Origin of the sequence: Nocardia sp. XZ_19_231, from assembly GCF_015355705.1 — a bacterium.
Taxonomy (GTDB): Bacteria; Actinomycetota; Actinomycetes; order Mycobacteriales; family Mycobacteriaceae; genus Nocardia; species Nocardia salmonicida.
The window spans coordinates 288,358-519,043 of sequence record NZ_JACUZI010000001.1 but is presented as its reverse complement, the minus strand read 5'-3'; the positions used below and the strand labels follow the sequence as shown (position 1 = coordinate 519,043).

Here is a 230,686-nt window from a genome sequence, read left to right as displayed (position 1 = left end):
ACGCCTGCTTCCCGTCCCACGCAGCGCGTCCAGCCGCACGGCGAGTCCGTCGACGGTGCTCGCCTCGAACAGCTCCCGCACCGGCACCCGAGCATCGAGCGCGGCACCGAGCCGCGCCGCCACCTGGGTCGCCAGCAGGGAGTTCCCTCCGAGGGCGAAGAAATCGTCGCCCGCGCCGACGCGGTCGAGGTCGAGCACCCCGGCGAACGTCGCGGCGACGATCCGCTCGGTGGCGGTGGCGGGCTCCCGGTAGTCGAACTGCCGCGTATCCGGCGCGGGCAGTGCCCGACGATCGAGCTTGCCGGACGCGGTGACAGGCAACTCGTCGAGGAAGACGTAGGCACCCGGGACCATGTAGGAGGGCAGGATCGCGGCGATCGCGGCGTCGAGGTCGGCGGTGGTAGGCAGTGCCGAGGAATCGACGCCGACGACGTAGGCGACGAGCTGATCGGGCCCGCCTTCGTCCGAGCGGACCAGGACGGCGACCCGACCGACGCCCGGAACCGAGGCGATCGTCGCTTCGATCTCGGCGGGCTCGATACGCAAGCCGCGCAGCTTCACCTGGAAGTCGGTGCGGCCCAGATAGTGCAGCGCCGGGCCGCCGGGGCCGGTGCGCCAGGTGACAAGGTCGCCGGTGCGGTACAGGCGTTCGCCGGTGCCGAGGGGGTCGGCGACGAAGCGTTCCGCGGTGAGGTCGGTGCGGCCGTGGTAGCCGTCGGCGAGCTGCGAGCCCGCCACATACAGCTCGCCAGGGACACCGGCCGGGACGGGGTGCAGGCGCGAATCCAGCACGTAAACCCGGGTATCGGCGACCGGTGCGCCGATCGGCACCACGGCACTCTGCTCGTCGTCGGCCTCGTGTGTGGTGACCTGGATGGCGGTTTCGGTGGGTCCGTACAGGTTGACCACGGTCGCGCCGGTGCTCGTGCGCACCCGTCGCGCCAGGTCGGTCGGCAGCGCCTCACCGCCAGCGAAGACCAGTCGCAGCGAATCTGCCTGCGCGGAAGCCGGTTCCGCCGCCACGGCGGCCAGCACGGACGGCACGTACTGGACGACGCTCACCCGATGGCGCACGGTGGCCGCCGCCAGGTACGCCGGATCACGATGCCCGTCGGCGGTGGCGAGCACCAGCCGCGCCCCGACATGCAACGGCCACAACAGTTCCCACACCGACGCGTCGAAGGTGAAGGGAGTCTTCTGCAGCACCACGTCGTCGGCGCCGAGCGGGTAGGCACGCTGCAACCACCGCAACTGGTTCACGACGGCCTTGTGCGGCACTGCCACACCCTTCGGCCTGCCGGTGGAACCCGACGTGAACAGCACGTAGGCGAGGTGCTCGGGACGCAGCGGTACCACCCGCTCGTCATCGGTGATCGGATCGCCGGACAGTTCCGACAGGTCGAGCGCATCGACCTCCAGCACCGACTCCCCCACAGCCACACCACTTCCGGCAACAACCAGCACACAGACCGGGGCCGTCCGCGCCAGCACATATGCGGTCCGCTCGGCCGGATGATCCGGGTCCACCGGCACATAGCCTGCCCCAGCCGCGAGCACCGCGTGCACCGCCACCAACTGCTCCACACCACGACGCATCGCGACCGCGACCAGCGAGCCGGGGCCGGCCCCGAGCCCGATCAGATGACGGGCCAGTCGTGCGACGCGTACACCGAACTCCGCGTACGAAAGCTCCACTGCGGTCAGGGAATCAGCAGCGGAACGCAGCGACACCGCTGGCACCGCTCCCCCGGCGCGGTGTGCGGCGATGGCATCGACCGCCGCGTGTTCGAGCCGGGAAATCGCGCTCGAGGACACCTCGCTTCCCAGGGGCGCGCCATCCGCAGCCACCCGAGCATCGAGCGCGCGCGTCGCTGTCGTAGCGGCTGTCGACGCGTCATCGGCCGCGGTGGGGTCCGTGTCGACGACCACGGCGATCGCATGGGGCGTTGCGGCAGCTTGCTCAGCGAGAAGCGAGGCGAGTGTCGCGACGTGGTCGGTCTCGGTGGCGGTGTCGTTCCACGTGGTCAGGAGTTGGGTCTGCTCGGCCGGGTCGAGAAAGTCGAGGTCGCCGACGGGGCGGGTCGGGTCGGCGAGGACCGCGGTGAGTACGCGGTGCAGACGGGTGGCGAAACCGGCGACGGTGGCGGCGTCGAACAGGTCGGTGGCGTACAGGAAGGCGCCGGAAATACCGGTGGGAGTGCCGTTCTCGTCGCGGTGCTCGGTGAGGGTGAGCTCGAGGTCGAACTTGGCGACGCCGGTGGGCAGGTCGAAGCCGGCGACGGTGAGGCCGGGGAGGGCGAGTGCGCTCGGGGTGTCCTCGTTGAGCGACAGCATCACCTGGAACAGCGGGTTGCGGGCGGTGGAGCGGACCGGATCGAGGATCTCGACGAGGCGCTCGAACGGCACGTCGGCGTGGCCGAAGGCGGCGAGGTCGGTAGCGCGGACCTGGGCGATCAGCTCGGTGAACGAGGTCGCGGGCGCCACGTCGGTGCGCAGGACGAGGGTGTTGACGAACATGCCGACCAGATCGTCGAGCGCGCGTTCACCACGCCCCGACACCGGTGTGCCGATCGCGATATCGGTCGTCGCCGACAACCGCGCCAGCAGCACCGCGAACACCGCGTGTGCCGCCATGAAGACCGTAATACCCTGCGCCCGAGCGAATTCGGCGAGGGTGCGGTGGGTTTCGCCATCGATCTCGACGCTGTGCATCGCACCACGCCGGGAAGCGATCGCGGGCCGGGTCCGGTCGGTGGGCAGGTCCAGCTGCTCCGGTACCCCGGCCAGCGCGTCACGCCAGAACGAGAGCTGCTTCGCCGCAAGAGATTGCGGATCGGCCGCGTCACCGAGCACCACGTGCTGCCACACGGCGTAGTCGGCGTATTGCACGTCCAACGGCGCCCAGCTCGGGTGCTCACCGATGGCTCGCGCACTGTAGGCCGTGAGCACGTCCCGGATCAGGGGTCCGAACGAGAAGCCGTCGGCCGCGATGTGGTGCAACACGATGACCAGCACATACTCCGCACCGTGGACGTCGGGTTCCGAGGAATCCGCGTGCGCTGCCGCGGTGTTCGCGGCAACGCGGAGCAGGGTCGCGCGGATCGGGGCGTCGACGGTGAGGTCGAAGCCGATGGACGCGAAGGTGCGTACGGCGTCGGGCACCTCGGCCGCGCCGACGATGCGGGGGTGAACCTCGGGAACGAGGCCGACCGCCGGAAGGATCTCGGCGATGGCGTTGCCGTCGAGCTCCGGGTAGCGGGTGCGCAGGACCTCGTGCCGATCCAGCACGTCGACGATCGCCGCCTGGAGTGCGGCGATATCGAGCGCACCGGTGAGCCGGACCGCCATCGGGATGTTGTCGGTGGCCGAGCCGGGGTCGAAGCGGTTGAGGAACCACATGCGCTGCTGGGCGGGCGAGAGCGGAACGGGATCGGGGCGCGGTCTGGCCACCAGCGCGGGGCCGGTGCCGGTGCCACGCAGACGGTCAGCGGCCGCGGCCAACGCCAGCACCGTCGTGGTATCGAAGAGCTGGCGGATCGGGATGCGGATGTCGAGGTCGGTGCCGATGCGGGCCATCAATCGGGTGGCGAGTAGCGAGTTGCCGCCCAGGTCGAAGAAGTCGTCATCGCGGCCGACCCGGTCCAGTCCGAGCACTTCGGCGAACGCGGCGGCCACCACCTGCTCGGCCGCGGTTTCCGGCGCCCGGTAGGCAGCGGTTTCGAAGACCGGCGCGGGCAGCGCGGCCCGGTCGAGCTTGCCGACCGGGGTCAGCGGCACGGCGTCGAGGGCGACGATCGCGGCGGGCACCATGTGCGCGGGCAGGTGTGCGGCGGTATGCGCGATGAGGGTCGCGGTGTCGATCGTGGCGCCGGCGACGGGCACCACGTGGGACACGAGCAGGGTCGTGCCCGCGTCGGTCCGGTGGCCGATGGTGGCGGCGAAGTCCACCGAGGGATGGCGGGCGAGAACCGCGTCGATCTCGCCGAGTTCGATCCGGAAACCGCGCACCTTCACCTGGAAGTCGTTGCGGCCCAGGTACTCCAGATCGAACGAGTCCTCGCGCCGCACCCAGCGCACGGTGTCGCCGGTGCGGTACATCCGCTCACCGGGCGCACCGAAGGGATTGGTGACGAACCGTCCGGCGGTCAGCGCGGGCCTGCGGTGGTACCCGCGCGCCAGCTGCGCACCGGCGATGTACAGCTCGCCGACCACCCCGGCCGGCACCGGTCGCAGCCGCTCGTCGAGCACCAGTTCGGTCGTGCCCTCCACCGGTGCGCCGAGGGTGACCGGCGTTGTCGCACCGAGGGGTTCGCTGATATTGGTGACGATGGTCGTCTCGGTCGGACCGTAACCGTTGCGGAAGATCAGACCCGGGATCGCGGCAGTCCAGCGTGCCACCAGTTCCACGGGGCACGCCTCGCCACCGACCACCACCACTCGTAGCTCGTCGAGCCCGTCCGGGTTCACCGTCGCCAACGCCGAGGGGGTGATGACCACGTGGGTCACCCGCTCGACCCGCAACAGTTCGCCCAGCTCGACCCCACCGAACACTCCGGCAGGCGCGACAACCATCGTCGACCCCTCGGTCACCGTCAGCAGCAGCTCGGCCACGGAGATATCGAACGACGGCGACGCCACATGCAACACGCGCGCATCGGCAGCGGCCAGGTAGCGCCCGGCCTGCACTGGCAGATACGCCGCGACCGCGCCGTGCGGAATCACCACGCCCTTGGGCAGACCGGTGGTGCCGGAGGTGTAGATGACGTAGGCGGGATCCAGCGGATCCACCGCGCGATCGGCTGTGGCGCCACCGGTTGTCGCCGTGGTGGAACCGAGACCATCGAGCGCGAGCCAATTCACCGTGCTGGGCAAGTCCGCCGCCACGGCCTCGATCGTGATGCCCGCCGCCGCACCGGAATCGGAGAGCATGTGCGCGATGCGATCGGCAGGGTAGTTCGGGTCGACCGGGAGGAAGCCCGCGCCGGACTTCACGACGGCCCAGATCGCGGTGACCGAGTCGGCGGAACGCGGAATGCTCACGGCGACGAGGTCGCCCGCACCGATGCCGAGATCGGTGAGACGGGCGGCCAGGCGGGTGGATGCGGCGTCGAGCTCGCCGTAGGTCAGGGTGCGGGCACCGTCGCGGATGGCGATCGCGGTGGGATCGGCGGCGGCACGCGCGAGCACCTGCGGCAGCAGCGGGGCGGGGGTGGACGGGCCGCCGGTGCGAGCGGTGAGCTCGGCGAGTTCGGTGTCGATCAGCAGGGGCAGATCGGCGACGGGGGTCTGCGGGGCGGCGGCGATCGCGGCGAGCAAGCCGGTGAAGCGGGACACCATACGGGTGACGGTCGGCTCGTCGAACAGATCTGTGGCGTAGGAGAATTCACCGGACAGACCCATGGCCGGAGAATCACGCAGGGTCAGCGACAGATCGAACTTCTCGATGTCATAGGGCATATCGACGGCGGCAGCACGCAGACCGGGCAGTTCGAATGTCGTCGGCGGCAGGTTCTGCAGCGACAGCGCCACCTGGAACAGCGGATGGCGACCGGCCGAACGCGACGGCGCGAGCACCTCCACGAGCCGCTCGAACGGCAGGGTGGTGTGGTCGAAGGCGGCCAGGTCCCCGGTGCGGACACGGCCGAGCAACTCGGCGAACGGTTCGGCGCCACGCACCTGGGTGCGCAACACGGCGGTGTTGACGAACATGCCGATGACGTCGTCGAGTTCGGCGGCGCCGCGACCGGCGACCGGCGTGCCGATCGCCACATCCGCAGTGCCCGACAGGCGGGCGATCAGCACCGACAACGCCGCGTGCAGCACCATGAACAGGGTCGCACCCTGTTCTGCGGCAACAGCATTGAGTGCCGCGACCACCTCGGCATCGAGCTCGAACGAGACCCGGCGCCCGTGCATCGACGCCATGGCGGGGCGCGGCCGATCGGTCGGCAGGCTCGACTCGTCCGGCAGTCCGGCCAGCGAGTCCCGCCAGAACGCGATCTCACGCCCGGCTCGGGAGTCGGCATCGGCTTCCTCGCCGAGGACCGCCCGCTGCCAGAGGGTGTAGTCGGCGTACTGCACCGGCAACGGCGCCCACTGCGGCGCCGCGCCTTCGGTACGCGCGTAGTAGGCAGCCATCGTGTCGCGCACCAACGGACCGGCCGACCAGCCGTCGGAGGCGATGTGATGCACCACCAGCACCAACACGTGATCGCCGTCGACCTCGAACAGCCGCACACGCACGGGGGGCGCGGCGACGACATCGAATCCACGCAGGATCACCTCGGCCAATACGCCGGGGAGTTCACCAGCGCTGACGCTGACAGGATCGAGCAGTTCGGCAGCGAGCGATGCGAGCGCCTCGGTGACAGGGAGGACGAGCTGCGTCCCCACCCCGTCGACCTCGGGATACACCGTGCGCAGCACCTCGTGCCGCACGATCAGATCACCGACCGCCGCCCGCAACGCGTCCTGATCCAGCACACCCGACAACCGCACCGCGATCGGAATGTTGTACGCCCCGGTCTCCGGATCGAACCGGTTCAGGAACCACATCCGCTGCTGCGCGGGCGAGAGTGGCACCACTGCCGGACGCGGACCCGCGACGAGCGCGGGCCGGTCGTCGGCCACCCCGTCCTCGACCAATTTCGCCAGCACCGCGACGGTCGGGCTGTCGAAGAAGTCGCGAACATCTACCCGCACACCGAAATTCGCCTGCAACCGGCCGATCGCACGGGTGGCGATCAGCGAGTTGCCGCCGAGGCGGAAGAAGTCGTCGTCCAACCCGACGGTCTCCACATCGAGCAACTCGGCGAACATCGCGGCGACAGAACGTTCGGCCGCGGTCCGAGGCTCCCGGAACACGGCGGCGGAAACTCGGAAATCGGGCTCCGGCAGGGCTTTCCGATCCAGCTTGCCGCTGGCGTTGGTCGGCATCGCGTCCAGCTGCACCAGCAGCGAGGGCACCATGTACTCGGGCATCGACGACTTGGCGTGCGCGACCAACTCGGCCTCGTCGAGTACCGCCCCGTCAAGGCTCACCACATAGCCGACCAGCGCCTCACCGGCGGCATGCCGATGCAGCACCACCGCGGCATTGCCGACCCGAGGATGCGCGGCGAGCACGGCCTCGATCTCGCCCAGCTCGATCCGCAGACCACGAAGCTTCACCTGGAAGTCGGTGCGCCCCAGGTATTCCAGCTCACCGCGCGACTCCCGCACCAGGTCACCGGTGCGATACATGCGCTCACCGGCCACGCCGTACGGGTTCGCCACGAAACGATCAGCGGTCAGTCCGGGCCGCGCGACATAGCCGCGAGCCAGCTGAACACCGGAAAGGTACAGCTCGCCGACGACCCCGACGGGCACCCGATCGAGATTCTCGTCGAGCACCAGCAGCCCGGTGTGATCGGCCGGACCGCCGATCGGCACCGACACCTCGTCCGCCGCGGTCACCTCGTGCGCGGTGACGTCGACAGCCGCCTCGGTCGGCCCGTATAGGTTGTGCAGCGCGGTCGACGACAGCGTGCGCAGCCGCGCGGCGGTGGCGGCGGGCAGCGCCTCGCCCGAGGCGAACACCATCCGCAACGTCGACAGATCCACGTCGGCGCCCAATTCACCGACGAACGCGGCCAGCATCGACGGCACGAAGTGCGTCACCGTGACCCGGTGCTGGGCGATCAACGCCGCCAGATACGCGGGATCACCGTGGCGACCCGGCTCGGCGATAACGAGCCGAGCACCGACCTGCAAAGGCCAGAACAGCTCCCACAACGACACATCGAAGGTGTAGGGCGTCTTCTGCAAAACCACGTCGGCCTCGGTCATGCCGTAGCGGCGCTGCCGCCACACCAGGTTCGCCACGATCGCGCCGTGGGTCACCGCCACACCCTTCGGGCGGCCGGTGGAACCCGAGGTGAAGATGACGTAGGCCGTATTGCCGGCTCGCACCCCGGACACGACCTCCCCGGGCACCGCGTCCCAGTCGATGTCATCGGTGCGCAGCGACGGTACGCCGTTCAGATCCGGCTCATCGCCGACTCTCGTCACGACCACCACCGGCCGCGCCACCTCGAGCACATAGTGCAACCGGTCCACCGGATGATCGGGGTCGAGCGGCACATACGCGCCGCCCGCGTGCACGATCGCGTGCACGGCGACGATCAACTCGACGCTGCGTCGCAGCGCCACCCCGACCAGCATCTCGGGCCCGACACCCAACTCGACCAGTCGCGCCGCCAGCACCCGCACCCTGGCATCGAATTCCGCATAGGTCAGCACCTCGTCACCGAACTGCACCGCGACCCGATCAGGCGTGCGAGCGACCTGCGCGGTGAATCGATCGACCAGCGTCGCGGCGGCCGACGGTTCCATCCCCAGCGCTGCCATCGCATCGCCCGCGAGCGAATCGAGCAGTGCACCGAAGGCCCCGTCGGCGGCATCGACCACGGCGGGGAACACCTCGGCGAGCACCACCTGCACGAGCGTGTCCGCGTCCAGGGCCCCACCGGTGAGCTCGGCCATCAGCGTGAGCTGGGCATCGAGATCGGCATAGGACACCGCGGCACCGTCGAACTCGACCGCGATCCGCGCCGGATCCATCGCCGCGACCGTCGCCACCAGCGCCGCCAGCTGTTCTGTTTCCGCGCGCGCCGGAGTGGGGTTGGTCATCGCACACTGCCTTCCATTACCGACCGCGGGTAACGCCACGCGGCCGCACAAACTCTCGGAACTCCCCGGCTCGCACCAGGATGAGGTGGATCGGCGCGGGGGCGGCCAACCTCGGGCACCCTGCCCGAAATCCACCCACTCACACCGGATTCAGTGCGATCGGCTATGACACGATCGCGGCAATCCGGCTCGCCGCCACGCAACCAGCAATGACTCGGTTATCTCCCGACCTCCATCGTCGACCCCGACACCTGAACCACGCGTCCGAACACGAGCAGAAGCGTATTCGTTTCAGTAATAAACCGGACCGGATTCAGTCAAAATCGCGCCTGGGAGACTCACTTTTCGACGCTGAGAACGGTCCAGCGATCCGACCGCGTACGCCGAGCCGACAGCGGTCGGACGCGCTGCCCGATGAGCGGCATCACGGCTGTCGACACAGATTTTTACTGTGTCCAGACACACTAGGCGGGACAACGTTGCATCACCGTTGCATCGTCGTGATCCAGATCACGAGCACGATGCGGCCCCGGAAACGACAAAACCCCCGCCGTAGAACGGCGGGGGTTTCGGTCAGACGTTGCGACGCTTACTCGGCGTCGACGGTCTCCTCGACGGCGGCCGGCTCGGCGGCCGCAGCGGCCTCGTCCTCGACCGGGACGAGCGAGATCTTGCCGCGGTTGTCGATATCGGCGATCTCCACGCGCAGCTTGTCGCCGACGTTGACCACGTCTTCGACCTTGGCCACGCGCTTGCCGTTGCCCAGCTTGGAGATGTGCACCAGACCGTCGCGGCCCGGCAGCAGCGACACGAACGCACCGAAGGCGGTGGTCTTGACGACCGTGCCGAGGAAGCGCTCGCCGACCTTGGGCAGCTGCGGGTTGGCGATGGCGTTGATCATGTCGATCGCGGCCTGGGCCGACGGCCCATCGGTCGCACCGACGAACACGGTGCCGTCATCTTCGATGGAGATGTTGGCGCCGGTTTCCTCGGTGATCTGGTTGATCATCTTGCCCTTGGGCCCGATGACCTCGCCGATCTTGTCGACCGGGATCTTGATGGCGGTCACGCGCGGGGCGTAGGGGCTCATCTCATCGGGGTCGGTGATGGCCTCGGCCATCACGTCCAGGATGGTGGTGCGGGCGTCGTGCGCCTGGTTCAGCGCACCGGCCAGCACCTGCGAGGGGATGCCGTCGAGCTTGGTGTCGAGCTGCAGGGCGGTGACGAAGTCACGGGTACCGGCAACCTTGAAGTCCATGTCGCCGAAGGCATCCTCGGCGCCGAGGATGTCGGTGAGCGCGACGTAGCGGACCTCTTCGACACCCTGGTCGTTGGTGATGGTGTCCGACACCAGGCCCATGGCGATACCCGCGACCGGCGCCTTCAGCGGCACACCGGCGTTGAGCAGCGACAGCGTCGAGGCACAGACCGAGCCCATCGAGGTGGAGCCGTTGGAGCTCAGCGCCTCCGAGACCTGACGGATGGCGTAGGGGAACTCCTCCTGCGAGGGCAGCACCGGCATCAGCGCACGCTCGGCGAGCGCGCCGTGGCCGATCTCGCGACGCTTCGGCGAACCGACGCGACCGGTCTCGCCGGTGGAGAACGGCGGGAAGTTGTAGTGGTGCATGTAGCGCTTGGAGGTCTCCGGGCCGAGCGAGTCGACCTGCTGCGCCATCTTCACCATGTCCAGCGTGGTGACACCCATGATCTGGGTCTCGCCACGCTCGAAGATCGCCGAACCGTGGGCGCGCGGGATCACGTCGACCTCGGCCGACAGCTCACGGATGTCAGCCAGGCCACGACCGTCGATGCGGAAACCATCGGTGAGGATGCGCTGGCGAACCAGCTTCTTGGTGACCGAGCGGAACGCGGCACCCAGTTCCTTCTCGCGGCCGGTGAAGTCGTCACCCAGACGGGCGAGCACCTCAGCCTTGATCTCGTCGATGCGGGACTCGCGGGCCTGCTTGTCGGCGATGCTCAGCGCCTCGTTCAGCTCCACCTTCGAGGTGCCCTCGACAGCGGTGAACACGTCGGGGCCGTACGGCGGGAAGAGCGGGAACTCCTGGGTCGGCTTGGCAGCCAGCGCGGCCAGGTCGGCCTGGGCGCGGACCAGACGCGCGATGAACGGCTTCGCGGCTTCCAGACCCTGGGCCACCACGGCCTCGGTCGGCGCCTGCGCACCGTCTTCGATCAGCGCGATGACCTTGTCGGTGGCCTCGGCCTCGACCATCATGATGGCGACGTCGCCGGTGTCGGTGACGCGACCCGCGACGACCATGTCGAACACGGCGCCTTCGAGTTCCTCGACGGTCGGGAACGCGACCCACTGCTCACCGATGAGGGCGACGCGAACGCCACCGATCGGGCCGGAGAACGGGATGCCCGAGAGCTGAGTCGACGCCGAGGCGGCGTTGATGGCCACCACGTCGTACAGGTCGGCCGGATTCAGGCTCAGCACGGTGACAACGACCTGGATCTCGTTGCGCAGACCGTCGATGAAGGTCGGGCGCAGCGGCCGGTCGATCAGGCGGCAGGTCAGGATCGCGTCGGTGGAGGGGCGGCCCTCGCGACGGAAGAACGAGCCGGGGATGCGACCCGCGGCGTACATGCGCTCTTCGACGTCGACCGTCAGCGGGAAGAAGTCGAACTGGTCCTTGGGGTGCTTGCCCGCGGTGGTCGCCGACAGCAGCATGGTCTCGTCGTCCAGGTAGGCGGCGACGGAGCCGCCGGCCTGCTTGGCCAGACGGCCGGTCTCGAAGCGGATGGTGCGGGTGCCGAAGCTACCGTTGTCGATCAGCGCGACCGACTCGAAAACACCGGGCTCGACCTCGACCGCAGTCGAAGTACGTTCAGTTGTCTGCGTCATATTTTCTTCTCTCGACCTCTCGTCTCGCTGGTCGCGCTGCCGTTTCCATGCGTACTTTTCCCATGGTGGGCGCGAACCCAGCTGTCGTCAGCCGTACCGGACACGGACACGTGGAAACCCTCCTGGCGTCCACGCGCAGCACCCGGCCGTATCCCCTTGGAAGCGGCGACGCGGAGGCGGTCATCGATCGAAGCCCGACGGCGGCGAGAAAGAACGCCTGCCGAAAGGCCACTACCGAAGACCGACGCCACGCGGACGGATGCACACGGCTGTCACATGTTGTAATGCGGCCGGGAACCCGATGGTCCCCGAACACACGAATAGCCAACGAGAAGAAGTGTACTTCTTCCCGTTGGCCAGGTGTCGACCGCCTCGACGGGGAGGCGTGTCTGATTCAGATCAGCGACGCAGACCCAAACGCTCGATGAGCGAACGGTAGCGGTTGATGTCGTTGGCCTGCAGGTACTTCGACAGGCGACGACGACGACCGATCAGGGCCAGCAGGCCGTGACGGGTGTGGTGATCGTGCTTGTGCTGCTTCAGGTGCTCGGTCAGGTCCGAGATCCGCTTCGACAGCAGCGCGATCTGCGCCTCCGGCGAGCCGGTGTCGGTGGGGTGCAGGCCGTATTCGGCGAGAATTGCCGACTTCTGCTCAGTGGTCAGCGCCATGTGGCTCGACTCCTATTTTTCAGTTCCGCGCTCGAAGGTCCGGTTACCCGGGATGGGCGCCACCGCGGACCGCAGCAAACCCGAGGATTCACCTTACCGGACGCCCGAAGGCGCTACCGAATCGGCCTCAGGCGTCGGCGGCGGTGAGGACTTTGCGCGCTTCCTCGACATCGCGGCCCATGGCCTCGACCAGATCGTCGATGGAGTCGAATTTGCGCATCCCGCGCAGTTGTTCGACGAAATCGACACCGACGTGCTGGCCGTAGAGGTCGGCTTCACCGTCGAGGACGAACGCTTCGACGGTGCGCGCGCGGCCGGAGAACGTGGGGTTGGTGCCGACCGAGATCGCGGCCATCGCGCGCTCGCCCGGTGCGGCGTTACCGATGGTCGGGCCCGACCCGAGCACGGTGAACCAGCCCGCGTACACCCCGTCGGCGGGGATCGCGGCGTGCATCGGCGGGGCGACGTTGGCGGTCGGGAACCCGAGCCCGCGGCCACGACCGTCGCCGTGCACGACGACACCCTCGACACGATGCGGGCGTCCGAGCGCCTCGGCCGCAGCGGCCATATCGCCCGCGTCGACACAGGCACGGATATAGGTGGAGGAGAAAGTGACGGCGTGTTCGCCGAGCAGGGTCACCCCGTCGACCTCGAAGCCGAACCGCTCACCGAGTTCGCGCATCGTGTCGACGGTGCCCGCGGCCTTCTTGCCGAAGGTGAAGTTGTCGCCGACCACGACCTCGGTGACGTGCAGGCGTTCGACCAGCAGATCGTGCACGTACTCGGACGGGGTGAGTTTCATGAAGTCCTGGGTGAACGGCATCACGCAGAACACATCGATCCCGAGCTCGGAAGCCAACTCCGCCCGGCGAGTCAGCGTGGTCAGCTGTGCGGGATGCGAACCGGGTCGCACAACCTCCATCGGGTGCGGATCGAAGGTCATCAGAACCGAGGGAACGCCACGCTTGCCCGCCGCGGCGACCGCGCGGCTGATCAGCTGCGCGTGCCCCCGATGTACCCCGTCGAACACGCCGATCGTGAGAACGCAACGCCCCCAGTCCGCGGGCACGTCGTCGAGACTTCGCCATCTCTGCACAGAGCGAAGCCTACGCAAAGCAGTGCCCGAACTGAATTCCGGTGTGACCGGATCACCGATACACGGCGTGCCGGTTCGTCGATGTGTTATTCGGGGCAGGGATGCCTAACATTGGTGATGTGCCCGCTAAACGAGATGTCGCGACCCGTAGCGCGCTGACGCAGCCCGCCGAGCAGGCCGAACTCGCCGCCACCATCGCGCCGGACCTCTCGGCGGTGGCACAGGACTATCTGAAGGTCATCTGGACCGCCCAGGAGTGGTCGCAGGAGAAGGTGTCGACCAAACTGCTGGCCGAGCGAATCGGCGTGTCGGCCTCGACGGTGTCGGAGGCGGTGCGCAAGCTCACCGATCAGGGCCTGGTCGAACACGCCCGTTACGGCGCGATCACCCTGACCGAGCACGGCCGTCGCGCCGCGGTCGCGATGGTGCGCCGGCACCGTCTGATCGAGACCTTCCTGGTGAACGAACTCGGCTACGGCTGGGACGAGGTCCACGACGAGGCCGAAGTACTCGAACACGCCGTCTCGGACCTGCTCATGTCCCGCATCGACGCGAAACTCGGTCACCCCGACCGCGATCCCCACGGCGACCCCATCCCTTCCACCGACGGTGCCGTCCCCACTCCCCCCGCCCGTCAACTCAGCGACTTCGCCGCGGGTGAATCCGGGCGGGTGGCCCGTATCTCCGATTCCGACCCCGCCATGCTGCGCTATTTCGACTCCGTCGGGATCGCCCTCGACACCACCATCGCAGTAGCCGAGCGCCGCGATTTCGCCGGCACCATCGCCGTCCACATCGCTTCGTCCGAGAATCCCACCGAGCTGGGAACACTTGCCGCCGAAGCGATCTGGCTCACCGCCTGATCCGGTCGAAGCGAACCTGATCAGCAGTTGAAATAGGTGCGGAGGCGGGCCGGTACGCCGTCAGCCGTGGCGGTGGTCCAGCAGGTGTCGTGGGGGAACCTGACATAGGTGGTCCAGGTTCCCGACGTGCGGGTGATGAGGCGCTGGTTGTCGCCGGGGGTATCCCAGCGGATGACACCCCACTGTCCGTCGCAGTCGGCGATGGTGGCAGCGGGTCCCGGATCGACGCCCAGTTCGGATTCGATGGTGGATTCGGCACAGGCGGCGGCGGGTTCGGTCGGGGTGTCCTGGAAGCGCAGTTTGCCGGTGGCCGTGCTGCCAGGGGTGACCAGGAACAGCGCGTGCATGCCTTCGGGGACCGGGTTCGTTCCCGAAGGCGCGGTCATCCCGAAGTGATAGCAACCGATTTCGGTGACGAATGACGCCTGACCTTGTTCGTCGGTGACACCGTCGCGGCGCACTGTTTCCACCGTCTCACCGAGGGGGATGTCGTTGCTCGACGGATCACACGGCTGCTGCAGCGAAAGGTGAACCGGCACACCGGGAACAGGGACCCCGGACAGGGTCACGGTGCGCAGTACGACGGTGCCGGTCGCGGCTGCGGGCGGCGTGGCGGTCATCGCCGGAGCGGTAGGCGCACCCACAGACTTCGATGGGCCGCCCTCTCCGGCCGTGGACGCAGGCCCGCCGGAGATCACGGCGGGAGCAGCACTGGGAGTGGCTATCGGTATCGACGCGGTGACCGTGGTCGTCGAGCGTGCCGAGTTCGATCCCGGCACTTGCGGATCACCGGTCCCGCACGCCGTGAGCAACACCGTCACACCGGCGACGACACCGATCCAGGTCTTCCCGATCGCAGTCATGGTCTGCCCCTCCGACGCGAAAGCTATTCATCCTCGCTATCGCCGGTATCGGACAGGACGTTAGCGACACGTCCAGTGCCACTGACAGCCGAAGCCACCGGAATGGTCCAGCACTGTCAACGCGACAGGAAATCCAGCAGCACGCGGAATTCGGTGAGCGAGAGGTATCCGTCGCCGTCCTGGTCGGCGGCCGCGAGCAGGTCGGCGGCCGGTTCGTCGATGTGGCCCGCGCCGACGTGGCGAATCAGCGATTCCAGCTCGGTGACCGAGATCCGGCCGTCGCCGTTGATGTCGAAGACCCGAAACGCCGCGTCGGCGTCGGTGACTTCGATGCGCCCCGCGACGACGGCGGCGTCGAATTCGGCACGGGAGACGAGAAAATCACCGTTGGTGTCCGCGGCGGCGACCATCCGCTCGATGGCCTCCCGGTCGACTTCGATTCCCGCGGAACGGATTCCGTCGACGATGTCGTCCACCGACACCAGCCCGTCACCGTCGCGATCCCACAGCGTGAACGTGTCGACCGACTCTGCACTCATCTCACGAATCCCTCTTCCGCGGCCACCACCGGCCGGTCACGCCACTCTACGGATTCCTCGGAGTGGGTGTGGCGCACAACGAGTGGGCGACTCTCAGCTCGCCTGGCCGTCGAGCACGCGCAGTGTGACCGATTCGGCCGCCGGTTGCCGATATTCGGTGAACAGGGCCGCGACGAGTTCACCGCGACTGGTGACGCCTGTCTTGTCGAAGACGGACTTCACGTGGTCGCGCACCGTGTGGGCCGATACCAGCAGGTGCCGGGCGATGGCGGCGGTGGACAGTCCGGCCGCGACGAGTTCGGTGACTTCGAGTTCGCGGCGGGTCAGTTCATAGGCCGCAGCGACGAGTGCGGCCACCTCCGACGGGGTCGCGTGTTCGATCACCAGCGCTGTCGTAGTCGGTTCGCCGTTCGCGTCACGCAGACACGAGGCGTGGCAGACGAGCCACCGGCCGGTCAGCGTGCGAATACGGATGCGGGCGCTGTCGCCGGTGAGACGCGCACGGCCCGCCGTGCTGAGAATCCAGACGGGCAAAGGTAATTCGAGGCCGGAGTCGGTGGTCGTGGACGGGCCGGGCGGCATCAGCGCGAGCAGCTCACGGGCTTCGTCGTTCACCGAGAGCAGGGCGCCGTCGGCGCCGAACAGCAGCAGGCCGGGCGCGTGGACGCCGTCCCAGCCCGTGGTCGCCGGTCGCGCGAAGCCGCGCAAGCGCCGTGCCATCGGGGCCGATAATGCTTGCAGCACCGCGATATCGGCGGGGGCGAAGGCCTGCTTGCCACGATCCCGGAACAAGCTCACCTGCCCCCAGCCCTGTCCGTCCACGCGCAGCACAGCCCGCAATTCGTCGCCGAATCCGCGGGGTCGCATAAAACTTCGATACAGCGGGCTCAGCGTCGGCCGGTCGCCCGTCACCGCGCGCAAACCGGCCACCGGCACCTGCGCCACCGCCAGATCGCGGAACAGGTTGACATGCTCAGCGAAAATCTCTGACTCCCAGTAGGTTCCGCAGCCGCCTTCGTGCAGGTTCTCCACCCGCACCGGCGCGGTGGTCAGCCCGTTGACCGGATCGGTGGCCACCCACACCGCGGCATCGAACCCCACGGATCGGCGCAATCGGGTGGACGTCCGCTCGAACAGCTCGTGCGCATCCGGTGCCGCGGCGATCCCGCTGAGCAGTGCGGACAGGGAAGGCGAAGCCGGGGCGGTCATGTGCCCATTGTCGTCGCGTTCAGTGCTCGCCGACCATCCCGCAAACGCGGGATTTCGCAGCGGCTCCGGCGCGACCACGCTGATCACGGACGGGCACGAGGTCGTGCACGCCATCGAATGAGAGTGCGCGGCAACGCCCTCCGGCGACAGGAGTCGATATGCGAATCGGGATCATCGGTGCGGGAGTGGCCGCGGTCGGGTTGCTCGACGCGCTCGCGCGTGCGGAAGGGACACCGGGCATGATCACCGTGTTCGAAGGGTCCGCGGCGCTATGGCGTGGGCGGGCCTATCAGCGCGATGTGCCCGCGGTGCGCGTGAACGCCCCGCCTGCGTTGATGTCCGCGCGGGCGAGCGATCGCGGGCATTTCCAGGACTGGCTCGCGCAGCGACCGGATGCGGTGCGCTTCCTCGACCCCGGGCTGGGGCAGCCGATCGTGCCACGCGCGATGTACGGCGAGTACCTGGAGCACTCGGCGCGGGCGTCGATCGACCGGTTGCGTCGCGACGGATGGCAGGTCAGTGTCGTGAACGACCGGGTCACCGACCTCGCACGGGAACAGCCGGTGGTACTCCGCACCGAGGGCGGCGTGCTGTATCCGGTGGATCGCGTGGTGCTCTGCGTCGGCAGCGGCCGTCCCCGCGACCAGTACGGTCTGACCGGCTCTCCCGGCTACTTCGACGAGCCGTATCCGCTGGCGCGCACGCTCACCGAGGTGGATCCCGAGGCGCACGTCGCCGTGATCGGCAGCGGCCTGACCGCCGTCGACATCATGGCGGCCTTGACCGAGAACGGCCATCGAGGTCCGATCACGCTGCTCTCGCGCAGCGGGATCCTGCCGTTCGTCCAGCAACGTCCACGACCATTGGCGCCGCGACATCTCACCCCGGCCGCCGCACTGGACCTGGCCGCGAGCGGCACGGTCGAGTTCACCGAGGTGGTCGCGCTCCTACGTGCCGAATTAGCTGACCTGGGTGAGGATTTCGATGAATTCGCCGCCGAGATCCGCGCTACCGGCGCCGAGGACCCGGTGCTTCGCCTGCGTCGTCAGCTCGCCGATGTCGACTCCGCCCTGCTGGGTCGGCGCCTGCTCACGATGGCGATTCGCACGATGGGCCCGATCCTGTGGCCTGCACTGACCGACGCTGACCGGAGGATGCTGCGTACCGATCACTACCGCACGATCAGCAGCCTCAGCTCACCGATGGTCCCGCACAACGCGGAAATCCTGGCGCGCCTGCTGGATTCGGGTCGGGTCCGGTTGCGGACCGGACTCACCGCGGTCGCGGCGGACAGCACCGGGTTCACGGTGACCGACGAGTCCACCTGGACGGCCGACATCGTAATCAACGCCGTCAACCCACCCGCCTATGTCACCCCGCAGGACACCGAGGCACTGATGGCACGCCTACTCGGCAGCGGCACCGCGGAATTCGCACCCACCGGTGGTCTCCGTGCGGAACCACGTACCCGTGCGCTGCACGCCGACACCTGGCATGTCCTCGGCAATCTGGCGGCGGATTCGATGTTCATCGCCACCAACCCGCCCGGCCTCGCCGCCGAAGCGGCACTGCTGGCCGAGCACCTGACCAAGGAATCCGGCCTACCCGTGGGCATCTGACTCTGCCCGGCGGGCGGGTTCGGCAGCCCGGACGCCGATCTCGCCGGTGGCCTGACAGTGACCATCGCCCGTCGAAGCATCGACCGTCAGTCGCCGATTCCCCTGGGGCGCACCACCATCACCGAGCCCGCGCGTTTGCCGCTCTCCTCCAGGAGCGCGATGGCCCTGCCCCGTGGGTCGATGGCGGCGTAGACGCCCTTGATGCCGACAGGTTCGAGCCAGCGGCCGGTGCGCAGGTCGGTGGCCTGCGATTCGTCGATGTCGCGGAGCGGGAAGGCGGTACGGACGGCGGCGTCGATGTCGAGGCTGAGCAGGGGCTGCTCGGCTTCGGCGGCGGTCGCGAGTTGTTCGAGGGTGCGCGCGTGTTCGAGGGTGAAGGGACCAACTCTGGTGCGGCGCAAGGCTGTCAGGTGACCGCCGACACCGAGGGCCGCGCCGAGGTCGCGGGCCAGGGCGCGGATGTAGGTGCCGGAGGTGCATTCGACCGCGACGTCGAGATCCACGAATTCACCGTCGGCGACGTCGCGCCGGGCCAGGATGTCGAAGCGCGACACCGTGACCGGGCGAGCGGCCAGTTGCACTTCTTCGCCCGCGCGCACGCGCGCGTAGGCACGTTCACCGTCGACCTTGATGGCGCTCACCGTGGCGGGGACCTGCTCGATGTCACCGGTCAGCGCCGCGACACCGGTCGCGATCTCGTCGTCGGTGACGTGCAGCGCGGGAGTGGTCTCGGTGATCTCACCCTCGGCGTCGTCGGTGTTCGTAGCCTGGCCGAGCCGGATCGTCGCGGTGTAGGCCTTGGTGGTGAGGAGCAGTTGGCCCAGCAGTTTCGTGGCCCGCTCCACCCCGAGCACCAGCACGCCGGTGGCCATCGGGTCGAGGGTGCCCGCGTGGCCGACCTTCTTGGTCTGCAACAGTTTCCGGCTGCGCGCCACGACATCGTGGCTGGTGAGCCCGCTGTCCTTGTCGACGATCACGAGACCGCCGAGCTCGCCCACCCGCGACACCCGTGCTGCCATCAGCCGTGCGCGATCGCGGTCAGGATCAGCCCGTCGGCGATCAACCAGTTGCCGTCGAACTCGGTCAGCGCGGCGCCGCCGTCGTTCGTCAACCCGGGCACGAGCAGCTTCGTATGGAAGGTACCCGAGCCCGCATCGTCTGTGCGGGAGTCGATCTCGAAGGTGATGTGCGCGTCCTCGAAACCGAGCCAGCGCAGTGTCAGCGGGAACCACGCCTTGTAGGTGGCCTCTTTGGCACAGAACAGCAGCCGATCCAGGTGCAGGCCCTCGCCCGGCGTGTCCGACAGCCACTCGCGTTCGGCGGGCAGACTGACCGAATCGAGCACGCCGTCGGGCAGGGTGTCGTGCGGTTCGGCATCGATGCCGACCGAACGGAAACGCAGCGAATGCGCCGTCGCCGCAGCCCGGTAACCGTCGCAATGGGTGAGGCTGCCGACGATGCCGCGCGGGAACAGCGGCATTCCGCGTTCGCCCTTGCCGATCGCGACAGGTTGCTCACCGAGCTGCTCGAGGGCTAGGCGAGCACAGTGCCGGGCGCCGATGAAATCCCGGCGACGCTTCTCCACGGACTTGGCGATGAGGTGCTCTTCGGCGGGATGCGCCTTCAAGTCCTCCGGAAACACCAGCAGCTCCGCCGAAGCCACACTCCTCGGCAAAATCCTCTCCAGCACTGCTGTCCGCCTCTCCGCGTATTCAGGCCAGACTCAGGTGCTGGGTAGGGCAGCGTTGGCGTCTGGCGGTACCGGGGTGGCGGGTTTTGCTCGTACCCGGTGAGTTACCGATGTTCTTACGAAATCAGGTGTTGAGTTCTCGTGCAAATTTGGTGTCAGATGCCTCGTCTGCGCTCTGCTTTTTCGCGCATTTCCGCTGCTGCGGCTTCCATCTCCGGGGTGACCTTGAAGTGGCCGCCCCAGGCGTTCAGGTCGCCTTCGGCGTACACGGGTTCTGGGAGGATTTGGCGCAGCAGCGGTTCCGGCATGCCTCGGCGTTTCCATTCGCGCGGGTAGCCGAGGGAGACCTCTTCGAAGCGGACCCCGTCGTAATAGGTGGTGCGGGGGATGTGGAGGTGGCCGTAGACCGAGCAGATCACGTTGTAGCTGGTGTGCCAGTCGGCGGTCAGGTCGGTGCCGCACCACAGCGAGAACTCCGGGTAGAACAGGATGTCGGTGGGCTGGCGGACCAGGGGGAAGTGGTTGATCATCACCAGCGGGGTTTCCGCGGGCAGCGCGTCGAGGCGGCGCTGGGTGTACTGGACACGGGCGTGGCACCAGGCATCGCGGGTGAGGTACGGGTCGGGGGTCAGCAGGAACTCGTCGGTGGCGACGACATTGCGTTCGCGCGCCAGCGCCAATCCCTCCGCCTTGGTTTTCGTGCCCGCCGGTCGCCACGAATAGTCGTAGAGCAGGAACATCGGCGCCAGGGTGACCCGGCCGCCGTACTTCTCGGCACCCGAACCCGTCCACACCGGGAAAGGGTCCTCCGGGGTGACCACATCGAGGTCACGACACATCGCGACGAGATAGTCGTAGCGAGCGGCGCCGTGCATCTGCACCGGGTCCTTCGGCGTGGTCCACAGCTCGTGGTTGCCCGGCACCCAGATGACCTTGGCGAAGCGGCCGCGCAACAACTCCAGCGCCCACCGCACCTCCTCGGCCTTCTCCCCCACATCGCCGGCGACGATCAACCAGTCCTCGGGCGAATCGGGAACGATCTGCTCCACCACAGGCTTGTTCCCCTGATGCCCCACGTGCACATCGCTGACCGCCATCAACTTCGGAATCACCTGTCCACAGTGGCACACTCCGGGCCGGCGGCACCGGCGGGTTCACCCCTGCGCGTCGGAGGCTTCGGCGACGAGCAGCTCGAGCAGCCCGGGAAACCGCGCGTCGAGATCGGCCCGCCGCAGGACGACGGTGCTGCGATTGCCGTAATTCACCTGCCGGACCAGCCCCGCCTCGCGCAGCACCCGGAAGTGGTGGGTGCGGGTCGCCTTCGTCACCGGCAATTCGAACGACGAGCAACTGCGGTCCCCATCGGCGGGATCCAGCGCGAGCAGGGTGATCACGCGACGCCGCAGCGGATCGGCCAGCGCGCCGAGTACCGCTCCCAGTTCGAGCTTCTCCTCCACCCATCCACCTCCTCATAGGTACGACTTGCGCCATACCTAACCGCCGCCTACCGTCCTTAGGTACGTAGAACATCGTACCTAAGGAGCATCATGGCGGGCACCTACGCCCTGGTGGGGTTCGCCCACCCGAAACCCGAACGCCGCGACGACCTGCGCGAACTATTGCTCTCCTTCGTCGAACCGACCCGTGCCGAACCGGGCTGCCTCGAATATCACTTCCACGTAGACAGCGACGATCCGTCGGTCTTCGTCTTCTACGAGGTCTGGCGCAGTAAGGCCGACCTCGACCGGCACCTGGCTCTGCCCCACATGCAGGATTTCTGGAACTCCCGCCTGGACTACCTGACCCGCGATCTGGACATCCGCTGGATCGACATGCTCAGCCCCTACCCGCGCTGAGTCACGCCGCCCCGCTCGGTATGTCGGCGCCCACCCTGGCCCAGCGGCCCGACTTCGCTCGGGCGAGGACCGCGACCAACCGCAGCAGCATGAAGGCGACCAGGCCCGACCAGATTCCCGCGACGCCCCAGTCGAAGATCAGCGACAGCCAGATCAAGGGGAGGAAGCCGGTCAGCGCGGCGACGAGGGTCGCGGTGCGCAGGAACGCGGCGTCGCCCGCGCCGAGCAGGACGCCGTCGAGGGCGAACACCGCACCGGCGACCGGAATCATGGCGACGAAGAACCACCAGATGACGTGGGCGCGGTCGAGGACCTGGGGGTCGTCGGTGAACAGCAGAGGGATCGCGGTCACGCCCGCGGCGAAAACGGCGGCCAGGAGCAGGGCGAAGATCTCGGACCAGATCGTGACCCTGCGAGCGATGCCTTTGGCGCCGTGCGCGTTTCCCGCACCGAGGGCCGCGCCGACCAGGGTCTGGGCGGCGATGGCGAGCGAATCCAGGGTCAGGGCAAGAAAATTCCAGAGTTGCAGAACCAACTGGTGGGCGGCGACGGACGCGGCGCCGAAACGAGCGGCCACCGCGGCGGCGGAGACGAAGCAGATCTGGAACGACAGGCTGCGGACGATGAGGTCGCGGCCGAGAACGAGTTGGGCGCGCATCACCGCGAGTTGTGGGCGCAGCGAAACACGTTCGCGCAGCAGGGCATAGGCGAACAGGACGCCGGAGACCGATTGACCGACTAGGTTCGCCACCGCGGATCCGGCCAGTTCCATCCGCGGCGCACCGAGCAGTCCGTACACCAGGACCGGACACAGCACAGCCGAGAGTGCCAGTCCCACCACCACATACGTCAGCGGCCGTCGCACGTCCTGCACGCCACGCATCCACCCGTTGCCCGCCATCGACAGCAGGATCAGCGGCACGCCGAACAGCGCGATCCGCACCCAGCTCAGCGCCTCGTCGGCGATCTCCCCACCCCCGGAGAGCACCGAACACAGTGGTACCGCGAACAATTGGATCACCGCGACGATCACCACCCCCACCGCCAGCCCCACCCAACTGGCCTGCACACCTTCCTCGACCGCACCGATCCGGTCGCCCGAACCGTGTCTCCGGGCCGCACGCGCTGTCGTTCCGTAGGACAGGAACGTGAGCTGGGTACTCACTGTTCCGAGGATCACTGCACCGACGGCCAGCCCGGCCAGTGCCAGCGCACCCAGCCTGCCGACCACCGCGATATCGAAGAGTAGATACAGCGGCTCGGCAACCAAGACGCCGAGTGTGGGCACGGCGATGCCGAGAATGCGCCGTGGCCCGGCCCGGTCGACCTCGCCGGTGACGGCTTCATCCATCGGTTCAGACCCCACACCGACCTCCCACAGCAACCACGAACCATTGGGCGCGAACGCGCCGGCGACCTGCCGATGGTGGCACACCCCACCGACAACACCGCCGATCATGTCCACCGATCGGCACGAAATCGCAGGTCTGAAGTGTGGACGCCGGGCAGAATGAGCGGCGATACTGGTCGTTCGCCCAGCTCGGCGGACGATGTCACCCCGCGGACGCCCGGTTCGCCCGAACAACTCAGGATCGACGATGGTGTTTGTGCAGCGATGGCGGGTGATCACGGCATTCGCCCTGGTCGGCGCGGCAACACAGCTGGTGTGGCTCACCTACGCGCCGGTGACGACCGTGGCCGCCGAGCACTTCGGGGTGTCCGAGTCCGCGGTCGGGTGGCTGGCGAACATGTTCCCGCTGCTCTACGTCGTGCTGGCCGTTCCCGCCGGCATCGCGCTCGATCGCTGGTTCCGACCGAGCCTGATCGCGGGCGCGGTGCTCACCGCGATCGGTGCCGCGCTGCGCCTGCTAGACGGCGGCTTCGCGATCGTGCTCATCGGTCAGACCGTCGTCGCGATCGCCCAACCCTTGGTGCTCAACGCCATCACCGGAATCGCCGGGCACTATCTCGAGGAGAAGGACCGGCCGACCGGCATCGCGGTCGGCACCGCGAGCACCTTCGCCGGTATGGCAGCCGCGTTCGTCCTGGGCGCGGCGCTGCCCGCGGAAAGCCAGCTCATGACCCTCACCGCCATCGGCACGATCTTCGCCGCCTTGGCCGCGATCGCGCTGACCGTCGAGTTGCTGCGCGCGGGTACCGGACCCGCGGCGAGCACCCCGACCTCGCTCACCACCCTGCGAGCGACCATCGGCGACCGATATGTGCGCCGACTCTGCGTCGCCGTGTTCTTCCCCTTCGGCACGTTCGTCGCGCTGGCGACCTATGGCCAGGCTCTGCTGGAGCCGTCCGGCGTGAGCGCCGACGCTGCCAGCATCGTCCTGCTGGTGAATGTCCTCGCCGGTGTCGTCGGCTGCGCGGTGATACCGGTCGCGGTCCTGCGCCGCGGCGTCGAATTGCCCGCCGTGATGGTCGGCCTCACCGCCAGCGCCGCCGCCTGCCTACTCGTCGCTCTCGCCCCCGGCCTGGCGACAGGCTCCTCGCCTTCGTCCTCATCGGCCTGACGCTCCTGCCCGCCCTCCCGATCGTGCTGGCCATGGCCGAACGCCACACCGGTGCCGCGGAAGGCACCGCCGCAGGCCTCATCTGGATGACCGGCAACCTCGGCGGCCTCGTCATAGCAGCCCTGACCGGCCTCCTCATAGACCAGCCTGCCCTGGCCTTCACCCTCTGCGCCGCCGCAACGATCCTCGGCGTCCCCCTGACCCTGCGCCTCCGCCGCGACGAGACGGTCGCCGCGACCTAGGGTCAGCCCAGCGCGGTGATCAGCGCGCGCACAACATCTTCGGCGTTGCCGTAGGTGGTGTAACCGGCGGCGAAGCGGTGGCCGCCGCCGCCGAAAACGCCGGCGACCGCGGCGACGTCGATACCGTCGGTGCGGCCGGGGGCGGAGTCGCGGGAGCGCAGCGAGACGGTCCAGCGGTCGTTCTGGCCGCGGGCCTCCTTGAAGACGGCGGCGATGCCCGCTTCGGCGGTGGTGCGGATGACATCGATGACGCTTTCGACCTCTTCGGGGCCGACGTCGTGGGTGTCGGCGGCGCGGACCAGCGCGTAGACCAGGCCGACACCGGCGGCGGACGGCACGACCACAGCCGTCGACAGCACCTTCGACAGCATCGGGAGCCAGGCGTAAGGGTGGGTGTCGAGCAGGACACGGGTGATCTCGGTGCCGTCGATGCCGGTGGCGAGCAACCGCTCGGCCATGGCATGGCTGCCGGAACGAGCCCAGCGGAACGAGCCGGTATCGGTGACCAGGCCCGCGAACAGGCAGTGCGCGATATCGGCGTCGATCTCCACGCCCCAGGCGTCGAGTAGCCGGGTCACCAATTCGGTGGTCGAGGCCGCGGATTCGTCGATCAAGTCGACGGTGCCGAAGCCGTCGTTGGCGCGATGGTGATCGATCACCAATGTCATTGTCGCGCCCGGTAATCGATCGGCCAGCGCACCGAGACGGCTGCGCGCGCCACAGTCGACGACGATCAACAGGTCGACCTCGCGCGGCACCCGCGCCGGCGGCACGACCAACTGCACCCCGGGCAGGGTGCGCAGCGAGGCGGGCAGCTCAGCGGGCTCGGCGAAGGACACACACACCGGTATATCGCGCCGGTGCAGCGCCATGGCCAGCGCGAGTCCGCTACCGACGGTGTCGGCATCGGGCTGCACATGGCACAGGATGGTCACCGAACGCGCCGCCGCCAGTGCGGCGACAGCCGCGCCCAGTTCGGTCCCGTCGCGGACGCTGGTCATCCGGCGTCCACGCGGGCCGGTCCCCGGCCGAACAGGGCGGTGCCCACCGAGCAGGACGCGACGCCCCGCGTGGTCACTCGAGCTACCGCCCCCGGGCGATGACCGGACATGCCTGCCTACTCGTCTTCGTCGTCGCGATCGGCCTTGTACGGGTCGGCCTCGCCCGCGTGCTTGGCGTTGGCGGCGACCTTGGCCACCTCGTCGTCGATGGCGCGAGCCCTGGCGAGCAACTCTTCCATCTCGCGGGCCACCTCGGGCACCTTATCCAGAGTGAAGGACAGGACCGGAGTGAACTTCACTCCGGTTCCCGCGCCCACCTTGGACCGCAGAACGCCCTTGGCCGCGTCGAGCCCGGCGGCGGCTTCGGCGTAGTCGGGTTCGGCGTCGATGGTCTCACCCATCACCGTGTAATAGATATTCGCCTCGCGCAGATCGCCGGTCACCTTGGCATCGGTGACGGTGACGAACCGCAGCCGCGGATCCTTGATCTCGTATTCGATCGCGGTGGCCACAATCGCGGAAATCCGCTTGGCGAGCCGACGTGCCCTGGCTTGATCAACCATGGCTGAGCTCCTCTCTTCGGCGGCACAGGTGGGGCCCTACGCAGGCTTGCGCCTGGCGGACCCTCGACACCCGTGCCGCAGCCTAGTCTTCGGGTCCGAAGATCCGGCGGCGTACTGCCAGCAACTCTATCTCCGGACGCGCGGCAACGTGCCGCTCACACTTGTCGAGCACCTCGTTCAGGTGTCCCGTTTCCGCACTGACCATGGCCACACCGAGCAGGGCCCGGCGGTGCAGGTCTTGATCTCCGGCTTCGGCCGCATTCACGCCGAAGCGCTTCTGTAGCTCGGCGAGGATCGGCCGGATCACCGACCGCTTCTCCTTGAGCGAATGCACGTCACCGAGCAGTAGATCGAATTCGAGCGCACCGATGAACAGCGGTGCTCACCTCCTGGTAGATGGGGATCCCGCAAGACCCCACGCCGCACCCGAAGAATCGGATGCGGCGTGGGTCGAACGGTATTGCGTTGATCAGTCGCGCGGCTTTTCACGAAGCTCGTAAGCCTCGATGATGTCGCCGTCCTTGATGTCGCTGTAGGTGACGGTCATACCGCACTCGAAACCTTCGCGAACCTCAGGAGCGTCGTCCTTCTCCCGCTTGAGCGAGGAGATGGTCATCGTCTCCGCGACCACTCGACCGTCACGGATCAGGCGCGCCTTGGCGTTGCGCTTGACCGAGCCGGAGGTGACCATGCAACCGGCGATGTTGCCGATCTTGGACGAACGGAAGATCGCGCGGATCTCGGCGCGGCCCAGCTCGACCTCTTCGTAGATCGGCTTGAGCATGCCCTTGAGGGCCTTCTCGATCTCGTCGATCGCCTGGTAGATGACCGAGTAGTACCGGATGTCGACGCCTTCGCGGTTGGCCAGCTCAGTGGCCTTGCCCTCCGCGCGGACGTTGAAGCCGATGATGATCGCGTTGGAGGCCGACGCCAGGTTGACGTTGGTCTCGGTGACGCCACCGACACCGCGGTCGATGACGCGCAGACGCACCTCGTCGTCGATCTCGATACCGAGCAGGGCCTCTTCGAGGGCCTCGACGGTACCGGAGTTGTCGCCCTTGAGGATCAGGTTGAGCTCCGAAGTCTCCTTCAGTGCGGCATCCAGATCTTCCAGGCTGATCCGCTTGCGGCTGCGAGCGGCCAGCGCGTTGCGCTTGCGCGCATTGCGGCGATCGGCGATCTGACGGGCGATGCGGTCTTCCTCGACCACGATCAGGTTGTCACCAGCGCCGGGGACGGAGGTGAAACCGATGACCTGGACCGGACGTGACGGGGTCGCCGCGTGGACGTCCGCGCCGTGCTCGTCGACCATGCGACGGACGCGACCGTAGGCGTCGCCCGCCACGATCGAGTCACCGACGCGCAGGGTGCCGCGCTGGATGAGCACGGTGGCAACGGGGCCACGGCCGCGGTCGAGGTGCGCCTCGATGGCGACACCCTGGGCGTCCATGTCCGGGTTGGCCCGCAGGTCGAGCGAGGCATCCGCGGTCAGCAGCACTGCTTCGAGCAGCTGATCGATGTTGGTGCCCTGCTTGGCCGAGATGTTGACGAACATGGTGTCGCCGCCGTACTCCTCGGTGACCAGGCCGTACTCGGTGAGCTGCTGCTTGATCTTGTCCGGGTTCGCACCCTCTTTGTCGATCTTGTTGATCGCGACAACGATCGGCACATCCGCTGCCTGAGCGTGGTTGATCGCTTCCACCGTCTGCGGCATGACGCCGTCGTCGGCCGCGACCACGAGGATCGCGATATCGGTGGCCTTCGCACCACGAGCACGCATGGCGGTGAACGCCTCGTGACCCGGGGTGTCGATGAAGGTGATCAAGCGCTCTTCGTCGTTGAGGTTGGTGAGCACCTGGTAGGCACCGATGTGCTGGGTGATGCCACCGGCCTCGCCCTCAGCGACGTTGGCCTTACGGATCGTGTCGAGCAGTCGGGTCTTACCGTGGTCGACGTGACCCATGACGGTCACGACCGGCGGACGGTGTTCGAGGTCGTCCTCGCCGCCGGCGTCTTCGCCGTAGGTGAGGTCGAACGACTGCAGCAGTTCGCGATCTTCGTCCTCGGGGCTGACCACGTGGACGACGTAGTTCATCTCGCCGCCGAGCAGCTCGAGGGTCTCGTCGTTCACCGACTGGGTCGCGGTGACCATCTCGCCGAGGTTGAACAGTGCCTGCACGAGAGCAGCGGGGTTCGCGTCGATCTTCTCGGCGAAGTCCGACAGCGACGCGCCACGGGCGAGGCGGATGACCTCACCGTTGCCGCGAGGCAGCCGCACGCCACCGACGGCGGGAGCCTGCATGTTCTCGTACTCGGCGCGCTTCGCCCGCTTCGACTTACGGCCACGGCGAACCGCGCCACCGGGACGACCGAAGGCACCTGCGGCGCCACCACGGCCACCGGGACCACCGGGACGACCGCCGCCGCCACCGGGACGACCACGGAAACCACCGGCCGCGGGAGCACCCGCACCCGGAGCACCGGGGGCACCGCCACCGCCACCGCGGTAACCGCCACCGCCGCCACCACCACCGGGACGGCCTGCGCCGCCACCGCCGGGAGCGCCACCGGGACGACCGCCGCCACCGGGACGACCCGCGCCACCGGGGGCAGGACGTGCCGAACGTGCGGGCATGGCACCGGGGTTCGGACGCGGAGGCATCGAACCCGGGTTGGGACGGGGACCACCGGGACGCGGGGCACCGCCCTGCGCGGCGGCCGGACGCTGACCCTGGCCGCCACCCTGACCGGGGCGGGGACCGCCCTGACCGGGAGCCGGACGCGGGCCACCCTGACCGGGAGCCGGACGGGGACCGCCCTGGCCCGGAGTCGGACGCGGGCCACCCTGCGGGGCGGGACGCGGTGCCGGACGCTCACGATCGGGCGCCGAGCTGAACGGGTTGTTGCCGACGCGCGGAGCCTTCGGCCCCGGCTTCGGGCCCGGACCTGCCGGACGCGGACCCGGTGCGGCAGCACCGGGAGTGGTCTGACCCGCGGCGGGAGCCTGCTCCGGACGCGGCGCGGCGGGAGCCGGACGCGGACCGGGCGCGGGAGCGCCTGCGGGCTTGGTTGCCGGAGCCTGCTGCGCGGCGGCCGGAGCGGGGCTCGCGGGTGCCGGAGTAGCGGGCTTGGCCTCGACCGGAGCGGCCGGTTCGGGCTTCGGCGCAGCCGGCGCGGCAGCAGCTGCCGGGGCGGGAGCGGCCGGGGCCGGACGCGGACCGGGGCGGGGGCCACCGGGGGTGGGCTTGGCACCAGCCGGACGGGCTGGTGCTGCTGCCGCCGACGGGCCGGGACGGGCCGCCGACTTGGCATCGGCCGCCGGAGCGGACTTCGATGCGACAGATTCACGCAGACGACGTGCGACGGGTGCTTCCACCGTCGAGGACGCCGACTTCACGAACTCGCCTTGCTCCTTGAGCTTCGCGAGTAGTTCCTTGCTTGTGACACCGAGCTCTTTAGCCAACTCGTGCACGCGGGCCTTGCCTGCCACTGCTCTCCTCACTGAGAGGCCGAGCAGTGACGCCGCCTAGGTAAGGCGGGCCCGCACGACCTCGGGTTATCTCCGACGGACGTTCATCGTTGGTGCTTCACGGTGTGCTCATGAGTGCTCGTGCCTGTTCTCGAGGTACTGCTCCAGGGCTGAGATATCCAGATTTCCGGACACTCGTAGGGCTCTGCCGAATGCTCGGCGCCGCTCTGCGGAACGCAAACAAACTGAAACGGGGTGCAACCAGGCACCCCGTCCGGGAAGTCTGCGCCGCGGATCGGGAACAATCGCGACATCGGTGTTCCGATGCTGCGCCACGATCCGCAACAGGTCGGCAGACGGCTCACGCTGACGGCATCCGATACAGGTGCGAACGGATTGCGCGGGCCGGTCCTGTACCCACTCTACCGGTGACCCGGTCATAACGACGAACCCCTCCCCTCCGAGAGTTACCAACATGTCATCCGCGGGCAGGGATTCGACGTGCCTCGATCAACTACGGTGCGCTTCCGGCCGGACGGAGTCGTCCGGTTCCGGAGCCGCGTCGCTGCGGATATCGATGCGCCAACCCGTCAGACGGGCGGCCAGGCGGGCGTTCTGGCCCTCCTTGCCGATCGCCAGCGAGAGCTGGAAGTCGGGCACGATCACGCGTGCCGCCCTGGCGTCGGGATCGACGACCGTGACCGATACCACCTTCGACGGGGACAGCGCATTGCCGACGAAGGTCGCCGGATCCTCTGCGTAGTCGATGATATCGATCTTCTCGCCCGCCAGTTCGCTCATCACGTTGCGCACGCGCTGGCCCATCGGACCGATGCACGCGCCCTTGGCGTTCACGCCGGACACGGTGGACTGCACGGCGATCTTGGAGCGGTGTCCCGACTCGCGGGCCACCGCGACGATCTCGACGGAACCGTCGGCGATCTCGGGTACCTCGAGCGAGAACAGCCGCCGCACCAGATTCGGGTGGGTGCGCGAGAGCTGGATCTGCGGGCCACGCGGGCCACGAGAGACGCCGTAGACGTAGCACTTGATGCGGTCGCCGTGCTCGTAGGTCTCCCCCGGCACCTGTTCGGCGGGCGGGATCAGTCCCTCGGCGCCGTTGGCCTCGCTGCCGATGCGAACCACCACGATGCCGCGGGCGTTGGCCCTGGCGTCGCGCTGGATCACACCGCCGACGATCTCGCCCTCGTGGGTGGCGAAATCGCCGAAGGACTTCTCGTTCTCGGCGTCACGCAGCCGCTGCAGCACCACCTGGCGGGCGGTGGTCGCGGCGATGCGGCCGAACCCCTCCGGGGTGTCGTCCCATTCGGAGACGAGGTTGCCGTCGGCGTCGAGTTCGCGCGCCATCACCCGCACCACACCGGTCTTCTGGTTGATGTCGATGCGCGCGTTGGCCTCGTGGCCGTCGGTGTGCCGGTAAGCGGTGAGCAGCGCCGACTCGATCGCCGAGATCACGGTCTCGATCGAGATGCCTTTGTCGGCGACAATCGCCCGCAAGGCTTCGATTTCAATATTCATTCCGCAACCCCTTCGGTGGGAGTGTCAAGGTGTTGTCCTGGCGCGGCCAGGTCGGCGGGCTCTTCGCCCGGTACCGGGCGGCCCGGCGCGATGCCGCCTGCGAGTTCGAGTTCGGCGGCGCCCGGTGCGTTGAATTCGACCTGGACGACAGCCTCGGCGATATCGGCGACGGGGACATGAACGCGATGTGGCTTCGTCTTGCCGCCGATGACGAGTGCGATGGTGGCGCCGCCGGTCGCGGCGTCGTCGGCGAGTTGGCCGACGCGCGCGTCGAAACGGGCTTTGCCCTCGATCCGCTCGACACCGTCGGCCAGTTTCACGCGGACCTTGCGGCCCTGTGCGCGCCGCCAGTGCCGTTCGGTGGTGAGCGGGCGCTCCACGCCGGGCGTGGTCACTTCGAGCAGATAGGCCGAATCGCCGAAATCGCCTGCGGCATCGAGAAGTTCGGACATCTCGCGGCTGATCGCGGCGATGGCGTCCAGGTTCGCGGGGCCGTCGCTGTCGACGGTGACCTTTACCCGAACCGGAGCCAACTCGCCGTTGCCCGCAGCCACGATCGCGACGCCCTCGAGGTCGAAACCCCGGCGTGCGACGAGCTCAGCGACTAGCTGACTCACCCTTTCCTCGGTGGGCATCGGCATATGGGCGGCTCCTGGTTCAGTTGTGACGCGATCGGAAATATCTACGCCGAAGGTCTAGCGTAACGCGCTCAGAGAGTGTAAAGGACCAGGCGCTGGGCGCCACGCACCGGTCCGACTCGGGCGTGCCCGAGGCATGTCATCTGGCACGATGGTGTTCGTGCCCCACCGCCATACCGTCCCGCCGAGAGCCGGGCGACCTTCCGGCATGCGCTCCGACCGGCACGACCCCCCGCAGTTGCGGGTCGAGCCTGCCACCACGCGCCTCGCCGGGTCGACCCCGGCTCCCACCGGTGCGAACTCGTCGCACCCACCCGTCGCAGTGCCGCATCCCACACCGGTGCAGCAGCTTTCACCCTCCACGCCCGCGCGAGCCGACACCCGCTCCACCTGGCGCCGCCGCACACTGTTCCGACTGGTCGGCGTGAGCGCGATCGGCATTCCCGCGGTGGCTGTACTGGCCGCCTGTGCCGAGGACGATACCGTGCACGCGCCGGATCCTCTTGCCGCGCAAGAGATCATGGCCCGAGCCGATGCCGCCGCCGCGACGGCCGCGATCGCGCTGGCGCCGCAGTCGAACGCCGCGCTGAGCACGATCGCCACCGAGCGCACCGCGCACGCCGACGCGCTGCGCACCGAAATCGACCGAGTGCTCGGCGTTTACGGCGACGGCACCACCCCGGTGCATCGCACGGGCGTGCTGACCGTCCCCGGTCCGGACGGCTCCCCCGTGCCCGCTTCGGAGGTCGAGACCGCCGCCGCGCAGCCGACCACCGTCGCACAACTGCGTGATCAGCTGGTCCGCTCCCAACAGTCCGCCGCCACCCTGGCCCGCACCGAATCCGGTTATCGCGCCGGGCTTCTCGCGTCGATCAGTGCGGCCTGCGCCACCCAGGCAGGAGTCCTGCTGACATGACCGAACAGCGAAAGACCTTGCAGAACGCGCTCGATGCCGAGCACGCCGCCGTGTACTCCTACGGCCTGATCGCCGCGTACGCCAACGCCGACCGGTCCCGCATGGTCGCCGAGTTCAGCGCCGCGCATCGAGCACGCCGCGACGCCACGGTCGAGCTACTCGAAGCCGACGGCACGGCACCGGACGCCCCCAACGCCGCCTATACCCCGCCCGCCCCGGTCGACAATCCGATCCCGGCGGCGCATCTGGCGGTGAGCGTCGAATCCGATTGCGCCGCAGCGTGGTACGCGGTCGTAGAAAACGCGACCGACGGATCGGTGCGCGCCACCGCGACGGAGGCACTCACCGAAGCCGCCGTTCGCCGTGCTCGCTGGCAGGTGATTCTGGGATCGGTCCCGATCACCGTCACCTTCCCCGGTCGAGCGTAGGAAAGATCGGTTCCGGGTAGATCGGCGACCCACCCGGAACCGAGGGCCCGACTACGGGCGCATCGCGTATGCGCCGTCGTAGGCCTCGACCTGCTGCCACACCCGGCCGAAACGCTCGGCGTCGGCAACCGGGCTGCGCAGGGCCCCGACCGCCCAGGCCCGCTGGGCCTCGGAGACCGAGGGCTTGCCGAGCAGCGCCGCCGCCTGGGTGTTGAAGTCGCGGATCTGGAAGTCGAAGATCTGATCGAGCACATCGCGGTCGAGCCCGGTGAGCTCGGCCTGCTCGAGAATCAGCTGCCCGTAGACCACCGTGGAGAACAGGTGGCCGATGGTCAGCATGAAGTCCAGGTCCTTCTGCTGGTCCGCATCGGGAGCCGCGGTGAGCAGCAGGCTGCGCAGCGCTTGGGCCTGCTCGTAGAACCGGCCGACATTCGGGACCTCGGATGCCTGCTCGTAGGCGGGGGTCCAGTCGGCGAACTGCACCTTGCCCGCGCCGCGCGCCGGACCCTGCTGCCAGAAGAACGGCTGGTCGCCGGGGGCGAGGTCGGTGCCGATCGCCGGGTATTCCTTCGGGTTGAGCAGGTAGTTCGGCATGAACTTCAGGATCTGGCCCACGTTCACGTGCACGGTGCCCTCGAGGCGCGGCAGGTGGTTGATGTAGCGCGAGGCCTGCGCGAAGTAGGTGGCCTTCTCGAATCCCTTGGCCGCCAGCACATCCAGCAGCAGGGTCATCGCGACCTCGGCCTCGGAGGTGACCTTGGACTTGGTCATCGGGTTGAACAGCAGGTAGCGGCGGTCCTCGAGCGAGGCGCTGCGGAAGTAGTCGACGGCGCGGTCGCTGAACAGCTTCATCGCGATCAACCGCGCGTAGGCGTCGACGAAATTGCCGCGCACATGGCCGAAGTCGGTGACGGGGTTGCCGTAGAGGATGCGGTTGTTGGCGTGGGTGATGGCTTCGAAGAACGAGTGCTCGACCATGCCGATGCCGCCGTGGCAGAGGTTGAACTTGCCGACGTTGACGGTGTTGAGCGCGGCCGAGAAGGCCTCCGGCCCTTCATGCAGCAGGTCGGCGGCGGTCACCGGGTAGTTCTCCAGCCGGAAGTGGCTGACATACATCTGACCGTGGATGACGCTCTCGATCAGGTGGTAGTCGTCGTGGCGGCTGTCGGCGGCGAACCAGATGTAGCCCGCCGGACCCTCGACGTCGGCGCGGCGCGAGAACACCGACACCATCGAGGCGACGTTGCCGTTGCCGATGTAGTACTTCTCGCCGCTTGCCCGGAACAGGATGCCCGCCTCGGCGTCAGCGCTGCCCGGCTCGCTCGGGGTGAGGATCAGGTCGGTGTTGTAGATGTCGGCGCCGTGGTCGCGCTCGGACAGCGCGAACGCCATCACCTGACCGTCGTCGAGGTCGGCGGCGGCCTTGCGCTTGGCGATCTCGTTATCGCTCTGCCAGATCGGGCCGAGGCCGAGGATGGTGACCTGCTCGGCGTACCAGTACGCCAGTCCGTAGAACCCGAAGATCTCCGCCAGCGCCGCGTTGCGTGCCGCGTCCCAGCGCTTGTTGGGGTCGCCGTCGGCGTAGGCGGCCGGCGTCAGGAAGGTCGCGAACAGCTTCTCCTTGCCGACGAACTCGAGGAACTCCGAGGTCCACACCGCGTCGCGATCCTCGACCAGCAGCTGCGCCTTGCCCTTGGACTCGAACCACTCGATAGTGGCCTTCAGCAGCCGCCGCGTCTCGGCATCGAAGTGCTGCGGGTCGTAGGTGGCCGGGTTGAAAAGCAGGCTGGGCGAACTCGTCATGCCCGTTAACTTAGCAGCGCCACCGACTAGCCACGCCGCCCCCGCGACTCCCTCACCTGCACTTTCGCCTACGTAGCCGTAAGTTCGAACGGCTCGTTGTTGTTTCCCCCAATCGAACAAGGACCAGATTTCCGAACTCGCCCAGACGTCGAGTAACTCTCGCCGAGAAGATGCGCCAGGGCGTACGAACCGGTCCCACAGACAGCAATCGCGCTGCCCCACATCAAGTGGGACAGCGCGATTCGTGAGACGAAACTCAGCCGCGAACCTTGGCGGTTACCGCGCTCACGGCGTCTTCGGCCGGGATCTCCTCGGCTTCGCCGGTAAAGCGGTTGCGCAGCTCCACCTTGCCCTCGGCCCAACCCCGGCCGATGACCAGGATCCAGGGCATGCCGAGCAGTTCGGCGTCCTTGAACTTCACGCCGGGCGAGGCGGTGCGGTCGTCGAAGAGGACCTCGAGGCCTTCGGCGTCCAGGCCTGCGACGACGTGTTCGGCGCCGTCGCGGGCGGCGGCGTCCTTGTTGGCGATCACCACGTGCACGTCGAACGGGGCAACCTCGGCGGGCCAGCGCAGGCCCTTCTCGTCGTGCTGCTGTTCGGCGATCACCGCGACCATGCGGGAGACGCCGATGCCGTAGGAGCCCATGGTGAGGCGCACCGGCTTGCCGTTCTCGCCGAGCACGTCGACATCGAAGGCGTCGGTGTACTTACGGCCGAGCTGGAAGATGTGGCCGATCTCGATGCCGCGCGCGGACACCAGCGGGCCCGCGCCGTCGGGCGAGGGATCGCCGTCGCGGACCTCGGCGGCCTCGATGGTGCCGTCGGGGGTGAAGTCGCGGCCGGCGACCAGGCCGACAACGTGCTTGCCCTTGACGTCGGCGCCGGTGATCCACGCGGTGCCGTCGACGACGCGGGGGTCGACGAGGTAGCGAACACCGTTGGCGGCCAAGCCCTTCGGGCCGATGTAGCCCTTCACGAGGAACGGGTTGGCGGCGAAGTCGGCCTCGGTGAGCAGTTCCACCTCGGCCGGCTCGACGGCGGCACCGAGACGCTTGTCGTCGACCTCGCGGTCACCGGGGACGCCGATGCCGAGGATCTCGGTCTTGCCGTCGGGGTGGCGCAGCTTCACCATCACGTTCTTCAACGTGTCGGCGGCGGTCACCGTGCGGTCGAGGACCTTCGCCTCGTTGGCCCAGTCGACGAGCGTCGCGATGGTGGGGGTGTTCGGGGTGTCGTACTCGACCGCGGCGGCCTGCCCCTCGATGGGCAACGGTGCGGGCGCGGCCGTGACCACGGCTTCCACATTCGCCGCGTAGCCGGACTCGACACAGCGCACGTAGGTGTCCTCGCCGACGGGGCTGGCGGCGAGGAACTCCTCGGACGCGCTGCCGCCCATGGCGCCGGAGGTGGCGGCCACGATCACGTACTCGACGCCGAGCCGTTCGAAGATCGCCTGGTAGGCCTTGCGATGGGTGGCGTAGCTGTTGGTCAGACCGTCGTCGTCGATGTCGAAGGAATAGGAATCCTTCATCACGAACTCGCGGCCGCGCAGGATGCCCGCACGGGGACGTTCCTCGTCGCGGTACTTGGTCTGGATCTGGTACAGGGTGACCGGCAGATCCTTGTAGGAGTTGTACTCACCCTTCACGGTGAGCGCGAACAGCTCCTCATGGGTGGGCCCGAGCAGGTAGTCGCCGCCCTTGCGGTCCTTGAGCCGAAACAGGCCGGGGCCGTACTCGGTCCACCGATTGGTGGTCTCGTAGGGCTCGCGCGGCAGCAGCGTCGGCAGCGAGATCTCCTGGGCGCCGGTGGCGTCCATCTCCTGGCGCACGACGTCCTCGATCTTGCGCAGCGTGCGCAGACCGAGCGGCAGCCACGAGTACATGCCGGGGGCGACCCGACGGACGTAGCCGGCGCGAACGAGCAGTTTGTGGCTGGGCACCTCGGCGTCGGCGGGATCGTCTCGCAGGGTGCGCAGGAACAGGCGGGAGAGGCGGGTGATCACGGATGCACAGGGTAGTCCCTGGTCCGGGCGGGGCGACAGCCGATTACCACCTGAGCGCTCCCGACACCCCGAAAACCGGTCCGCACATATAAGCGGATATCAGGTTACCCAATAGAATTCTCTTTCAATCATCCGATAACAACCTGATAACGTAACCGCATCTGGCAATTGTTTGGTGACTACATTTTCCCCATAAGTCAATTACGTACTTACAACAGAAAATTGGTGGCGGTAACGCTGCCCTTGGGAGGTCACAATGGCTGAGACGAAATCCATGTCGAAGCGCTGTACAGCGGTGTTCACCGGTGCCGCGTTGGTGGCCGCGGCCCTCGCCGGATGCACCAAGACCGAGACCACCGAGAGCGGTCAGCTCCTGCAGTCGCTGAAGGACAAGGGCACGATCACCGTGGGTTTCGCCGGTGAGGCGCCTTATTCGTTCGAAGACGGCGGCCAGCTCACCGGCGCCACCGTGGCACTGCACAAAGAGATCTTCACCAACCTCGGCATCAAGACCGTCGACGGTGTGCAGACGGAGTTCGGCGCGCTGATCCCCGGCCTGCAGGCCAATCGTTTCGATGCGGTCAGCGCCGGTATGTCGATCTTGCCGAAACGCTGCGAACAGGCATCTTTCAGCGAACCGGAATTCATGTACACCACGGCACTGATGGTGAAACCCGGTAATCCGATGAATTTGACCGATATGCAGTCGATCAAGGCCAGTGGCGCGAAGATGACCGCGATGACCGGCGCCATCGAATCCGATTACGCCAGCTCGCTCGGCATCGACGCCACCCAGGTCGCCACCCCGCAGGACGGGATGGACGCGGTCACCTCCGGGCGCGCCGACGTGTTCGCGCTCACCGCGATCTCGCTGAACTGGCTCAAGAGCCACACACCAAACGCCGCTGTCGACGTGACGCCGTCGTTCGTGGCCGTCATCGACGGCAAGCCGCAGATCGGCGCCGGTGGCACCGTGTTCCGTACCACCGATCCCGACCTGCTCGCCGCCTACAACGCCGAGCTGGCCAAGATCACCGGCGACAAGGACAAGTACCTGTCGATCGTCGGCGAGTTCGGGTTCACCGAGCGCGAGCTGCCCGATCCGAAGTACACGACGGCCAAGCTGTGCAAGGGCGAAATCTGATCCACTCATGAGCAATTTCGACGCGGTACGCGATGCCCTTCCCGCGCTGTGGCAGGGCATCGTCGTCACGCTGGAGCTGACCATCGGCGGCGCGCTCCTCGCGTTCGTCCTCGCCCTCGCCCTCGGTACCACCGCCCGCGTGCGCAATCTCGCGGCGCGCGGCAGTGCCCGGGTCATGATCGAATTCTTCCGCGGCACTTCACTTCTGGTGCAGATCTTCTGGCTGTTCTACGTGCTGCCGCTGCTCGGCTACAAGCTCGACCCGCTCTTCTGCGGCATCCTGGCGCTCGGCCTGAACTACGGCGCCTACGGTGCCGAGGTGGTGCGTGGCGCGCTCAACGCGGTGCCGCGCGCGCAGTTCGAGGCGGCGGTCGCGCTGAATTTCAGTCCGTGGCAGCGGATGCGCAGAGTGCTGTTCCCCCAGGCATGGGCGCTGATGCTGCCCTCGTTGACCAATCTGCTGGTCCACCTGCTCAAAGGCACCGCCGTGGCGTCCTACATCACGCTGCACGACCTGACCTACGAGATCGGCGATCTGCGCAAGACCACCAGCGACACCCTGTTCTCCTTCGGTGTCGGCCTGGTCATCTACTTCGTCCTCGGCTACGTACTCACCCTGGGCATGAATCTGCTCGAGACCCGCGCCAAGACCAAGCTGGGTCGCGGGGCCACGCTCAAGGAAGTACTGAGCCTGGCGCCCGATGACACGAAGGTGGCGCCATGAGAGCGGAATGGAGTTGGGAGCGCGCCCGCGAGGCGCTGCCGGTGCTGTGGGACGGCTTCCAGATCACGCTGCTGGCGACGGTGCTCGGCTTCGCGCTGGCCGCGGTGCTCGGGCTGGCGATCGCCATGATCCGGCGCACGATGCCGCGCGCGATCGCCGCGCCGGTGCACGCGGTGAGCGAGTTCGTCCGTCTCACTCCGCTGGTCGTGCAGTTGCTGTTCGCCTACACGCTGTTCACGCAGTTCTCGGCATTGCAGATCGGCATCGTCGTGCTCGGCATCCACTATTCGAGTTACCTGGCCGAGGTGTATCGGGCCGGGATCGAGGCGGTGCCGAAGGGGCAGTGGGAGGCGGCGCGCGCGCTGTCGTTGCCGCCGGTGCGCACCTGGGGCGCGGTGGTGCTGCCGCAGGCGATCCGGGCGAGCCTGCCCGCGCTCGGCACCAATGCCGTGTCGATGTTCAAGGACACACCGTTCCTGTTCGCCATCTCGGTTGTCGAATTGGTGACCGCCGCACAGCAATTCGGAGCGCGCAACTTCGCGTATCTGGAGTCGATCACGATGGCCGGGGTGTTCTTCCTCCTCGCCAGCTACCCGACGTCTGTGCTGATCAGAAGACTGGAGAAGCGCCTTGCCTACTACTGACGAGATGATTCGATTCGATCAGGTGGTCAAACGCTTCGGTGACCTCACCGTGCTCGACCAGCTCGATTTCAGTGTCCGCCGCGGGGAGAAGGTCACCCTGATCGGGCCGTCGGGGTCGGGCAAGACCACCATTCTGCGGCTGCTGATGACCCTGGAAACGATCAGCGACGGCGTGATCTGGGTCGACGGTGAACCACTCACCCATACCGAACGCGGCGGAAAGTTGGTGCCCGCCAAGGAGAAACACCTGCGCGCGGTGCGTACCAAGATCGGCATGGTGTTCCAGCAGTTCAATCTGTTCCCGAACATGACGGTGCTGGAGAACATCACCGAGGCGCCGATCCACGTGCTCGGCAAGTCGAAAGACGAAGCGCGCGAACGTGCGCGGCATCTGCTCGACGTTGTCGGTCTGTCGGACAAGGCCGACGCGCATCCCTCGCAGCTGTCGGGCGGCCAGCAGCAGCGGGTCGCGATCGCGCGCTGTTGCGCGATGGATCCGAAGGTGATGCTGCTCGACGAGGTGACGTCGGCGTTGGACCCGGAACTGGTCGGCGACGTCCTCGACGTGCTGCGCACGGTCGCCGAAACCACCGATATCACCATGCTGATCGTCACCCACGAGATGCGCTTCGCCCGCGAGGTATCGGACCGGGTATTGATGTTCGACTCCGGTCGCATCGTCGAACAGGGTCCGCCCGAGCAGATCTTCGAGGCGCCGACCAATGAGCGGACCCGCAAGTTCCTCGAAGCAGTGCGCTGAACTCACGGACGGGGCGGGGCGCGGTGGCGGTTTCGACGGCGATTAACGTTGACGATCGTGCTGGTGCTGCTGCCTCCCTCCGAAACCAAGTCCGACGGCGGATCGGGCGCGCCGCTGGACCTCGCCGACCTGGCGATGCCGCAGCTCAGCGCGGTTCGCGACAAACTGATCACCGAGGTGGTGCAGCTGGCGGCCGACCCTGCCGCCTCCGCCAAGGTGCTCGGCCTCGGTAAAGGCGCGGATGCGGAGATAGCCCGCAACGCGAGCCTGCGCACGTCGGCGACCCGCCCCGCCCTGGAGCGCTACACCGGGGTCCTCTACGACGCACTGGACGCGAAGTCGTTCACCAAGGTGCAGCGCGCCAAGGCCTACGCCCGCTTGGGAATCGGCTCGGCCCTGTTCGGTGCTGTCCGCGCCGCCGACCCCATCCCCGCCTACCGCCTCTCGGGCGGCACCAAACTCCCAGGGCTGCCGACGCTTTCGGCGGTGTGGCGTGATGTTCTGCCCGACGCCCTCTACACCGAGGCCGCGGGCGAACTCGTCATCGACCTCCGCTCTGGCACCTACCAGCAGCTCGGCCGAGTCCCCGACGCCATCACCGCCAATGTCCTCACCGAACACCCCGACGGCTCGCGCACCGTCGTCAGCCACTTCAACAAACATCACAAGGGCTTGCTCGCCCGCGCCCTCGTTCTCACCCGCGCCGATCCCACCGACATCCGCGCCGTCGCCCGGGTAGCGACCACCGCCGGACTGCGCGCCGAGATCGCCTCCCCCACTGAACTTCTCATCATCACTCAGTAGTGGGGGCCATGAGCTGGATGAGGTTGCCGCAGGTGTCGTCGAAGACCGCGGTGCTGAACGCGCCCATGGCCGCGGGCGCCTGGGTGAAGAAGACGCCGAGGTCGACGAGGCGGCGGTATTCGGCGTCGAGATCGTCGACGGTGAAGACGATCACGGGGATGCCCTCGCCGCTCAGCGCCGTTTTGTAGGCCTTGGCCGCCGGGTGCTGGTCAGGCTCGAGCAGCAGCTGGATGCCGTCGGCGTCGGCGGGCGAGACGAGGGTGAGCCAGTCGAATTCGCCGAGGGAAACCTTGTCTTTGACCTGAAAGCCGAGCACGTCGGTGTAGAACGACTCGGCCTTGGCCTGGTCGTCGACGAAGACGCTGGTCACTCCGATGCGGATCATGTGTCCTCCTGAGGGATGGGCCATCGCACCGACACCGCTCGCAGCGGCGTGAAATCGGCGTGGTGGAACTTGTATCGGCCTTGCCGACGGGTGTGGACGAGACCGACTTCCTCTAGCACGCCGAGGTGCTGGGTGATCGCCTGGCGCGAGGAGCTGATGTCGTGCTTGCTCACGAGGCGTGCGCACAGTTCGAACAGGGTTTGCCCGTCGCGATCGGCCAGTTCGTCGAGGAGTGCGCGTCGTGTCGAATCCGCCAACGCGGTGAAGATATCGGTCACTCCGCACCCTCCCTTCGCTCCCTTCGAACCATAGGCAAGTGTGGGCTTGCCTGTCAAGCGCAAGTGCGCACTTGCCTATTCGGCACCGCATCCCACCCGCCATCCTCGCGCCGCCTCGACCAGCCGGGCGCGAACCAGGTCGACGTGCGGTCGCGAGGGCGCGCCGACCCGGCGAGCCAGGAAACCGGTATTGATCGGCGGATCGGCAGGATCGAGCAGCGTGACCAGCGTTCCGTCGGCCAGTTCCCGGCCACACAGGTAGTGCGGCAGCACGCTGATCCCCGCCCCCGCGGTGACCGCGGCGAGTACCGCACGCAGGTCCCCGACGATCAGCGCCGGTTCGGCTTCCAGCCGGGTCTCGAACACGTGGCGCCAGTATCGGCGCAGGATCGGCAGATCGGCGGCGTAGCTGACGAGCGGGATACCCTCCAACGCGATCGGACCTTCGGCCCGCAGACGCTCGGTGTCGATGCGGTCGGCGATCGCGGGGGCGGCGACGAGCAGGAATTCCTCGTCGACAAGCGGTTCGGCCAGCACCGTACGCCCACGCGGTCGGGTGGTGGCGAAGACCAGATCCAGTGCGCCCGAATGTAATCGGGCCAGCAGGTCGTCGGTGATCCCGGTGCTGACGGTGAGCCGTACGCCGTCGGCGACCAGCGGCGCGAGCGCGGGCACCACCTTGGCGGCGAGCATCTCCGCCGGTCCGCCGAGGAGCACCGGCGGTTCGGGCGGCGCCGCACGATCGGTCACCGCACCGCTAACGACCGCCTCCAGCGCCTCCAGTGGGCCGCTGACCCGCGCCGCGAGCTCGTGACCGGCGGCGGTCGGCGTCACCCCGCGGGGAAGTCGTTCGAACAGCGGCCTGCCGAGGTATCGCTCGAGGGCCTGGATCTGGGTGGTCACGGTCGGCTGGGACAGTCCGACCTGGGCCGCGCCCGCGGTGAGCGAACCGGTGCGGAAGACGGCCAGAAAGGTCCGCAGCTGCACCAGATCCATCGACCCATCGGCTGTCCTATGTCTCATATAGACAATCCTATTGGTCAGGAGATGCCATCGACCCTAGCGTTGATCCCATGGCACACATCCTGTTCGTTCTCACCGGCACCGATCATTGGACACTGGCCGACGGCACCGAACATCCCACCGGCTACTGGGCCGAGGAATTCACGGCGCCCTACGCGGCCTTCACCGGCGCGGGCCACACCGTCACCGTGGCAACCCCGGACGGTGTTATCGCGACCGTCGACCAGGCCAGCATGGCCCCCGAGGTCAACGGCGGCGCCGAGGGTGCGGCGGCGGTCGCCGAAATCCTCTCCGGCGCGACCGCGTTGCGGAGTCCGATCGCGCTCGACAAGGTCGATCTCGCCGACTACGACGCCGTCTTCTACCCCGGCGGTCACGGCCCGATGCAGGACCTCGCCGTCGACCCTGTCTCCGGCACTCTCCTCACCGACGCGCTCGCCTCCGGTAAGCCGCTCGGCATCGTCTGCCACGCCCCCGCCGCGCTCCTGGCCACCGCCGAGTCGGGCAGCTCCCCCTTCGCCGGCTACCGCCTCACCGCGTTCAGCAATGCCGAGGAAACTCAGGCGGGCTTCGCCGACAAGGCGAAGTGGCTGCTCCAGGATCGTTTGGTCGCGCTCGGTGTCGACTACCGCGAAGGCGACCCGTGGGCGCCGCACATCGAGGTGGACCGCAATCTCTACACCGGACAGAACCCCGCCTCCGCGGGCCCGCTGGCCGCCGAGATACTCACTGCCCTGTAGACAGGCCGTCGGTCACGTCAGCCGATGTCGGCGGTGAGCTCGGCGAGTTCGGCCGTGAGATTGGCCCGGGCGATCGCCTCGTAGCGGTCGTGGGCGAGGTCGGTGCGGAACAGGCGGGGCTGATCGGCCAGATTGCGAAGGACCGAGGCGCGGCCCGCACGGAACAGGTCGTCGGGGACGTGGGCGTATTCGGCGCGGATCGCGGTGGTGTAGGCGGCGTATTCCTCGGGTGTGCCACCGAGCACGACGAGGTCGGCATCGCAGAGGACCGCGCCGTTCGCATCGCCCGGCTGCGGCTTGTGTCCGCGAGTCAGGACCACGAGCCGCACCACCTCCTCGACCAGTTCCGGTGCGGCACCCAGTGATTCGAGGATGTCGCGGCCCAGGTCGGCGCTGCGCTCCTCGTTGTCGGCCCGTGCGACGGCGTAGATCGCGTCGTGGAAGAACGCCGCATATCGCACGGCATCGATATCGGCTGCGGCACCGGCGAATTCGTCGATCGCCGCGAGCATCACCGCCAGGTGGGTGCCGGTGTGGTAGCGGCGGTGCGGTTCGCTGTAGCGCCCCACCACCCCGGCACCGATTTGCTCGGCCTCGACCCCGGCCAAGGCGATCCACCGGTCCAGAAGATTCTGCGACAGCGCACTCATACAACAAGTTTCGTCGTCGGCACCGACACCCACAACCCCCCGATCTTGCCTGTCACCGCCGCTGCGCGCCATCGCCTCGAACAGGCGTTGGTCGTCCGGCTGCGGACAGCCGGACGACGCTCAGCACTCAGACCTCGGCGGCGGCGAGGGCCGCACGCACCTCCTCGGCGCCGGCGGGCTTGGGGGCGGGCGGCCAGTTGTCGTCGGCGGCGTAGGGGCGCACGTAGACCGGGGTATCCCGTTGGGAGCGGCGGCTTTCGGCGAGGGACCCACCGTCGACTACGTCATAGCCGATGGCGTCGATGAGGTCGGTGGCGAGCTTCTTGGCGTCGGGGTCGTCGCCGAAGATGGGAAGGGCGGACCGGTCCGCGGCACCGGCGGGGCGGGCGAGTTCGGCGAGGTTGGCGTAGGCGATGTTGTTGAACGCCTTGACCACCTTCGATTCGGGGAGGTGGCGTTGCAACAGTTCGCTGGTCGTGGTCTCGTCGGCGTCGAGTTCGGGGATGGCGCTGTCGCGGTCGGGATAGTAGTTGTTCGTGTCGAACACGACCTTGCCCGCGAGCGGTGCGACGGGTACGTCCCGATACGCCTTCAACGGCACGGTGACCACCACGTAGTCGCCTGCTCCGGCCGCCTCGGCCGGGGTAGCCGCCCGAGCCCGCGGACCCAGCTCCGCGACCAGATCCGCCAGGGTCTCGGGGCCGCGCGAGTTGCTGAGCACCACGTCATAGCCCGCGTCCACCGCCAACCGCGCCACGGTGGAGCCGATGTGTCCGCTGCCGATCAATCCGAGTGTCGTCATGCGCGGAACAACCTCCACCAGGGCATGGTTGTTCCCCACACCGCGGTCATTGTCCCCGCTTCAGCCGCCGGATAGCGTAAAGCGATGGTGTCTTCGGCTCATCTCGTGTCCTTCGCGGGCTTGGCGTTTCTGCTGGTGATCGTGCCCGGTCCCAGCGTCTTGTTCACGATCGGGCGCGCGCTTACCGTGGGGCGGCGATCGGCACTGATGACTGTGCTCGGCAATGCGATCGGGGTCTACGGGCAGGTCGTCGCTGTCGCGTTCGGATTGGGCACGGTGGTGGCGGCGTCGGCGGCGGTGTTCACGGCGATCAAACTCGTCGGGGCCGCCTATCTGGTCTATCTCGGCGTGCAAGCGATTCGACATCGTGACGCGCTGCGGACGGCCTTTCACGGCCAGCAGGGCGTGGACTCGCACCGGCCGGCTCTGGCGTTGCGGGACGGGCTGATCGTCGGGATCACCAACCCGAAGAACATCGTCTTCCTGGCGGCGCTGCTGCCACAGTTCGTGGATACGACGCACGCGGTGCCACAACAGATGCTGATTCTCGGGCTCTGCATCCCGGTCTTCGGCCTGATCTTCGACTCGCTCTGGGCGCTCGTGGCGGGGTCGGCCCGGTCCTGGTTCGCGCGGTCGCCGCGCCGTCTCGCCGCCGTCGGCGGCACCAGCGGCCTGGTGATGATCGGGCTCGGCACGTCGCTGGCTCTCACCGGCCGCAAAGACTGAACCACGACCACCAGTTGCCCGGCCATGCTGGGCCCGCTCGCGGCCTAGAGCTTGTCGCCGCCCGCGGTCACGTCGCGCACGAGCAGCGCGGCGTGCAGGGAGGTGCGCGATTCACCGTCGTCGAGGTCGACGGCGAGAATGCGTTCGATGCGGGCGAGACGGTCGTAGAGAGTGGGTCGGCTGATCGCGAGCGCCTTGGCGAGTTCGGTCTTGTTGCCTGCCAGGTCGAGGAAGCGGCGCAGGGTGCCGGTGAGATCGGCGGTGTGGCGGATGTCGTAGCGCAGGAGCGCGCCGAGTTCGGCCTCGGCGAAGCTCTGCACGCCGGGTTCGTCGCGGATCAGCGAGAGCAGACCTCGTAGGCGAATATCCGCGCTGCGGAAGAACATTCGGCTCGGAGTCGCCGTCATCGACCGGGCCACCTCGGCCACGCCCGTCGCATGAGCGAGTCCGCCCGCGGCGTCGAGCAGAGAATCGGAGTCGGCGCCGACGCCGATGACCGCACGACGCACGCCCTCGACCCGGCGGACCTCGGCCAGGACCGTGGTGCACACCGGCGCCAAGTGATCATCGACATCGCCGCCACGAGTCACCGCCACGATCACGGTGACCTGTTCGCCGTCGGTCCCACCGTGCGTTCGCCGGTGTGCCGCCGCGCTCAGCGCCGAGGCGTCGACCAGACCGAGGGCATGGGTCACCGCTTCGACGATCGACTCACTACGTCGTTGCGCCGCGACCGGATCCGTCGTCGACTCGGTGTCGATCTCGATCGCCAGCGGCACATAGCGGGCGCGCCGGTGCAGACCGAGCGCGGCGGCGCGCGCCTGTGCGTCGCGCTCGTCGGTCACCCGCCCGTCCACCAGGTCGGCGATCAGGCCGGTTTGGGCCTGCCGGTGCAGCCCGAAGCGGTCCTTGTCGATCATCCGGTGCAGGGTGATGGTTTGCGCGGCGCGTTCGAGCACCATGGCGACCCGCGCGGTATGGGCTCGGTCGCTGCGCAGGATCAGCCTGCCCCAGCGCTGCGTGTGCGGTCCGACGCCGACAACACCGGATCCGTCGGGCAGCATCCGCGAAACGGCCTCCCAATCCTCCAGCAACGCAGCCGAAGTGGCGTGCCGGGCGGTGGCCGCCAGTACTCGATGTGAGAGGTCTTCCAGCACCACCGACGCGTCGAGCATGCTCGCGGCGGTCTGTACGATCTCGGCCAGCGCGGCACGGCGCACACTCAGTTCGGTGAACGTCTCGTGCACGGTGCGCGCGAACTCGAGCTCGGCGTACTGGTCGGCGACGATCGCCCGGTGGACGGCTTCGGTGATCTCCACGAAGCGGGTCACCCGATGCAGCACGATCACCGGCAGCTCGAGTTCGGCGGCCGTGGCGGCGACGACGGGACCGAGTTCGCTCACGTAGCTGCCGAGTTCCACGACCAGTCCCGCGACACCGGCGGCGGACAGCGATCGCAGGTAGGCGATCCGTGCCTGCTCGGGAGCGGCGAGCGCCTGCCCGGTAGTCAGGATCAACTCCGAGCCGACCAGTACGTCGGCGACGTCGGCCTGGTCGCTGACATGCACCCAACGCACCGGTCGGTCCAGGTTCGCGGCGCAGACGACCTCGGGTTGCCCGGCCTGCATCACCGGCGTCGCGAGCACATCGGCCACGGTCAACAGCACTGACAGATCGTAATACGAATGCCGCAATTGTGTATACATCGTCGGCCCTTTCCGGGCTCCGGATGGACCAGGGTGGAGGGCACGACACCACCCGGCGAATCGAGGCATTCATGCAGTCCATCGGCCATTGGATCGACGGCAAATCGGTGAGCGGTACCAGCGAGACGACAGCGCCGGTGACCAATCCCGCCACCGGCGTCGTCACCGGGGAGCTGGCGCTAGCGAACGTGGCCGACACCCGCGCCGCGATCGACGCCGCGACGGTGGCCTTCGCGTCCTGGCGTGACGCCTCGCTCACCCGCCGCACCCAGGTACTGTTCCGCTTCCGCGAACTGCTCGCCGAACGCAGAACGGAACTGGCCGCGGTCATCACGGCCGAGCACGGCAAGGTGGCCGCCGATGCGCTCGGCGAGGTGACTCGAGGTCTCGAGGTCGTCGAATTCGCCTGTGGTATCCCGCATCTGCTCAAGGGCGGATTCACGGAGAACGCCTCGACCGAGGTCGACATCTACTCGATCCGTCAGCCGCTGGGCCCGGTCGCGATCATCGCACCGTTCAATTTCCCCGCCATGGTGCCGATGTGGTTCTTCCCCCTCGCCATCGGCGCAGGCAACACGGTGGTGCTCAAGCCGAGCGAGAAGGATCCGTCGGCGGCGCTGTGGTTGGCGCGGCTGTGGCAGGAAGCCGGGCTGCCCGACGGCGTGTTCAACGTCGTGCAGGGCGACAAGGTCGCCGTCGACGAACTCCTCGACAACCCGGCGATCAAGGCGGTGTCGTTCGTCGGCTCCACCCCGATCGCCAAGTACGTCTACCAGCGCGGCACCGTGGCGGGCAAGCGGGTACAGGCGCTCGGCGGTGCGAAGAACCACATGGTGGTGCTGCCCGACGCCGATCTGGACCTGGCCGCCGACGCCGCCGTGAACGCCGGTTTCGGGTCGGCGGGTGAGCGGTGCATGGCGATCAGCGTGGTCGTCGCGGTCGGCGGGGTGGCCGACGACCTGGTCGCCAAGATCAGCGAGCGGGCCGCGAGCATCGTCACCGGCGACGGAGCCGACGGGGCGGAGATGGGCCCGCTGATCACCCGCGCGCACCGTGACCGAGTGGCCGAGTACATCGACGCGGGCGAAAACTCCGGCGCGCGGGTGGTTCTCGACGGCCGCGATCTCACCGTCGACGGCGCGCCGGACGGATTCTGGCTCGGCCCGACGATTCTCGATGAGGTGACGCCCACCATGAGCGTCTACACCGACGAGATCTTCGGTCCCGTGCTGTCGGTCGTGCGGGTCGACACCTACGAGGAGGCGGTGGCGCTGATCAACGCGAACCGCTACGGCAACGGCACCGCCATCTTCACCAACGACGGCGGCGCGGGACGCCGGTTCCAGCACGAGGTGGAGGTGGGGATGGTCGGCATCAACGTCCCGATCCCGGTGCCGATGGCCTATTTCAGTTTCGGCGGCTGGAAGAACTCGCTGTTCGGCGACTCGCACGCGCACGGCACCGACGGCGTGCACTTCTTCACCCGCACCAAGGCGGTCACCGCCCGCTGGCTCGATCCGAGCCACGGTGGGCTGGAACTCGGCTTCCCGCAGAACAAGTAACCCGAGGGAGACTCGACATGACGCTTTCCGAAGAGGCCGCTCGCGCCTACGAACTCGACCGCCGCCACGTCTTCCATTCCTGGTCCGCGCAAGCAGCTCTCACGCCAACGGTGCTCACCGCCGCCGAGGGTTGCTACGTGTGGGACGGCGAGGGCAATCGCCTGCTCGACTTCTCCTCGATGATGGTGAACACCAATATCGGCCACCAGCATCCGAAGGTCGTCGCCGCCATCCAGGAGCAGGCGGCCAAACTCTGCACTGTCGCACCGTCATTCGCCAACGATGCCCGCTCGGAGGCGGCCCGCCTGATCAGCGAACGCACGCCCGGCGATCTCGACACGATCTTCTTCACCAACGGTGGCGCCGACGCGGTCGAACACGCCGTCCGGATGGCACGCCTGCACACCGGCCGCTACAAGGTGCTCTCGCGCTACCGCTCCTACCACGGCGGTACCGAGACCGCGGTGAACCTCACCGGCGACCCGCGCCGCTGGCCCAATGACCACGGCAACACCGGAACCGTGCACTTCTTCGGCCCGTTCCTGTACCGCTCGGAATTCCACGCCACCGACGAGGCGCAGGAGACCGAGCGGGCGCTGGCCCATCTCGAGCGCACCATCGAGATGGAGGGCCCGGCCACCATCGCCGCGATCGCCCTGGAATCGGTGCCGGGCACCGCGGGCATCATGGTGCCGACCACGGAGTACATGCGCGGGGTCCGCGAACTGTGCGACAAGCACGGCATCGTGTTCATCGCCGACGAGGTGATGGCGGGCTTCGGGCGGACCGGAAAGTGGTTCGCCATCGACAATTTCGAGGTCGTGCCCGATCTGATCACCTTCGCCAAGGGGGTCAATTCCGGTTACGTCCCGCTCGGCGGCGTGGCGATCAGCGCGGCCATCGCGGCGACCTTCGCCGACCGGCCCTACCCCGGCGGGCTCACCTACTCGGGGCATCCCCTCGCGACCGCCGCGGCCGTCGCGACGATCAACGCGATGGCCGACGAGCGCATCGTCGAGAACGCCGCCGACATCGGCGCGAAGGTCATCGGTCCGGGCCTTCGCGAACTGGCACAACGGCATCCGAGCATCGGGGAAGTCCGCGGGCTCGGCGTTTTCTGGGCACTCGAGCTGGTCCGCGACCGGGCCACCCGCGAACCCCTCGCCCCCTACGGCGGCACCAGCCCCGCGATGAACGAACTGGTCGCCGCCTGCCGCGCCGGCGGGGTACTGCCGTTCGTCAATTTCAATCGCCTGCACGTGGTTCCGCCGTGCGTGATCACCGAGGCCGAGGCCAAGGAAGGGCTGGCCATCCTCGATCAGGCACTCACCGTCGCCGACGCGCACACCGTCTGACCCCGCCACGCGGCGGGCGGAATGCGCCTGCCGCGTTCGGCGTTCTACCGGAGCGTGACTGATACCGCCGTGCTTTCCGATGAGCTGAAAACGTATCTCGACGAGGAGAAGGTCTACGCGACCGTCGCCACGGTGGGGCCCAACGGGCATCCGCACCTGACCGTGGTCTGGATCAAACGCGAGGGCGACGAGCTGCTGTTCTCCACCACCGTCTCCCGACAGCAGGCCAAGAACCTGGTGCGCGACCCGCGGATCACCGTGATGGTGAACCCGCCCGAGCGGCCGTTCCTCTACGCCGAGGTCCGCGGAACCGCCACCACCACACCGGATCCCGAACGTGCGCTGCCGGACGAGATGTCGCTCAAATACACCGGCAAGCCGTATCGCGAGTTCAACCCGGCATCGGTGGACGATGCCGAACGCGTCGTCGTCCGCGTCAGCCCGACCAAGGTCACCGGACGCTTGTGAGCAGCGGGCCCGGCGGAGTCAGCTCCGCTGGGCCTCTTCCTGCGCGTTCTGTGCCTGCACCAATTGGTGCGGAGTGAACCGAAGCGTCAGGGCAACCAGGGCGGCCAGCACCGCCAGGATGGCGCAGACGAAAAGGACCAGCGTGTATCCGCTGTTCAGCGCTTCGATTTGGATCGGCGACATGTCCGCGGCACGGCCGTCGGTGCCACCGAGCGAGAGAGTGCGCGACGCCGCGATCGGGCTCAACAGGCCGATCGCGATCGGTGTCGCCAGGTTCATGAACATCTGGCCGACCGCCGCCAGCGGACCGATGTTCGACTGCGACACTCCGACGAGCACACACAGCGGGGCCAGCACCATGGCGACGCCGACGCCGAAGCCGATCACCACGAGCAGCACCAGCAGCGTCGGCAGGTAGTGCACGTGCTGATCCAGCGTCGAGCCGAACAGCAGACCGACAGCCAGCACGAGCGAGGCCGATGCCAGCAGCCAGCGCGGCGAGACGACCAGCGCCGCCTTCGACGCCACGGCGCCGCCGAGCCCGATGCCGATGGTGAACGGGATCGAGGCGACACCGGCCTGCAGCGGGCTGTACCCGAGCACATTCTGTAGCAACTGGGCGACGAAGAACGTCATCGCGCCGAGGATCGCACCGGCGAGAAAGATCAGCGCGAAGGTGGCGACCCGGTCGCGGCTGTCGAACAGCGACCAGGGCAGCAGTGGATCGGCTTGACGGCGTTCGGTCACCACGAAGATCACCAGCAGCGCGAACCCACCGATCAGCGAGGCGAGGATGACCGGGCTCGTCCAGCCCATCGCCGGGCCCTCGGTCGCGCCGAACACGATCGTCGCGCAGGCCAGCGTCCCCAGGATCGCGCCCTTGATATCCAGCGGCGTGCGATGGTGCTCGGTGTCGGACAGCTTGTAGACCGCGCCCGCCACGATGAGCGCACCGATCGGCACATTGATCAGGAAGATCCACCGCCACGAGAACTCCGTGAGCGCACCACCGACCACGAGACCGCCGACCGACCCGATTCCGGCCATCGAACCGACGATCGCGATGGCTTGATTACGGGCAGGCCCCGGCGCGAAAGTGGTCGCGACCAGCGCGAAGGCCGTCGGCGCCGCGATCGCCGCGCCTGCGCCCTGGAAGGCGCGCGAGATCAGCAGCATCGCCTCACTATTGGCCAGACCGCAGGCCAGCGAGGCCGCGGTGAACACCCCGACGCCGACGATCAGCATCCGTTTACGCCCGAACGCGTCGCCGAGCCTGCCACCGAGCAGCATCAGTCCGGCGAAGGTCAGGCCGTAGGCGGTCACCGTCCAGGCACTGCCCGAACTGGACAGCCCCATCTCCTCCTGCAGCCGCGGCAGCGCGAAGATCACGACAGTGCCGTCGAGCACGACCATGAACTGCAGGCCGCTGAGTACGAGGATGGCGAGACCGAAGGCCCGCCCCGTCACCGGATACTGCATCGTCGCAGCGGGTTTATCGAGCACAACGAGGCAGTGTAATTGGCGCGACGGCGACCCGGGGGCGCGCGGCCTGCGAAGCTAGTCCAGGCCGAAGCCCGCCGTGGGGCCGATGACGATGATCGCGGGCGGACGGATGCCCTCTTCCTTGACCCGGTCGGCGACCGTGGCGAGGTCGGCGCGCACCACCCGCTGGGTGCGCAGGGTGCCCTCCTGGATGACCGCGGCCGGGGTATCGGCCGGCCGCCCGCCTTCCAGCAGCGCGGCGGCGAACTTGTCGATCCGCTCGACCGCCATCATCAGCACGATGGTGCCGCGCAGCTTGGCCAGCGCCGACCAGTCGACCAGCGAATCGGGGTGCTCGGGGGCGACGTGTCCGCTCACGACGACGAACTCGTGGGTCACCCCGCGATGGGTCACCGGGATACCGGCAGCGCCGGGCACCGAGATCGGACTGGTCACGCCGGGTACCACCGTCACCGGGATACCGGCCGCGGTGCACGCCTCGAGTTCCTCGTACCCGCGGCCGAACACGTACGGGTCGCCGCCCTTGAGCCGGACCACGAACTTGCCCGCCTTGAAACCCTCGACCAAGGCGAGGTTGATCGCTTCCTGCGCCATCGACCGGCCGTACGGGATCTTCGCGGCGTCGATCACCTCGACGTGCGGGCCCAGTTCGGCGAGCAGTTCCGGCGGGGCGAGCCGGTCGGCGACGACCAGATCGGCGCGGGCGAGGAGCCTGCGACCGCGCACGGTGATCAGGTCGGGATCGCCGGGGCCGCCGCCGACGAGCGCGACGCCGGGGGTCACCGGTTCCGAATCGTCGGTCACCACACCGGATTGCAGCGCTTCGAGCAGGCCGTTGCGCACAGCGGCCGAGCGACGGTGTTCGCCCCCGGCGAGCACGCCGAGCGAAAGTCCGTCGTAGCGGGCGGTCGCGGGGGTGACCGCGGTGCCGTCACGGGCGATGTCGGCGCGGACGCAGAAGATGCGCTTGGCGGTGGCTTCGGCGACCACGGCGGCATTGGTCTCGGGCTCGTCGGTGCAGGCCATCGCGTACCAGGCGCCGTCGAGATCGCCGTCGGCGTAGGCGCGCAGTTCGACGCCGAGTTGCCCCGCCGTAGCCATACCCTCGACAGCCGGGGTGACCACTCGGCTGATCACGTGCACATCCGCACCCGAGGCCACGAGCAGCCCCAGTCTGCGCTGGGCAACGGTTCCGCCGCCGACGACGACTACTCTGCGGCCACGCAGATCGAGCCCGACCAGGTAGTTCGGGTCGCCTGCGGGCGGGGTCGATGCGGTGTCAGCGGTGTTCGGCACAGTGTCGGAGCCTAGTTCCTGGCTCGGTGCGGCCCGAACGCACCCGCCGACAGACGCACCGTCGATCCACGATCGTCGCATCCAGGCCGGTCTCGACGAAAGATCTCCCGCGTTCGCTGATCTCGATCGGTGTTCCGCGTTGCCCACCCGGCGAGCAGGCAGGACAGTGGAGACCATGACCCAGCCGGAGGTACTCCTCGACATTGCCTACGCCGAAGCCCTCCAGGGTCTGGCCGAGGGTGGCATCCCGATCGGCGCGGCCCTGTTCGACGCCGACGGCACCCTGCTCGGCCGCGGCCGCAACCGCCGCGTACAGAACGACGATCCGAGCGTCCACGCCGAAACCGACGCTTTCCGCGCCGCGGGCCGTCGCCGCGACTACCGCCCGACGATCATGGTCACCACCCTGTCCCCGTGCTGGTACTGCAGCGGCTTGGTGCGCCAGTTCGGCATCGGCACCGTGATCATCGGCGAGGCTCAGACCTTCCACGGCGGCCACGACTGGCTCGCCGAACACGGAGTCCGGGTGCTCGTGCTCGACGATCCGCGCTGTGTGTCGCTGATGAGCGAGTTCGTCGCCGACCGCCCCGACCTGTGGTTCGAGGACATCGGCGCGGTCTAGCCGTTCGATCTCAGCCGAAATACGGTTGGTTCTGCACCCAGCGGAAGTTCGTGCCGCGCAACGGGAATCGCTCGAGGTCGAGGCGATCGAGGGTGACCGTCGTGGGTCGGCCGTCGAGTTCGCCGCGCAGGGTCAGCTTGTCGGGCGAGGGATGGTCGGCGGTGAATGTCGCGTACGGCGCGGGGGTCTGGTCCGGGCCGGTGGGTGCGGCGGCGAGCGTCATCGTGTTCGCCGCCAGGTCGGTCGTGGCCAGCACCGGCACGATCGTGTCGTCCATCCGCTGGTAGCCCGCGGTGCCGACGTCGATGACGAGGCGTTGCCAGCGCACCGGATCGGTGGTGAGCGGCGGGATCGGGGCGGCCTCGATGCTGAACTCGCTGACTTCCCAGATGCCGTAGAGCTCGGGTTTCGGTGCGCCGCCGCCGTATTCACGCCAGCTGTCCATACCGGCGTAGATCATCCCCACGGTGATCCACAGCCCGACCGCGACCTGCACCACGGTGGCCCACCGGTTCGCGCGCTCGGACCTGAACAGCGGCGGCTGCACGGCCGGTTCCGACTCTCGTTCCAGTACGAGGAAATTCATCATCCGTCGGGCCTGCGGGGCCAGCAGTACCAGCCCCATCAGCAGCAGGTGCCCGGACAGCATCTTCACCGGGACGTCGTAGGTGAGGTTGAGGAGCAACACCTGCGCCATGCTGATCACGCTCAGCATGGCGCCCAGCGTCGCCGTGCGTGGCCAGAACAGCAGCAGCCCGGCGACTACTTCGGCCGTACCCAACGCGATCTCGTAGGCGGGCGAGGATCCCACTTGCGTCCACAACATCGCCATCGGTGTCAGATCACCGACGCGAGTGAGCAGGGCGATCAAGGAAGGTTCCGGCATCTGCGTCGGGATCAGCTTCGCGAAACCGTAGAACAGCATCTGCCCGCCCGCGAACAACCTCATCGCGGTGAGGAACCAGCTCAGCAGCCGTGAATACGCGCGCCTGCGCCGGTCGAGCACCGACCACACGACGGTGATCAGCACCGCGGCCATCAACACGAGGCCGCATTGGATCCAGATCGCCGCCTGGTCACCGCTGCCGGTCATGGCCAGCTCGGCCTCGACCCCGAACACGTGCTCACCGATCCAGGCGCTCACCGGCTCGAGCGCGAGCATCTGCCAGAGCACGGCCTCCTCGGGCAACGACAATGCGAAGACGCCGAGGAACACGAAGGTGACCTGCGCCATCCACAGACAGAACAGACCGAGATAGGCGACACTGAACCGGAACGCGAGCCGGGTGACCGGATGCCAGGTCGGAGTAGGTGGTGGCGCGCTCCCAACTTCATCGTGCGTACGCTCCGTGGTCACTACAGACACCCGTACCTCCCCGTCGAGATCCTTTGTTACCGAAGCTAATCGGCACCCCCACCGAGCGCGTCCGGGAAAACCCTGATCTTTACCCTGGCAACCCGGCGACCCGAACGCACCGGGAGCAGCGGCGTGTGCGCCCGCGCAAGCCGTTCGACTTACTGGAGTCCGGGCCGAGGGCTGCGCATCAAGACAGTGAATTCCATGGGCCGACTTCATTCTCACGGTTCATGCAGCGTCTCCAGGTGCCGATCAGGTCTCTGCCTTGTCCGCGCTTCCCGTGCGCTGGCGACTTCGATCGGCCACGGCGGTGGGTGCGTGCCCGCACGAGATACATTCCGCCTCCTCCGACGAACAAAAAGGCGGCACCGAAAATGATCAGCAGTCGATACGGGTCTTGCCAGCTGCCGTCGCCGGCGGTCAATCCTCGTCCTGCCGAGTACGACAGCGCTTGAGACGCAAGGAGTGTGGACGCGGCCGAGGTGATCGACACCATCGGACCGAATACCGCGCTGATTCTCCCCATATAGCCTTCCGGCACCGCCTCTTGCAGAATCGGGCCCTGACACATGATGTATATCGAAAATATCGCCCCGCACATCAGCATCACCGCACAGGCGGTCACCAACTGCCCAACGCAGGCGTAGGCAACATAGCCGAGGCCGAGGGCCGACAAGGCGAGCAGATAGGACCGGTTCACGCCGAGCCGCCTGATCAGCGTGACACCGAATACAACACTGACCAGGTTGCCAACCGGAAACATCATCGCCAGTAGACCGTAGTGCCCCGGGCTCAACCCGAGCGTTTTCAGGCTGAACAGCGCCAGTACCGAACTGTTTATGCCGAGCGATACACCGTAGAAACAAGCTCCGATGAGGACCACGCGCAGCATCGGGGTGTGCCATGCAGACCGGGCACCGTCGGCAAAATCGCGCCAGAAGTGTCCGGCGACCTGCCGTTGTGGCTGATAATTGCTGCGGATACGAACCGTCATCACATATGACATCGCATACGTGGTGATACAGACGCAAATAGCTATCCGAGCGCCGAACAGGCCGAATACGGCTGGTCCGGCGAAGGTAGCCATGATGGCGACACCGGTGAGCGAGAACATCGACATACTCGCGGCTTCGATCCGTCGGTCCGGCGGGATGATCAATTGCATGACCGCCGCCCTGGCCGGGTTGAAGCACTGCGCGCTGATTTCGGAAAGAACTATACAGACGACAACCGCAACGAACGTTCGGCCGGGACTCAGATCACCGAACTGGACGACGGCCAGCAGCGTCGTGAATATTCCGACTCTGATCCAATCGTTGACGATCATCGTCTTGCGAGAATTCCATCGATCGGCGTACACGCCTGCGATCGGACCGAAGACGATCCGCGGCACGGACGCCGCGAGAATCACCCCTCCGATCAAGGCGGGTAGGCGTGGACTGTCCGGAAACAGTCGAACTGCCACCCAGACCGTGCTCGTGCTGGCAAAAAGATACTCACCGAACGATGAGAACGCCTGTGCCAGGCAGAGGCGGCGATAGTCGGCACCGATCGACAACGCGCCGAATCGCTCGATCAGAGCCACCCCTTTCCTCCAATTCGTGCAACACGTAGTCGGCAGCCCGCACGACTTCAGGGTCGGTACCGAACTGGCTGGAAATTTCCGATCCGACGCGCGCGTGAAGGTTTCCTCGCTGCGCTTCCGGCAAGGGATCGCTCACCACCTACTTGGCGTCGTCCGCCCGAGCGACGCGCGGCTGCTTGCGCTTGCGCAGAGCGGGGATCGTCGATGGTTCGAATCGTTCACGCGTTCCCCGCCATGACGCGACTGTCGCTCCGGACGTCATCCGTATCCCCCGATACCTTCCAATAGCCCTCGGGCCGAGCGAAGCTCGGTCGTTGATCCCGTCGCCTAGTTGGACGCCGCGACGTGGCTCGTGGTTCCACTGTATGGCAACGGATCTGACTCACCGTGGAATCGAACCGGCGCGACACGCGTCCTACAAGTGAGCTGTACGGAGCGGCCCACCTGTGAACCAGTCGGCCGGATGACATGGGTCAGCGAGGGGAGACGATGCGGACACATCGACTACTGCCGTATCGATCTGCCAGCAGTCGTCGGCGCGAACCGGCAGGACATCCCTTGTCAACCCTGAATCTCACTCACCGACGCCGGACTTACATTTCGGATAGTCTTCGGGTAACCAGAAGTGACACACGTTACAGTTTTGCCGACAGGGGAGCCAGCACAGATGTCCGAAGATCAGGATCCTGCCGCTCAGATGTCGCTCACCGTCAGCGAGCGTGATCTGGACGAGCTCGCCGGACAGCTGACCCGCTGGCTGACCGACAAGGTCGGCGGCGACGTGGCGGTCAGCAATTTGAGCAAGCCGTCCAGCGGCGGCATGTCCAGCACCACCATCCTGTTCGACGCCGAATGGTCGGCGGGCGGCGGCACCGAACAGGGGTCCTTCGTCATCCGGATGGCGCCGGAGGACAGCTCGTTCCCGGTGTTCGAGTCTTACGACCTGGCCATGCAGTACCAGGTGATGGCCGGTGTCGCTGCGGCCTCCGAGGTCGCCGTCCCCACGCTGCGCTGGCTCGAACTCGATGACTCCGTGTTCGGCTCGCCCTTCCTCGTGATGGAACGGGTCGAGGGCAGGGCGCCGTCGGACAATCCGCCCTACGTGTTCTTCGGCTGGCTGTTCGACGCCACCGCCGCCGAGCGCGAACTGGTAGCGGACGCGACCGTCGAAGTGATCGCGCAGGTGCACGCCATCGACGATGTAGCCCAGCGCTTTCCGCTGCTCGATGGCGAGGGAACCGCGCTGCGCAGGCATTTCGAGGCCCAGCGCGCCTGGTACAAGTGGGCGCTGACCGACCATGACGTCGAGGTGCCGCTGATCGAGCGAACTTTCGAATGGCTCGAGGCCAACTGGCCTGCCGAACCCGGTCCCGAGGTGCTGAACTGGGGCGACGCCCGCCCCGGCAACATCCTGTTCGAAGGCTTCACCCCGACGGCGGTGCTCGACTGGGAGATGGCGACCTTCGCGCCGCGTGAACTCGATCTGGGCTGGACCATCTTCATCCACAGGTTCTTCCAGGACATCGCGACCCGCTTCGACCAACCCGGCCTCGCGGACTTCCTTCGCCGCGACGCGGTGGTGGCGAAATACGAGGAACTGACCGGACATTCGGTCCGTGATCTGGACTTCTACATCGTCTACGCCGCGCTGCGGCACGCGATCGTGATGGCCAGGATCAAGTGCCGGATGATCCATTTCGGCGAGGACACCGTGCCCGCCGAACTCGACGACTACGTGATGCATCGCCTCAGCCTCGAGGCGCTGCTCGACGGCACCTACGAATGGGACTGACTATGCGCGCGATCATGCCCGTCCCCCTGGACGAATACCCGGTCCATCAGACCCCGCTGTCGCTGGCCAGGGTGGCCACCAGCGACCGGAACTTCTACGACCGCTACTACTTCAACGCCTTCGACCCCACAGGCGACGCGATGCTGATCACCGGATTCGGCGTGTACCCGAACCTCGGTGTGGTCGACGCTTTCGCGACGGTGCGCCACGGTGACGCCCAGCGCAGCGTGCGTTTCTCCGACGCGCTCACCTCGCGCGATCTGAACACCGCCGTCGGTGGCTACCGAATCGAGGTGATCGAGCCGTTGCAGAAGCTGCGCGTGGTGTGTGAGCACGACGATCTCGCTTTCGATCTGACCTGGACCGGTGCGCAGCCCGCCGTGCAGGAGCAGCCGCACCTGATCCTGTCCGGCACCAAGCCGATGATCGAGGCCTCCCGCTTCGCCCAATCGGGTTCGTGGGCAGGCACTCTCGCCGTCGACGGCATCGACTACACCGTCGATCCCGCGGTGTGGACCGGCAGCCGCGACCGATCCTGGGGCATCCGGCCCTCCGGTGAGCCGGAACCCGCCGGTCGACCGACCGGCATGGACGGTTTCTGGTGGCTGTACGCGCCGCTGCGTTTCCAGGACTTCTCGATCGTGGTGATCGTCCAGGAGGAACCGGACGGCACCCGCACGCTCAACAACGCGGTCCGAATCTGGAACGACGGCCGCAAGGAACAGTTGGGCTGGCCCCGCATGCACTGGACCTACGAGCCCGGCACCCGGCACCCGAAGTCGGTGCGTCTGGACATGACCACGCCCGACGGCAAGCCCCTCGAGGTCGAGGTCGAATCGCGCCCCGGTATCGCCCTGCACGTGGGCTGCGGTTACGGCGCCGACCCCGACTGGACCCACGGCCGCTGGATGGGCGAGAACTGGTCGCTGTCGAGCGCCTACGACCTCACCGACCCCGCGATCAAGGCCCGCACGCCCTACGGCGTGATCGACCACATCGGTTACGCCCGCTGCGGTGACGCCGAGGGCTGGGGCCTGTTCGAACACGCCTCCATGGGCCGCCACGACCCCACAGGTTTCGCCGATTGGTCCTCCGTCGCCCCTTGACGGAACCCTTCGCGCGATAAAAAGGCGCCGCCGCGACAACGAGGTCGCGGCGGCTCCGATTTCTTATGCGGCCGTGGCGAAGTCGGCCAGTAGCGACGGCACCGCGGCATCGAATCCGGCGACGTCGAGCATGCCCGCGTCCTCCGGATCGGCGATGCTGAAGTTCGTCGCGGTCATGCCGACCACCACGAGCTTGGCGCGCGGGTTCACCTCGCGGCGGTACCGGGCCAGTGCCTGGTGCGGGTGCACCGAACCCGCCCATGTCTCGCTGTCTGTGTAGATCGAGAAAACATCGACCTCGATGCCCTTGTCCAACGCGTGCAGGATGGGCAGCGAGCAGTCGGTGCCGCCGAACGGCAGTCCCGACACCGCCGCCACCGCGTCGTCGAGACGCTGCCGCGGCGAGATCGACAGCTGGGACAGGTCGCGCGCTCCCTGCCACCCCTTGCCGCCCGAGGTGAACCCGACGATCTGGTGCCGCTGCTCGGTGCGTGCGGTGACCAGGGCGAGCGCGGCCGAGGCCTCGCGTGCCGAGATCGGCAGTCCACCGATCGGGCTCGTCATCGAAGCGGATACGTCCAGCGCCAGCAGGTGCCGCAGGTCGGTGGGCCGCACGGACTCGAAGGCCGCGTAGAACGCGGTATCGAGGGCGTCGACGACCGGAGCCGACGGCGTCCAGGTGCCCGCACCGCGCGCCGAACGTCCGGAAGCGTAGGTGCGCAACGCGATCAGCACCGACACCGGGTGCACCCGAGCCTTGCGCAGCCGCGCCGGATCGACGAGCTGCGCGCAGATCGCGGCGGTGCGCGGTCCGAGCGGATCGAGCAGGCCGAGGCGCGTCAGGCGTGGCAGCTGACGTAGCAGTGCGGTCTGCGGGATGCCGTTGTCCAGCAGCGCTTCCCACACCGGCGCGGTGTTCAGCGCGGCATCGGGCAGCATCTCCCAGCTGAGCCGGTACTCGCGCACCAACTCCGGCACCTGCGCCACCGGTGCGTTCTGTGCTCGCTGGAAACCGTCGAGCAGGGCCAAACCGTCGAGTTCCGGTGCGCGGCCGCAGATCCAGTCGAACAACCTGCGTCGCTCGTCGTCGGTGGTCGCCGGGTGCGACAGGCGCAGCAGGTCGCGGTGCGACCAGCCCTCACGCTGCCGGTACTTCACCACCTGGAAGGCCAGTGCGTCGACCGGCTTGTCCAGGTACCAGTTCGCGACGGCCCGCTGCAGACCACGACCCCAGCCGCGGAACTGCTCGGCGTAGCCGGCGAACAGGAACAGGTGCGTGCCGGTCCGCGCCACGAGCGGCAGTGCGGCGAGAGCGGCGCGGCGACCGTCGACATCACCGAGCGACGCGGCGGCGGCCAGCGCGAACAGGGCCGGGTTCGGGCGCGGTGCACGCCCGGAGGTGGAGATCTCGATGATCTCCCGAACGAGGTCGGCGGTGTGCTCGGCGGCGTACTCGGCGATGAATTCGATATTGTCGGCCGTCAAAGCCTTCGCGTTGACATAGAAGGTTCCGGATTCCGTTCCGAGCGTGAGAAAGCGGCGTGCCCGCGCCTGCGGGGTGATCTCGAAGACGTAGCCGCCCGCATTGTTGACCACCTGCCGGGTATCGGCGGGCAGGGTCTGCGGCGTGCTGCGACGAGAATTGCGCGACAAGATATTCATTGTTCCCCCTCCGATACGTATACCGGCGTCGATGATTCGGTCCCGGACCCGACGGGACATGTGGTGACGTGATGAGCGGGCGGACGTGTAATTACGGCCGAACAACGGAAATTGCTCTCCGCCACGGGGTTCGAACCCGCTGGACCCTGAGGTCGTGCCAGATAACCGACCGAATCCGGTCCGTCCCGCTCACTACATGGCAGTTGCTCGGCGGACGTGTGTGTCCCGACCGGTATAGGTGCTCTACCAGGCTGAACTACCGCCACCTTGCGATGGCGGGCAGGATTCGAACCTGCGACATCCCCAATCCGAATGGTAACCGATCAGATCCGGTCCGCCTCGCAACTGCTGGAAACTACGTTACTGCCCCTATTCGAACTTGCCCACTGAATTAATTCGGCATTCACGAAGGCGGCGGTACCGACGCCGCTGCGATCACTATCCCGTCGACAATTGTTCTGCCGCACACGAGTTCGCCGTGGCCCGCGAGCAGAGCCGCGGCTTCCGCGACACTGGGGGTGCCGACGGCCGCCGACGCGTGATCCGAACGGTGCCGCACGTCGACCTCGGCCAGTTGCTCGGCGGTGAACGCCACCACGACCACACGGAGGGTCGCCGCGGCGGCCAGGACACCAGGTTCGGTCGCACGCCGGTCGAGGGTCGCCAAGCAGCTGATGGCGGTGTCGCCGACCACCGCCCGCACCGCGCGAACGATCCGGCCCCCATCGGTACCCGGCCGTACGCCGATGCCGACAGCCACCGCCGAACCCGACGATGCGACACCGGTCGTCGCCGGTTGTCGCTCGCCGCCGGAGGTCGTCATCGGCGCTGTATGCCGTTGCGCGCCATCAGTGGTCGAACCGTCGTGCGGCGCTGACGAATCGGGCGATAGCGTCAGGATTTCCCGCCGGATGGGTGTGCAAGTAAGAGGCGTGCACCTGGCGGATCACGGCGCCCTCAGCCACGGAACCCGTTGTCCGCCAACCCCAGGCGGCGTTCTCCGCGCCGGTGCGCGCCAGCCGGGTGCGGTGGAATTCGTGGCCACGTACCCGTGCCCCTGCTCGCCACAGCGCGGAGTCGTGCAGGGCGACGGCGTCGCGGTAGCCCAGCGTCAGGCGAGGGCCGAATTCGGCGTCGGCGTCGATGACCCCCGCCATCTGATGGCCGTCGAGGGAGCGCGTGAGGTAGAGCAGTCCGGCGCACTCGGCGTGGATCGGCAGGCCCCTCGCCGCACCCTCGGCCACTGCGGTGCGGAGGCGCTCGTTGGCGGAAAGCTGCCCGGCATGCTCCTCCGGGAAGCCGCCGGGAAGGACCAATCCCGCTGTGTCGCCAGGGAGCTCGTCCGAAAGCGGATCGAAAACCACCACCCGGGCACCGGCCGCTACCAGCAGTTCCCGGTGCTCGGCATAGCCGAAGGTGAAAGCCGGACCGCCCGCCATCGCGATCAACGGATCTCGGTTCGAGATGTCGACCTCGGCCGCGGTGTGCTCTGGTCTTGTTCCGTCCGAAGCACTTTCAGCGCCGGCGGCCAGTTCGACCCACGGGTCCCAGACGGGACCCTCTACCGAGCCGCCCGCCAGCGCGACGATCGCGCGCAGATCCACGTGTGCCGCGACGAGTTCGGTCATCGCGTCGACCGCGGCGGTGGCGGCGGCGCCGTGTTCGACGGCCGGGATGAGGCCGAGATGACGTGAGGGGACTTCCAGTTCGGCCATCCGGGGTAGGGCACCGAGGACAGGGAGGCCGACGCGGTCGCAGGCCGCGCGCAGGACTTGTTCGTGGCGTTCGCTGCCGACCCGGTTGAGGATCACGCCGCCGAGGCGGACCGAGGAGTCGAAGGTGGCGAAGCCGTGGAGCAGGGCGGCCAGGCTCTGGGAATGGCCGCGCGCGTCGACCACCAGGACGACCGGCGCTCCGAGCAACCCGGCCACTTGCGCGGTGGACCCCTCGGCGATCGCATCCGTGCGGTTCTCGTCGATCCGGCCGTCGAACAGGCCCATCACACCCTCGACGATCGCGATATCGCAGCCCTGCGCGCCGTGCCGATACAGCGGCACCACCCGATCCTCGCCGACGAGAACGGGATCCAGATTGCGCCCCGGTCGCCCGGCCGCGAGCCCGTGATAGCCGGGATCGATGTAGTCGGGCCCGACCTTGAAGGGTGCCACCTGATGCCCGACCCGTCGCAGCGCACCGATCAGCCCGGTGGCCAGCGTGGTCTTGCCGCTCCCCGATGCCGGGGCAGCGATCACCACGGCGGGAGCGCTCACCATTCGATACCGCGCTGGCCCTTGCGGCCCGCGTCCATCGGGTGCTTGACCTTCGTCATCTCGGTGACGAGGTCGGCGACCTCGATCAGGGCCGCAGGTGCGTCGCGGCCGGTAACGACCACGTGCTGGTTGCCGGGGCGGTTGGCGAGGGTGTCGACGACCTCGTCGATGTCGATCCAGCCCCATTTGAGGGGGTAGGTGAACTCGTCGAGGACGTAGAAGCGGTGTTGTTCGGCGGCGAGGCGGCGGGAGATCTCCTGCCAGCCGGACAGGGCGGCGGCCGCGTGGTCCTCTTCGGTGCCGTGCTTGCGGGTCCAGGACCAGCCTTCGCCCATCTTGTGCCACTCCACCGCGCCACCGGCGCCGGTCTCCTCGTGCAGGGTCCCGAGGGTTCGGAAGGCGGCTTCCTCGCCGACCTTCCACTTCGCGCTCTTCACGAACTGGAAGACCGCCACGTCGAAGCCCTGGTTCCAGGCCCGCAACGCCATCCCGAACGCCGCGGTGGACTTGCCCTTGCCCGGTCCCGTGTGCACCGCCAGGACCGCTTGGTTGCGCCGCTGACGGGTCGTCAGGCCGTCCTCGGGCACGCTCTCGGGAACACCTTTGGGCACTGGTCACTCCTCGTCATTTGTCGCACTGACGCGCGGGTTCGCGGCGCACGGTGGCCCGCGGGGCCAGTTCGTCACCATTTCTATCAGGGCGCGCCCGGGGCCTCCGGGGGCGTGGCGGCTTTACGCCGCGCGGGCGGGCGAGCCGGTGGCGCGGACCACGTCGGCGACGGTCTCACCGGTGAGTTCGTTCAAGCGCAGGTAGCGGGCGCGCAGGTCGCGCGCCAGTTCGGCGGCCAAGCCGAGGCGGATCATGCCGCGTTCACAGTCGATGACCATGGCGGTGTGGCCTTCGGCGGCCAGCACCCTGGCAGCGGTGCGTGCGCGCGGGAGGGGGTCGGTGCCGCCGGTGGCGCGGCCGTCGGTGAGCAGCACCAGCATGGGGCGCCGGCGCGGGTCACGGACGTGTTCGCGGGCGATCACCTCGCGGGCCTTCAGCAGACCTGCGGCGAGTGGCGTTTTGCCGCCGGTGCGCATCCCGGCCAAGCGGCGGACCGCGATGTCGACCGAGGAGGTGGGCGGCAGGACGAGTTCGGCTTCGCTACCGCGGACGCTGATCACGGCCACCTTGTCGCGGCGCTGGTAGGCGTCACGCAGCAGGGTGACGATGGCGCCGGTCACGGCGGTGAGGCGGTCGCGCGCGGCCATCGAGCCGGACGCGTCGACGACGAAAACGACCAGATTGCCTTCTCGGCCTTCGCGATACGCGCCGCGCAGGTCTTCGGCTTCCAGGGCGAGCGGACCATGGAGCCTGCCGCGTTCGAACTGTTTCGGCGCGGCCGCGAAGACCGTGCCGAGCAGGTGCAGGCCGGTCGAAGGGTCGACGTCGGGACGGACAGTCCGGCCGGTTCGGGTTCTGGCGCGTGAACGTCGACCGGGGGCGCCTTCGCCGATACCGGGGACCTCCCAGCGCGGTACGGGCTTTGCGGCCGAAGTCGGAGTGCCCGAGAGCTTTTCGGGTCCGGGCCGCGAACCGTTGCCTGCGTTGTCCTGGCTGGAGCCGTCCGACCGGTCGCCGCCGGAGCCACCACCGCTCGGTCCGCCATCAGGCCCCTGATCCTGGGGACCACCACCGCCGGGGCCGCCCTCGGGACCCCCGTCGTCCGGGCCACCGTCATCGGGACCATCGTCGGGACTGCCTTCGCGACTGGTGCCCAGCGACCGCTCGTCGTCCTGACCACTGGGGTCGAAACCATCGGGGCGAGCGGAGTCACCACCGTCAGCCTGGAGTTCGTCCTCGCCGCCGTCGCCCGATCCACGCGGACCGTCGAATTCCTCATCCCCCGAAGCCTTTTCGACTTCAGCCGCCGCGGCATCCATCGCGTCGTCGAGCTGCTGCTCACTGATCCCCGGCTCGTCGAACGGATCCCGTCGACGACGATGCGGCAGCGCGAGTTCCGCGGCGATCCGCACATCGTCCTCGGTGACCCGATCCCGGCCACGCCACGCCGCGTGCGCGGTCGCGGTCCTGGCGACCACCAGGTCGGCGCGCATCCCGTCGACATCGAACGACGCGCACAGCGCCGCGATCCGCCGCAGCTCGGAGTTGTCCAGCGTGACCTCGGGCAACCGGTCCCGCGCGGTCAGAATGCGTTCGGCCACAACCTGATCGGCGTCGACGTAGCGGGCGGCGAACGCGGCGGGGTCGGCCTCGTAGTCCAGCCGACGGCGCACCACCGCCATTCGCACGTCCACCTCGCGCGAGGCCGCCACATCGACGGTGAGGCCGAATCGGTCGAGCAGCTGCGGCCGCAACTCCCCCTCTTCGGGGTTCATCGTCCCGACGAGAACGAATCGCGCCTCGTGCGAGTGCGAGACACCGTCACGCTCGACGTGCACCCGGCCCATCGCCGCCGCATCGAGCAGCACGTCCACCAGATGGTCGTGCAGCAGGTTCACTTCGTCCACGTAGAGCACGCCGTGGTGGGCCGCGGCCAGCAACCCGGGCCGGAACGCCTGTTCCCCGTCTCGCAGCACCCGCTCGAGATCCAGCGAGCCCACGACTCGGTCCTCGGTGGCGCCCACCGGCAACTCCACCAGCCGCGCGGGCCGCGCTCCGGTCTCGTCGACCACAGGCGGCAGCAACTGCGCGAGCGCGCGCACCACGGTCGACTTCGCGGTGCCCTTCTCGCCACGCACGAGCACGCCACCGATTCCGGGGTGCACGGCCGACAAGATCAACGCCAGCTGCAACCGCTCCTGCCCCACCACAGCGGAGAACGGGAACCCCACCTCACCCGCCACGCGCGCGGCGGTATGCGGACCAGCGGCAACATCAGCAAAACCAGGCACGCCCCAACTCTATGCGCGCGGCGATCCCGGCAGCCCCCCGGGCATCGACGGGCCGGGACCTGAAGCCCGACGCCACCGTCGACCTGCTCGAACCCCGCGAGAATCCGAGGACGCCACGGTGAACCGCGTCAGCCGCGCCGCATCGGCACGTGCATGATCCCGTCGTCGTCGTATTCGGGCCCGTCGACGGCGAAGCCGAACTTCGCGTACATGCCGACCAGGTGCGCCTGAGCATCCAATCGCACAGTAGCCGAACCGGTTTCAGCCAGCGCGGCCTGCATCAGACGGGTGGTGTACCCGTGTTTGCGAGCAGACGGCGCGACGCACACCCGGCCGATGCGATAGCTCCTGACCCCGTCGACGAACTCCTCGAGCAGGCGCAGGGTGCCGAGCACGGAGCCGTCGTCGAGCCACAGATGCCGGGTGGTCGGCAGCAGGTCGCGACCGTCCAGCTCCGGATAGGCGCATTCCTGCTCGACGACGAAAACGTCCACACGAAGTCGCAACAGCCGGTAGAGGGTGGCGGCGTCGAGATCCGCCGCCCACGACCGTCTCAGCTCGACGTTCACACCTGCGCGAAGCTCGCGACGTGCTCCTGCGCGGGCGCGTTGGTGCGGTCCAGCTTCAGCGACTTGCTGGTCCAGTCCCACACTTCCTGGAACAGGGCCTGGTTCTCCGACAGCTTCTGTCCGAGCGAGGGGATCATCTGCTGCAGCTGCGCCGTCCAGCCCGTGTACTGCTCCGGGAAGCAACGCTCCATCACGTCGAGCATCGCGGTGACACAGGTCGACGCGCCCGGCGACGCACCGAGCAGACCGGCGATGGAACCGTCCTCGGCCGAGATGACCGCGGTGCCGAACTCGAGCACACCACCGACGCCCTTACGGCGGATGACCTGCACACGCTGACCGGCGGTGATCAGCTCCCAGTCGCGGCCCTGCGCGCGAGGCAGGAACTCGCCGAGCACGCCGATCTTGCCGTTCTGCGACTTGAGCAGCTCCTCGACCAGGTACTTGGTCAGGCCCAGCTCGGTGAGACCGACGCCGACGAGCGAACCGATGTTGTTGGGCTTGATCGACTTGAACAGGTCGGCGTTGGAGCCGTCCTTGAGGAACTTGGGGGTCCAGCCGGCGTAGGGGCCGAACAGCAGGCCCTTCTGGCCATTGATGACGCGGGTGTCGAGGTGCGGCACCGACATGGGCGGGGCGCCGACGGCGGCCTTGCCGTAGACCTTGGCCTCGTGCTCGGCGATCAGCTCGGGGTTGGTGGAGCGCAGGAACTGGCCGCTGATCGGGAAGCCACCGAAGCCCTTGGCTTCCTTGATGCCTGCCTTCTGCAGCAGCGGCAGCGCGGCACCACCGGCGCCGACGAAGACGAACTTCGCGTTGATGGTGCGCGACTGGTAGGTGCGCAGGTTGCGGACGGTGACGTTCCAGGAACCGTCGGACTGCTTGTCGAGGTTGCGGACCTCGGTGCCGAAGGCGATCTCGCCGCCGGAGTAGCCGATGTAGGCGAGCAGCTGCTTGGTGAGCGCGCCGAAGTCGATATCGGTGCCGCCGTCGGACCAGTTCAGCGCGATCGGGTCGCTGAAATCGCGGCCCTTGGCCATCAGCGGCAGGCGCGCGGCGAACTCGTCGGGGGCGTCGATGAACTCCATGCCGCGGAACAGCGGGTGCGGCGACAGCGCCTCGTGGCGCTTGCGCAGGTACTCGACGTTGTCGGCGCCGTGTACGAAGCTGACGTGCGGAATGGGGTTGATGAAGCCTGCGGGGTCGTCCAGCACGCCGGTGTCGACGGCGGAGGCCCAGAACTGGCGCGAGACCTGGAAGCGCTCGTTGATGTCGACGGCCTTGCTCACGTCGACCGAGCCGTCGGGGTTCTGCGGGCTGTAGTTGAGCTCACACAGCGCCGAGTGGCCGGTACCCGCGTTGTTCCACGGGTCGCTGCTCTCCGCGGCGGCGGCGTCGAGCCGCTCGAACACCGAGATCGTCCAATCCGGCTGCAGCTGCCGCAGCAGCGCGCCCAGCGTGGCACTCATGATGCCAGCGCCGATGAGAACTACATCGGTCTTTTCACTCTTCGCAGCGTTCGGCACGGGTAGATCGACTTCCTTGTCCTTCTCAGCTACCCACCGGCGGGTGAGTTCGCTTGGCGCGGGCGCTTTGGCGGTGTTCATGCGACTCGCGGTGAATCGCCGGGAGGTAGGTTACCCGTCGTTCACCTGATGCCAATTGTGCACCTCACCTGAGCACAGTTCTGCAACGGACCTCCCGAATGTGATGAAAACCAAGCCTGCACGTCACCGTGACCGCGCGATAGATTGAGCAGTGTGACGAACGAAACCCTCGCCGATCGCACCGACGAGCAGTGGCAACCCGATGTTCTCGGCACCGCCTATCAACAGCGGACCCTCCCGCTCGGGATCGACCCCGACGGTGAGGGCGAGGTGGTGGCCACGCTCGTGCGCTACCAGCCCGATGCCGCGGCACCGGTGGTCGAGCCGACCGTGCTCTACGTGCACGGGTTCACCGACTACTTCTTCCAGGAGCACCTGGCCGAGCACTTCGCGGCCCGCGGGCACCGCTTCTACGCGCTCGACCTGCGTAAATGCGGTCGGTCGCGGCGGGAGGGGCAGAGCGCGCACTACGTCAGCGACCTGGCGTTCTACGACGACGAGCTGAACGAGGCGCTGCGGATCGCGCGCGAGGAGACCGGCAACGATGTGCTGATCGTCGCGCATTCGACCGGCGGATTGATCGTGCCGCTGTGGCTGGACCGGCTCGAGGCGGCCGGTGGCAGCGCGGCGGCGGGTGTTGTCGGCGTCGTGCTCAACAGTCCCTGGTTCGACCTGCAGGGGCCGTCCTTCTACCGCACGATCGGCACTCCGGTGATCAACACGGTCGGCAGGTTCCGCGCCTTCGCCCAGCTGCCCGCGGGCATCAACACCGCGTACGGCGACAGCCTGCACACCAGCCGCTCGGGTGAGTGGGATTACAACCTGGACTGGAAGCCACTCAGTGGTGAACCGGTGCGGCTGGGTTGGCTGCGAGCCGTCCGTCAAGGACATGCGCGGCTGCATCAAGGCTTGACCATCGGCGTACCCGCGCTCATCCTGCGCTCACGGATCACCAAGTTCGCCCGCGAGCACTCCCCCGCCGTCGACGTGGCCGATGCCGTGCTCGATGTGAAGCAGATCCAGCGCTGGGCCGGCTGCCTGGGCGAACGCACCTCGATCGTCCCGATCGAGGGCGCCCGCCACGACGTATTCCTGTCCTCGGAAGCCGTGCGCGCCAACGCATTCCAGGAAACCGACAACTGGCTGGACTGGTTGGCGGCCTACCGCAAGTCCTGATCCGAACCGACACCGGGCTCTGACGCGCGTGACGAACCGCGTCAGAGCCCGGTGATCTCGGTCAGCGTCTACCAGAGGCTGGTGCGCAGGACGATCTCGGTGGCGAATTCGTGGCCGGCTTCGGTGGCGATGTTGTGGACTTCCAGTGGGACGACCCGGAATTCGCCGTAGACATAGCGGCCGGAAGCGTCGGCGGTGGCGCGGGGCAGGCTCTTGGTGACCAGCATGGTGACGGGCAGCTCCAGCGGCGGACAGGACGCGTCGGGGACACGGCCGTCGGCGTCGGGAACAGCCGGGTGCCCGTGATCGGCGACGACCAGGCTCATGAACCGCCCGAACCGGCCCGCACACACCCGCCACGCCAACTCCGCGCCCGACCCACGCCCCGCGACGTTCACGTAGGGCAGTTCGAGTTCGTCGAGAATCGCGAGCACGCCCGCCGGGTCGAGCCCCTCGGTCGACTCCACGACGATGGTCTGCAAATCGGACTCGTGCAGCCGCGTGCACACCGTGTCGAACACATCGGCAGGGTCGTCCGCATCGGGAAGCAGCAGCACATTGTGCCGCGAAGAAGGTCCGTCGACCCGTACCGTCCTGGCCTGGTCACCGACCGTGATCTGCCGAGATTTCATGCCGGGTTACGGTACACGGCCAGGCTGAACAACGCGGACGGTTCCGGCGCACCCCGCTGATCTCCACACCCCCGTGTACTGGGCTTTCACTGTCCGCGATGGCGAAATTGCCAAACCTGTCACAACGCCGACCCCACCGCTGTGAGGAGACCGGCCGCACAGCGGGTGATCCGCGCAAGCACGAGTCACCCCGACGCCTCGATCCGATGTGCGCTAACCGCGCGCGACCTCGGTCGCCCACCGATAGTCGGCTTTGCCGGCAGGGGTTCGCTTGATCTCGACGACGATGCTCATCGAGCGCGGGACTTTGTATCCCGCCAACGACCTTCGGCAGTGCTGTTGGACTTCGTCGAGCGTCAGTGCCGGCGCGTCCGGGTAGGTGGCGATGACAGCGGCCACCTTCTGCCCCATGCGCTCGTCGGGTACCGGGACGACGAGCGCGTCAGCGATCGACGGGTGGGCGTGCAGCGCGGCCTCGACCTCTTCGGCGAACACCTTCTCGCCGCCGGTATTGATGCATTGCGAACCACGCCCGAGGAACACGATGGTGCCGTCGGCTTCGATGCGTCCCATGTCACCGAGGATCGACATCCGCGTGCCGTCGCCGCGGGTGCGGAAGGTGCGGGCGGACTTGCCCTCGTCCTTGTAGTAGCCGAGCGGAACATTGCCGACGCGGGCGATGTAGCCGATCCGGTCGGTGCCCGGCGGAATGTCGGCGAGTTCCTCGTCGACGAGCAGCATCGTCGATGACGACGGCATGCGCAGGTTGCCCTGCTCGTCGACGGTGAAGGCGCCGTCGTTGCCGGATTCGGAGGCCCCGAAGTTGTCCCGCAGCAGCAGATCCGGCTTGACTGCCAACATCCGTTCGCGCACCCCGACCGACCAGATCGCACCACCGGAGGTGATCGAGAACAGCGAGCTCAGGTCGATCTGGCCCTGGCGGCGTTCCATCTCGTCCACCAGCGGTAGCCCCATGCCATCGCCGACGATGAGGATCACCTGGACTCGTTCCCGCTCGATCGCCTCGACAACGCGTTGCGAGTCGAAGTCGCGCATGAGCACCACGCGGGCGCCGAGGGTGAAGAACGTGAACAGCGAATACAGGGCCGCTCCGTGCATGAGCGGCGCGGCGATCAAGAAGGACAGCTCCGGGAACTCCTTCGCGGCGGCGGCGATCTCGGCGAGGTCGGCGCGTGGGTCGGTGCCGTAGGGATTTCCGCCGGAGAGCGGCTTGCGGAAGAAGTCGTCGTGGCGCCACATCACGCCCTTCGGATATCCGGTGGTGCCGCCGGTGTAGATCACGTACAACTCGTCTCCGGTACGAGGCGCGAACTCCACTGCGGCAGAATGCGTTTCGGACTCGGCGAAGGCGACCACGGCGATGGATCGAGCGGCCGCGGCGGAGCGCAGCTCGTCGTCGAGCTCACCGATCACGATCACTGTGCGGACCAGCGGGCATGCCGCGAGGAGCTCCGCCAGCGTTCGCTGGTGCTCCGGCAGTTCGACGACGACGGCGATCGAGTCCGAATTCGTGAAGATGTACTCGAGTTCGGCGGGCGTGTAGCGGTAGTTGACGTTGATCGGCACCGCGCGGATCTTGATCAGGCCGAGCAGGGCATGGACGTGCTCGACGCTGTTCTTGAGGAACAACGAGACATGGTCACCCTCCCCGATGCCCGCCTGCGACAGCATCGCTGCCACCTTGTTCGCCTCGCTGTGGAGCTGGGCGTAGGTGATGTTCTCACCCTCATAGGTCAGCGCGACACGGTCGGGAACAACCGCAGCCACCGTTTCGAAGACGTCCGCCAGATTGAACTGCACAATCACTCCCCGTAGACCATCGGCATCGACTACACACCGCCGTGAACACGTTCTACTGCCTGGCCGACGCTGACGTAATCGGGGCTTGATGAGCTCGTCCTGGACTCCAGCAATCGGTGCCGCCAATGGTAGAACAGGTTACAAATCAGTGTTGCCGTATCGGCGTACCCGGCACAACGGCGCCGCGTCCGCAGCTGCCGGCGCCAGGATCACCGGGAGGTTCGGATGACCGGGAGGTCGGCCGGGGTGCCGTCGCGGATCAGCCGATCCAGCGCCGCGAGGTCGACGTGTCGCTCGACGAGGTCGGCGAGCAGATCGAGTTGCGCGGATCTGACGGCCGCCACCGAGGTGTCAGGGGCGACGGTGAAGCCGGTGCGTCCGGCTCGGGCGGCGACTTCGGTGAGCCAGGTGCGGCGAAACTCGTCGGATTCGAGGAGTCCGTGGACGTGGGTGCCCCAGATCGCTGCTCGCGCGCTGCCCTCGTGGTCGCCCTCGATGGTCAGCCAGGCGGGGTCGGCGGTGTGGGTGACCCTGCCGTGATGGATCTCGTAGCCGTGCACGGGAATCGAGCCCGCCACACCGGTCACCTGACGGGCGATCTTGGGGTCAGCGAATTCGATGTCGAGGTCGAGGAGGCCGAGGCCGTCCGCCACCGTTGGCCGCACGGTCGCCAGGGACTCGATACCGACGTGATCGGGTGTCGCCGTGGGCGCCGGTGATTCCGCGGCCCTGTGCTCGACGCCGTCGACGATGCGTCGGCCGAGCATCTGATAGCCGCCGCAGATGCCGAGGATGGGGCGGTCCGCCGCGGCGCGGGAGCGGAGGGCTTCACCGATTCCGTTGGCGCGCAACCACTCCAGATCCGAGACGGTCGCTTTCGAACCCGGCACGACGACGAGGTCGGCGGTGGCCAGTTGATGGGGACTGTCTGCCCAGCGAACCGCTACGCCGGGTTCGCAGGCGAGGGCTTCGATGTCGGTGGAGTTGGAGATTCGAGGCAGGCGGATGGCGGCCACGGTGAGCCAATCGGTGCCGTGGGGTGGGCCCGGTCGGCCCACGGGGGCGCCGGAGATGGTGCCGAGGGAGTCTTCGGCGTCGAGCCAGAGGTCTTCAGCGAACGGGAGGACGCCGAAGGTGGGGCGGCCGGTCAGGGTGGCGAGCTGGTCGAGGCCGGGTTGCAGCAGGGACACGTCGCCGCGGAACTTGTTGATGATGAAGCCCGAGATCAGTTGCTGGTCTTCGGGTTCCAGGACCGCGACGGTGCCGAACAGATGAGCGAGCACGCCGCCTCGATCGATGTCGCCGACCACCAGGACCGGGATATCGGCGGCGCGCGCCAACCCCATGTTCGCGAGATCGGTGGCCCGGAGATTGATTTCGGCCGGTGAGCCCGCACCCTCACAGATCACCACGTCGAATTCGTCACGTAACGAGGCCAATTCGGCCGCGACGACTTCGCGCAACTCCTGCCGTCGGGTGAAATAGTCACGCGCGCCGACAGTACCGACAGCCTTGCCGCGAACCACCAACTGCGAACGGCGATCACTGCCGGGCTTCAACAGCACCGGATTGAACCGCACGCTCGGCTCCAGGCCACACGCCCGCGCCTGCAACGCCTGCGCACGCCCGATCTCCCCGCCGTCGAGCGTGACGACCGAGTTGTTCGACATGTTCTGTGCCTTGAACGGCGCCACCCGTACCCCACGCCGCGCCAGCATGCGGCAGATACCCGCCACCACAACGCTTTTCCCGGCGTCGGAGGTGGTACCCGCGACGAGCAGCGCCCCGCGCAGCGCTACGCCGCCTGTCGCATCAGCGCGAGCGCCCGCCGGATTCACGGCAGGGTCAGGATTTCCGCGCCTGTCTCGGTGACGACCAGCGTGTGCTCGAACTGAGCCGTCCACTTGCGGTCCTGGGTGACCACGGTCCAGCCGTCGTCCCAGATGTCGTAGTCGATGCCGCCGAGGTTGATCATCGGCTCGATCGTGAAGGTCATGCCGGGCTCGATCACCGACTCGATGTTGGGCTGGTCGTAGTGCAGGACCACCAGGCCGCTGTGGAAGGTGGGGCCGACGCCGTGACCGGTGAAGTCGCGCACCACGCCGTAACCGAAGCGGTTGGCGTACGCCTCGATGACGCGACCGACCACGTTCAGGGCACGACCCGGCTTGACCGCCTTGATCGCCCGGTTGGTGGCCTCCTCGGTGCGCTCGACGAGCAGACGCACCTCCTCGTCGACATCGCCGGCGAGGAAGGTCCTGTTGGTGTCGCCGTGCACGCCGTGGATGAAGGCGGTGACGTCGATATTGACGATGTCACCGTCTTCGACCACCGTCGAGTCGGGGATGCCGTGGCAGATGACCTCGTTGAGCGAGGTGCAGCAGGACTTGGGAAAACCCTTGTAGCCCAGTGTGGAGGGGTAGGCGCCGTGGTCGCACATGTACTCGTGGGCGATCCGGTCGAGCTCGTCGGTGGTGACACCGGGCACCACGGCCTTGCCCGCTTCTTCGAGCGCCTGCGCCGCGATCTTGCCCGCGATCCGCATCTTCTCGATGGTCTCGGCGGTCTGCACCCAGGGCTCGTTGCCCTCGTTCGCGGTCTTCTTCCACACGTATTCGGGGCGCTCGATGGAGCGGGGAACTTCCCGGATCGGCGACTGGGTGCCGGGAACTAGTGGCTGGCGGGTGCGCACGGACATAAGGGCAGTGTATCTATGCGCTGGTGTCGACGTGCGTCACAGTCCGTCGGCCACCGGCTCCAAACGGACGATGATGCCTTTCGACGTCGGCGTGTTACTGATGTCGGCCACGCTGTCGAGCGGAACCAGCACATTGGTCTCCGGGTAATACGCGGCCGCGGAACCACGGCTGGCCGGGTATCCGACGGCGACGAACTTCTCCGCCCGCCGCTCGGTGCCGTCGTGCCAGATGCTCACAATGTCGACCACGTCACCGTCGGCGATCCCACGTTCGGCGAGGTCGTCGGGGTTCACCATCACCACCCGTCGCGCGTTGTGGATGCCGCGATAGCGATCGTTGTTCGCGTACGGAATGGTGTTCCACTGATCGTGGGATCGAAGCGATTGCAGCACGAGGTATCCCGGCGGCGTGTCGATCATGTCGAAGTCGTTGCAGGTGAACTGGGCCTTGCCACTGGCCGTGCGGTAGACGCCCTCGTTGACCGGATTGACCAGCAGCATCCCGCGGGGCTCGGCGATGCGCTCGTTGAAGTTCGCGAAGCCGGGCACGACCCGGGCGATGCGGTCGCGCACGGTGCCGTAGTCGGCGACGAACTCCTCCCACGCGATCGTGGACTCCTGCCCCAGCGTGCTGCGCGCCAACCGGGCGATGATCGCCACCTCGCTCAGCAGGTCCGGTGAGGCCGGGTCGAAGCGCCCCCGCGAGGCGCGCACTTCGCTCATCGAGTCCTCGACCGTGTAGAACTGCTCGCCGGTGGCTTGGATATCGCGGTCGCTGCGGCCAAGGGTCGGCAGAATCAATGCCGTCGCACCGCAGACCGTGTGGGAGCGGTTGAGTTTGGTGGAGATCTGCACGGTCAGCGAGCACTGCCGAAGGGCCGCCTCGGTGACTTCGCTGTCAGGCGTCGCACGCGCGAAATTGCCTGCGACACCGAAGAATACCTTCGCCTTGCCGTCCCGCATGGCCCGGATGGCGCCGACCGCGTCCAGACCGTGCGCGGCGGGCGGGGTGAACTCGAACTCCGTGCCGAGGGCGTCCAGGAACGACTGCGGCATCCGTTCCCAGATGCCCATGGTGCGGTCGCCCTGAACATTGCTGTGCCCGCGGACCGGGCACACCCCCGCCCCCGGACGCCCGAGGTTGCCACGCAGCAGCTGGAAGTCGACGATCTCGCGGATGGTCGGCACGCCGTGCTTGTGCTGGGTCAAACCCATCGCCCAGCACACGATGATCTTCTCGCTGGCGAGCACCTGCTGGTGGACGGCTTCGATCTCCTCGCGTGCCAGTCCGGTCGCGGTGAGCGCGTGGTCCCAGCTCAGCGTCCTCGCGTGCTCGGCGAAGGCGTCGAAGCCGGTGGTCCGCGCGGCGATGAACTCGTGGTCGAGCACCGTGCCCGGCGCCGCGTCCTCGGCGTCGAGGAGCAGTTTGTTCAGCATCTGGAACAGGGCGAGGTCGCCGCCGGGCCGGATCTTGAGGAAGATATCGGCGATCTCGGTGCCGCGTCCGATCACTCCGCGCGCCTTCTGCGGGTTCTTGAACCGGATCAGCCCGGCCTCGGGCAGCGGGTTCACCGCCACGATCTTGCCGCCGTTGCGTTTGGTCTGTTCCAACGCGGTCAGCATGCGCGGATGGTTCGTGCCGGGGTTCTGACCGACGACGAAGATCAGGTCGGCTTCGTAGATATCGTCCAGCGACACGGTGCCCTTGCCGACGCCGATGGTCTGGTTCAGCGCGGAACCGCTCGACTCGTGGCACAGGTTCGAGCAGTCGGGCAGGTTGTTGGTGCCGTAGGCGCGGGCGAACAGCTGCAGCAGGAACGCGGCCTCGTTGTTGAGTCGCCCCGAGGTGTAGAACAGGGCCTCGTCGGGGGTGGCGAGGCCGCGCAGCTCGCGTGCCATCAGGTCGAAGGCGTCGTCCCAGTCGATGGGCTCGTAGTGGGTGGCGCCGGGACGCTTCACCATCGGCTCGGTGAGCCTGCCCTGCTGGTTGAGCCAGTAATCGGACATGGTGTCGAGCTCGGCGACGGGATGCTCGGCGAAGAACTGCCTGGTGACCCGGCGAGTGGTGGCCTCGTCGTTGATGTGCTTGGCACCGTTTTCGCAGTACTCGTTCTTGTGCCGGTGCTTCGGCTCGGGCCACGCACAGCCGGGACAGTCGAAGCCCTCGGTCTGATTGATGTTCAGCAAGGTCAGCGCGGTGCGAACCGGGGAGTTCTGCGACAGCGAGTACTCGAGCGCGTGCGCTACCGCCGGAACGCCGACCGCCCAGGTCTTGGGCGGGGTCACGCTCAGATCATCTTCTGGATCATCGATCGAGGTCATGTGTCAGCTTCTTTTCGGTTCTGCGGCACCGCGCGGTCGGCATAGATGACAAAAGGCTTCTCACATTGTCCGCCCTTGTCAAAGCGGAAAGCCCGATCACCTGATAGATCTCGGTGATCGGGCTTTCCGCCGCGCGTGTGACTCAGTCCTGTGCCGGCTCGAAGACGCTGCTGCCGTAGACGTCCTCGGCGGTGAGCGTGATGAGGTCGGACTTGCCCAGTGGCCGGTCGAGTGCGACCAGCCTGCGGGCCTGCCGCAGTCGGCAGCGTTCGATCGCGTTGCGCACGCTGCGCGCGTTGGAGAACCGGGGCTGCTCCATGCGCAGCGTGAGGTACTCGGCGAACGCCTTGTGCGCGTCGTCGTCGAAGGCGAATCCTTCCGACTCCACCATCAGTCCCGCGATCTGGGTCAGCTCCGCGTGGTCGTAGTCGGCGAACGTGAGATGGTGCGGCACCCGGGAACTCAGGCCCGGATTGGCGGCGAAGAAGGTCGCCATCCGGTCGGGGTAGCCGGCGAAGATCACCACCAGATCGCCGCGCTCGTTCTCCATCTCGGTGAGCAGGATCTCGATGACCTCCTGCCCGTAGTCGCGCTCGTTCTCCGGCCGGAACAGGTAGTAGGCCTCGTCGATGAACAGCACTCCCCCGGCCGCGCGGGCGATCGCCTCCTTGGTCTTGGGTGCGGTGTGGCCGATGAACTGGCCGACCAGGTCGTCACGGGTGACGGTGTGCACGCGCGGCGCCCTGATGTAGTCGAGCGCGTGCAAGATGGCCGCCATCCGCAGCGCGACCGTGGTCTTGCCGGTGCCGGGACCGCCGGTGAAGCTCATGTGCAACGTGGGTCGCGTGGTGGTGAGCCCGAACCGGCGGCGCGCCCGGTCGACCTGGAGCAGCGAGGCGATCTCGCGGACCCGGCGCTTGACCGCGGCCAAGCCGACCAGCTCGGCGTCGAGTGCGGCCAGGGTGTCGCTCACCCTGGCCGCGGCCTCGTCGGCCGAGAGATCGAGCACCTCGTCGTCGCCGAGAATCGCGGGCTCGGCCGCGGCCTCGTCGACCGCCGTGGTCTGCGCCGAACCGCCTGCCGACGGCCGGTGGAACCCGAATCCCTTTGGTGTGTCCATCAGTTCACTCGCCCGCGTACCGATCGCCGGACGGACGGGCGGTGGCGTAGGACTTCACCGAGTACCGCTGGGTGCGGTCGGGGCCTTCGACGCGTTCGAGCAGGAAGCCGGGCTCGTGCGCCGGTCGCTGGACGAGGAACGACATCGCGGTGGACTGCCTGCCCAGAGCCGCGTCGTAGGCCAGCAGCCGGATGTAGTGCTGCGGGAAAGTGGCTCGGCAATCCGCGAGCTGGGTGAGCACACCGTCGGGTTCGACCAGGTCGAACATCGGCAGCCCCCACATCTCCCAGTACACATTGCGTGGGTGCGGGTCGTCGGTGTACTCCAACGAGACCGGCCAGCCGTGATCGAGGGCGTATTTCACCTGGGCCGCGATCTCGTCGTCGGTGAGGTCGGGCAGGTAGGAGAAGGTTCCGTAGCGCAGTTTCATCGGGTGCTCCTTGTCAGATCGAGGGCACCGGAGTCGCCACCACATCGGGCGCGTCGGTGCTGGTGTAGTCGAAGGTGATGTCGCCCCAGGTGTCGAGTGCGGCCTGCAGCGGCGCGCAGTGCTTGGCGGCGTTGCGCAGCACGCCGGGCCCCTCCAGCAGCAGGTCGCGACCTTCGTTGCGCGCCTTGACCATTGCCTCGAGCGCGACCCGGTTGGCCTCGGCGCCCGCGGCGATGCCGTAGGGGTGGCCGATGGTGCCGCCACCGAACTGCAGGATCACGTCGTCGCCGAACAGGTCGAGGAGCTGGTGCATCTGGCCGGCGTGGATGCCGCCGGAGGCCACCGGCATCACGCCCGGCATCGAGATCCAGTCCTGATCGAAGAAGATCCCGTTGCCGAGATTCCTCGGAACATCGTTGTCGCGCAGAGTGTCGTAGAAACCGCGCGTGGTGGCCGGGTCGCCCTCGAGCTTGCCGACGACGGTGCCCGCGTGGACGTGGTCCACGCCCATCAGCCGCGACCACTTCGCGATCACCCGGAAACTCACGCCGTGGGTCTTCTGCCGCGTGTAGGTGGAGTGCCCGGCCCGGTGCAGGTGCAGCAGCAGCCCGTTCTCCCGGGCCCAGTGCGCCATGGACTGGATGGCGGTATAGCCGATGGTGAGGTCGATCATCACCACCACGCTGCCGATCTCCTTGGCGAAGTCGGCCCGCCGATACATCTCCTCCATGGTTCCGGCGGTGACATTGAGGTAATGGCCCTTGATCTCGCCGGTTTCGGCCATCGCCCGGTTCACCCCCTCCATCGCGTAGAGGAAGCGGTCACGCCAGCGCATGAAGGGCTGGGAGTTGATGTTCTCGTCGTCCTTGGTGAAGTCGAGGCCACCGCGACAGGCCTCGTAGACCACCCGCCCGTAGTTGCGGGCCGACAGGCCGAGCTTGGGCTTGATCGTGGCGCCGAGCAGCGGACGACCGTACTTGTTGAGCATCTCCCGTTCCATGACGATGCCGTGGGCGGGGCCCTGGAAGGTCTTGGTGTAGGCGACGGGGATGCGCATGTCTTCCAGGCGCAGGGCTTTGAGCGGCTTGAATCCGAAGACGTTGCCGATGATCGAGGAGGTCAGGTTCGCGATGGAGCCTTCCTCGAAAAGGTCGATGTCGTAGGCGATGTAGGCGAAGTACTCACCGGGCCTGCCGGGAACTTCGTCGACCTGGTACGCCTTGGCCTGGTAGTGGCTGTTGGCGGTGAGACGGTCGGTCCACACGACAGTCCAAGTGGCGGTGGATGATTCGCCCGCGACGGCGGCCGCGGCCTCGATGGGGTCGACGCCGTCCTGCGGGGTGACGCGGAAGACGGCGAGAACGTCGGTGTCCTTGGGAACGTAATCGGGGTTCCAGTAACCCATTCCGGCGTAACTCTGTACACCCGGATCCCACCGCTCTTTCGTCGCCGGGCCCTCGTTCTCGATCATCGTCATCGCCGTTCCTCTCGGGTCACGCCTACGAAGCTCTCTCAGTGTGTGGCCAGGACTGTTCAACGACAATGGAATCTTTGCTGAGCATTGTTAAGACATAATTGAACGATGTTCGCCAGCCCCGACCTGCCCGCCGCCGCCACCTGGGGTCGGCTGCGTACCTTTCTGGCCGTGTACGAAACCGGCAGCGTGCGAGCCGCGGCCGAGACGCTGCACGTGACGCCACCGGCGGTGTCGGCCGCGATCGCCGCGCTGGAAGACGCGTTGGGCACCAGGCTTTTCGGGAAGGCCGGCCGTGGCATCGTGGCGACCGATTCGGGCGAGATCTTCGCGGGATATGTGCGCAGATTGCTCGGGCTGCTCGCCGAAGCGGCGGGAGCGGTGCACGATGCCGACCGCGGGCGGGTGCGGATCGGCGCGGTCGCGACGGCCAGTGAGTACGTGCTCCCGGTGCTGATGGCCACGTTCGCCCGAGCCCATCCGCATGTCGAGCTGTCGCTGTCGGTGCTCACGCGCGGCGAACTGTTCGCTCGCGCCGCCGACCACGTCTTCGATATCGCCCTGGCCGGTCGACCGCCGCGTGGGTCCGGGCTGGTCACCGCCGCCCAGCGTTCGAACCGCCTGCTGGTGGTCGGACGGCCCGGCCTGGTCGGCGACCCGCTCACCACGCCCTGGTTGCTCACCGGGATCGGCTCCGGCACCCGCGATACCGCTCTGTCGTTGCTGAGCCGGTTGCAGGCCGCGCCGCCGCTGCTCACCCTCGGCACCTCGGGCGCCGCGGTAGCCGCCGCGCGGGAAGGGCTGGGGGTCACGCTGGTGCACGAGGAAGCGGCGCGCGAGCAACTGGCTTCGGGGGAACTCGTCTCCTACGGCGTGGCGGGAACACCCCTCGATCGGCCCTGGCACGTCTGCACGACCCCGGAACCGACCTCGGCGACCCGGTTGTTCGTGGCCCATCTGTGCGATCCGGAGCAGGTGGGCGCGGCCGCATTTCACACCCGCTCTCGCCCGAAGGGGTGAGGACGGCGGGGCGGGGCGCCCCCATGCTGTTCGTCATGACGACACTCCCCGCCACCGCCCTCGCCGACGTCGCCCAGCAGCTCACCAGCGGCGGCCGCGGCATTCTCGCCGCCGACGAGTCGATCAAAACCATGTCAACGCGCCTGGAACAGGAGGGTGTTCCCGCGAGCGCGACCGCCCGTCGCGACTATCGCGAACTGCTGCTCACCACCGAGGGCCTGTCGGCGTCGATCAGCGGAATCATCCTGTGCGACGAGACATTCGGCCAGGATCTCGCCGACGGGCGCCCCTTTCCGATCGCGGCGCGCGAACTCGGCGTCCTGCCCGGCATCAAAGTCGACACCGGCCCCACCGCACTGCCCGGTCATGGCGGTGCGCTGATCACCGAAGGGCTCGACGGACTCGGCGCGCGGCTGGCCTCCTACGCCGATCGCGGGGCCGCGTTCGCCAAGTGGCGGGCGGTGTTCGACGTGCACACGATCACCCCCTACTCCGCCGGCGCCAACGGGCACGCGCTGGCCCGCTACGCCGCGCTGTGTCAGCAGCACGGCATCGTCCCGATCGTCGAGCCCGAGGTGCTGTGCACCGGCGACCACGACCTGGCGGCCTCGGAGAAGGCGACTCGCCTCGCCCTGAGCGCGCTGTTCACCGAACTCGTCGACGCCGGGGTGGATCTCACCGGCATCGTGCTCAAGCCGAACTTCGTCACCCCTGGTCTGGACGCCGCGCCCGTCCCGTCCGCCGAGGTCGCGGCCGCCACCTGCACGGTGTTGCGCGAGCTGGTGCCCGCCGACGTGGCGGGAATCGCCTTCCTGTCCGGTGGGCATCCGACTGCGCGCGTGTGTGCGTTCCTGAGTGAACTCGCCGCCCTCGACGAACGGCCGTGGCCTGTGACATTCTCCTTCGGACGCGCGCTCGTGAGCGCGGCCCTGCACACTTGGGGTGGATCAGTGACCGAAGTTGGCGCAGCACAACAGGTTCTGCTCGAAAACTGCCGCGACGCCGCCGAGGCCACTGGGCACGCCATGTAGGTGGGCTTGCCGAGCACTCGGTGCGCGCGGCCGCAACGCGCAGCGGCGGCGCCGCCCCTCGGGCACCGCTGCTGCGTCCGTTGACTACTTCAGCGGTAGTTCCACCAGCAAGGTGGTTCCGCGTCCGTGCATCGACTCCACGCGCAGCGAAGCTTCGATGATGGCGCAACGCTCGGCGATCGAGGTCAGGCCGAAGTGCTGTTCGCCGTCGGTGTCGGTGGCACGGTTGGCGCGGCGCTGCGCCGGGTCGAAACCCTCACCGTCATCGGAACATCCGAGGATGACCGAGTCGCCGACCCGGCGAAGCGAGAGCACGATCCGCTGTGCCCCGGCATGTTTCACGGCATTGGCGAGGGATTCCTGTGCGATCCGGTACAGCGTGGCGGCGGCGTAGTCGGGGATGTCGTCGATCGCGGCGGCGTGGTCGACGAGGAACTCGATCGTCGGGGGCCCGTCGCTGCTCGCCGCGCGCACCAGCGATTCGATCGCGGCGACCAAGCCGAGGTCGTCGAGAACCAGGCTGTGCAGGCCCGAGATCGCCGCCCTGGTCTCGTTGTAGGCGAAATCGGCCAGCTCGCGGGCACTCACGAGTTCGGCGCGGGCTCTGGCGAGGTCGCGCAGGCTGGCCTCGTCGGCGACATCGACGTGGGCGAGGAGTTCGGAGACGGTGAGGTCGGCGGCCGACAGATGGAACGACATCGAGGCCAGGGCGGTGGTGACGCCGTCGTGCAGGTCGAAGGCGATGCGTCGGCGTTCGGCTTCCTGCGCGGTGATCGCCTGCTCGACCAGACGATCCCGCTCGGTGCGTTGCCGGTTCACGGTGCGGAACAGCCGCTGCGCGTGTAACCACAGGCCGAGCACGGCGGCATACTGTTGCGCGGCGTCGAGGTCTTGCTGCCCGAACGGGTTGCGCGGCCCACGGTGCACGGCCAGCACGCCGACCACGTCACCTTCCAGCCCCGGCAGCGGCAGACACATCCGCGCCACCGTTTGCTGAGGTTCCAGGCGTAAAAGCCTGCGGTGCAAAGCATTACGTGGCGAGTCGCTGTCGAGCAGCACCGGTTTGCGGGTGCGGGCCACCAACCCGGTCACCCCGAATCCCACCTGCAGCCGCAAGGAACTCGCCGAGGGATGCGCGGGCCACATATCCACGATGCTCAGATCCTGGCCGTCGACCGCGTAGAGCAGTACACCTTCGGCACCGAGCCGTGGGGCCAGCTCCGCCGCCGTGGGGACCGCGCCGCCCGCATTGCTCACCGGAACAGCCCCTCCCGCAACGCGACCGCGATCGCGCCGCTGCGATCGGACACGCCCAGCTTGCGATACAGACCCCGAATATGGGTTTTCACGGTGTCCTCGCTGACCACCAGCTTGCTCGCGACCGCCCGATTGGAGTGACCGGATACCAACAGCCCCAACACTTCCGATTCACGCTGGGTCAGCCCGAGATGCGCGCCGGACCAGAACTGGCCCGCGCTGAGCCTGGCCGCGGCCAGCGCCACCCGCCCGGCCAGCGCGGCGTCGACCACCGTCTCGCCCTCGCGGACCCGGCACAGCTGGGCGACGAGTTCGCGCCCGTCGACGCGCTTGAGAATGTAACCGGAAGCCCCGACCCGCAAGGCCTGATACAGGTAGTGCTCGTCGTCGTAGACAGTGAGCAGTACGACCTTGGTGTCGGGGTATTGCAGGGTGATCTGGCGGCACAGGTCGAGGCCGCTGGCCTTGCCGATGCGCACATCGCACAGGACGATATCGGGCCGATGTTCGGCCACCATCCCCAAAGCGGCAGTGTCGGTAGTGGATTGGCCGACGATCACGACCTCGTCGGGAAAGTGGCCGAGCATGGCGTCGAGCCCGTGCAGCACCATCTCGTGATCGTCGACGAGCACAAGCTTCAACGGGGTCGGAGGTAACTCCGGCATTCCTCCACCCTACGGCGACCGACATCGCGGTTACCGGCATTGACGAGATCTCACCCGGGTGCCCACCCCCGAGGGGGAGTGCCCGGCCGCGCCGATGCGGTCCGATGAACTGACCCGATCAGAAAGGCCGCGCCATGCCGGAGTCCTCAGTTCGTCGGCCACTCATAGTGCCGTCGGTATTGCCCGCCGATTTCGCCTGTCTCGGCGAGGAAGTGGGTGATCTGTGCGCGGCGGGCGTCGACCGGATCCAATGGGACGTGATGGACGGCGTGTTCGTCCCCAATCTCACCTTCGGGCCCGATGTCATCGCGGCGGCGCGGTCGCACAGCACCGTCGCCTTCGAAGCGCACCTCATGGTGGTGAATCCCGATGCGCTGCTCACCGAGTACATCGACGCGGGGTGCGAACTGATCATCGTGCACGCCGAAGCCTGTACGCACCTGCATCGCACGCTCGCCAGAATCCGCGATCTCGGGGTGCGCAGCGGTGTCGCGCTCAATCCGCACACCCCCGCCGAGGTCGTCGCGCACGTGCTGGCCGAGACCGATTTGATCCTCGCCATGACGGTGAATCCAGGGTTCGGGGGGCAGGCCTACATTCCGGCCGTCGAACCGAAGATCGCGCGGTTGCGCCGGATGATCGAGGAGTCCGGTCGGTCCATCGAGCTCGAAGTGGACGGCGGGATCACGGCCGACACGATCGGGGGCGCTGCCGCGGCGGGCGCCGATGTCTTCATCTCCGGCTCGTGGATGTACGGCTATCCCGAAGGCAAAGCGGCCGCGGTCAAACGGCTCCGCGAAGCCGCCACCTGCGCGCGAGAGGCAGTTCGATGACCGACATCGCACCACCGACCTTCGCGCCCTCGGTGCGCACCGATCTGCTCGCCATCGATACCCTGCGATTCCTCGCGGCCGACATGGTGGAGGCCGCCCAGTCGGGCCACCCCGGCATGCCGATGGGGGCGGCGCCGATGGCGTGGACGCTGTGGAGCCGACACCTACGCCATGACCCGGCCGACCCCGAGTGGGCTGATCGGGACCGGTTCGTACTCTCGGCTGGGCACGGCTCCGCGCTGTTGTATGGACTGTTGCACCTGTTCGGGTACGACCTGCCCGTCGAGGAATTGCGGCGGTTCCGCCAGTTGGGGTCGCGGACGCCGGGTCATCCCGAGTTCGGTGACACGCCTGGCGTGGAGTGCACCACCGGGCCGTTGGGTCAGGGGCTGGCGATGGCGGTGGGGATGGCCCTGGCCGAGCGGATGACCGCGGCCCGGTATCCGGAGATCACCGGGCATCGCACGTACGCGATCGTCGGCGACGGGTGCTTGATGGAGGGTGTCAGTCACGAAGTCTCTTCGTTCGCGGGGCATTTGGGGCTCGGCGGGTTGATCGTGCTCTGGGACGACAACGAGATCACCATCGACGGTGCGGTCGGGCGTTCGTGTAGTGACGACCAGGTGGCACGGTTCGCGGCCTATGGGTGGCATACCGAGGTGGTGGCCGATGGGACCGATATCGAGGCGATCGATGCCGCTCTGCACCGCGCGAAGAGCGATCCGCGGCCGAGCTTCCTCGCGGTGCGCACGGTGATCGGCCATGGTGCGCCCGGTGTCGCAGGCACCTCCAAGGCCCATGGTTCCCCACTGGGAGCGCAGCGATTGGCGCAGGCCAAAGAGCTTGCGGGATGGACTCTTCCGCCGTTCGCGGTGCCGGAGCAGGTGGGCGCGATGTGTGCCGTGCTCGCGTCGATCGGCGGCGAGGAACATGCGACCTGGCTCGAGGAATTCGCGGCGTTCGACGCTGCCGCTCCAGAGCGTGCGGCCGAGTTCCGGCGTGCCCGTGCGCGCCTGCTGCCCGTGGGTTTGCCGGCCGCGCTGGAAGCCGTGGCGGCGGACGCACCGCGGGCCACCAGACAGTCCTCGCAGGCGTGTTTGCACGCGGCGCTGTCGATGATGCCGGAATTGGTGGGCGGGTCGGCCGACCTGGCCGGGTCGACCGGCACGGAGTGTGGCGACGTGGTCCGTCGCGCCGACTTCACCGCCGGTGCCATCGCTTTCGGCATTCGCGAGTTCGGGATGGCGGCCGTTCTGAACGGGATGAGCCTGCACGGCGGGTTCCGGGTCTTCGGCAGTACCTTCCTGGTGTTCGCCGACTATCTGCGGCCCGCGCTGCGGTTGTCGGCATTGATGGGGCAGCCGGTGATCTATGTGCTGACCCACGATTCGATCGCGGTCGGTGAGGACGGGCCGACACACCAGCCCGTCGAGCACGTCGAGTCGCTGCGGGTGATTCCCGGGGTACAGGTGTTGCGGCCGGCCAATGATGCGGAGACCGTTCTCGCCTGGGAACTCGCGCTCTCGCGCGTCGACGGGCCTACCGCGCTGATTCTTTCCCGCCAGTCACTGCCCCAGCTCGACACCGCTGGGGACGGCACCGGGCCACGAATTGTCGACGGTGCCGAGGTCAGGCGCGAGGCAACCGAACCGGAGGTCGTCACCACACGCGGCATCGAAATCGTCGCTACCGGCTCGGAAGTCGCACTGGCAGCGGCTGTCGCCGACCAGCTACGGACCGAGGGGCACGACGTGCGGGTGGTGTCGGCGCTGGATCGTTCCCGCTTCACCCCTGATGTCTCGGCGCACACGATCAGCATCGAGGCGGGCAGTACCGCGGGCTGGGCGGGGCTGGCGGACCTGACGATCGGCATCGACGAGTTCGGGCACAGCGGACCCGGTGACGAGGTGCTGGCCCACCACGGATTCACCGTGGAGTCCGTACTCGACCGGATTCACGAATACCTGGACGGCGCACGATGACTCCGCTGCGTGCGGTGATCTTCGATGTCGACGGCACTCTGGTCGACAGCGAACGAGACGGCCATCGGGTGGCCTTCAACACGGCATTCGCCGAGGCGGGGCTCCCCGACCGCTGGGATGTCGAGGAGTACGGGAAGCTACTGAAGGTCGCCGGTGGCGCGCAACGGCTGGCGTTCTGGTTCGAACAGCACGCCATGCCCGCCGAGCAAGCACGCGAGCTCGCGCACAAGGTGCACCGCACCAAGACCCGCATCATGCGACAGATGGCCTCGGACGGGCACATTCGGGCCCGGCCGGGTGCGCGGGAGCTGATCGAGCGGCTCCGGTCTCGTGGCGTTCGGTTGCATGTGGCGACCACCGGCACCCGCGCGTGGGTCGAGCCCTTGCTGAAGCACGCTTTCGGTGAGCCGTTCGACACCGTGACCACCGGAACCGAAGTGCCCGTGCTGAAACCGAGCCCCGCGGTATATCTGGACGTGCTGATCCAGACCGGCCTGTCCGCCGAGCAAGCAGTAGCAGTGGAAGATTCGGCGAACGGCGTGCGGTCCGCGGTGGCGGCGGGGCTGCGGTGCGTGGCCGCGCAGAACGCGTACACGCGCACCGACGACCTCTCGGCAGCGGTGCTCGTCGCCGATGGGCTCGATGACCCGGAGCTGGTGACCTGGTTCGACGACCACCTCGCGTGAGGTGGTCGTCGAACCCGCTCAGCGGGTGCGGCCGCGACGTTCCATGAGCCGAAACAGCATCGGCGTGAAGATCAGCTGCATCGCCAGGTCCATCTTCCCGCCCGGACACACGATCGTGTTCGAGCGGGACATGAACGAGTCGTGCAGCATCGAGAGCAGATACGGGAAGTCGATGCCGTGCGGATCGGCGAACCGGATCACCAGCATCGATTCATCCGGAGTCGGAATCGTGCGGGCGACGAACGGATTCGAGGTATCCACCACGGGAACCCGCTGGAAGTTCACGTGGGTGCGGGAGAATTGCGGGCACATGAAGTTCACGTAGTCGTGCATGCGGCGCAGGATCGTCTGGGTCACCGCTTCGGTGGAGTAGCCGCGCTTGTCCTTGTCGCGGTGCAACTTCTGGGTCCACTCGAGGTTGATCACGGGCACCACCCCGATGAGCAGGTCGGCGTACTGCGCGACGTCTACCTGCTCGTTGGACACCGCACCGTGCAAGCCCTCGTAGAACAGCAAGTCGGTGCCGGGGCGGATCTCCTCCCACGGCGTGAACGTGCCCGGCTCCTGGTTGTAGGGGGCGGCTTCTTCCTTGTCGTGCAGGTACTTTCGCACCCGCCCCGCGCCGGACTCACTGTAACCACGAAACAACTTCTCCAGCTCTTCGAACAGGTTCGCCTCGGGACCGAAGTGACTGAAGGTGTGGTCGCCGTCGGACAACGCCCGCGCCAGTTCCTCCTTCATGCCGACCCGGTCGAACTTGTGGAAGCTGTCGCCCTCGACGTACGCGGCATCGATGCCTTCCCTGCGGAAGATCTGATCGAATGTGCGCATCACCGATGTTGTTCCGGCACCGGATGATCCGGTGATGGCGACGACTGGGTGCTTGGCGGACATGAATCTCCTCCTCAGGTGGTGGAACGGTAGAGACCGCGTAGACCGAACAGCGGGCTCCACTGGCCGTCGGGCTCCTCGGCCGCTTCGGCGTGGTAACTCACGATGCGGGCTACCTCGTCGCGGGAACCGAAAATGAAGGCGATCCGCTGGTGCAGCTCGGTGGGGGTGACCTCGAGGATCCGGTCACGACCGGTCGAGGCGAGACCCCCTGCCTGCTCGATCAGGAAGGCGATCGGATTGGCCTCGTAGAGCAGGCGCAACCTGCCCTCTTTGGACGGGTCCTTCGAGTCGCGCGGGTACAGGAACACGCCGCCGCGGGTCAGGATGCGGTGGGTTTCGACCACCAGCGACGCCACCCAGCGCATGTTGAAGTCCTTCTCGCGCGGGCCCGTCGCGCCCGCCAGGCATTCATCGATGTAGCGGCGCACGGCCGGTTCCCAGAAGCGGCGGTTGGAACTGTTGACCGCGTACTCCGACGTGGACTCCGACAGGCGCAGATTCAGTCCGGTCAGGAAGAACTCGCCCAGCTCGGGATCGAGGGTGAAGGCGTGCACACCGGTGCCGACGGTGAGCACGAGTTGCGTCGCGGGACCGTAGATCGCATAGCCCGCGGCGACCTGCTCGGTGCCGGGCTGCAGGAAGTCCTGCCTCGTCGCGTCCACGCCGGGGGTCGGTGCGCGCAGGATCGAAAAGATGCTGCCCACCGCGACATTCACGTCGATATTGGACGAGCCGTCGAGTGGATCGAAGGCGAGCAGGTATTTGCCGCGCGGATAGTCGGGTGGGATCGGGTAGGGGTCGTCGAGTTCCTCCGACACCATGCCGGCCAGGTGGCCGCCCCACTCGCATGCGTGCAGGAAGAGGTCGTTGGCGACCACGTCGAGCTTCTGCTGCTGCTCACCCTGCACGTTCACCACTCCGGCGCCGCCGAGGACACCGGTGAGCGCACCCGAGGCGATGCGCTTGGAGATCGCTTTGCAGGCCAGTGCGACGTCGAGGATCAGGGAATTGAGTTCACCGCTGGAACCAGGATGGCGGCGGCGCTCTTCGATGAGGAATTGGGTCAACGTCGTGCGATCGGTCAGCATCATTCGAGGACACCACCGAACCCCCCGGGTGGACATCCACCCGGGGGGTGAACCGCAGGGGTGGTTCCCGGCGATTCGTCACCTCAGAAGGCAGGCACGGCCTCGGCGACCGGCTTCGCTTCGGCGCTGTCCCGCTTGCGCAGGACGGTGGCGCTGATGACAAGCGCTGCGGCGAGTAGACCGGCCGCGACCGTGAACGCCAGCCGGTAACCGCTGGTCATGGCCACGGCGTCGGAGGCGCCGGCCACCAGTTCGGTGCCGGTCCGCGCGGCGGCCAGGGTGGACAGAACCGCGACACCGATCGCCATGCCGACCTGCTGCGTGGTGTTGAACAGCCCCGAGGCCAGGCCCGCGTCGTCGGCTTCGGCGCCCGACATGCCCAGCGCGGTGAGTGCGGGCAGCACCAGCCCGCCACCGGAGACGGCCACCATCACCGGCAGCACGTCGGTGAGGTAACCAGCGTCGACGGGCAGCCGCGTCAGCCACGACATCCCGGCCAGCAGCAGCACCAGACCGGCGATGAGCACGGTCCGCTCGCCGAAGCGGGTGATCAGGCGGGCAGAGGCGAACAGTGACACCCCGCCGATGGCGACGGCGGCGGGCAGCATGGCGAGGCCGGTCTGCAAGGCGTTGTAGCCCAACACCTTCTGCAGGTAGAGCGCGACGATGATCTGGAAGGCGAACATGGCGGCCAGGGTGAGCATCTGGACCACATTGGCGCCGGAGACCGTGCGGGAGCGGAAGATTCGCAGCGGCAGCAGCGGGTTGACCGCGGTGGCCTGACGGACGACGAAGGCGACGAGCAATGCGGCGGCCAGCGCGCCGAGGCCGAGGGTGTGTGTCGAGACCCAGCCGTAGCGTTCGACCTCGACGACGGTGTAGATGCCGAGCATCAGACCGGCAGTGACCAGAGCGGCGCCGAGCACATCGGCACCGGCGGACCAGCCGAGACCACGGTCGGTGGGCAGTGCCTTGACCGCCACCAGCACCGTCAGCGCGCCGATCGGCACATTGATCAGGAAGATCCAGTGCCAGTTCAGCGCATCGGTGAGCACACCACCGAGCACCTGGCCGATCGAGGCGCCCGCCGCGCCGGTGAAGCTGAAAACACCGATGGCCGTTGCCCGTTGGCGTGGCTCGGTGAAGATCGTCACCAGGATGCCGAGCACCACCGAGGCGGCGATCGCGCTGCCGACGCCCTGCAGGAATCGGGCCGCGATCAGCACGGCGGGGGTGGTCGCCACGCCCGCCAGCACCGACGCGGCGGTGAAAACGACAGTGCCGGTGACGAACATCGTCTTGCGGCCGATCAGGTCACCGAGGCGCCCGGCCAGCAGGAGCAGACCGCCGAAGGCGATCAGGTAGGCGTTCACGGTCCAGCTCAGACCAGCGGGCGAAAAGCCGAGGTCCTCCTGGATCGCCGGCATGGCGACGGTGACGATGCTGCCGTCGAGGATGGTCATCAGCATCGCGGCCGACAGCACCGCGAGGGCGGTGCGCTGGGACTTTGTCATGGGCATCTCCTGCTAGAAGCGAACAAGAGAGACCGTACTAGATAGTTTCGTAATAGACAATCTATAACGGACTATTGTCTGGCTCGGCGCGCGGGAGCAGCCTCGACCACCGCCGACAAATGCCCCTCCACCAGGTGATTCAGCGCCCGCACCAGAGATTCGCGCTCAGCCTTCGGTAGCGAACCGAGCGCGCCCTGGTGGACGCCGTCGACGATTTCGGTGCTGCGCGCGGCGAGCTCCGCGCCCACGGGCGTCACGGAGATGATGCGAGCGCGACGGTCGGTGCTCGACGGTTTACGTTCGGCCAGACCCGCCTTCTCCAGCGCGTCGACGGTGACCACCATGGTCGTCTTGTCCATGTCGCCGAGCTCGGCGAGCTGAGCCTGCGTGCGTTCGGCTTCCAGCGCGTGGACCAGCACGCAGTGCATGCGGGCCGTCAGCCCGATTTCGGCCAGCGCCGCCGCCATCTGCGTGCGCAGGACGTGGCTGGTGCGGTCCAACAGAAAGGACAGATCGGGTTCGGTGCGCGTGGTCGCCAGGGCAGTCATACCGCCCACTATAGTTTCGTCATAGATAATCCGCATTCATCCATAACCCGGGGGAATGTTATCGGACTGCGGTCCGTTTAGAAGAGGACCGCATCCCGAAGAGAGGTTCACATGGAACTGGGGCTCACCACCTTCGCCGAGCTGTACCCCACCGGCGACCGGCCTGCGCCGACCGCCGCCGAGCGGCTGCGTCAGGTGGTCGACGAGGCTGTCGCGACCGAGGGCGCCGGACTCGATGTGTACGGCGTGGGCGAGCATCATCGCCGGGATTTCGCCGCGTCCTCCCCCGCTGTCGTCTTGGCCGCCGCTGCCGCCCGGACCGAGCGCATCCAGTTGACCAGCGCCGTCACCGTCCTCAGCTCCGATGACCCGGTGCGCGTGTACCAGGACTTCGCGACACTGGACGGGCTGTCGAACGGGCGCGCGGAGCTGATGGCGGGGCGCGGGTCCTTCACGGAGTCGTTCCCGTTGTTCGGATACGACCTGGCCGACTACGACGCGCTGTTCGAGGAGAAGCTGGCCCTGCTGCTGCGCGTGCGCGAGGAAGGCCCCGTCACCTGGACGGGCCGATTCCGGGCGCCGCTGCACGACGCGACGGTGTATCCGCGCACCGACGATCGCCCCCTGCCGGTGTGGATCGCGGTCGGCGGCAGTCCCGAGTCGGTGATTCGCGCCGGGCTGCTCGGCCTGCCCCTCGCCATCGCGATCATCGGCGGTGAGCCCGCACGGTTCAAGCCGCTGGTCGAGCTGTATCACCGCGCGCTCGCCGAGGGCGGACACGAGAGGCAACCGGTGGCGGTGCACGCGCACGGCTATGTCGCCGATACCGACGCGCAGGCCGTTGCGCAGTTCTACGAGCCCTACGCACTGGCCATGTCGACCATCGGCCGCGAGCGCGGCTGGGGTCCGATGACGCGGGCGCAGTTCGACGCCCTGCGCTCGCAGAACGGTTCGCTGTTCGTCGGCACCCCCGACTATGTGGCGAGCAAGATCGCCGAGGTCCGCGACACCCTCGGCCTCGATCGCTTCATGCTGCACACCAGCGTGGGCACGCTGCCGCCCGAGCAGGTGCTGCACAGCATCGACCTGCTCGGCACGAAAGTAGCGCCGCAGGTGCGGTGAGTGTCGATCCAGCGCCGGGCGGCGCTATTCGAGGGCCGAGTCGACGCCGGTGATCCGCGCGGCGCGACGTTCTCGTCTGCGTCGGAGGTAGCGGCGGATTCGGCTGGCGCACAAGTAGACCACCGATAATCCGATCACCAGCAGCACAGCCGCGATCACCGCGGCCAGCACCGGGAAGAACACCGCCAGGGTGATGACGCCGCCGACCGTGACGTCTTCGGCGGTGCTCATCACGACATTGGTCACCGGTTCCGGGGAGGTGTTGATCGCCATCCGGGTGCCCGCTTTGACGATGTGACTGAGCAAGGCGGTGGTACCACCGACCGCCGCGGCGAACATCGTGGGTAGCGAATCGTCCTGTCCCGCAATCAGGGCCGAGACGATCGCGCCCGAAGCAGGCCGGACCACGGTATGCACCGCATCCCAGAACGAGTCGAGGTACGGAATCTTGTCCGCCACCGCCTCGATCACGAACAGCGCACCGGCGGCAACGAGCACATCGGTGCGCTGCAGCCCCGGCGGCACGTCACCGGCCCACCCGATCCGCCCGAACAGCCCCAGCAGAAACACCACCGCATACGCGTTGATCCCGCTGGCCCAGCCCGCGGTGAAGATCAGAGGGAGTACCGACACAAGCCCAGCGTAAGCCCGTCCACCGACACAACCCGTCAACCGCATACCGCGATCACGGCGGGGCTGTCGTGCTGGGCGGTGCCCCGGGTCCATCGCCACCGCATGAGCTCGGCATACCGGCCCGCCCAGCGGCATTTCCGGATATTTGGCAGGTCGAAGATCGCGATAGAGTGACTGTTGATTGCGACGGAATCGCGAGTGCGACGGGGAGGGGATCGTGGTGCTGCGCGGCAGAGAGGCGATGTCCCGCGACGCGGCGGCGACGCGCGACATGTCGCTCCCGAAGCGCCTGCACGTCTACGGCGCCGTCTCCACCGCCCTGGCACTGCACAGCGATCATGCGTTGCGCGGGCTCGTGGATGCGGCCGTGCCGATCGGTTCCGGTATCGGCGGGAAATCAACGCTGATGGAGATCGCCGGAACTCCGGTTTTCGTGAAGCGAGTGCCCCTCTCCGACCTGGAGCGGCAGCCGGAACACGTCCGGTCCACGGCGAACCTGTTCGATGTGCCGCTGTTCTACCACTACGGCGTCGGCCTCATCGGAGTAGCGGGCTTCGGAGCCTGGCGCGAGCTCGCCGTGCACACCATGACGACGAATTGGGTGCTCGCCGCCGAACACGAGGGCTTCCCGCTGATGTACCACTGGCGGGTGCTGCCGGACACGACGCCGCTGCCGACCGAGCTCGCCGACATCGATCGCGCCGTCGCCTACTGGGACGGCCGACCCCAGGTACGCCGCCGGATCGAGGCCCTGCGTGACTCTTCGGCGAGCATCGCGCTGTTCCTGGAGTACATCCCGAACACCCTGCACGACTGGCTGAACGCACAGGTCGAGGCGGGCGATGAGGCCACCGACCAGGCCTGCGCCATGGTGGAGCGGGAGCTGGCCGCGGGCACCGCGTTCATGAACAGCCGTGGGCTCCTGCACCTCGACGCGCACTTCCAGAACATCCTGACCGACGGTCGACGCCTCTACTTCGCCGACTACGGCCTCGCGCTCTCCTCCGGGTTCGACCTCTCACCGCAGGAAGCCGCGTTCTTCGACCAGAACCAGAGCTATGACCGCGGTTTCACTCCCACCTACCTGGTGAACTGGCTGCTCACCGCCCTGTACGGGCTCCGGCGGGAAGACCGGCAGACACGCGCCGCGATGGTGCGCGCCATCGCCGAGTGCAAGCCGCCGGAGGGCATCCCCGAGGGAGCCGCCGCGCTCCTCACCCGGCAGGCGCCGGTCGCCGCGGCGATGTCCGCGTTCATGCGTAAGTTCCAGCAGGCGAGCCGGAGCACCCCATATCCGGACGGGGAGATCCGCCGCCTGCTGGACGACCAGGCCTCTGTGTTCGTTCAGCCGACGTGACGAACCTGGAAGGGGATGGGCTAGGCGGGATACCGCATACGCTGTGCTGCGGCTCAGTGTTGTGAACGTAAGGAGCAAGAGCGTGCCTCCGCCCCCTCGCAGTCGCCGTCTGCCCAGCACAGTGTGGCTACTTCGAGCTTGTCGGCCCGAAGTTGAATTCCGAGGGTTGGAGAATGACGAACCCCTCGCCGAGGAATCGCACCTGCGCTACCTCACCGGAGCCGCCGCGCAGCATCGATCCGAAACTCTGGGTGCGCACGATGGAGGTCTGCAGGCCCGAGGACCAGCCGATCAGGGCATCGGAATCGGCGAACACCGGCTGCTGGTGGCTGACGGGGACGACGATCGGCTGACCGTGGCTCGTGATCGCCAGCCGACCCTGCCCCTGGAACACACAGTTGAACAAACCGCCGCCGACGAAAGCACCGGCACCGGCACCGGAAACCATCTGGATGTCGTAGCCGAGAGTGGGCTCGTAGACGAGGATGTGTTTGCCGTTGATCGAGAGCGAATCCCCGGGATCGAGGTCGATCAGAAAGCAATCCGAGGCATGGTGGGCGAACCAGACCTCGCCCTGCCCGCGGCAACTCATCAACGGCACCCCCTCGCCCGTTGCGAACCGCTTGACCAGGTTGCCCAGACCCTGGCTCTTGACCTCGAACGCGAACTGCCCGCGGTAGCCGATCATGGCGCCTTGGCGGGCATACACCTCGCCGTTGACGCACGCCTTCACAGACTTCGAGTGCTGCAGCGTGAGGCCGAGCTGGGTGGCCTGCTGGGCCGTATTGTTCGCGTGGAAGATATCGCTACGCATGCGGGTCGGTGCTCCTGAACGATTGCGGGCGAAGCCTGTTCGGACCCCGGGACTTGTGCTCGGTCGTCGGATCCGATCCGCCTCTACTGCCGAGCGCTCCCACGATACCGACCCTCCGGATCGGTGACCACAAGTTGACAATCGGCCTCTCCAAACGAGCAATCAAGTCGGGCCGTTGATTTCGGACCTGCCGGATGGCCGGTTCGACCAGTGTGGGGAACCTGTCGAGGGGCCGGGCAGGAAGTCGATGACCACTACATAGTCTCGGTCGTAACTGTCGAGGTCATCGGATAGCCAGCTTTCATCGGTCCGGATCCGATGAAATCTGAACGTGCCGTTGGTTTCGTTGGTCGCGACGATGCATCGCAGCGGAATCGGCGTACTCAATTCACCGGCCAGCCGCCCGACCTCCCGAGCCAGTGCGACCCCTTGTCGAAGCAGGGTCCGCTGCGCGTCGACACCTATAATCGGCCCCTCGGCATACGTACTCGCCACGGGCACACGATCTTCCAGGTGGAAGACAGTATGGAAGCACTCCCACCCGGTGAGGTCGAAGTGACGCCCTGGTGCGTCATCAGCGTGTGCAGGAACCGGGGCCCAGCACACCACCTCGCCGCGGCATCCGATCCCGCCGTCCACCCATCGACGCAAGCCGGACGCCAGGCCTTCTTCTGGATCCAGGCCGCCGAAGCCGTCTCGCAGACCGAGCAGTTTCGCCGCTCGGTCGTTCATCGTCACCGTAAACACGATCAAAGCTACCGCTCGTACCGGCACACCACGGTGACCGCGAGGTTCGGTATGCGGCGTGCAATTTGTCTTCTTGCGCCGCGGCTCGACTCAGGGGGCTGCAATTTCGATGATGTAGATCGAGTTGCCGTCCGGATCGGTGAACGGTGCTTTCCGGCCTGCCGCGCCGCCGGGCCCGACGAGGATGAACGGTCCGGGATCGAGATCTCGCGAAGCGATTTCGGCAATCACGCCGTTCAGGTCGGACACGGCGATGTTCACCAGAGCCTGACCAGCATGCTCGGGATCGACCACGATGTAGACGAAGGCCATGTCGCTCAGCTGCCACATCGCCTCGACTCCCGGCACCACCACGAAGTCGGCCGCACGTCCGAACAAGCGGCCGTACCAGCTGTCTGCGGCCGCGAAATCGGTCACGGCCAGGCCGAAGAACAAGGAGTTGATGTCCATACCTCTATGGACTACCTGATAGCGGCAAATTCATCGCTGACCTCGGCTCGGGAATCCAGACGTTTTGTTTGCCCAGGGTGATCACTTTGGCCATCGCGAACGCGTAATGTCACCCTTCGTGCCAACTGGCGGTAGCAAACAGGTTCGCGCTGCGCGCAAGCGCAAGAAGCGGATGGCGCAGGTCATCCACGACCTCACCGATGCGCAGTGGGAGGCACTCAAGGCGTCCTGGGGCGGGTGCGCGTACTGCCGCTCCCCCGCCACCTCGCTACAGAAGGACTGCGTGCAGGCCATCTCGCGTGGCGGCCGCTACACCCTCGGCAACGTCGTACCCGCGTGTGGGTCGTGCAACGCCAGCAAGTGCAACGCCGAGGTGACCAGCTGGCTGCGGCGCAAGAAGCTCGACGAACGCTCGTTCCTCGTGCGCCACTACGAGATCGCGACCGAGCTCACTTCCCGGTTCGCCTAATCGCGCGCGCCACGCGGCACCACGGCCCGAGACCATGTCGGGCCTTTGACTTTCGCGCCTGGTGGATGCCAGGTTCGCGACATGTGTGGATAGTCGGGGCTGGAATCGAGTTCGCGGCAGTGGCGAGGTCAGTAGTTGAAGTCCGGCGCGTCGACGGGAACGACTGGGGGCCAAGGGTTGTGGTGTAGGTCGCGTGCGTGAATGGGAGTCCCGTGGAACCATCCGTGGGTGCGGTCCGTCGGAGTGGTCTCGTGGTCGTCGATGTAGTCCAGATGTAGCCAGGACCATTGCTGGTGGGCTGGGCAGGGGCCGGTGCGCAGACGGGGGTCGGTTACTACGTCGGATTCGACAAGGACGTCGAGGTGGTAGGCCGCGGAGAACCACCGTGCGGTGTCACGCTCGGCTGGTCGGGAGTCGCGATGCCAGGTGGTACTCAGTGCGCGGTCGTCGCCGAGTCCGCCGGCGCCGATCGAGCGAGCGGCCAGGCGGCGGACGACCGGAGCGGATTCGGCCAGGTCCGCGCACAAGCCCTGGGTGACAAGGGAATTGGCGTAGTGCCCGGGTCCGTTCACCGAGATCATCACCCCGCCCGGTATTCGGCGGTCGTGATGTCGGCGCAGGTGGGCACCGGTGTGGAATAGCTGCACACTGCCTTTGAACAGCCGCAGGACACCGTCACGCCCGCGCAGCGGGAGGGCCTCGGTGTAGATCACGTCGGGGCGAATAGGCGCCAGTTCGGTGAGATACAGGGAGGCCAGTTCGGTACACAGCCGGGCGAATTCGGGGCCGGGTCGGGCATGGGCGAAGCGACGGCTGTTGAAAATTACGAGGAAGGCACTACTTTCCCCGCGTGCGGCGCGTTCCTTCCAGTTCCGTCGGCCCGCGGCGATCGCGGCGGCGACCGCGTGCGGTCCGGCCGCGAGCACCTCCTCATCGATCCAGCACAGATTCATCGCCAACCCGTGGGCGGGTGTGCCGGACTTCGTAGCCATCCGGCCGAAGATGCACGGCTGGTGTCGTGCGACCCAAGCGAGGAACGCCTCGCGTTTCGTGTCCACACCGGCATCGGACAGCAGAACCTCATGGACAGCGTCGATGTCGGGACCGAACGACGTCCCGGTGGGGTACTGAGGGAGTTCGGACAGCGCGTCGAGCGAGATACCAGCCGGAATCGGTGTCATCGTTGCCTCGGTGTCGGGGGCGATGAAGCTCTGGACCGCGCAAGTCTGCCCTGCGGACTTGCCGATCGCACGCCGCCACTCCGGGCGCGAGAGCGGTGGTGATACTCAGGTACTTCCTGGCCGACCTGAATTCGGGCGAGGCACGGCAGTCGACAGATGCGGACGTTCGCGACGACGCGATAGGCGGCAAAGGCGTGCGTTCGGTCGACACCGGTAAGGGTGCCAACGAGATTGGGGTCTTCGCGCAATGGCCTCTGCGTAACTAATTTTGCAGGCGACTGAAACACAGGAGCGCGCGTGGTCACCGGATCGTGCCGCAAGTCGATACCTCGGAGGTCCCCATGCGCCGTACTGTCCAGCTTGCTGTGATCGGAGCAGTCACGGCCGCGGTCCTTTCCGCAGGCGTCGGCCACGCGGTCGCAGAGACCGGTTCCCTCGATTCCGGCTCAGCGTCGCCTGAGATCGCGAAGCGGAACCTGCAATGGCTACTCGGGATGACCGGCTCCTGGACCAACCCGTGCGTCCCGCTGGAACCTTGCTTCACCTCCTCTCAGTGAAGGGTCGGCCTGGCACCAGACGCCGGCAGAAGGTGGCGATTCGGTGTTACGTATCGGCCTAGGTAAGGGCAATGCGACTGTGACCCTTCGCGTACTCCCCGCCCACGGGACCTCATTCTCCATGGGTGTCCATATGGACGACGGATGGCGAGAGTTGGTATCCGAGACGACCTCGGTGTGCGGTCTGGATGCCCACAGGACCACCGGGATTTCCCCCATCTCGAATGGAGACCTTTACAAGGACTTCCTCGGATTTTCCTACGATGTAGGCGAAATGAGTTACCCGATCATAATGTCCGCCCAGGCCCCTGCCGCCGATCGGGACACGTACCGACCCGATTTCGGCACCTTCGTCAACGGGCTGGAAATTGTGGCGCGACGCACGTTCTGAGACGGCGTCTGCTGTTCAGCGTCCACGCTCGCCGAAACTGCCCTAAGGCACCAGCAGTCGTTCAAGAGCTTCGTCGATCGGATAGTCCACCAGCAACCAGGTGTCGATGTTGTCGACGCCTCCGCTGGTCGGCCTCCACGCAATGGCTGCGCAAAGCTCAAGGGATTCACCGGATTCGAGGCCGGGGAGTCGCCATGTCAGCTGCCCTGGATCGCTGATGCCTACCGAGAACGGCGTGGTGTTGTGCGCCCAGGTAGGCGCCAAATGCTGTGTCCATCGCTGCGGCAGGTGCCGTCCGATTCGAGCATGGGCGTACAGCAAGTCGAGGTCCGGCCCGCCCATCGACAGCGTGGTAGTCGGTGAATCGACTGTGAGCGCAGCGAGGTGCTCACCACAGTCCGGCGCGACATCCGCGTCGGCGGGCATCCCCGTTATCTGAGCACGTAGCTCGAGTTCGGGAGTGGTCGCGGTTGCGTGAATCTGCCATACGACTGCCCAGAGAGCTGCCACTGCACGATCGGCGAAATGCCGTCGGCGGAGGACCCGGCCGACAATAAGGTCGACAGTCGCATTCTGCTGATTCCATCTGTAAACGGTGGCTCCCGAGGGCAGTTGCCATGCAGAGGTCCTGCCCCCAGCCACCGTTGGCCCGAGTCGGGTCGTGAAGACGACGGCTCCGACCGGGGTAACGATCTCCGCCACGCCTACCTGTGGTTCCTCCTCTAGCTGAAGCATGGCCTCATGATCCTCAGCCTTCGCGACAGGAACAACTTCAAATCGACAGTGCGGACGTTCGTGACCGCGCGCCCAGCGGCATGACAGTGCATTGCGTACGTCAGCTAATCCGGTCCGCCCAGCACGATCGGCCGGTAGGCCAGTGCCTTGTCCACGATCTGCTCAGGAGTCAGCGGAGGGTCGGAGAAGTCCCAGAAAATATGGTCGGAGATGTTTGGGTCCGCCACTGAATCTTGTAGCTGAGTAAGCCATTCACTCAGCTCCTCGTCGCTACCTTCGGCGCTTGCGATGCGCGCGACTAGTTCAATGAGTTGCTCGCGCTCGAGCTTGGCCATCCCGACTCCTGCCTCCTCGGTGCCTCACCGTTCATGATCGCAGCGGATTGATGAAACCCAGAACTCGAATTGCTCGGTCATCGGCAGATCAGTGCGTTGGTCGGCCGGCGCCGCCGGAATGGGTCGCGCGACTGGCCGAGGCTCACTCCGCCGGAAAACTGACATCGTCGCCTCCGCCGTGTCCCGGCGAAGACTGACGATTGAACGCTCGATATGCGGCATGGCTTTTCGTGCCGCCCGGTGAGGACAACGGCCCCACGCTCCTCTGATTCTCCTCCGGCCGCCGGTCTAGTGTCAGGTGACCGCGTCCGAGACAAAAGAATAGCTTCCGCACTGGTGGGGCTTTTGCCTTCACGCACAGCACATATAGGCGCTCGAAGTCATCGCGTACGGTTCGCCCGGCGCCGGCGGTGTGGTCGTGGGTTTCGTGAACACATCCGGCGGGCACGGCACCTGGACGCAGGATTCCAATACTTCCGGATGCTCCAACCACCATGTCACTCCCCATAACAGGGCCGCCAGCAACAGCACCGACGTGAATGCAATCTTGAACCACACCCATTCATGGTAGAGGAGAAGCCCGCCGATCGGCGGGTGCTATTCCTTTCCGCACGGGTCATACGGTACGCAAGCGAGCTGATCGAACGGCACGTTTCATCTACACAGAAGCCAAGGGCCGCAACGACATACAACTACTCCCCCGCGCCGTGCACGGCAAGACCAGGGCTGCGCAGACCCGATCCGGTGTCGCTGCCCGCGCCCACAGGCAGTTCGGTGACGATGGCGGGGATGTCGGCGACCGCCCCACTTGATCGACAGCGGGCTGCCGCACCATGCCGTGGGGCGGCTGTGGTGACCTCACCATATTATTCTCTGTTCGGGAAAAAAGTTTCTTGAAAGCGCGCACGGTGGGTGCGCGGAGTGCGAGTATGGGCTCCACAAGCAGCGACACATGAAGGGGTAGAACGATATTCGTCCTACCTCGCAGTCCGGTGCGCGGCAATCGGCCGGGCCCGGACAACACGCACGCTGAACACTGAATGAGGTTCCGATGTCATCGACCAAGTACCGGGTTGTCCAGTGGACGACCGGAAACGTCGGGAAGAGTTCCGCCCGGGCGCTCGCCGCGCATCCCGAGTTCGAACTGGTGGGCTGTTTCGCCTGGGCGGGAAGCAAGATCGGGAGCGACGTCGGCGAGCTGCTCGGCGGCGACCCGATCGGCATCCTGGCCACCGATGACGCCGACGCGCTACTGGCGCTGAAACCTGATTGCGTGGTCTACAACCCGATGTGGTTCGACGTCGACGAGGTGGTCCGCATCCTGTCCGCGGGCGTGAACATCGTGACCACGGCATCTTTCATCACCGGCCACAATCTCGGCGTCGATCGCGCGGAGATCGAACAGGCTTGCCGTCATGGCGGATCGAGCATCTTCGGTTCCGGGGTGAGCCCCGGCTTCGCCCAGCTGCTTGCCATCGTGGCGGGCAATGCCTGCGACCGCGTCGACAAGGTCACCATCTCCGAGTCGGCCGACACCACCTTCTATGACTCTCCGGCCACCGAGCGACCGGTGGGCTTCGGCACGCCGATCGATGACCCGAAGCTGGCGGGCATGGCCGCGCAGGGCACGGCCATCTTCGCCGAAGCCGTCCGTTTGGTGGCCGATGCCCTCGGGCTCGAACTCGACGAGGTCCGGTGCGTGGCCGAATATGCCCAGACCACAGCGGATCTGGACCTCGGGTCCTGGACGATCAGGAAGGGCTGCGTCGCCGGTGTGCACGCGAGCTGGCAGGGCCTGATCGGGGACCGGACGGTCATCGACATCAATGTCCGCTGGCGTAAGGGGCAGACCCTGGATCCGGACTGGAAGCTGGACGGGGACGGCTGGAAGATCACGATCGACGGACGACCCACGGTGAACATGACCGTCGGTTTCCTCCCGCCGCCGGACTTCCAGGCCGAAACCATCGCGGACTTCATGGTGCTCGGACACATCATGACCGCCATGCCCCCCGTGCACGCGATCCCGGCCGTGGTTGCCGCCGCACCGGGCATACTCACCTACACCGATCTGCCGCTGATCCTGCCGCGCGGCGTCGTCCGGCCGGTCTGAAGCCCTCGATCATGGCGAACCACCCACCCGGAAGCCGGGGGCTCACCGACTTCGCAGCTGTTCCAGGCCGACCAGGAGCACGGTCAACGCGAACTCGAGCTGATCACCGACAGGTCCGCCCGCGACCACTTCGCGGAGCAGCGGGAGTTCCTCCTCGCCCGCGGCCTGCAAGGCGCTGATCACCCCGGGCACGTCGGGATGCACCGGGTCCTTCGCCGACCGCACCGCGCTCAGACCTGCAGAGAAGGCCGTCTCGGTGATCAGGGTGAGTCCGCGACCCGCATCGTCGGTCGAGAAGCCCGCACCGACAAGCGCACGGAGCACACACTCCACGGGCCGCAGCGTGCCGAGTCCGACGGCGCCCGGCAGCCGGATGGAGGTTGACAGGGGGCCGACCCGGACGACCGCGTCACGCAGCGCCATCGCATACGAGCGGACCACCGCTTGCCAGTCGCGGCCGACCGGCAACGTGACCCGGGCCAATTCGGTCTCGAAGATGTCCAACGCCACCAGCTCGCGCAAACCCTCTCGATCTCCCACGTGGTAGTTCAGGGCTTTGGGATCGACGCCGAGCACCTCCGCGACCGCCTGCATCGTCAACGCTTCCGGGGCGAGTTCCCGTGCGGCACAGGTGATCAGTTCCCGGCTGATCCGGGCCGGACGGCCACGCCGCCGTTTGCCTGCACCGTCGACCACCTCGGGCGTCCCGGACGTTTCCCCACTCACCATGCCAGCCTATTGCCCGACAGATGCTCAGCGGTTGCCGGGATCGTGCCGCGAGCGATTCACTGCCGCGGTGTGCGACCGGGCACCGGCACCACGTGGATACCGGGATCGCTATCGGCGACGATGGAGGGATGAGCGAAGTGGTCGACACGCGCTCGGTGCGTACCGAGCGTCGAGCCCAACTCAGTGCGTTCCTCAAATCGCGTCGCGCCGAGATCGCCCCGGGTGATGTGGGCCTGGTGCCGGGCTCGCGTCGGCGCACACCCGGTCTGCGCCGCGAAGAGGTCGCGATGTTGGCCGGGGTCGGGGTTTCTTGGTACACGTGGCTCGAGCAGGGGCGGGAGATCACCGTGTCGGGTGAGGTGCTCGATGCGGTGGCGGGGGTGTTGCGGTTGAGTGAGCCGGAGCGGGGGCATCTGTATCTGCTCGCCGGGCTCAATCCGCCGCCTGCGGGTGGGTCGGCGACCGAGGTGAGTGTGGAGGTGCGGGCGGTGATCGACGGGTGGGAGCGCGGGCCTGCCATCGTGCGTGATCGGTACTGGAATATTTTGGCGTTCAACGTGCTCGCGGGGCGCGTGTTCGGCTGTGCGGACGGTGAACCGCACAACTGTCTGGTCACGTTCTTCACCAGTCCCAGGTACCGAGGACTGCCCGAACTGTGGGCCGAAGCCGCTCCCGGCGTGGTCGCCGCCTATCGCGCGGATGCGGCGCTGGTTCCGCACGACGGCGAATTCCAGCGTGTAGCAAAAGAACTCGCTGCTGCCGAGCCCGAGTTCGCCGAACTCTGGGAACGCCACGAGGTCGGCGCGCCGCTCCAAGCGGTGAACGCGTTGCATCACCCCGAAGTCGGTGATCTCTACTTCGACGCCACCACGCTCACCGTCGCCGATCACCCGAACTGGTCGCTGGTGCTCTACAACCCGAAACCGAATACCGATACGGCAGACCGTTTGGCCGCACTCCCGCGACTGCGTCTCTCCGAATCGGCGTGACCGTCTGCCACGCGTGAGCCGACGGTTTCACTTCCGGGTCGGGGCGGATCCTGGTGGTGACACACCCCTGATAACTGCGCACTGTCTATCCGTTCGACCACCAGCCACGCTGAATCCATGACGCACAACGGTTCTCGATTCGATGGCAAGACCGCACTGATCACCGGCGGAAGTAGTGGGATGGGTTTGGCTACCGCGCATCGGTTGATCGCGGAGGGTGCCCGCGTCGTGGTTACCGGACGGGACCAGAAACGCCTCGATGCGGCCGTCGCCGAGCTCGGTGATCAGGCGCACGGAATCGCCGGTGACGCGACCGATCTCGGCGATCTCGACACTCTCGCGGCGGCGGTGTCCGACCGTTTCGGACACGTGGATCTGCTGTTCGCCAACGCGGGCATCGGCTCGTTCCAGCCGATCGACCAGGTCACCGGAGCGCTCTTCGATCGGGTGATCGGCAGCAACCTCAAAGGCGCCTTCTTCACCATCCAGAAGGTCTTGCCGCTGCTTCCCGACCATGCCGCGATCGTCATCAACGCGTCTTTCGGGCTCCATCGGGGCGTCCCCGGGGCTGCCCTCTATTCCGCGAGCAAGGCCGCCGTCCACAACCTGACCCGCACTCTCGCAGCCGAATTGGCACCCCGCCGCATCCGGGTGAACTCGGTCAGCCCCGGCTACATCGACACCCCTGCCTTCCGCGCCGAGCTCTCCGACGCCGCCAAGGCCGGCGTCGCCGCGCTGTCGCCTGCGGGCCGAGTGGGCACCTCCGAGGATGTGGCGGCCGCCGTCGCTTTCCTGGCCTCACCGGATGCCGCGTTCGTCAACGGGCACGACCTCCGAGTCGACGGCGGACTCACCGCAGTCGATGCCGCGGCATTGCTGTGAACGAATCCGCGACTGGTCCGGATCAGAGGGGCCCGCCCGGACCGATCAGCGCAGGGCCGCGCGACCGCGTACTCGACCGAGGACGACCAGCACCACCAAGGTGACCACCACGAGGACAGTGGTGCCTGCCGCGGCGTCGAACACTTCACCGCGGTCGGTTTGGGCGAAGATGCTGACCGGCAACGTCTTCCAGGTAGCGGGGTAGACCATGATCGTCGCACCGAGTTCGCCCATCGACAGGGCGACGGCCAAGCCCGCGGCGGCGCCGAGAGCGGGCAACAGCAGCGGCAGGGTGATCTGGCACAGGACTCGGACCGGGCCGGCGCCGAGGGATTCGGCGGCCTGGCGGTAAGCCGGATCGAGACGGTCGAGGGCGGCGGAGACCGCGCTGAAGGCGTAGGCCAGGACCAGCACCGTGTGGGCGACGATGACGATCCACTTGGTTCCCCCGAGCAGGAGCGGGCGTTCGTTGAAGGCGATGAGGACGCCGAGACCGACCGCTACCGAGGGGACGGCGACGGGGAGGTGGAAAACGGCGTCGGTCAGGCGGCGTAACCAGGAGGGCGCTTCGCGTGAAGCGAGGGCCGCCCAGGTGCCGAGGACGAGGGAGATCGCGCCGGCGAGCAGGGCGGTTTGCAGGCTCACCGAGAGGCTGGCCGCCTGCTCGCCGCTGAGCGCGTTGCCGATATTGGCGAAACCGAGGTCGGAGGGAAGCGGGCCGGTCCAGCTGCCCGCCAGGGCCGCGGCGATCACTGTCGCGATCGGGGCGACGAAGACCACCGCCACGACCAGCGCGAAAGCACCGAGTACCAGCGTTTTTCCGCGCGGAGTCCAGGCGAGCACGATCAGTCCCCCTTCGGGCGGGCGATGAAACGGGCGAACACGAATCGGTAGACGAGGTAGAGGCTCAGCGAGAGCACCACCTGCACCGAGGCCAGTACCGCCGCACCGGGCAGGTCGAAGGTGACGATGCCGCGGGTGTAGATCAGCGCGGGCAGGGTGATGACGCCCTTCGCGCCGGTGAACAACACGATGCCGAACTCGTTGAGCGTGAGCAGCAGCACCAGGCTGCCGCCCGCCGCGAGCGCGGGCCACGCTTCGGGCAGCACCACCTGACGCAGCACCCGCCACGGTGAAGCTCCGAGACTCGCTGCCACATCGAGTTGTTCGCGTGGCATCTGCGCGAACGCGGCCAGGACGGGACGCACCACGAAGGGGGTGAAGTAGGTGATCTCGGCCAGGATCACGCCCAGCAGGGTGGTGAGGAAGTCGATGACCGGTGTGGTGGCGCCGGTCAATTCGGAGATCAGGGCGTTGACCGCGCCCGCTGTTCCGTAGAGGAACGTGAAGGCGAGGGTGATCAGGAACGACGGCAGCGTCAGGATCGTGTCGATCAGTCTGCCGACCAGCCCGGAGCCGGGAAACGGCACGAAGGCGAGCACCACCGCCAGGAACGTACCCAACACCAAGCAGCCCGCGGTGGCACAGACCGCGATGGAGACGGTGCGCCACAACGCTTCTCGGAACGCCTCTGATCCGAGCACCGAGGTCCACACCTCGGTGCCACGGCCGGTCGGGGTCTGCGTCGATTCGGTGAGCACCCGCAGAATCGGATAACCCGCGATTCCGAGCACCACCAGCACGGGCGGCAACGTCCACAGAATCGGCAACCACGACCTGCGCGGCGCGGAGTCCTTCACCGGCGGAGACACTTCCGGACGGTCGAGCAGGACGGCGCTCACCGCAGCACTCCCCTCGTGTCGAGAAAGCTCCCGAGGGCACGAACCCACACGTTCACAGCGCGCTCTCCTTGCCGGGACCGCTTACCTCAGTGGCACCCTCACTGATCGCGCGCGGAATCAGAACGCCCGCCGGGTCCGGCAACCGCACGCCGACAACGGATCCGACTTCGGTGGTGAAGTGGCCCGACCCGTCGGCGGCGATGTCGCCGGGAAGTCCGTCGACGGCCAGTTCCACGCGGGTCGACGCACCACGCCAGACCGCGGTGAGCACGGTGGCGCGCAGGGCGTCCCGCTCGCCGGGCTTGCCGAGGCTGATCGTGTGCGGGCGAACGCAGAGCAGGGCGTCGTCACCGGGTGCCCAATCCGTCAGCCCCACACCGGGTTGCGGCGCCTGTGCCCGCAGCGTCTTGGTGCCCGCGGTGACCAGGGCGGCGGTGCCGCTGACGTGGTCGACCGTGCAGGGCACCAGGTTCGCGCCGCCGAGGAAAGCGGCGGTGAAATCGGTGGGCGGGCGCTGCCACAGGTTTTCGGCGGTGTCGATGTCGACGAGCCGGGAATCGCGCATCACCGCGATCCGGTCCGCCAGCGCCAGCGCCTCGGCTTGATCGTGGGTCACATACAGCATCGCTGTGTCGGGCAATGCTTTTCGCAGTGCCTGCAGCTCACCAAGCATCGAATGACGCAGTTGCGCGTCGAGCGCGGCGAGTGGCTCGTCGAGCAACAGCACGCTGGGCTTGATGGCCAGCGCGCGGGCGATCGCCACCCGTTGCTGCTGACCGCCGGATAGTTCGCGCGGGAGTCGCTGCGCGTAGCCGGCCATGCCGACCATGTCGAGCGCCTCGGCGACGCGTGTGGCGATCTCCGCACGCGGCACCCGATGCGATTTCAAGCCGAACGCCACGTTGCTGTGCACGTTCATGTGCGGAAACAGCGCGTAGGACTGTACGACGACACCGATCCCACGCTTGGCGGGCGAGAGATCGGTGACGTCGCGGCCCGCCAGGCGGACCGCGCCCGAGGTGGGCCGGACGAAACCGGCCAGCGCCTTGAGCGCGGTCGACTTGCCCGACCCGCTCGGGCCGAGGAGCGCGACGGTCTCGCCGACGGCGACGCGCAGGGTGAAATCGGCCAGCGCGACGGCGGCCTTGCGGCCCCTGCCGTAGCTGACCCCGACCCGGTCGAACACGATCGCGGGTTCGTTGGTTGCCGCCACCGAGGTGGCGGATTTCATCTGGAGGTCACCGTCGGACATCGTCAACTCCCTTGGATCACAGCCGCATTCAGCTGCCGGTTGCCTTCTGGTACGCCGCGACATCGGCGTCCAGCTCGGTGAGCACCTTGTTCCAGTCGACCGGAACCACCTCGACACCCGTCAGCGCCGCGGCCGGACCACCATCGGCCGGGGCGGGCACATCGGTGCGGGGAGAGACGGCGAAAGCCTCGGGGCCGAGCTTCGCCTGTGCGGCGGGGGCCATCAGGAAGCTCATCAGCTTGGTGGCATCGTCCTTGTGCGGCGCGCCCTTGGCCAGACCCATCATGTACGGGACAGCCACGGTGGACCGCTTGCCGTCGGCAGCCGGGAAGAAGACGTTGAACTTGGAGCCCTTCTCCTTCACGGTGGTCAGGTTCATCTGCACGTCACCGTTGGCGATGAGCAGCTCACCCTTGTCGACCTTGGCCTGCAGCTTGCCGGTCGAGGACGACGGGCCGACGTTGTTGGCCTGCAGCGCGGCCAAATAGTCGAGGGCGCCCTGCTTGCCACGCAGCTGCTGCAACAGCACCAGTACCGCGGTGCCGTCACCGGCCTGGCCGGGGGTGGAGTACTGCAGCTTGCCCTTGTACTCCGGCTTCAGCAGGTCTTCCCAGGTGAGCGCCGAGGCGTCGACCGCGGGGTTGGCGATGAAGCACAGGAAGTTGTTGGCCAGGGTCACGTAGTTGCCCTCGGCGTCCTTGGCCGCAGCCGGAACAGCGGCGGTGTCGATGCCACTGGGCTGCAGCAGACCCGACTGCTTGGCCTTCTGGATGAACGGCGGCAGGGTGACGACGATGTCGGCCTGCGGGTTGGACTGCTCCTTGTCGACCCGGTTCACGACCTCGCCGGAGCCCGCCTCCACCAGGTTGACCGCGATGCCGGTCTCCTTGGTGAACGCGTCGAACTGGGACTTGTACCAGCCACCGACACCGTCGGCGGAGTACACGGTGACGGTCTTGCCGTCCGCGGATTCGGTACCGGTGCCGCCGCAGGCGCCGGTGAACGCGACGGCGGTGACGCCGACCAGCAGCAGCGCGGCCTTGGAGAGGCGGCGCGCGGTGAGTGGAGTACGCACGATTACAGCAACTTTCGTTCAGATATCGGGGGGAATCGCAGGGACAGGTGGATCGGGGGGCGACGCCGCGGCGGTTACCGCGACGGCAAGTTTCAGTGGGCGAGCACCAGCGCCGGGAACGCGGCGACGGAGTCGATGACGTGGGTCGCGCCTGCGGCACGCAACTGATCGGCGGTGTGCGCGCCGGTGAGGGTGCCCGCGACGATGCCCGCGCCTGCGGCGAGACCGGTGGCGATATCGCTGGTGGTGTCACCGAGAACGGCGATCCGGTGGACGGCGTCGACGCCGAGGCGCAGCGCGGCGGCCAGCACCATGTCGGGGTACGGGCGTCCGCGTCCGGCATCGGACGGCGCGAGGGTGAGGTCGACCAGGTCGGCCCAGCCCAGCGCGGCGAGGAGCTTATCCTGTGTGCCGCGGCTGAATCCGGTGGTCAGCGCGACCCGGACACCGGCGTCACGCAGAGCGGTGATCGCTTCCACCGCACCGGGGATCGGTGCGATATCGACCTCGTCGACCAGGGCTTCGTAGGCGGCCTCGAACGCACGGTTGGCATGGTGGGCAGCGGCTTCGTCGCCGTCGAGCAGGGCGCGGAACACCTCGATCTTGGACTGGCCCATGGTGTCGACCACGTAGCGGCGAGCCTGTTCACGACGCGGGCCCTCGGTCTCGATCCCGGCGGTGGTGGCGGCACTCTCGAAGGCACGAAGCACCAGTCCGCCGTCGGCGACGGTAGTCCCTGCCATGTCGAGGGCGGCGAGCTGAATCTTGTTGTTCGACATCGGTGTTCCTCACAGTCCGATCTGGTCGGCGGTTTGTTCGCCGATGGCGGGGCCGAGCGTCATACCGCGACCACCGGGGCCGGTGACGACCCAGACGTTGGTATCGGCCCGCACCCGGGTGACGACGGCGCCGGGGTCGACGCTCTGGCTGTAGACGCCCGCCCAGCGCCGCACGATCGGCGGCAGCGTGCGGCCGAGCAATTCCTCGGTCACCTCGGTGAGGTGGTCATACGGCGCTTCGTCGACGTCGAAGGCGAACGGTTCGGCGTACTCGTGGGTGTCGCCGATGGTCAGGCCGCCGTGCAGGCGCTGCACGCACAGCAGCTGCATCTTGTGCTCGGCGGCGGTGGCAGTCTGGGACTGCTCGGCGGCCAGCGAATCCACCTGCGGGCCCGCGAAACCCGGGTAGTAGCGGAAGCTGTCACCGTCGGCGATCGCGGTGGTGAGGGTTTCGCCCAGCGGGGCGGTCTGCATCATCTGCAGCCGCACGCGGCGGACCGGCAGTTCGCCCGCCAGCTCGCGGGTAAGCCCCGAGTGGGCGGCGCCGGGGCAGTGGATGACGAGGTCGGCCTCGTGCCGGCGACCGTGATCGTCGACCACCACCGCGCCGGAACCGGTGTCGAGCACCGAGCGGGCCTCGGTGCCCTCGTGGAAGGTGTAGCGGCCGGTCGCGGCCATGTGGGCGCGCAGCGCGGGCAGCGCTTGGCGCGACTCCACGGCGGCATCGGTCGAGCAGTGCAACCCTGCAAGGTATTTACCGCGCACGGCCGGGTTGATCGCACGCACCTGGTCGGGGTCGAGCAGGGCGAACCCACGGGCATCGGCGGTGTCATCGGCGGCCGCGGCCTCAGCGACGGCGAGTTCGGCGGGGGTGCGCACGAGCGTGATCGAGCCCGCGGGCCGGAAGCCGACGCCGGCGACCCGGCCGCCGATCTCCTCCCACAGCTCGCGCGAACGCAGTGTCAGCTCGAGCTCGTTCGCCGACCGGCCCGATACCCAGACCAGGCCGAAGTTGCGGACCGTCGCGCCACGGGCTTCACGTTCACGTTCGAGGTGCACGACCTCGTGTCCGCGGGCTATCGCTGCCCAGGCGTGTGCGGTGCCGAGGATCCCTCCACCGATGATGACCAATCGCATGGCACCGATAATGGCAAATGGTCTAGACCGATAGGTGTGGGCTGCGAGAACGGCAAGTTAATTTTTGGTATAGACCAATCCGGGTAGGCTTGGCGGCATGGATTCGCCGCAGACGACCCGAGTTCCGAAGGTGTTCCTGGTTCGCACCGAAATCGATCTGCTCCTGGCCGATCTCACCGAGGGCGACCCGGTTCCCTCCGAACGCGACCTCGCCACCCGCTTCGGCGTCGCCCGCGAGACCGTACGACAGGCTCTGCGAGAGCTGTTGGTGGAGGGCAGGATTCGGCGCCAAGGCCGCGGAACGGTGATCTCCCGGCCCAAGCTCACGCAGCCGTTGTCGCTTCGCTCCTATACCGAGGGTGCGATCAGCCTCGGCCGCACCCCTGGCCGCATCCTGGTCGCGTGGGAAGACGTCGCCGCCGACGCGGCGACGGCCACCGACCTCGAGGTGGAGCTGGGCACCCAAGTGATGCACCTCGAGCGGGTACTGCTCGCCGACGGTGAACGCGTCGGACTGGAGAGCACCTACCTACCGCTGCACCGCTTCGCCGCCCTGCGCGGCACCTATGACCCCACCACTTCGCTGTACGCCGCGATCCGCGCCACCGGCGTCGAACTCGCCGGTGCGCGCGAACGCATCGAAACCGTACTCGCCGCCCCGCGAGAGGCGGGTCTGCTCGAATGCACCACCGCACTACCCATGTTGCTGCTGCACCGGCGCAGTGTCGACGCCGACGGCGCACCCATCGAACGGGTGCGCTCGCTCTACCGTGGTGACCGCATCGCCTTCGAGGCGAGGCTGTCACCGGAGCCCGCGTAGCCCCTTACTGCTCGGGCAGCCGTCGCCGTCCGCCTGCCACATCGGTGACCAGATCCGTGTAACCGTCCACAAGCTCGGCCAGGTGGTACCAGTGCTTGTGAGTGTTGTCGCTTCGCGCCCCATCGATGTCGATGGCCTGGTTGGCGTCCACCCAGCTACGTGCCATCCGGTCGACAACCGCACCGAGACTTTCGGTGTGCAGCGAGGCGCCGTTGCGATGCAACGGGATCTCCTGGACACACCAGTCATTGATGTCGTCGACGAGTTCACTTCGACGGCAATCGATCTCGGCGATCAATGCCGTGTCACGCACCTGCCCCCGCCGTTCGTGCAGTTCAGCGAGCGCGTGCGCTGATCTCAACAATTCGCGATCTTGAAATCGCCGCCCCTGAAATGCACACAACAATTGCGGAGCGGTCGGAAGTATCCCCATCACCGGCGCGCTCATCGCAAGGCCCCGAATTCACCCGACACCCAAGATTTGTCTACCAACATGATTGGCTCTCGATTCGGTTGTCCCGGTCATCTGTTCGGATTGTTCGCAACCAGGCTAACTGGATCATGCTCGTTCAGAAGACGAAACGCAAGATTGCGTTATCACTCCTGCAGTAAACCCACCCTGACAGAACCGAGGATCACATCGGCAGCGCAGCACGGGCTTCCGGCGTGCCTCGCAGACTCGCCGAACACCATGACAGAACCTACGTCGCTGTCTTCGCCGAACGCGTGACATCGCGACCGCACAGCGCAATAATGCGATTCATGGCAGGCAAGCGAACGACCCTGACCGTCCGGCTTCGCCGACTCGCGGCCATGTTGCGCGAGTTACGGGAAAGCGCTCAGCTGAGCAAGGAAGACGTCAGCGCGCGAACCGGTATCAACGTCACCACTCTGTACCGGATCGAAATGGCTCAGGCGCGCCCGCAACGCCGCACTCTCGGCGCCATGCTCGACCTGTATCAGGTCGACGAGAAAATGCGCGAGGAAGCACTCAGCTTGCTGACCGACGCGTTGAAACCCGGCATGTCGCGCCCTTACGAAGGCGCGGTGTCGGAGGTGTATGCGAATTACATCAACTTCGAGGCGGAAGCATTGTCGGCCAGGCAGTACCAGACTTCGACGGTGCCCGGCCTGCTGCAGACCTTCGAGTACGCCGCCGCGGTCATCGACACCTCCATGCCGCGCCTCGACGCCTCGGTGATGGAGAGCAGGGCGCAGGCGCGCATGGATCGCGCCACCAACCTGACCAAGGACGACCCGCTGGAATTGTGGGTGGTGATGGACGAGGCCGCGATCCGCAGGGTGGTCGGTGGACCCGCGACCATGGCGGGCCAGCTCGACCGGCTGCTCGACGAGACCAAGCGCAAGAATGTGATCCTGCAGGTATTGCCGTTCGACGCGGGCGCGCATCCCGGCATGGCCGGCTCGTTCACCCTGCTCGACTTCCGCAATCCGGTCGACCCCGAACTGGTGTACGTGGAGAGCATGTCGGTGCACGACCTGGTCGAGGGACACTCCGAGATCCGTCGGTTCGGCGTGATCTTCGATCAGCTGCGGGCGATGGCGTTGAGCCCTCGCGACTCGGCGAAGCTGATCACCGAAGCGCGCGACGCGATCACCCAGTCCCCGACCGCTCAGTGACGACTGGCGCGGCGGAACCCGATCGCGGCCGGTAGGGCGAAAACCACGATCGCACCGAGCGACCAGGCCAGGGTGGCCAGCAGCGGGCCGCGCACCGGACCGCCCAGCGAGAGTCCACGCATGGTGTCGATGGCGTGGGTCAGTGGATTGTGCTCCACGATCGGGCGCGCCCAGCCGGGGTAGGCGGCGAGCGGGACGAAACCGGTACTGAAGAACATCAGCATCGACGAACCCAGCGAGACAACCTCCACCAGCGCGGCTTTCGCGGTGTACACGGCCAGTGCGGTGACCATGGTCGCGAAACCGAGGCCGTACAGCACCGGGATGGTGAACAGCGCGATCGCCGCGAGCGGACCCTGGGTGAAGCGGAATCCGAGTGCGATGCCGACGGCGAAGATCACCAGGGTGCACAGCAGGATTCGCACGCCTTCGGCGACGACACGAGACAGCAGTCCCGAGGCGCGGTGGACCGGCAGGACCCAGAATCGCGAGAGCAGTCCGACATCGCGTTCGCGGCCGAGGGTGACGGCCCCGGCCAGGGAGCCCGACATCACGCCGACCAACGAGACCATCGGAACCGAGCCGTAGAGGGCGTCGGCGCCGGCGAAGGACGAGACCTGTTTGCCCAGCACGGCATTGAGCATCACCAGCAGCAGCGCGGGGAAGAACAGGGCCTGCATCACGGTCAACGGGTCCCTGGCCCAGCGCGTCAGCAGCCGCTTGGTCTGGATCATGCTCTGCGGCAGCAGCATTCGCAGCGACTCGGTGCGACGTGTGACGGTGGGCAGCGCGATGACTGTCATGCGACACGCCGCGCTGCGTGTCGCCAGGCCAGGCCGCCGCAGACCACCAGGATGCCGATCGCCCAAGCCAGGCCGGGGCCGAGCGTCGCGATGTCGACCGTGCCCGCGTTGCCGGTCGAATCACCCGCCAGCGCGCGCAGGCCGTCGACGAACTGGGAGACGGGCTGGTTGCGAGCGAAACCCTGGAGCCAGCTGGGAAACTGACTGGCAGGCGCGAATCCGGTGGACACCATGCCGAAGATCAGCTGGGGCAGTACCAGGATCTGGGTGGTGGCCTCGGGGCTGGCGGACATGCTGCCGAGCAGGTCGGCGCCGCAGCACAGGGCGATCGCGATCAGCAGCGAGAAGGCGAGGAAACCCGCTGTGTGCCACCAGCTTCCGTAGAAGCGGAAACCTATGACGGTGCCGCAGACGAGTGCGGCGCCGATCGCGATCACCGCGCGGTGGGCGGCCGCGGTGATCCTGGCGGAGAAGGGGACCCAGCGCGGCATCGGCAGGGTGGCGAAACGGATGTCGAGGCCCTCGCGGGCATCGGTGGCGGAACGGAACGCGGCCGCGATGGCGCAGAACGCGACCGCCTGCATGATGATCATCGGCATCAGGAACTGGGCGTAGCTGCTCAGACCGTGCCCGTAGACGGTCATCACGAGGTTGAGCGGGACGTAGAAGCCGATGGTGAACACCGCGGGAGCGAGCAGGGCGGTGAAGATCTCGCCGGTGCGCCAAGCCGGGCGGATCAACCGTCGCGCGAGCACCCACCACTGGGTGAGCGCCGCCGACGGCGATCGGTCGGCAACAGGCTCGTCGGTGGTCCGCACGTCCCCATCGTGGTCGATGTGGCTTGTGGTGCCGGGGAACTCGGTCAGCATGTCGTGCGCGCCGAGGTGCGGGTTGTCGCCAGAATCCGGGCGATCTCGGGAAGAAGGTCGGGTGCGGTGAGTTCGTCAGGGGTCGCGTCGAGGACGTAGCCGGTGATCGCGCCCTCCACGTGGGGGCGCCAATGGCGAACGGTGGCACCGGGGTCGAGGCGATCGGTGCCGTCGGGTTCGCGGCCCGCGACGCACACGGTGAGGTCGCCGGGCAGCCACGAGGGTCGGTGGCCGGTCACCATGCTCGCGGCCGCGAGGCTCGCGTCGGCGAAGCGGTCGAGGTCGCTGCCGGTGAGGTCGAGCGTTCCCGCCAGGGCGGCATTGATCGCCGCGGCGGGTGTGTCGAAGGCTGGGATATCGATGTCGGTGCCGAACTGCGCAGCGAATCGGTCGGCGGACCGCGGCGCGGGGGCGGGGGCCGCGGGGTCGGTGGCGAGCAGGACGACGCGGACGTGTTCGCCCGCCGCGCGGAGTCGGACAGCGACTTCGTGGGCGACGAAACCGCCTGCGGACCAACCGAGCAGCTGGTACGGGCCGTGCGGGGCGATGCGGCGGATCTCGGCGAGGTAGCGGGTGGCGTATTCGCGGATCGTGCGCGGTTCGGTGCTCGCCTGCAGACCATAGATCGGGACGCGGGCGTCGAGGTGGGCGACGAGGTCCACATAGTTCCAGGCCAGGACCGCTTCACCGGCCAGGCAGAACAGTGGCGCGCCGTCGACGGAGGCGGCGTGTGGACGGATCGGCAGCACGAGGTCCATCGCCGCCGACTCGGCGCGCCCGGCGACGGCAGGTTCGGCCGAACAGGAATCGGGGCGATCGGCCGTCCACCGGCAGGGCGTGGCAGCCGGATCATCGCGAGTGCTCACAACACATAATATGTCGTGCGAAAACGCCAGCGGCCCAACACTTTCAGGGGCATTCACACCTGACCGAACGCGCATCCGAACCTCCTTCACCGACCCGACGACAGATGGTGTGAGTTCCACTGTCGCGCAGGAAGGCCCCGACCCCAACCAACCCAGGGGCCCGGTCACGCCCACCCAGGTGGCGGTGAAACCACCCAAGGGTGTCGAGCTTCGGCGGCCGTCCGGATCAGTAGGTATTCACAGGCAGGCTGCGTACACCGGACCACAGGTCCTCGATCAGGCGTTCGTAGCTGTCGGCTAGGTCGTCGAGGCGGATCCATTCGTCGTAGTAGACAGACTCGGGGGCACCGGCCAGAGCGACGAAAGTCTGGAAGCAGTGTTTGGCGAGGCGGTCGACCAGATAGCCGAGGGTTTCGCAGTGTTCGTCGGCCGCGGCGGGCGGCACGGGGGCCGCCAGGATGACCCAGCGGTCGATCGCACGCATCAACTGGGCGCGGCGGCGGTCGATACGCTCGGACTCACTCAGCGGGGTTCGCTCGCGCAGCTGGTGCAGCAGCGCGAGCTCACCCGCGGCGTCGAGGATGGGGTGGTCATCATGTGGCAAACCGCGGAAGGCCGCCAGGAGGACGTCCCGGCTTGGCAGCATCGCCCCTCGTCCCGAATGGCGCATTTCACCGCTCCCCCGCCGAGCCGACGACGTCATCGCGTGAAACATTCATCTGGCACACCTCCGACTCGGGCACGACACCCCGGCGGGGATGCCATAGCGTGCGGGTGGAGCACGGCGAGTCCGCGCGAATCGCGCACACCCGGCAACTATTCCGCCACAACTGTCCCTGACAACGCCGTCGGCGCGAGCCGTTTTCCTCCGGACACTCACATTGTCCGGTACGCCTCCCTTGTCCGTCCGCACTGATCTCGCAGGCACATGGGTGACTCGCCGGGGGCCGACTACTGCACGCGGAGGCTGCCGAAGAGTCCGTCCTTCTCGTCTTCGGGGCCCGCGGTGAAGTAGAGGGCGTTCGCGTCGCCCAGGCTTTCACCGTTGCCGAACTTCAGCGCCCACAGGCCCGCGATCTTCACCGGCTTCGCCTCACCGTCGCGCAGGTAGTCGACGAAGGTGCCGGTGGTGTCGTCGTAGGCGAGGACGCGGCCGAGGCCACCGAAGTTGCCGATCAGCAGTTTGCCCGAGAGCGCCCCGAAGTTCGACGGCGCGATCGCCACGCCCCACGGCGCGTTGAGCCTGCCGCCGTCGTCGATGATGCGCACGAGCTTGCCCGCGCTGTCGAACTCGGCGACCTTGCCCTTGTCGGGCTTGCCGTGCGAGTCCTTGTCCTTGTCGGCGTCGAGCGAGGCTTCTTCGGCCTTGTCGAAGACCTTCGGATCGTCCCCGTCGGGCTGAGTCATGGCGTAGGAGACGAACACTCGACTACCGAGGGTGGTGATGTTGAACGGCGCCGGGTCGCCGGGCACGGCCTTCTTGCCCTTCTCGGGCGAGGAAGCGTCGATCACCTCGCCGGTGGCGAACGGGTTGGCGAAACCGGTGGTCGCGACCGGCTGCCAGTTCTTGTCGAAGGTGCGGACCTGCGGGTCGGCGCCGAAATCGGCGGTCAGCAGCTTGTCACCCGAGGGCGCCAGCGCGATACCGAAGAAGGCCATGCCCTGCGCGGAACCGTCGAACACCTGGTTCGCGCCGCCGTCACGCCGCACGATCGCGCCGTCGGGGGCCTGCTCGGTCCATGCCGAGATCTTGCCCGAGTCGGTGGCGAAGATGAAGCGCGCGGAACCGCCGAGCGGGATCGGCATACCGTCCACATCGACCCACTGGTCGCGCACCACGAACAGATCCGAGGTGATCGGCGCCGGGTTGAACACGACGCCGGTGGCCTTGCCGATGCTCTTGTCGGAGGTGTCGGCATCGGCGCCGGGGATGCCGACGAGCTTGAGTTGGTCCTGGGTCAGCTTCTGCAACTTGGGATCCGAAGAGGACTGCACATCGCCGAGGAACTGGAACGACTTGCCGCCCGCGCCGACCCAGAAATGCCCGCCCGCGCCCTTGGGCCGATCGGCCAGGCCCCAGGCATTGACCATGCCGGGCAGCGTGAACTGGGCGTGATAGGAGTCCTTGTCGGCGGCCAGGTTGGTCTGGCTGTAGCGATTGCCGTCCAATGCGGCCACGTCGTCGGTCGAGGGCTCGGTGTTCGAGCACGCCGCGGCAAGCAACACTGCCGCACCGAGTACCGCGCCGCGCACCAGCCCGGACCGCACCCCGCGGGTGCCCCTCACATGTCCGTTCACGATCTTTTTTCCTTTCGACCCTCCGCCGGACGGCGTTCAGGCGAGGCTGACCTTATCGTGGGTGATGCGGTGGTGTGCCGTGACCGTGGCAGGAAGCGCAGGGCTACGCTGTCGGCCGTGGTCGAACCTTCCCCCAACATCGCCCCGCATCCCGACATCGCCGCCCTGGCACCACTACTCGGTACCTGGCGCGGTCGGGGCAGGGGCGAATACCCGACCATCGAGTCCTTCGACTACGTCGAGGAGATCGCCTTCGGGCACCTGGGCAAACCGTTCCTCACTTACCAGCAGCGGACCAAGGCCGGCTCCGATGGCAGGCCGCTGCACGCGGAGACCGGCTACCTGCGCAGTCCGGCGCCCGGCCGGGTCGAGCTCGTGCTCGCCCATCCGACCGGAATCACCGAGATCTGCGAAGGCACGATCACCGAAACGGTTGACGGAATTCGTCTGGAATTGAACTCCACGAATATCGGCCTGAGCGAATCAGCGAAGCCGGTTACCGCGGTGGGCCGCTCATTCCATGTCACCGGCGACACCATCGAGTACACGTTGCGGATGGCGGCGGTAGGCGAATCTCTGCAGCATCACCTAGCGGCGACTCTGCAACGCGGCTGAGTCGCGTGCAATTCGGGAAGTAACCCGTACACAACCTCTGATCAGCGCCTTTGCACAATCGAAACCGATAATTCACCTTTTCATCACGGCCTGGTAGCGGTTGTGTTCGAACACGCCCGCACATAGGGCAACAATTGTGTGTCGCTTGCTGCCGTCGCCTGCTGCCGAAGTAACGGCCGTTCTACGGTGGTGTATCAGCTAATCCTCAGACAATCGAACTGCTGCACCACGAACACGTCGAAACCCTGAATGTGGGAGACGAATTATGAGGCGTTCCACTCTGATCTTGATTACTGCGGGGATGATCCTCGGCGGCGCGGCCGCCATCGATGTCCTCGACGGTGCGGCCATGGGGGCCGCACCCGAGCCCGTTGTCAGCTACAACGTGCTGCACGACACGGCGTCATCGCACGCCGAAAGCACGTCGCTCGCAGTGGTGCGGGGCCTGACGACTCAGTAGCCGGTGGGCAGTGCGGCGAACATGTCCCGGGTGACGGCGACCGCGTTGTCGGAACTGCCGCCCTTGACCAACAGCGTCGCGAAGGCGATATCCCCGCGATAGCCGATGAACCACGAGTGCGATCCACCGTCGACTTCGGCTTCGCCGGTTTTGCCGTAGACCTCGCCCTGATCCCTGATGCGTTCGGCCGTGCCGCCGGTGACCACCATGCGCATCATCGAACGCAGCCCCTCGACCACCTCCGGCGCGATCGCAGGCCGATCGCCGGTGACCTCGGTCGGCCTGCCCGTGATCAGATACGGCACCGGTGCGGCCCCGTGGGCGACGGTCGCGGCCATCACCGCCATCCCGAAGGGGCTCACCACCACTCGTCCCTGCCCGATGCCGTCCTCGGCGCGCTGTACGAGCCCGTCCGCTTTCGGTACCGACCCGGACATGGTGGGCAGGCCTTCGACCCGGTAGTCCTGGCCGACGCCGAGGCGTGCCGCTGCCTGCGTGAGCGCGTCGGGTTCGAGTTTGCTGGCCAGCCTGGCGAACGTGGTGTTGCACGACCGCTCGTAGGCGGTCGCCATCGGCACGTCACCGACGGAGAACATGTTGTAGTTGGGGATGGTGCGTTCGCCGATGATGGTGCTGCTCGGGCAGGGCAGCACGGTCTCGGGCGTGGCCAGCCCGGAAGCCATCGCCGCCGAGGCAGTGACCGTCTTGAAGATCGACCCCGGTGGATACTGTCCGCTGGTGGCCACCGGACCGTCGCGGTCGGCGGCCTTGTTCTGGGCCACCGCGAGGATCGCCCCCGTCGATGGGCGGAGCACCACCATCATGGTCTGCTCGGTGCGCAGGTCCACGGCGTGCTGGGCGGAGTTCTGCACGAACCGGTCGATGCTCAGCGCGAACGACGGTGCGGGTTCGGCCGCTTCCTCGTGCAGCACATCGAGATCGGCGCCGTCGGCATTGCGGGTGACCACGCTCCAGCCCGCCTTCCCGTCGACCTCGGCGATCACCGTCTTGCGGACCTGAGTGAGCAGGTCGGGTGCGAACTTGCGGTCGGTGGGCACCATGTCCCACTCCTGGGTCAGGGTGACGCCGGGCAGGCCGATCAGTTCGCCGCCGATGGTCTCGGCCTCGTATTCGTTGAGCAGTACCACGGTGTGCGCGCCGTCGGTCTTGCGCGCCGAGGTGAGGATGGTCTGCGGGGTGTAGGCGACCGGGTCGATGCGGCTCAGCGCCGCGGCGAGCGCTCCGGCGACACGACTGGGGTCGGGGGCGTCGGCCACGGTGAACTTCACGCGGGAGACCTTGCCGGGAACCAGCACGTCGCTGCCTGCCGCCTCGTTGACCCTGGCACGCGGCGCGGGGCGGGTGCGCAATTCCATGCTCTGGGTGTCACCGAGTTTGGGGTGGATGTCGGCGGAACTCCAGCGGACCAGCCAGCGTCCGTCGCTGCGGCCCATCTGCAATTCACCGGAATAGGTCCACTGGCGACCTTTGGGCAGGGTCCACTCGTAGGTGTAGTCGACCGTCGCGGTGTCACCGTTGACGCGTGCGTCGCCGGTGCGGATCGCCAACTTCTCCGCCTGCAACGCCTGCCACGTCGAAATCAGTGCCGCCGTGGCCTTCTCGGGCGCGGTGGTGAGCGCCGCGGCCGCGGAGAGATCGTGTTCGGCGAACGCCGCGGCGAAGGCGTCGGCAGCGGGCACCGGCCCCTGCGCGCCGGAAGAACAGGCGGTCGCCGCGACGGCGAGGGCGGCCACCGCGCACGTGGTGAGCATCCGTGTCCTCATCGGCACCGATGGTAGCGGCGAAGTGCCCGCTGACCTCGGCGCCACGCGCCGAAGTTTCAATCCACCAATACGGTTGCGAAGGTAGCGATCTGGCGGAAACCCACTCGGCTGTAGGCGCGACGGGCGATCCGGTTGTAGTCGTTGACGTAGAGGCTCGCCGTACGGCCTGTTGCCACAACGGCATTGGCGACGGACGCGGTGCCCGCGGTGCCCACCCCCGCGCCCCGGTATTCGGGATGTACCCACACGCCCTGGATCTGGCCGGTGCGTCGCGACAGCGCGCCGATCTCGGCCTTGTAGACGACCTCGCCGTCTTCGAAACGTGCCCAGGCCCTGCCGGATTCGATGAGACTCTTGATTCGCCGCCGATAGCCGCGACCGCCGTCACCGGTGCGTGGATCGATGCCGACCTCTTCGATGAACATCGCGATCGCGGCGGTCAGATAGCGGTCGATCTCGTCGGGTCGCACGCGGCGTACTCCCCCGTCGGCGCGCGCGGCGGCGGGTCGGGCCATTGCCAGCAGGGGTTGATCGGCACGTAACTCCCTGGCCGGCCCCCAGGACGGGAGCAGCATTTCCCACAGCGGCAGGGCGAGCTCCTGCCTGCCGACCACCGAGGAACACACCCGTGGCCAGCGGCCGGCCCGATCGGCGAACGCGCGTAAGGCCTGCTGGTCACCGCGCAGCGGAACCAGGTTGGCGCCGGAGAAACACAGGGAGTCGGCCGGTCCGCCGCGGCTCCACAGCTCACCGGCACCGGTTCGGGAGTCGAGCCCGAATTCCTGCACGCGGGCGGCGATCATGCACGAAGCCACCGGGTCGGTATCGAGGACACGCAGCACTTCAGCCAGATCTCGCACGGCCACCGGACGCGCGGGAGCGGTTTTGGACCGTCGCGTCGGCTCCAGCAGACTCCGCACGGCACCCAGCCTGCCACGAAAGCACGCCGAGCGGTACGGGTCCGCAGAATCCGTCGTAGGACTGTGAGAGGAGCGGGATTCAGCTGACGGTGACAACGGGCTCGGCGCCCGGCTGCTCGCCCATCTCCTCGGCGATGCGCATCGCCTCTTCGATCAGGGTCTCCACGATCAAATGCTCGGGCACGGTCTTGATGACCTCGCCCTTGACGAAGATCTGCCCCTTGCCGTTACCGGAGGCCACACCGAGGTCGGCCTCGCGTGCCTCGCCCGGTCCGTTCACGACGCAGCCCATCACCGCGACGCGCAGCGGCACTTCCAGGCCGTCCAGACCGGCGGCGACCGCGTCGGCCAGGGTGTACACGTCCACCTGGGCGCGTCCACACGATGGGCAGGACACGATCTCGAGCTTGCGCGGGCGCAGGTTCAGCGACTGCAGGATCTGGCTGCCGACCTTGATCTCCTCGGCGGGCGGCGCCGAGAGCGAGACGCGGATCGTGTCGCCGATGCCCTCGCTGAGCAGCGCGCCGAAGGCCACCGCTGACTTGATCGTGCCCTGGAACGCCGGGCCCGCCTCGGTGACGCCGAGGTGCAGCGGATAGTCGCTCTGCGCGGCGAGCTGGCGGTAGGCCTCCACCATGATCACCGGGTCGTTGTGCTTGACCGAGATCTTGATGTCGCCGAAGCCGTGCTCCTCGAAAAGGCCCGCCTCCCACAGCGCCGACTCCACCAGCGCCTCTGGCGTCGCCTTGCCGTACTTCTCCAGCATCCGCTTGTCCAGTGAGCCCGCGTTGACGCCGATGCGGATCGGGATGCCCGCGGCGCCCGCGGCCTTGGCGACCTCGCCGACGCGGCCGTCGAATTCCTTGATGTTGCCCGGGTTGACGCGGACGGCGGCGCAGCCCGCGTCGATCGCGGCGAAGATGTAGCGCGGCTGGAAGTGGATGTCGGCGATCACCGGGATCTGCGACTTCTTCGCGATCGTGGCGAGCGCGTCGGCGTCTTCCTGGCGCGGACAGGCCACCCGCACGATGTCGCAGCCCGAGGCGGTGAGCTCGGCGATCTGCTGCAGGGTGGCGTTGATGTCGTGGGTCTTGGTGGTGGTCATCGACTGCACCGAGATCGGCGAATCGCTACCGACGCCGACATTGCCGACCATCAGCTGGCGGGTCTTGCGCCGGGGTGCGAGAACAGCAGCGGGGGCGGCGGGCATCCCCAATCCGATTGTGCTGGTCACGTTCGGCTGCCTTCTTTCGTACGGATCGACCTGGGTTGTTGTTGCCGAGCTTAGTCGCGCAGGGTGACCGGGCGCCCTGTGAGGGGCACGACACCGGTCATCTCGCTGTCACGGCAGCCGGATCGGGTTGACGATGTCGGCGGCCAAGGTCAGCAGCATGAACGCACCACCGATCACTACCGCCACATAGGTCACCGGGAGCAGCTTGAGGTAATCGACGGGACCGCCGGGGGCCTTGCCGAGCCAGCCACGGATCGTGTTCCGGATCTTCTCGTAGAGCACCACCGCGATATGCCCACCGTCCAGCGGTAGCAAGGGCAGCAGGTTGAACGCGCCGAGGAAGAAGTTCAGGCTGGCCAGGACCAGGATGAACATGCCCCACAGGCCACGCTCGGCGGTCTCGCCACCGATGCGGCTGGCGCCGTAGACGCTGACCGGGGTCTCCGGGTCGCGCTCGCCGCCGGTGACCGCTTCCCACAGCGCCGACACCTTCTGCGGCATCTTCGCCAGCGACTTCACCGTCTCGACGAAGAAATCACCGGTGAACGAGATAGTGGCCGGGATCGCGGCGATCGGGCCGTACTGCTTCGGCTCGGCGAAGTCGGGGCCGACACCGACCGCGCTCACCTCTCGGCTCGGGCCTTCCTTGGGCGAGCGCACGACCCGCTCCGGAGTGACCGAGACCGTCAGCGTGTTGCCGCCGCGTTCGACCTTGTAGGTGAACGTGCCGGTCTGCTTCTGGGTTTCGGCCTGGAACTGTGCCCAGGTGCTCACCTCGACGCCGTTCACGGCCTTCACCACATCACCACGCTGCAATCCGGCGCGCTGGGCGGGTCCGTCGCCGGTGCAGGGGGCGAGGGTCTTCTCGGGGGTCTCCCGCGCGACGCAGCTCATGGTGCCCAGCGCGGTCTCCGGTGGCTGCTCGAGCTGCGGCAGACCCCAGCCGATCGCCAGGGCCACCAGCAGGATGAACCCGAGCAGGAAGTTCATGCCGATGCCGCCGAACATCACGACGAGGCGCTTCCAGGTCGACTGGCGATACATCGCCCGGTCGACTTCCTCCGGCTCCAGCTCGTCGAGTGCGGTCATGCCCGCGATATCGCAGAAACCGCCCAACGGCAGTGCCTTGAGCCCGTACTCGGTCTCACCGCGACGGAACGAGAACACCTTCGGCCCGAAGCCGATGAAGTACCGGCGCACCTTCATGCCGGTGGCCTGCGCGGCCCACATGTGCCCGCACTCGTGCAGCGCGATCGAAATCGTGATGCCGAGAGCGAACAGTGCGAACCCGAGCGCGAAAACCATGTGACTCCTGTGTTCTTGGCGGCTGGCGCCGCGGGTTTTCGGCCTCGTAACCCCGAATCCGAGGGGCGATACTGCGCCTTCGGCGTTCCGTCTCGCCCCTCGGATCCGGGGCGGCCGAAAACGTGGTGGTGTCGTTGTAGTCGTTAGGTCAGGTCGTCGTTTCGCCGTCGATGGTCTTCGCGGCGTACTCCCTTGCCCAGCGGTCGGCCGCGAGGACGTCGTCCAGGGTATCGGGTTCGGCGTGCCAACGGTCGGCGGCCTCTACCGCGCGGGTGACGGTGCGCACGATGGCGGGGAAGGTGATCTTGCCGTCGAGGAATGCTTGGACGGCGACCTCGTTGGCGGCGTTGTAGACCGCGGTCACGCTGCCGCCCGCTTCACCCGCCTGCCGGGCCAGGCGGACCGCGGGAAAGACCTCGTCGTCGACCGGCTCGAAGGTCCAGGTGGAGGCGGTGCCGAAATCGCAGGCCGCGGCCGCGCCGGGGATGCGGTCGGGCCAGCCGAGCGCCAGGGCGATGGGCAGTTTCATGTCAGGGGGGCTGGCCTGGGCGAGGGTCGAGCCGTCGACGAAGGTGACCATCGAGTGGATGATCGACTGGGGGTGGACGGTGACGTCGATGCGGTCGTAGGGCACGCCGAAGAGCAGGTGCGTCTCGATCAACTCCAAGCCCTTGTTGACCAGTGAGGCCGAATTCAGGGTGTTCATGGGGCCCATCGACCAGGTCGGGTGGGTTTTCGCCTCGGCGGGGTTCACCGATTCGAGCATCTCGGTGGTCCAGCCGCGAAACGGTCCGCCCGACGCGGTGAGAACGAGGCGGTCGACCTCCTCGGCGCGACCACCGCGCAAGCACTGGGCCAGCGCCGAGTGCTCGGAGTCGACGGGCACGATCTGGCCGGGTGCGGCCGCGCGCGTCACCAGGGAGCCGCCCGCCACCAGGGATTCCTTGTTCGCCAGCGCGAGACGGGTCCCTGCCTGCAACGTGGCCAGGGTGGGTTCCAGCCCCAGCGAACCGACCAGTGCGTTGAGCACGACGTCGGCGTCGGTGCGGCGGACCAGTTCGGTCACCGCGTCCGGGCCGCCGAGCTCGAGATCGAGCGCCTGGGCGGCGGCGGGATCGGCGACGGCGACATTGCGGGTGCCTGTGGCCGCCATCTGCTCGGCGAGCAGGGCGGGATTGCCGCCGCGCGCCGCCAGGCCGACCACCTCGAAGCGGTCGGGATTGGCGGCGATCACCTCGAGCGCCTGGGTACCGATCGACCCGGTACTGCCGAGAAGCAGCACCTTCACCCGATCGGTGGACGGGGACCTGTCGTGCGCGGCACGCGTTGTGGGGTGGGACACGGGCCCATTGTGGCAGGGCTGCTGGCTACGACGGACGGTCGTATGCCACGATATGCTCACTCGCCCAACCAGAACTCGAGCCCTTAGGAGCGATCGTGGCAGCCACGGACCTCGATAAAGCCAGCACCGAGCGTGCCGTCGCCACCAGCGTCGACCCCGCCGAGGTGCCCTCGGCAGCATGGGGCTGGAGCGGTGAGTCGCGCAAGACCTTCCGCATCGCGGCCTGGGTGGTCATCGTGGCCCTGCTCGCGATGACCATCGGCAACCACCAGGGCCACGTCGAAGACATCTTCCTCGTCGGACTGGCCGGCCTGATGGCGCTCATCCTGGTCGGGGACTCGCTCACCCGGCGTATGCCGAGGTAGCTCCTCGCCCGAGAACGTCCCCGCCTGCGGCAATCACTTTTCGCCGCAGGCGTTTTCGTGTGTCAGCGGCCGCGGCGGGCCGGCTTGCGACCGCGCGCGGCAGGCTTCTTCGGCGCCGGTTTCTTGGCGGCGGGTTTCTTCGCCGCCGGTTTGCGAGCGGGAGCCGCGGCGCGCTGTTCCGGTTCCGCCACGCCGCCGCGCGAGCTGTTGGCCGACCGACCGCGCACGATGCCGACGAACTCCTCGAGCAGATCACTGTCGGACCCTGCGGGCCAGGCCAGGGCGATCTCGGTGAACTCGGTGTCGCTGATCGGGCGGTAGACGAGGTCTCGGCGATTGTGCAGGCGAGCGATCGACTGCGGCATGATCGCCGCGCCACCGACGGCGGCGAGCAGGGCGAGGGTGTCGACGGCCTGATCGAGATCGGCGCTGTCCTGGATCGTCTCGTCGACCAGATCCGCTGGGCTGATCGACTCCAGCAGCGACAGCGCATCGTCCTTCCGCACGACCGCGACGGGCGTTTCCTGCCACAGCGCGATCGCGTTCGTCACCGTCCGGTCGATGGGCAACCGGACGAAGCACAGATCGATGCGGCCCTCGCGCAGCGCCGATTCCTGCTCGCCCTGCGCGACGCCGACGACCTCGAGCGGATGGTCCGGCAGGCGTTCACCCCAGATCCGCGCCCACTTCGACACCGTCACCCCCGGCACGAACCCCACCCGCAGGCTCGCGGGCGCGTCGGGCTTCTGCTCCCGATCGGCCTGCTCCTGCACTCGGATCAGGTCTCTGGCGCGCGCGAGCAGAGCGTCGCCGTCGTCGGTGAGCTGGGTGGGCGAGGCGCCGGGCACGAAGACGCGGGTGCCGAGTTCTTCCTCCAGCTCGATCACGGTGGCGCTCAGTGCCTGCCGCGGAATCCGCAGGGCTTTGGCCGCGCGCGCGAAGTGCAACTCCTCGGCCACGGCGACGAAACGACGCAACCGGTCGAGGTCGATGGAGTCGGCGGCGGTGACGTCGAAGTCGCTCATTCTGACCAGAATATGGCACCCTCCGATCAGCTCGGCGGGCCGATCAGAGGTTTGTCAGCAGCGCGATCACTCCGGCGACCACGATGATCACGACCAGGACGAGCGCATAGGCGCCGAGGGCCGATCCCCAGCCACCTCGTTGTGGCGGCGGATTCGGTATCCGGGCCGGTTGCTGCCAATACTGCGGCGCGGGCACGTACTGCGGCTGCGGCGCTCGCGGGGGCATCGGCGCGGGGTTGTACTGCGGGATGGGCGTGCCCGTCGAACTCACCGAGCGCATGGGCTGCATGCCGACGAACGGCTGAGCGTGCGCACCCGAGGTGGGGCGGGCGAGCGGGCGGGCACCCGTGGTTCCGGTGCGCACTGCCCGCTGAGCTGCCTCGACGAACTCCTCGCACGAGGTGAACCGGTCAGCGGGTCGCTTGGCCAGCGCACGAGCCATCACGGCGTCGAGCACCTGCGGCAGACCCGCGCGACGCGGACTCACCGGGGGTGGAGGTGCTTGCAGATGACCGGTGATCACCGCGGCCGGACTGGTCGATTCGTAGGGTGCGCTGCCGGTCAGCAGCGTGTACAGCGTGCACGCGAGGGAGTACTGGTCGGCACGGTGATCGAGGGCGGCGCCGGTGAGCTGCTCGGGCGCGGCGTAGGCCAGCGTGGCGGTGAACGAGCCGGTCTCGGTCAGGTGACCCGAATCGTCGCGCAGACGTGCGATGCCGAAGTCGGTGAGATATACGCGCTCCTGGCTGCTGGAACGCGCCAGCAGGATATTGGCGGGCTTCACGTCGCGGTGCAGCACACCCGCGCGGTGCGCGTAGTCGAGCGCGGCGGCGGTCTCACCGATGATCTGTAGCGCCCGATCCGGCGGCAGCGTGTGCGGATCCAGCAAGGAGGCGTCGATCCCGTCGATGTACTGCATGCTGATCCACAGCTGGTCGCCCTCGACCCCACGATCGAACACGGTCACGATATTGGGGTGATCGAGCTGGGCGACGAGATCGGCTTCCCGCTCGAACCTGGCCCGGATCTCTTTGTCGGAGAACAACTCCCGATTCAGCAGCTTCAGCGCCGTCCACCGAGGCAGACGCGGATGCCTGGCCAGATACACCGACCCCATCCCGCCCTGACCCAGCTGCCGGTCGATCGTGTAGCCGGCGAACACCGTCCCGTCAGAAACCATTCTGACCCCCGAATCTCGCTCTTCGTCCGACGGCTGGACCCTACCAAAGCGCCGTTCGCGACGTCGCAGGCATCGGTGGGCGTGAACTCAGCCCAGCGGAAAGCTCGCGACGTCGGCGACAAGGATCGGCATGTTCGTCTCCACTGTGTGGCCCGGAAACGGCGTGCTGCCGGAACCGCGGTAGAACAGCAGCACCCAGCGGGCGCGTGCCGGTTCGGAGAACGTCGAGATAATCGCGGAGCCGTTGTACTGACCGTTGGCGGATTGTTCCCTGCGGTCATCGGTGCGAGTACCAGTCGACGACTGGCCGTGGTCCTTCGTTTCCTGACGGAACCGTGCGACAACCGCAGCGGCGGCTTCGGCCGTCGGGTACGTGTAGAACGCATAGTGGGTATCGACCATCTTCTGGTCGGAGCAGGTACGACGCGCCTCGTAACCGTCGAACGTCTTCGTCCACGGATCGCCGTACCCCAGCGGCTTCACCGTGGCCGAGCAGTTTCGACCCCCGAAACCGCGGCCGTGACTGTAGCCGGCAGGCGTCATCTGTGGGAAGGCATCATGTAGGGCGTTTAGATCCTGGTGTCCCTGTGATCGCTGTAGGAAGTCGGCGAGGGCGGACTGCTTGTCCTGCCACACCCAATACCCGGCCCCGAGTACCGACGCCAACACGAGCAAGAGGACGATCGGCATCCGACTACGTCGCCGCACCGGCATCGGATGGCCTGGATTCGGCTGCGCGGGCATAGCGAACGGGGGCCGCGCATACCCCGAATACTGTTGGGGCACAGCTGCGTGTGACGCCTGAGGATGTCGAGCGAGGTGACTCTGCTGCGGCACTCGAGGCATCGAGTGCCTGGCGAACACGGTGGGTTGCGCACCGGTTTCGCTGAGTGCACGCCGCGCGGCAGCCGCGAACTCGGCACACGAGTCGAAGCGGTCGGTAGCGCGTTTGGCCAAGGCGCGGGCGAGGACGGCGTCCAGTGCCGCGGGTAGATCTGGTCGGCGAACGTGCAGGGACGGCGGCGGGGTCTGGAGGTGTCCCTGAATGACCATGACGGGGTTGGTCGCATCGAACGGGGAGACGCCGGTGAGCAACGAGTACAGAGTGCAGGCCAGTGCGTACTGGTCGGCGCGGTGGTCGAGGTGGGCGCCGGTGAGTTGTTCGGGGGCGGCGTAGGCGAGGGTGGCGGTGAACGAGCCCGTTTGGGTGAGGTGGTGGACGTCGTCGCGGGGGCGGGCGATGCCGAAGTCGGTGAGCAGGACGCGTTCTTTGCCGTCGACATCAGCGAGCAGGATGTTGGCGGGTTTCACGTCGCGATGCAGAACACCGTTGCGGTGCGCGTGGTCGAGCGCCGCCGCGGTGCCCTCGATGATGCGCAGGGCACGCTCGGCTGCGACGGGGTGTTCGATGGTGGCCGCGTCGACGCCGTCGACGAACTGCATGCTGATCCAGAGGCGCCCGTCATCGATGCCGCGGTCGTATACCGTGACGATGTTGGGGTGCTCCAGTCGCGCGGCGAGGTCGGCCTCGCGTACGAATCTGGCGCGAATCTCGTTGTCGGCGAACAACTCCGGGTTCAGTAGTTTGAGCGCGGTCTGCCGTGGCAGGCGCGGATGCCTGGCCAGATACACCGACCCCATTCCGCCACGCCCCAGCTGCCGCTCGATCGCGTACCCGGCGAAGACGTCCCCCGTCGCAAGCATGGTCCCCCGTTTGTCCGCTGAATCAGTTCCCCGGCCGCCGGCGGATAACCGCGCAGACGACCGCCACCAACCCTAACGGCGCAAGTCCCGAGGACCCGTCACGGCCTCAGCTCACTCCTCGACCCGCACACCCATCGACCGCGCGGTGCCTGCGACGATGCGCATCGCCGCCTCCACATCGGTCGTATTCAGATCGGGCAGTTTACGGATCGCTATGCGGCGCAATTGGTCCCGGCTGAGCGCGCCGACGGGTTTGTGGCCGGGCTGTGGGGAGCCCGGTTGGCCGAGAGCCTTCCGGATCAAGGATGCCGTCGGTGGGGTTTTCAGCCGCATCGTCCAGCGTTTGCGGGCGTCGATCGATATGACGGCGGGAATGATCTCGCCGCGCCGTTCCGCTGTCGCGGCGTCGTATCGTCGTTTGACCTCGAAGGGTGGGACGCCGGTCGGACCGAGCATCTTGCCGAGGATCATCAGTGAGGCGTTCCCGGCTTCGAGCTCGAGAGTGACTGTGACAGAGGCTGTTTCGTGCGCCATAGTCAACGATCTCGGACGCACGCGTCGATCCGGTCCCGCGACGATAACGCCTGGGCCGCAACCCGCTCGAGCGGTTCGGTTCGCCTGATTTCGATTTGCCTGTCAGTCTGTGGGCGTGAAACGTGATGTTTCCGCTCGCCTCGAGGTCGCGGTCCATGCCGATTCGGTGCTGCAGTGTCAGATCGCTGTCGCCCGCCAGCCCGGGCTCGACCTGATCGAGTCCATGACATGCTCGCTCAACGGCGAGTTCCTCACGCCGCGCGAAGTGGTGGGCGCGCACGGTTCCCGGATCCACGTGCTCGACGTGCGTGCGGGCACCCTCCGCATCGACTATCAGGCGACAGTTCTCGGCACCGCCGTTCTCGAGCCGCCCTCCGACTACGACCTCGCGCTGTACCGACGACCCAGCCGCTACGCCGAGTCGGACAAGCTACTCGGCTTCGCTGCGGCCGAATTCGGTTACGGCATAGCCGATCCCGAGGTGGCCAACCGCGTCTCGTCGTGGATCGGTCGACGAATCACCTATGTCTCTGGCAGCAGCACGCCCATCGACGGCGCGGTGGAGACGCTGTTGTCCGGCACCGGCGTCTGCCGCGACTTCTCGCACCTGATGGTCGCGTTGCTTCGCGCCGTCGGCGTCCCCGCCAGGGTCGCCGCGGTCTACGCGCCGGGCTGCGTGCCGATGGACTTCCACGCCGTCTGCGAGGCCTACATCGACGGCAGGTGGCACACCTACGACCCGACGGGCCTCGCGCCGCGCTCGAGCCTGGTTCGCATCGCCACCGGCCGCGACGCCTCCGACATCGCCTTCCTGGACAACCACGGCGGCGACATCACCCTGAACTTCATGTCGGTCAACGCCTTCGTCGCGGGCCCACTCCCCTACGACGACTTCATCGCGCCGATCAGCATCGTCTGATCGGCGCCGCGTAGATACGCCTAGCCCTCGGCGGCGAGCTGACCGCAGGCGGCGGCGATCTCCTGGCCGCGGGTATCGCGCACCGTGCACGACACGCCCTGGGCGATCACGCGGCGCACGAACTCCTTCTCGACCGGCTTGGGGCTGGCATCCCACTCGCTGCCCGGTGTCGGGTTGAGCGGGATCAGGTTCACGTGCACGAGCGGGCCCAGCGCCTTGTGCAGCTTCTTGCCGAGCAGGTCCGCCCGCCACGGCTGATCGTTGATATCGCGGATCAACGCGTACTCGATCGACACACGCCGCCCGGACTTGTCGGCGTAATAGCGTGCGGCGTCGAGCACTTCGGCGATGGACCAGCGGTTGTTCACCGGCACCAAGGTGTCACGCAGTTCGTCGTCGGGGGTGTGCAGCGACACCGCGAGGCGCACCGACATGTCCTCGTCGGCCAGCTTGCGGATCGCGGGCGCGAGGCCGACGGTCGACACCGTCACCGATCGCTGCGAAATGCCGAGCCCGTCGGGAGCGGGCGAGGTGATCCGGCGAACCGCGTTCACCACCCGCTTGTAGTTGGCCAGCGGCTCGCCCATCCCCATGAACACGATGTTGGACAGTCGGCCCGGACCACCGTGCACCTCGCCGTCGCGCAAATCGGCCGCGGCCGCGCGCACCTGGTCGACGATCTCCGCGGTCGACAGGTTGCGGGTGAGTCCCGCCTGCCCGGTCGCACAGAACGGACACGCCATACCGCACCCGGCCTGGCTGGAAATGCACAGCGTATTGCGGTCGGGGTAGCGCATGAGCACGCTCTCCAACAGCGTCCCGTCGTGCGCCTTCCACAGCGTTTTGCGGGTATCGCCCTCGTCGCAGGCGATATTGCGCACCACCGACAGCAGCGGTGGGAACAGCGTCTCGCCGACCTTCGCGCGTACGTCGGCGGGCAGGTCGGTCATCAGCGCCGGATCGGCCTGCAATCGGCCGTAGTACTGACGGGCCAACTGATCGGCCCGGAACTTCGGCAAACCCAGCTCCTGCACCGCGGCCTTGCGTTCGTCCGAGTCGAGATCGGCGAGGTGACGCGGCGGCATGCCGCGGCGCGGGGCATCGAACACGAGGGGCAGGGAGATGGCCATAGTTTCACCATTGTCCCAAACGCGCCGTCGTGCTCACCACGCCGGGCAACGTTATCGACAAGATGCGTGCACGAGCCATAGCAGTCGGCAATGATCGGACTATGAGTACACACGCAGAATCCGGTGCGTCACCGGCCGAACACGACCCGCCGCCGACCGATCTCACCGGCAAGCACAGCAAGCCCACCGAACCTGCGAAGCCTGCTACCAAACCCGCACCGGTCCCGCACGACGCCGTGCACGGATCGCGCACCGGCTACACCTGGATCGCGTTGCTGGCCGCGGCCCTGCTCGGCATCGTCTTGTTGATCTTCATCATCCAGAATCTCGACAAGGTCCGGACCAACCTGCTGTTCTGGCACTTCGAACTGCCGCTCGGCGTCACCGTGTTGCTGTCGGTGATCTCCGGCGCGCTGGTGATGGGCCTGGTCGGCGGGGTTCGCATCCTGCAACTGCGGCACGCCGCCAAGAGGCCGTGACGCTCAGATCAGCGCGCTGAGGACCAGCCAGGAGACGAACGCCGAGGGCAGCATCGAGTCGAGGCGATCCATGATGCCGCCGTGTCCCGGCAGCAGCGTCCCCATGTCCTTGATGCCGAGTTCCCGCTTGATCTGCGACTCGATCAGGTCACCGATGGTCGCCACGGCCACCAGACCGACACCGAGCACCACACCGATCATCGAGTTGGCCTCGAGCAGCAGAGTGACGGTCAGCAGACCGCCGATCACGCTGAACACCAGCGAACCGCAGAACCCCTCCCACGACTTCTTCGGGCTGATCGCGGGCACCATCGGATGCCTGCCGAACAGCACACCGGCGACATAGCCGCCGACGTCGGAGCACACCACCAGGATCATGAACGTGAGTACCCGCAGGTTGCCGTCGGGTTCGAGAAGCAGCAACGTCGAGAACGAGGCAAGCAGGGGGATCCAGGTGAGGGTGAACACGGCGATCGCGGTGTCACGCAGGAAGTTCTTCGGCGCGGTACTGAGTCCGTGGTCGAACAGGCGCCACACCATGCACACCAGCGCGGTGGCGGCGAACGCGCCGAGCACCCCGCCGGCCCCCCACGGCCAGCCGAGCCAGAACACCGCCTGACCGCCCACCAGCAGCGGAATCCGCGGCACCAGCACGTCTGCTTCGCGCAGCCGCTTGGTGACCTCCCAGGTCGCGACACCAACGCCGAGCCCCGCGACCGCGATGAACACCTTCGGAACGAACAGCAGGATCGCGATCAGCGACAGCCCGAGCGTCAGCCCGACGGCCAGCGCCGCGGGCAGGTTGCGCCCGGCCCGTGACGTCGGGGCAGGCGGCTGCTCGTCCTGCGGCGAGGCCGCGGTCGCGGTCGCCTCGACCGTGTCCGGCATGGGATCCGGTGCCGCCCCGGTGGCGGCGGCGTCTTCGGCCACGATTGTCCCGTCGCTCAACTCGTCGTTCCGTTCATCCCCCGCACGAGCGGGACTGGCGAGATCTGGCGCTCAGACCTCGAGCAGTTCGGCTTCCTTGTGCTTGACCAGCTCGTCGACCTGGGTCACGTACTTGGCGGTGGTCTTGTCGAGCTCCTTCTCGGCGCGCCCGACCTCATCCTCACCCGCTTCGCCATCCTTCTGGATGCGGCTCAGTTCGTCCATCGCCTTGCGGCGGACGTTGCGAATCGAGACCTTGGCGTCCTCGCCCTTGCTCTTGGCCATCTTCACCATCTCGCGGCGACGTTCCTCGGTGAGCTGCGGCACCGAGATGCGCAGGATGTCACCGTTGTTGGTCGGGTTCACGCCGAGGTCGGAGTTGCGGATGGCGTTCTCGATCAGGCCGAGCGAGCTCTGCTCGTAGGGCTTGATCACGACCATGCGCGGCTCGGGCACGGTGATGCTCGAGACCTGGGTGATCGGCGTCAGCGAGCCGTAGTACTCGATCAGCACGCGGGTGAACATGCCCGGATTGGCGCGACCGGTACGAATGCTGCCCAGGTCGTCCTTCGCTACCGTGACGGCCTTGTCCATCTTCTCTTCGGCATCGAAGAGCGCTTCATCAATCACGACCGAATCCTCCACAGCGTCGTCATCGTCATCGTCCGCGGGTGCGGGGTCACGACCGAACCAGGGTGCCGATGGGTTCACCGGCGACCGCGCGGGCAATATTGCCCTTGATCAACAAATTGAACACCAGCATCGGCATCTGGTTGTCCATGCAGAGACTGAACGCGGTGGCATCGGCCACCTTCAGGCCCTTTTCGATCACTTCCTTGTGGGTGATCTCGGTGAACATGCTCGCGTTCGGCTCGACGCGCGGGTCGGCGTCGAACACGCCGTCGACCGCCTTGGCCATCAGCACCACATCGGCGCCGATCTCCAGCGCGCGCTGGGCAGCGGTGGTGTCGGTGGAGAAGTAGGGCATGCCCATGCCCGCGCCGAAGATCACGACGCGGCCCTTCTCGAGGTGGCGCTTGGCGCGCAGCGGCAGGTAGGGCTCGGCGACCTGGCCCATCGTGATGGCGGTCTGCACGCGGGTGTCCACACCCTGCTGCTGAAGGAAATCCTGGAGGGCAAGGCTGTTCATCACGGTGCCGAGCATGCCCATATAGTCGGAACGGGCCCGCTCCATGCCGCGTTCCTCCAGCTCGGCGCCGCGGAAGAAGTTGCCGCCGCCGATCACCACGGCCACCTGCACGCCGGTCTCGACGATCTCGGCGATCTGCTCGGCCACCGTCTGCACGACATCGGGGTCGAGGCCGACCCCGCCGCCACCGAACATCTCCCCACCCAGCTTGAGCAGCACCCGGTGGTATCCAGGGCGGTCGTTACCCGGGTCGGTCATGGGTGTCGGTCTCCTTCGGCGAGGTCGAGAGCGGGGCGAGCAGGCGGCATCCATCCTGCCCTATCAGGTTGCGGTCACCCAGAAGTGGGGTCGGTCGATCGACGAGGAAAGCCCCTCCAGCGCGGCATCACACCGCGCCGAAGAGGCTTTTCGTGGAGTTCAGGCGGATCAGGCCTGGCCGACCTCGAAACGAGCGAAACGCTTCACGTTCACGCCCGCCTCTGCCAGAAGCGCCTTGACGGTCTTCTTGGAGTCGGTGACGGCGGACTGCTCGAGCAGCACGACGTCCTTGAAGAAGCCGTTCACGCGGCCTTCGGTGATCTTCGCCAGCGCGGCTTCGGGCTTGCCCTCTTCGCGCGCGGTCTGCTCGGCGATGCGACGCTCGTTGTCGACGACATCGGCGGGCACCTCCTCGCGGGTCAGGTACTTGGCCTTGAGCGCGGCGACCTGCATGCCTGCGGCACGCGCGGCGTCGGCAGCGCCGTCGCCGGTGCCCTCGTACTCCACCAGCACGCCGACGGCGGGCGGCAGGTCCGAAGCACGCTTGTGCAGGTAGGTGGCGACCGGGCCGTCGAAGGACACGACGCGACGCAGTTCCAGCTTCTCGCCGATCTTGGCCGACAGCGCCTGCACGGCGTCGTCAACGGTGCCGTCGGTCAGCTTGAGCGCCTTGAGGGCGTCCAGGTCGGCCGGCTTGCCCGCGGCGGCCGCGGTCACGATCGCGTCGGCCAGCTGCTGGAACTCGGCGTTCTTGGCGACGAAGTCGGTCTCGCAGTTGATCTCGACCATGACGCCGTCCTTGGCGATGACCAGACCTTCGGCGGTCGCACGCTCGGCACGCTTGCCGACGTCCTTGGCGCCCTTGATGCGCAGCACCTCGACAGCCTTGTCGAAATCGCCGTCGGAGTCTGCCAGCGCGTTCTTGCAGTCCATCATGCCGGAGCCGGTGAGCTCCCGGAGCCGCTTCACATCAGCAGCGGTGTAGTTCGCCATCGGGGGCGAGCCTCCTCGTGTGGGGGGTGCTTGGGTGTTAACACCACCTTGCCGACCGCTTCTGAATTCAGAAGGGCCGGCAAGGTGAACGTAGTGCTACCGGTCAGCTCAGAAGTCGGCCGGGGTGTGCTGTGCCGGGTCGGCCTTGACCTCGGCCTCGGCCTCGGCCGGGGTCTCGGCTGCCGGGGCCTCGGTCGCGGCAGCGACATCGGCTTCGGCGGCCGGGGTCGCCGAGGACAGGAGCTCCTGCTCCCATTCGGCCAGCGGCTCGCCTGCGCCGGCTTCGGGCTTCGCGTCGCCGGAAGCCTGGCCCGCGCGGGCCTGCACGCCCTCGGCCACCGCGGAGGCGACGACCTTGGTGAGCAGTGCGGCGGAACGAATCGCGTCGTCGTTACCCGGGATCGGGTAGTCGACCAGGTCGGGGTCGCAGTTGGTATCCAGGATCGCGATGACCGGGATGTTCAGCTTGCGCGCCTCGCCGACGGCGATGTGCTCCTTGTTGGTATCGACGATCCAGATGGCCGAGGGAACCTTGGCCATGTCACGGATACCACCGAGGGTGCGGTCCAGCTTGGTCATCTCACGCGTGAGCATGAGGATTTCCTTCTTGGTACGACCCTCGAAGCCACCGGTCTGCTCCATCGCCTCGAGTTCTTTGAGGCGCTGCAGGCGCTTGTGCACGGTGGAGAAGTTGGTGAGCATGCCACCCAGCCAACGCTGGTTGACGTAAGGCATTCCGACGCGCAGCGCCTCGGAAGCGATCGACTCCTGGGCCTGCTTCTTGGTACCGACGAAGAGGACGGTGCCACCGTGGGCGACAGTCTCCTTGACGAACTCGTAGGCCTTGTCGATGAAGGTCAGCGTCTGCTGCAGGTCGATGATGTAGATGCCGTTGCGGTCGGTGAAGATGAACCGCTTCATCTTCGGGTTCCACCGACGGGTCTGGTGGCCGAAGTGCGCGCCGCTGTCGAGCAGCTGCTTCATAGTTACGACAGGCATAGCCTTCGTATCTCTCTTTCGTTGCCGGTTGTCGCGGTCGATCGGCGATCGACTGCCCTGGCGCCACCGAAACCGCCGGACCCGATTCTAAGAATCCGGGACCAGCCGACGATTTCCCTGTTCATCCGATGGAGAACTCGCGCTGACATGCCCTCGCGGACCGTCTGCTTTGCGAGCGACGACCGGATGGACGAGCACGGGTGGCGCGCGAAGTCGGTCCGTGCTGTGCACACGCAATGGCTGCTGAGCACAAACCGCTTGTTCAGTCTACGCGGACCAGGGCCAGGTCCGAAATCGCCCCTGGGCAACGACCGCCCCTTCGTGGATGAAGTGGGCGATATCCACATGCGGGAAGGTTATCCACAATCCCGAAATCGTTGTCCCGGTGGGGTTGTCCAGCGCCCAGAGTTGGGGCATGAACACGTTGACACGCACCCTGATCACTACGTTTCCGCTGCTCTGCGCAGTTGGTGTCGCTGCCGCACCTGCGGCTGCGCATCCCGATATCGGCGCTCCGTCGGCCGCTCGACCTACGGTCGGTGCCGACCACCCGCGATGCGCCGAAGGCGGTCCGAGGGGACCCGTTGTACTCGCCCGGCCACCCGAGCGGATCGGTCGGCCGATTCTCCCACCGCAACGTGCGGCCGTGCCCGGCACGGTCCCGGTAGCGCCCCAGCTCCAGAACGGGCCGACCTCGACAGGCACTCGGCTCGAAGCGGAGGGCCTGCCCTCGAACACCGGGGCCGCGGGTCTCTGTGGTCGGGCGACGGCCGTGGTGCCCGTGATCGTCGTGCCACGGCGAGAGCTTGTTCCCGCGCCGGTTCCGGTGCAGGTGACAGTGCATGATCTCGGATCCACTCCCGCCCGGGCACAAGGTGCCGAACCGAGCGCGGGGCCCCGGTCGGAGATCGAGATCGTGGTGCGGGCCGGGGGTGGCAGTGGGTCGGCGGCCGAACTGCCCACGGTTCTGCGGGAGATGTTGCGAGTGCTGGCGGCGCAGCAGCGCGTGCCTACACCGCGGCCGCATCGCTGAGGTCGTGGTGGCGATGTTCGAGAAGCTCGATGCCCGGCCGAAGGTGCCGACTCACCTTCACCATCTCGATCGGCCGCCGGCCGGCACTGCGGTGTGCCTCGAGGTGACCGACTGCGGCATAAAGCCCGACACCGGGCGGAATGTACCGACGCTCGTTCACCGGCCTCATCGATCCCCGCCTGCGGTGCGGTCCAGCGGGCCCGACCCCGACGAGTGGCCTCGCAGACCTGGGAATGCGCGTCGTGCGGCGCGCCTGGCGCGGTCGGTACTCGGGCGGGTCCTGGGCGTCGTCTGCCTGGTGGCGATTGTTCTCAGTGGTGCGGTACCGGCCGATGCCGCCGAATCCGGGCAGTTCGGTTGGCCGTTGCGGCCGCGACCCACGGTGGAACGCAAGTTCGACAAGCCGGAGCGGAATTGGTTGCCGGGGCATCGTGGCGTCGATCTGGCGGGCGTCGTCGGGCAGAGCGTGCTGGCGGCGGGCGGGGGCATCGTGGTGTTCGCGGGGGACGTGGCAGGCAAACCGGTGGTGTCCATCGATCATCCGGGCGGGTTGCGCACCACCTACGAACCGGTGCGGGCGCAGGTGAGCGTGGGAAGCCGGGTGAGCAGAGGTGCACCTATCGGCACGCTGGTGGCCGGACATGAGGGGTGTCCGGCCACCGCCTGCCTGCACTGGGGTGCCCGCCGCGAGTCCGGTGCCCACAATCGGCGTGAATACGTCGACCCGCTCGGACTCCTGCACGAGGTGCCGGTCCGCCTGAAACCGTTGGAGCCGTGACGTGACGAACCACTCCACCAGCCGAGCCCTACACCGACATTCCGGAGACGACAATCGAGACGTGCCCAAGGAACCAGCGCCCTTCACCTACGCCGAGATCGGTGCCACCCGCACCACCATGCCCGACGGATACCACCGGTTCCGGCATCGACGCCCGATCGGCCACGGTCGCGACCTGTTCGACCGTGCGGCCACCCACATCCTCGACTTCGGGATACAAAAGGGCGTCGACATCTTTAGCGGCGCCGACACCGAAACCGCTCAGCCCGGAACCGAATTGACGGTCGTCCTCCGAATCTGGCCACTGCGCTTCAGCGCGCCCTGCCGCGTGGTCTACGTCCTCGACGAACCCGACCGCCGAGGCTTCGCCTACGGCACCCTGCCCGGCCATCCGGAGGTCGGCGAGGAATTGTTCGCCGTCGAATACGACGCCACCGACGACACCGTCTACGGCCTGGTCGCCGCCTTCTCCAAGCCCGGCGCCTGGTACGTCCGCCTGGGCGGCCCCGTGGTCCGCCTGATCCAGCGCTGGTTCGCCCACCGCTACCTGAATACCCTGCCCACCAACGGCTGACGCGTCTCTGCGGCTTCTGTATCCAGCCCGGCGAGATCGACTCCGTCCTGCTGCGGCTGCCGCCCACGCCCGGGCCGGATCGGAATCCAGGGCTTCGAACTCATGCATCAGCTGGTTGGTCGCGGTGGGTGCCGGTGTTATCGAGGGGTCACTATGCGTGCGACGGGCGACACACGGGCTGAGGCCTTCCGCTCGATGTCGCAGGCCATGGTGGTGACGGCAACGACGCTGGACGCCCTGATGGGTCTCGAGGTGAAGCCGACTCCGACACGGTTGATAGCGACCGCGCCAACCCACCTGATGGCAAATCAAGCGGGTACTGGAAGGCGCGCTGTGCGTGGCCGGTCCGCTACAGGCTGTCGGGCGCCACTCTCGACCTGTGACAGGCGCCGAACGCATCGTCACTCGGTGGTCGTCAGAGCAGTGCGGCCAGCGCGTCGGCCTCCGCGGTCAGCCGATCACGGCGGTCGATCGCACCGATTCGGTCGTATTCCGTTGCCGCGACGTGTCTTTCGTCGATTTCCCGGCGGACGATCGCTTCGATCTCGATCTCGGTGAGGTCGCGTCGACTGGCCTCGGCCGCACCCGGGCCGACCGGGCTGTCTTCCATCGCAACGGCTCTCATCTCACCGACATCGATCGCCTCCGCGTTGTCGATCGCGGCCAGTGCCGAACGCAACGCCGATACGGCGCCGAGGTCGCGGGCCTTCATCGCAGGTTTCAGCGCGGCCCGCAGCCGCTCGCGCAGGTAAGTCACGCCCACCACACTATTTTCCGGTGTAGCGGTCAACGACCGAGTTCTGCGCCGACGAAGGTCGTACGCGAATGCTCGGACACTCCCTTACGCCAGGTTGACCCGCTGCTGGACGCCTCGGCGAGTCTGCCTTTACGGCTGACGAGCGCGGCGAGTCGGCACGATCCGACCATCGGTTGAGCAGAACACCCAACGAGGGAGCCGAGTCGGTTGCGCTAGCCGTTGAGCAGCACCGCGACCGCGGCGATCAGGGATACGGTCGCGACGGCGAGGGCGGTGGTCGCGACGAATCGGTGGCCGGCGCCCACATGTCCGCGGTCGAGTGCGCGGCCGCGGGACCAACCCACGACCGCCAGGAGCAGCGCGACCGCGGCGGCCGCGAGTGGGAGCACCCACGTCGGCCGACCGTCGGTAGTTGCTTCGTGGACAAGGAGCAGGGCGCACGCGGCCGCACCGAGGGACGTGCGCCGCCAGGCCAGGGCAGTGCGCTCCATCGCAAGAGTCGGTGCGGTCACGACAGCACTACCGCCAAGCAAGCCAGTGCGGCGACCACCGCGACGCCGACCGAGAGAACGGGAACCAGGGCTGTTCCCGGCAGCGGTCCCCCGGCGCGCATCGCGAGGTTCACCCGGCGCCAGTGCCGGAAGGCGGCGAGCGCGACGGCCAGCGCCATGATCAGACAGATCATCGAGATCACACCGGCGAAACCGGCCAAACGAGTCGGCTGGACCAGGGCGTGCACCGCGACGCCGCCGGCGAGCAGACCGAGCGCAGTCCTGATCCACGCCAGGAACGTACGTTCATTGGCGAGGGTGAACCGGTAGTCGACCTCCTCTTCGCCGTCCCCGGATTCGGCCCCGACCTCGGGCAATGTCACTACCACCACCTCCTGTCCCCATCATGCGCTACCGCGATCCTTTCGCTCGTGATCGTTGCGAGCGGGGCGTCTGCCATGTCGCCGCCGAGCTAGACGCCACTATGCCCGCCCACCGTCGGTCGTTCGGCCACTCGATAACGCCGCGCCAACGTTCCGCGACGGTCAGGCGCGGGGGTGAGCTTGGTCGTGGACTCGTTTGAGGCGTTCGACGGAGACATGGGTGTAGAGCTGGGTTGTGGCCATGCTGGCGTGACCGAGGAGTTCCTGGACGACGCGGAGGTCGGCGCCGCCTTCGAGGAGGTGCGTGGCGGCGGTGTGGCGTAGGCCGTGGGGGCCCATGTCAGGGGCGCCAGGGATCGCGGCGATGACCTCGTGGACGACGGACCGGGCTTGACGTTGGTCGAGTCGGCGGCCGCGCTGACCGAGGAGCAGGGCGCGGCCGGAGTGCTCGTTGGCCAGGGACGGGCGACCGGCGCGGAGCCAGGCGTCGAGCGCGGTGTCGGCAGGACCACCGAACGGCACCGAGCGTTCCTTGTTGCCCTTGCCGAGCACGCGAACAAGACGGCGCTCCCGATCTATGTCATCGATATCGAGGCCACACAGCTCGCTGACCCGAATTCCGTTGGCGTACAACATCTCCACGATCAGACGGTCCCGCAATGCCATCGGATCCTGCTGCGCCGCTCCTGATTCCGCCGCGTCCATAGCCTGTTCGGCTTGATTGCGGCCGAGAACCGCGGGCAGCACGCGATGGGCTTTCGGGGCCTGCAGGCGCAAGCCCGGATCGACACCGAGCCGACCGGTTTCGGTCAGCCATGCGGTGAAAGTTCTTGCCGCCGAAGCACGCCGAGCCAGGGTCGTCCGCGCCACCCCCGCCGCCGCGAGCTCGGCCAGCCACGATCGCAACAACGGCAGATCCAACTCCCGCACCGCCGAGTCCGCTGACCGCGCGTACAGGTGCTCGAGCAGCGACCGTACATCTCCCAGGTACGCCCGCACCGTGTGAGCCGACCGATTCCGCCCCAACCGCAGATGCCGCCCGAACTCGGTGAGCAACGCGGTCAGATCATCAGGCAGCACATCCATGACCCAACCGTCACCCTTCCCCGCCCCCTACGCAACCCACCACGCCGCCCCTGCCGGGAGCCGCCGTCAGCCCGCCCGTCGACCAGATGTCCGAAACCATCCACCGGAGTCGCAGCCGACCAATTCGGCGAGTTCCAGGCTCGGCAGGACCGCCCGGACTGTGGCCAGGTCCAGGCCGCATTGTTGAGCCAGTTCGCGGGGCACGCGCGAGCCGATGGCGGGGAGAGCTGCATAGATTTCGGCTTCGGCGCCGCGGAGGTGGGCGGCGGGGTCCGCCTGGTTGCCCTCGGCGACCGGGAGACGGAGGGGGCCCACTTCGTCGATGATGTCCTCGGCGCGGGTTACCAGAAGGGCTTCGCCCTCTCTGATCATTCGGTGGCAGCCTGCCGAGGAGGCCGAGCCGACGGGCCCCGGGACAGCCATGGCCGGTCTGCCCAGCCTGCGGGCCCACTTCACGGTGTTGCGGGCACCACTGCGAAGGCCCGCTTCGACCACCAGGACACCGTCCCCGAGCGTCGCGATCAACCGATTCCGGGCGAGGAACTGGTGTTTCTGGGCCGAGATGCCCGGCGGGTATTCGCTGACGACGAGGCCGCTCTCAGCGATCGCAGCGAGCAGGCGGTCGTGTTGAGCCGGATACGGCCGATCGACCCCGCAGGCGAGGACCGCCACGGTTGTCCCGCCGACGGCCAGCGCCGCGCGGTGCGCCGCCGCATCGATGCCGAAGGCCGCGCCGGAAACGATCGTCCATCCCCGACCGGCCAGGTCGCACGCGATCTCACTCGCTACCTGCAATCCGTATCCGCTGCTACACCGCGAACCGACCACCGCGACAGCACGTTCGGACGCGGTATGGAGCGAGAGGGGCCCGCGCGCCCACAGCACGAGCGGGACGGCGGCCTCACGATCACGTTCGGTGTCGAGTTGGTCGAGTCCGAGCATCCGCCAGCCGGGCCATTCCTCGTCATCAGGGGTGATGACCCGTCCACCCAGGCGCGCAATGGTCTCCAAATCTTGTGCCGCCGCGTCGATCTCGCGCCGCATGGCGGTAGGACCACGCAATGCCGCGGGCAACTCGTGCTCGCGGACCGCGCGGGCGGCCTCACACACCCCCACCGAGGCGATCAATGCCGACAGCGGTGCACACGGCCCCTGCACCACCCGCGACAGGTATACCCAGGCGAGCCGGCGTTCGTCCGGATCCACCACGTCACCGACCGCACGCAACCCACTCATTGCGCACCCCGCTGCCGGAAGTTCAACGACGACATCACATCCTGCACGGTGGGCAGCTCCCCGTCGCGCAGATCACAGACCGTCCAGGCGACCCGGATCGCCCGATCGGCACCACGAGCCGACATTCGCCCCAGCCGTAAAGCCGCCTCGATCGGCGCGATCGATTCCCGTGGCAACTTGAACCGCTTGCGCAGGACATGGCCCGGCACTTCGGCATTGGTCGTCCACCCGTCCGCACTCCACCGCTGCGCGGCGCGGGCTCTGGCTCCGGCAACGCGCGCCGCCACCGTGGTGCTGCTCTCGGCCTGCTCGTCGCCGAACGTCGCGCCCGCCTGCCCGTGCATCTGGACCCAGATATCGATGCGATCGAGCAGCGGTCCCGATAGTTTGCCCAGGTAGCGGCGACGAGCCAGCGGCGCGCAGATGCAGTCGACATCGCGCGCCGGAGCACACGGACAGGGATTCGCCGCGAGTACCAGTTGGAATCGGGCCGGGTACCGGGCGACACCGTCGCGTCGGGCGATGCGCACCTCACCCTCTTCGAGTGGAGTCCGCAGTGCTTCCAGCACTTTCGTGCCGATCTCGGCGCATTCGTCGAGGAACAGCACCCCCCGATGCGCGCGGCTCACCGCACCGGGACGGGCCATTCCCGAACCGCCGCCGATCATCGCGGTCACCGACGTCGAATGATGCGGCGCGACAAAGGGAGCCAGCGTGAGCAGCGGCTGCTCGGCCGAGAGCGATCCCGCCATCGAGTGGATCGCGGTCACCTCCAGGGATTCCGCTTCCGACAACGGCGGCAACAGCCCCGGAAGACGTTGCGCCAGCATCGTTTTGCCGATACCGGGCGGTCCGGTGAGCAACAAGTGGTGCCCGCCTGCCGCCGCGACCTCCAGCGCCCAGCGCGCCTCGTCCTGACCGACCACATCACTGAGGTCACCGCACGGCGTCTGCGCCCCCGGCACCACACCGTCGGGTTCGAGTAGCTTGCCCTCCCCGCGCAGCCATGCCACCACCGCCCGCAGGCTCGTGGCCCCGAGTACTTCGATCCCTTCGACCAACCCCGCTTCCGCGACCGCCTCGGCAGGCACGACAACCGTGGGCAGCCCTGCCGCCCGCGCCGCGATCACCGCGGGCAACACCCCACGCACCCGTCGAACCCGCCCGTCCAGCGCCAACTCCCCCAGCAGCACCGTCTTCACCAGCCGATCACCGGGCACCGCACCGGAGGCATCGAGCACGGAAACGGCCAGTGCGAGGTCGTAAACACTGCCCACCTTCGGCAGCGTCGCGGGTGAGAGGGCCAGGATCACGCGACCGTCCGGCCACTTCTCCCCCGTATTGGCCACCGCCGAACGCACCCGATTGCGTGATTCCTGCAGCGCGGTATCGGGCAGGCCGACGAGATTCACCGAGGGCAGACCCTGACCGATATCGGCCTCGATCTCCACCAGCTGTCCGTCGACCCCGGTCACCGCCACCGACAACGCCCGCCCGAGCGCCATCAGAAGGCCGCGGTGAGGTGATCGATGACCGGCCCGCGCCCGCGCGCGACCAGCACCGAGACGACGTCGAAGCGAATCCGCCGCCACGGCCCGTCCTGCTCGGCCAGCCACAGCAGCGCCAGCCGCCGAATCCGCTGCTGCTTGCTGAAGGTGACCGCCTCGGCGGGCGTACCGAACCCCAGCCCCGACCTGGTCTTCACCTCGACGAATACGGTGACCGACGGGTCCTGGACGATCAGATCCAGCTCACCGTATCGACACCGCCAGTTGCGGGCGACGATCTCCATCCCGGTCTCGCAGAGATAGTTCGCCGCCAGCTTCTCCCCGTACGCGCCGAGCGCCTGTTTGTGTGCCATGAGCGAAAGCATGGCCACAAGCCCTCGCATGGCTGACCCACGCGAGCTGGGCAAACAGAAAACCTGTGGATAACCGCGCCCCTGTGGACAACTACTCCGGCAGGCGCAGGTCCGGCTTCTCCAACTCCTCGATGTTCACGTCCTTGAACGTGATCACCCGAACGTGCTTGACGAACCTGGCCGGGCGGTACATATCCCATACCCACGCATCGCTCATCCGCACTTCGAAATACACCTCGCCGTCGGCGTTCTGCGGTCGCAGTTCGACAGAATTGGCCAGGTAGAAGCGCCGTTCGGTCTCCACCACGTACGAGAACTGGCCGACGATGTCCTTGTACTCGCGGTACAACGACAGTTCCATCTCGGTTTCGTACTTCTCGAGGTCCTCAGCACTCATCGGGTGGGACGTCCTCCTGCTAGCAGCGCCGCGTTCATTGCTGACATCATCGCGCATGTGCGGCCCGAGTAGCCACTCGGCTACCTCCGGGCACCTCGAGCTCGCGCACATTCCGCCAGGAACGACGGTGTTCGGTGCTCGGTCCGAGCTGCCGCAGGGCCGCGGTGTGCTCGGGCGTGTTGTAGCCCTTGTGCGCGGCGAAACCGTAGCCGGGCAGTTGTGCGTCGAGCTCGACCATCATCCGGTCCCTGGTCACTTTCGCCAGGATGCTCGCGGCCGCGATGCAGGCCGCGGTGCCGTCGCCGCCGATCACCGGCAGCGACGGAGCGGGCAGGCCGGGGACCTTGAATCCGTCGGTCAAGATGTAGCCGGGAGTGCGTTCGAGGCCGACGACGGCTCGGCGCATGCCCTCGATATTGGCGACGTGGATGCCGATCGAGTCGATTTCCCACGCGGGCACCACGACGACGCTCCAGGCCAGCGACAATCGCTGAACCACCGGGAACAGCTCCTCACGAGCCGCCTCCGTGAGTTTCTTGGAGTCGTCGAGCCCGGCCAGCTTGTCGTAGGCCTTGGGCGCCAGCAGGCAAGCGGCGACCACCAGCGGGCCCGCGCAGGGTCCGCGCCCCGCCTCGTCGACGCCGGCCACCGGCGCGAGGCCACCGCGCACGAGCGCCGCCTCGAGCGTGCGTAGTCCGCTCGCCCGGCGCATCACCATGCGCGGCGGCCAACTGGTCCGATCCTGCCCCACAGTTCGATTGTCCCGTCGCGTCAGTTCCGCTGGGCGTTGCGGGTGCGCACTCGACCCGCAACGCCCGTCCTCAACGTGTCAGTTCTCTTGTGCGTTCTGGGTCTTGACCGGACCTATTCGGTTCGGCGGCCAGATCTTGAACACCGTCTTACCTCGGACGTTGTCCACCGGCACCGTGCCCTGCAGATCGTCGCTGACGTGGGCGCGCGAATCGGCCGACTCGTTGCGGTTGTCACCCATCACCCACAGATTGCCCTCCGGCACCTTCACGGGGCCGAACACCCGACCCGCCGGGTACACGGCGTTGGGACGGTCGGTGTACCAGGGGTAGTCCTTCTTGATGTACGGCTCGTCGAGCGGTTTGCCGTCGACCATGACGCGGCCTTGCGGATCGCAACACTGCACGGTCTGCCCGCCGACCGCGATGACACGCTTGACCAGATCGTTCTCGTCCGGCGGCACCAGCCCGAAGTAGGACAGGAAGTTCTGCAGTCCACGCACGACGGAGTTGTCGGAGCGCACCGATTTGTAGTGCCCGTTCCACGACGGCGGTCCGACGAAGACCACCACGTCGCCCGGCCCGGGTTCGGAGCCGTAGTAGCTGATCTTCTGGACGTAGATGCGATCACCGATCAGCAGCGTGTTCTCCATCGACTGCGAGGGGATCACATACGGCCGACCGACGAAAGTCACCATCAGCGCGGCGATCACAGCCGCGATCACGACCAATATCGGCAGCTCCTGCCAAAACGGGCGCTGCTTCTTGTCGTCGCGCTTTTTTCTGCGCCGTTCACCTTCGTCACCCGAATCGGACACCGACACCGACCCACTTTCGTCTGCCACGCCGAACAGAGTAGCCCGGCACCCTGACGTGAGTCGGGTACCGGGCTACCTGAAGAATTCTGGTACTGCGAAGTGCTACTGCGAGATCAGCGCTTTTCCTTGATCTTGGCAGCCTTGCCGCGCAGATCGCGCAGGTAGTACAGCTTGGCGCGACGCACGTCACCGCGGGTCACGACTTCGATGTGGTCGATGTTGGGGCTGTGCACGGGGAAGGTGCGCTCGACACCGACGCCGAAGGACACCTTGCGGACCGTGAAGGTCTCGCCGATGCCGCCGCCGTGACGCCGGATCACGACGCCCTTGAAGACCTGGATGCGCTCCTTCGAGCCTTCGATGACCTTCACGTGCACGTTCAGGGTGTCGCCCGGACGGAAGTTGGGGACATCGCTACGCAGCGACTTCTCGTCGACGAAATCAAGGGTGTTCATTTTCCACCTTTTCGGATTCTTTGCGTGAACAGAGGAACCTGGCGGCACTCACGCGCTCGACCGGTTCATGCTCAGAACAGGAGTGCTCTCGGACATGACTCTTCCAAGGCAACCGGTTCATTGTGCCAGACCGGATAGCCGCGATCGAAATCGGGCCTCACTGCTCGTCGGCTTGGTCGGCTCGGCGGCGTGGCAGCAGGTGCGGGTGCGGCGCCGGGGCCGACGGCGCCGGGACGACGGTACGCGCCAACTCCACCTCGGCGGCCTTGCGGGCGTGCTCGACATCGGGCTTGCCAGCGATCAGGTCCTGGATGAAGATTTTCGCGCGGATGACCGGGCGGCGATACCGCCGTTCCCGCTCTACCGCCCGGTTCATGGTCTTGGGCCGGTGCCCGTAGCGCCAACGCGCCCACGGCGCACCCGGCCTGCTCAACCGCACCGCGCCGATCAGTAGCAGCGGGGTGAAGAACATGCCGAACAGCCCGGTCCAGATCTTGCCCTTGCCGATCACCACCCCGGCGAGCAACAGATTCACCGCGATCGTGATGGCCACGCCCACCCGCACCCCGATACCGCTCGATGCCCGGAAGTTGTCGTAGTCCAGAAACGTCGCCGGTTGCACGCCGAGCAACAGCAGACCGGTCACCGCGAGCGCGACGAATACCGCGTCCACCGAGGTGCGGCCCTGTTCGGACCAGTAGACGTCACGCAGATAGAAGATCAGCGCGAATTCGTCGAGCACCAGCGCGGCACCGATCCCGAACACCGCGGACAGCACGCTCGAGGTGACCTGGGTGGAGTCCTCGGCGGTGGCGATCAGCCCGATGCCCGACAGCAGCACGGTGACCACGCCGAACACCATGTGATGGATGTGGGTGTCGCCGGCTTTCACATTGCCCGGCCACCAGCGCACCTGCGCCCGGATCATCCGCACGCTGACCCTGATCACCACGAAGCCGAGGATGAACCCCAGCAGGAAACAGAGCAGGGGCAGGCGGCCGTGCGCGATCACCTCGTCCTCGAGCCACCGTCGCATGCCGCCCGCCCTGTCTTCGAGTTCCTACCTACTTGTTGCCGAAGCCTGCCGCGCGCAGCGCGTCGGCCATCGATCCGGTCGGTGCGGCGGCAGGCTTGCGCTGGTTGCCACCACCGTTGCCCTGCCTGGCCTGTCCCTGATTACGGGCAGGTGCGGGACCACGACCGCCTTGCTGTCCACGACCCTGACCGCGCGGCGCACCGCCGCCACCACGATTGTCCCCCTGCGCGGGCTTGCCCGGCTCGTCATCGAGACGCAAGGTGAGTCCGATCCGCTGACGCGCGACATCGACCTCGAGGACCTTCACCTTCACCACGTCGCCGGACTTCACCACTTCGCGCGGATCCTTGACGAAGTTGTGCGACAGCGCCGACACGTGCACGAGACCGTCCTGGTGCACGCCGACGTCGACGAAGGCGCCGAAGGCGGCCACGTTCGTGACGACACCCTCGAGCACCATCCCCGGTTTCAGATCGGCGACCTTCTCGATGCCCGCGGCGAATTCGGCGGTCTTGAATTCCGGCCGCGGGTCGAGGCCCGGCTTCTCCAACTCGGCGATGATGTCGCTGACCGTGGGCACACCGAACTTCTCGTCGGTGAAGTCACCGGGCTTCAGCGCACGCAGGGTGCTGGTGTTGCCGATGACCTCGGCCATCTCCCGGCCGGTGTGTTCGAGAATGCGACGCACCACCGGGTACGCCTCGGGGTGCACCGCGGAGGTATCGAGCGGGTCGACGCCGCCGCGGATGCGCAGGAAGCCCGCGCACTGTTCGAAAGCCTTCGGGCCCAGGCGCGGCACCTCGAGCAGGGCGGTGCGGCTGTGGAAGGGCCCGTTCTGATCACGGTGGGCCACAATGCTCTCCGCCACCGACCCGGACACACCGGAGACGCGCGAGAGCAGCGGCACCGAGGCGGTGTTCACGTCGACACCGACCGCGTTCACCGCGTCTTCGACGACCGCGCCCAGCGAGCGCGCCAGCAGCGTCTCGGACACGTCGTGCTGGTACTGACCGACGCCGATCGACTTGGGATCGATCTTCACCAGCTCGGCGAGCGGATCCTGCAGGCGCCGGGCAATCGAGACCGCGCCGCGCAGCGACACGTCCATGTCGGGCAGTTCGGCCGAGGCGTAGGCCGAAGCGGAGTACACCGAGGCGCCCGCCTCCGACACCACGATCTTGGTCGGCTTGTTCTCCGGGATCCGCGAGATCAGTTCCACCGCAAGCGCATCGGTCTCGCGGGAGGCGGTGCCGTTGCCGATCGCGATGAGCTCCACGTCGAAGCGGGCGACGAGCGCGGCCAGCACGGCGAGCGACTTCTCGGTCTGCTGCTGCGGCTTGTGCGGGTAGATGACCTCGGTCGCGACGGCCTTACCGGTGGCGTCGACGACGGCGACCTTCACGCCGGTGCGGTAGCCCGGGTCGAGGCCCATGGTGGTGCGGGTGCCTGCGGGCGCGGCGAGCAACAGGTCGCGCAGATTCGCGGCGAACACGTCGACCGCGTCCTTCTCCGCCGCCTGACGCAACCGCATCCTGGTGTCGATCCCCAGACTCACCTGCAGTTTGGTGCGCCAGGCCCAGCGGACGGTGTCGAGCAGCCAGGAATCGGCCGGGCGGCCCTTGTCGGCGATGCCGAAGGCGACCGCGATGCGGCCCTCGTAGATCGTGCGCTCGCCGGGCGCGGGCTCGTCGATGTCGGCGTCGGCGTCGAGATGCAGCGTGAGCATCTCCTCCTTCTCCCCGCGCAGCAGCGCCAGGATCCGGTGCGAGGGCAGTTTGTGGAAGGGCTCGCTGAACTCGAAGTAGTCGGAGAACTTGGCCCCCGCCTCTTCTTTGCCCGCGCGCACCGTCGAGGTGACCTGGCCGCGATTCCACATCAGCTCGCGCAGCTCACCGACCAGGTCGGCGTCTTCGGCGAAGCGTTCGACCAGGATCGAGCGGGCACCGTCGAGCTGTTCGGCGGTGTAGGCGGCCGGATCGGTGCTCGGGTCGCCGATCAGCGCGTCGGCCACCGGCTCGTGTCCGGCTTCGCGCGCGATCTGAGCCTTGGTGCGGCGCTTGGGTTTGTACGGCAGGTAGATGTCTTCCAGACGCGCCTTGGTCTCGGCGAGCATGAGCTGCGAGTGCAGGGCGGGATCGAGTTTGCCCTGGCCGCGGATGGATTCGATGATCGCGCCGCGGCGCTCGTCGAGCTCACGCAGATAGCCGAGTCGTTCCTCGAGCTGGCGCAACTGGGCATCGTCGAGCCCGTCGGTGACCTCCTTGCGGTACCGCGCGATGAACGGAACCGTCGAACCGCCGTCGAGCAGTTCGACGGCGGCGCGGACCTGGGCCTCGCGCACCCCCAGTTCATCGGCGATCCGCCTGCCTACGCTGGCGATGGTGGTCGTGCTGTCGGCGATTTCCGGCGCTGTCGTCACAGCCGCAGAGACTACAGCTCATGACCGACACCCCGCTGGCACCCAGGTCAGCGGATTGTCGCGAACACGCCGGCACACGACACGAGCGTCCGTGATGGGTCGACTCATGTTGCGCCGCAGCCGCTCAGCCGAGGATCTCCCTGGCGAGTTCGCGCATCTCGGCTTTGCGGACCTTGCCGGTGACCGTCATCGGGAACTCGTCGACCACATGCACGTAGCGCGGGATCTTGTAGTGGGCGAGGCGACCGGTGCAGAAGGCTCGTACGGCAGCGGCGTCGAGGACTGCCGCACCCTCGCGCAGGCGGATCCAGACCATGAGTTCCTCACCGTATTTGTCGTCGGGGACGCCGATGACCTGGGCGTCGACGATGTCGGGATGGGTGTAGAGGAACTCCTCGATCTCGCGGGGGTAGACGTTCTCGCCGCCGCGGATGACCATGTCCTTGATCCGGCCGGTGACCGAGAGGTAGCCGTCGTCGTCCATGACGCCGATGTCGCCGGTGTGCATCCAGCGGGCGGCATCGATCGCCTCGGCGGTCTTGTCGGGCTGTTCCCAGTAGCCGAGCATCACCGAGTAGCCGCGGGTGCACAGTTCACCCGGTTCGCCGCGTGGCACGGTGCGCCCGGTCGCCGGGTCGACCACCTTGACCTCGAGGTGTGGGCCGACCCGGCCGACGGTGGCGGTGCGGCGGTCGATGCTGTCGTCGCGACGGGTCTGGGTGGAGACCGGCGAGGTCTCGGTCATGCCGTAGCAGATCGCGACCTCGGCCATGCCGAGCCGGTCGATCACTCGTTTCATCACTTCCACCGGGCACGGCGAGCCCGCCATGATGCCGGTGCGCAGGCTGGACAGCTCCGGTGCGGCGCCGCTGTCGAGTTCGGACAGCATCGCGATGAACATCGTCGGCACACCGTAGAGCGAGGTGCAGCGTTCGGCGGCGACGGCGGCCAGCGTCGCGGCCGGATCGAACGACGGCGCCGGAATCACCACGGCCGCACCGTGCGAAGTGACCGCGAGATTGCCCATCACCATGCCGAAGCAGTGGTAGTACGGAACCGGGATGCAGACCCGGTCGGCTTCGGTGTATCCGCACAGCTCGCCCACGAAGAACCCGTTGTTGAGGATGTTGTGGTGGCTCAATGTCCCACCCTTCGGGAAACCCGTTGTTCCCGAGGTGTATTGGATATTGATCGGATCGTCGGCCGACAGCGTCTCGGCGATCGCGGACAATCGTTCGGCGTCGGGCACCGTCTCGACCACCTGCTGCCACTGCTCGGTGCCCAGGATCAGCACCTGTTCCAGGGCGGGGCAGTTCGGCCGGACCTGCTCGATCATCGCGACATAGTCCGAGGCCTTGAATTCCGGTGCGGCGATCAGCAGGCACACCCCGGCCTGGTTGAGGACGTAGTCCAGTTCGCTGGTGCGGTAGGCGGGATTGATATTGACCAGGATCGCGCCGATCTTCGCCGTGGCGTACTGCACGAGCAGCCATTCCGCGCAGTTGGGCGCCCAGATCCCGACCCGGTCACCAGGGCCGATGCCGTGGACGGTGAGGCCGGTCGCGACGGCATCGACAGCGACGCCCAGCTCGCGGTAGGTCCAGCGGCGTCCCGTCGGACAGTCGATGAGCGCCTCGCGCGTCGGGTGGGCCGCGACGGTGCGGTCTAGGTTCGCGCCGATGGTGTCACCGAGCAGCGGGGTGTCGGCCGGACCACAGGTGTAACTGAGTTCGGACATCAGCGAATCTCCTTGCCGCGCAGCAGGAATCGCTGCACTTTGCCGCTCGGCGTCTTGGGCAGACTGTCCACGAAGTGGACCTTCCTCGGATAGGCGTGGGCGGCGAACTCGTCCTTGACGAGTTGCTGCAGTTCGGCGGCCAGCTCGGCGCTGCCCTCGGTGCCGGTGCGGGTCACCACGAAGGCCTCCAGTACCTCACCGCGCAGTTCATCGGGCATCCCGACGACGGCGGCCTCGGCGACCTGGTCGTGCAGGACCAGCACGCTCTCGACCTCGAACGGGCCGATCCGGTACCCGGCCATGATGATCACGTCGTCGTCGCGGGCGCTGAAGCGGAAGCAGCCATCGGCGTCGCGGGCGCCGACATCGCCGGTCAGATACCAGCGTCCGTCGGCGCTGAATCGGCTCGCGGTGCGTTCCGGATCGTCGAGGTAGCCGAGGAACCAGAGCAGCGGGCTGTGGTCGGTATCGATGGCGACCCGGCCGAACTCGCCGGGTGCCGCCTCGACGTCGGCGTCCTCGGCCAGGACCGCACAGGACCACCCGGGCAGCTGTCTGCCCATCGAACCGAGCGGGGCGGGGGCATCGAGGGCGGGGTGCCACGCGTGGCAGATGACCATGCCGTGCTCGGTCTGGCCGTAGTGATCGCGCACCGCCACACCGAGGGTCCGCTGCGACCACGCCACCACGTCCGGGGTCAACGGCTCCCCCGCCGACGACGCTCTGCGCAGGGCGAATCCGTCCGGAGCCGAATCGCTGTCGGCGCGCAACGCGCGATAGACGGTCGGTGCCGCGGCGAAGTTGGTGACATCGAAGCGTCGCAGCACGTCCCAGGTGAGCGGCGCCGAGAAGCCCGCGTGTAGCAGCAGGCTGCGCGCGCCGGTGGCCAGCGGTCCCAGGATCGCGTAGTAGAGGCCGTACGCCCAGCCCGGGTCGGCCGCGTTCCAGTAGACGTCCTCGGGGCGCACGTCGAGGGCGAATTCCTGGTAGGCGTGGAAGGACGCCAGCGCGCGGACCGGGATCGGTACGCCCTTGGGGGTTCCGGTGGTGCCGCTGGTGAACAACTGGACCAGCAGACCGTCGCCGCCGACCGCCACCGGCCTCGCGCGCGGATCGTCGGACCGGTGCCGGGCGAGCAGATCATCGAAGAGCAGCGCGCCGGGGATCTCGGCGTCGCCGACGATGATCGTCCGGTAGTCGGTCGTGGCGAGTTTCGGCGCCTGGTCGGCGTCGACGACGACGACCTTCGTGTGACTCGCGCTCAGGCGGAACTCGATGGCGGGTGCGGCGAAGGCGGTGAACAACGGGACGTGTACCGCGCCACGACGCCAGATGCCGAGCAGGGCCACCACGAGCTCGGCGGACTTTCCCATCAGCGTCGCGACCCGGTCGCCGGGCTCGACGCCGAGTTCGGCCAGCGCGGCGGCGAACCGAGCCGAGCGTTCCCGCAGCTCGCCGTAGGTCAACTCGTGCGCGCTCAGATCGGCTTCGACCACCGTGAACGCGATCTGCGCGGCCGGATGCCGATCGCAGAGCAGTTCGGCCGCACAGGCCTCCGGTCCGTCGTAGTGGTCGAGCAGGTCGCGCACCCGCGCGTCCAGGTCGGTAGTCATCGCAGCTTCTCCTCAACACCCGGGCAGCGGCCGCCCGGGTGTGACCTAGAATGTGGCATAGCTCACCTCGACCACTACCCCCGAAAAGGGGTGATCCATGACTTCTGTGTTGCGTCCGCGCGACGGTGACGCGTTGCGCGCCGAGATCCGCTGGGTGGCGCGCCGGGCGAGCGTCCCGGTGGTGTTCGGCGGCGCGGTGGACGAGGACACCCTGCTGCTCACCGAGTTCGCGGGCACCGTCACCACGGGCCTGCGCGGGCTGTCGGTGCTACGCACCTCCGGGCTCGGCGGGCAGGCCATGGAGTACCGCAGACCCGCGTCGGTGGCCGACTATCGGGGCGCCTCCACCATCACCCACCACTACGACGCCGCGGTGGTCGGCGAGGGGCTGCGGTCGGTGATGGCCGTGCCGGTCCTGGTCGCCGACCGGCCTCGCGCGGTGCTCTACGCGGCCACTCGTGGCGCGACCCCGCTCGGCGACCGCACCGCCGAGGTGATCCTGCAGGCCGGTAGAAGGCTGGCCGCCGAGATCGCCGTCCGCGACGAAGTGGACCGGCGGGTCCGACTGCTCGACCTCGCGACGCCGCTGTCCCCGTCCACGCCCGCGGTGACCGAGGAGCTGCGCGAGATCCACGCCGAACTTCGCGCCCTCGCGACCGCGACCGGCGATCTCGCACTGCGCGACCGGCTTTCCGGGGTGTGCGACCGATTGACCGGGGTGCTGACCGGCGGGCCCGGCGCCGAGACGCCGCGACTGTCGCGGCGCGAGCTCGATGTGCTCGCCCAGGTCGCGCTCGGCTGCACGAATCAGGAAGCGGCGCTTCGGCTCTCGCTCGGCGCCGAAACCGTCAAGAGTTATCTGCGGCAGGCGATGAGCAAGCTCGATGCCGGCACTCGGCACGAGGCCGTGGCGCTGGCACGTCGACACGGCTTGCTGCCCTGAACCGCTGCCGCGCAGACCCCTTCACCCGCTGTCCGATATGTGCGATATATCACCTTGATTCGGGCGCCACAAAGGTTTCGATGCCCGGCAACGGCCACCCGGGGGGACTCGATCGCCCGCGGCGGCACGAGCCACCGACAGAGAACGTCGCGCCACACGCGTGTCGGCAACGGCCGATCGTCCACGGATGCAATGCTTGTACTGGGAACATCGACGCACCGCCCGTTCGGATCCACCGCACCGGACGCGATCGCGCCGAAAGACGCAGGGGCCGAAGCCATTCCGGATGGAACCAGCAATCCTCACTTTGGACGTTCACACAACGAATGACCGCGATGGATACCCAAATGTCTTTGGGACAAAACAATCTCGGGGCGCATCCAGCCCGGTACCGTCGGTCCGATGACGGAGCCTTTTCAACTGGCCGGCCTCTCACTGGACTGTGACGACCCCGAGTCCCTCGCCCGCTTCTACCTCGGGCTGCTCGGTGGCCGTGTCCTGTGGAACGACGCGCACAGCGTCGGGATCCGGATCCCGTCGGGACTGACAATCGCCGCACAGCACGTGGCGGACTACTATCCGCCGCAGTGGCCGGGAACCGCCGCGGTACACCTCGACCTGGCCGCCGATGCCGATCTGGATCTGTGCGAACAGCACGCTCTCGCGATCGGCGCGAAACCCGCACCGGTACAACCGGATCCACGCTGGCGGGTGTTGCTCGACCCCGCAGGCCATCCGTTCTGTATCACCACCCGCGTGATCGCGGGATAGGTCAGGGCAGCAGATCGGGCCGACGCTGCGCGGTTCGTTCCAGTGACTGTTCGTGGCGCCACGCGGCTACCTTGGCGTGATCGCCCGAGAGCAGGATCGGGGGCACGTCGAGGCCGCGCCACAACACCGGCCGGGTGTAGCTGGGACCTTCGAGGAGTCCGTCGGAGAACGAATCCTCCTGGTGGGACTGCTGATTGCCGAGCACGCCAGGGATCAGCCGCACCACGGCCTCGGTCATCACGAGCACCGCGGCCTCGCCGCCGATGAGGACGTAGTCGCCGATGCTCACCTCTTCGACGCGGACGCGGCGGGCGGCGTCGTCGAACACGCGCTGATCGATGCCCTCGTAGCGCCCGCAGGCGAAGACGAGGTGTTTCTCGGTGGCCCAGCGCTGCGCGGTGGCCTGGGTGAACGGCACACCGGCCGGAGTGGGGACGACGAGCAGAGCGTCGTCGGGGCACACCTCGTCCAAGGCATCGCCCCAGACGGTGGGCTTCATGACCATGCCGGGACCACCGCCGTAGGGCGAGTCGTCGACCGACTTGTGCACGTCATGGGTCCAGTTGCGCAAGTCGTGCACACCGACCGAGATCAGGCCCTTGTCGACGGCCTTCCCGAGCAGCGCGGTGCGCAGCGGCTCGAGATACTCCGGGAAGATCGTGACGACGTCGAGTTGCACGAATTACTCCGGATCGAGCAGGCCCTCGGGCGGTGTGATGACCACCAGTCCATCGGCGAGCGAGACCGTCGGCACGATGGCGGTGACAAAGGGAATGAGAAGTTCGCGGCCGTCGTCGGCGGAACGCACCGACAGCAGTTCGCCCGCGGCCGAATGCAGCACCTCGGTGACCGTGCCGACGAGCGTGCCGTCGGTGAACTCGACCCGAAGGCCTTCGAGTTCGTGGTCGTAGAAGGCGTCGTCGTCCTCCGACGGCGGCAGCGAATCGCTGTCGACGACGAACAACGTGCCGCGCAGGGCATCGGCGGCGGTGCGGTCGTCGATTCCGTCGACGTACACCAGAAGCCGGCCCGAGTGCTCTCGGGCCGACTTCACGGTGTAGTCACGGGTCGCCGAGGACTTCGGCATCCTGCCGCGCAGCGTGACGCCCGGCGCGAACCGGACGTCCGGCGCGTCGGTGCGTACATCGACGACGAGTTCGCCGCGCACGCCGTGCGACTTGGCGACCCGACCTACGACGAGTTCCATCTAGGCGTCGGTATCGACCACGTCGACCCGGATCCCACGGCCACCGATGCCGGCGACGAGGGTGCGCAGCGCGGTCGCGGTACGACCACCGCGCCCGATCACCTTGCCCAGGTCTTCAGGGTGAACGTGCACCTCGACGGTGCGTCCACGACGGCCGGTGAGCAGCTCGACACGGACGTCGTCAGGATTGGCGACGATGCCGCGAACCAGATGTTCGACGGCATCGGCAACAACAGCAGTCATTACTCGGCAGCCTCGGTGGCGGCTTCCTCAGCGACGGCCTCTTCCTTCTTGGCGGCCTTCTTCTTCGGAGTGACGGCCTCGGTGGTCGGCGCGTTGTCAGCGGCGGCGAGCGCGGCGTTGAACAGGTCGAGCTTGGAGGTCTTCGCGGCCTTCACCTTCAGGGTGCCCTCGGTACCCGGCAGGCCCTTGAACTTCTGCCAGTCGCCGGTGATCTCCAGCAGACGCTGCACCGACTCGGTCGGCTGCGCGCCGACGGACAGCCAGTGCGCGACGCGCTCGGCGTCGATCTGGATCAGCGAAGGCTCTTCCTTCGGGTGGTACAGGCCGATGGACTCGATGGCCCGGCCGTCACGACGAGTACGGGCGTCGGCGACGACGACGCGGTACTGCGGGTTGCGGATCTTGCCGAGACGGGTGAGCCTGATCTTGACAGCCATGCTGGTCAGTCTTCTTTCAGTAGTTTGGTCACCACGCGATTCAGCGACCCACATGGTCTGCAGGTCCGGTTTCGCGCATGTGTGCGTGACCGCCGCGCGGTACGTAACCGGAGACGGGCTGACACTGTCCAGGAAGGACGAGGGTTCATTCTGCCAGACGACCCGCTGCGGCCGGAAACCGCCTCCGCTATCGCCGCGCAACGCCGATTCAGCGGTGGCCGGTGACCGGATCGGGGGTCTTCACCACCAGGCCACGCAGCACAACCCATTGTGGGTCGGTGAGCGACTGGGGATTCACGCGGGGGTCGTCGGCGTAGACGACGAAGTCGGCCGGGGCACCTTCTTCGATGCTGGGGCGACCGAGCCAGGTGCGGGCATTCCAGGACGCGGCGCCGAGGGCGTCGTGGGGTGACATGCCCGCGCCGGACAGTGCGGTGATCTCGTCGGCGATGCGGCCGTGCCGGATGGAACCGCCGGCGTCGGTGCCCGCGTAGATCGGCACGCCCGCCTCGTGGGCCTTGCCGACGGTGTCGCGGACGCGGCGGTGCAGATCGCGCATGTGGGCGGCGTAGACCGGGAACTTCGTGGCGCTGTCGGCGATGCCGGGGAAGGTGTCGATGTTGATCAGGGTCGGGACGAGGGCGGTGCCGTTGGCCACCATCAGCTCGATGGTGTCGTCGGTGATGCCGGTGCCGTGTTCGAGGCAGTCGATGCCCGCGTTGATCAGACCGGGCAGCGCGTCCTCGCCGAACACGTGCGCGGTGACCCGGGCTCCGTTCGCGTGGGCCGCGTCGATGGCCTGCTTCAGGATGTCGTCACTCCACAATGGCCGCAGGTCGCCCACGGTGCGGTCGATCCAGTCCCCCACGATCTTGACCCAGCCGTCGCCGAAGCGGGCCTGCTCGGCGACGATCTCCGGCAGGTCGCGTTCGTCGTCGAGCTCGATGCCGAGTTCGCGGATGTAGCGCTTGGGTCGGGCGATGTGGCGGCCCGCGCGGATGATCCGCGGCAACTCGGCGTGCTCGTCGATGAATCGGGTGTCGATCGGCGAGCCCGCGTCACGCAGCAGCAACGCGCCCACGTCACGTTCGGTCTCGGCCTGCTCGATCGCGCCCTCGTGGGTCTCGTCCCCGCCGCCGTAGCGGATCCCGACATGACAGTGGGCGTCGACCAGACCTGGAACGATCCACCCTGCGCTGCACAGGGTTTCGGCACCGCGCATCGGCTCGAACGTCACGACGCCGTCGACGACCCAGAGGTCGCGTTCCCGGTCGTCGGGGAGAACCACACCACGCAGATGCACACGAACCTCCAGTCGTCGGTCTGAGACCGAACCTACCGCGCACGATCAGCACACGCACACGCGCCGAGGCACCGCCGATCGCGGCCGAGCCGGGCGCCCGGCTCGGCACCCTCCGGGCGAATAATCAGTCGTCCGAAGGATCGCCGTCGAGAAAGACTCGTACGGCGGTGATGCGCGGACGATCCGGCGCGAAATCGACGAAGGCCACCCCTCGCGACGCACCGACTTTCACGCTCACACTGACAGTGCGACCCGCGGCAATCATCTTGTCCCACTCCATGTCTCGCGCGAGTTCGGAGAATTCCGTCACCGAGATCTGGTGCCCGACGGGCAGTTCGATCACCGTCCGCTCATCGAGCAACGCCCGCACGCCACCCGAGTCGCCGGATGCGGCCGCGGCGAACAGTCGGCGGACGAGGCGCTTGCCGGACCCGCCCACACCGCGCAGGGCTCGCATCATCCCCATCGCACCGCCGACTCCGAGCTCGGCGACGAGTTGCGGTCCGAGCTTCGCGCCCGCGAGCAATCCGGACGGCCCCGTGCGCAGCAGTCGCGCGATCATCACCCCCAGCTCCCAGTGCGCGGCGAGCCGGGCGATCCGCCAGCCGCCGTCGGTGCCGACCAGGTCGTAGCGCAGATGCATCGGCACGGTGACGGTGGCGCCAGTCGACATCGTGGTCTCGATGTGTAGGTCACGCACCACCGTGTATCCGGCGACGAGGTCGCGGTCGATGCGGAAGGCGATGGAGTTCGGCGCGATGAAGACGTTGTAGAAGCGCGAGATGGCGTCGGGGCCGATGTGCTCACGCGAGCCGTACGGGTCGTGCACCGCGGCCTGCTCGGCGAACAGCCCGACCCAGGCGGTCTTGTCGTGCGCGGCCACGGCACGCGGTGACGCCTGCACAGCCGCGAGCAAGTCCTCGGCGGTCCGATCCAACGGCATGTACGTCCTCCATACTCACGCTTCCCCTGCGCGATCCATGATAGAACGTGTTCTAGTTTTGCGTCGGCGATCGTGCACGGCGCCTGTTGGACAAGAGGATCTCGATGGACTGGTACACCGGGAACACCACCTACGACACCGTGCTGACCATCGCCTTCGGCTTCGCCGCGTTCGTGATCGTCGGCGGACTGTTCGCGCAGAGCCCCTACGGCCGCTTCGCCTCGAACAAGGTCGGCTTCAATCTCAACCCCAAGCTGGGCTGGTGGCTGATGGAACTGCCCGCGACCGTCGTGTTCGCGGTGTTCTACCTCAGCGGCCCCGATCGCTTCGAACCGGTGCCGCTGGTGCTGGCCGCCATCTGGTTGCTGCACTACGGCAACCGTGGCTGGTTCTTCCCGCTCTCCATCCGGCAGGTGCCGGGCAAGACGAGCAGTTTCAATGTCTCGGTGGTCGCGGCGGGCGTGTTCGTGACGGCGCTGCACGGCTACCTCAACGGCGCGTTCTTCAGCAACGACTACAAGAATCAGTACGGCACCGCCTGGCTCACCGATCCGCGCTTTCTGATCGGGCTGCTCGTATACCTGTGCGGATTCGGACTGCTGGTGCGGTCCGAGGCGATCGTGCGCAATCTGCGGGACAAGAACAATCCCGGCGCCGCCGAGTACCGGATCCCGCACGGCGCGGGCTTCCGCTTCGTCAGCAGCCCGGCCTACCTCGGCGAACTGATCGCCTGGGCCGGATTCGCCCTGCTCACCTGGTCACTGGCCGGCGTCGTGATCTTCTTGATCACCGCGGGCAACCTGGTGCCACGCGCCTTCGCCACCCACCGGTGGTACCGGGAGAAGTTCGCCGACTACCCCACCACCCGCAAAGCATTGATCCCCGGCGTGATCTGAGCGCATGAGAAAGCCGTGGTAGGTGATCGATCACCTACCACGGCTTTTCAGTGCGAACGACTCAGTTCTTGGGGAACTTCAGCTGGGACAAGTCGATCCCCTCCAGGCCGGGCGGCAACTGGTCGAGACCGGGCGGCATGTTCGACAGATCCATGCCCGGCGGCAAGCCCGGCATCCCGGCGGGCATTCCGGGGAACCCACCGCGCATCTTCGGCTGAGTGGGCCCACGCCCGCCCTTCTTGCCCTTCTTACCGCCCTTTTTGTTGTTGCCGCGGCGAGCTCCCGGCATCCCCATCTGCCGACCCATCATCGCCATCATCTTCTTGGCTTCGAAGAACCGGTCGACGAGCTGGTTGACCTCGGAGACCTGCACCCCGGAACCATTGGCGATGCGCAGGCGCCGCGAGGCATTGATGATCTTCGGGTTGTCCCGCTCGGCGCGAGTCATGCCCCGGATGATCGCCTGCACCCGGTCGAGCTGCTTGTCGTCGACCGCGGCCAGCGCGTCCTTCATCTGACCGGCGCCCGGCAGCATCCCGAGCAGGTTGCCGATCGGGCCCATCTTGCGGATGGCCAGCATCTGGTCGAGGAAGTCCTCGAGGGTGAGTTCGCCGCTGCCGATCTTGCGCGCGGTCTCCTCGGCCTGCTCGGCGTCGTAGACCTGTTCGGCCTGCTCGATGAGGGTGAGCACATCGCCCATGCCGAGGATGCGCGAGGCCATCCGGTCGGGATGGAAGACGTCGAAGTCCTCGAGCTTCTCACCGGTGGAGGCGAACATGATCGGCGCACCGGTGACGTTGCGCACCGACAGCGCCGCACCACCGCGGGCGTCACCGTCGAGCTTGGTGAGCACGACGCCGGTGAACCCGACACCGTCGCGGAAGGCTTCGGCGGTGCTGACCGCGTCCTGACCGATCATCGCGTCGAGCACGAACAGCGTCTCGTCCGGCTGCACGGCGTCGCGGATGCCCGCGGCCTGGCGCATCAGCTCGGCGTCGATACCGAGGCGACCGGCGGTATCGACGATCACCACGTCGTACTGCTTGGCCTTGGCCTCTTCGATACCGGCCGCGGCGACGGCGACCGGGTCGGCCGCGGTGATCCCGAGCGGGTTATCGCCGCCACCGATGGAGGTGCCGCCGTGCGGGGCGAACACGGGCACGCCCGCGCGCTCACCGACGACCTGCAGCTGGGTGACCGCGCCGGGACGCTGGAGGTCACAGGCCACCAGCAACGGCTGGTGCCCCTGACCCTTGAGCCATTTGGCCAGCTTGCCCGCGAGCGTGGTCTTACCCGCACCCTGCAGACCGGCCAGCATGATGACCGTCGGCGGGTTCTTGGCGAGGTTGAGGCGACGGGTCTCGCCACCGAGGATCGCGACGAGTTCCTCGTTGACGATCTTGACGACCTGCTGCGCGGGATTGAGCGCGCCGGAGACCTCCGCGCCCTTGGCGCGTTCTTTGACGTTGGCGATGAAGCCGCGCACCACGGGCAGCGCGACGTCGGCCTCGAGGAGTGCGAGGCGGATCTCGCGCGCGGTGGCGTCGATGTCGGCCGGTGACAGACGCCCCTTACCGCGCAGATCCTGCAGTGCACCGGTAAGCCGGTCGGACAGGGATTCGAACACCGATCGCGCTCCTGATCTGAAAGGGTCTCAGGTCGTCTGACCGAAGTCGGACGTCTATTGCCCTCCCAGGGTAATGGAGGTTATTCGGTATGTTGCACGTGCGGTGGCGCCGTGCGGCGCAACTCGTGCGATTCGATGTCCACCAGGTACACCGCTTCTCTGCCGGTGAGGCCGAGTTCCCGTGAGAGCGCCTCGATCCGAAGCCATTCGGAATCGGCGCTGTCGGCGTGGTGGGCGCCGGTCGAGGCGATGGTCATCGCGGCTAACGCCTGCGCACCACTGAGGGTGCGACCCGGCAACCACGAAACCACCCACAGGTCACCACCGACGCAACGCGCGATGTGCGCGGTCGCGTCGCTGGTCATCATTGACGCGGAAACGACTTCGATAGCCACGGATCAGCTCCCCTCGTACGAGTGACAGCCGGACCAGGGGAATGTTATAGGTCCCATATCGACTTATCGGGCCGCGAGGACGCCGTGTAGCAACCTGATAGCAATCAGTGAGTAAACCGTGTCCTTGCGGTGTCAGTCGATGTCGGTTGTTTCGGTCGGCGGCGGGGCGGGAGCGGGCCGCGGAACCACCTCGAGGACGGCCTTTTCGATGCGGGCGCGCAGGGCTGGGCTGTCGGTGTCGCCCAGATCGAGGCAGAAGGCGTCGACCACGGCCGAGCCCATCGTGACCACCTTGGCCCACCGGACGTTGGCTCCCGTCGCGGCGAAGGCACCGGCCAGTCTGCTCAGCAAACCGATCCGGTCGTCGGCGCGCAGTTCGAGGATCACCTGTCCCGGCGTGCTGACCGGTGACCAGATCAGTCGCGGGGCAGCACGCGCGTAGCGACCCGGCCCTGTCCCGACTGCCTCGGCTTCGCGCTTGGCCAGCACCTCGGGCAGGTTCAGCGCGCCGGTGGTGGCTCGGATGAGTTCCTGACGCAGCAGACCCGCGTCCGGCGGGTCGCCGAACTTCGGCATCACCACGAAGGTGTTGATCGCCGAATCCCCCGCACTGCCCAGCGAGGCCGAGAGCACGCGCAGCGCGTGCAGCGCCAGGACACCGGCGGCATCGGAGAGCAGGCCGGGTTCGTCGGGGGCGATCACCGTCACCACGAAGGTGTGCTTGCCGTCGCCGGGCGCGAGAGTGACGTGTACGCCGCCCGATCCGGCCTTGTCCAACAGCTCCGGGTCGATCGGTTCCGGTTGCGGCAGTGGCTCGCCCGCCATGACGAGTCGGCAGCGGCGCACCAGTTCCCCGATCAGCGAGGCCTTCCAGTCACCCCAGACGCCGGGGCCGGTAGCCATCGAATCGGCTTCGGCCAGCGCGTGCAGCAGTTCGAGCAGGCCGACGTCGCCACCGAGCGCGTCGGCGACGTGCTGCACGGTGGCCGGATCGTCGAGGTCGCGCCGGGTAGCGGTGTCGGGCAGCAACAGGTGGTGGCGCACGATCGCGCTGAGCGTGCGCACGTCCGAGGGCCACATTCCGAGCCTGCGGCCGATATGCGTGGCCAGTTCGGCGCCGACGATGCTGTGGTCGCCCTGGCGCCCCTTGCCGATGTCGTGCAGCAGCGCGCCGAGCGCGAGCAGGTCGGGCCGGGCGACCCTGGTGCTCAGGCTGCTCGCGAAGGCGACGGTCTCCATCAGGTGCCGATCGACGGTCCAGGTGTGCATCGCATCGCGCGGCGGGAGATCGCGGACCGCGCCCCATTCGGGAAACAGCCTGCCCCACAAGCCCGTTCGATCGAGTGCCTCGACCGCGTCGATGCTGCCTCGGCCCGCGCCGAGCAGCACGAGCAGATCGTTGAGCGCGTCCTTTGGCCACGGTTCGCGCAGTTCCGGCGCGTCCTCGGACAGGCGGTTGAGCGTGGTCGCCGACATCGGCAGCCCGGTCTGCGCCGACGCCGCGGCCACCCGCAGGATCAGCCCGGGATCGCGCTGCGGGCGGGCGTCTCTGGCCAGCACCACCTCGCCGGAGTGCTCGACCACCCCCTCATCGAGTGGTCGGCGCACCGGCATCCGACGCAGTCTGGCCAGGCCGCGTCGCGGTAGCGCGTTGGCGGCCGTGCGCAGACCGACGTCGCACGAATAGCTCACCGTACGCGCCGAATCGGTCAATGTCCGGGCGAGGTCGAAACGGTCACCGATGCGCAGCGCGGCGCCGATCTCGTCGGCGTCCTGGGCGCGCAGCTGATCGCGGGCCCGACCGGCGACCCGGTGCAGTTCGGTGCGCACGTCGAGGAGTCGCCGATGTGCCTGTTTCAGGCCGCCGCCGGGGACCTCGGGGCCCAATCCCGGCATGGCGTCGGTCAACTGGGCGATCGAGAGCGCGTCGAGCAGCTGGATATCGCGCAGGCCGCCGCGACCGTTCTTGAGATCGGGCTCGGCGCGGTGGGCGATCTCGCCGCTGCGCTGCCAGCGTGCGGTGGTCTGGGCGATGAGATCGTCGAAGCGGGACCTGATGCCGGTGCGCCATTCCCGGCGTACCCCGCCGATGAGCAGATTGCTGAGGTCTTGGTCGCCGACGATGTGGCGAGCTTCCAGCAGGCCGAGCCCGGCGATCATGTCGTCTGCGGCCACCCGCAACGCCTGCGGCACGGTGCGCACGCTGTGGTCGAGCTTGATGTGGGCGTCCCACAGGGGATACCAGAGTTGATCGGCGACCTCGGAGACCACCTTCGGGTCGACGTCGTCGTGCAGCAGCACGAGGTCGAGATCGGAGTACGGCAGCATCTCGCGGCGCCCGAGACCGCCGACCGCCACGACCGACAGGCCGCTGTCGGCGGTGATGCCGAGTTCGTTGCCCTTGCTGGTGAGCCACAGTTCGAACAGGTCGACCAGGGCCTCGCGCAGCGATTCCGGATCGAGCCGTGGATTGCGGGTGCCCGCTCCGTCGAGCAGCTGCGCCCTGGCCTTGACCAGATCCGCCGCGCCGTTGTTCTGAATACCGCCGTTCCGCTGTGCCACAGCCCACACCACCATTTCATGCGGGCGGCCCCGCCCCGACCGGAGAGTTCTCACCGGTGGGAGCGGGGCCGCCGCTCGATCGATTCCTCGTGCGTGACTGACCGAATTACAGTGCGTCGGTTCCGCGTTCGCCGGTACGGACGCGGATGATGGTGTCCACCGGGGTCACCCACACCTTGCCGTCACCGATCTTGCCGGTACGCGAGGCCTCCACGATCACCTCGACTACCTTCTCGACCGACGCATCGTCGACGACGACCTCGACCCGGACCTTGGGAACGAAATCCACCGAGTACTCAGCACCGCGGTACACCTCGGTGTGGCCCTTCTGCCGGCCGTATCCCTGGACTTCGCTGACGGTCATGCCGAGCACGCCTGCCTGTTCCAGCCCGGTCTTCACATCTTCGAGCGTGAACGGTTTGACGATTGCCGTAACCAGTTTCATGTTCGTCATGCCTCCTTGACGAGCGTGCGTGCCGTGCCACCCACAGCAGCGAAATCGTATGCGGTTTCCGCGTGCTCGGCTTCGTCGAGGCCCGCAGCCTCGGACTCTTCACTGGCGCGCAGGCCGATCGTGAACTTGATCGCGTACGCGATGACGGCCGTGGCGACCAGCGAGTAGGCGAGAACGGCGAAGGCACCGACAGCCTGCAGCTTCAACTGCTCGACTCCACCACCGTAGAACAGTCCATCGACGCCTGCGGGAGCTTCGCTGGTAGCGACGAGTCCGACGATCAGCGTGCCGACCAGACCACCGACGAGGTGGACGCCGACGACGTCGAGCGAGTCGTCGAAGCCGAAGCGGAACTTCAGGCCGACAGCCAGGGCGCACAGCGCACCGGAGACGACGCCGACAGCCAGGGCGCCGACCACGTTGACCGAGGAACAGGCCGGGGTGATGGCGACCAGACCGGCGACGATGCCCGAGGCAGCGCCGAGCGAGGTCGGGTGACCGTCGCGGATCTTCTCCACGAGCAGCCAGGCCATCATCGCGGCGGCGGTGGCGATCGTGGTGGTGAGGAAGGTGGCACCCGCGACACCGTTGGCGCTCAGCGCCGAACCCGCGTTGAAGCCGTACCAGCCGAACCACAGCAGACCGGCGCCGAGCATCACGAACGGCAGGTTGTGCGGACGGAACGGCGTCTTCGGCCAGCCCTTGCGCTTGCCCAGGATCAGGCAGAGCACCAGACCGGCGGCACCGGCGTTGATGTGGACCGCGGTACCACCGGCGAAGTCGATCGCCTTGAGGTTGTTGGCGATCCAGCCGCCGTTCTCACCGGTGTAGCCGCTGAAGGCGAACACCCAGTGCGCGACGGGGAAGTAGACGACCGTGGCCCAGATTCCGGCAAATACGAGCCACGACCCGAACTTCAAGCGGTCGGCGACCGCGCCCGAGATGAGTGCGACCGTGATGATCGCGAACATGAGCTGGAAGGCGACGAACACCGAGAGCGGGATCGTGCCGAACAGCGGGATGGCGGCGGGGGCCGCGGGGTCGGTAGTCGCTAGGTAGTCGCCGCCCAGGACGCCCTTGAGGCCGAAGTACTGGAACGGATCACCGACCAGCTTGCCCTTGTCCTCGCCGAACGCCATCGAGAAGCCGTATAGACACCACAGGATGGTGATCAGGCCCATCGCGGAGACGCTCATCATGATCATGTTCAGCACGTTCTTGCCACGGACCATACCGCCGTAGAAGAACGCCAGACCCGGCGTCATCAACAGCACCAGGGCCGCCGACGCCAGCATCCAGGCGGTGTCACCGGCGTCCGGTGCGCCGATCAGTGGAAATGCCACCTTGTGTTCCTCCTCATCTCGGGCCCTGCCGATGACGGCAAAAGGACCTGTACAGAAGGGTCGCCACTCGGTGTTTCATCCGTTGAGCTGTGGTGTTTCACCTGAGTGAACGGATAGCGCTGTTGTGTTGCATCCACGTTTCGTGTGGTTGGCATGAGCCTGTCAGCTCACGGTGAGATCGGTACGGATGTGCGATTCGCCGCGAGTTCGCGCGGCGATTCGCCGCGCCGCCGTTGCCCGGAAACCGTGATGTCAGCCCCCGAAAAGCAGCGATGCCCGCCCGATCGCTGGATCGGACGGGCATCGACGAAACCGCTACGCGGCGCCCCCGAGCAGGGCGTCGACGAACGCGCCGGGCTCGAAGGGCGCCAGGTCGTCGGCGCCCTCACCGAGGCCGACGAGTTTCACCGGCACACCGAGCTCGTGCTGCACCTGGAACACGATGCCGCCCTTGGCGGTGCCGTCGAGCTTGGTGAGGACCACGCCGGAGATATCGACGACGTCGGCGAACACCCGCGCCTGCATCAGGCCGTTCTGGCCGACGGTCGCGTCGAGGACCAACAGCACCTCGTCGACCTCGCCCTTCTTCTCCACGACCCGCTTGACCTTGCCCAGCTCGTCCATCAGGCCGGTCTTGGTGTGCAGGCGGCCCGCAGTGTCGATAAGGACCGCGTCGACGCCGCGGTCGATACCCGCGGTGACCGCGTCGAAGGCGACGGCGGCCGGGTCGGCGGCCTCTTTACCGCGCACGGTCTCGGCGCCCACCCGTTCGCCCCAGGTCTGCAGCTGATCGGCGGCGGCGGCGCGGAAGGTGTCGGCGGCGCCGAGCAGCACGCGCCGACCGTCGGCGACGAGCACGCGGGCCAGTTTGCCGGTGGTGGTGGTCTTACCGGTGCCGTTGACGCCGACCACGAGCAGGATCGCGGGCTTGTCGCCGTGCGGGAGGGCGTGGATGGAACGGTCGAGGTCGGGGCGCAGCGCCTCGACGAGCACGTCACGCAGGGCGGCGCGGGCCTGCTCGGGAGTGCGCACGCTGCGCGAGGCCATCTCTTCGCGCAGGCGTTCGACGATCTTCGCGGTACTCGCGGTGCCGATATCGGCCAGCACCAGGGTGTCTTCGATCTCCTCCCACGAATCCTCGTCGAGGTCGCCGCCGCCGAGCAGGCCGAGCAGGCTCTTGCCGACGGCGTTCTGGGAGCGAGACAAACGGCCGCGCAGGCGGACCAGACGGCCCGTGGTGGGGTCGATCTCTTCGATCTCGGTGGTGACCGGGTCGACCTCGGCCGGGGCCGGTGCGGAGGGAGTCTCGGTCGGCGCTTCACCGGGCACGGCCTCGGTCGGCGCGGTGCCGGTGGGCGCTTCCCGCGTAGGGGCAGTGCCAGAAGGCGCGGACTCGGTGTCGGGCTCGGCCGGTGCGGCGGTGTCGAGGGCGGACGCGTCGTCGGGGACCACCACGGTCTCGTCGACGACGACATCGCCCTCGGGCAGCGGAACATCGGTGATGCCGCGGCGCGGGGCGTCACGCGGGATCGCGGCGTCGTCGCCGACGTGCGGTTGGCCGTCGGTATCGGTGCGCTCCGGGACGGGCTCGGGTTCGGTCAGTGTCGCCGTCGAGCCGCCCTGGCTGAAGTTGAATCCCCCGGACGCGGTGTAACCACCGGAGCGGTCCGTCAACTCCTTGTCCGGCTCGGGCGGAGCCAGCGAAATCTGGCGTCGCTTGTACAGAACGAAACCCGCGACCAGCGCCACCAACAGGACGGCGGCGATCGCGGCGATCAGGATCCACGCTTGCGAACTCACCCGGCGAGTCTATTCGTGCGGCGAGTTACCGCACGTCGGCGGCGTCTGCGCAGCAGGTCGACGAGGCGTATCCGGGCGCGTCGCGGTATGGCGGAAACACTACAGATTCGTTGTCCTGCGGAACTTCTGGCGCTTGCCCCATAGGATCAGCGGAGTGACCGATCGAAACGTGCTTGGGGGGCCGCTGGAAGAGTGCGGCGCCGATCCTCTCACGGGCTTCTACCGGGACGGCTGCTGCAGCACCGGTCCGGAGGATCTCGGCAGCCACACCGTGTGCACCGTCGTGACGGCGGAATTCCTGGAGCATCAGGCCTCCATCGGCAACGACCTCAGCACCCCCCGCCCAGAGAACAATTTTCCCGGCCTGCAACCGGGCGACCGCTGGTGCGTGGTGGCGGTCCGCTGGTTGCACGCCCACGAGGACGGCGTAGCCGCACCCGTGGTCCTGGCCGCAACCCACGAGAACGCGCTGGAGGTCATCTCCATGGATATCCTGCGAAAATACGCAGTCGATGTCCCCGACGACGTCAGCGACCTGCTCTAGCCGCCCCGGGAATTTCGCATATCCCGTTGGCGATGAGCTTTCTGGCGGCAGGCCGGGGAGCAGTAGCGGGCCGGTCTACCGATACCCGGTCGGCGGACGGGCGCGCCGCAGATGGGGCAGGGCGCCGAGGTTTCGTTACTTTCCACTATTTCGTTACGGTCGATTTTCGCGAGTTCCGTTACGGGTGACGGGCGCGTTCGCAGCGCGTCGAGGATGAGGACGACGGCCGGGGCTAGTGGATCCTCGGCCCGTCGATGTCGTTGGATCGCAACGCATCCGGTGAAGATGTCCAAGACATCAGTGATCACCACATCGCGCCGGATCGCGCCCTGACGTTGGGCCGAGGCGAGCAGGGCGCCCAGTGCCCGGTGGAAGCGGTTGCCTGCGTCGCGAAGTAGGGCACGGGGCCAGCCGTCGTCGGATTGCACCAGGTCGCACAGGTCCTTGTTGCCGGGCGTCGTCACGATCACGTGGGTGCACAGGGCGAAGAAGGCCGCACCCGGGTCCGGATCGGTGAGATGTTCGGCGGCCAACGCTGCCAGCCGGTCGACGCGCTGTTGCATAACCGCTTCCAGCAGATCGGTTTTCGTGGGGAAGTGCCGATGGACGGTGCCCGCGCCGACACCCGCGCGGCGAGCCACTTCCGCCAGCGAGACCGTGGTGCCGCGTTCGGCGAGCGCCCGCTGAGCGGCGGCCAGGATCAGCGCGCGGTTGCGACGCGCGTCGGATCGGATCGCCGGTTCCACGCCGTGGTCGACCGTCATTTCGTTACGCCTTCCCTGCACCGGACCTGGCCAACCAGGTGTGCCCACCCGTACCGTCCGGAATACGGGTCGACCGACCCGATTGTAGGCATACGATCGATCACGAAACGGAGCTCCTCCGCAATGACATCAGTACTTCCCGTTCTGGTCACCGGCGCGACGGGCAAGCAGGGCTGCGCGACCGCCCACCGATTGCTCAGCCAGGGACACGAGGTTCGCGCTCTGGTCCGCGACCCCGACTCCCCCGCCGCCCGCGCACTGGCCGACGCGGGTGCCGAACTGGCGGTCGGCGACTTCGACGACTCGACATCCCTGCGTGTCGCGGCAACCGGAACACGAGCCGTATTCCTTATCCCCCCAGCCGATTACAGCGTGAAAGGTTGGGGCGAGGACACCGAGGGCCGCCGCGGCATCGCCATGATCGACGCGGCCCGCGCCACCGATGTCGAGCAGATCGTGTTCACCGGCGTCGCCACGATGGGCGACGCGCAATCGTGGGGTCAGCGCGGCAAACAAGAGATCGAGCGGGCCCTGGCCACCTCCGGCCTGCGCTACACCGTGTTGCGCCCCGTGCGATTCATGGAGAACTACCTGCTCCATGGCTCCCCCGTGGACGGTCTCCGCGAAGGCGGCGAACACCGCCACATGTTCCCCGCCGATCGCCCGCTCCAGATGATCGCCATCGACGACATCGCCGCCTTCGCCGCCCTGGCCTTCGCCGACCCCGAAACCTGGCACGCCCGCACCCTGGAACTGGCGGGCGAAGCCATCACTCCCGTCGACGCGGCCGCCACCATCAGCGCCGCTATCGGCCACCCCGTCCACTACCACGAGGTCACCGAGGAGGAAGCCGACGCGATCGGCCCGCAGCTCGGCAACACCTGGCGCCTGATCCGCGAAACCGGCGGCTGGCACGCCGACATCCCCGCCCTCCGCGCCCTGTACCCGGAGCTGACCTCCCTGCGCGACTGGCTGGCACGCGGCGGCACCCAACGCATCCTCGACCGGATCGGCGCCACGGCCCCGGCGAGCGGGCACCGCTGAGACTCGGGTCGCCGGCCCGGCTTCAGGCGGAGGCCGACACCGGGTCGGGGTCGGTGACCTCGGCTCGGTTCAGGCGTTGCGAGATGACCTGGGTGATGCCGTCGCCGCGCATGCTCACGCCGTAGAGGGCGTCGGCGATCTCCATGGTGGGCTTCTGGTGGGTGATGACGATCAGCTGACTCTTCTCACGCAGCTGTTCGAACAGGCCGATCAGGCGGCGCAGGTTGGTGTCGTCCAGCGCCGCCTCGACCTCGTCCATCACGTAGAACGGCGAGGGGCGGGCGCGGAAGATCGCCACGAGCAAAGCCACTGCGGTGAGCGACTTCTCGCCGCCGGAGAGCAACGACAGGCGCTTGACCTTCTTGCCGGGCGGGCGGGCCTCGACCTCGATGCCCGTGGTGAGCATGTCCGACGGATCGGTGAGCACCAATTTGCCCTCACCGCCGGGGAACAGTTTTCCGAAGACGCCGACGAATTCGCGTTCCACATCGGCGTAGGCCTCGGTGAACACCTGCAGGATGCGGGCGTCGACCTCGGCGACCACGTCGAGCAGGTCCTTGCGCGCGTTCTTCACGTCTTCGAGCTGGGTGGCGAGGAAGGTGTAGCGCTCCTCGAGGGCCGCGAACTCCTCCAGCGCAAGGGGATTCACCTTGCCGAGCGTGGTGAGGTCCTTCTCGGCCCGCTTGGCGCGGCGCTCCTGCGTCGGCCGGTCGTAGGGCATCGGCTGCGGTGCGCTGACCTGTTCGCCGCGTTCCTTGGCCTGCTCGTACTCGTGCATCTCCAGCGCCGAGGGCGGCAGCACCACGTCGGGCCCGTATTCGGCGACGAGGTCGGCCAGCGCGATGCCGAACTGTTCGGAGATGGTCGTCTCGAGCTGTTCGATGCGCAGTGCCGCTTGGGCTTTGGCGACTTCGTCGCGGTGCACGGCATCGGTGAGCTGGGCCAGCTGGGTGTTCAGCGCGCGTGCGCGTTCCTTCACCTGTTCCAGCGCGGCGGCGCATTCGCCACGGCGACGGACCAATTCATCACGTCGGGCCGCGGCGGTGGCCACGACCTGCTCGAGTTCGTGCTTGATCTTGCTACCCGATTCGGCGACGGCCGCGGCCACGGCGGCCGCTTGGCGCCGAGCGGCCTGGGCACGTTCGGCGCGGGCCCTGGCCTCCCGCTCGCCACGGGCGGCCCGGCGCAGCGAATCCGCTTTGCCGCGCACCGATTCCGCGCGTTCCTCCGAGGTGCGTACGGACAGTCGGGCCTCGACCTCCATGGTCCGGGCTTCGGCGAGCGCGGCGGCGGCTTCTTCCCGGGCATACCCCGCGGTCTCGGTGCTCGCGGCGCCGAAACTGTCGTCGCTGCCGTCGTGTTCGATCTCGGCGTGACGCAGCCGGTCCTCGAGTTCGGCGAGGGACGCGAGTGACTTCTCCCGCGCCGCTTCGGCTTCCGCGCGCTGGGTGGCCAGCCGCTCCCCCTCGGTCTGCGCCGCGCGCGCACTCTGCCCGACCCTGGCCAGTCGGTCATAGATCGCCAGCAGCGCCTGATCGGATTCGTGCAGCGCCATCAGCGCGTGGTCGGCGGCGTCCTTGCGGTCGGTCTGTTCGGCGAGCGCGCCGGCCAGTGCCGCCTCCAACTCCTCGGCCCGCCGTTGCGCCGCCGCCAGTTCCGCGGTGGCGGTATCGATGTCGGCCTGGACCTCGAGCTGGCTCGGCATCCGTTCGGAGCCGCCGACGACCCAGCCCGCACCGGCGAGGTCACCGTCACGGGTCACCACCCGCAGTTCCGGGCGCAGGGCGACGAGCTCGGTGGCGGTCGCCAGATCGTCGACGACCACGACGTCGGCAGTGAGCGCGGCCAGCGCGGGTCGCACCTGTTCATCGCCTTCGAGCACGTCGGCGAGCCACTGTGCACCGGCGGGCAACGCGGAACGCTCGGCCGATATCGCCCGGTCGGTGGCGAAGACGAACGCCACTCGACCGCCGTCCCCACTGCGCAATTCCCGCACTGCCGAGTCGGCGGTGGTCGCGGTATCGGCGGTGATGGCATCGGCGAGCGGACCGAGCAGTGCGGCCACGGCGGCCTCGAACCCGGACTGCACGCGCAACAGGCCCGACAGCCGTCCGCCGAGCCCGCTCACGCCGTGTTCGAGCAGCCAGGCCGCGCCGTCCTTGCGGGCCAGGTTCATGCCGAGCGCTTCGATGCGGGCGCCGAGCCGGGCGACCAGCTTGCTCGCCTCCCGGTCGAGTTCCCGCAGTTCCCGCACGCGCTCGTCGGCCAGGTCCTTGGCGGCGACGGCGTGTTCGTGCTGGGCGTCCAGGCCCTTCTCGCCCGCGTCGAGTTCACCGAGTTCGTCCTGCACCGAGTCGTATTCGACCTGCGCGGCTTCACCACGGTGCCGGGCGTCGGCGATGGCCACGGACAGGCGCGCGATCTCGGCGTCAACCGACTGGGCGCGGGTGCGCAACGTGTCGACCTGGCCCGACAGCCTGGCCAGTCCCTCGCGGCGGTCGGCGATCGCGCGCACAGCGGCCAGGTGCGCCTGCTCGGCGGCCTTGGCGGCGTGTTCCCGCTCGGCGAGGGCTTCGCGCGCGGCTTCGAGGGTCTCGGTGGCCATCTCGACCGCGTACCGCAGTTCGGCCTCTTCGGCTTCGATCCGGTCGGCCTCGGCCTCGAGCTGCTCCGGGTCGCGGCCGGTGCCGACCGGCGCCTCGGTGTGCAGGTGCCTGGCCCGGTCACTGGCGATGCGGATGGTGGCGTTCACCCGTTCGGCCAGTGCCGAGAGCTGGAACCAGGTCTGCCCGGCGGCCTCGGCGCTGGGGCTCAGCCGCGACAGCTGGAACTCCTGCTGCGCGAGTGCGGCATTGGCGGCGTCGAGTTCGGTCTGCACGTTGATCTGCTGTTCGCGGGCGTAGGCCTCTTTGCTGAGCTGGGACTCCAACTCGCCACGGCGGGTCACCAGGTCGTCGGCGGCCAGGCGCAGCCGGGCGTCGCGCAGATCGGCCTGCACGGTCTGCGCGCGGCGGGCGACCTCGGCCTGGCGGCTGAGCGGCTTGAGCTGGCGGCGCAGTTCGGTGGTGAGGTCGGTGAGCCGGGCGAGGTTGGCCTGCATCGCGTCGAGCTTGCGGACCGCCTTCTCCTTGCGCCTGCGGTGCTTGAGCACGCCCGCGGCCTCTTCGACGAACGCGCGCCGATCCTCCGGCCGCGATTCCAGGATCGCCGACAGCCTGCCCTGACCCACGATGACGTGCATCTCGCGCCCGATACCGGAGTCGGACAGCAGTTCCTGCACATCCATCAACCGGCACGTGCTGCCGTTGATCTCGTACTCGCCCGCGCCGTCGCGGAACATGCGCCGGGTGATCGACACCTCGGCGTAGTCGATGGGCAGCGCGCCGTCGGAGTTGTCGATGGTCAGCGTCACCTCGGCACGCCCGAGCGGTGCCCGCCCCACGGTCCCGGCGAAGATGACGTCCTGCATCTTCCCGCCCCGCAACGCTTTGGCACCCTGCTCGCCCATCACCCAGGAGAGCGCGTCCACGACATTGGATTTGCCGGACCCGTTCGGACCGACGACGCAGGTGATGCCCGGTTCGAAGCGCAAAGTGGTCGCGGACGCGAAGGACTTGAACCCCTTCAACGTCAGACTCTTCAAATGCACTACCAAGGACCCTTCCTGCGCGCGAGCAACCATGCTAACCCGCGCTAGCCCACCTCCCCGAGATTCGGGCCGGACCTAGGTACGTGGTGCAAGGGAGTTCAATGCGGGTCGAGGGGCTTCGCGTGCGGGTCGAGGTGCTTCATCTGCTTCTGCAGCTGACGGATATGCGTCTGAGTCCCGGGAGCCGCTTCCCAGCCGGTGATCACGCGGAAGACCAGGACCGCACCCCACGGGCCGATCACCCACATCGGCCAGAAGTAGGTGAGCTCGCCCGCGGTGAGCGAGATCAGGCCCCAGATGACCAGCACGATCACGCTGACGCCGAGCCAGCTGCCCGCCTCGATGCGCTGCCAGATCGGGAATCGCGTGCCGGACTTGCGCTCGGCGGGCGCCGCGGCCTGCTGCTGTTTCGTCAACGGCGGCAGGTCGGACAGGACAACGGCGAGTTCGTCACGCGTGGCGGTGGCGTAGACCTTGGCCACCCGCAGATCGTATTCGCCCAGGTCGAGCCTGCCGTCGGCCAGATGTGTGCCCAACTGGGCGACGATCGCGTTGCGTTCGGCGTCGGACGCGCGCGTACCCGGGGTGATATCCATGCCGACGTCCTCTCGGTCGCATCCACGGTGGAGTGCTGGTTTCCAGCGTCCACCCTCCACAGTGCGATGTCAACCGCTCACACCCGCTCAGAGAATGGCGAAGGCCACCACGAGACCCAGCGCGAAGTGCGCGGCGGCGACGACGAGGACCTCGGGGGTGTAGGTCTCGGCGTGCAGGGTGCGGCCGATGTCGATGCCGGTGACCTTCTCGATCACCCGCACCGAGATCACCTGCGCGATGATGCCGACCAGGCCGTAGATGATCGCCGCGATCAGACCTTCCGACAGCTTGCCGCTGCCGCCGGTGGCCAGCACCGCAAACACGACGATGAACGCCATGCTGATCATTCCGGCCGCCGAGACGATGAGCGCGTTCGGCTTGCCCGCGACCACCAGGTCGCGCAGCTTGCCCGGCGTGGTCAGGTCGATGGCGAAGAAGCCGATCAGCATCAGCGCGAGGCCGATCAGGCAGTACAGGATGATGGCGCCGACGCCTTCACCGAGCGCACTCCAATAACCCGATTCCAGGGCGAGGGCGGTCATCGTGGTCCTTTCGAACAATGTTGTGAGGTCAGTGGTTTCAGTCGACGATGCGGTGTGGGACGAACGCGGCACCGTCATCGGTGATCAGGCCCGCGGTCTCGCGGATGCCGAGCCCCGCCGCGGTGTCACCGACGACCCAGGCGCCGAGCACCGGCCGCATTCCGTCGAATTCCGGTAGCGGGTCGAGCAATTGGTAGACGAAACCCTCGGCGCCGTAGACGCCGCCGGTCGCGGTCTCCATGCCGGGGCCGACGATGGTCATGTTCGCGCCCTCACGGCCGAGCTTGGGTTTGCGAATGTACTCGGTGAGCTCGTGCGGGTCGTCGAGGTAGGCGGGCAACAGGTTGGGGTGGCCGGGATACATCTCCCACAGGATGGCCAGGATCGCCTTGTTGCTCAGCAGCGTGGTCCACAGCGGTTCGATCCACGCGGTGGCGGGCAGGCTGGCGACGACGCGCTTGCCGAAGTCGTCGTCGAGGATCCATTCCCACGGATACAACTTGAAGATCGCCTCGATCGGCGCCTCGGCCAGATCGACGAATCGGTGCAGTTCGGTGTCGAACCCGATTTCCTCGATCGGCAGCGCGACTGTGTCGAACCCGGCTTCGGCCGCCGTCTCCTGCATGTAGGCGGTGGTGACGTTGTCCTCGCCGGTCGCGTCGGCGCCCGACCAGGTGAAGTGCAGTTCGGTACTGGGCAGCACGCCACGCAGTTCGGTCCAGCGCTCCACCAGCTTCTCGTGCAGCGAATTCCATTGGTCGCCACCGGGATGCACCTGCTGGAGCCAGTGCCACTGGATGATCGCGGCCTCGAGCAACGAGGTCGGAGTGTCGGCGTTGTATTCGAGCAGCTTGGCCGGGCGGCGCGCGTCGTAACGCAGATCGAAGCGGCCGTACACGTAAGGGTCACTGCGACGCCATGATTGCGCGATCGGGGCCCACGTCCATTCCGGCAGACCGAAATCGGCGAAACGCTCGGTGAGTACCACGTGTTCGACCGCGTGCAGGCACATCGACTGGAGCAGTTCCACATCGGCTTCCAGCGCCAGGATTTCGTCCATCGAGAACTCGTAGTGCACCGACTCGTCCCAGTACGGCCGTGGCTGACCGCTGGCATCGCGCCCCGGCGCACCGTAGACCAGGCCCTGCTTTTCGATGATCTGCTGCCAGTCCCGGCGCGGTGTGCTCTTGGTGCGCCGCATCTACGACCCACTCCCGCCGGTCGACTTGCTGCCGAGTCCGCCGCGCTGCACCGTGGTGCCGCTCTTGGTCGTGATCTGGGCATTGCGCGGTTTCACCGTGGTGCCGCCCGTCGGTGGCTTGCCGATCGTCGGTGTGCCGCCGTAGTGGTAGCGGTACTGCGGCCAGCCCAGAATCAGCAGTCCGGCGCCGTGACCGCCGGAGCTGTCACTGCGGAAATTGTTCTTGCCGTCGCCGCAGTTCTCGTCGGGGACAACGACTTCCTGCCCGTTCTGGTCGATCTGCACGCACGAGGCCGTCACCTGATCGGGTGCGGTGATCGCCCGGTAGGCGAGGTAGCCGCCGCCGACCAGCGCGGCGACGCCGACGATGGCGACACCGCCGATCATCACGCGTTTGCGGTTGCGCCGCTTCTCCTCCGCCGCCGCGGCCGCCGCGCGCTCGGCCTCTTCGGCTTGTCTGCGGGCCTTGTCCCTGGCGCGCGCCTCGCCGACGGTCGGCGGACGCGGCTGGGTGACGCCGGGTTCCTGCCGCGCCATCCGGCCGGGTTGCGGCTGGCCGACGGGATGCCCGCCGGTGCCGAAAGCAGGCGGCGTCGACCCTGCGTCGGGGTCGGGCGTTGTCGAACTCGCCTCCGGTGCGGACCATCCCGCGCCGGGGTCGGGCGGCGTCCACGGGGACCTGCCCGGCTCGCCGTTCGAGGGTTGTTCCGGTCGATCGGGCGGTCCGGGGTTCTGTGTGCTCACCGCTGCCGCCCCCTAGCCCCCGAAGTCACCACTAGCGCTCCTCGAATCCGGTCATGTCGCCCCGCGCGGGCTCCCAGCTTTCCACAACCAGGTCTACCCGCCCAGGAGCACGCCCGGATAGACCATGTGTCGCGTGCCCGACGGCTTGCGAGCTGTCGAACGCCTCGCCGGACCGTAGCAGTTCCAGCAATTTCTCGCCCGCCGTTCGCGGCCCTTCGGCGACAACATGGACGCGGCCGTCGCGATGGTTGCGCGCGTAGCCGACCAGCCCGAGTTCCAGTGCGCGCGACCGAGTCCACCACCGAAAACCCACGCCCTGCACGTACCCGTGCACCCACGCGCTCAGCCGAACCGGCTCCCCGCTCATGCGTCGATATCGAAGGTCAACGTCACCTTCGTGCCCGACTTGAGCGTGCGACCGACGGTGCACACCTTGTCGACGGCGCGCTGCACAGTGACCAGCAGTCGTTCGCGGGCGGCCTCGTCGAGTTCGGACAGATCCAGTTCGAGGACCTCGTCGAGCTGCGGGTAGAGCTCGTTCTCGCGGTCGGCATCGCCCGAGACGCGGATGGTGGCGTCGAACTCGTCGCCGAGGCGACGCGACAACGGCAGGTCCGAGCTGAGCCCGGTGCACCCGGCCAGCGCGATCTTGAGCAGCTCCCCGGGCGTGAAGGCGCCGGGGACACCCTGGGAGGCGATCAAGACCTCCGCGCCACGGTTACTGCGCCCGGTGTAGGCACGGGTTCCGGTGCGCTCGACCCACAGCTCGGTGGGGGCATTGTTCACGGGTGCGGTCTGCTCAGCCATGCCTTGATCCTGCCATTCGCTCGAGGACGATCCACGCCTGGGAACGTCCACGCCACTCCCGGCATTCCGGGCACGTGACCGGGCGCACGCTCATTCCTGGAAGCGGTAACCCATCCCCGCCTCGGTGAGCAGATGGCGCGGGTTGGCCGGATCGTCCTCGAGTTTGCGCCGCAACTGGGCGAGGTAGACGCGCAGGTAGTGGGTCTCGGTGGCATAGGCCGGACCCCACACCTCCCGTAGCAATTCCTTGCGCCCCACCAGTTTTCCGCGATGGCGCACCAGCATCTCGAGCATCCCCCACTCGGTGGGCGTCAGGTGTACCGGCGCACCCTTCTTGGTGACCTTCTTGGCGACGAGGTCGACGGTGAACGAGTCGGTGACCACCACCGGATCGACGGCGTCGGTCGCGCTGGCCCCACGCCGAACCGCCGCCCGCAGCCGTGCGAGCAACTCGTCCATCCCGAACGGTTTGGTGACATAGTCGTCGGCGCCCGCGTCGAGCGCCTCGACCTTGTCGGCCGAATCGGTGCGCGCCGAGAGCACGATCACCGGTGCGGGCGACCACCCACGCAGTCCGGCCAGCACCTCGATCCCATCCATGTCGGGCAGACCCAGGTCGAGAATGACGACGTCGGGATGCTTTTCGGCGGCGACCCGTAAGGCCGCGGCACCATTACCGGCGGTCAGAACCTCGTACCCGCGCACCGACAGGTTGATCCGCAAGGCGCGCACGATCTGCGGCTCGTCGTCGACCACCAGCACCCGCACGGGGGGATGTTCTGTCCCGCCTCCCCGCGTACTCGAGCCGGACTCAGGCGCGTCGTCACGCGCCGTCGGCGACCGGCGGTTGTCGGCGGCGGCGGGTTCGCCGGTCCCCGATGAGTCATCTCCCCCGCCTCCCCGCATCTTCAGGCCGGACCCACGCGCGTCGTCACCCGCCGTCGGCGGCCGACGGTCGTGGGCGGCGGCCGGTTCGCCGGTCCCCGATGAGTTACCCATGTGCTCACTTTCCTCGGGCGTCGACTCGGTGGTCCGTTGCGGGGGTTCCCGATGGCAGGTCGACAAGCATCGTCAGGCCGCCGCCCGGGGTCGGCTCGGCGTGGACCGTTCCGCCCATTGCCTCTACGAAACCTCGGACCACTGATAGGCCGAGTCCTACGCCGGTGGTGTTGTCGCGGTCGCCGAGGCGCTGGAAGGGTTCGAACAGTTGTTCCTCGGTGCCCGACGGCACCCCCGGGCCGAAATCGACAACCGCGATCGATACGCGGTCGCCGTCGTTTTCGGCGGTCAACCGCACGGGCGATTCGCGACCGGAATGCCGGAGGGCGTTGTCGATCAGGTTGGCCAGTACGCGTTCGAGCAGGCCGCTGTCGGCCAGCACGGAAACCTCGTCGACCTCTACCTGCACCCGGTTCATCGCCGCCCGGCGCAACCCACGGGTGCCCATGCCGACGCTCACCAGCGCGCGATGCACCGCCTCGTCCATGTACACCTGTCGCAACTGTGGCGTGACGACGCCGACCGCCAGCCGCGAGGAGTCGAGCAGATTGCCCACCAGCGCGGTCAGCTGGTCCACGGATTCCTCGATCGCTTCCAGCAGTTCGCCGGTGTCCTCCGCCGAGAATTCGATGTCGTCGCTGCGCAGGCTGGATACGGCCGCCTTCGCGCCGGCCAGCGGTGTGCGCAGGTCGTGGCTGACCGCGGACAGCAGCGCGCGGCGCAGCCGGTCGGCTTCCAGCAGCGCCGCCGCCGCGCTGGCTTCCTCCGCCAGCCGAGCCTGCCGCACCAGCCCGACCGCCTGATTCGCGACCGCGTTGAGCACCGGCCGATCCGTGGAAACGATCGCTCGCCCGGCCAGCAACAAGTGGCTCTGCGCGTCACCCGCTTCGATGACGGTTTCGGCGTCGGACGGTCGCGTCGGTGGCTCGGCGCCGACCGCGGCGACGATCTGATCCCCGCACTGCACACTCACCGCGCGCTGACCATAGGTTTCGCGGACCTGCTCGAGCAGGTTGGGCAGATCGGCGCCGTGCAACACGGATCCGGCGAACATCGTCAGCAGCTCCGCTTCGCGAGATGCCTTGCGCGCCTGCCGGGTTCGCTTCGCCGCGACATCTACCAGCGCCGCCACCGCCACCGCGACGATGAGCAGCACGACCACCGTGACGAAGTTGTCCGGCTCGGCGATGGTGAAGCTGAAGCGCGGGTCGGTGAAGTACCAGTTCAGCAGCAACCCCGACAGCAACGCGGACAAACCGGCGGGGACGACGCCGCCGAACAGCGCGACCGCGACCACCCCGACGAAGAACATCGCGCTGAGCCCACCCAGCTGCAACCACCGGTCGAGGAACACCCCGCAGATCACGCTCACCAGCACCGGCACGACGATCGCGGCCAGCCACGCGGTCACCGGCCGCCGCGGACGCAGCCAATGCCTGCGCACCCCGCGATTGGCTTGCTCGTGGGTCACCATGTGCACGTCGATCTTGCCCGAGCGCTGCACCACGGTGGAGCCGATGCCCTCGTCGAGCATCCGCGCCCAACGCGAACGCCGTGAGGTGCCGAGCACCAACTGGGTGGCGTTGACCTCTCGGGCGAAATCGAGCAGCGCGTTGGGCACATCCTCGCCGGTCACGGTATGCAGCGAGGCGTCGAGACCGGCGGCGAGATCGCGCAGCTTGGTCATCCGCTCGGTCGACACCCCGACCAGCCCGTCGCCGCGCACCACGTGCAACACGACCAGATCGGCACTGGACTTGGACGCGATCCGCCCGGCTCGGCGCACCACCGTCTCCGACTCGGGACCACCCGTGACCGCGACGACGACCCGTTCGCGCGCCTCCCACAACTCGGTGATCTTGTGGTCGGCCCGGTATCTGGCCAGTGCCGCGTCCACCTGGTCGGCCAGCCACAGCAGCGCGAGTTCACGCAGCGCGGTGAGATTGCCGGGGCGGAAGTAATTGCGCAGCGCCGCGTCGACCTTGTCGGCGGCATAGACATTCCCGTGCGACAGCCTGCGCCGCAGCGCTTCCGGTGTCAGATCCACCAGTTCCACCTGATCCGCGCCGCGCACCACCGCGTCGGGCACAGTCTCGCGCTGCTCGATACCGGTGATCTGCTGGACCACATCGTTGAGGCTCTCGAGGTGCTGCACGTTCACCGTGGAGATCACGTCGATACCCGCGGCCAGGAGTTGCTGCACGTCCTGCCAACGCTTCTCGTGCACGCTGCCCGGGGCGTTCGTGTGCGCCAGTTCGTCGACCAGCACCACCGCGGGCTTGCGCGTGAGCACCGCGTCGACATCGAGTTCAGGCAGCTCGGTCCCTCGATAGGAGACCATCTTCGGCGGGATCCGCTCGATGCCCGCCAACAGTTCGGCCGTCTTCTTCCGACCGTGCGTCTCCACGACCGCCGCGACCACATCACGGCCGCGTTCCAGCCGTCGATGCGCCTCGCCGAGCATGGCGTAGGTCTTGCCGACGCCCGGCGCCGCACCGAGGTAGATGCGCAGTTGTCCGCGTTTCACCGATCCATCATCGCGTGTCGACGCGCCGGAACCGGCGGGCGCACCGGCAACACACCGACGCTCACCATCGGCGCGTCCGAGCTGTTCAGCCGACCGAGCACCCTGATCAACAGCAGCGATCCGACGAAACCGAGGATCACCGCAAGGGTCACAACAGACACCGCGATCTCACTTTCCGCGAACTGGGGTCCGACGGCGCCCTCCGCCTGTCGGTACACCACTGTCTACCGCGCGAAATTCGCCTGATCTCGATCTTTACGGAGTGTTGACGGCTATCGGCCCACCCTTGACGGCATCCGCACACTCACTGGGCGCGGGCGCGTCAACATTCCGCAAAGGCCGGGCCGCCAGGCGCTAAGGAGTCGTAAGGAAACCACGCCGAGCCGCCATCCGGCGTTTCACTCACTTAGTTGCCCCACCTCGGGGCACAAGGAGGTTGGAAATGTCTGTCGTGGTGTTCACGGTGCTCACCGTGGCGATCTTCGCGCTGCTGGGCTTGATCCAGCGAGGGGTGGAGAAGCTGTGATCGCGAACCTTGTCGGTCTCGTCCTGGCCGTTCTCGTCGCCGCCTTCATGGTCGCGGCGTTGCTCTTCCCCGAGAGGTTCTAGGTGAACACGACAACCGCGGGGATCGCCTTCGTAGCGGCCCTGGTCATCACGCTGGCCCTGGTGCATGTGCCGCTCGGCGACTACATGTTCCGGGTGTACAACGCCGACAAGCACTCTCGCGTCGAGCGGCTGATCTATCGTGCCATCGGCGCGAAGCCCGAGGTCGAGCAGACCTGGCCGATCTACGCCCGCAGTGTGCTGGCGTTCTCGGCCGTGGGCATCCTGTTCCTGTTCTTCTTCCAGCTGGTCCAGGGCGCGTTGCCGCTGCACCTCGACGACCCGGGTACCGAGATGACCCCGGCGCTGGCGTGGAATACCGCGGTCAGCTTCGTCACCAACACCAACTGGCAGAACTACTCCGGCGAGTCCACCCAGGGCCACCTGGTGCAGATGGCCGGTCTGGCGGTGCAGAACTTCGTCTCCGCTGCCGTCGGCATGGCGGTGGCGGTGGCCCTGGTGCGCGGCTTCGCCCGCCGCCACACCGGCGAGCTCGGCAACTTCTGGGTCGACCTGGTGCGCGGCACCCTGCGCATTCTGCTGCCGATCGCGTTCGTCTTCGCGATCATCCTGGTAGCCGGTGGCGTCATCCAGAACTTCCACCTGCACGACCAGGTCGCGCAGACCATCGGCGGCGCCGAGCAGACGATCACCGGCGGTCCGGTGGCAAGCCAGGAGGTCATCAAGGAACTCGGCACCAACGGCGGCGGCTTCTACAACGCCAACTCCGCGCACCCGTTCGAGAACGCGAGCACCTGGACGAATTTCCTGGAGATCTTCCTGCTCCTGGTGATCTCGTTCTCGCTGCCGCGCACGTTCGGACGAATGGTCGGCAGCACCAAGCAGGGCTACGCGATCGTGGCGGTGATGGGCACGATCGCCCTGGCCAGCATCACGCTGACCAACTTCTTCCAGCTGCGGGCCCATGGCACGGTACCGACCGCGATCGGCGCGTCCATGGAGGGCGTGGAAACCCGGTTCGGCGTCGCCGATTCGGCCACCTTCGCCGGCGCGACCACGCTCACTTCGACCGGCGCGGTCAACTCGTTCCACGATTCCTACACCAGCCTCGGCGGCATGATGACGATGTTCAACATGCAGCTGGGCGAAGTGGCGCCCGGCGGGGTCGGCTCCGGTCTCTACGGCATGCTGATCCTCGCGGTGATCACGGTGTTCGTGGCCGGTCTGATGGTCGGTCGCACGCCCGAGTACCTCGGCAAGAAGATCACTCCGCGCGAAATCAAGCTGGCCGCTTCCTATTTCCTGGTGAGCCCGCTGATCGTGCTCATCGGCACCTCCATCGCGATGGCACTGCCCGGTGAACGGGCGAGCATGCTCAACAGCGGGCCGCACGGTCTCTCGGAAGTGCTCTACGCCTTCACCTCCGCGGCCAACAACAACGGTTCCGCCTTCGCCGGTCTCACCGGCAACATTGAGTGGTACAACACCGCGCTCGGCCTGGCCATGGTGTTCGGCCGGTTCCTGCCGATCATCTTCGTGCTGGCCCTGGCCGGTTCACTCGCCAAGCAGGGCACCACGCCCGCGTCGATCGGCACACTGCCGACGCATCGGCCGCAGTTCGTCGGCATGGTCGTCGGTGTGACCGTGATCCTGGTCGCGCTCACCTTCCTGCCCGCCCTCGCGCTCGGGCCGCTCGCCGAAGGAATTCACTGAAATGACAACTCCCACAATCGAATCCCCGGCCACGCCGCGGACCAAGGGTGTGCGCAAGGGCGTCCTCGACCCGAAGCTGCTGCTCACCTCGCTCCCCGACGCGGTCCGCAAGCTCGACCCACGCACGCTGTGGAAGAACCCCGTCATGCTGATCGTCGAGATCGGCGCGGTGTGGTCGACCATCCTGGCGATCGCCGATCCGAGCTTCTTCTCCTGGGCCATCGTCGTCTGGCTGTGGCTCACGGTCATCTTCGCGAACCTGGCCGAGGCCGTCGCCGAAGGGCGCGGCAAGGCCCAGGCCGAGAGCCTGCGAAAGGCCAAGACCGACACCGTCGCTCGACGGTTGGCCGACTGGACACCCGGTGGCCGAATCATCGAGGAACGGGTCGCCGCGCCCGACCTGCGACGCGGTGACTTCGTCGTCGTGGAGGCCGGGCAGGTCATCCCCGGTGACGGTGACGTCGTCGAAGGCATCGCTTCGGTGGACGAATCGGCCATCACCGGTGAATCCGCGCCGGTCATCCGCGAATCCGGCGGCGACCGTTGTGCGGTCACCGGCGGCACCACGGTGCTCTCGGACCGGATCGTCGTCGAGATCACCCAGGAGCCGGGCGCCAGCTTCATCGACAAGATGATCGCGCTCGTCGAGGGCGCGAGCAGGCAGAAGACACCCAACGAGATCGCGCTCAATATCCTGCTGGCCGCGCTCACGATCATCTTCGTGTTCGCGGTGGCGACCCTGCAACCACTGGCGATCTTCGCCAAGTCGAACAACCCTGGCGTGCCGGATACTTCAGCGCTGGACGCACACGGCATCACCGGGATCGTGATGGTCTCGCTGCTGGTCTGCCTCATTCCGACCACCATCGGCGCGCTGCTCTCGGCCATCGGCATCGCGGGCATGGACCGCCTGGTCCAGCGCAATGTGCTGGCCATGTCGGGCCGCGCGGTGGAGGCCGCGGGCGATGTGAACACGCTGCTGCTCGACAAGACCGGCACCATCACCCTCGGCAACCGTCAGGCCGCCGAATTCGTGCCGGTGCCAGGCATTCTCGACGACGAACTCGCCGACGCGGCCCAGCTCTCCAGCCTCGCCGACGAGACGCCGGAGGGACGATCGATCGTCGTGTTCGCCAAGCAGACGTTCAACAAGCGCGAACGCAGCGCCGGGGAACTACCGGGTGCCACCTGGGTGGAATTCACCGCGCAGACCCGCATGTCGGGTGTCGACCTCGCCGACGGGCACCAGCTGCGCAAGGGGGCAGCCGGTGCCGTCATCGAATGGGTTCGCGCCCAGGGTGGTTCGGTTCCCGAGCAGGCTTCGGCGATCGTCGACGGCATCTCCGCTTCCGGCGGTACACCGCTGGTGGTCGGTGAGGTCAAGGACGGCACCCCGCGACTGCTCGGCGTCATCCACCTCAAGGATGTCGTCAAGCAAGGCATGCGGGAACGCTTCGACGAGATGCGCCGCATGGGCATCCGCACGGTGATGATCACCGGCGACAACCCGTTGACGGCCAAAGCGATCGCCGACGAAGCGGGCGTGGACGACTTCCTCGCCGAAGCGACGCCGGAGGACAAACTCGCCCTGATCAAGAAGGAGCAGGACGGCGGCCGCCTCGTCGCGATGACCGGCGACGGCACCAACGACGCCCCCGCACTGGCGCAAGCCGACGTGGGCGTAGCGATGAACACCGGTACCTCGGCCGCCAAAGAGGCGGGCAACATGGTCGATCTGGACTCGGATCCGACCAAGTTGATCGAGATCGTGGAGATCGGCAAGCAGTTGCTGATCACTCGCGGCGCGCTCACCACGTTCTCCATCGCCAACGACATCGCCAAGTACTTCGCGATCATTCCCGCGTTGTTCGTCGGTCTGTTCCCCGGCCTGGACGCGCTCAACATCATGCGTCTGGCCAGCCCGCAGTCGGCGATCCTGTCCGCGGTCATCTTCAACGCGATCATCATCGTGGCGCTCATTCCGCTGGCGCTGCGCGGTGTCGACTACCGGCCGAGCAATGCCTCGAAGCTGTTGAGCCGCAACCTGACGATCTACGGCCTCGGCGGCATCATCGCGCCGTTCCTCGGCATCAAGGTCATCGATCTGTTCGTCCAACTCCTCCCCGGGATGTCCTGAAATGCGTATGTCAACCTGGATCCGCCAGCACCTGGCCGCCCTGCGCGCCCTGCTCGTGCTGACCGTGATCACCGGAATCGTGTATCCCGTGGCGGTTTTCGCGATCGCGCAGCTGCCCGGACTCGACAACAAGGCCGATGGCTCGCTCATCGAGCGGGACGGAAAGCTGGTGGGCTCCAGCCTGATCGGGCAGTCGTTCACCGACGCCGACGGCAAGCCGATGGGGCAGTACTTCCAGAGTCGCCCGTCGGCCGCGGGCGACGGCTATGACCCGTTGTCCACCGCCGCGAGCAACCTCGGTCCGGAGGATATCGTCGACTCGGCCGATCGCACGAGCCTGCTCACCACCGTGTGTGCGCGCTCGAAGGAGGTCGGCGATCGTGAGGGGGTCGACGGCACCCGACAGTTCTGCACGAAAGACGGCGTCGGCTCTGTGCTTTCGGTGATCGGCCCGCGTGACGCCGATGGTGATGTATCGCAGCCGGTGCAGGTGGTCAGCGTCAACGAGCTCTGCCCCGCGCAGCCGTTCCTAACCACGTTCCGCGGTGTCGCCGTGGAGTGCGCGAAGGAGGGTGAGGACTACTCGGTCGGCCGGATCATCCCGATCATCGGGGACGCCTCCGCCGATCCAGCGGTGCCCGCCGACGCGGTCACGGCGAGCGGCAGCGGCCTCGACCCGCATATCTCCCCCGAGTACGCGGCCATCCAGGTCGAGCGGGTGGCGAAGGCGCGCGGCATCACCGCCACGCAGGTCCGTGAGCTCCTCGACGCGCACACCGACGGGCGCACACTCGGTTTCCTCGGTGAGCCGCGGGTGAACGTCGTCGAACTCAACCTCGATCTCGACGCCCGCTACCCGTTCAAGGGCTGAACACAGCAATCGGGGCCGGAACCAGCACTGGTTCCGGCCCCGATTCTGCGTACTACTCCTCGTCTGTGATCAGAGCACGGAAACAGCCGTCCGGCCCCGATTCCGGGTACTACTCCTCGTCTGTGATCAGAGCCCAGCCTTCGGGCAAGCCTGTCACCGTCACCGCGGACCCACACACTTCGAGATCCACCGTCACCCCCTCGCCCAGCCGGAACTCCGACATCCGCACACATCCCCAGGCCGGGGGCACCTGCGGCCGCAACGTCAACGTCTTGGCGGGCACATCGGGATCGAGCCCGAGGAACGATCGAACCAGCAGCAACGGCGCCGCACTCGCCCACGCCTGCGGCGAACACGAGGTCGGATACGGCACGGGCGCCGCGAATCTCGACCGCGGGAAACCACAGAACAACTCGGGCAAGCGACCGTCGAACGCGGCGGCGGCGTCGAGCAGACCACCCGACAGCTTCATCGCCAGTTCCACCGCGCCCGGCACATGCTGGTAGCGCATCAACCCGGCGACAGCGATCGCCGTGTCATGCGGCCAGATCGACCCGCTGTGGTAACTCATCGGGTTGTAGGCACCCATATCCGACGCCAACGTCCGCAGGCCGAATCCCGAATCCATTTCTGACCGAGCAAGATTGCGGATCAGGATCTCGGCGTGTTCGTCGGTCGCGATACCCGACCACAGACAGTGCGCCGCATTGCTGGTCAACGCGTCGACCTGGCGCTTGCGTCCGTCCAAGGCCACCGCGTACCACCCGTAATGGGGTAGCCAGAACTGTTCGGCGAACTTGGTGCGCAACTCGTCGGCCCGCTCCCGCATCCGCACGGCCAGGTCGGGGTCGTCGAACTGGTCGGCCAGTTCCGCGCGGGCCAGGAACGCCGCGTACACATACCCCTGCACCTCGGCCAAGGCGATCGGTGCTTCGGCGATATGTCCTGCGGCGTCGTTGATTCCGTCGAAGCTGTCCTTCCAGCCCTGATTGATCAGGCCGCGGTCGGTGGCGCGCACGTACTCGACGAAACCGTCGTCGTCGCGGTCACCGAAATCGGTGATCCAGCTGATCGCGGCGTCGGCCGCGGGCAGCAGGGTGGCGATCGATCCCGGATCCGCGCCCCACCGTAGACATTCGGCGAGCAGCATCACGAAAAGTGGGGTGGCGTCGACGGTTCCGTAATAGATCTGCCCGCCGAGCACCTGGCCCACGGAGGGACCGCGCCGCATCTCGTGCATGATCCGGCCCGGCTCCTCCTCCACGAGCGGGTCGATCGTCTGGCCCTGCAATTCGGCCAGCTGCTGCAAAGTACCCAGTGCCAGATCGGTTTCCAACGGCAGCGACATCCAGGCTGTGAGCAGTGAGTCGCGGCCGAACAGCGTCATGAACCACGGCGCGCCCGCCGCCACGAAGGGCCGGTTGGTGCCCGAATCGGTGTGGATCTGCAACGCGCCCAGATCGCTTTCACTGCGGCGCAGGATCTGGTTGAGCAGACCCGAATCGGCGGAGATATCGGTGGCGGTGGCCCGCCACGCCTGGATCTTGCGCACCGGCTCGCTCGCCCGGTAGCGCTCGCCGGGCGTGCCGCCGGTCTGCGGGCGTTGCGCCGCACCTGCCGGTTGCGCGGTGATCTCGGTCTGCCAGCGCCCGCCCGCCGGGACCACGACTCGCCAGATCATGGTGCCGGGCAACACCATCGGCTCGATCGTCGAGGTGAGCGCGAGCCCACGCGACAGATCGGCACGATCGTGCAGCAACAGTTCACCGTCGGTGGTCGTCATCTCCGCGCGGCGCCCGTGCGTGCGGCCTTCCTTCACCGCGAACAGGTCGACGAAATCGGCGTCGACGTGCAGCTCCAGCACCACCGCCGTCGCCTCGCGGCTCATGTTCTCCAGCGTGATCAGCTCGTGCATGCCCTCGGCGACGAGCCGATCACGCACCACGAGCAGGGTGCTGTCGGCCCGACCCTGCTGCGGAGGCCTGCGCAGCACGAACCGTGCCGCGAAGGCCTCCGGGCTCAGCACCGACAGCGCCTCGGGCCGTTTGCCGTCGATCATCAGCTCCCAGCGCGAAATCACCCTGGCGTCACGAAAGAACAGGCCCTGCGGCTTGCCCGGCTCGATATCGCCGAGCCGGTCGGACAAGCAGAACGTGCCGCCTTCGACAAGGGTGATGTTGCCGCCACCGCCACCGAGCCCCGCGGGTTCCCCCGCGTTGAGTGGGCTCGGCGCCGAGGCGCTGTCCGTGCTCATGCGCGCCCGTTGGCCGCCACCCCGATGGGCAACGGCATCGCATACGCGGTGTCGTACCCGATCGTGGTGCGGGCGAGCAGTTCCCGGTACACCTGTTCATAGCCGCGGCCGAGGGTGTCGGCGCTGAAGTTGTCGACCACGTGCTTCCGGCACACGGCCGGATCGTAGGTCTGGACTTCGGCGATAGCGGCGGGCAGTTCGGACGGATCGTCACAGATCCGGCCCGTTACCCCGTCGACCACCACTTCGCTCACCGCACCGCCGCGCAATGCGACCACCGGCGTGCCACAGATCATCGCCTCGATCATCACCATGCCGAACGGCTCCTCCCATCGAATGGGGAACAGCAGACACTTTGCTCCGGAAAGGAGTTTACGCTTGGCGGCCGCGTCGGCGAGACCGAACATCTGATCCTGGTCGGTCATTCGCGGGCGCACGAACTCCTCGAAGTAGGCCTTCTCGGGCGGCTCACTGCACTTGCCCGCCAGGATCAGCGGCATGCCGACGGCGTGGGCGGCGTCGAGCGCCAGATGCGGACCCTTGTCGTCGCTGAAACGGCCGAGGAACAGCGCGTAGTCCTGCTTCTCGGTCTCGAACGGCCACTGATCGGGTTGCAGCGCGTTGTGCACCCGGCCGGCCCACGGCAGATCGGGCGCCAATGCGCGCTGGCGGTCGCTGATCGCGACGAGCGAACACTCCTGGCCCAGTTCCTTGTAATAGCGGTAGCAGTCGTCCTGCACCGGGCCGTGCACGGTGACCACCGTCGGCAATCCGAGATTGGCGTAGGCGGGCGCGTTCAGCGGGCCAGCGAAAGTGTGGTCGTGGACCAGGTCGATACCTTCGGTATCGGCCAGCCGCTCGATGGCGCGGCGCACCCGCAGCGCGTGCACGATCTCCGGGAACGGATCGCCCAAGCGTTCAGGCTGAATCCGGTCCCACAGCGGAACGAAGTTCGCTTGGGTACCATCTATACCCGCACCGAACAGCGTGACGTGATGGCCGCGCTCACACAGTGAGTCGACCAGATCGGCCACTACGGCCTCGACGCCGCCGTAGGCCTTGGGTGGAACATCGAAATAGGGTGGGACAACCATCGCGATCCGCAGTGGACCACCGTGGTGATCGATCGAATAGAGATCGGACGCGGACAAACCGATCGGCGACATTGCCGACGTGTCTGTACTCATGACCTTCCTTCCAGGGACGCAACCTCGCAACACTTGCGCGAACAAGAGATGGCCGCCTCGGCGGAGGTGGAGACGAGAGCTTCACCGCCGTCCATGGGGCATGGTTGGCCTGGCCAGACGCAATGCGCACCGTTTCGGGTGCCCGTCTGAACAGAGGGGCCGTCAAGGAACGTACCCCGCTACCGCAGAGTAAACCAGCGTGTTACTGGAAATGTTCGGTCTCGATTCCTGCAGCCTGACAGGAGATTACGCGGTCAGATGCGGTCTACGGCGTACAGACGGCGGGTTCTACGGGATCCACGCACGGAATATTTCCGAACTCGATCATGGTGAGCCTGGCCTTACCGTGGGTCAGATAGTCGATGAACTGGGCAACCAGCGAATCACCGGCGACCGGACCGTGGGTGAGGGCGTACTCGACTCCGACGAAGGGGTACCGACCCGCGCGCATCGAGTCCGCCGAAGCACCGACACCGTCGATCGAAACCGCCCTGACCTCGGCGCCGACGGCCGAGGTCTCCATGTAGCCCACTGCACCAGGAATTTTGGCAACGAATGTTGCCACTTCGTCCGTGAGGTCGACCTCGCATTGCGCACCACCGGCCGCCATCCCGATGCAACTGGTGTAGGGAAACACCTTGCGGTTGCCCTCGAGTAGGCGGGATTCGAGTGCGCGCCGGGTGCCCGAGCCCGCGGTCCGATCGATCAGCACCACCGGCAGGTCGGGGCCGCCGATCTGGTTCCAGTTCTTCACATCTCCCCGGTACAGGTCCCGGATCTGCGCGACCGTGAGGTTCGTCAGACCGACGCCGGGGTGCACCACCATCGAGAACGAGCCGAGCGCCAGTGGATGTTCGGTCAGGGCTTCGAAGGAATTGCCCTTGGAGCCGTCACCGATCGCGAGCGTGTGCTGCGTCTGACCGTCGCGCGCCAGGGTACGCAGGCCCGGTTCGGTCCCCGCGAACGCGAAGGTGAATTTCGCGTCGGTACAAGTCTTCTCGTAGTCCTGCGCAGCTTTGCGGATCATCGGCGCCATCGCCGTCGAGCCGACGACGGTGAGTTCACCCGCAGCACAGTCACGCGGCGGCGGATCCGGTTGCAGCGCGAGAACGGCCTGGACCGTGATCAGCGCTACCAGGAATCCGCACAGCGCCATCAGCTTTCGCGACGGCCCGGTCTTGCTCTTGGTCTCGATAACCTTGCCGCCCTTGACCGCCCCGGTCAGGATCGGTTCCGCCGGCACTCCTGCGCCGTGTTCCCGCTTCAGCACCGCCAGAATCTTGTAATGCTGGCCTCGTTCGAGTGGCACCTTCGGCAGGTCGATGATGCCCTCGAAGCGCGGGCCCTCACCCCGCGTCCGCTTCCCGATACCAGAACCCGGACCGAGGTTGTCGGGCAATACCCCCTCGAGTTCGGTCACCGCCATGCCGATCACCTCGCGACCGGGGAAGGTGACGTGCAGCCCGATCAGCGCGGATTCGGGGCTGCGCATCCGGTAGTCGTCGGCGTCGATGGCGAGGGTGCCACTATTCTCGACGCGGACCAGCACCACCGACAGCTTCGAAAGATCCAGCGGCATTCCGGGGATCTCCGGGGTGCTCAGATTGCGCAGCGCACCTACCAGCGAAGCGGATTCGGTCTCACCGGTGACCGGCGTGTCCATCTGCACGCGGTAACCCAGCCGCCGACGCCCGACCAGGACGAACTCGCGCACGAATGCTGCCGACGCGACCACGATACCCGCCCCGGACAGCACGATCTCAATAGGAACGTTCATCGGATCCCCCGCACTCAGCCACCATCGGCGAGTTGATATCTACCAGGCAGCAGTCGACCGGACGGAGGTGAAATCAGTTGTTGGGCAAGACTTCACCCAATGGATTCCCGACACCAGGACAGGAGCTCATCGACCGGCCAGGTGTCGATCACCTTCTCGGCGGTGACCCCGTGGGCCAGTGCCCGCTCGCATCCGTAACCCTGCCAAGCCAGTTGGCCCGGCGCGTGGGCGTCGGTGTCGATACTGAACAAGCAGTCCATCTCGACGGCCAGTTCGATCAAACGTCCGGGTGGATCACGGCGTTCGGGGCGGCTGTTGATTTCGACGGCGGTGCCGTAGCGGCGGCAGGCTTCGAAGACGAGTTCGGCGTCGAACGACGACTCCGGTCGGGTGCCGCGCGCCCCTTCCACGAGGCGGCCGGTGCAGTGGCCCAGGATATCGACGTTGGGGTTCGCGACCGCGTAGACCATGCGTTCGGTCATGGTGTCGCTGTCGTCGCGCAGGTGCCAATGCACGCTGGCGACAACGACATCCAGGCGTTCGAGGAGATCTGCCCGCTGGTCGAGGGTGCCGTCGTCGAGGATGTCGACCTCGATGCCGGTGAGGATGCGAAACGGCGCCATCTGCTCGTTGAGTTCGGCGATCACGTCGAGTTGGCGCAGGAGCCGGTCGGCGGACAGGCCGTTGGCGACCTTGAGGCGGGGCGAATGGTCTGTCAGCGCGCAGTATTCGTGGCCGAGCGCGGCCGCGACGCCCATCATCTCCGCGATCGGACTTCCACCATCGGACCAGTCCGAGTGGGTATGCAGATCCCCACGGAGCGCGGCGCGCAACTCCTCGCCCGCCGGTGCGATCGGCTTCGCTTCCTTGCGGAGCTCGGCCAGATAGTCGGGAACCTCACCGGCACAGGCTTGTTCGATGATGGCCGCGGTCTTCGGCCCGATTCCGGCGAGCTCGCGCCAGCTGTGTTCGCTCGCGCGAGTGGCGAACTCGGCGTCGGCGAGTCCGGCGACGACATCGGCGGCGCGGCGGTAGGCCTTCACCCGGTGCGTTTCGGCACGACTACGTTCGAGCCAGAACCCGACCTCACGCAGTGCCGCCACCGGACCCGGACTCGCCGCCGATGTCATCGCGGCTACTTGATCCGGCCGTACTTGAGGAACGCGACGCCGTCGGCGTACACCCGGCTGGTGATCACCCGGAACCGCTCCGGCGCGGGCAGTTTCGCCCCGCCGCCGAACAGCGGCCTGCCGGTACCGAGCACCACCGGGTGCAGCTTCAAGAACACCTGGTCGATCTCGGGCAGCAGCGCCTGCGCCAGTTCACCGCCGCCGCAGAGCCAGATCCCCAGTCCGTCTTCGCGTTTGAGTTCACGCACCGCGGCGGTCGGGTCCTCGGCGATCAGTTCCACGCCCGGCGCCGGCGCTTCGGGCAGCGTCGTGGACACCACGTATTGGCGCAGGTGCTCGTACGGGCTGGCGGTGCCGGTGCGGACGCCGAAATCGTGGGTCTTGCGGCCCATGATCACGGTGTCGAAGTAGATGTTGCCCGCCGCGATCCCGCGCGCCTCGCGCACCTTGGTCGGCAGGGTTTCCGGGTACTGCGAGATGATCGCGGGCCCGTGGTCACCGCCTACCGGAAAGAAGTCCAGCGTCCCGTCCTCGGCGGCGATGAAGCCGTCGATTGTCGATGCCACGAAATAGGTCAGCTTGCGCATAACGTCCTCCCTGCACGGACCCGGTCTGTCACGACCTGTCAGGGGAAACGTTAGCGTGCCCGGATCAGCGGCGGCGCGGCTTCCGTTGACACTTGGGACAGGAAAACGACGACCGATTCATGAACTGTTCCCGAACCAGCAACGTCGCGCACCGATCGCACGGTTCGTCCTCGCGCCCGTAAGCGGCCAGCGACCGGGAGAAATAGCCGGATTCGCCGTTCACGTTCACATACAGGGCGTCGAAGGAGGTGCCGCCGACGGCCAGCGCCTCGGTCATGACCGAGGTGACTCCGTCGAGCAGGGTGCGCAGGACCGGGCGGGTGAGATCGGCGGCGACGCGGGTGCCGTGCAGACCGGCCCGCCACAGTGCCTCGTCGGCGTAGATATTGCCGATGCCCGAGATCACCGTCTGATCGAGCAGCACGCGTTTGATCTCGGTGTTCTTGGCGCGGATTGCCGCGACCACGGCGTCGCGGTCGAAGAGTGGATCGAGTGGATCGCGCGCGATGTGGGCCACGGAATCGGGCACCACGGTCCCGTTCACCTCGACGAGGTCGGCCAGTGCCCAACCACCGAAGGTGCGCTGGTCGACGAATCGCAATTCGGCGCCGTCACCGAGCACGGCCCGGATGTGCGCGTGTTTCTCGACGGGCGCGTCGGCGGGTTGCACGAGCATCTGACCGCTCATGCCCAGATGCACGACCAGCGCGGTATCGGGCTCGTCGAAGGTGAGCCAGAGATATTTCCCGCGCCGCCGCGCGGAGTCGATCCGCAGTCCGGTGAGCCGTGCCGCCAGATCAGCACCACCCGCGACGTGCCTGCGCACGGCACGCGGGTGGGTGACGGTGACGGTCTCGATCGCCCGACCGACCGCATGATCGGCGAGACCGCGCCGAACGACCTCGACCTCGGGCAATTCGGGCACGGATCAGGCTTTGGTCGTGGATTCGTCGGTCAACGCCTTGTAGGCCGTACCGGCGGCCTTCTGCTCGGCTTCCTTCTTGGAACGGCCGATGCCCGAACCGTACGCATGACCGGCGATCACCGTGGTGGCGGTGAACTCCTTGTTGTGGTCGGGTCCGGTGGAGGTGATCTCGTAGGCGGGCACGCCGAGACCGCGTTCGGCGGTGAGCTCCTGCAGGCTGGTCTTCCAGTCGAGGCCGGCGCCCATGCGGGGGCCACGCTCGAGCAGGTCGGCGAACAGCCGGAGCACCACATCGCGCGCGGTTTCGATGCCGTGCTCGAGGTGCACCGCACCGAGCAGCGACTCCATGCCGTCGGCGAGGATGCTCGGCTTGTCGCGGCCGCCGGTGAGCTCTTCGCCCTTACCGAGCAGCAGATACTGGCCGAGACCGCCGTCGCCGAGACCACGCGCCACCTCGGCGAGCGCGTGCATGTTCACCACGCTGGCGCGCAGTTTCGCGAGTTCACCCTCGGACTTCTCCGGATGCTCGGTATACAGGCGCTCGGTGATGCTGAGGCCGAGTACCGAGTCGCCGAGGAATTCCAGGCGCTCGTTGGTCGGCAAACCGCCGTTCTCGTACGCGTACGACCGGTGCGTCAGCGCTAGGCGCAGAAGCTCCGGTCGTACGTCGACACCGAGCGCGGTGAGAAGGCTGGCGTGATCCGCCGCGCCTACATTGTCTTTACTGGCTGTCACGTTGCTAGGAATGATCTACAACGATCAGACTGCAGAGGTGACCTGGCGGCCCTTGTAGGTACCGCAGGACGGGCACGCGATGTGCGGGAGGGTCTTCTCACCACACGCGCGGTTCGGGCAGGTGACCAGGGTCGGCGCGGTGGCCTTCCACTGGCTGCGCCGCGACCGGGTGTTGGAACGCGACATCCGACGCTTGGGAACAGCCACGGCTACTTCTCCTCTTGGTTTTCGCTGACTACACCGGCATCAGATGCCGCGGCAGCGGTTTGGTCTTGGTGGTGGAACCCTCAGGCGGGGTCGCCGGTACCGGGCTCGTCAGTGGCGAAATTCGCCAACTTCGCCCAGCGAGGGTCCAGTATCTCATGCCCATGATCAGGACCCGCAATCGCCATCCGCACACCGCACTCGGGGCACAGGCCCGCGCAGTCCGGCGAGCACAGCGGCTGCAGCGGAAGCTCCAGCCCGATGGCATCGAGGATCACCGGTTCGAGGTCGACGAGGTCGTCTTCCATGCGGTAGACCTCGGCGTCCTCGGTCGTCTGCTCGGTGGTGCTGTCCGGATAGGCGAACAACTCCGTCAGACGAATCTCCACCTGGTCGTCGAACGGTTCGAGGCAGCGCGAGCACTCCCCGGACGTCGGTCCGGATGCCGTGCCGGTGACCAGCACACCCTCCGAGACGGCCTGCAGTTGCAGGTCGAGTTCCACCTCGGCGTCGGCCGGGATGGCGATCAGGTCGAGACCCAGCCGCTCGTGGTCGGTGACCGTGCGATGCATCTCCCGCATGGTTCCCGGCCGACGGCCGAGATTGCGGACGTCCAGCACGAAACCCGCCTCCGACACAGGACCATTGGTCTTGCGTGGACGCGCGGACGAACCGGAACCGGCGGACATCACTGACTCACTTACCGTCGAGGGGATCATGGGCAACCACTCCACAGTACGGCAGGACCCCGCCGGAATTCAAAACGCGCGCTCGGCTCAGCGGCGGTGCTCAGCAGCGTATTCGGGGTATTCGGCGGCCGGTCCGCCGCGCATCTGCTGACGACCACGAGTAATCGAGCGCCGGGTGGTGTTGAGCGTCTCTTCCATGGCTGCGAGCCGGTTGCCGAAATCGGCCATCTGCTCGTCGACGTAGTCGTCGCATTCGGTGCGCACCCGGTCGGACTCGGCCTGCGCCTCGTCGATCAGGCGGGCGGATTCGGCGTGCGCCACCCGCACCACCTCGGTCTGCGCGACCAGGCGAGCCTGTTCGGCCTTGCCGTCGGCGACCGAGCGCTCGTAGGAGGCCTTGCCCGATTCGATGGCCCGGTCGGCGTCGATCTGGGCGCGGCCGGTGAGCTCGTCGTATTCGGCATTGCCGTCGGCCACGACCTGATCGGCCTCGGCCTGGGCCGACGCCACCAGGCGGTCGGCGTGGGCGGTGGCCTCGGCGACCATGCGGTCGGCGTGGTCCTTGGCGTCGGCGAGGATGCGATCGGCCTCGGCCCGCGCGGAGTCGATGGTGATGCGCGCCTGCTCGTTGGCCGTGGTGACCGTCGTTTCGGCGCCGCTGCGGGCGTCACCGACGATCTTGTCGCGGTGATCGAGCACGTCCTGGGCGTCGTCGAGTTCACCGGGCAGCGCGTCGCGAACATCGTCGAGAAGTTCGAGGACGTCACCGCGCGGCACGATGCAGCTGCGGGTCGGCGGGATGCCGCGCGCCTCTTCGACGATGGCGACCAGTTCGTCGAGTGCTTCGAATACGCGATACATGCTCACTACCCTCCTGCGGACTCACGGCGAAACCACTACCGCCGACGCCCAGTGTGCCTGCCCCGGGCGGCTGTGCCGAATGTCGACGCGGTGTGTCGCGACAGTGTCCAAGATCGCACAGATATCAAGTGGAGTGCAGCCCTCCACTTCGGCTACCATCGGAAAGCACGACAACGCCGTCCGCCGGGAAGCACCGCAACCTCTTCGCTGTTGTACTCCTCGCGTCTGTTCATTTGGGATCGGAGTCGAACATGACCCTCCTGGAAACTCCTAGGAGTCCGGTGTCGCACGTCGCGGGCATGTTCACTCCCTGGACCGGTCCGTTCCCCGTGGTGACGCCGAGTGAAGTCGCACCCGCGCTGCGCCCGCAGTTCGAGGGCGCGCTCACCTACCTGCGCGGCGACCGCGCGCTGCCCCAACTCTTCCGATTCGCCCTCGTCGGCGGGTCGAGCAATATCGCGTACGTACTGCTGTTCTTCGCGATGCACAGCATCGGCCCGCTGGTCGCCAATGTGGCCGGATCGGTGGTCAGCACGATCATCGCCAACGAATTCCACCGCCAGCTCACGTTCCACGCCACGGACCGGGTCACCTGGTTCACCGCGCAGTGGGAAGGCGGCGGGATCGCGTTGATCGGCCTCGCGATCACGACCGCGTGCTTGGCCGGGTTGGATTTCTGGGCGCCCAGCCTGGGTGACATCACGCAAGCACTGACGATCCTGGCCATCACCGCCGCGGTCGGCGGCCTGCGATTCCTGGCCTTGAGAGGGCTCTTCCGCCTCCCCGCGACTGTCGGCTAGCCCTGACGTTCGGCCAAGCGGTCCAGCAGACGCTTGTGCACCGCAGGCGGGAGCATGTCGCTCACGTCGCCGCCGTAGGCCGCCACTTCTTTCACCAGCGAGCTCGACAGGAAGCTCAGTGACGGGTTGGTGGCGATGAAGAAGGTGTCGACGCCTGCCAGCTTGTGGTTCATCTGGGCCATCTGGAGTTCGTAGCCGAAGTCGCCCGCGTCGCGCAGACCCTTGACGATCGCGCTGATGCCCTCCTGCTTGGCGAAATCGACCGTCAGCCCCTGCCACGACGCGACGCGCACGTTCGGCAGGTGGGCGACCGATTCGCGCAGCAGTTCCATGCGCTCTTCGACGGTGAACATGCCCTGTTTCTTAGGATTCACGTTCACCGTGACGATCACTTCGTCGAACTGTGCGGCCGCGCGGGCGAACACGTCGAGGTGACCATTGGTGACCGGGTCGAAGGAGCCGGGGCACAGTGCTGCAGCCATACCTCAGACGCTAGCACCGAACTCGGCGAGCTCGACCCTGGTCTCTCCGTACTTGCGCACCTTCAACGCGACATAGCCTGCGGGCCAGGTGATTTCGGGGGAACGGCTCGACCGCTCCACCGCCACCAGCGCGTCGGGCGCGAGCCAGCCGTTGCTCGCGAGGGCGGCGAGGTCGGCGATCACGTCCTCGGTGCTCACGTCGTACGGCGGATCCGAGAACACCACGTCATAGGCCCTCGGCGCGGTCTGCTTCAGCACCGAGGAGACGCTGCCGAGCCGCAGTTCCGCACCGGGCAGACCGAGCTCGGCGATATTGGCGCGCACCACCTCGGCCGCCTTGCGGTCGGACTCGACCAGCAACGCCTGGTCGGCCCCGCGCGAGAGCGCTTCCAGACCCAGCGCGCCCGAGCCCGCGTACAGGTCGAGGACCAGCGTGCCGTCCAGATCGAGGCGGGCGTCGATCGCGCTGAAGAGGGCTTCGCGCACCCGATCCGAGGTGGGTCGGGTGCCCGCGGGCGGCACCTTCAAGCGCCGCCCGCCTGCCACACCCGCGACGATGCGTGTCATTCCGACTCGCGTGCGACCAGTTCCACCAGCAGGTCGCCACCCTCGACCTGCTGCACCTTGGCGGTCGCGATCCGGCCCACGATGCCGCCGCGCGGCGCGGTGATGGCGGCTTCCATCTTCATCGCCTCGATCGTGCCGACGGTGTCACCGGCGTGGATCTCGTCGCCCTCGGACACCGCCAGGGTCACCACACCGGCGAACGGCGCCGCGATGTGGCCTGCGTTGTTCTTGTCGGCCTTCTCGGAGGCGGGCACCTCGGAGGCGACGGACCTGTCACGCACCGCGACCGGGCGCAGCTGCCCGTTCATGATGCACATCACCGTGCGCATGCCCTTCTCGTCGGGCTCGGAGATCGCCTCGAGGCCGATGAGCAGGGTGACGCCCTTCTCCAGCTGCACGCGGTGCTCTTCGCCGCGGCGCAGGCCGTAGAAGAACTGGTTCTCCGACAGACCGGTGGTGTCGCCGTACTTCTCGCGGTGGGTGTTGAACTCGGCGGTCGGGCCGGGGAACAGCAGCCGGTTCAGCGTGGCGCGGCGTTCGTCGGAGGAGCCGTCGAGCAACTTCTGGTCGGCCGCGCTCAGCGGGGTCTCCGGCTTGGGTTCGTTGCGCCCGGCCAGTGCCTTGCTGCGGAACGGCTCGGGCCAGCCACCCGCGGGGGTGCCGAGCTCGCCGCGCAGGAAGCCGATCACCGAGTCGGGGATGTCGTAGCGGCCCGGGTCGGCGGCGAAGTCCTCGATATCGACACCGGTGCCGACCAGCGCCAGCGCGAGGTCACCGACCACCTTCGACGACGGGGTCACCTTGATCAGGCGACCGAGCAGCCGGTCGGCGGCCGCGTACTTGGCCTCGACCTCTTCGAACCGGTCACCCAGGCCGAGCGCGATGGCCTGCTGACGCAGGTTCGACAGCTGACCACCCGGGATCTCGTGGGTGTACACGCGCCCGGTCGGCGCGGGCAGGCCCGACTCGAACGGCGCGTAGACCTTGCGCAGCGCCTCCCAGTACGGCTCGAGATCGCACACGTTCTGCAGGTTCAGGCCGGTGTCGTGATCGGTGTGCGCGGCGGCGGCCACGATCGCCGACAGCGCGGGCTGGCTCGTGGTGCCCGCCATCGCCGCGGACGCGCCGTCGACCGCGTCGGCTCCGGCCTGCCACGCCGCCAGGTAGGTGGCCAGCTGTCCGCCGGGAGTGTCGTGGGTGTGCACATGCACCGGCAGGTCGAAGTTACTGCGCAGTGCGGTCACGAGTTTCGCGGCCGCGGGGGCGCGCAGCAGACCGGCCATGTCCTTGATCGCGAGGACGTGTGCGCCCGCGTCGACGATCTGCTCGGCCAGCTTCAGGTAGTAGTCGAGGGTGTAGAGCGACTCGTTCGGATCCAGGAGGTCGCCGGTGTAGCTCAGCGCGACTTCGGCGACGGCGGTACCGGTTTCGCGGACCGCGTCGATCGCCGGACGCATCTGGTCGACGTTGTTGAGCGCGTCGAAGATGCGGAAGATATCGATACCGGTCGTGGCGGCTTCGGAAACGAACGCGCGCGTGACCTGTTCGGGGTAGGGCGTGTAGCCGACGGTGTTGCGACCGCGCAGCAGCATCTGCAGGCAGATGTTGGGCACGGCTTCACGCAGGGCCGCCAAGCGTTCCCACGGGTCCTCGTGCAGGAACCGCAGTGCCACATCGTATGTCGCGCCACCCCACGCCTCGATGGAGAGCAGCTCGGGGGTCAGTCGCGCGACGTGTCCCGCCACCCCGAGCAGACCGTTGGTGCGCACGCGGGTGGCCAGCAGGGACTGATGCGCGTCCCGGAAGGTGGTGTCGGTGACGCCGAGCGCCTTCTGCTCGCGCAGGGCACGGGCGAAACCCTCCGGCCCGAGGGCGATCAGTCGCTGGCGCGAGCCGTCCGGCGGCGGCAGCGTCAGGTCGACGGCGGGCAGCTTGTCGTAGGGGTACACCGTGGTCGGGCGGTCGCCGTTGGGCTTGTTGATGGTGACGTCGGCCAGATAGGTCAGGATCTTGGTGCCACGGTCGGCTGATCCACGCGAGGTGAGCAGCTCGGGGCGCTCGTCGATGAACGAGGTGGTCACCCGGCCCGCCTGGAAATCGGGGTCGTCGAGCACCGACAGCAGGAACGGGATGTTGGTCGTCACGCCGCGGATACGGAATTCGGCCAGCGCGCGACGAGCGCGAGCGGTGGCGGCGGGCAGGTCACGACCACGGCAGGTGAGCTTGACCAGCATCGAGTCGAAGTAGGCGCCGATCTCGGCGCCCAGGTTCGCGCCGCCGTCGAGACGGATGCCTGCGCCGCCCGGTGTGCGGTAGGCGGTGATGCGGCCGGTGTCGGGGCGGAACCCGTTGGCCGGGTCCTCGGTGGTGATGCGGCACTGCAGCGCGGCACCGCGGATCTGCACCGTCTCCTGGCTCAGACCCAGGTCTGCGAGGGATTCCCCCGCCGCGATCCGCAGCTGCGACTGCACCAGGTCGACGTCGGTGATCTCCTCGGTGACTGTGTGCTCCACCTGGATGCGCGGGTTCATCTCGATGAACACGTGGTTGCCGCGCTCGTCCAGCAGGAACTCCACGGTGCCCGCGTTGATGTAGCCGATCTGGCGGGCGAAGGCCACCGCGTCGGCGCAGATACGTTCGCGCAGTTCGGGAGACAGGTTCGGGGCGGGCGCGAGCTCGATCACCTTCTGGTGGCGACGCTGCAGCGAACAGTCGCGCTCGAACAGGTGCATCACATTGCCGTGCTGGTCGGCCAGGATCTGCACCTCGATGTGGCGCGGATTCACCACCGCCTGCTCGAGGAACACCGTCGGATCACCGAACGCCGACTCCGCTTCCCGCGACGCCGCTTCGATCGATTCACGCAAGAGCTCGGGCGTGGCGACCCGGCGCATGCCACGACCACCACCACCGGCGACGGCCTTGACGAAGATCGGGTATTCGAGATCGGCTGAGGCGGTGAGCAATTCGTCGATATCGGCCGAGGGCGCGCTGGACTTCAGCGTCGGCAGCCCGGCCGCCTTGGCCGCTTCGATGGCGGTGGCCTTGTTGCCCGCCATCTCGAGGATCGCGGCGGTGGGGCCGATGAACGTGATGCCCTCGGCGGCACAGGCCGCGGCGAGGTCGGGGTTCTCCGACAGGAAGCCGTAGCCGGGGTAGATCGCGTCGGCGCCCGCGCTCTTGGCGGCCTCGATGATCGCCTCGATCGACAGATACGCGCGAACCGGGTGGCCCTCTTCGCCGATCTGGTAGGACTCGGCTGCCTTCAGGCGATGGACGGAATTGCGATCCTCGTACGGGAATACCGCGACCGTTCCGATGCCGAGTTCGTAGGCCGCGCGGAAGGCACGGATAGCGATCTCACCACGATTTGCGACCAAGACTTTCGAGAACATTGGCCTACGGTACCCGGCCGTGAGGCGGGGTCGGACACGCAAGGTGGCTTCGCAGCAATCTTCACACCGCACACCCGCCCACCTGCGAAGTTGCGTTCATCAGGCCGTCACATCTCACCGCGCGCAGACGCCCGCGGTGCGCGTGGTCGACCTCGGCGCAACCGCAGGTCACGGCCATGTTCGCCACGGGGCGGTGTCCCGCGCCCCCGTCGAGGGCCTATGCTGAGGGCGCAGCTGGTTCGCCCGCGCGGTGGAAGAGTCGGAGCCCCGACCTCCCGCGTAGGCGTCGAAACCCGGGTGCGGATCATGTTCCGCACCGGGTGAGAGGGAACCCGGTGAGAATCCGGGACTGTCCCGCAGCGGTGAGCAGGAACGACCGCCGTCATCAGCACTGGGCATCATGCCTGGGAAGCGACGGCCAGTAGGTCGGTCGATCACACGACCGGTGCCCGCGAGTCCGAAGACCTGCCGACTGTGCCGGATACGCCGTATCCGGCGGCCACCGCCTCGTGGATCGGGCGCGCGGACCACCGATGCCGACCTGTCGTACCTTTCGCGACCGTGTCCGGCCCTGTGGCGTGTGCCCCGCGAAAAGGCGACAGCTCTCCCTGCACGACACTGGAGAATCTCCGTGACTGTTTCGCACACCCCTTTCACCGCAACGGTTCTCGGCCTACCGCGAGTGGGCCCGAACCGGGAACTCAAGCGCGCCACCGAGTCCTACTGGGCGGGCCGCGCCGATGCTGCCCACCTGCACGCGGTCGGCCGTCAGCTCCGTCGAGCCCAGCTCACCGAACTGGCCGCGGCGGGACTCGATTCGGTGCCGGTGGGCACCTTCTCCTACTACGACCAGATGCTCGACACCGCCGAATTGCTCGGCGCACTGCCGCCGCGCGTCGCCGGAATCGCCGATCCGCTCGACCGCTATTTCGCGGCCGCGCGCGGCACCGACACGGTCGCTCCGCTCGAGATGACCAAGTGGTTCGACACCAACTACCACTACCTGGTGCCCGAAATCGATGCGACCACCACCTTTTCACTGCATCCCGGCAAGTTGCTGACCGAACTCGACGAGGCGATCGAGCTCGGCGTCGCCGCACGTCCGGTGGTGATCGGTCCGATCACCTTCCTGAAGCTGGCCAAGGCCGCCGGCGGTGCCGCGCTCGAGCGTCTGCCCGAGTTGGTGCCGCTGTACCTCGACCTGCTGGCCCAGCTGGCGGATGCGGGCGCGCAGTGGGTACAGATCGATGAGCCGGTGCTGGTCACCGACCTGACCGAGGCGGAGATCGCCCTGGTCGGCCAGACCTACAGCGCGCTGTCGGCCGCGCAGAACCGGCCCGCGATCCTGGTCGCCACCTATTTCGGGCATCCCGACGCCGCCCTGGCGGGGCTGGCCGAGACCGAGATCGAGGGTGTCGCTCTCGATCACCGCGGGCGCCGATCTCTCGACGGTCGCGGCGCTGCCCGCCCTGGCTCGCAAGCTGCTGGTGGCGGGCGTGGTCGACGGCCGCAATATCTGGCGCGCCGACCTCGATGCCGTCCTCGGCACCCTGGGCACGCTGCTCGGCAGCGCCGACGCCTTTGCGGTGTCGAGTTCGTGCTCGCTGCTGCACGTGCCGTATTCGCTGGCCCCCGAGACCGGACTGGACGAGCGGCTGCGCTCGTGGCTGGCTTTCGGCGCCGAGAAGGTCGACGAGGTGCGCGTCCTGTCCACCGCGCTCACCGCGGGTGTCGACACCGTCGCCGACGAACTGGCCACGGCCCGCGCCGCCGCCGACTCACGCCGGACCGACCCGCGGCTGCACAACGAGCAGGTCAGGGCCCATTTGGCCGCGCTCGACGAGAACGACCTCACCCGCTCCCCCGCCGACGAGCGTCGCGCCCTGCAGCGCGATCACCTCGACCTGCCGGTACTGCCGACCACCACCATCGGCTCCTACCCGCAGACCTCCGCCATCCGGCTGGCCCGCGCCGCGCTGCGCAAGGGCGAGATCGACCAGGCCGAGTACGTCCAGCGGATGCGGGCCGAGATCGCCGACGTGATCACCCTGCAGGAAAAGCTCGGTCTCGACGTGCTGGTGCACGGCGAACCCGAACGCAACGACATGGTCCAGTACTTCGCCGAACTGCTCGACGGTTTCGCCGTCACCGACGCGGGCTGGGTGCAGTCCTACGGCACTCGCTGCGTGCGCCCGCCGATCCTGTTCGGCGACGTGACCCGGCCCGAGGCGATGACGCTGTCCTGGATCGGGTACGCCCAGTCGTTGACCAGCAAGCCGGTGAAGGGCATGCTCACCGGCCCGGTGACCATCCTGGCCTGGTCGTTCGTCCGCGACGACCAGCCGCTGGGTGAGTCGGCCCGCCAGGTCGCGCTCGCTATCCGGGACGAGACCGTCGACCTGGAAGCCCAGGGCACGCGGATCATCCAGGTCGACGAGCCCGCCCTGCGCGAGCTGCTGCCGCTGCGTGCCGCCGAACAGCCCGCGTATCTGCAGTGGTCGGTGGATTCGTTCCGCCTGGCCACCGCCGGGGTCGCCGACACCACCCAGGTGCACACCCACCTGTGCTATTCGGAGTTCGGCGAGGTCATCTCGGCGATCGCGGGCCTCGACGCCGATGTCACCTCGATCGAGGCGGCGCGCTCGCACATGGAGGTCCTCGACGATCTGAACGCGGCCGGTTTCGCGCTCGGTGTCGGGCCGGGCGTCTACGACATCCACTCGCCGCGGGTGCCGTCGGTCGAGGAGATCACGGCCTCGCTGGCCGCGGCGTTGAAAGCGGTTCCGGCCGAGCGTCTCTGGGTGAACCCGGACTGCGGACTGAAGACTCGCGGACCGGTGGAGGTCGAAGCGTCGCTGCGGAATCTGGTGACGGCCGCCGCGGCACTGCGCTGACCGACCGGATCAGTCCATAGACCACTGCCCCGGACGAAAGATCTCCGTCCGGGGCAGTGTGGTCGGGCGACTCAGCTCGCCCGGGCGACCGGAACCGGGCGCTGCGCCACGCCGCGATACTCCGACAGCGGCCGGATCAGCGCGTTGGCGGCCGACTGCTCGGCGATATGCGCGGTCCAGCCGGTGATCCGGCTCATCACGAAGATGGGCGTGAACATCTCGATATCGAAGCCCATCAGGTAGTAGGCCGGACCCGCGGGGAAGTCGAGATTCGGCGCGATGCCGGTCGTGTCGTCCATCGCGGCGGCGAGTTCGTCGTACATCCGAACCCAGTGCTGTCCACCGGTCACCGCCGCGACTTCGTCGAGGGCGGCCTTCATGGTCGGCACCCTGGAGTCGCCGTTGCGATACACGCGATGCCCGAAGCCCATCACTTTGCGCTTGGCAGTGAGTGTTTCGGCGACCCAGACCTTCGCGAGCGCGGGATCAGCGATCTCCAGCATCGTGTGCATCACCGCCTCGTTGGCGCCGCCGTGCAGGCGACCCTTCAGCGCGCCGATCGCCGCGGTGATCGCGCTGTACATATCCGAGCCGGTGGAGGTCACCACGCGCGCGGCGAAGGTCGAGGCGTTGAACCCGTGCTCGGCGTAGAGGATCAGGGAGATCTCGAACGCGCGCACGATCCGCGGTTCCGGAACCGCGCCGAAGCACATGTACAGGAAGTTCTCGGCGAAGCCGAGCTGGGAGTGCGGTGCGATCGGGTCGAGCCCGCGCCGCCTGCGCATCGCCGTCGCGATCACCGTCGGCAGCAGGGCGGTCAATCGCAGTGCGGCGTCCAGCCTTTCGCGCTCGCTCTCGCTTTCCGAGGCGGCGTCCTCGGTGCCCAGGTAGCTCACGACCGTGCGCACCGCGTCCATCGGATGGCAGGTGTCGGGCATCTTCTCCAGCAGCGCGAGCACCGACCGGTCGATCCGGCGCTGGGCGCGTTCTCGCTGGCAGAGCAGTTGCAGCTGACCGTCGTCGGGGAGTTCGCCGTACCACAGCAGGTAGGCGACCTCCTCGAAACCGCACCGCGCGGCCAGGTCCTGCACCGGGTAGCCGCGGTAGGTCAGCGAGTTGGTCTCGGCGACCACCTTGGAGATGCTCGTCGTGTCGACCACCACCCCGGCCAGGCCCTTGGCGATGACGGATTGCGTTGCGTGTCCACTGGTCATGCTCACTCACCCACCGTGAAATCGAAGATGCCGGAGTCGAATTCGTTGTAGTGCCGGTAGCCGAGCAGTTCATAGAGCCGCGACCGGTGCTGCATGCGGTCAAGCAGCGCTGATTGTGTTCCGGCCGTAGCTATTTCGCGCAGGCCGTCTTCGATCGCGCCCATCGCCAGTCGCAGCGTGGTGACCGGGTAGATCACCGCGTTGTAGCCGAGATCGGTCAGTGTCCGCGCGCTCAGCAGCGGGGTCTTGCCGAATTCGGTCATGTTCGCGAGCAGCGGGATATCCACGGCGGCCCGGAACTTCGCGAACTCGGCTTCCTCGGCCAGGGCCTCGGTGAAGATCAGATCCGCGCCCGCGTCGGCATAGGCCTTGCTCCGCTCGATCGCCGCGTCGAGACCCTCGATCGCGCGCGCGTCGGTGCGGGCGCAGATCACGAAGTCCGGATCGCGGCGCACCGCCACGGCGGCGCGGATGCGGCGCACCATCTCGGCGGTGTCGACGACGGCCTTGCCGTCGAGGTGTCCGCATCGTTTCGGGTTGACCTGGTCCTCGAGATGACATCCGGCCAGGCCGGCGTCTTCGAGCAGGGTCACCGTGCGGGCCGCGTTCATCGGTTCACCGAAACCGGTGTCGGCGTCGATGAGCACGGGCAGATCGGTGGCACGCGCGATCTGGCGGCCACGTTCGACGACCTCGGTGAGCGTGGTCAGGCCGATATCGGGCAGGGCGAGCTCGGCCGAGATCACCGCGCCCGATACATAGACGCCCTCGAACCCGATCTCCTGGATCAGCTTGGCCACCAGCGGGTTCACCGCTCCGGGCAGTTGTTGCAGCCGACCGGAAGCCAGCCAGGCACGAAAGGTCGCGCGCTTCTGCGCGGCGGTGGTGTGCGCGGCGAGCAGTCCCGAAACAGTCATCAGAACAGCCCTTCCCGCGCGGCGGGCAGCCGGTCGAACAGCGCGGGGTCGACCGCGAAGCTCAGCTGATCGAGCGCACCCGCGCCGAGTTTGGTGTGCGCAGGGCGGCATCGAGGAAGCGGTCCTGTTCGGCGCGCGTGACCACACCCTCGGCGAGAACGCGGAACTTCTCGACGTACTGCTCGCGCGCGAACGGCCGCGCGCCCAGCGGATGCGCGTCGGCGACCGCCAATTCGTCGACGATCACCTCGCCGTCGTCGAGGGTCACCACCGCGCGGGCGCCGAAGGCCTTCTCGGCCGGATCGGTCGCGTGATAGCGGCGGGTCCACTCGGGATCCTCGACCGTGGCGATCTTGCGCCACAACGCCACGGTGTCGGACCGCTGGGCACGCTCGGGCGCGTAGGAGCGCTCGTGGTGCCAGGTGCCGTCCTGCAAGGCGACCGCGAAGATGTAGGGCAGCGAGTGGTCGAGGGTCTCGCGGCTGGCGTGCGGATCGAACTTCTGCGGGTCACCGGATCCGGTGCCGATCACAGAGTGCGTGTGATGGCTGGTGTGCAGCACGATCGAGGCGATACGGGCGGTATCGGTGATCCGGTCGCGCAGTCGACGCGCGAGATCGATCGGGGCCTGGCTCTGGTATTCGGCCGAGTGCTCCTTGGTGTAGCTGTCCAGAATGGCGCGCTTGGCCTCGCCAGGACTCGGCAGCGGCACCTGATATTCGGCGTCCGTGCCGCCGAGCAGCCACGCGATCACTCCGTCGGCGCCCTCCCAGATGGGCGCGGGCGCACCTTCACCGCGCATCGCCCGGTCGACCGCCTCCACAGCCATCTTCCCGGCGAACGCGGGCGCGTACGCCTTCCAGCTGGAGATCTCACCCTTGCGTGACTGCCGGGTCGCGGTCGTGGTGTGCAGCGCCTGCCCGACGGCGTGGTAGATGGTTTCGGGGTCGAGCCCGAGCACCGTACCGATGCCGGCGGCGGCCGAAGGGCCGAGGTGAGCGACGTGGTCGATTTTGTGTTCGTGCAGGCAGATGGCGCGAACCAGGTCGATCTGGATCTCGTAGCCGGTGGCGAGACCGCGGATCAGCTCCGCGCCACTGCGCCCCGCGTGCTGGGCGACGGCCAGAATCGGCGCGATGTTGTCGCCCGGATGTGAGTACTCCGCCGCGAGAAAAGTGTCATGGAAGTCGAGCTCGCGCACCGCCACCCCGTTCGCCCATGCCGCCCACTCGGGCGAAACACGTTGCGCGCCGGGCAGTCCGAACACGGTGGCGCCGGGGCGTGACGAGGCGGCGGACAGCGGATGCGCCGAGGCCTGCGCGCGGGCGGTACGGACCGGACCGCGCAGCATTGACGCCGCGGCCACCGCGGCATTGTCGATGATTCGGTTCACGATCATCTCGGTGACCTCGCCGGACACCGCCACCGGATCGGCAGCCACCTCCGCGATCAGCGTGGCTAGATGCTGCGACCGCGGGAAGTCCTCGGCGGCCCCGACGCTGCGCACGATATGGGTTTTCACTGATCCTCCGATTCCAGCCGGTCGATCCCAGCCATAGTTCGCACGCTACGCATCGGAGCAACCACTGGATATGGGCTGAACAAGCGTATTTTTGTGTGCGATGGACGACAGATCAGCAACTATTGCGAAGATTCTCGATCGGCCTCAAATCGGTGATACCGAAGCGCTATGGTGATTTTCTCCCGGCGAACACGTGGGACCGACCCGTCGTCGCAGGCGATGATTCCGTCGTCGCGAGCGAGATTTTCCATGCCCCCGTCTACCCCTTCGCATGTTACGCACGGGTAGTCACAGGTAAAATCCCTTGCAGGACTGGACTTCTCCCGAGGCATTCGCCACTTTCAGCAAACATTGCGAACAGCTCGCGTTAGGATCTGCGGCGTGCGGAAGATGTACGCGGGGGCCAGGCTACGAAGGCTGCGCGAAGAACGGCGGATGACTCAGGCAGCGCTCGCGAAATCGCTGGACCTCTCACCCAGCTATCTCAATCAGCTGGAGCGTGATCAGCGTCCGCTGACCATTCCCGTTCTGCTGAAACTCAACTCGACCTTCGACCTCGACGTGCAGTTCTTCGCCGCCGACTCCGATGCGCGGCTGGTCTCGGACCTGCACGAGGTACTGGTCGAAGCCGCGGGCGGCGGCGATACCGCGCCGATCACCGAGGTCGAGGAACTGGCGACCAGGCTGCCCGAGGTGGCGCGCATCGTGATCGCGATGCACCGGCGGCTGCGCGCGGCCACCGACCAACTCGACCTGCTGTCCTCGCGCGTCGACACGCCCGCGGGCGCGCCGGGCACACCCATGCCGTACGAGGACGTGCGCGACTTCTTCTACGACCATCGCAACCACATCTCGACCCTCGACCACGCCGCCGAGCAGCTGTTCGAGGAATCCGGGCTCAGCATCGGCTCGCTGGATCGTCAGCTGGCCAGGATCGCCGAGGAACGCGCGGGCGTCACGGTGCTGGTGCGCGGGGACGGCGCCGACCCCGCCATCCCGAAACGCCACTACGACCCCGACACGCGCACCCTCACGCTCGCCAGGCGACTGCGCCCGGGGCAGCGTGCCTTCCAGATCGCGACCACTCTCGGTCTGCTGCTCTACGGCCGCGAGATCGACAACGTGCTCGCCGAATCCCGGGCGCTCACCGGCGAATCCCGCACGCTGGCCAGGGTCGGGCTGGCCAACTACTTCGCCGGGGCGTTGATCCTGCCCTACGGGCGGTTCCTGCGCTCGGCCGAGGAACTGCGCTACGACGTAGACCTGCTCGCGCTGCGTTTCGAGGTCGGTTTCGAAACGGTCTGCCATCGGCTCAGCACCCTGCAGCGGCAGGGTCAGCGCGGTGTGCCGTTCTTCCTGGTGCGCACCGATCGGGCGGGCAATATCTCGAAACGGCAGTCCGCCACCGCGTTCCACTTCTCCCGCGTGGGCGGCAGTTGCCCGCTGTGGGTCACCCACGAGGCCTTCGCGCACCCCGGCCGCATCCTCACCCAGGTCTCGGAGATGCCCGACGGGCGCCGGTATCTGTGGATCGCGCGCACCACCCCCGCCGCCGCGCAGGGGTTCGGGGCGGCGTCGAAGAACTTCGTCATAGGGCTCGGCTGCGATATCGAATACGCCGACCGGCTGGTGTATTCGCAGGGGCTGCAGTTGGACGATCCCCAGGTGGCGGTGCCGATCGGGGCCGGGTGCAAGGTATGTGAGCGGCCCGCGTGCCCACAGCGCGCGTTCCCGCAGATCGGGCGTCCGCTGGCCGTGACCGAACACACCAGCACCGACCTGCCGTACCCGCGCGTACCTCGCTGACCTCGTCTAGGACTTGGCGAGGTATTCGATGCGTTCGCCGTCGACGGCGGCGGACATCATGCCCGCCAAGCCCGGATGGTTCACCAGACCGGGGTCCTCGGCGACGACCTGGCGAGCGAGTTCCTGTGCGGCGGTGATCACCTCGAGGTCGTCGAGCAGCGAGAGCAGGCGCAGCGACCGGGCGGTCCCGGACTGCGCCGAACCGAGGACATCACCTTCGCGACGCTGGCGCAGATCGAGCACCGAGAGTTCGAAGCCGTCGGTGGTCGCCGCCACCGCCTCGAGCCGCGCCATCGCCGTGCCGCCGGGCGCGGCATCGGTGACCAGCAGGCACAGGCCGGGATGCTTGCCCCGGCCGATGCGACCGCGCAACTGGTGCAGCTGACTCACGCCGAAGCGGTCGGCGTCGACGATCACCATCACGGTCGCGTTCGGCACGTCGACACCGACCTCGACGACGGTGGTGCAGACCAGGACGTCGATCGCGCCGTCGTTGAATTGACGCATCACGTCGTCTTTTTCGTCGGAGGGCAGCCTCCCGTGCAACAGGCCCACGCGCACACCGGCGAGCGGACCGGCGCCCAGCGTCTCGTACATCTCGACAGCGGCCGCGGTGGTGGGGCCTTCCTTCTCCGCCTTCTTGCCCTTGGCCGGTGGCGCGTCCGGGTCCTCACCGATGCGCGAGCACACGACATAGGCCTGTCGGCCCTGGCCGACCTCCTCGACGATGCGTTCCCAGGCGCGATCCACCCAACCCGGATGCAGTTTGCGCGGAACGACTTTCGACACGATCGGCGAGCGACCCTTGGGAAGCTGGGTGAGAGTGGAGGTTTCGAGGTCGCCGAGGGTGGTCATCGCGATGGTGCGCGGGATCGGCGTCGCTGTCATCACCAGCAGATGGGGGCTGATGCCGTCTTTCGCCTTGGCACGCAACGCATCTCGCTGCTCGACGCCGAAGCGGTGCTGTTCGTCGACCACCACGAGACCGAGGTCGTAGAACGCGACCGCGTCCTGGATGAGCGCGTGGGTGCCGATGACGATGCCCGCCTCACCGGTCATCGCGTCCAGCAGCGCCGCCTTCTTCGCGGCCGTCGACATCGATCCGGTGAGCAGGACGACCTTGGTCGAGTTCTCGGCGGCACCGAGTTCGCCCGCGTTGCCGAGGTCACCGAGCATGGCGCGCAGCGACCGATAGTGCTGCGCGGCGAGGACTTCGGTCGGCGCGAGCAGCGCGCACTGGCGGCCCGAGTCCACCACCTGCAGCATGGCGTTCAGCGCCACGATCGTCTTGCCCGAGCCCACCTCGCCCTGCAGTAGCCGGTGCATGGGGCGGGTACGCGACAGGTCTTGCGAGATCTCCGCGAGCACCTGCTGCTGCCCTTCGGTGAGCTCGAAGGGCAAACGTTCGTCGAAGGCGGCGGCGATTCCCTCGGTCGACGGCGGACAAGCCGGGGCCGTGCGGCCCTCCACCTCGTGACGGCGCTCGGCCAGCACGAGCTGGAGTGCGAGCGCCTCGTCGAAACGGAGCCGGTCCCTTGCCTTCTCGATGTCCAACTTGTGCTCAGGTAGGTGGATCAGGCGCAATGCTTCCGACAGCGGGAGGAGTTGGCGTTCTTCGCGCAGGTCGGCGGGCAGCGGGTCCTCGATGGGGTCGAGCTGGTCGAGCACCTGGCGGATGCAGGCTAACAGGTCCCAGCTCTGGACCTTGGCGGTCGCCGGATACACGGGAACGAATTCGCGTTCGAAGAACGAGGCATCCACTCCCCCCGCGCCTTTCGCGCTCTGCGCGAGGCCGCGCAGCGCACCGCTGCCACGCACGGACGTGAGTTCCTCCACGCCGGCTTCCGGCTTGTCGGGCAGGATCAGGTAGTCGGGGTGCGAGAGGTTCCAGCGGTCGGGGCGCCACCAGTGCACGGTGCCCGACATCATCGCCCGCACACCCTCTTTCACCAGATAGCGCACCTTGTCGCCATTGAAGAAGGTGGCCTCGAGCGGGCGCTGGGCGCCGGTGTCGAGCTGCACCTTCAGCAGCGAGCCACGGCGGTTCTTCATCGGGCGCAGTTCGGTTTTCGCGATGCGGCCGATGACGGTGATGTGCGCGCCCTCTTCGGGTTCCTCCTCGGTGAGGGGCTGGCCCTGAGTCGCGTAGCGCACCGGATAGTGGCGCAACAGATCCTCGACGGTGGTCATGTCGAACGCCTCGGTCAGCCGGTCGGCCGCCTTGACGCCGAGCACGTGGTCGAGCCGGTCACTCAACGTCGCCATCTACTCGACCCCTATCTGCACCAGATCCGCCTGCTGTCCACCGGAATACACGACCACCTCGACACCGGGGAAACCGGCTCTCACATGATCGGCGAGCACCTGCGCCAACTCGGGTCCCGCGTCGGCGCCCATCAGCAATGTCACCAATTCCCCACCGAGACCGAGCATTCGGTCAAGCAGGAGGCTTCCCGCGCCGACCACATCGGGGTCGATCACCACCACATCGTGGCCGACCAGACCCAATCCGTCGCCCGGAGAACACATTCCGACCATCGTCAGCGCCCGCACCCGTGCCGCGCGCAGCGCACCCCACCGTGTGGTCGCCGCCGCCTCCGACATCGCGAACGCGTCGTCGACCGCGATCCGCCCCCGATCGTGCACGGCCAGCGCCGCGAGGCCCTGCACCATCGACGCACTCGGCAGCAACAACACATCACGCGACCCGTCACGCGCGGCCGCACCGACCGCGACGAGTTCCTGCGCGGGCAAGGCCCCGTTGGGCAGGACCAGCACCTCACGATTGGGCATACCGCGGATCGCCCGCAGCAGGGTGCTCGTGTCGAGCTGCCGATCCCCCCGCAACACCACCGCGCCCGCGTCCTCGAACAGGCGCGCGGCGGCGGCACCGCCCACCACCGCCAGCACGCCGCGGTCCGCGTCGGTGGCGGCGACGTCTCGGTCCGCGAGTCCGGGTGGCCGGTCGCCGTCGTGGTGCGTGCGCGACTCGATCGTCACGGTGTCGACGTGCGCGTGGTGGGTGAGGCCGAGCGCGTCGGCGCCGTGCCCGTGGTTGCCGCTGTGGGGCGCGGTCACCGCGAAACTCTCGATCCGGATGCCCGTCACGGTGCCCACCGCGAGGCCCGCCTCGATGGCAGCCCCCGCGTCGCGGCAGTGCACATGGGCCGACCAGGTGGTCGCACCGTCGCCGACCACCACCACGGAGTCACCGAGCACCGCGAGCCGGTCCCGCAGCCCGCTCGCGGCCGTGTCGTCGGTGCCGGAGATCACGTACATGACCTCGAAGTGCGGATCGGCGTCCTGATCCCGGTGATCGTTGTCGACGCGGGCGTCGGCGGTCCGGCGCTCGTGACCGTCCGCCATCGCGCGTCGGCTGTCCGCTTCGTCGTCGTGACCGATCTCACCGGGGTCGCTCTCGTCGTGTCCGTCGACCGGTCGTCGATGCGGCCCGTGGTCGGGTCGTTCGCCCCGCGTGTACCTGACCCGCTCGGCCGGTTCACCGCAGACTTCGGCCACGAGACAGTCCAGCAACACCAGCAGTCCCCGCGCCCCGGCGTCGACCACCCCGGCCGCGCGAAGCACACCCAGCTGGGCCGGCGTCTCGCTCAACGCGCGCGCGGCGCCGTCGGCGGCGCAGCGGGCCACGGTCACGAGGGACTGATCGGCCGACTCGGCCGCGGCGACAGCGGCGCGGTCGAGCACGGTCAGGATCGTCCCCTCGACCGGGGCACTCAGCCCCGTGCGGACCAGCACCGCCGAGCGCCGCAGTGCCACCTGCAGGCGTTCACCGGTCAGCGGACCGGCGGTGACCGCCTCGGCGATGCCACGCAGGACCTGGGACAGGATGATCCCCGAGTTTCCCCGCGCGCCCGTCGTCGCGCCGCGGGCCAACGCCTGCGCGATCAGATGAGCGGAAGGCGTGTCGTCGGTGATCTGATCGGCCGTCGCGACGGCCGCTCGCATGGTGGCGAGCAGATTGGTACCGGTGTCGGCGTCGGCGATGGGGAACACGTTGAGCGCGTCGATCTCGGCGCGGCGTAGTTCCAAGTCGGTGCGGCAACCGCGAGCCCAGACCAGCAGATCGGGGCCGTCGAGAGACTCCCGCACGTGCGACACCGCCACCTCGCTCTCCCCGTTCTGCGTGCTCGCGCGCCGATGCACGCACGCCAGGTTAGCGCCAGCGACCGACAGCGCTATGCTGACCTCGGAAGGGCCCTCATCCGGGCTACGCTCGGCATGTCGACCGGGATACCCCGGTTTGGAAGTTCGAGGCCCGGCCCGCTAGTCTTGCAGGGTTGCCTCGTGCGGCCCACGTGGGTCTGCGCTGGCCGACATCAGTCGGCAAGGCATTTGACGACATCAGTTTCCGGTTCAGCGGGCATACGTGCGCCGCTGTCCGCTTATGACATGAAGGAGCTCGCGACATGGCTGCCGTTTGCGACGTCTGCGCCAAGGGCCCCGGTTTCGGGAAGTCGGTCTCGCACTCGCACCGGCGCACCAACCGTCGCTGGAACCCGAACATCCAGACCGTGCGTGCGCAGGTTGCCCCTGGCAACACCCGCCGGATGAACGTGTGCACCTCCTGCCTGAAGGCGGGCAAGGTCGCCCGCGGCTGATTTTCAGCCCGTACATTCTGCCGACAGTGCCCCGGCACCCCTCGCGGGTGACCCGGGGCTTTGTCGTACAACGGCCGAGCGTCGAACGGGCTCGCCGTGGCTGACTGGCGAATCGCGCCGCTGACGGCGAGCAGAGTCACCGAACTCGCCGCCTGCCACATCGCCAGCTGGCGCGAAGCCTACGGAACGCTCGTCCCCGCTCACATCCTCGACGGCTTCGACCTCGAACGCTCCGCGCTCACCTGGGAACGTCGTCGCGCCGACGGCATCCACCAATTGCCGGTAGCGCTGGTCGGCGACCGGCTGATCGGCTTCGCCTCCGGGACGAAGTCGTCCGTACCCGGTCTACAGCCGGGACGGTCGGTGTCGGCCGAGGCCGAACTCGAAGCGCTCTACGTGCGCAGCGCCTGGCACGGCACCGGTATCGCCGACGCTCTGATCGAAGCCGCCGCCCCCGGATCACCGTGCACCCTGTGGGTCTTCGCCGACTATCCGCGCGCCCACGCCTTCTACCGCAGGCACGGCTTCACCGACACCGGCACCCGCCGAACCGATCCGTTCACCCTGCTGCCCGAACAATTGTGGCGCCGCGACTGACAAACGCTGCCGCCGTCGCACCGGGGGCGTACCTCCGGCCGTGCGCAAAGGCTGCGGAACGCCGCGCGTGCGGGCCCGATTAAGGTGACGCCCATGAGTACCACCGAACCGGTCCTTGCCGCCGAGGTCATCGACGGCGTCCTGCAGCTGACCATCGCCACCGCCGCCGCAGGCACCTCGATGGATTTCGACCTGATCAACGCGGGCACCGCCGCCCTGCGCGCACTCGACCCGTCGGTCGGCGCCGTGCTGCTCACCGGCGCCGGCGCGAACTTCTGCGCGGGCGGCAATGTCCGCAATTTCGCCGCGTCCGATGACCGCGGCGCCTACCTGCACGAGCTGGCCGACCAACTCCACGATTTCGTCCGCGCGCTCGCGGACGCCCCCGTCCCCGTGATCGCCGCCGTGCAGGGCTGGGCGGCGGGCGCGGGCATGAGCCTGGTCTGCGCCGCCGACATCGCGATCGGTGGCCCCTCGACGAAACTGCGCCCCGCGTACCCCGGCATCGGCCTGTCCCCCGACGGCGGCATGTCCTGGTCGCTCCCCCGCATCGTCGGCCGGAGCCGGGCAACCGAGATCCTGCTCACCGACGCCGTACTCGACGCCGAAGAGGCCGTGCGCCTCGGCGTCCTGAGCCGCACGGTCGCGGACGAGGACATCCGCGCCGAAGCGTTCCGCGTAGCGCAGACCTTCGTCACCGGCCCCCGCCCCACCTACACGGCCATGAAAAAGCTGCTGGCCCAGTCACCGACGGCAACATTGGACCAGCAGCTGGACGCCGAACGCGACAGCATTTCAGCCGCCGCGAACAGCGACACCGGCCGCGAAGGCGTCGATGCCTTCGTCGGCAAGCGCAAGCCGAACTACGTGGGACTTACTTAGAACTCACCAACTCCCGCGACTGAACTGACCAACCCCGGCGCGACCAACGCCACGCCGGGACTCAGCCACCACGGGTTTTCGGCCGCCTCGCATCCGAAGGGCGAGACGGAACGCCGAAGGCGCAGTATCGCCCTTCGGATGCGAGGCCCTCAGGGCCGAAAACCCCGCGGCGCCAGCCGCCGATAACTCAGCAGGCAGCGCCGAGGGCGCTGAAGGTGTTCTGCAGCAGGCAGGTCACCTTCGCGTTCACGCCGGAAGAGATGGTGGAGGTGCCGGTGGAGGTCCATTCCTCGCCGACCTGGGTGGTGGCCACCGGGGCGGCCTGCTCGTCGTAGGGCTCGAGCTGCAGGCCTGCGGCGGTGGCCGAGCCTGCGCCCGCGGTGATAGCGGCGGCCACGGCGGCGGTCGCGAGGGCAGCGCGAACGGTGGAGATGTGCATCGGGTTGTGCTCCTTCATCATTCTCTTCTGGTGCGGGCGACGCCCCGGGTCAGGGCAGCCGCCAGTCGACAGGGTCGGCGCCGAGTTCGTCGAGCAGTTCGTTGACCCGGGAGAAGGGTCGTGAACCGAAGAACCCGCGCGAGGCGGAAAGCGGTGAGGGGTGCGCCGATTCGACGTAGGGCACCTCGGCGGCGACGAGGGTGGGCTTCAGCGAGCGAGCGTCGTTGCCCCACAGCACGGCTACGAGCGGCTCGTCGCGGGCGACCAGCGCCTGGATCGCCTGCTCGGTGACCGCTTCCCACCCTTTGCCGCGATGAGAGGCGGGCGCGCCGGGGGCGACGGTGAGTACTCGGTTCAGCAGCAGCACACCCTGATCCGACCAGGGGCTCAGGTCACCACAGGTCGGGGTATCGAAGCCGAGGTCTTTGCTGTATTCGGCGAAGATGTTGGACAGGCTGCGCGGCACCGGCGAAACCTGTGGGGTGACAGAGAAACTCAGTCCCATCGCGTGGCCGGGCGTGGGGTACGGGTCCTGGCCGACGATGAGCACGCGCACCGCGTCGAACGGACGCTGGAAGGCGCGCAGCACGTTCTCCCCTTCGGGGAGGTAGCCGCGGCCTGCCGCGTTCTCTTCACGTAAGAACTCGCCCATTTCGCTGATGCGGTCGGTGACCGGCTCCAGTGCCCGGGCCCAGCCCGGATCGATGATCTCCGACAGTGGTTTGGCACCCATGACCGCACAACCTATCGTTCGTTGTCGGTGGGCGTGGCGTCCACCCCACGGAACGATTCCCAGCCGGTGCCACCGGTGGGCGCCACGCCGTCGACGGTGACGCCACTGCCTGCGGTTACTACGCCGATCGGCCGCCAGCCCGCGGGGACAGCGACTCCGGCGGGCCAGGTTCCGACGAAGGCGTGGTCTTCGCCGCCGGCCAGAATCCATTGCGCCGCATCGGCATCGAGCAATTTCGCGACGGCGTCCAGATCGGGATCGGTCAGTGCCGCGCGGTGGACGTCGATGGCGACGTTCGAGGCGGCGGCGAGGTGGCCGAGGTCGGCGAGCAAACCGTCGGAGACATCGGTGAGCGCGGTCGGGGTGTGCGTGCCGAACGCGTCGAGGACCGCGGCGTAGGGCGGTTGCGGAACACGATGGGTCGCAAGGGCATAGGTGAAGTCCGGATCGGATGCGTCCGCGCCACCGGCCAATACGGCCAACCCGGCACCGGACCAGCCGAGTTCGCCTGCCACAGCGACGATATCGCCGACGGCAGCGCCGGATCGAGTGATCGCGCCCTGCCCGCCGAGGTCGCCGAACGCGGTCACCGAGACGACCAACTGTTCGCTGTGCACCAGATCGCCGCCCGCGATGGACCCCCCGGCGCGGCTCGCCTCGATCCACATCCCGTCGGCGATCCCTTCGATCACCGACACGGGGGTGTCGGCGGGACAGCCGAGCGCGACCACGAACGCCGTCGGCCGCGCGCCCATCGCCACCACGTCGGCGGCGTTCTGCGCGATGGCCTTGCGCCCGATGTCGACGGGCGAGGACCAGTCGAGCCGGAAGTGCCTGCCTTCGACGAGCATGTCGGTGCTCACCACGAACCGACCGTCGGGCGCGGCGACCAGCGCGGCATCGTCACCGGGTCCGATCAGCACGTGCGCGGCCTGCTCCCGACCGGCGTTGATCCGGTCGATCAGGGCGAATTCGCCCAGCTCACGCACCGTCTGCGGACGGCTGTCCTCGCTGATGACCGACCCCTTCCCGCTGTGCTGCTGACCGACGAAATCGCCCCGACGGTACCCTTTCGAAGGCGATCGGGCACCACCGACGGCGCAGGCGAACCCGCGAACGGAAGGACCACACAGCTATGGCGGACTCGACACCGGAGGATCGCGACGAGGCGAGCACCCCCGACGACACCGCCACTGCCGACGCGGCATCGTCGGGCGACGAGCCGACGTCCGCCCCCGCCGCGCAATCAGCCGACGCGACCGCTGAGGATTCCGCCTCGGCCGGCGACAGCTCGAGCGCAGACTCCGACGCCGAGCCGGACGCGGACTCCGACGATGACGATGACGACTTCGAGTCGCATCACTCCCCCGCGCTCATCGCCACCGCGGTCGCCCTGCCCGTCGTCTTGATCGTCGCCGTGCTGGTCGCCGCCTTCATCGCCCTGCGCGCCCCCGTCGAACGCGAACCTCTCGCCCTCGGGCCCGTCCCGGCCCCCGCCGCCGACGGTCCCGCCTGCCAGGCTCTGCTCCCCGCCCTGCCCGCCGAACTCGGCGACTACACCAAGGCCACCCTCGTCGAACCCAGCCCGCCTGCCACTCGCGCCTGGCAGCTCCCCGACGGCGGCGACCCGATCACGCTGCGCTGTGGCCTCGACCGCCCCCTCGAATTCAACCGCGCGTCCCCGCTGACGGTGATCGACGGCGTGAAGTGGTTCCAGGTCCGCGACGAGGTCGGCAAGACCGGCACCTGGTTCGCCGTCGACCGCGAGACCTATATCGCCCTCACCGTCCCCGACGGCTCCGGCACCAGCGCGGTACAGAACGTATCCGACATCATCAACGCGAATCTGCCTGCCCGCGAACCGACTCCGGGCGAACTCTGAGCTAACCAGCTGGCGCCGTAGGGCTTTCGAGCACGACTTCGCCGAAAGCCCTGCGGCCGAACAGGACTACTACCGCAGGCCGGTTCCGCGGGCGACCGCCGTCTCGATCAGCGTCGACACCAGCGTCGGGTAGTCGATGCCGGTGGCTTCCCACATCCGTGGGTACTGCGAGATCGGCGTGAAGCCGGGCATCGTGTTGATCTCGTTGATCACCGGACCGTTCTCGGTGACGAAGAAGTCGACGCGCGCCAGCCCCTGGCAGTCCAGCGCGCGGAACGCGCGCACCGACAGCGCACGGATCTCGTCGGCGACATCGTCGTCGAGCTTGGCGGGCACATCGAATTCGCACACGTCATCGAGGTATTTGGTGGCGAAGTCGTAGAACTGGGGCGCGGCGGCGTCGGCATCGGGCATCCGGATCTCGGAGACGACGCTGCCACGCACCTCGCCGTCGGCGAATTCCAGTACGCCGCACTCGACTTCGCGTCCGACGATGCCCGCTTCGATGATCACCTTGGGGTCGTGCGCGCGGGCGACGGCGATGGCCGCACCGAGATCGGCCCAATCGGTGATCTTGGTGATGCCGATCGAGGAACCGCCGCGCGCGGGCTTCACGAAGGCGGGCAGACCGATCCGGGCCCGGTCGGCCTCGGTCAGCGTTTCGACGCCGGGACGCAGCACAACCTGCACGCCGACGGGCAACGATTCGGCAGCCAGCAACTTTTTGGTGAACTCCTTGTCCATGCCCGCCGCGCTGGCCAGCACGCCCGCGCCGACATAGGGAATCCCGGCTAATTCGAGCATGCCCTGCAACGTGCCGTCCTCCCCGAAGGGACCGTGCAGGATCGGGAACACGACATCGACGTTGCCGAGCACCGCGCTCGAGTCGAGCGCGACCAGCGCACCAGCGCGGCTCGGGTCAGCGGCCAGTGTGAGGGCGGTCCCCGACGGGTCGACCTGTGGTTGCACCCCGTGGCTCAGCGCCAAATCGCCGATCCCGTCGGCCAGCACCCAGCCGCCGGTGGGGGTGATGCCGATCGGTACCACCTCGTAGCGCGTCGGATCGAGGTTGCGCAGCACACTGCTCGCCGACACACACGAGACGGCGTGCTCGCTGCTGCGCCCGCCGAACACCACAGCTACCCTGATCCGTTCCGTCATGAACGTCACCGTAGTAGGTTCTCGCCGCCATGGCGCTATCGCCCTTATTCAGGCTTGATCCGCCTGCCGAGCAGGCTGCCGACCGCCTCGCTCACCGATAGCCCCTCATGGCACACCCTGTGCACCGCGTCGGTGAGCGGCATCTCCACCCCGTGCTCGGCGGCCAGGGCCCGCACCGATGTGCACGACTTCACACCTTCGGCCACCTGCCCATTGGTCGCTTCCTGCGCGGCGGTCATCGTGCCACCGGCGCCGAGCGCGTACCCGAAGGACCGGTTGCGCGACAACGGCGAAGTACAGGTAGCCACCAGATCGCCGACGCCCGCGAGCCCGGCCAGCGTCACCGGTTGCGCCCCGAGCGCCACCCCGAGCCGGATCACCTCGGCGAGCCCGCGCGTGATGAGGCTGGCCACCGTGTTGTCGCCCAGCCCCATTCCCGAGGCGATGCCGCACGCGAGCGCGATGACGTTCTTGCACGCACCACCGATCTCGCAGCCGATCACATCGGTATTGGTGTACGGCCGGAAATATCCGGTGGCACACGCCCGCTGCGCGACTCCCGCACGCTCGGTATCGGTGCAGGCGATCACCGTCGCCGCGGGCTGACGTTCGACGATCTCGTGCGCCAGGTTCGGACCGGACAACACCGCGATGCGCCCCGGCTCGGCCCCGGTGACCTCCGCGATCACCTGACTCATCCGCAGCAGCGTTCCGGTCTCGATCCCCTTGGCCAGACTCAGGAGGGTCGCGTCGGATCCGATATCGCCCTTCCACAGATCCAGATTCGCCCGCAGCGACTGCGACGGCACCGCGAGCACCACCAGGTCGGCCCCCTCGAGAGCGACCCGGTGATCATCGGTTCCCCGCACCGGTGGCAGCTGAACGCCGGGTAGGTAGAACGGATTGCGGTGCTCGGTATCGAGCGCTTGTGCCACCTCTTCCCGCCGGGCCCAGATCGTCACGTCGGTCCCTGCTTCGGCCAACACCTTCGCGAACGCCGTACCCCACGACCCCGCACCCATAACCGCCGCCCTCGTCATCAGCCCAATATGCCATGCAAGACCTCCGATGCATCTAAGTGTCAAGCTGCGACGGGTTCTGGGGTGTGCGTGGCCGGTTGGCCGAAGGCCTTGAGGGGGTCGAACTCCTGCTGGTTTTGAAGGCAGTAGTAGAGCTGGCCGAGCATCTTGTTCACGAGATGGCGCAGCGCGGCTGAGTGGCGGTCACCGTGGGCTCGACGGCGTAGGTAGTGCTCTCGGGCGGGCCCGGGATTGCTGCCGGCGGCGAATCCCCAAACCCAGCCCGCGGCGGCGAGGCGGTCGTTCTTGATCCGGCGGAAGGTGATCGAGATGCTGCGTCCGGACGCGCGGGTAACGGGTGCGGATCCGGCGTAGGCCTTCAACGCGCGGGCGTCGGCGAACCGGGTGCGGTCGTCGCCGATCTCAGCCAGGACCCGTGCGCCGGTGAGATCGGCCAAGCCCGGGAAGCTGGTGATGATCGCGTGATCGGGGTGTTTGCGGAAAGCCTCGGCGGCGGCCTGTTCCAGGTCGTCGGCGCCGGCGCAGGCGGCATCGAGGGTGGCGAGCAGGGCGAGGGCTTGGCGGCCCATGGCGTTCTCGACCAAGTCGAGTTGGCGCAGGCCGGGGCGGCGCAGCTTGTCCACGATGTCGTCGGCCAAAGCCTCGATGCCGCGTTTGCGACCGGCCCGGCGCAGCGCGGCCGCGACGCGGGCCCGAGTCAGTTTCGCTGCTGCGGCCGGGGTCGGGGCAATGGCCAGGATCGCGCGGACCTCGGGTTTGGCGAGGTTGGTGGCGGACTTGTCAGCGAAGGCGGCCAGGAACACCGGGTGGAATTCGCGCAGCAGTGAGCGCAGCTCGTTGCTGGCCTTGGTGCGGCGCCAGACGGCGTCCTGTTGGGCGCGGGCGAGCACGGCGATGGCTTGGGTGAGTTCGGTGTCGGCCGGGATCGGTCGGTGCATGTGGGCGTCGACGCGCAAGATGTTGGCCAGGGTCATCGCGTCGGCGTGGTCGGACTTCGACCTCGCCATGGTGTGGCGTTCGCGGTAGCGGGCGACGGCCATCGGGTTGATCGCGTAGACGGTTCGGCCGGTGGCGCGGATCGCGGCGACCATGAGCCCGCGCGGGGTTTCGATCGCGACGGGGATCGGGTCATCGGCGGTGTCACCGGCCGCGGTGAGTAGCTGGGTGAGGGCGGCGAAACCGGCCGGATCATCGCCGATCCGCTTCTTCGACACTAGGGTGCCGTTCTGGTCGACGATGGCGATGTCGTGATGGCCTTCGGCCCAATCGATCCCGCAGTAGCGACTCATGTGCCCTCCAGGTGTTTGGTTGTTTCCGCAGGTCACAAGACCCAGGCAGGAACGCGCGACGCCCTACTTACGAGCCTCTATGGGCTGGCCTCCGATGAGTTGTTCGCGCTCCCAGCGCACCCGCACGACACCGGTCTTCCTCAGAGCTCGAAGCTCGCATTCAGCGAGGTGTTCGGTCGTGTGGGCGGGCTCGGACCACGATCAATGAAACGCCCGAAAGTGGCTGGACAGCAGCAGAATCAGCTACCCAGCCACTTCCGGGTTTGCCGTCGACGCTCGCGGTCTTGCACGAGGCCTCACTGGGCCGGAGGTGTGTGAGGAGTCGCCAAGCGGCAGGTCAGGGGATGCGGTTCGGCCGCCTCGGCGCGCAAAGCCTTATTTGAGGGGTCGATGCCCCACGTCCGCCTGATGCGTCGCTCGCCGCGGCCGAACCGCTGAACGACCAGAGCACGGACCGCTCGCGCACGGCCTTGCATGAGACCTCGATGGTCTGGATCGAAGCAGGCATCGAACGGTTCGGGATCTGATCGTTACCAGCTAAGTAGGATCGAAGCCATGCACACCGTGCACGCCGTGATGGCGGTCAAACACATCGGCCGGGCCAAGAGCAGGCTGGCGAGCCTGCTGAGCACCGAGCAGCGGGCCCAGCTCGTGCTGGCCATGTTCACCGACACTGTCCTGGCCGCGTCCGCCGTGCCCGAGCTGTCGTCGCTGACCGTGGTCACCCCGGATCCGCTGGTCGCCGACCGCGCCCGCGAGCTCGGCGCGCACGTGATCGACGAACCCGCGGCCGGAGCCGATCCGCTCAATACCGCGCTCGCCGCCGGTGCCGCCGACGTGCGCGATCGCCACGGCCCCACCCACCTGCTCGCGCTGCAGGCCGACCTGCCCGCCCTTCGCCCATCCGAGCTGGCCGACGTGCTCGCCGTCGCCGTCGGCGCTCGATCGGTGGTGATCGATCACACTGGCACCGGCACCGCCGCATTGCTGGTCCGCGATACCGCCGCGTTGCTGTCGCCCCGCTTCGGCGCCGATTCCGCCCGCGCGCACCGCGACGGGGGCGCCGTGCCGCTGTCCGGGCACTGGCCCGGCCTGCGCTGCGATGTCGACACCCCCGAGGATCTGGAGATCGTCCGCGCGCTCGGAGTCGGTGAATTCACCACCTCGACCCTGCGCGAGATCGGATTCTCGCCGCACAGAAGTGATCCCGTTCGCAGTGTGTGCTAGCTGATCGCCAACTTCGGACCGCGCGGAACGATCCGTGCGATGTCGTGATGCGCGGCGGCCCTTCCTCGAGGGATGATTGATCTCGTGAGCGATACGGAAACCATCAAGCAGCTGCCCCCGATTTCCCCGCCACCTGCGGCCGCCCTCGCCTCGGGCAGTGACGCGAGCACGCAGCGGTTGCCGCGAGATCGCTACCTCAACCGCGAGCTGAGCTGGCTCGACTTCAACGCCCGCGTCCTGGCGCTGGCCGAGGACGCCTCGCTGCCGTTGCTGGAGCGGGCCAAGTTCCTCGCGATCTTCGCGTCCAACCTCGACGAGTTCTACATGGTGCGCGTCGCCGGTTTGAAACGCCGTGCCGAAACCGGTCTGTCGGTGCGCTCGGCCGACGGTCGCTCACCGTCGGAGCAGCTGGAGATGATCACCGCCCGCGCCCAAGAACTCGCCGAGCGCCACGCCAACGTCTTCATCGACGCGGTGAACCCGGCACTGGCCGCCGAGGGCATCGACATCATCGGCTGGAACGATCTCGACGACGATGAGCGCCAACGCCTTTCCAACTACTTCACCGACCAGGTCTTCCCGGTCCTCACACCGCTCGCCGTCGACCCGGCGCACCCGTTCCCCTACATCTCCGGTCTGAGCCTCAATCTCGCCGTGACCGTGCGCGACACCGGCACCGGCGGCGAGCACTTCGCCCGTGTGAAGGTGCCCGACAACGTCGACCGCTTCGTGCGCGTTCGCCGTACCGGCGCGCCGTCGGCGATCGCGGCGTTCCTGCCGATGGAAGACCTCATCGCCGCCCACCTCGACCTGTTGTTCCCCGGTCTGACCGTGGTGGAGACGCATTCGTTCCGGATCACCCGCAACGCCGATTTCGAGGTCGACGAGGATCGCGACGAAGACCTGCTGCAGGCGATGGAGCGTGAGCTCGCCCGCCGCCGCTTCGGCAAGCCGGTGCGCCTCGAGGTCTCCGACGACATGACCGAGCACATGCTGGAGCTTCTATTACGTGAGCTCGAGGTCGACCCCGCCGACGTCATCCAGGTGCCCGGACTGCTCGACCTGTCCTGCCTGTGGCAGGTCTACGGGGTCGACCGCCCCGAGCTCAAGGACGCGCCGTATGTGCCTGCCACCCCGGCGGCCTTCGGCGAGCGCGAGACCCCGCGCAATGTCTTCGCCGCGCTGCGCGAGGGCGACGTGCTGGTGCACCACCCGTACGACTCCTTCTCCACCAGCGTGCAGCGCTTCATCGAACAGGCCGCTGCCGACCCGCAGGTGCTCGCGATCAAGCAGACGCTCTACCGCACCTCCGGCGACTCCCCCATCATCAACTCGCTGATCGATGCCGCCGAGGCGGGCAAGCAGGTCGTCGCGCTGGTCGAGATCAAGGCCCGTTTCGACGAGCAGGCCAACATCAAATGGGCGCGCGAACTGGAACAGGCCGGCGTGCACGTGGTCTACGGCCTGGTCGGCCTCAAGACCCACTGCAAGACCTGCCTGGTGGTGCGTCGCGAGGGTTCGACGATCCGGCGCTACTGCCACATCGGCACCGGCAACTACAACCCGAAGACCGCACGGCTCTACGAAGACGTCGGCCTGTTCACCGCCGCACCGGAGATCGGCGCCGATCTCACCGATCTGTTCAATTCGCTGACCGGATACTCCCGCAAGGAGGACTACCGCAACCTGATGGTGGCGCCCCTCGGCGTGCGCGCGGGGATCATCGAGCGGATCGATCGTGAAATCGAGCTGGCCGGCCAAGGTTCGGCCGCCCGGATCCGGATCAAGGCCAACGCGATCGTCGACGAGCAGATCATCGATGCGCTCTACCGGGCTTCGCAGGCGGGGGTTCCGGTGCAGATCGTGGTGCGCGGCATCTGCGGCCTGCGTGCCGGTGTGCCCGGTCTGAGCGAGAACATCGAGGTGCGCTCGATCCTCGGTCGGTTCCTCGAACATTCCCGGCTCATCGAATTCGGCGCGCAGGATCAGACGTGGATCGGCAGCGCCGACATGATGCACCGCAATCTCGACCGCCGTGTCGAAGTGATGGTGCAGGTGAAAGATCCCAAGCTCGTCGACCGGCTCGGGAAGGTGTTCGATTCCGCGCTCGATCCGGCCACTCGCTGTTGGATCCTGCTCCCGGACGGGACCTGGCAGGCCAGTCCGACCGATGTCGAGGCCGACCAGGTACGTGACCACCAAGCCTTCCTCATGCGTTTGCGTCGCCCCGACCAGCCATGAGCGCGCAGAGCAAGGACGCGTCGTTGCGAGACCCGCGGGTACGGCCCAATATTCACGCGGCAGGAGCGGTCTTGTGGCGCGCGGGCGCTGTCGGCCCGGAGATCGGTGTCATCCACCGGCCGAAATACGGTGACTGGTCACTGCCGAAGGGCAAGCTCGATCCCGGCGAGACCCCGGTGATCGCGGCCGTGCGCGAGGTAGGCGAGGAAACCGGCCTACCGGCCACGCTGGGGCGCTATCTCGGCCACGTCACCTATCCGATCCCGGGCCACCGTCAGCTCAAGCGGGTCGACTACTGGGCCGCCGAGGCCGCCGACGGCGACTTCGCGGTCAACAACGAAGTCGACCAGATGCGGTGGTTCCCCCTCGCCGAGGTGATGGACCAGTTGTCGTACCCGATGGATCGCCAGATCGTCCGGATCTTCGCCCGGCTGCCCGCCCGCACCAACACGGTGCTGCTGGTGCGCCACGCGAAGGCGGGCAAGCGCCACCACTTCGACGGACCCGACGACTTGCGACCGCTCGAGGCCGTCGGGGAACAGCAGGCGAAGGGATTGACGCCGAATCTGTTGGCGTTCGGCGCATCCGAGATCTATTCCGCCGATCCACTGCGCTGCATCCAAACCGTGACCCCGTTGGCAGAACAGCTCGACGCCGAAATCAATTGCGAGCCAATGTTTTCCGAGCAAGGTTACGATTCAGCGAAAAGCGCCGCGCGGCAACGATTTCTGTCGTTGGTAACCGATCGAGGGGTACCGGTGGTATGTAGTCAGGGCGGGGTGATTCCCGATCTGACACAGTGGCTGGCCGAGCAGGGTGGGCTCACGCTGCCCTCGGCACGCAATCGCAAGGGCAGCGTCTGGGCATTGTCGTTCGTGGAGGACCGATTGGTCGCCGCGAACCATATGGACCGTTCACTGTCGACGGCAATCGTCACCACCTGAGTCCATCGGACGCGCTCGAAACAGCCGAAACGGCCCCGGGATTCCCGGGGCCGTTCTCGGTCCAGTGGTGGGTGATGCGGCCTACGTGCACATTCCCCGACCTGATCCCGCTGCGGCAGGATCAACGAGCACGACGGGCGGCAGTCTTCTTAGCAGCAGTCTTCTTAGCGGGAGCCTTCTTCGCAGCAGTGGTCTTCTTGACCGCCGTGGTCTTGGCGGCTGTGAC

Annotated in this window: 210 protein-coding genes, 1 tRNA gene, 2 pseudogenes and 1 riboswitch (2 of these 214 running past the window's edge); of the genes and pseudogenes, 62 read left to right on the top strand and 151 right to left on the bottom strand. The window is 67.6% G+C overall.

The features are described from left to right. The 4 genes from IBJ82_RS02275 to IBJ82_RS02260 all read right to left on the bottom strand — a co-directional run. Positions 1 to 8,670, bottom strand: the start of a protein-coding gene (locus tag IBJ82_RS02275; RefSeq protein ID WP_194824278.1) for a non-ribosomal peptide synthetase. It extends 13,788 nt beyond the left edge of the window; the window shows 8,670 of its 22,458 coding nt (coding positions 1-8,670); it begins with the start codon at positions 8,668 to 8,670; its stop codon lies off the left edge, out of view. 589 nt (positions 8,671 to 9,259) lie between these two features. After that, positions 9,260 to 11,536, bottom strand: a complete 2,277-nt coding sequence (locus IBJ82_RS02270) for a polyribonucleotide nucleotidyltransferase (protein WP_194824277.1) — start codon at positions 11,534 to 11,536, stop codon at positions 9,260 to 9,262. Positions 11,537 to 11,935: 399 nt separating this feature from the next. After that, positions 11,936 to 12,205, bottom strand: a complete 270-nt coding sequence (gene rpsO, locus IBJ82_RS02265; RefSeq protein WP_056811493.1) for a 30S ribosomal protein S15 — start codon at positions 12,203 to 12,205, stop codon at positions 11,936 to 11,938. A 127-nt stretch (positions 12,206 to 12,332) separates the two neighbouring features. Continuing rightward, entirely contained in the window at positions 12,333 to 13,301 is a 969-nt protein-coding gene (locus tag IBJ82_RS02260; protein ID WP_194824276.1) for a bifunctional riboflavin kinase/FAD synthetase, read from the bottom strand. 101 nt (positions 13,302 to 13,402) lie between these two features. Between IBJ82_RS02260 and IBJ82_RS02255 the strand changes: the two genes are divergently transcribed. Further along, complete coding sequence (locus IBJ82_RS02255; RefSeq protein WP_228536395.1) at positions 13,403 to 14,164, top strand: metal-dependent transcriptional regulator; 762 nt, start codon at positions 13,403 to 13,405, stop codon at positions 14,162 to 14,164. Between the two features lie 20 nt (positions 14,165 to 14,184). Here IBJ82_RS02255 and IBJ82_RS02250 read toward each other — a convergent pair whose 3' ends face one another. The 3 genes from IBJ82_RS02250 to IBJ82_RS02240 form a co-directional block, all read right to left on the bottom strand. After that, positions 14,185 to 15,027, bottom strand: a complete 843-nt coding sequence (locus tag IBJ82_RS02250) for a hypothetical protein (protein ID WP_194824275.1) — start codon at positions 15,025 to 15,027, stop codon at positions 14,185 to 14,187. Between the two features lie 116 nt (positions 15,028 to 15,143). Beyond that, the gene (locus IBJ82_RS02245; protein WP_194824274.1) at positions 15,144 to 15,566 is read right to left on the bottom strand and encodes an EF-hand domain-containing protein; all 423 of its coding nucleotides are present in this window, start codon (positions 15,564 to 15,566) and stop codon (positions 15,144 to 15,146) included. Positions 15,567 to 15,659: 93 nt separating this feature from the next. After that, positions 15,660 to 16,775, bottom strand: a complete 1,116-nt coding sequence (locus IBJ82_RS02240; RefSeq protein WP_194824273.1) for a helix-turn-helix transcriptional regulator — start codon at positions 16,773 to 16,775, stop codon at positions 15,660 to 15,662. 158 nt (positions 16,776 to 16,933) lie between these two features. On the opposite strand from IBJ82_RS02240, the gene IBJ82_RS02235 reads away from it, so the two are divergent. Next, positions 16,934 to 18,394 (top strand): FAD/NAD(P)-binding protein, encoded by a 1,461-nt coding sequence (locus IBJ82_RS02235; RefSeq protein ID WP_194824272.1) that lies wholly within the window; start codon positions 16,934 to 16,936, stop codon positions 18,392 to 18,394. An 86-nt stretch (positions 18,395 to 18,480) separates the two neighbouring features. Here the strand turns inward: IBJ82_RS02235 and truB are convergent, their stop codons facing one another. The 4 genes from truB to IBJ82_RS02215 all read right to left on the bottom strand — a co-directional run bounded on the left by truB (position 18,481) and on the right by IBJ82_RS02215 (position 21,541). Further along, positions 18,481 to 19,413: a tRNA pseudouridine(55) synthase TruB gene (gene truB, locus IBJ82_RS02230; protein ID WP_194824271.1), complete on the bottom strand. Its 933-nt coding sequence runs from the start codon at positions 19,411 to 19,413 to the stop codon at positions 18,481 to 18,483. Continuing rightward, the gene (gene npt / locus IBJ82_RS02225; RefSeq protein ID WP_056811511.1) at positions 19,413 to 20,084 is read right to left on the bottom strand and encodes a 4'-phosphopantetheinyl transferase Npt; all 672 of its coding nucleotides are present in this window, start codon (positions 20,082 to 20,084) and stop codon (positions 19,413 to 19,415) included. Before npt ends, truB begins: the two co-directional genes overlap by 1 nt. Before the next feature lie 155 nt (positions 20,085 to 20,239). Further along, the gene (locus IBJ82_RS02220) at positions 20,240 to 21,196 is read right to left on the bottom strand and encodes a metallophosphoesterase (RefSeq protein ID WP_194824270.1); all 957 of its coding nucleotides are present in this window, start codon (positions 21,194 to 21,196) and stop codon (positions 20,240 to 20,242) included. A gap of 42 nt (positions 21,197 to 21,238) precedes the next feature. Continuing rightward, complete coding sequence (locus IBJ82_RS02215; RefSeq protein WP_194824269.1) at positions 21,239 to 21,541, bottom strand: helix-turn-helix transcriptional regulator; 303 nt, start codon at positions 21,539 to 21,541, stop codon at positions 21,239 to 21,241. Positions 21,542 to 21,631: 90 nt separating this feature from the next. Between IBJ82_RS02215 and IBJ82_RS02210 the strand changes: the two genes are divergently transcribed. Further along, positions 21,632 to 21,940, top strand: a complete 309-nt coding sequence (locus IBJ82_RS02210) for a putative quinol monooxygenase (RefSeq protein ID WP_194824268.1) — start codon at positions 21,632 to 21,634, stop codon at positions 21,938 to 21,940. Position 21,941: 1 nt separating this feature from the next. Here IBJ82_RS02210 and IBJ82_RS02205 read toward each other — a convergent pair whose 3' ends face one another. Beyond that, positions 21,942 to 23,291 (bottom strand): MATE family efflux transporter, encoded by a 1,350-nt coding sequence (locus tag IBJ82_RS02205; protein WP_194825122.1) that lies wholly within the window; start codon positions 23,289 to 23,291, stop codon positions 21,942 to 21,944. Between the two features lie 247 nt (positions 23,292 to 23,538). Here IBJ82_RS02205 and IBJ82_RS02200 point away from each other — a divergent pair, with 247 nt between their 5' ends. Next, entirely contained in the window at positions 23,539 to 24,462 is a 924-nt protein-coding gene (locus tag IBJ82_RS02200; RefSeq protein ID WP_228536394.1) for an MFS transporter, read from the top strand. Positions 24,463 to 24,494: 32 nt separating this feature from the next. Beyond that, positions 24,495 to 24,704 (top strand): hypothetical protein, encoded by a 210-nt coding sequence (locus tag IBJ82_RS34435; RefSeq protein WP_228536393.1) that lies wholly within the window; start codon positions 24,495 to 24,497, stop codon positions 24,702 to 24,704. 2 nt (positions 24,705 to 24,706) lie between these two features. Here the strand turns inward: IBJ82_RS34435 and IBJ82_RS02195 are convergent, their stop codons facing one another. The 7 genes from IBJ82_RS02195 to rimP all read right to left on the bottom strand — a co-directional run bounded on the left by IBJ82_RS02195 (position 24,707) and on the right by rimP (position 31,917). Beyond that, entirely contained in the window at positions 24,707 to 25,705 is a 999-nt protein-coding gene (locus tag IBJ82_RS02195; protein ID WP_194824267.1) for a bifunctional oligoribonuclease/PAP phosphatase NrnA, read from the bottom strand. Positions 25,706 to 25,821: 116 nt separating this feature from the next. Continuing rightward, entirely contained in the window at positions 25,822 to 26,268 is a 447-nt protein-coding gene (rbfA, locus tag IBJ82_RS02190) for a 30S ribosome-binding factor RbfA (protein ID WP_194824266.1), read from the bottom strand. Positions 26,269 to 26,350: 82 nt separating this feature from the next. Continuing rightward, positions 26,351 to 26,644, bottom strand: coding sequence for a DUF503 domain-containing protein (locus IBJ82_RS02185; RefSeq protein ID WP_056811534.1), 294 nt, complete (start codon positions 26,642 to 26,644; stop codon positions 26,351 to 26,353). Between the two features lie 93 nt (positions 26,645 to 26,737). Beyond that, entirely contained in the window at positions 26,738 to 29,758 is a 3,021-nt protein-coding gene (infB, locus tag IBJ82_RS02180) for a translation initiation factor IF-2 (RefSeq protein ID WP_194824265.1), read from the bottom strand. Between the two features lie 108 nt (positions 29,759 to 29,866). Next, entirely contained in the window at positions 29,867 to 30,178 is a 312-nt protein-coding gene (locus IBJ82_RS02175; protein WP_082843990.1) for a YlxR family protein, read from the bottom strand. A gap of 69 nt (positions 30,179 to 30,247) precedes the next feature. Then, positions 30,248 to 31,276, bottom strand: coding sequence for a transcription termination factor NusA (gene nusA, locus IBJ82_RS02170; protein ID WP_194824264.1), 1,029 nt, complete (start codon positions 31,274 to 31,276; stop codon positions 30,248 to 30,250). Beyond that, complete coding sequence (gene rimP / locus IBJ82_RS02165) at positions 31,273 to 31,917, bottom strand: ribosome maturation factor RimP (protein WP_056811542.1); 645 nt, start codon at positions 31,915 to 31,917, stop codon at positions 31,273 to 31,275. Before rimP ends, nusA begins: the two co-directional genes overlap by 4 nt. A 157-nt stretch (positions 31,918 to 32,074) precedes the next feature. Here rimP and IBJ82_RS02160 point away from each other — a divergent pair, with 157 nt between their 5' ends. Both IBJ82_RS02160 and IBJ82_RS02155 read left to right on the top strand, forming a co-directional pair. Beyond that, on the top strand, positions 32,075 to 32,830 hold the full coding sequence (locus IBJ82_RS02160; protein WP_228536392.1) for a hypothetical protein: 756 nt from the start codon (positions 32,075 to 32,077) through the stop codon (positions 32,828 to 32,830). Further along, positions 32,827 to 33,258, top strand: a complete 432-nt coding sequence (locus IBJ82_RS02155; protein ID WP_194824263.1) for a ferritin-like domain-containing protein — start codon at positions 32,827 to 32,829, stop codon at positions 33,256 to 33,258. Before IBJ82_RS02160 ends, IBJ82_RS02155 begins: the two co-directional genes overlap by 4 nt. Before the next feature lie 51 nt (positions 33,259 to 33,309). On the opposite strand, the gene IBJ82_RS02150 is transcribed toward IBJ82_RS02155, so the two are convergent. Both IBJ82_RS02150 and IBJ82_RS02145 read right to left on the bottom strand, forming a co-directional pair. Further along, positions 33,310 to 35,061: an acyl-CoA dehydrogenase family protein gene (locus tag IBJ82_RS02150; RefSeq protein WP_194824262.1), complete on the bottom strand. Its 1,752-nt coding sequence runs from the start codon at positions 35,059 to 35,061 to the stop codon at positions 33,310 to 33,312. A 256-nt stretch (positions 35,062 to 35,317) separates the two neighbouring features. Next, entirely contained in the window at positions 35,318 to 37,066 is a 1,749-nt protein-coding gene (locus IBJ82_RS02145; RefSeq protein ID WP_194824261.1) for a proline--tRNA ligase, read from the bottom strand. A 274-nt stretch (positions 37,067 to 37,340) separates the two neighbouring features. On the opposite strand from IBJ82_RS02145, the gene ehuB reads away from it, so the two are divergent. From ehuB to yaaA, 5 genes are read left to right on the top strand one after another with little or no spacing between them, the layout of a single operon-like run. After that, on the top strand, positions 37,341 to 38,210 hold the full coding sequence (ehuB, locus tag IBJ82_RS02140) for an ectoine/hydroxyectoine ABC transporter substrate-binding protein EhuB (RefSeq protein WP_370585198.1): 870 nt from the start codon (positions 37,341 to 37,343) through the stop codon (positions 38,208 to 38,210). 7 nt (positions 38,211 to 38,217) lie between these two features. Next, the gene (ehuC, locus tag IBJ82_RS02135) at positions 38,218 to 38,934 is read left to right on the top strand and encodes an ectoine/hydroxyectoine ABC transporter permease subunit EhuC (RefSeq protein ID WP_194824259.1); all 717 of its coding nucleotides are present in this window, start codon (positions 38,218 to 38,220) and stop codon (positions 38,932 to 38,934) included. Further along, entirely contained in the window at positions 38,931 to 39,578 is a 648-nt protein-coding gene (ehuD, locus tag IBJ82_RS02130) for an ectoine/hydroxyectoine ABC transporter permease subunit EhuD (RefSeq protein WP_194824258.1), read from the top strand. The genes ehuC and ehuD overlap by 4 nt, the downstream gene beginning before the upstream one ends. Before the next feature lie 4 nt (positions 39,579 to 39,582). Next, positions 39,583 to 40,338, top strand: a complete 756-nt coding sequence (gene ehuA, locus IBJ82_RS02125; RefSeq protein ID WP_194824257.1) for an ectoine/hydroxyectoine ABC transporter ATP-binding protein EhuA — start codon at positions 39,583 to 39,585, stop codon at positions 40,336 to 40,338. 57 nt (positions 40,339 to 40,395) lie between these two features. Further along, positions 40,396 to 41,142, top strand: a complete 747-nt coding sequence (gene yaaA / locus IBJ82_RS02120) for a peroxide stress protein YaaA (RefSeq protein WP_194825120.1) — start codon at positions 40,396 to 40,398, stop codon at positions 41,140 to 41,142. Here the strand turns inward: yaaA and IBJ82_RS02115 are convergent. From IBJ82_RS02115 to IBJ82_RS02105, 3 genes are all read right to left on the bottom strand, one after another. Continuing rightward, a complete protein-coding gene (locus IBJ82_RS02115) occupies positions 41,132 to 41,524 on the bottom strand; it encodes a VOC family protein (protein WP_194825119.1) in 393 nt (130 codons plus the stop codon). The genes yaaA and IBJ82_RS02115 overlap by 11 nt on opposite strands. Next, positions 41,524 to 41,805: a helix-turn-helix domain-containing protein gene (locus IBJ82_RS02110; protein ID WP_194824256.1), complete on the bottom strand. Its 282-nt coding sequence runs from the start codon at positions 41,803 to 41,805 to the stop codon at positions 41,524 to 41,526. Before IBJ82_RS02110 ends, IBJ82_RS02115 begins: the two co-directional genes overlap by 1 nt. Positions 41,806 to 41,880: 75 nt before the next feature. Next, entirely contained in the window at positions 41,881 to 42,828 is a 948-nt protein-coding gene (locus IBJ82_RS02105) for a LysR family transcriptional regulator (protein ID WP_228536389.1), read from the bottom strand. Between the two features lie 50 nt (positions 42,829 to 42,878). On the opposite strand from IBJ82_RS02105, the gene IBJ82_RS02100 reads away from it, so the two are divergent. Then, the gene (locus tag IBJ82_RS02100) at positions 42,879 to 43,568 is read left to right on the top strand and encodes a type 1 glutamine amidotransferase domain-containing protein (protein ID WP_194824255.1); all 690 of its coding nucleotides are present in this window, start codon (positions 42,879 to 42,881) and stop codon (positions 43,566 to 43,568) included. 17 nt (positions 43,569 to 43,585) lie between these two features. Here the strand turns inward: IBJ82_RS02100 and IBJ82_RS02095 are convergent, their stop codons facing one another. Together IBJ82_RS02095 and IBJ82_RS02090 are read right to left on the bottom strand one after the other, a co-directional pair. After that, on the bottom strand, positions 43,586 to 44,218 hold the full coding sequence (locus IBJ82_RS02095) for a metal-dependent phosphohydrolase (RefSeq protein WP_194824254.1): 633 nt from the start codon (positions 44,216 to 44,218) through the stop codon (positions 43,586 to 43,588). A gap of 127 nt (positions 44,219 to 44,345) precedes the next feature. Beyond that, on the bottom strand, positions 44,346 to 45,020 hold the full coding sequence (locus IBJ82_RS02090; protein ID WP_056811574.1) for an NADPH-dependent F420 reductase: 675 nt from the start codon (positions 45,018 to 45,020) through the stop codon (positions 44,346 to 44,348). Between the two features lie 84 nt (positions 45,021 to 45,104). On the opposite strand from IBJ82_RS02090, the gene IBJ82_RS02085 reads away from it, so the two are divergent. Next, positions 45,105 to 45,746 carry a LysE family translocator gene (locus IBJ82_RS02085; RefSeq protein ID WP_194824253.1) on the top strand — a complete coding sequence of 214 codons (642 nt, stop codon included), beginning with the start codon at positions 45,105 to 45,107 and terminating at the stop codon, positions 45,744 to 45,746. 44 nt (positions 45,747 to 45,790) lie between these two features. On the opposite strand, the gene IBJ82_RS02080 is transcribed toward IBJ82_RS02085, so the two are convergent. Then, complete coding sequence (locus IBJ82_RS02080; protein WP_194824252.1) at positions 45,791 to 47,413, bottom strand: PucR family transcriptional regulator; 1,623 nt, start codon at positions 47,411 to 47,413, stop codon at positions 45,791 to 45,793. Positions 47,414 to 47,523: 110 nt separating this feature from the next. Between IBJ82_RS02080 and IBJ82_RS02075 the strand changes: the two genes are divergently transcribed. Genes IBJ82_RS02075 through IBJ82_RS02065 form a run of 3 tightly spaced genes read left to right on the top strand, consistent with a single transcriptional unit; the run spans position 47,524 to position 50,837 of the window. Beyond that, positions 47,524 to 49,014 (top strand): CoA-acylating methylmalonate-semialdehyde dehydrogenase, encoded by a 1,491-nt coding sequence (locus tag IBJ82_RS02075; protein WP_194824251.1) that lies wholly within the window; start codon positions 47,524 to 47,526, stop codon positions 49,012 to 49,014. Positions 49,015 to 49,031: 17 nt separating this feature from the next. Beyond that, entirely contained in the window at positions 49,032 to 50,369 is a 1,338-nt protein-coding gene (locus tag IBJ82_RS02070) for an aspartate aminotransferase family protein (RefSeq protein WP_194824250.1), read from the top strand. A 54-nt stretch (positions 50,370 to 50,423) separates the two neighbouring features. Beyond that, a complete protein-coding gene (locus IBJ82_RS02065) occupies positions 50,424 to 50,837 on the top strand; it encodes a PPOX class F420-dependent oxidoreductase (protein ID WP_370585110.1) in 414 nt (137 codons plus the stop codon). A gap of 18 nt (positions 50,838 to 50,855) precedes the next feature. Here IBJ82_RS02065 and IBJ82_RS02060 read toward each other — a convergent pair whose 3' ends face one another. Beyond that, on the bottom strand, positions 50,856 to 52,316 hold the full coding sequence (locus tag IBJ82_RS02060) for an MFS transporter (protein ID WP_194825117.1): 1,461 nt from the start codon (positions 52,314 to 52,316) through the stop codon (positions 50,856 to 50,858). Positions 52,317 to 52,394: 78 nt separating this feature from the next. Next, positions 52,395 to 53,636 (bottom strand): uroporphyrinogen-III C-methyltransferase, encoded by a 1,242-nt coding sequence (gene cobA / locus IBJ82_RS02055; RefSeq protein WP_194824248.1) that lies wholly within the window; start codon positions 53,634 to 53,636, stop codon positions 52,395 to 52,397. A gap of 175 nt (positions 53,637 to 53,811) precedes the next feature. On the opposite strand from cobA, the gene IBJ82_RS02050 reads away from it, so the two are divergent. After that, a complete protein-coding gene (locus tag IBJ82_RS02050; protein ID WP_194824247.1) occupies positions 53,812 to 54,258 on the top strand; it encodes a nucleoside deaminase in 447 nt (148 codons plus the stop codon). A 10-nt stretch (positions 54,259 to 54,268) separates the two neighbouring features. Here IBJ82_RS02050 and IBJ82_RS02045 read toward each other — a convergent pair whose 3' ends face one another. Beyond that, positions 54,269 to 55,615, bottom strand: a complete 1,347-nt coding sequence (locus IBJ82_RS02045) for a DoxX family protein (RefSeq protein ID WP_370585109.1) — start codon at positions 55,613 to 55,615, stop codon at positions 54,269 to 54,271. Between the two features lie 187 nt (positions 55,616 to 55,802). Beyond that, a complete protein-coding gene (locus IBJ82_RS02040) occupies positions 55,803 to 57,200 on the bottom strand; it encodes an MFS transporter (protein WP_194824245.1) in 1,398 nt (465 codons plus the stop codon). 667 nt (positions 57,201 to 57,867) lie between these two features. Between IBJ82_RS02040 and IBJ82_RS02035 the strand changes: the two genes are divergently transcribed. Together IBJ82_RS02035 and IBJ82_RS02030 are read left to right on the top strand one after the other, a co-directional pair. Continuing rightward, positions 57,868 to 58,992, top strand: a complete 1,125-nt coding sequence (locus IBJ82_RS02035) for a phosphotransferase family protein (protein ID WP_194824244.1) — start codon at positions 57,868 to 57,870, stop codon at positions 58,990 to 58,992. Between the two features lie 14 nt (positions 58,993 to 59,006). Further along, positions 59,007 to 60,098 carry a hypothetical protein gene (locus IBJ82_RS02030; RefSeq protein WP_228536388.1) on the top strand — a complete coding sequence of 364 codons (1,092 nt, stop codon included), beginning with the start codon at positions 59,007 to 59,009 and terminating at the stop codon, positions 60,096 to 60,098. Between the two features lie 63 nt (positions 60,099 to 60,161). On the opposite strand, the gene IBJ82_RS02025 is transcribed toward IBJ82_RS02030, so the two are convergent. The 8 genes from IBJ82_RS02025 to mqo all read right to left on the bottom strand — a co-directional run bounded on the left by IBJ82_RS02025 (position 60,162) and on the right by mqo (position 69,106). Beyond that, the gene (locus IBJ82_RS02025) at positions 60,162 to 61,760 is read right to left on the bottom strand and encodes a TROVE domain-containing protein (RefSeq protein ID WP_194824243.1); all 1,599 of its coding nucleotides are present in this window, start codon (positions 61,758 to 61,760) and stop codon (positions 60,162 to 60,164) included. A 273-nt stretch (positions 61,761 to 62,033) separates the two neighbouring features. Next, positions 62,034 to 62,099 (bottom strand) — tRNA-Pro (locus IBJ82_RS02020). 64 nt (positions 62,100 to 62,163) lie between these two features. Continuing rightward, positions 62,164 to 62,583, bottom strand: a complete 420-nt coding sequence (locus IBJ82_RS02015; RefSeq protein ID WP_194824242.1) for a cobalamin biosynthesis protein — start codon at positions 62,581 to 62,583, stop codon at positions 62,164 to 62,166. Positions 62,584 to 62,608: 25 nt separating this feature from the next. Continuing rightward, positions 62,609 to 64,033 carry a cobyrinate a,c-diamide synthase gene (locus IBJ82_RS02010; RefSeq protein ID WP_194824241.1) on the bottom strand — a complete coding sequence of 475 codons (1,425 nt, stop codon included), beginning with the start codon at positions 64,031 to 64,033 and terminating at the stop codon, positions 62,609 to 62,611. Next, positions 64,027 to 64,641 carry a cob(I)yrinic acid a,c-diamide adenosyltransferase gene (cobO, locus tag IBJ82_RS02005; RefSeq protein WP_194824240.1) on the bottom strand — a complete coding sequence of 205 codons (615 nt, stop codon included), beginning with the start codon at positions 64,639 to 64,641 and terminating at the stop codon, positions 64,027 to 64,029. The genes IBJ82_RS02010 and cobO overlap by 7 nt, the downstream gene beginning before the upstream one ends. Before the next feature lie 120 nt (positions 64,642 to 64,761). Then, positions 64,762 to 66,882, bottom strand: coding sequence for a magnesium chelatase subunit D family protein (locus tag IBJ82_RS02000; RefSeq protein WP_194825115.1), 2,121 nt, complete (start codon positions 66,880 to 66,882; stop codon positions 64,762 to 64,764). A gap of 176 nt (positions 66,883 to 67,058) precedes the next feature. Then, the gene (locus IBJ82_RS01995; RefSeq protein ID WP_194824239.1) at positions 67,059 to 67,499 is read right to left on the bottom strand and encodes a GNAT family N-acetyltransferase; all 441 of its coding nucleotides are present in this window, start codon (positions 67,497 to 67,499) and stop codon (positions 67,059 to 67,061) included. Then, the gene (gene mqo, locus IBJ82_RS01990; RefSeq protein ID WP_194824238.1) at positions 67,496 to 69,106 is read right to left on the bottom strand and encodes a malate dehydrogenase (quinone); all 1,611 of its coding nucleotides are present in this window, start codon (positions 69,104 to 69,106) and stop codon (positions 67,496 to 67,498) included. The genes IBJ82_RS01995 and mqo overlap by 4 nt, the downstream gene beginning before the upstream one ends. 153 nt (positions 69,107 to 69,259) lie before the next feature. Here mqo and IBJ82_RS01985 point away from each other — a divergent pair, with 153 nt between their 5' ends. After that, positions 69,260 to 70,282 (top strand): alpha/beta hydrolase, encoded by a 1,023-nt coding sequence (locus tag IBJ82_RS01985; RefSeq protein WP_194824237.1) that lies wholly within the window; start codon positions 69,260 to 69,262, stop codon positions 70,280 to 70,282. A 68-nt stretch (positions 70,283 to 70,350) separates the two neighbouring features. On the opposite strand, the gene IBJ82_RS01980 is transcribed toward IBJ82_RS01985, so the two are convergent. The 8 genes from IBJ82_RS01980 to IBJ82_RS01945 all read right to left on the bottom strand — a co-directional run bounded on the left by IBJ82_RS01980 (position 70,351) and on the right by IBJ82_RS01945 (position 80,782). Further along, complete coding sequence (locus IBJ82_RS01980) at positions 70,351 to 70,914, bottom strand: alpha/beta hydrolase (protein WP_194824236.1); 564 nt, start codon at positions 70,912 to 70,914, stop codon at positions 70,351 to 70,353. Between the two features lie 213 nt (positions 70,915 to 71,127). After that, entirely contained in the window at positions 71,128 to 72,735 is a 1,608-nt protein-coding gene (locus IBJ82_RS01975) for an AMP-binding protein (RefSeq protein ID WP_194824235.1), read from the bottom strand. Between the two features lie 209 nt (positions 72,736 to 72,944). Continuing rightward, positions 72,945 to 74,528, bottom strand: a complete 1,584-nt coding sequence (locus tag IBJ82_RS01970) for a cobyric acid synthase (RefSeq protein ID WP_194825114.1) — start codon at positions 74,526 to 74,528, stop codon at positions 72,945 to 72,947. A gap of 41 nt (positions 74,529 to 74,569) precedes the next feature. Continuing rightward, entirely contained in the window at positions 74,570 to 75,433 is an 864-nt protein-coding gene (gene map / locus IBJ82_RS01965; RefSeq protein ID WP_194824234.1) for a type I methionyl aminopeptidase, read from the bottom strand. A gap of 36 nt (positions 75,434 to 75,469) precedes the next feature. After that, positions 75,470 to 77,755: an FdhF/YdeP family oxidoreductase gene (locus IBJ82_RS01960; RefSeq protein ID WP_194824233.1), complete on the bottom strand. Its 2,286-nt coding sequence runs from the start codon at positions 77,753 to 77,755 to the stop codon at positions 75,470 to 75,472. 142 nt (positions 77,756 to 77,897) lie between these two features. Further along, positions 77,898 to 78,875: an AAA family ATPase gene (locus IBJ82_RS01955; RefSeq protein WP_194824232.1), complete on the bottom strand. Its 978-nt coding sequence runs from the start codon at positions 78,873 to 78,875 to the stop codon at positions 77,898 to 77,900. A 4-nt stretch (positions 78,876 to 78,879) separates the two neighbouring features. Next, positions 78,880 to 79,305, bottom strand: a complete 426-nt coding sequence (locus tag IBJ82_RS01950; protein WP_194824231.1) for a ribulose bisphosphate carboxylase small subunit — start codon at positions 79,303 to 79,305, stop codon at positions 78,880 to 78,882. A 13-nt stretch (positions 79,306 to 79,318) separates the two neighbouring features. Further along, positions 79,319 to 80,782, bottom strand: coding sequence for a form I ribulose bisphosphate carboxylase large subunit (locus IBJ82_RS01945; RefSeq protein WP_228536387.1), 1,464 nt, complete (start codon positions 80,780 to 80,782; stop codon positions 79,319 to 79,321). A 105-nt stretch (positions 80,783 to 80,887) separates the two neighbouring features. On the opposite strand from IBJ82_RS01945, the gene IBJ82_RS01940 reads away from it, so the two are divergent. After that, positions 80,888 to 81,799: a LysR family transcriptional regulator gene (locus tag IBJ82_RS01940; RefSeq protein ID WP_194824230.1), complete on the top strand. Its 912-nt coding sequence runs from the start codon at positions 80,888 to 80,890 to the stop codon at positions 81,797 to 81,799. Positions 81,800 to 81,834: 35 nt separating this feature from the next. Next, positions 81,835 to 82,830 (top strand): class I fructose-bisphosphate aldolase, encoded by a 996-nt coding sequence (locus IBJ82_RS01935; RefSeq protein ID WP_194824229.1) that lies wholly within the window; start codon positions 81,835 to 81,837, stop codon positions 82,828 to 82,830. A gap of 84 nt (positions 82,831 to 82,914) precedes the next feature. Here the strand turns inward: IBJ82_RS01935 and IBJ82_RS01930 are convergent, their stop codons facing one another. After that, on the bottom strand, positions 82,915 to 84,087 hold the full coding sequence (locus IBJ82_RS01930) for a GAF domain-containing protein (RefSeq protein WP_194824228.1): 1,173 nt from the start codon (positions 84,085 to 84,087) through the stop codon (positions 82,915 to 82,917). Continuing rightward, entirely contained in the window at positions 84,084 to 84,752 is a 669-nt protein-coding gene (locus tag IBJ82_RS01925; RefSeq protein WP_194824227.1) for a response regulator transcription factor, read from the bottom strand. Before IBJ82_RS01925 ends, IBJ82_RS01930 begins: the two co-directional genes overlap by 4 nt. Before the next feature lie 134 nt (positions 84,753 to 84,886). Here IBJ82_RS01925 and rpe point away from each other — a divergent pair, with 134 nt between their 5' ends. From rpe to IBJ82_RS01910, 3 genes are read left to right on the top strand one after another with little or no spacing between them, the layout of a single operon-like run. Then, positions 84,887 to 85,585, top strand: coding sequence for a ribulose-phosphate 3-epimerase (rpe, locus tag IBJ82_RS01920; protein WP_194824226.1), 699 nt, complete (start codon positions 84,887 to 84,889; stop codon positions 85,583 to 85,585). Further along, positions 85,582 to 87,567, top strand: coding sequence for a transketolase (gene tkt, locus IBJ82_RS01915; RefSeq protein ID WP_194824225.1), 1,986 nt, complete (start codon positions 85,582 to 85,584; stop codon positions 87,565 to 87,567). The genes rpe and tkt overlap by 4 nt, the downstream gene beginning before the upstream one ends. Continuing rightward, a complete protein-coding gene (locus tag IBJ82_RS01910) occupies positions 87,564 to 88,253 on the top strand; it encodes an HAD family phosphatase (protein ID WP_194824224.1) in 690 nt (229 codons plus the stop codon). The genes tkt and IBJ82_RS01910 overlap by 4 nt, the downstream gene beginning before the upstream one ends. A gap of 18 nt (positions 88,254 to 88,271) precedes the next feature. On the opposite strand, the gene IBJ82_RS01905 is transcribed toward IBJ82_RS01910, so the two are convergent. The 4 genes from IBJ82_RS01905 to IBJ82_RS01890 all read right to left on the bottom strand — a co-directional run bounded on the left by IBJ82_RS01905 (position 88,272) and on the right by IBJ82_RS01890 (position 92,297). Next, positions 88,272 to 89,147, bottom strand: a complete 876-nt coding sequence (locus tag IBJ82_RS01905) for a phosphoribulokinase (RefSeq protein WP_194824223.1) — start codon at positions 89,145 to 89,147, stop codon at positions 88,272 to 88,274. Between the two features lie 11 nt (positions 89,148 to 89,158). After that, on the bottom strand, positions 89,159 to 90,238 hold the full coding sequence (locus tag IBJ82_RS01900; protein ID WP_194824222.1) for a class 1 fructose-bisphosphatase: 1,080 nt from the start codon (positions 90,236 to 90,238) through the stop codon (positions 89,159 to 89,161). A gap of 80 nt (positions 90,239 to 90,318) precedes the next feature. Beyond that, positions 90,319 to 91,749, bottom strand: a complete 1,431-nt coding sequence (locus IBJ82_RS01895; RefSeq protein ID WP_194824221.1) for a DHA2 family efflux MFS transporter permease subunit — start codon at positions 91,747 to 91,749, stop codon at positions 90,319 to 90,321. Positions 91,750 to 91,820: 71 nt separating this feature from the next. Continuing rightward, complete coding sequence (locus IBJ82_RS01890; protein ID WP_194824220.1) at positions 91,821 to 92,297, bottom strand: MarR family winged helix-turn-helix transcriptional regulator; 477 nt, start codon at positions 92,295 to 92,297, stop codon at positions 91,821 to 91,823. A 111-nt stretch (positions 92,298 to 92,408) separates the two neighbouring features. On the opposite strand from IBJ82_RS01890, the gene IBJ82_RS01885 reads away from it, so the two are divergent. Further along, positions 92,409 to 93,419: an LLM class flavin-dependent oxidoreductase gene (locus IBJ82_RS01885; protein WP_194824219.1), complete on the top strand. Its 1,011-nt coding sequence runs from the start codon at positions 92,409 to 92,411 to the stop codon at positions 93,417 to 93,419. A gap of 24 nt (positions 93,420 to 93,443) precedes the next feature. On the opposite strand, the gene IBJ82_RS01880 is transcribed toward IBJ82_RS01885, so the two are convergent. Next, positions 93,444 to 94,052, bottom strand: a complete 609-nt coding sequence (locus IBJ82_RS01880; RefSeq protein ID WP_194824218.1) for a DUF4126 domain-containing protein — start codon at positions 94,050 to 94,052, stop codon at positions 93,444 to 93,446. A 220-nt stretch (positions 94,053 to 94,272) separates the two neighbouring features. Here IBJ82_RS01880 and IBJ82_RS01875 point away from each other — a divergent pair, with 220 nt between their 5' ends. Next, positions 94,273 to 95,409, top strand: coding sequence for a protein kinase family protein (locus tag IBJ82_RS01875; protein WP_370585108.1), 1,137 nt, complete (start codon positions 94,273 to 94,275; stop codon positions 95,407 to 95,409). 127 nt (positions 95,410 to 95,536) lie between these two features. Here IBJ82_RS01875 and IBJ82_RS01870 read toward each other — a convergent pair whose 3' ends face one another. From IBJ82_RS01870 to IBJ82_RS01860, 3 genes are all read right to left on the bottom strand, one after another. After that, on the bottom strand, positions 95,537 to 96,223 hold the full coding sequence (locus IBJ82_RS01870; RefSeq protein ID WP_194824217.1) for an AIM24 family protein: 687 nt from the start codon (positions 96,221 to 96,223) through the stop codon (positions 95,537 to 95,539). A gap of 162 nt (positions 96,224 to 96,385) precedes the next feature. Continuing rightward, the gene (locus tag IBJ82_RS01865; RefSeq protein ID WP_194824216.1) at positions 96,386 to 96,961 is read right to left on the bottom strand and encodes a hypothetical protein; all 576 of its coding nucleotides are present in this window, start codon (positions 96,959 to 96,961) and stop codon (positions 96,386 to 96,388) included. 99 nt (positions 96,962 to 97,060) lie between these two features. Continuing rightward, the gene (locus IBJ82_RS01860; RefSeq protein WP_194824215.1) at positions 97,061 to 97,420 is read right to left on the bottom strand and encodes a VOC family protein; all 360 of its coding nucleotides are present in this window, start codon (positions 97,418 to 97,420) and stop codon (positions 97,061 to 97,063) included. Positions 97,421 to 97,538: 118 nt separating this feature from the next. On the opposite strand from IBJ82_RS01860, the gene IBJ82_RS01855 reads away from it, so the two are divergent. After that, positions 97,539 to 97,889, top strand: coding sequence for an HNH endonuclease (locus IBJ82_RS01855; RefSeq protein ID WP_370585107.1), 351 nt, complete (start codon positions 97,539 to 97,541; stop codon positions 97,887 to 97,889). 128 nt (positions 97,890 to 98,017) lie between these two features. Here the strand turns inward: IBJ82_RS01855 and IBJ82_RS01850 are convergent, their stop codons facing one another. Then, positions 98,018 to 99,070 (bottom strand): hypothetical protein, encoded by a 1,053-nt coding sequence (locus IBJ82_RS01850; protein ID WP_194824213.1) that lies wholly within the window; start codon positions 99,068 to 99,070, stop codon positions 98,018 to 98,020. 690 nt (positions 99,071 to 99,760) lie between these two features. Here IBJ82_RS01850 and IBJ82_RS01845 point away from each other — a divergent pair. Next, positions 99,761 to 100,018, top strand: a complete 258-nt coding sequence (locus IBJ82_RS01845) for a hypothetical protein (protein ID WP_194824212.1) — start codon at positions 99,761 to 99,763, stop codon at positions 100,016 to 100,018. Positions 100,019 to 100,060: 42 nt separating this feature from the next. Here IBJ82_RS01845 and IBJ82_RS01840 read toward each other — a convergent pair whose 3' ends face one another. Together IBJ82_RS01840 and IBJ82_RS01835 are read right to left on the bottom strand one after the other, a co-directional pair. Continuing rightward, on the bottom strand, positions 100,061 to 100,444 hold the full coding sequence (locus tag IBJ82_RS01840; protein ID WP_194824211.1) for a hypothetical protein: 384 nt from the start codon (positions 100,442 to 100,444) through the stop codon (positions 100,061 to 100,063). A gap of 413 nt (positions 100,445 to 100,857) precedes the next feature. Then, a complete protein-coding gene (locus IBJ82_RS01835) occupies positions 100,858 to 101,088 on the bottom strand; it encodes a hypothetical protein (RefSeq protein ID WP_194824210.1) in 231 nt (76 codons plus the stop codon). Positions 101,089 to 102,139: 1,051 nt separating this feature from the next. Between IBJ82_RS01835 and IBJ82_RS01830 the strand changes: the two genes are divergently transcribed. Continuing rightward, positions 102,140 to 103,201 (top strand): dihydrodipicolinate reductase, encoded by a 1,062-nt coding sequence (locus IBJ82_RS01830; protein ID WP_194824209.1) that lies wholly within the window; start codon positions 102,140 to 102,142, stop codon positions 103,199 to 103,201. A gap of 42 nt (positions 103,202 to 103,243) precedes the next feature. Here the strand turns inward: IBJ82_RS01830 and IBJ82_RS01825 are convergent, their stop codons facing one another. Continuing rightward, positions 103,244 to 103,927 (bottom strand): TetR/AcrR family transcriptional regulator C-terminal domain-containing protein, encoded by a 684-nt coding sequence (locus IBJ82_RS01825; protein ID WP_194824208.1) that lies wholly within the window; start codon positions 103,925 to 103,927, stop codon positions 103,244 to 103,246. Positions 103,928 to 104,058: 131 nt separating this feature from the next. On the opposite strand from IBJ82_RS01825, the gene IBJ82_RS01820 reads away from it, so the two are divergent. Both IBJ82_RS01820 and IBJ82_RS01815 read left to right on the top strand, forming a co-directional pair. Continuing rightward, on the top strand, positions 104,059 to 104,919 hold the full coding sequence (locus IBJ82_RS01820; protein ID WP_194824207.1) for a helix-turn-helix transcriptional regulator: 861 nt from the start codon (positions 104,059 to 104,061) through the stop codon (positions 104,917 to 104,919). Positions 104,920 to 105,036: 117 nt separating this feature from the next. Then, positions 105,037 to 105,801 (top strand): glucose 1-dehydrogenase, encoded by a 765-nt coding sequence (locus IBJ82_RS01815; protein ID WP_194824206.1) that lies wholly within the window; start codon positions 105,037 to 105,039, stop codon positions 105,799 to 105,801. A 45-nt stretch (positions 105,802 to 105,846) separates the two neighbouring features. Here IBJ82_RS01815 and IBJ82_RS01810 read toward each other — a convergent pair whose 3' ends face one another. The 6 genes from IBJ82_RS01810 to IBJ82_RS01785 form a co-directional block, all read right to left on the bottom strand. Beyond that, positions 105,847 to 106,644: an ABC transporter permease subunit gene (locus IBJ82_RS01810; RefSeq protein ID WP_194824205.1), complete on the bottom strand. Its 798-nt coding sequence runs from the start codon at positions 106,642 to 106,644 to the stop codon at positions 105,847 to 105,849. 2 nt (positions 106,645 to 106,646) lie between these two features. After that, complete coding sequence (locus IBJ82_RS01805; RefSeq protein WP_194824204.1) at positions 106,647 to 107,543, bottom strand: 2-aminoethylphosphonate ABC transporter permease subunit; 897 nt, start codon at positions 107,541 to 107,543, stop codon at positions 106,647 to 106,649. 52 nt (positions 107,544 to 107,595) lie between these two features. Then, positions 107,596 to 108,795 (bottom strand): ABC transporter ATP-binding protein, encoded by a 1,200-nt coding sequence (locus IBJ82_RS01800; protein WP_194824203.1) that lies wholly within the window; start codon positions 108,793 to 108,795, stop codon positions 107,596 to 107,598. A gap of 28 nt (positions 108,796 to 108,823) precedes the next feature. Next, positions 108,824 to 109,870, bottom strand: coding sequence for a 2-aminoethylphosphonate ABC transporter substrate-binding protein (locus IBJ82_RS01795; RefSeq protein WP_194824202.1), 1,047 nt, complete (start codon positions 109,868 to 109,870; stop codon positions 108,824 to 108,826). 92 nt (positions 109,871 to 109,962) lie between these two features. Next, positions 109,963 to 110,649 carry a phosphonatase-like hydrolase gene (locus IBJ82_RS01790; RefSeq protein WP_194824201.1) on the bottom strand — a complete coding sequence of 229 codons (687 nt, stop codon included), beginning with the start codon at positions 110,647 to 110,649 and terminating at the stop codon, positions 109,963 to 109,965. A 9-nt stretch (positions 110,650 to 110,658) separates the two neighbouring features. Then, positions 110,659 to 111,786, bottom strand: coding sequence for a TIGR03364 family FAD-dependent oxidoreductase (locus IBJ82_RS01785; protein WP_194824200.1), 1,128 nt, complete (start codon positions 111,784 to 111,786; stop codon positions 110,659 to 110,661). Positions 111,787 to 111,883: 97 nt separating this feature from the next. On the opposite strand from IBJ82_RS01785, the gene IBJ82_RS01780 reads away from it, so the two are divergent. Beyond that, positions 111,884 to 112,606: a GntR family transcriptional regulator gene (locus IBJ82_RS01780; RefSeq protein ID WP_194824199.1), complete on the top strand. Its 723-nt coding sequence runs from the start codon at positions 111,884 to 111,886 to the stop codon at positions 112,604 to 112,606. Positions 112,607 to 112,610: 4 nt separating this feature from the next. Here the strand turns inward: IBJ82_RS01780 and IBJ82_RS01775 are convergent, their stop codons facing one another. Then, positions 112,611 to 112,970, bottom strand: coding sequence for a DUF4254 domain-containing protein (locus tag IBJ82_RS01775; RefSeq protein ID WP_101468584.1), 360 nt, complete (start codon positions 112,968 to 112,970; stop codon positions 112,611 to 112,613). Between the two features lie 398 nt (positions 112,971 to 113,368). Here IBJ82_RS01775 and IBJ82_RS01770 point away from each other — a divergent pair, with 398 nt between their 5' ends. Further along, positions 113,369 to 114,247 (top strand): helix-turn-helix transcriptional regulator, encoded by an 879-nt coding sequence (locus IBJ82_RS01770; protein WP_194824198.1) that lies wholly within the window; start codon positions 113,369 to 113,371, stop codon positions 114,245 to 114,247. Here the strand turns inward: IBJ82_RS01770 and IBJ82_RS01765 are convergent. The 5 genes from IBJ82_RS01765 to IBJ82_RS01745 all read right to left on the bottom strand — a co-directional run bounded on the left by IBJ82_RS01765 (position 114,241) and on the right by IBJ82_RS01745 (position 119,083). Then, positions 114,241 to 115,050, bottom strand: coding sequence for an ABC transporter permease (locus IBJ82_RS01765; protein ID WP_194824197.1), 810 nt, complete (start codon positions 115,048 to 115,050; stop codon positions 114,241 to 114,243). The genes IBJ82_RS01770 and IBJ82_RS01765 overlap by 7 nt on opposite strands. Continuing rightward, the gene (locus tag IBJ82_RS01760; protein WP_370585106.1) at positions 115,047 to 115,868 is read right to left on the bottom strand and encodes an ABC transporter permease; all 822 of its coding nucleotides are present in this window, start codon (positions 115,866 to 115,868) and stop codon (positions 115,047 to 115,049) included. Before IBJ82_RS01760 ends, IBJ82_RS01765 begins: the two co-directional genes overlap by 4 nt. 44 nt (positions 115,869 to 115,912) lie before the next feature. Further along, on the bottom strand, positions 115,913 to 116,785 hold the full coding sequence (locus tag IBJ82_RS01755) for a thioesterase domain-containing protein (protein WP_370585105.1): 873 nt from the start codon (positions 116,783 to 116,785) through the stop codon (positions 115,913 to 115,915). Positions 116,786 to 117,011: 226 nt separating this feature from the next. Beyond that, a complete protein-coding gene (locus IBJ82_RS01750) occupies positions 117,012 to 117,431 on the bottom strand; it encodes a hypothetical protein (protein WP_194824194.1) in 420 nt (139 codons plus the stop codon). 305 nt (positions 117,432 to 117,736) lie between these two features. Next, positions 117,737 to 119,083, bottom strand: coding sequence for a TIGR03118 family protein (locus IBJ82_RS01745; protein ID WP_370585104.1), 1,347 nt, complete (start codon positions 119,081 to 119,083; stop codon positions 117,737 to 117,739). Between the two features lie 117 nt (positions 119,084 to 119,200). On the opposite strand from IBJ82_RS01745, the gene IBJ82_RS01740 reads away from it, so the two are divergent. Both IBJ82_RS01740 and IBJ82_RS01735 read left to right on the top strand, forming a co-directional pair. After that, a complete protein-coding gene (locus IBJ82_RS01740) occupies positions 119,201 to 119,698 on the top strand; it encodes a peroxynitrite isomerase (RefSeq protein WP_370585103.1) in 498 nt (165 codons plus the stop codon). A 265-nt stretch (positions 119,699 to 119,963) separates the two neighbouring features. After that, positions 119,964 to 120,158 (top strand): hypothetical protein, encoded by a 195-nt coding sequence (locus IBJ82_RS01735; protein WP_194824192.1) that lies wholly within the window; start codon positions 119,964 to 119,966, stop codon positions 120,156 to 120,158. On the opposite strand, the gene IBJ82_RS01730 is transcribed toward IBJ82_RS01735, so the two are convergent. From IBJ82_RS01730 to dxr, 5 genes are all read right to left on the bottom strand, one after another. Next, the gene (locus IBJ82_RS01730) at positions 120,152 to 121,942 is read right to left on the bottom strand and encodes a penicillin-binding transpeptidase domain-containing protein (protein WP_194824191.1); all 1,791 of its coding nucleotides are present in this window, start codon (positions 121,940 to 121,942) and stop codon (positions 120,152 to 120,154) included. The genes IBJ82_RS01735 and IBJ82_RS01730 overlap by 7 nt on opposite strands. Before the next feature lie 56 nt (positions 121,943 to 121,998). Further along, positions 121,999 to 122,853, bottom strand: a complete 855-nt coding sequence (locus IBJ82_RS01725; RefSeq protein WP_370585197.1) for a GNAT family N-acetyltransferase — start codon at positions 122,851 to 122,853, stop codon at positions 121,999 to 122,001. Positions 122,854 to 122,941: 88 nt separating this feature from the next. Next, positions 122,942 to 124,096, bottom strand: a complete 1,155-nt coding sequence (gene ispG, locus IBJ82_RS01720; protein WP_194824189.1) for a flavodoxin-dependent (E)-4-hydroxy-3-methylbut-2-enyl-diphosphate synthase — start codon at positions 124,094 to 124,096, stop codon at positions 122,942 to 122,944. 108 nt (positions 124,097 to 124,204) lie between these two features. Then, positions 124,205 to 125,401 (bottom strand): RIP metalloprotease, encoded by a 1,197-nt coding sequence (locus tag IBJ82_RS01715; RefSeq protein WP_194824188.1) that lies wholly within the window; start codon positions 125,399 to 125,401, stop codon positions 124,205 to 124,207. 148 nt (positions 125,402 to 125,549) lie between these two features. Continuing rightward, positions 125,550 to 126,743 (bottom strand): 1-deoxy-D-xylulose-5-phosphate reductoisomerase, encoded by a 1,194-nt coding sequence (gene dxr, locus IBJ82_RS01710; protein WP_194824187.1) that lies wholly within the window; start codon positions 126,741 to 126,743, stop codon positions 125,550 to 125,552. Positions 126,744 to 126,838: 95 nt separating this feature from the next. Between dxr and IBJ82_RS01705 the strand changes: the two genes are divergently transcribed. After that, positions 126,839 to 127,108, top strand: a complete 270-nt coding sequence (locus IBJ82_RS01705; protein WP_194824186.1) for a DUF2631 domain-containing protein — start codon at positions 126,839 to 126,841, stop codon at positions 127,106 to 127,108. Between the two features lie 62 nt (positions 127,109 to 127,170). On the opposite strand, the gene IBJ82_RS01700 is transcribed toward IBJ82_RS01705, so the two are convergent. From IBJ82_RS01700 to IBJ82_RS01685, 4 genes are all read right to left on the bottom strand, one after another. Then, positions 127,171 to 128,133, bottom strand: a complete 963-nt coding sequence (locus tag IBJ82_RS01700; protein WP_194824185.1) for a LysR family transcriptional regulator — start codon at positions 128,131 to 128,133, stop codon at positions 127,171 to 127,173. A 43-nt stretch (positions 128,134 to 128,176) separates the two neighbouring features. Beyond that, complete coding sequence (locus tag IBJ82_RS01695) at positions 128,177 to 129,313, bottom strand: serine/threonine-protein kinase (RefSeq protein ID WP_194824184.1); 1,137 nt, start codon at positions 129,311 to 129,313, stop codon at positions 128,177 to 128,179. 87 nt (positions 129,314 to 129,400) lie between these two features. Continuing rightward, positions 129,401 to 131,017, bottom strand: coding sequence for a serine/threonine-protein kinase (locus IBJ82_RS01690; protein WP_194824183.1), 1,617 nt, complete (start codon positions 131,015 to 131,017; stop codon positions 129,401 to 129,403). Between the two features lie 111 nt (positions 131,018 to 131,128). After that, a complete protein-coding gene (locus tag IBJ82_RS01685; RefSeq protein WP_194824182.1) occupies positions 131,129 to 131,551 on the bottom strand; it encodes an uL11 family ribosomal protein in 423 nt (140 codons plus the stop codon). 115 nt (positions 131,552 to 131,666) lie between these two features. Here IBJ82_RS01685 and IBJ82_RS01680 point away from each other — a divergent pair, with 115 nt between their 5' ends. After that, entirely contained in the window at positions 131,667 to 132,470 is an 804-nt protein-coding gene (locus tag IBJ82_RS01680) for a transglutaminase family protein (protein WP_194824181.1), read from the top strand. Between the two features lie 20 nt (positions 132,471 to 132,490). Here IBJ82_RS01680 and rlmN read toward each other — a convergent pair whose 3' ends face one another. Then, positions 132,491 to 133,600 carry a 23S rRNA (adenine(2503)-C(2))-methyltransferase RlmN gene (gene rlmN, locus IBJ82_RS01675; protein WP_194824180.1) on the bottom strand — a complete coding sequence of 370 codons (1,110 nt, stop codon included), beginning with the start codon at positions 133,598 to 133,600 and terminating at the stop codon, positions 132,491 to 132,493. A 101-nt stretch (positions 133,601 to 133,701) separates the two neighbouring features. Between rlmN and IBJ82_RS01670 the strand changes: the two genes are divergently transcribed. Then, positions 133,702 to 134,079: a lipopolysaccharide assembly LapA domain-containing protein gene (locus IBJ82_RS01670; RefSeq protein ID WP_194824179.1), complete on the top strand. Its 378-nt coding sequence runs from the start codon at positions 133,702 to 133,704 to the stop codon at positions 134,077 to 134,079. Between the two features lie 3 nt (positions 134,080 to 134,082). On the opposite strand, the gene IBJ82_RS01665 is transcribed toward IBJ82_RS01670, so the two are convergent. The 5 genes from IBJ82_RS01665 to rpsB form a co-directional block, all read right to left on the bottom strand. Continuing rightward, positions 134,083 to 134,967, bottom strand: a complete 885-nt coding sequence (locus IBJ82_RS01665) for a phosphatidate cytidylyltransferase (protein WP_228536551.1) — start codon at positions 134,965 to 134,967, stop codon at positions 134,083 to 134,085. A 111-nt stretch (positions 134,968 to 135,078) separates the two neighbouring features. Next, entirely contained in the window at positions 135,079 to 135,636 is a 558-nt protein-coding gene (gene frr / locus IBJ82_RS01660; RefSeq protein WP_056815675.1) for a ribosome recycling factor, read from the bottom strand. Between the two features lie 49 nt (positions 135,637 to 135,685). Further along, positions 135,686 to 136,414 carry a UMP kinase gene (gene pyrH, locus IBJ82_RS01655; RefSeq protein ID WP_194824177.1) on the bottom strand — a complete coding sequence of 243 codons (729 nt, stop codon included), beginning with the start codon at positions 136,412 to 136,414 and terminating at the stop codon, positions 135,686 to 135,688. Between the two features lie 168 nt (positions 136,415 to 136,582). After that, on the bottom strand, positions 136,583 to 137,407 hold the full coding sequence (gene tsf, locus IBJ82_RS01650; protein WP_194824176.1) for a translation elongation factor Ts: 825 nt from the start codon (positions 137,405 to 137,407) through the stop codon (positions 136,583 to 136,585). Positions 137,408 to 137,515: 108 nt separating this feature from the next. Continuing rightward, complete coding sequence (rpsB, locus tag IBJ82_RS01645) at positions 137,516 to 138,406, bottom strand: 30S ribosomal protein S2 (protein WP_101466473.1); 891 nt, start codon at positions 138,404 to 138,406, stop codon at positions 137,516 to 137,518. Between the two features lie 415 nt (positions 138,407 to 138,821). Between rpsB and IBJ82_RS01640 the strand changes: the two genes are divergently transcribed. The 3 genes from IBJ82_RS01640 to IBJ82_RS01630 all read left to right on the top strand — a co-directional run bounded on the left by IBJ82_RS01640 (position 138,822) and on the right by IBJ82_RS01630 (position 140,791). Continuing rightward, positions 138,822 to 139,439: a hypothetical protein gene (locus tag IBJ82_RS01640; protein WP_194824175.1), complete on the top strand. Its 618-nt coding sequence runs from the start codon at positions 138,822 to 138,824 to the stop codon at positions 139,437 to 139,439. 295 nt (positions 139,440 to 139,734) lie between these two features. After that, positions 139,735 to 140,217: a M23 family metallopeptidase gene (locus tag IBJ82_RS34430; protein WP_228536549.1), complete on the top strand. Its 483-nt coding sequence runs from the start codon at positions 139,735 to 139,737 to the stop codon at positions 140,215 to 140,217. 61 nt (positions 140,218 to 140,278) lie between these two features. Further along, positions 140,279 to 140,791 (top strand): DUF1990 domain-containing protein, encoded by a 513-nt coding sequence (locus IBJ82_RS01630; protein ID WP_194824173.1) that lies wholly within the window; start codon positions 140,279 to 140,281, stop codon positions 140,789 to 140,791. 415 nt (positions 140,792 to 141,206) lie between these two features. Here the strand turns inward: IBJ82_RS01630 and IBJ82_RS01625 are convergent, their stop codons facing one another. The 15 genes from IBJ82_RS01625 to IBJ82_RS01555 all read right to left on the bottom strand — a co-directional run bounded on the left by IBJ82_RS01625 (position 141,207) and on the right by IBJ82_RS01555 (position 155,830). After that, on the bottom strand, positions 141,207 to 141,548 hold the full coding sequence (locus IBJ82_RS01625; RefSeq protein WP_370585102.1) for a hypothetical protein: 342 nt from the start codon (positions 141,546 to 141,548) through the stop codon (positions 141,207 to 141,209). Between the two features lie 212 nt (positions 141,549 to 141,760). After that, positions 141,761 to 142,039 (bottom strand): DUF202 domain-containing protein, encoded by a 279-nt coding sequence (locus tag IBJ82_RS01620; RefSeq protein ID WP_194824171.1) that lies wholly within the window; start codon positions 142,037 to 142,039, stop codon positions 141,761 to 141,763. Between the two features lie 17 nt (positions 142,040 to 142,056). Beyond that, a complete protein-coding gene (locus tag IBJ82_RS01615) occupies positions 142,057 to 142,422 on the bottom strand; it encodes a DUF202 domain-containing protein (protein WP_194824170.1) in 366 nt (121 codons plus the stop codon). 162 nt (positions 142,423 to 142,584) lie between these two features. After that, on the bottom strand, positions 142,585 to 143,508 hold the full coding sequence (locus tag IBJ82_RS01610) for a tyrosine recombinase XerC (protein ID WP_194824169.1): 924 nt from the start codon (positions 143,506 to 143,508) through the stop codon (positions 142,585 to 142,587). Positions 143,509 to 143,574: 66 nt separating this feature from the next. After that, a complete protein-coding gene (gene dprA, locus IBJ82_RS01605; protein ID WP_194824168.1) occupies positions 143,575 to 144,744 on the bottom strand; it encodes a DNA-processing protein DprA in 1,170 nt (389 codons plus the stop codon). Continuing rightward, the gene (locus IBJ82_RS01600; protein WP_194824167.1) at positions 144,741 to 146,249 is read right to left on the bottom strand and encodes a YifB family Mg chelatase-like AAA ATPase; all 1,509 of its coding nucleotides are present in this window, start codon (positions 146,247 to 146,249) and stop codon (positions 144,741 to 144,743) included. Before IBJ82_RS01600 ends, dprA begins: the two co-directional genes overlap by 4 nt. Beyond that, entirely contained in the window at positions 146,249 to 146,605 is a 357-nt protein-coding gene (locus IBJ82_RS01595) for a YraN family protein (RefSeq protein WP_062986945.1), read from the bottom strand. Before IBJ82_RS01595 ends, IBJ82_RS01600 begins: the two co-directional genes overlap by 1 nt. A gap of 91 nt (positions 146,606 to 146,696) precedes the next feature. Next, entirely contained in the window at positions 146,697 to 147,002 is a 306-nt protein-coding gene (locus IBJ82_RS01590) for a DUF2469 domain-containing protein (protein WP_011210678.1), read from the bottom strand. Between the two features lie 46 nt (positions 147,003 to 147,048). Continuing rightward, positions 147,049 to 147,753: a ribonuclease HII gene (locus IBJ82_RS01585; RefSeq protein WP_084465464.1), complete on the bottom strand. Its 705-nt coding sequence runs from the start codon at positions 147,751 to 147,753 to the stop codon at positions 147,049 to 147,051. A gap of 78 nt (positions 147,754 to 147,831) precedes the next feature. Next, positions 147,832 to 148,596 carry a signal peptidase I gene (gene lepB, locus IBJ82_RS01580; RefSeq protein WP_370585101.1) on the bottom strand — a complete coding sequence of 255 codons (765 nt, stop codon included), beginning with the start codon at positions 148,594 to 148,596 and terminating at the stop codon, positions 147,832 to 147,834. 86 nt (positions 148,597 to 148,682) lie between these two features. After that, positions 148,683 to 149,024: a 50S ribosomal protein L19 gene (gene rplS / locus IBJ82_RS01575; protein ID WP_194824166.1), complete on the bottom strand. Its 342-nt coding sequence runs from the start codon at positions 149,022 to 149,024 to the stop codon at positions 148,683 to 148,685. 157 nt (positions 149,025 to 149,181) lie between these two features. Next, the gene (locus tag IBJ82_RS01570; RefSeq protein WP_194824165.1) at positions 149,182 to 150,060 is read right to left on the bottom strand and encodes a hypothetical protein; all 879 of its coding nucleotides are present in this window, start codon (positions 150,058 to 150,060) and stop codon (positions 149,182 to 149,184) included. A 28-nt stretch (positions 150,061 to 150,088) separates the two neighbouring features. Continuing rightward, the gene (locus IBJ82_RS01565; protein WP_370585100.1) at positions 150,089 to 152,479 is read right to left on the bottom strand and encodes a Tex family protein; all 2,391 of its coding nucleotides are present in this window, start codon (positions 152,477 to 152,479) and stop codon (positions 150,089 to 150,091) included. A 124-nt stretch (positions 152,480 to 152,603) separates the two neighbouring features. Continuing rightward, positions 152,604 to 154,217, bottom strand: coding sequence for an AMP-binding protein (locus IBJ82_RS01560; RefSeq protein ID WP_194824164.1), 1,614 nt, complete (start codon positions 154,215 to 154,217; stop codon positions 152,604 to 152,606). Beyond that, complete coding sequence (locus IBJ82_RS01555; protein WP_194824163.1) at positions 154,217 to 155,830, bottom strand: AMP-binding protein; 1,614 nt, start codon at positions 155,828 to 155,830, stop codon at positions 154,217 to 154,219. The genes IBJ82_RS01560 and IBJ82_RS01555 overlap by 1 nt, the downstream gene beginning before the upstream one ends. Before the next feature lie 97 nt (positions 155,831 to 155,927). Here IBJ82_RS01555 and IBJ82_RS01550 point away from each other — a divergent pair, with 97 nt between their 5' ends. Continuing rightward, positions 155,928 to 156,773 carry a LuxR C-terminal-related transcriptional regulator gene (locus tag IBJ82_RS01550; RefSeq protein WP_194824162.1) on the top strand — a complete coding sequence of 282 codons (846 nt, stop codon included), beginning with the start codon at positions 155,928 to 155,930 and terminating at the stop codon, positions 156,771 to 156,773. Positions 156,774 to 157,175: 402 nt separating this feature from the next. Next, a complete protein-coding gene (locus IBJ82_RS01545) occupies positions 157,176 to 157,544 on the top strand; it encodes a VOC family protein (RefSeq protein WP_056811825.1) in 369 nt (122 codons plus the stop codon). Between the two features lies 1 nt (position 157,545). On the opposite strand, the gene trmD is transcribed toward IBJ82_RS01545, so the two are convergent. The 6 genes from trmD to IBJ82_RS01515 all read right to left on the bottom strand — a co-directional run bounded on the left by trmD (position 157,546) and on the right by IBJ82_RS01515 (position 161,677). Continuing rightward, positions 157,546 to 158,223, bottom strand: coding sequence for a tRNA (guanosine(37)-N1)-methyltransferase TrmD (trmD, locus tag IBJ82_RS01540; RefSeq protein WP_194824161.1), 678 nt, complete (start codon positions 158,221 to 158,223; stop codon positions 157,546 to 157,548). A gap of 3 nt (positions 158,224 to 158,226) precedes the next feature. Beyond that, positions 158,227 to 158,751 carry a ribosome maturation factor RimM gene (rimM, locus tag IBJ82_RS01535; protein WP_194824160.1) on the bottom strand — a complete coding sequence of 175 codons (525 nt, stop codon included), beginning with the start codon at positions 158,749 to 158,751 and terminating at the stop codon, positions 158,227 to 158,229. After that, positions 158,752 to 158,994 (bottom strand): RNA-binding protein, encoded by a 243-nt coding sequence (locus tag IBJ82_RS01530; RefSeq protein WP_056811833.1) that lies wholly within the window; start codon positions 158,992 to 158,994, stop codon positions 158,752 to 158,754. After that, a complete protein-coding gene (gene rpsP / locus IBJ82_RS01525; RefSeq protein ID WP_194824159.1) occupies positions 158,994 to 159,431 on the bottom strand; it encodes a 30S ribosomal protein S16 in 438 nt (145 codons plus the stop codon). The genes IBJ82_RS01530 and rpsP overlap by 1 nt, the downstream gene beginning before the upstream one ends. 208 nt (positions 159,432 to 159,639) lie before the next feature. Next, positions 159,640 to 160,734 (bottom strand): amidohydrolase family protein, encoded by a 1,095-nt coding sequence (locus IBJ82_RS01520; RefSeq protein ID WP_194824158.1) that lies wholly within the window; start codon positions 160,732 to 160,734, stop codon positions 159,640 to 159,642. Positions 160,735 to 160,858: 124 nt separating this feature from the next. Next, positions 160,859 to 161,677: a nuclear transport factor 2 family protein gene (locus tag IBJ82_RS01515; RefSeq protein ID WP_194824157.1), complete on the bottom strand. Its 819-nt coding sequence runs from the start codon at positions 161,675 to 161,677 to the stop codon at positions 160,859 to 160,861. A gap of 104 nt (positions 161,678 to 161,781) precedes the next feature. On the opposite strand from IBJ82_RS01515, the gene IBJ82_RS01510 reads away from it, so the two are divergent. Further along, positions 161,782 to 162,573, top strand: coding sequence for a 3-oxo-5-alpha-steroid 4-dehydrogenase (locus IBJ82_RS01510; protein WP_194824156.1), 792 nt, complete (start codon positions 161,782 to 161,784; stop codon positions 162,571 to 162,573). Positions 162,574 to 162,634: 61 nt separating this feature from the next. Here IBJ82_RS01510 and ffh read toward each other — a convergent pair whose 3' ends face one another. The 6 genes from ffh to ftsY all read right to left on the bottom strand — a co-directional run bounded on the left by ffh (position 162,635) and on the right by ftsY (position 170,754). Further along, positions 162,635 to 164,200, bottom strand: a complete 1,566-nt coding sequence (gene ffh / locus IBJ82_RS01505; RefSeq protein WP_194824155.1) for a signal recognition particle protein — start codon at positions 164,198 to 164,200, stop codon at positions 162,635 to 162,637. A gap of 80 nt (positions 164,201 to 164,280) precedes the next feature. Next, complete coding sequence (locus tag IBJ82_RS01500) at positions 164,281 to 164,595, bottom strand: hypothetical protein (protein WP_235569337.1); 315 nt, start codon at positions 164,593 to 164,595, stop codon at positions 164,281 to 164,283. 132 nt (positions 164,596 to 164,727) lie between these two features. Continuing rightward, a complete protein-coding gene (locus tag IBJ82_RS01495; protein WP_194824154.1) occupies positions 164,728 to 167,172 on the bottom strand; it encodes a [protein-PII] uridylyltransferase in 2,445 nt (814 codons plus the stop codon). A gap of 91 nt (positions 167,173 to 167,263) precedes the next feature. Beyond that, the gene (locus IBJ82_RS01490) at positions 167,264 to 167,602 is read right to left on the bottom strand and encodes a P-II family nitrogen regulator (RefSeq protein ID WP_067493492.1); all 339 of its coding nucleotides are present in this window, start codon (positions 167,600 to 167,602) and stop codon (positions 167,264 to 167,266) included. A gap of 5 nt (positions 167,603 to 167,607) precedes the next feature. Beyond that, positions 167,608 to 168,954 carry an ammonium transporter gene (locus IBJ82_RS01485; RefSeq protein WP_370585099.1) on the bottom strand — a complete coding sequence of 449 codons (1,347 nt, stop codon included), beginning with the start codon at positions 168,952 to 168,954 and terminating at the stop codon, positions 167,608 to 167,610. A 315-nt stretch (positions 168,955 to 169,269) separates the two neighbouring features. Beyond that, positions 169,270 to 170,754 carry a signal recognition particle-docking protein FtsY gene (ftsY, locus tag IBJ82_RS01480; protein ID WP_194824153.1) on the bottom strand — a complete coding sequence of 495 codons (1,485 nt, stop codon included), beginning with the start codon at positions 170,752 to 170,754 and terminating at the stop codon, positions 169,270 to 169,272. A 154-nt stretch (positions 170,755 to 170,908) separates the two neighbouring features. Between ftsY and IBJ82_RS01475 the strand changes: the two genes are divergently transcribed. Then, positions 170,909 to 171,298 (top strand): DUF2237 family protein, encoded by a 390-nt coding sequence (locus IBJ82_RS01475; RefSeq protein WP_014987060.1) that lies wholly within the window; start codon positions 170,909 to 170,911, stop codon positions 171,296 to 171,298. Here IBJ82_RS01475 and IBJ82_RS01470 read toward each other — a convergent pair. After that, positions 171,295 to 172,062: a TetR family transcriptional regulator gene (locus tag IBJ82_RS01470; RefSeq protein ID WP_194824152.1), complete on the bottom strand. Its 768-nt coding sequence runs from the start codon at positions 172,060 to 172,062 to the stop codon at positions 171,295 to 171,297. The genes IBJ82_RS01475 and IBJ82_RS01470 overlap by 4 nt on opposite strands. Before the next feature lie 123 nt (positions 172,063 to 172,185). Here IBJ82_RS01470 and IBJ82_RS01465 point away from each other — a divergent pair, with 123 nt between their 5' ends. After that, the gene (locus IBJ82_RS01465; RefSeq protein ID WP_194824151.1) at positions 172,186 to 173,106 is read left to right on the top strand and encodes an NmrA family NAD(P)-binding protein; all 921 of its coding nucleotides are present in this window, start codon (positions 172,186 to 172,188) and stop codon (positions 173,104 to 173,106) included. Positions 173,107 to 173,128: 22 nt separating this feature from the next. Here the strand turns inward: IBJ82_RS01465 and smc are convergent, their stop codons facing one another. The 10 genes from smc to IBJ82_RS01415 form a co-directional block, all read right to left on the bottom strand. Then, positions 173,129 to 176,755: a chromosome segregation protein SMC gene (gene smc / locus IBJ82_RS01460; RefSeq protein ID WP_194824150.1), complete on the bottom strand. Its 3,627-nt coding sequence runs from the start codon at positions 176,753 to 176,755 to the stop codon at positions 173,129 to 173,131. Positions 176,756 to 176,853: 98 nt separating this feature from the next. Beyond that, positions 176,854 to 177,351 carry a DUF1707 domain-containing protein gene (locus IBJ82_RS01455; RefSeq protein WP_194824149.1) on the bottom strand — a complete coding sequence of 166 codons (498 nt, stop codon included), beginning with the start codon at positions 177,349 to 177,351 and terminating at the stop codon, positions 176,854 to 176,856. Positions 177,352 to 177,438: 87 nt separating this feature from the next. Continuing rightward, positions 177,439 to 177,894: a DUF350 domain-containing protein gene (locus tag IBJ82_RS01450; protein WP_063004272.1), complete on the bottom strand. Its 456-nt coding sequence runs from the start codon at positions 177,892 to 177,894 to the stop codon at positions 177,439 to 177,441. A 37-nt stretch (positions 177,895 to 177,931) separates the two neighbouring features. Beyond that, on the bottom strand, positions 177,932 to 179,095 hold the full coding sequence (locus IBJ82_RS01445; protein WP_194824148.1) for a glutathionylspermidine synthase family protein: 1,164 nt from the start codon (positions 179,093 to 179,095) through the stop codon (positions 177,932 to 177,934). Beyond that, complete coding sequence (locus IBJ82_RS01440; protein ID WP_228536386.1) at positions 179,096 to 179,839, bottom strand: hypothetical protein; 744 nt, start codon at positions 179,837 to 179,839, stop codon at positions 179,096 to 179,098. A gap of 31 nt (positions 179,840 to 179,870) precedes the next feature. Continuing rightward, a complete protein-coding gene (locus IBJ82_RS01435; RefSeq protein WP_194824147.1) occupies positions 179,871 to 180,206 on the bottom strand; it encodes an acylphosphatase in 336 nt (111 codons plus the stop codon). Then, entirely contained in the window at positions 180,203 to 180,646 is a 444-nt protein-coding gene (locus IBJ82_RS01430; RefSeq protein WP_194824146.1) for an OsmC family protein, read from the bottom strand. Before IBJ82_RS01430 ends, IBJ82_RS01435 begins: the two co-directional genes overlap by 4 nt. A 90-nt stretch (positions 180,647 to 180,736) precedes the next feature. Beyond that, positions 180,737 to 181,414 carry a response regulator gene (locus IBJ82_RS01425; RefSeq protein ID WP_194825106.1) on the bottom strand — a complete coding sequence of 226 codons (678 nt, stop codon included), beginning with the start codon at positions 181,412 to 181,414 and terminating at the stop codon, positions 180,737 to 180,739. Between the two features lie 235 nt (positions 181,415 to 181,649). After that, positions 181,650 to 184,172 (bottom strand): sensor histidine kinase KdpD, encoded by a 2,523-nt coding sequence (locus IBJ82_RS01420; protein ID WP_194824145.1) that lies wholly within the window; start codon positions 184,170 to 184,172, stop codon positions 181,650 to 181,652. Next, on the bottom strand, positions 184,169 to 184,333 hold the full coding sequence (locus tag IBJ82_RS01415) for a hypothetical protein (protein ID WP_194824144.1): 165 nt from the start codon (positions 184,331 to 184,333) through the stop codon (positions 184,169 to 184,171). The genes IBJ82_RS01420 and IBJ82_RS01415 overlap by 4 nt, the downstream gene beginning before the upstream one ends. Before the next feature lie 281 nt (positions 184,334 to 184,614). On the opposite strand from IBJ82_RS01415, the gene IBJ82_RS01410 reads away from it, so the two are divergent. The 4 genes from IBJ82_RS01410 to IBJ82_RS01395 all read left to right on the top strand — a co-directional run bounded on the left by IBJ82_RS01410 (position 184,615) and on the right by IBJ82_RS01395 (position 189,460). After that, positions 184,615 to 184,698 (top strand): potassium-transporting ATPase, encoded by an 84-nt coding sequence (locus IBJ82_RS01410; protein WP_067449012.1) that lies wholly within the window; start codon positions 184,615 to 184,617, stop codon positions 184,696 to 184,698. A gap of 83 nt (positions 184,699 to 184,781) precedes the next feature. Further along, positions 184,782 to 186,452, top strand: a complete 1,671-nt coding sequence (gene kdpA / locus IBJ82_RS01405; protein WP_194824143.1) for a potassium-transporting ATPase subunit KdpA — start codon at positions 184,782 to 184,784, stop codon at positions 186,450 to 186,452. Between the two features lies 1 nt (position 186,453). Continuing rightward, entirely contained in the window at positions 186,454 to 188,589 is a 2,136-nt protein-coding gene (gene kdpB, locus IBJ82_RS01400) for a potassium-transporting ATPase subunit KdpB (protein ID WP_194824142.1), read from the top strand. 1 nt (position 188,590) lies between these two features. Beyond that, a complete protein-coding gene (locus IBJ82_RS01395) occupies positions 188,591 to 189,460 on the top strand; it encodes a potassium-transporting ATPase subunit C (RefSeq protein ID WP_194824141.1) in 870 nt (289 codons plus the stop codon). A 109-nt stretch (positions 189,461 to 189,569) separates the two neighbouring features. Here IBJ82_RS01395 and IBJ82_RS01390 read toward each other — a convergent pair whose 3' ends face one another. The 10 genes from IBJ82_RS01390 to IBJ82_RS01345 all read right to left on the bottom strand — a co-directional run bounded on the left by IBJ82_RS01390 (position 189,570) and on the right by IBJ82_RS01345 (position 199,809). Next, a complete protein-coding gene (locus tag IBJ82_RS01390; RefSeq protein WP_194824140.1) occupies positions 189,570 to 191,714 on the bottom strand; it encodes a glycogen debranching N-terminal domain-containing protein in 2,145 nt (714 codons plus the stop codon). Continuing rightward, positions 191,711 to 192,880: a glycosyltransferase family 4 protein gene (locus IBJ82_RS01385; RefSeq protein ID WP_194825105.1), complete on the bottom strand. Its 1,170-nt coding sequence runs from the start codon at positions 192,878 to 192,880 to the stop codon at positions 191,711 to 191,713. Before IBJ82_RS01385 ends, IBJ82_RS01390 begins: the two co-directional genes overlap by 4 nt. A gap of 286 nt (positions 192,881 to 193,166) precedes the next feature. Further along, positions 193,167 to 194,678 carry a PstS family phosphate ABC transporter substrate-binding protein gene (locus IBJ82_RS01380; protein WP_194824139.1) on the bottom strand — a complete coding sequence of 504 codons (1,512 nt, stop codon included), beginning with the start codon at positions 194,676 to 194,678 and terminating at the stop codon, positions 193,167 to 193,169. Positions 194,679 to 194,770: 92 nt separating this feature from the next. Next, positions 194,771 to 195,808 carry a PHP domain-containing protein gene (locus IBJ82_RS01375; RefSeq protein WP_194824138.1) on the bottom strand — a complete coding sequence of 346 codons (1,038 nt, stop codon included), beginning with the start codon at positions 195,806 to 195,808 and terminating at the stop codon, positions 194,771 to 194,773. Positions 195,809 to 195,813: 5 nt separating this feature from the next. After that, positions 195,814 to 196,395, bottom strand: coding sequence for a dihydrofolate reductase family protein (locus tag IBJ82_RS01370; protein WP_194824137.1), 582 nt, complete (start codon positions 196,393 to 196,395; stop codon positions 195,814 to 195,816). A 64-nt stretch (positions 196,396 to 196,459) separates the two neighbouring features. Further along, positions 196,460 to 197,320, bottom strand: coding sequence for a bifunctional DNA-formamidopyrimidine glycosylase/DNA-(apurinic or apyrimidinic site) lyase (gene mutM / locus IBJ82_RS01365; protein ID WP_194824136.1), 861 nt, complete (start codon positions 197,318 to 197,320; stop codon positions 196,460 to 196,462). Between the two features lie 3 nt (positions 197,321 to 197,323). Continuing rightward, complete coding sequence (gene rnc / locus IBJ82_RS01360; RefSeq protein ID WP_194824135.1) at positions 197,324 to 198,055, bottom strand: ribonuclease III; 732 nt, start codon at positions 198,053 to 198,055, stop codon at positions 197,324 to 197,326. A gap of 24 nt (positions 198,056 to 198,079) precedes the next feature. Continuing rightward, on the bottom strand, positions 198,080 to 198,262 hold the full coding sequence (rpmF, locus tag IBJ82_RS01355) for a 50S ribosomal protein L32 (protein WP_040708879.1): 183 nt from the start codon (positions 198,260 to 198,262) through the stop codon (positions 198,080 to 198,082). 80 nt (positions 198,263 to 198,342) lie between these two features. Beyond that, entirely contained in the window at positions 198,343 to 198,948 is a 606-nt protein-coding gene (locus tag IBJ82_RS01350; protein WP_194824134.1) for a DUF177 domain-containing protein, read from the bottom strand. A gap of 87 nt (positions 198,949 to 199,035) precedes the next feature. Further along, a complete protein-coding gene (locus tag IBJ82_RS01345; protein ID WP_194824133.1) occupies positions 199,036 to 199,809 on the bottom strand; it encodes a DivIVA domain-containing protein in 774 nt (257 codons plus the stop codon). Between the two features lie 281 nt (positions 199,810 to 200,090). Here IBJ82_RS01345 and IBJ82_RS01340 point away from each other — a divergent pair, with 281 nt between their 5' ends. After that, positions 200,091 to 200,609 carry a GtrA family protein gene (locus IBJ82_RS01340; RefSeq protein WP_370585097.1) on the top strand — a complete coding sequence of 173 codons (519 nt, stop codon included), beginning with the start codon at positions 200,091 to 200,093 and terminating at the stop codon, positions 200,607 to 200,609. Here IBJ82_RS01340 and coaD read toward each other — a convergent pair. The 3 genes from coaD to IBJ82_RS01325 are packed head-to-tail and all read right to left on the bottom strand — an operon-like array spanning position 200,606 to position 205,053. After that, a complete protein-coding gene (gene coaD, locus IBJ82_RS01335; RefSeq protein ID WP_194824131.1) occupies positions 200,606 to 201,091 on the bottom strand; it encodes a pantetheine-phosphate adenylyltransferase in 486 nt (161 codons plus the stop codon). The two genes, IBJ82_RS01340 and coaD, sit on opposite strands and share 4 nt — an antisense overlap. A gap of 3 nt (positions 201,092 to 201,094) precedes the next feature. Next, positions 201,095 to 201,658 carry a 16S rRNA (guanine(966)-N(2))-methyltransferase RsmD gene (rsmD, locus tag IBJ82_RS01330; RefSeq protein WP_194824130.1) on the bottom strand — a complete coding sequence of 188 codons (564 nt, stop codon included), beginning with the start codon at positions 201,656 to 201,658 and terminating at the stop codon, positions 201,095 to 201,097. After that, positions 201,655 to 205,053: a pyruvate carboxylase gene (locus tag IBJ82_RS01325; RefSeq protein ID WP_194824129.1), complete on the bottom strand. Its 3,399-nt coding sequence runs from the start codon at positions 205,051 to 205,053 to the stop codon at positions 201,655 to 201,657. Before IBJ82_RS01325 ends, rsmD begins: the two co-directional genes overlap by 4 nt. A 290-nt stretch (positions 205,054 to 205,343) precedes the next feature. Continuing rightward, a riboswitch (cobalamin riboswitch) is annotated at positions 205,344 to 205,541 on the top strand. A 137-nt stretch (positions 205,542 to 205,678) separates the two neighbouring features. Between IBJ82_RS01325 and metE the strand changes: the two are divergent. Further along, positions 205,679 to 207,947, top strand: a pseudogene (gene metE / locus IBJ82_RS01320) (5-methyltetrahydropteroyltriglutamate--homocysteine S-methyltransferase). Positions 207,948 to 208,018: 71 nt separating this feature from the next. On the opposite strand, the gene IBJ82_RS01315 reads toward metE, so the two are convergent. The 3 genes and pseudogenes from IBJ82_RS01315 to IBJ82_RS01305 all read right to left on the bottom strand — a co-directional run bounded on the left by IBJ82_RS01315 (position 208,019) and on the right by IBJ82_RS01305 (position 211,600). Then, positions 208,019 to 209,161: a bifunctional 2-methylcitrate synthase/citrate synthase gene (locus tag IBJ82_RS01315; RefSeq protein WP_194824128.1), complete on the bottom strand. Its 1,143-nt coding sequence runs from the start codon at positions 209,159 to 209,161 to the stop codon at positions 208,019 to 208,021. A gap of 2 nt (positions 209,162 to 209,163) precedes the next feature. Then, positions 209,164 to 210,078: a methylisocitrate lyase gene (gene prpB, locus IBJ82_RS01310; RefSeq protein ID WP_194824127.1), complete on the bottom strand. Its 915-nt coding sequence runs from the start codon at positions 210,076 to 210,078 to the stop codon at positions 209,164 to 209,166. Then, positions 210,078 to 211,600, bottom strand: a pseudogene (locus tag IBJ82_RS01305) (MmgE/PrpD family protein). Before IBJ82_RS01305 ends, prpB begins: the two are co-directional and overlap by 1 nt. Before the next feature lie 381 nt (positions 211,601 to 211,981). Between IBJ82_RS01305 and IBJ82_RS01300 the strand changes: the two are divergent. Further along, entirely contained in the window at positions 211,982 to 213,406 is a 1,425-nt protein-coding gene (locus IBJ82_RS01300) for a short-chain fatty acyl-CoA regulator family protein (protein WP_174562667.1), read from the top strand. 6 nt (positions 213,407 to 213,412) lie between these two features. Here the strand turns inward: IBJ82_RS01300 and recG are convergent, their stop codons facing one another. Both recG and IBJ82_RS01290 read right to left on the bottom strand, forming a co-directional pair. After that, positions 213,413 to 215,671, bottom strand: a complete 2,259-nt coding sequence (gene recG, locus IBJ82_RS01295) for an ATP-dependent DNA helicase RecG (protein WP_194824126.1) — start codon at positions 215,669 to 215,671, stop codon at positions 213,413 to 213,415. Beyond that, a complete protein-coding gene (locus IBJ82_RS01290; protein WP_370585195.1) occupies positions 215,672 to 217,525 on the bottom strand; it encodes a DAK2 domain-containing protein in 1,854 nt (617 codons plus the stop codon). 308 nt (positions 217,526 to 217,833) lie between these two features. On the opposite strand from IBJ82_RS01290, the gene rpmB reads away from it, so the two are divergent. The 3 genes from rpmB (at position 217,834) to IBJ82_RS01275 (ending at position 219,504) form a co-directional block, all read left to right on the top strand. Next, positions 217,834 to 218,025, top strand: a complete 192-nt coding sequence (rpmB, locus tag IBJ82_RS01285) for a 50S ribosomal protein L28 (protein ID WP_039799620.1) — start codon at positions 217,834 to 217,836, stop codon at positions 218,023 to 218,025. A gap of 96 nt (positions 218,026 to 218,121) precedes the next feature. Then, the gene (locus IBJ82_RS01280) at positions 218,122 to 218,622 is read left to right on the top strand and encodes a GNAT family N-acetyltransferase (RefSeq protein ID WP_194824125.1); all 501 of its coding nucleotides are present in this window, start codon (positions 218,122 to 218,124) and stop codon (positions 218,620 to 218,622) included. 93 nt (positions 218,623 to 218,715) lie between these two features. Then, positions 218,716 to 219,504 (top strand): enoyl-CoA hydratase/isomerase family protein, encoded by a 789-nt coding sequence (locus IBJ82_RS01275; protein ID WP_194824124.1) that lies wholly within the window; start codon positions 218,716 to 218,718, stop codon positions 219,502 to 219,504. A 187-nt stretch (positions 219,505 to 219,691) separates the two neighbouring features. Here IBJ82_RS01275 and IBJ82_RS01270 read toward each other — a convergent pair whose 3' ends face one another. From IBJ82_RS01270 to IBJ82_RS01260, 3 genes are read right to left on the bottom strand one after another with little or no spacing between them, the layout of a single operon-like run. Continuing rightward, a complete protein-coding gene (locus IBJ82_RS01270; RefSeq protein WP_062986963.1) occupies positions 219,692 to 219,943 on the bottom strand; it encodes a hypothetical protein in 252 nt (83 codons plus the stop codon). A gap of 49 nt (positions 219,944 to 219,992) precedes the next feature. Then, positions 219,993 to 220,676, bottom strand: a complete 684-nt coding sequence (locus IBJ82_RS01265; RefSeq protein WP_062986904.1) for a uracil-DNA glycosylase — start codon at positions 220,674 to 220,676, stop codon at positions 219,993 to 219,995. A gap of 11 nt (positions 220,677 to 220,687) precedes the next feature. Beyond that, positions 220,688 to 221,692 (bottom strand): thiamine-phosphate kinase, encoded by a 1,005-nt coding sequence (locus tag IBJ82_RS01260; RefSeq protein WP_194825103.1) that lies wholly within the window; start codon positions 221,690 to 221,692, stop codon positions 220,688 to 220,690. A gap of 119 nt (positions 221,693 to 221,811) precedes the next feature. Here IBJ82_RS01260 and IBJ82_RS01255 point away from each other — a divergent pair, with 119 nt between their 5' ends. Continuing rightward, positions 221,812 to 222,558: a DUF3515 domain-containing protein gene (locus IBJ82_RS01255; protein ID WP_194824123.1), complete on the top strand. Its 747-nt coding sequence runs from the start codon at positions 221,812 to 221,814 to the stop codon at positions 222,556 to 222,558. A 69-nt stretch (positions 222,559 to 222,627) separates the two neighbouring features. Here IBJ82_RS01255 and IBJ82_RS01250 read toward each other — a convergent pair whose 3' ends face one another. Genes IBJ82_RS01250 through IBJ82_RS01240 form a run of 3 tightly spaced genes read right to left on the bottom strand, consistent with a single transcriptional unit; the run spans position 222,628 to position 226,048 of the window. Beyond that, on the bottom strand, positions 222,628 to 223,719 hold the full coding sequence (locus tag IBJ82_RS01250) for a D-alanine--D-alanine ligase family protein (RefSeq protein ID WP_194824122.1): 1,092 nt from the start codon (positions 223,717 to 223,719) through the stop codon (positions 222,628 to 222,630). Between the two features lie 44 nt (positions 223,720 to 223,763). Beyond that, on the bottom strand, positions 223,764 to 224,759 hold the full coding sequence (locus tag IBJ82_RS01245) for an NAD(P)H-dependent glycerol-3-phosphate dehydrogenase (protein WP_194824121.1): 996 nt from the start codon (positions 224,757 to 224,759) through the stop codon (positions 223,764 to 223,766). Positions 224,760 to 224,800: 41 nt separating this feature from the next. After that, complete coding sequence (locus IBJ82_RS01240; RefSeq protein ID WP_194824120.1) at positions 224,801 to 226,048, bottom strand: IS110 family transposase; 1,248 nt, start codon at positions 226,046 to 226,048, stop codon at positions 224,801 to 224,803. Positions 226,049 to 226,603: 555 nt separating this feature from the next. On the opposite strand from IBJ82_RS01240, the gene cofC reads away from it, so the two are divergent. The 3 genes from cofC to IBJ82_RS01225 all read left to right on the top strand — a co-directional run bounded on the left by cofC (position 226,604) and on the right by IBJ82_RS01225 (position 230,460). Then, complete coding sequence (cofC, locus tag IBJ82_RS01235; RefSeq protein WP_194824119.1) at positions 226,604 to 227,275, top strand: 2-phospho-L-lactate guanylyltransferase; 672 nt, start codon at positions 226,604 to 226,606, stop codon at positions 227,273 to 227,275. Positions 227,276 to 227,347: 72 nt separating this feature from the next. Further along, complete coding sequence (locus IBJ82_RS01230; RefSeq protein WP_194824118.1) at positions 227,348 to 229,516, top strand: RNA degradosome polyphosphate kinase; 2,169 nt, start codon at positions 227,348 to 227,350, stop codon at positions 229,514 to 229,516. Beyond that, entirely contained in the window at positions 229,513 to 230,460 is a 948-nt protein-coding gene (locus tag IBJ82_RS01225; protein ID WP_194824117.1) for a bifunctional NUDIX hydrolase/histidine phosphatase family protein, read from the top strand. Before IBJ82_RS01230 ends, IBJ82_RS01225 begins: the two co-directional genes overlap by 4 nt. A gap of 121 nt (positions 230,461 to 230,581) precedes the next feature. On the opposite strand, the gene IBJ82_RS01220 is transcribed toward IBJ82_RS01225, so the two are convergent. Further along, on the bottom strand, positions 230,582 to 230,686 hold the 3' end of the coding sequence (locus tag IBJ82_RS01220; RefSeq protein ID WP_056811975.1) for an HU family DNA-binding protein. 543 nt of this gene lie beyond the right edge of the window; 105 of the gene's 648 nt are visible here — the last part of the coding sequence; the start codon falls outside the window, past its right edge — the gene reads right to left on this strand; its stop codon occupies positions 230,582 to 230,584.

Coding starts and splice junctions, on each gene's coding strand:
- recG (WP_194824126.1), bottom strand. CDS start 215,671: ATGGCGACGTTGAGTGACCGGCTCGACCACGTGCTCGGCGTCAAGGCG.
- IBJ82_RS01510 (WP_194824156.1), top strand. CDS start 161,782: ATGGACTGGTACACCGGGAACACCACCTACGACACCGTGCTGACCATC.
- IBJ82_RS01980 (WP_194824236.1), bottom strand. CDS start 70,914: ATGAAATCTCGGCAGATCACGGTCGGTGACCAGGCCAGGACGGTACGG.
- IBJ82_RS01940 (WP_194824230.1), top strand. CDS start 80,888: ATGTTCGCCAGCCCCGACCTGCCCGCCGCCGCCACCTGGGGTCGGCTG.
- IBJ82_RS02035 (WP_194824244.1), top strand. CDS start 57,868: ATGTCCGAAGATCAGGATCCTGCCGCTCAGATGTCGCTCACCGTCAGC.
- IBJ82_RS01560 (WP_194824164.1), bottom strand. CDS start 154,217: ATGTCCGAACTCAGTTACACCTGTGGTCCGGCCGACACCCCGCTGCTC.
- rimM (WP_194824160.1), bottom strand. CDS start 158,751: ATGGAACTCGTCGTAGGTCGGGTCGCCAAGTCGCACGGCGTGCGCGGC.
- IBJ82_RS01325 (WP_194824129.1), bottom strand. CDS start 205,053: ATGTTCTCGAAAGTCTTGGTCGCAAATCGTGGTGAGATCGCTATCCGT.
- IBJ82_RS01670 (WP_194824179.1), top strand. CDS start 133,702: ATGAGTACACACGCAGAATCCGGTGCGTCACCGGCCGAACACGACCCG.
- IBJ82_RS02100 (WP_194824255.1), top strand. CDS start 42,879: ATGGCACACATCCTGTTCGTTCTCACCGGCACCGATCATTGGACACTG.
- IBJ82_RS02245 (WP_194824274.1), bottom strand. CDS start 15,566: ATGAGTGCAGAGTCGGTCGACACGTTCACGCTGTGGGATCGCGACGGT.
- IBJ82_RS01790 (WP_194824201.1), bottom strand. CDS start 110,649: ATGTCGAACAACAAGATTCAGCTCGCCGCCCTCGACATGGCAGGGACT.
- IBJ82_RS01550 (WP_194824162.1), top strand. CDS start 155,928: ATGACTTCTGTGTTGCGTCCGCGCGACGGTGACGCGTTGCGCGCCGAG.
- IBJ82_RS01955 (WP_194824232.1), bottom strand. CDS start 78,875: ATGGACACACCAAAGGGATTCGGGTTCCACCGGCCGTCGGCAGGCGGT.
- IBJ82_RS01960 (WP_194824233.1), bottom strand. CDS start 77,755: ATGACCTCGATCGATGATCCAGAAGATGATCTGAGCGTGACCCCGCCC.
- IBJ82_RS01445 (WP_194824148.1), bottom strand. CDS start 179,095: ATGCGGCGCACCAAGAGCACACCGCGCCGGGACTGGCAGCAGATCATC.
- IBJ82_RS01815 (WP_194824206.1), top strand. CDS start 105,037: ATGACGCACAACGGTTCTCGATTCGATGGCAAGACCGCACTGATCACC.
- IBJ82_RS01375 (WP_194824138.1), bottom strand. CDS start 195,808: ATGACATCGGCGGCGAGTCCGGGTCCGGTGGCGGCACTGCGTGAGGTC.
- IBJ82_RS01595 (WP_062986945.1), bottom strand. CDS start 146,605: ATGGCACACAAACAGGCGCTCGGCGCGTACGGGGAGAAGCTGGCGGCG.
- prpB (WP_194824127.1), bottom strand. CDS start 210,078: ATGACTGTTTCGGGACTGCTCGCCGCGCACACCACCGCCGCGCAGAAG.
- rplS (WP_194824166.1), bottom strand. CDS start 149,024: ATGAACACCCTTGATTTCGTCGACGAGAAGTCGCTGCGTAGCGATGTC.
- IBJ82_RS01465 (WP_194824151.1), top strand. CDS start 172,186: ATGACATCAGTACTTCCCGTTCTGGTCACCGGCGCGACGGGCAAGCAG.
- IBJ82_RS01685 (WP_194824182.1), bottom strand. CDS start 131,551: ATGGCGCACGAAACAGCCTCTGTCACAGTCACTCTCGAGCTCGAAGCC.
- IBJ82_RS01495 (WP_194824154.1), bottom strand. CDS start 167,172: ATGGTGGTGTGGGCTGTGGCACAGCGGAACGGCGGTATTCAGAACAAC.
- IBJ82_RS01770 (WP_194824198.1), top strand. CDS start 113,369: ATGGCAGGCAAGCGAACGACCCTGACCGTCCGGCTTCGCCGACTCGCG.
- IBJ82_RS01905 (WP_194824223.1), bottom strand. CDS start 89,147: ATGTCCGCCAAGCACCCAGTCGTCGCCATCACCGGATCATCCGGTGCC.
- IBJ82_RS01315 (WP_194824128.1), bottom strand. CDS start 209,161: ATGACCAGTGGACACGCAACGCAATCCGTCATCGCCAAGGGCCTGGCC.
- IBJ82_RS01370 (WP_194824137.1), bottom strand. CDS start 196,395: ATGCGCAAGCTGACCTATTTCGTGGCATCGACAATCGACGGCTTCATC.
- IBJ82_RS01255 (WP_194824123.1), top strand. CDS start 221,812: ATGGCGGACTCGACACCGGAGGATCGCGACGAGGCGAGCACCCCCGAC.
- IBJ82_RS02050 (WP_194824247.1), top strand. CDS start 53,812: ATGACCCAGCCGGAGGTACTCCTCGACATTGCCTACGCCGAAGCCCTC.
- IBJ82_RS01470 (WP_194824152.1), bottom strand. CDS start 172,062: ATGACGGTCGACCACGGCGTGGAACCGGCGATCCGATCCGACGCGCGT.
- rpmB (WP_039799620.1), top strand. CDS start 217,834: ATGGCTGCCGTTTGCGACGTCTGCGCCAAGGGCCCCGGTTTCGGGAAG.
- IBJ82_RS01345 (WP_194824133.1), bottom strand. CDS start 199,809: ATGTATCGCGTATTCGAAGCACTCGACGAACTGGTCGCCATCGTCGAA.
- IBJ82_RS01935 (WP_194824229.1), top strand. CDS start 81,835: ATGACGACACTCCCCGCCACCGCCCTCGCCGACGTCGCCCAGCAGCTC.
- ehuA (WP_194824257.1), top strand. CDS start 39,583: ATGATTCGATTCGATCAGGTGGTCAAACGCTTCGGTGACCTCACCGTG.
- rpsP (WP_194824159.1), bottom strand. CDS start 159,431: ATGGCTGTCAAGATCAGGCTCACCCGTCTCGGCAAGATCCGCAACCCG.
- IBJ82_RS01890 (WP_194824220.1), bottom strand. CDS start 92,297: ATGACTGCCCTGGCGACCACGCGCACCGAACCCGATCTGTCCTTTCTG.
- IBJ82_RS01350 (WP_194824134.1), bottom strand. CDS start 198,948: ATGTCCGCCGGTTCCGGTTCGTCCGCGCGTCCACGCAAGACCAATGGT.
- IBJ82_RS01410 (WP_067449012.1), top strand. CDS start 184,615: ATGTCTGTCGTGGTGTTCACGGTGCTCACCGTGGCGATCTTCGCGCTG.
- IBJ82_RS02085 (WP_194824253.1), top strand. CDS start 45,105: ATGGTGTCTTCGGCTCATCTCGTGTCCTTCGCGGGCTTGGCGTTTCTG.
- IBJ82_RS01945 (WP_228536387.1), bottom strand. CDS start 80,782: ATGACGATGATCGAGAACGAGGGCCCGGCGACGAAAGAGCGGTGGGAT.
- IBJ82_RS02015 (WP_194824242.1), bottom strand. CDS start 62,583: ATGACGACCTCCGGCGGCGAGCGACAACCGGCGACGACCGGTGTCGCA.
- IBJ82_RS01690 (WP_194824183.1), bottom strand. CDS start 131,017: ATGCTTGCGACGGGGGACGTCTTCGCCGGGTACGCGATCGAGCGGCAG.
- pyrH (WP_194824177.1), bottom strand. CDS start 136,414: ATGACCGACCCGGGTAACGACCGCCCTGGATACCACCGGGTGCTGCTC.
- IBJ82_RS01570 (WP_194824165.1), bottom strand. CDS start 150,060: ATGCGACGGTGGCTCGAGGACGAGGTGATCGCGCACGGCCGCCTGCCC.
- IBJ82_RS01730 (WP_194824191.1), bottom strand. CDS start 121,942: ATGAGGACACGGATGCTCACCACGTGCGCGGTGGCCGCCCTCGCCGTC.
- coaD (WP_194824131.1), bottom strand. CDS start 201,091: ATGGCTGCAGCACTGTGCCCCGGCTCCTTCGACCCGGTCACCAATGGT.
- IBJ82_RS01750 (WP_194824194.1), bottom strand. CDS start 117,431: ATGCTGCCAAGCCGGGACGTCCTCCTGGCGGCCTTCCGCGGTTTGCCA.
- IBJ82_RS01435 (WP_194824147.1), bottom strand. CDS start 180,206: ATGAGCGGGGAGCCGGTTCGGCTGAGCGCGTGGGTGCACGGGTACGTG.
- tkt (WP_194824225.1), top strand. CDS start 85,582: ATGACCGACATCGCACCACCGACCTTCGCGCCCTCGGTGCGCACCGAT.
- rbfA (WP_194824266.1), bottom strand. CDS start 26,268: ATGGTTGATCAAGCCAGGGCACGTCGGCTCGCCAAGCGGATTTCCGCG.
- IBJ82_RS01735 (WP_194824192.1), top strand. CDS start 119,964: ATGAGGCGTTCCACTCTGATCTTGATTACTGCGGGGATGATCCTCGGC.
- IBJ82_RS01695 (WP_194824184.1), bottom strand. CDS start 129,313: ATGGTTTCTGACGGGACGGTGTTCGCCGGCTACACGATCGACCGGCAG.
- IBJ82_RS01490 (WP_067493492.1), bottom strand. CDS start 167,602: ATGAAACTGGTTACGGCAATCGTCAAACCGTTCACGCTCGAAGATGTG.
- IBJ82_RS01900 (WP_194824222.1), bottom strand. CDS start 90,238: ATGATGCTGACCGATCGCACGACGTTGACCCAATTCCTCATCGAAGAG.
- IBJ82_RS01765 (WP_194824197.1), bottom strand. CDS start 115,050: ATGACAGTCATCGCGCTGCCCACCGTCACACGTCGCACCGAGTCGCTG.
- IBJ82_RS01885 (WP_194824219.1), top strand. CDS start 92,409: ATGGAACTGGGGCTCACCACCTTCGCCGAGCTGTACCCCACCGGCGAC.
- IBJ82_RS02155 (WP_194824263.1), top strand. CDS start 32,827: ATGACCGAACAGCGAAAGACCTTGCAGAACGCGCTCGATGCCGAGCAC.
- IBJ82_RS01250 (WP_194824122.1), bottom strand. CDS start 223,719: ATGACGGAACGGATCAGGGTAGCTGTGGTGTTCGGCGGGCGCAGCAGC.
- IBJ82_RS01785 (WP_194824200.1), bottom strand. CDS start 111,786: ATGCGATTGGTCATCATCGGTGGAGGGATCCTCGGCACCGCACACGCC.
- IBJ82_RS01610 (WP_194824169.1), bottom strand. CDS start 143,508: ATGGATGTGCTGCCTGATGATCTGACCGCGTTGCTCACCGAGTTCGGG.
- IBJ82_RS01385 (WP_194825105.1), bottom strand. CDS start 192,880: ATGTCGCCGATCGGTTTGTCCGCGTCCGATCTCTATTCGATCGATCAC.
- IBJ82_RS02205 (WP_194825122.1), bottom strand. CDS start 23,291: ATGGATGAAGCCGTCACCGGCGAGGTCGACCGGGCCGGGCCACGGCGC.
- IBJ82_RS01245 (WP_194824121.1), bottom strand. CDS start 224,759: ATGACGAGGGCGGCGGTTATGGGTGCGGGGTCGTGGGGTACGGCGTTC.
- IBJ82_RS01715 (WP_194824188.1), bottom strand. CDS start 125,401: ATGGTTTTCGCGCTCGGGTTCGCACTGTTCGCTCTCGGCATCACGATT.
- mqo (WP_194824238.1), bottom strand. CDS start 69,106: ATGAACACCGCCAAAGCGCCCGCGCCAAGCGAACTCACCCGCCGGTGG.
- IBJ82_RS01270 (WP_062986963.1), bottom strand. CDS start 219,943: ATGCACATCTCCACCGTTCGCGCTGCCCTCGCGACCGCCGCCGTGGCC.
- IBJ82_RS02200 (WP_228536394.1), top strand. CDS start 23,539: ATGGTGTTTGTGCAGCGATGGCGGGTGATCACGGCATTCGCCCTGGTC.
- rpsO (WP_056811493.1), bottom strand. CDS start 12,205: ATGGCGCTGACCACTGAGCAGAAGTCGGCAATTCTCGCCGAATACGGC.
- IBJ82_RS01780 (WP_194824199.1), top strand. CDS start 111,884: ATGGATTCGCCGCAGACGACCCGAGTTCCGAAGGTGTTCCTGGTTCGC.
- IBJ82_RS01600 (WP_194824167.1), bottom strand. CDS start 146,249: ATGGCGCTCGGGCGGGCGTTGTCGGTGGCGGTGACCGGGGTCGACGGA.
- IBJ82_RS02095 (WP_194824254.1), bottom strand. CDS start 44,218: ATGAGTGCGCTGTCGCAGAATCTTCTGGACCGGTGGATCGCCTTGGCC.
- IBJ82_RS02090 (WP_056811574.1), bottom strand. CDS start 45,020: ATGACGACACTCGGATTGATCGGCAGCGGACACATCGGCTCCACCGTG.
- kdpB (WP_194824142.1), top strand. CDS start 186,454: ATGACAACTCCCACAATCGAATCCCCGGCCACGCCGCGGACCAAGGGT.
- IBJ82_RS01455 (WP_194824149.1), bottom strand. CDS start 177,351: ATGGATATCACCCCGGGTACGCGCGCGTCCGACGCCGAACGCAACGCG.
- IBJ82_RS01835 (WP_194824210.1), bottom strand. CDS start 101,088: ATGGCCAAGCTCGAGCGCGAGCAACTCATTGAACTAGTCGCGCGCATC.
- IBJ82_RS01700 (WP_194824185.1), bottom strand. CDS start 128,133: ATGAGCGACTTCGACGTCACCGCCGCCGACTCCATCGACCTCGACCGG.
- rlmN (WP_194824180.1), bottom strand. CDS start 133,600: ATGGCCATCTCCCTGCCCCTCGTGTTCGATGCCCCGCGCCGCGGCATG.
- IBJ82_RS01820 (WP_194824207.1), top strand. CDS start 104,059: ATGAGCGAAGTGGTCGACACGCGCTCGGTGCGTACCGAGCGTCGAGCC.
- ehuB (WP_370585198.1), top strand. CDS start 37,341: ATGTCGAAGCGCTGTACAGCGGTGTTCACCGGTGCCGCGTTGGTGGCC.
- IBJ82_RS01450 (WP_063004272.1), bottom strand. CDS start 177,894: ATGACCGCCCTCGCCCTGGAATCGGGTTATTGGAGTGCGCTCGGTGAA.
- IBJ82_RS01590 (WP_011210678.1), bottom strand. CDS start 147,002: ATGAGTGCTGAGGACCTCGAGAAGTACGAAACCGAGATGGAACTGTCG.
- IBJ82_RS02270 (WP_194824277.1), bottom strand. CDS start 11,536: ATGACGCAGACAACTGAACGTACTTCGACTGCGGTCGAGGTCGAGCCC.
- IBJ82_RS01430 (WP_194824146.1), bottom strand. CDS start 180,646: ATGGCTGAGCAGACCGCACCCGTGAACAATGCCCCCACCGAGCTGTGG.
- IBJ82_RS02075 (WP_194824251.1), top strand. CDS start 47,524: ATGCAGTCCATCGGCCATTGGATCGACGGCAAATCGGTGAGCGGTACC.
- IBJ82_RS01275 (WP_194824124.1), top strand. CDS start 218,716: ATGAGTACCACCGAACCGGTCCTTGCCGCCGAGGTCATCGACGGCGTC.
- IBJ82_RS34435 (WP_228536393.1), top strand. CDS start 24,495: ATGGCCGAACGCCACACCGGTGCCGCGGAAGGCACCGCCGCAGGCCTC.
- IBJ82_RS01845 (WP_194824212.1), top strand. CDS start 99,761: ATGGACGACGGATGGCGAGAGTTGGTATCCGAGACGACCTCGGTGTGC.
- IBJ82_RS01640 (WP_194824175.1), top strand. CDS start 138,822: ATGAACACGTTGACACGCACCCTGATCACTACGTTTCCGCTGCTCTGC.
- IBJ82_RS01380 (WP_194824139.1), bottom strand. CDS start 194,678: ATGAACGTTCCTATTGAGATCGTGCTGTCCGGGGCGGGTATCGTGGTC.
- IBJ82_RS01230 (WP_194824118.1), top strand. CDS start 227,348: ATGATTGATCTCGTGAGCGATACGGAAACCATCAAGCAGCTGCCCCCG.
- IBJ82_RS01800 (WP_194824203.1), bottom strand. CDS start 108,795: ATGTCCGACGGTGACCTCCAGATGAAATCCGCCACCTCGGTGGCGGCA.
- IBJ82_RS02235 (WP_194824272.1), top strand. CDS start 16,934: ATGCGAATCGGGATCATCGGTGCGGGAGTGGCCGCGGTCGGGTTGCTC.
- IBJ82_RS02025 (WP_194824243.1), bottom strand. CDS start 61,760: ATGAATATCTTGTCGCGCAATTCTCGTCGCAGCACGCCGCAGACCCTG.
- IBJ82_RS01830 (WP_194824209.1), top strand. CDS start 102,140: ATGTCATCGACCAAGTACCGGGTTGTCCAGTGGACGACCGGAAACGTC.
- IBJ82_RS02105 (WP_228536389.1), bottom strand. CDS start 42,828: ATGAGACATAGGACAGCCGATGGGTCGATGGATCTGGTGCAGCTGCGG.
- IBJ82_RS01840 (WP_194824211.1), bottom strand. CDS start 100,444: ATGCCCGCCGACGCGGATGTCGCGCCGGACTGTGGTGAGCACCTCGCT.
- IBJ82_RS02010 (WP_194824241.1), bottom strand. CDS start 64,033: ATGGTGAGCGCTCCCGCCGTGGTGATCGCTGCCCCGGCATCGGGGAGC.
- IBJ82_RS01515 (WP_194824157.1), bottom strand. CDS start 161,677: ATGCCGTTGGATCGGACCGCCGAGGACTTGCTCGCGGCTGTGCAGGCG.
- dprA (WP_194824168.1), bottom strand. CDS start 144,744: ATGAGTGGGTTGCGTGCGGTCGGTGACGTGGTGGATCCGGACGAACGC.
- IBJ82_RS01225 (WP_194824117.1), top strand. CDS start 229,513: ATGAGCGCGCAGAGCAAGGACGCGTCGTTGCGAGACCCGCGGGTACGG.
- IBJ82_RS02240 (WP_194824273.1), bottom strand. CDS start 16,775: ATGACCGCCCCGGCTTCGCCTTCCCTGTCCGCACTGCTCAGCGGGATC.
- rpsB (WP_101466473.1), bottom strand. CDS start 138,406: ATGCCTGTCGTAACTATGAAGCAGCTGCTCGACAGCGGCGCGCACTTC.
- rsmD (WP_194824130.1), bottom strand. CDS start 201,658: ATGACACGCATCGTCGCGGGTGTGGCAGGCGGGCGGCGCTTGAAGGTG.
- IBJ82_RS01665 (WP_228536551.1), bottom strand. CDS start 134,967: ATGCCGGACACGGTCGAGGCGACCGCGACCGCGGCCTCGCCGCAGGAC.
- IBJ82_RS01860 (WP_194824215.1), bottom strand. CDS start 97,420: ATGGACATCAACTCCTTGTTCTTCGGCCTGGCCGTGACCGATTTCGCG.
- IBJ82_RS01395 (WP_194824141.1), top strand. CDS start 188,591: ATGCGTATGTCAACCTGGATCCGCCAGCACCTGGCCGCCCTGCGCGCC.
- rimP (WP_056811542.1), bottom strand. CDS start 31,917: ATGCCGATGCCCACCGAGGAAAGGGTGAGTCAGCTAGTCGCTGAGCTC.
- IBJ82_RS01910 (WP_194824224.1), top strand. CDS start 87,564: ATGACTCCGCTGCGTGCGGTGATCTTCGATGTCGACGGCACTCTGGTC.
- IBJ82_RS02210 (WP_194824268.1), top strand. CDS start 21,632: ATGGCGGGCACCTACGCCCTGGTGGGGTTCGCCCACCCGAAACCCGAA.
- nusA (WP_194824264.1), bottom strand. CDS start 31,276: ATGAATATTGAAATCGAAGCCTTGCGGGCGATTGTCGCCGACAAAGGC.
- IBJ82_RS02255 (WP_228536395.1), top strand. CDS start 13,403: ATGCCTAACATTGGTGATGTGCCCGCTAAACGAGATGTCGCGACCCGT.
- IBJ82_RS02060 (WP_194825117.1), bottom strand. CDS start 52,316: ATGCAGTATCCGGTGACGGGGCGGGCCTTCGGTCTCGCCATCCTCGTA.
- IBJ82_RS01555 (WP_194824163.1), bottom strand. CDS start 155,830: ATGACTACCGACCTGGACGCGCGGGTGCGCGACCTGCTCGACCACTAC.
- IBJ82_RS01620 (WP_194824171.1), bottom strand. CDS start 142,039: ATGGAGCGCACTGCCCTGGCCTGGCGGCGCACGTCCCTCGGTGCGGCC.
- IBJ82_RS01240 (WP_194824120.1), bottom strand. CDS start 226,048: ATGAGTCGCTACTGCGGGATCGATTGGGCCGAAGGCCATCACGACATC.
- IBJ82_RS01870 (WP_194824217.1), bottom strand. CDS start 96,223: ATGCGTAGCGATATCTTCCACGCGAACAATACGGCCCAGCAGGCCACC.
- IBJ82_RS02195 (WP_194824267.1), bottom strand. CDS start 25,705: ATGACCAGCGTCCGCGACGGGACCGAACTGGGCGCGGCTGTCGCCGCA.
- IBJ82_RS01530 (WP_056811833.1), bottom strand. CDS start 158,994: ATGACTGCTGTTGTTGCCGATGCCGTCGAACATCTGGTTCGCGGCATC.
- map (WP_194824234.1), bottom strand. CDS start 75,433: ATGTCCGTGCGCACCCGCCAGCCACTAGTTCCCGGCACCCAGTCGCCG.
- IBJ82_RS01895 (WP_194824221.1), bottom strand. CDS start 91,749: ATGACAAAGTCCCAGCGCACCGCCCTCGCGGTGCTGTCGGCCGCGATG.
- IBJ82_RS02250 (WP_194824275.1), bottom strand. CDS start 15,027: ATGACTGCGATCGGGAAGACCTGGATCGGTGTCGTCGCCGGTGTGACG.
- IBJ82_RS02175 (WP_082843990.1), bottom strand. CDS start 30,178: ATGACCGGGTCACCGGTAGAGTGGGTACAGGACCGGCCCGCGCAATCC.
- IBJ82_RS02030 (WP_228536388.1), top strand. CDS start 59,007: ATGCCCGTCCCCCTGGACGAATACCCGGTCCATCAGACCCCGCTGTCG.
- rpe (WP_194824226.1), top strand. CDS start 84,887: ATGCCGGAGTCCTCAGTTCGTCGGCCACTCATAGTGCCGTCGGTATTG.
- IBJ82_RS01925 (WP_194824227.1), bottom strand. CDS start 84,752: ATGCCGGAGTTACCTCCGACCCCGTTGAAGCTTGTGCTCGTCGACGAT.
- ehuD (WP_194824258.1), top strand. CDS start 38,931: ATGAGAGCGGAATGGAGTTGGGAGCGCGCCCGCGAGGCGCTGCCGGTG.
- IBJ82_RS01950 (WP_194824231.1), bottom strand. CDS start 79,305: ATGAAACTGCGCTACGGAACCTTCTCCTACCTGCCCGACCTCACCGAC.
- cofC (WP_194824119.1), top strand. CDS start 226,604: ATGCACACCGTGCACGCCGTGATGGCGGTCAAACACATCGGCCGGGCC.
- IBJ82_RS01545 (WP_056811825.1), top strand. CDS start 157,176: ATGACGGAGCCTTTTCAACTGGCCGGCCTCTCACTGGACTGTGACGAC.
- IBJ82_RS01390 (WP_194824140.1), bottom strand. CDS start 191,714: ATGAGCACGGACAGCGCCTCGGCGCCGAGCCCACTCAACGCGGGGGAA.
- IBJ82_RS02070 (WP_194824250.1), top strand. CDS start 49,032: ATGACGCTTTCCGAAGAGGCCGCTCGCGCCTACGAACTCGACCGCCGC.
- IBJ82_RS02150 (WP_194824262.1), bottom strand. CDS start 35,061: ATGACGAGTTCGCCCAGCCTGCTTTTCAACCCGGCCACCTACGACCCG.
- tsf (WP_194824176.1), bottom strand. CDS start 137,407: ATGGCGAACTACACCGCTGCTGATGTGAAGCGGCTCCGGGAGCTCACC.
- ehuC (WP_194824259.1), top strand. CDS start 38,218: ATGAGCAATTTCGACGCGGTACGCGATGCCCTTCCCGCGCTGTGGCAG.
- IBJ82_RS01850 (WP_194824213.1), bottom strand. CDS start 99,070: ATGACACCGATTCCGGCTGGTATCTCGCTCGACGCGCTGTCCGAACTC.
- truB (WP_194824271.1), bottom strand. CDS start 19,413: ATGGCAGCACGGGTGTCGCGGGTGGGCGAGCTCGGCGGTCTCGTGATC.
- IBJ82_RS01265 (WP_062986904.1), bottom strand. CDS start 220,676: ATGGGTGCCAAACCACTGTCGGAGATCATCGATCCGGGCTGGGCCCGG.